General features: G+C 72.7%; 203 protein-coding genes, 2 tRNA genes, 1 pseudogene and 1 riboswitch (2 of these 207 cut by a window edge). Of the genes and pseudogenes, 120 read left to right on the top strand and 86 right to left on the bottom strand.

From position 1 onward, the window contains the following. Positions 1–173, bottom strand: the start of a protein-coding gene (locus tag IG64_RS04485) for an O-methyltransferase (protein ID WP_078883787.1). It extends 523 nt beyond the left edge of the window; only the first 173 of its 696 coding nucleotides appear in the window; it begins with the start codon at positions 171–173; its stop codon lies beyond the left edge, outside the window. A gap of 248 nt (positions 174–421) precedes the next feature. On the opposite strand from IG64_RS04485, the gene sigE reads away from it, so the two are divergent. The 5 genes from sigE (at position 422) to IG64_RS04460 (ending at position 6247) form a co-directional block, all read left to right on the top strand. Then, entirely contained in the window at positions 422–1126 is a 705-nt protein-coding gene (gene sigE, locus IG64_RS04480) for an RNA polymerase sigma factor SigE (RefSeq protein ID WP_078883779.1), read from the top strand. Beyond that, positions 1123–2133, top strand: coding sequence for an anti-sigma factor family protein (locus IG64_RS04475; RefSeq protein WP_037852107.1), 1011 nt, complete (start codon positions 1123–1125; stop codon positions 2131–2133). Before sigE ends, IG64_RS04475 begins: the two co-directional genes overlap by 4 nt. 817 nt (positions 2134–2950) lie before the next feature. After that, a complete protein-coding gene (locus IG64_RS41030) occupies positions 2951–4669 on the top strand; it encodes a trypsin-like peptidase domain-containing protein (RefSeq protein WP_078883786.1) in 1719 nt (572 codons plus the stop codon). A gap of 261 nt (positions 4670–4930) precedes the next feature. Beyond that, on the top strand, positions 4931–5410 hold the full coding sequence (locus IG64_RS04465) for a sec-independent translocase (protein WP_037852102.1): 480 nt from the start codon (positions 4931–4933) through the stop codon (positions 5408–5410). A 165-nt stretch (positions 5411–5575) separates the two neighbouring features. After that, a complete protein-coding gene (locus IG64_RS04460; RefSeq protein WP_037852101.1) occupies positions 5576–6247 on the top strand; it encodes a hypothetical protein in 672 nt (223 codons plus the stop codon). Between the two features lie 102 nt (positions 6248–6349). On the opposite strand, the gene IG64_RS04455 is transcribed toward IG64_RS04460, so the two are convergent. Genes IG64_RS04455 through IG64_RS04445 form a run of 3 tightly spaced genes read right to left on the bottom strand, consistent with a single transcriptional unit; the run spans position 6350 to position 9435 of the window. Beyond that, complete coding sequence (locus IG64_RS04455; protein ID WP_037852098.1) at positions 6350–7483, bottom strand: Mrp/NBP35 family ATP-binding protein; 1134 nt, start codon at positions 7481–7483, stop codon at positions 6350–6352. A gap of 43 nt (positions 7484–7526) precedes the next feature. Then, positions 7527–8120, bottom strand: a complete 594-nt coding sequence (locus tag IG64_RS04450) for a DUF1003 domain-containing protein (RefSeq protein ID WP_037852096.1) — start codon at positions 8118–8120, stop codon at positions 7527–7529. Continuing rightward, on the bottom strand, positions 8107–9435 hold the full coding sequence (locus IG64_RS04445) for a magnesium transporter MgtE N-terminal domain-containing protein (RefSeq protein ID WP_037852095.1): 1329 nt from the start codon (positions 9433–9435) through the stop codon (positions 8107–8109). Before IG64_RS04445 ends, IG64_RS04450 begins: the two co-directional genes overlap by 14 nt. A 323-nt stretch (positions 9436–9758) precedes the next feature. On the opposite strand from IG64_RS04445, the gene IG64_RS04440 reads away from it, so the two are divergent. Beyond that, entirely contained in the window at positions 9759–10532 is a 774-nt protein-coding gene (locus tag IG64_RS04440) for a hypothetical protein (RefSeq protein ID WP_037852250.1), read from the top strand. 64 nt (positions 10533–10596) lie between these two features. On the opposite strand, the gene IG64_RS04435 is transcribed toward IG64_RS04440, so the two are convergent. Continuing rightward, on the bottom strand, positions 10597–11109 hold the full coding sequence (locus IG64_RS04435) for a hypothetical protein (RefSeq protein ID WP_037852093.1): 513 nt from the start codon (positions 11107–11109) through the stop codon (positions 10597–10599). 41 nt (positions 11110–11150) lie between these two features. Further along, positions 11151–12266 (bottom strand): magnesium and cobalt transport protein CorA, encoded by a 1116-nt coding sequence (locus tag IG64_RS04430; RefSeq protein WP_037852092.1) that lies wholly within the window; start codon positions 12264–12266, stop codon positions 11151–11153. A 470-nt stretch (positions 12267–12736) separates the two neighbouring features. Between IG64_RS04430 and IG64_RS04425 the strand changes: the two genes are divergently transcribed. Then, complete coding sequence (locus tag IG64_RS04425; protein WP_037852091.1) at positions 12737–13321, top strand: suppressor of fused domain protein; 585 nt, start codon at positions 12737–12739, stop codon at positions 13319–13321. A 31-nt stretch (positions 13322–13352) separates the two neighbouring features. Here IG64_RS04425 and IG64_RS04420 read toward each other — a convergent pair whose 3' ends face one another. Further along, positions 13353–14582: an MFS transporter gene (locus tag IG64_RS04420; RefSeq protein WP_037852090.1), complete on the bottom strand. Its 1230-nt coding sequence runs from the start codon at positions 14580–14582 to the stop codon at positions 13353–13355. A gap of 199 nt (positions 14583–14781) precedes the next feature. Here IG64_RS04420 and IG64_RS04415 point away from each other — a divergent pair, with 199 nt between their 5' ends. The 3 genes from IG64_RS04415 (at position 14782) to IG64_RS04405 (ending at position 17339) form a co-directional block, all read left to right on the top strand. Continuing rightward, positions 14782–15423: a DUF6758 family protein gene (locus tag IG64_RS04415; RefSeq protein ID WP_037852088.1), complete on the top strand. Its 642-nt coding sequence runs from the start codon at positions 14782–14784 to the stop codon at positions 15421–15423. Between the two features lie 323 nt (positions 15424–15746). Continuing rightward, a complete protein-coding gene (locus IG64_RS04410; protein WP_037852087.1) occupies positions 15747–16625 on the top strand; it encodes a PHP domain-containing protein in 879 nt (292 codons plus the stop codon). 108 nt (positions 16626–16733) lie between these two features. Further along, entirely contained in the window at positions 16734–17339 is a 606-nt protein-coding gene (locus IG64_RS04405) for a MarC family protein (RefSeq protein ID WP_037852085.1), read from the top strand. Positions 17340–17454: 115 nt separating this feature from the next. Here IG64_RS04405 and IG64_RS41465 read toward each other — a convergent pair whose 3' ends face one another. Further along, the gene (locus IG64_RS41465) at positions 17455–17607 is read right to left on the bottom strand and encodes a hypothetical protein (protein ID WP_018571269.1); all 153 of its coding nucleotides are present in this window, start codon (positions 17605–17607) and stop codon (positions 17455–17457) included. A 229-nt stretch (positions 17608–17836) separates the two neighbouring features. Between IG64_RS41465 and IG64_RS04400 the strand changes: the two genes are divergently transcribed. Continuing rightward, on the top strand, positions 17837–18745 hold the full coding sequence (locus IG64_RS04400; protein WP_107474152.1) for an NYN domain-containing protein: 909 nt from the start codon (positions 17837–17839) through the stop codon (positions 18743–18745). 11 nt (positions 18746–18756) lie between these two features. On the opposite strand, the gene IG64_RS04395 is transcribed toward IG64_RS04400, so the two are convergent. Together IG64_RS04395 and IG64_RS04390 are read right to left on the bottom strand one after the other, a co-directional pair. Continuing rightward, positions 18757–19686, bottom strand: coding sequence for an alpha/beta fold hydrolase (locus tag IG64_RS04395; protein WP_037852083.1), 930 nt, complete (start codon positions 19684–19686; stop codon positions 18757–18759). Positions 19687–19855: 169 nt separating this feature from the next. Then, entirely contained in the window at positions 19856–22258 is a 2403-nt protein-coding gene (locus tag IG64_RS04390; RefSeq protein WP_037852081.1) for a DEAD/DEAH box helicase, read from the bottom strand. A gap of 528 nt (positions 22259–22786) precedes the next feature. Between IG64_RS04390 and IG64_RS04380 the strand changes: the two genes are divergently transcribed. After that, positions 22787–23533, top strand: a complete 747-nt coding sequence (locus tag IG64_RS04380) for a ferritin-like fold-containing protein (RefSeq protein ID WP_037852246.1) — start codon at positions 22787–22789, stop codon at positions 23531–23533. A gap of 338 nt (positions 23534–23871) precedes the next feature. Here the strand turns inward: IG64_RS04380 and IG64_RS04375 are convergent, their stop codons facing one another. From IG64_RS04375 to IG64_RS04360, 4 genes are all read right to left on the bottom strand, one after another. Next, positions 23872–24141: a hypothetical protein gene (locus tag IG64_RS04375; protein ID WP_037852075.1), complete on the bottom strand. Its 270-nt coding sequence runs from the start codon at positions 24139–24141 to the stop codon at positions 23872–23874. Between the two features lie 230 nt (positions 24142–24371). Then, positions 24372–24599 carry a DUF3107 domain-containing protein gene (locus IG64_RS04370; protein ID WP_037852073.1) on the bottom strand — a complete coding sequence of 76 codons (228 nt, stop codon included), beginning with the start codon at positions 24597–24599 and terminating at the stop codon, positions 24372–24374. Between the two features lie 204 nt (positions 24600–24803). Next, positions 24804–25448 carry a TetR/AcrR family transcriptional regulator gene (locus tag IG64_RS04365; protein ID WP_037852071.1) on the bottom strand — a complete coding sequence of 215 codons (645 nt, stop codon included), beginning with the start codon at positions 25446–25448 and terminating at the stop codon, positions 24804–24806. Positions 25449–25639: 191 nt separating this feature from the next. Then, positions 25640–25864, bottom strand: coding sequence for a hypothetical protein (locus tag IG64_RS04360; protein ID WP_037852069.1), 225 nt, complete (start codon positions 25862–25864; stop codon positions 25640–25642). Positions 25865–26119: 255 nt separating this feature from the next. Here IG64_RS04360 and IG64_RS04355 point away from each other — a divergent pair, with 255 nt between their 5' ends. From IG64_RS04355 to IG64_RS41025, 15 genes are all read left to right on the top strand, one after another. Continuing rightward, positions 26120–27196: an alpha/beta fold hydrolase gene (locus IG64_RS04355; protein ID WP_037852067.1), complete on the top strand. Its 1077-nt coding sequence runs from the start codon at positions 26120–26122 to the stop codon at positions 27194–27196. 8 nt (positions 27197–27204) lie between these two features. Further along, positions 27205–28824, top strand: coding sequence for a DUF3152 domain-containing protein (locus tag IG64_RS04350; protein WP_037852064.1), 1620 nt, complete (start codon positions 27205–27207; stop codon positions 28822–28824). A 69-nt stretch (positions 28825–28893) separates the two neighbouring features. After that, entirely contained in the window at positions 28894–28986 is a 93-nt protein-coding gene (locus IG64_RS43040) for an Ms4533A family Cys-rich leader peptide (protein ID WP_324609556.1), read from the top strand. A 251-nt stretch (positions 28987–29237) separates the two neighbouring features. Continuing rightward, positions 29238–30956, top strand: a complete 1719-nt coding sequence (locus IG64_RS04345) for an ABC transporter substrate-binding protein (RefSeq protein ID WP_037852062.1) — start codon at positions 29238–29240, stop codon at positions 30954–30956. A gap of 4 nt (positions 30957–30960) precedes the next feature. Next, entirely contained in the window at positions 30961–32022 is a 1062-nt protein-coding gene (locus tag IG64_RS04340) for an ABC transporter permease (RefSeq protein ID WP_037852060.1), read from the top strand. Then, positions 32019–33026, top strand: a complete 1008-nt coding sequence (locus IG64_RS04335; protein ID WP_037852059.1) for an ABC transporter permease — start codon at positions 32019–32021, stop codon at positions 33024–33026. Before IG64_RS04340 ends, IG64_RS04335 begins: the two co-directional genes overlap by 4 nt. After that, complete coding sequence (locus IG64_RS04330; RefSeq protein WP_051812341.1) at positions 33023–34840, top strand: dipeptide ABC transporter ATP-binding protein; 1818 nt, start codon at positions 33023–33025, stop codon at positions 34838–34840. Before IG64_RS04335 ends, IG64_RS04330 begins: the two co-directional genes overlap by 4 nt. A gap of 203 nt (positions 34841–35043) precedes the next feature. Continuing rightward, entirely contained in the window at positions 35044–36828 is a 1785-nt protein-coding gene (locus tag IG64_RS04325) for a DUF3492 domain-containing protein (protein WP_037852057.1), read from the top strand. Between the two features lie 644 nt (positions 36829–37472). Further along, positions 37473–38612 carry a hypothetical protein gene (locus IG64_RS04320; protein ID WP_234438380.1) on the top strand — a complete coding sequence of 380 codons (1140 nt, stop codon included), beginning with the start codon at positions 37473–37475 and terminating at the stop codon, positions 38610–38612. A 282-nt stretch (positions 38613–38894) separates the two neighbouring features. Then, a complete protein-coding gene (locus IG64_RS04310; RefSeq protein WP_037852052.1) occupies positions 38895–39857 on the top strand; it encodes an NAD-dependent epimerase/dehydratase family protein in 963 nt (320 codons plus the stop codon). Further along, complete coding sequence (locus IG64_RS04305) at positions 39845–40594, top strand: spherulation-specific family 4 protein (protein WP_037852050.1); 750 nt, start codon at positions 39845–39847, stop codon at positions 40592–40594. Before IG64_RS04310 ends, IG64_RS04305 begins: the two co-directional genes overlap by 13 nt. 63 nt (positions 40595–40657) lie before the next feature. Beyond that, on the top strand, positions 40658–41836 hold the full coding sequence (gene moeZ, locus IG64_RS04300; protein WP_037852048.1) for an adenylyltransferase/sulfurtransferase MoeZ: 1179 nt from the start codon (positions 40658–40660) through the stop codon (positions 41834–41836). A gap of 170 nt (positions 41837–42006) precedes the next feature. After that, a complete protein-coding gene (locus IG64_RS37430; RefSeq protein WP_051812351.1) occupies positions 42007–42444 on the top strand; it encodes a hypothetical protein in 438 nt (145 codons plus the stop codon). Between the two features lie 272 nt (positions 42445–42716). After that, complete coding sequence (locus IG64_RS04290) at positions 42717–43202, top strand: hypothetical protein (protein ID WP_158771481.1); 486 nt, start codon at positions 42717–42719, stop codon at positions 43200–43202. Between the two features lie 451 nt (positions 43203–43653). Further along, the gene (locus IG64_RS41025) at positions 43654–44163 is read left to right on the top strand and encodes a hypothetical protein (RefSeq protein ID WP_158771479.1); all 510 of its coding nucleotides are present in this window, start codon (positions 43654–43656) and stop codon (positions 44161–44163) included. A gap of 163 nt (positions 44164–44326) precedes the next feature. Here the strand turns inward: IG64_RS41025 and IG64_RS04285 are convergent, their stop codons facing one another. From IG64_RS04285 to IG64_RS04275, 4 genes are all read right to left on the bottom strand, one after another. Continuing rightward, positions 44327–44620 carry a hypothetical protein gene (locus IG64_RS04285; RefSeq protein WP_037852044.1) on the bottom strand — a complete coding sequence of 98 codons (294 nt, stop codon included), beginning with the start codon at positions 44618–44620 and terminating at the stop codon, positions 44327–44329. A 251-nt stretch (positions 44621–44871) separates the two neighbouring features. Further along, a complete protein-coding gene (locus IG64_RS43205) occupies positions 44872–45009 on the bottom strand; it encodes an alpha/beta hydrolase (protein ID WP_107474151.1) in 138 nt (45 codons plus the stop codon). Between the two features lie 138 nt (positions 45010–45147). Further along, positions 45148–46698, bottom strand: a complete 1551-nt coding sequence (locus IG64_RS04280) for an alpha/beta hydrolase (protein WP_037852042.1) — start codon at positions 46696–46698, stop codon at positions 45148–45150. Positions 46699–46807: 109 nt separating this feature from the next. Next, positions 46808–49810 carry a lysylphosphatidylglycerol synthetase family protein gene (locus IG64_RS04275; protein ID WP_037852040.1) on the bottom strand — a complete coding sequence of 1001 codons (3003 nt, stop codon included), beginning with the start codon at positions 49808–49810 and terminating at the stop codon, positions 46808–46810. A 185-nt stretch (positions 49811–49995) separates the two neighbouring features. Here IG64_RS04275 and IG64_RS04270 point away from each other — a divergent pair, with 185 nt between their 5' ends. The 5 genes from IG64_RS04270 to nudC all read left to right on the top strand — a co-directional run bounded on the left by IG64_RS04270 (position 49996) and on the right by nudC (position 60499). After that, positions 49996–50388 (top strand): MGMT family protein, encoded by a 393-nt coding sequence (locus IG64_RS04270; RefSeq protein ID WP_037852037.1) that lies wholly within the window; start codon positions 49996–49998, stop codon positions 50386–50388. 323 nt (positions 50389–50711) lie between these two features. After that, positions 50712–54182 (top strand): ATP-dependent helicase, encoded by a 3471-nt coding sequence (locus tag IG64_RS04265; RefSeq protein WP_078883775.1) that lies wholly within the window; start codon positions 50712–50714, stop codon positions 54180–54182. Between the two features lie 140 nt (positions 54183–54322). Beyond that, the gene (locus IG64_RS04260; RefSeq protein WP_037852236.1) at positions 54323–57988 is read left to right on the top strand and encodes a UvrD-helicase domain-containing protein; all 3666 of its coding nucleotides are present in this window, start codon (positions 54323–54325) and stop codon (positions 57986–57988) included. Positions 57989–57998: 10 nt separating this feature from the next. Continuing rightward, positions 57999–59402: a dipeptidase gene (locus tag IG64_RS04255; RefSeq protein WP_037852031.1), complete on the top strand. Its 1404-nt coding sequence runs from the start codon at positions 57999–58001 to the stop codon at positions 59400–59402. Between the two features lie 152 nt (positions 59403–59554). Next, entirely contained in the window at positions 59555–60499 is a 945-nt protein-coding gene (gene nudC, locus IG64_RS04250) for an NAD(+) diphosphatase (RefSeq protein ID WP_037852028.1), read from the top strand. 191 nt (positions 60500–60690) lie between these two features. Here the strand turns inward: nudC and IG64_RS04245 are convergent, their stop codons facing one another. Further along, positions 60691–60933, bottom strand: a complete 243-nt coding sequence (locus IG64_RS04245; RefSeq protein WP_037852025.1) for a mycoredoxin — start codon at positions 60931–60933, stop codon at positions 60691–60693. 87 nt (positions 60934–61020) lie between these two features. Between IG64_RS04245 and IG64_RS04240 the strand changes: the two genes are divergently transcribed. The 5 genes from IG64_RS04240 (at position 61021) to IG64_RS04220 (ending at position 65057) form a co-directional block, all read left to right on the top strand. Further along, the gene (locus tag IG64_RS04240) at positions 61021–63345 is read left to right on the top strand and encodes an ATP-dependent DNA helicase UvrD2 (protein WP_037852023.1); all 2325 of its coding nucleotides are present in this window, start codon (positions 61021–61023) and stop codon (positions 63343–63345) included. 165 nt (positions 63346–63510) lie between these two features. Continuing rightward, positions 63511–63831, top strand: coding sequence for a hypothetical protein (locus IG64_RS04235; protein ID WP_037852020.1), 321 nt, complete (start codon positions 63511–63513; stop codon positions 63829–63831). A 175-nt stretch (positions 63832–64006) separates the two neighbouring features. After that, positions 64007–64375 (top strand): WhiB family transcriptional regulator, encoded by a 369-nt coding sequence (locus IG64_RS04230; RefSeq protein ID WP_037852019.1) that lies wholly within the window; start codon positions 64007–64009, stop codon positions 64373–64375. Further along, positions 64372–64698 carry a hypothetical protein gene (locus IG64_RS04225; RefSeq protein WP_037852017.1) on the top strand — a complete coding sequence of 109 codons (327 nt, stop codon included), beginning with the start codon at positions 64372–64374 and terminating at the stop codon, positions 64696–64698. Before IG64_RS04230 ends, IG64_RS04225 begins: the two co-directional genes overlap by 4 nt. A gap of 131 nt (positions 64699–64829) precedes the next feature. Then, on the top strand, positions 64830–65057 hold the full coding sequence (locus IG64_RS04220; protein ID WP_037852014.1) for a hypothetical protein: 228 nt from the start codon (positions 64830–64832) through the stop codon (positions 65055–65057). 13 nt (positions 65058–65070) lie between these two features. Here IG64_RS04220 and IG64_RS04215 read toward each other — a convergent pair whose 3' ends face one another. After that, entirely contained in the window at positions 65071–66438 is a 1368-nt protein-coding gene (locus IG64_RS04215; RefSeq protein WP_037852013.1) for an ABC1 kinase family protein, read from the bottom strand. Next, positions 66431–67645, bottom strand: coding sequence for a TOMM precursor leader peptide-binding protein (locus IG64_RS04210; RefSeq protein ID WP_037852012.1), 1215 nt, complete (start codon positions 67643–67645; stop codon positions 66431–66433). The genes IG64_RS04215 and IG64_RS04210 overlap by 8 nt, the downstream gene beginning before the upstream one ends. A 342-nt stretch (positions 67646–67987) precedes the next feature. Here IG64_RS04210 and IG64_RS04205 point away from each other — a divergent pair, with 342 nt between their 5' ends. From IG64_RS04205 to IG64_RS04190, 4 genes are all read left to right on the top strand, one after another. Next, complete coding sequence (locus tag IG64_RS04205) at positions 67988–68584, top strand: M48 family metallopeptidase (RefSeq protein ID WP_037852010.1); 597 nt, start codon at positions 67988–67990, stop codon at positions 68582–68584. Positions 68585–68743: 159 nt separating this feature from the next. Continuing rightward, positions 68744–70546 (top strand): TerD family protein, encoded by a 1803-nt coding sequence (locus IG64_RS04200; protein WP_037852009.1) that lies wholly within the window; start codon positions 68744–68746, stop codon positions 70544–70546. Between the two features lie 11 nt (positions 70547–70557). Further along, positions 70558–71238 (top strand): AIM24 family protein, encoded by a 681-nt coding sequence (locus IG64_RS04195; RefSeq protein ID WP_037852007.1) that lies wholly within the window; start codon positions 70558–70560, stop codon positions 71236–71238. A gap of 19 nt (positions 71239–71257) precedes the next feature. Beyond that, positions 71258–72013, top strand: coding sequence for an AIM24 family protein (locus IG64_RS04190; protein ID WP_037852006.1), 756 nt, complete (start codon positions 71258–71260; stop codon positions 72011–72013). A gap of 254 nt (positions 72014–72267) precedes the next feature. Here IG64_RS04190 and IG64_RS04185 read toward each other — a convergent pair whose 3' ends face one another. Both IG64_RS04185 and IG64_RS04180 read right to left on the bottom strand, forming a co-directional pair. Next, positions 72268–72783 (bottom strand): NUDIX hydrolase, encoded by a 516-nt coding sequence (locus IG64_RS04185; protein WP_037852004.1) that lies wholly within the window; start codon positions 72781–72783, stop codon positions 72268–72270. Next, positions 72780–74255 (bottom strand): zinc-dependent metalloprotease, encoded by a 1476-nt coding sequence (locus tag IG64_RS04180; RefSeq protein ID WP_037852001.1) that lies wholly within the window; start codon positions 74253–74255, stop codon positions 72780–72782. Before IG64_RS04180 ends, IG64_RS04185 begins: the two co-directional genes overlap by 4 nt. A 192-nt stretch (positions 74256–74447) precedes the next feature. Between IG64_RS04180 and IG64_RS04175 the strand changes: the two genes are divergently transcribed. From IG64_RS04175 to IG64_RS04165, 4 genes are all read left to right on the top strand, one after another. Then, positions 74448–75560, top strand: coding sequence for an SDR family oxidoreductase (locus IG64_RS04175; protein ID WP_037851998.1), 1113 nt, complete (start codon positions 74448–74450; stop codon positions 75558–75560). 160 nt (positions 75561–75720) lie between these two features. Continuing rightward, entirely contained in the window at positions 75721–76182 is a 462-nt protein-coding gene (locus IG64_RS04170) for a molybdenum cofactor biosynthesis protein MoaE (RefSeq protein ID WP_037851996.1), read from the top strand. A gap of 173 nt (positions 76183–76355) precedes the next feature. Then, positions 76356–76520, top strand: coding sequence for a hypothetical protein (locus tag IG64_RS41460; RefSeq protein WP_199811499.1), 165 nt, complete (start codon positions 76356–76358; stop codon positions 76518–76520). A 63-nt stretch (positions 76521–76583) separates the two neighbouring features. Beyond that, entirely contained in the window at positions 76584–77681 is a 1098-nt protein-coding gene (locus IG64_RS04165; protein WP_037851993.1) for a PDZ domain-containing protein, read from the top strand. Positions 77682–77887: 206 nt separating this feature from the next. Here IG64_RS04165 and IG64_RS04160 read toward each other — a convergent pair whose 3' ends face one another. Further along, on the bottom strand, positions 77888–78430 hold the full coding sequence (locus IG64_RS04160) for a PPA1309 family protein (protein WP_037851992.1): 543 nt from the start codon (positions 78428–78430) through the stop codon (positions 77888–77890). A gap of 175 nt (positions 78431–78605) precedes the next feature. Here IG64_RS04160 and IG64_RS04155 point away from each other — a divergent pair, with 175 nt between their 5' ends. From IG64_RS04155 to IG64_RS04145, 3 genes are all read left to right on the top strand, one after another. Next, on the top strand, positions 78606–81596 hold the full coding sequence (locus IG64_RS04155; protein WP_234438384.1) for a UPF0182 family protein: 2991 nt from the start codon (positions 78606–78608) through the stop codon (positions 81594–81596). A 215-nt stretch (positions 81597–81811) separates the two neighbouring features. Next, positions 81812–83749, top strand: coding sequence for a sel1 repeat family protein (locus tag IG64_RS04150; RefSeq protein ID WP_420709880.1), 1938 nt, complete (start codon positions 81812–81814; stop codon positions 83747–83749). 107 nt (positions 83750–83856) lie between these two features. Further along, positions 83857–83930 (top strand) — tRNA-Met (locus IG64_RS04145). Positions 83931–84099: 169 nt separating this feature from the next. Here IG64_RS04145 and IG64_RS04140 read toward each other — a convergent pair. After that, the gene (locus IG64_RS04140) at positions 84100–84516 is read right to left on the bottom strand and encodes a Fur family transcriptional regulator (protein ID WP_037851986.1); all 417 of its coding nucleotides are present in this window, start codon (positions 84514–84516) and stop codon (positions 84100–84102) included. A 145-nt stretch (positions 84517–84661) separates the two neighbouring features. On the opposite strand from IG64_RS04140, the gene IG64_RS04135 reads away from it, so the two are divergent. Next, positions 84662–86113: a catalase gene (locus tag IG64_RS04135; protein ID WP_037851984.1), complete on the top strand. Its 1452-nt coding sequence runs from the start codon at positions 84662–84664 to the stop codon at positions 86111–86113. A 139-nt stretch (positions 86114–86252) separates the two neighbouring features. On the opposite strand, the gene IG64_RS04130 is transcribed toward IG64_RS04135, so the two are convergent. Both IG64_RS04130 and hisN read right to left on the bottom strand, forming a co-directional pair. Further along, positions 86253–86654: a cyclic nucleotide-binding/CBS domain-containing protein gene (locus IG64_RS04130; protein ID WP_037852232.1), complete on the bottom strand. Its 402-nt coding sequence runs from the start codon at positions 86652–86654 to the stop codon at positions 86253–86255. A 191-nt stretch (positions 86655–86845) separates the two neighbouring features. Continuing rightward, complete coding sequence (gene hisN, locus IG64_RS04125; protein WP_037851981.1) at positions 86846–87646, bottom strand: histidinol-phosphatase; 801 nt, start codon at positions 87644–87646, stop codon at positions 86846–86848. A 145-nt stretch (positions 87647–87791) separates the two neighbouring features. Here hisN and IG64_RS04120 point away from each other — a divergent pair, with 145 nt between their 5' ends. Beyond that, the gene (locus IG64_RS04120) at positions 87792–88400 is read left to right on the top strand and encodes a TetR/AcrR family transcriptional regulator (protein WP_037851980.1); all 609 of its coding nucleotides are present in this window, start codon (positions 87792–87794) and stop codon (positions 88398–88400) included. A gap of 76 nt (positions 88401–88476) precedes the next feature. Here IG64_RS04120 and IG64_RS04115 read toward each other — a convergent pair whose 3' ends face one another. The 4 genes from IG64_RS04115 to IG64_RS04100 form a co-directional block, all read right to left on the bottom strand. Further along, positions 88477–88800 (bottom strand): DMT family transporter, encoded by a 324-nt coding sequence (locus tag IG64_RS04115; protein WP_037851978.1) that lies wholly within the window; start codon positions 88798–88800, stop codon positions 88477–88479. A 106-nt stretch (positions 88801–88906) separates the two neighbouring features. After that, positions 88907–89917: a ribosome small subunit-dependent GTPase A gene (gene rsgA / locus IG64_RS04110; RefSeq protein ID WP_037851976.1), complete on the bottom strand. Its 1011-nt coding sequence runs from the start codon at positions 89915–89917 to the stop codon at positions 88907–88909. Positions 89918–89934: 17 nt separating this feature from the next. Then, positions 89935–91266 (bottom strand): 3-phosphoshikimate 1-carboxyvinyltransferase, encoded by a 1332-nt coding sequence (aroA, locus tag IG64_RS04105; RefSeq protein ID WP_037851973.1) that lies wholly within the window; start codon positions 91264–91266, stop codon positions 89935–89937. 223 nt (positions 91267–91489) lie between these two features. After that, positions 91490–92212: a M50 family metallopeptidase gene (locus IG64_RS04100; RefSeq protein WP_037851972.1), complete on the bottom strand. Its 723-nt coding sequence runs from the start codon at positions 92210–92212 to the stop codon at positions 91490–91492. Between the two features lie 50 nt (positions 92213–92262). Between IG64_RS04100 and IG64_RS04095 the strand changes: the two genes are divergently transcribed. The 10 genes from IG64_RS04095 to IG64_RS04050 all read left to right on the top strand — a co-directional run bounded on the left by IG64_RS04095 (position 92263) and on the right by IG64_RS04050 (position 102414). After that, positions 92263–93078: an SOS response-associated peptidase gene (locus IG64_RS04095; RefSeq protein ID WP_037851971.1), complete on the top strand. Its 816-nt coding sequence runs from the start codon at positions 92263–92265 to the stop codon at positions 93076–93078. A 69-nt stretch (positions 93079–93147) separates the two neighbouring features. Further along, positions 93148–93789, top strand: a complete 642-nt coding sequence (locus IG64_RS04090) for an alpha/beta family hydrolase (RefSeq protein ID WP_037851969.1) — start codon at positions 93148–93150, stop codon at positions 93787–93789. Positions 93790–94046: 257 nt separating this feature from the next. Beyond that, a complete protein-coding gene (sigR, locus tag IG64_RS04085) occupies positions 94047–94742 on the top strand; it encodes an RNA polymerase sigma factor SigR (protein WP_037851968.1) in 696 nt (231 codons plus the stop codon). After that, positions 94739–95071, top strand: a complete 333-nt coding sequence (gene rsrA / locus IG64_RS04080; RefSeq protein ID WP_037851967.1) for a mycothiol system anti-sigma-R factor — start codon at positions 94739–94741, stop codon at positions 95069–95071. Before sigR ends, rsrA begins: the two co-directional genes overlap by 4 nt. A gap of 113 nt (positions 95072–95184) precedes the next feature. Beyond that, on the top strand, positions 95185–96600 hold the full coding sequence (locus tag IG64_RS04075) for an HD-GYP domain-containing protein (RefSeq protein ID WP_078883773.1): 1416 nt from the start codon (positions 95185–95187) through the stop codon (positions 96598–96600). Continuing rightward, entirely contained in the window at positions 96600–97823 is a 1224-nt protein-coding gene (locus tag IG64_RS04070; RefSeq protein WP_037851966.1) for an HD-GYP domain-containing protein, read from the top strand. Before IG64_RS04075 ends, IG64_RS04070 begins: the two co-directional genes overlap by 1 nt. A gap of 104 nt (positions 97824–97927) precedes the next feature. Further along, positions 97928–98908, top strand: a complete 981-nt coding sequence (locus tag IG64_RS04065) for a tetratricopeptide repeat protein (RefSeq protein WP_037851965.1) — start codon at positions 97928–97930, stop codon at positions 98906–98908. 74 nt (positions 98909–98982) lie between these two features. Continuing rightward, entirely contained in the window at positions 98983–99633 is a 651-nt protein-coding gene (gene def, locus IG64_RS04060; RefSeq protein ID WP_037851964.1) for a peptide deformylase, read from the top strand. 310 nt (positions 99634–99943) lie between these two features. Continuing rightward, positions 99944–101041 (top strand): epi-isozizaene synthase, encoded by a 1098-nt coding sequence (gene cyc1 / locus IG64_RS04055; protein WP_107474148.1) that lies wholly within the window; start codon positions 99944–99946, stop codon positions 101039–101041. Further along, positions 101038–102414, top strand: a complete 1377-nt coding sequence (locus IG64_RS04050; RefSeq protein ID WP_037851962.1) for a cytochrome P450 — start codon at positions 101038–101040, stop codon at positions 102412–102414. Before cyc1 ends, IG64_RS04050 begins: the two co-directional genes overlap by 4 nt. A gap of 27 nt (positions 102415–102441) precedes the next feature. Here IG64_RS04050 and IG64_RS04045 read toward each other — a convergent pair whose 3' ends face one another. Continuing rightward, positions 102442–103407, bottom strand: a complete 966-nt coding sequence (locus IG64_RS04045) for a helix-turn-helix domain-containing protein (RefSeq protein WP_037852229.1) — start codon at positions 103405–103407, stop codon at positions 102442–102444. A gap of 93 nt (positions 103408–103500) precedes the next feature. Here IG64_RS04045 and IG64_RS04040 point away from each other — a divergent pair, with 93 nt between their 5' ends. Further along, a complete protein-coding gene (locus tag IG64_RS04040; protein ID WP_051812350.1) occupies positions 103501–103773 on the top strand; it encodes a hypothetical protein in 273 nt (90 codons plus the stop codon). Here IG64_RS04040 and IG64_RS04035 read toward each other — a convergent pair. The 6 genes from IG64_RS04035 to IG64_RS04010 form a co-directional block, all read right to left on the bottom strand. Further along, a complete protein-coding gene (locus IG64_RS04035; protein WP_037851960.1) occupies positions 103686–104699 on the bottom strand; it encodes a ribonucleotide-diphosphate reductase subunit beta in 1014 nt (337 codons plus the stop codon). The two genes, IG64_RS04040 and IG64_RS04035, sit on opposite strands and share 88 nt — an antisense overlap. Beyond that, positions 104699–107071 carry a ribonucleoside-diphosphate reductase subunit alpha gene (locus IG64_RS04030; RefSeq protein ID WP_037851958.1) on the bottom strand — a complete coding sequence of 791 codons (2373 nt, stop codon included), beginning with the start codon at positions 107069–107071 and terminating at the stop codon, positions 104699–104701. The genes IG64_RS04035 and IG64_RS04030 overlap by 1 nt, the downstream gene beginning before the upstream one ends. Before the next feature lie 121 nt (positions 107072–107192). Beyond that, a riboswitch (cobalamin riboswitch) is annotated at positions 107193–107373 on the bottom strand. Positions 107374–107472: 99 nt separating this feature from the next. Beyond that, a complete protein-coding gene (locus tag IG64_RS04025; RefSeq protein WP_037851956.1) occupies positions 107473–107979 on the bottom strand; it encodes a GNAT family N-acetyltransferase in 507 nt (168 codons plus the stop codon). A gap of 78 nt (positions 107980–108057) precedes the next feature. Further along, on the bottom strand, positions 108058–109686 hold the full coding sequence (gene mctP, locus IG64_RS04020) for a monocarboxylate uptake permease MctP (protein ID WP_037851954.1): 1629 nt from the start codon (positions 109684–109686) through the stop codon (positions 108058–108060). Next, complete coding sequence (locus IG64_RS04015) at positions 109683–109961, bottom strand: DUF3311 domain-containing protein (RefSeq protein ID WP_037851950.1); 279 nt, start codon at positions 109959–109961, stop codon at positions 109683–109685. Before IG64_RS04015 ends, mctP begins: the two co-directional genes overlap by 4 nt. 170 nt (positions 109962–110131) lie before the next feature. Beyond that, positions 110132–110896, bottom strand: a complete 765-nt coding sequence (locus tag IG64_RS04010) for a GntR family transcriptional regulator (protein ID WP_037851949.1) — start codon at positions 110894–110896, stop codon at positions 110132–110134. Positions 110897–111360: 464 nt separating this feature from the next. Here IG64_RS04010 and IG64_RS04005 point away from each other — a divergent pair, with 464 nt between their 5' ends. The 4 genes from IG64_RS04005 (at position 111361) to IG64_RS03990 (ending at position 116168) form a co-directional block, all read left to right on the top strand. Beyond that, positions 111361–112644 (top strand): extracellular solute-binding protein, encoded by a 1284-nt coding sequence (locus tag IG64_RS04005; RefSeq protein WP_037851946.1) that lies wholly within the window; start codon positions 111361–111363, stop codon positions 112642–112644. Positions 112645–112785: 141 nt separating this feature from the next. Further along, the gene (locus tag IG64_RS04000; RefSeq protein WP_037851944.1) at positions 112786–113772 is read left to right on the top strand and encodes a carbohydrate ABC transporter permease; all 987 of its coding nucleotides are present in this window, start codon (positions 112786–112788) and stop codon (positions 113770–113772) included. Next, positions 113769–114635 carry a carbohydrate ABC transporter permease gene (locus IG64_RS03995; RefSeq protein ID WP_107474141.1) on the top strand — a complete coding sequence of 289 codons (867 nt, stop codon included), beginning with the start codon at positions 113769–113771 and terminating at the stop codon, positions 114633–114635. Before IG64_RS04000 ends, IG64_RS03995 begins: the two co-directional genes overlap by 4 nt. A gap of 9 nt (positions 114636–114644) precedes the next feature. Then, on the top strand, positions 114645–116168 hold the full coding sequence (locus tag IG64_RS03990) for a glycoside hydrolase family 3 protein (RefSeq protein ID WP_037851941.1): 1524 nt from the start codon (positions 114645–114647) through the stop codon (positions 116166–116168). 477 nt (positions 116169–116645) lie between these two features. Here the strand turns inward: IG64_RS03990 and nagB are convergent, their stop codons facing one another. Then, positions 116646–117431: a glucosamine-6-phosphate deaminase gene (gene nagB, locus IG64_RS03985; RefSeq protein WP_037851939.1), complete on the bottom strand. Its 786-nt coding sequence runs from the start codon at positions 117429–117431 to the stop codon at positions 116646–116648. Positions 117432–117665: 234 nt separating this feature from the next. Further along, a complete protein-coding gene (locus tag IG64_RS03980) occupies positions 117666–118466 on the bottom strand; it encodes an SDR family oxidoreductase (protein WP_051812338.1) in 801 nt (266 codons plus the stop codon). A gap of 93 nt (positions 118467–118559) precedes the next feature. On the opposite strand from IG64_RS03980, the gene IG64_RS03975 reads away from it, so the two are divergent. Then, entirely contained in the window at positions 118560–119210 is a 651-nt protein-coding gene (locus IG64_RS03975) for a TetR/AcrR family transcriptional regulator (protein ID WP_037851936.1), read from the top strand. A 634-nt stretch (positions 119211–119844) separates the two neighbouring features. After that, on the top strand, positions 119845–121311 hold the full coding sequence (locus IG64_RS03970) for a sensor histidine kinase (RefSeq protein ID WP_037851934.1): 1467 nt from the start codon (positions 119845–119847) through the stop codon (positions 121309–121311). 333 nt (positions 121312–121644) lie between these two features. On the opposite strand, the gene IG64_RS03965 is transcribed toward IG64_RS03970, so the two are convergent. Further along, positions 121645–121902 carry a WhiB family transcriptional regulator gene (locus IG64_RS03965; protein WP_016639615.1) on the bottom strand — a complete coding sequence of 86 codons (258 nt, stop codon included), beginning with the start codon at positions 121900–121902 and terminating at the stop codon, positions 121645–121647. Between the two features lie 318 nt (positions 121903–122220). After that, entirely contained in the window at positions 122221–123189 is a 969-nt protein-coding gene (locus tag IG64_RS03960) for a diacylglycerol/lipid kinase family protein (protein ID WP_037851932.1), read from the bottom strand. A gap of 135 nt (positions 123190–123324) precedes the next feature. Here IG64_RS03960 and IG64_RS03955 point away from each other — a divergent pair, with 135 nt between their 5' ends. Next, complete coding sequence (locus tag IG64_RS03955) at positions 123325–123783, top strand: hypothetical protein (RefSeq protein WP_037851929.1); 459 nt, start codon at positions 123325–123327, stop codon at positions 123781–123783. Positions 123784–123999: 216 nt separating this feature from the next. Here the strand turns inward: IG64_RS03955 and IG64_RS03950 are convergent, their stop codons facing one another. The 3 genes from IG64_RS03950 to IG64_RS03940 all read right to left on the bottom strand — a co-directional run bounded on the left by IG64_RS03950 (position 124000) and on the right by IG64_RS03940 (position 126152). Next, positions 124000–125199 carry an RNA polymerase sigma factor SigF gene (locus IG64_RS03950; protein WP_078883772.1) on the bottom strand — a complete coding sequence of 400 codons (1200 nt, stop codon included), beginning with the start codon at positions 125197–125199 and terminating at the stop codon, positions 124000–124002. A gap of 17 nt (positions 125200–125216) precedes the next feature. Next, positions 125217–125633, bottom strand: coding sequence for an anti-sigma regulatory factor (locus IG64_RS03945; RefSeq protein ID WP_009190566.1), 417 nt, complete (start codon positions 125631–125633; stop codon positions 125217–125219). 258 nt (positions 125634–125891) lie between these two features. Further along, positions 125892–126152: a UBP-type zinc finger domain-containing protein gene (locus tag IG64_RS03940; RefSeq protein ID WP_037851926.1), complete on the bottom strand. Its 261-nt coding sequence runs from the start codon at positions 126150–126152 to the stop codon at positions 125892–125894. Positions 126153–126231: 79 nt separating this feature from the next. On the opposite strand from IG64_RS03940, the gene IG64_RS03935 reads away from it, so the two are divergent. Continuing rightward, positions 126232–127824 carry a Na+/H+ antiporter gene (locus IG64_RS03935; RefSeq protein ID WP_037851925.1) on the top strand — a complete coding sequence of 531 codons (1593 nt, stop codon included), beginning with the start codon at positions 126232–126234 and terminating at the stop codon, positions 127822–127824. Between the two features lie 89 nt (positions 127825–127913). Here the strand turns inward: IG64_RS03935 and IG64_RS03930 are convergent, their stop codons facing one another. After that, on the bottom strand, positions 127914–128831 hold the full coding sequence (locus IG64_RS03930; RefSeq protein ID WP_037851924.1) for a 1-aminocyclopropane-1-carboxylate deaminase/D-cysteine desulfhydrase: 918 nt from the start codon (positions 128829–128831) through the stop codon (positions 127914–127916). Between the two features lie 267 nt (positions 128832–129098). Here IG64_RS03930 and IG64_RS03925 point away from each other — a divergent pair, with 267 nt between their 5' ends. Further along, a complete protein-coding gene (locus IG64_RS03925; protein WP_037851922.1) occupies positions 129099–130505 on the top strand; it encodes a family 2B encapsulin nanocompartment shell protein in 1407 nt (468 codons plus the stop codon). 118 nt (positions 130506–130623) lie between these two features. Beyond that, on the top strand, positions 130624–131835 hold the full coding sequence (locus tag IG64_RS03920; protein ID WP_037851921.1) for a family 2 encapsulin nanocompartment cargo protein polyprenyl transferase: 1212 nt from the start codon (positions 130624–130626) through the stop codon (positions 131833–131835). Positions 131836–132037: 202 nt separating this feature from the next. On the opposite strand, the gene IG64_RS03915 is transcribed toward IG64_RS03920, so the two are convergent. The 4 genes from IG64_RS03915 to sodN all read right to left on the bottom strand — a co-directional run bounded on the left by IG64_RS03915 (position 132038) and on the right by sodN (position 134313). Continuing rightward, positions 132038–132775 carry a VOC family protein gene (locus IG64_RS03915; protein ID WP_037851919.1) on the bottom strand — a complete coding sequence of 246 codons (738 nt, stop codon included), beginning with the start codon at positions 132773–132775 and terminating at the stop codon, positions 132038–132040. Positions 132776–132845: 70 nt separating this feature from the next. Continuing rightward, the gene (locus tag IG64_RS03910) at positions 132846–133262 is read right to left on the bottom strand and encodes a VOC family protein (RefSeq protein WP_037851918.1); all 417 of its coding nucleotides are present in this window, start codon (positions 133260–133262) and stop codon (positions 132846–132848) included. 106 nt (positions 133263–133368) lie between these two features. Beyond that, positions 133369–133779, bottom strand: a complete 411-nt coding sequence (locus tag IG64_RS03905) for a helix-turn-helix domain-containing protein (protein ID WP_037852223.1) — start codon at positions 133777–133779, stop codon at positions 133369–133371. Between the two features lie 138 nt (positions 133780–133917). Continuing rightward, the gene (sodN, locus tag IG64_RS03900) at positions 133918–134313 is read right to left on the bottom strand and encodes a superoxide dismutase, Ni (RefSeq protein ID WP_004983535.1); all 396 of its coding nucleotides are present in this window, start codon (positions 134311–134313) and stop codon (positions 133918–133920) included. A 145-nt stretch (positions 134314–134458) separates the two neighbouring features. Between sodN and sodX the strand changes: the two genes are divergently transcribed. Next, positions 134459–134893, top strand: a complete 435-nt coding sequence (gene sodX, locus IG64_RS03895; RefSeq protein ID WP_037852222.1) for a nickel-type superoxide dismutase maturation protease — start codon at positions 134459–134461, stop codon at positions 134891–134893. On the opposite strand, the gene IG64_RS03890 is transcribed toward sodX, so the two are convergent. Further along, positions 134797–135426 (bottom strand): CGNR zinc finger domain-containing protein, encoded by a 630-nt coding sequence (locus IG64_RS03890; protein WP_037851915.1) that lies wholly within the window; start codon positions 135424–135426, stop codon positions 134797–134799. The two genes, sodX and IG64_RS03890, sit on opposite strands and share 97 nt — an antisense overlap. A gap of 102 nt (positions 135427–135528) precedes the next feature. Between IG64_RS03890 and IG64_RS03885 the strand changes: the two genes are divergently transcribed. Next, positions 135529–136368 carry a class I SAM-dependent methyltransferase gene (locus tag IG64_RS03885; protein ID WP_234438378.1) on the top strand — a complete coding sequence of 280 codons (840 nt, stop codon included), beginning with the start codon at positions 135529–135531 and terminating at the stop codon, positions 136366–136368. 108 nt (positions 136369–136476) lie between these two features. On the opposite strand, the gene IG64_RS03880 is transcribed toward IG64_RS03885, so the two are convergent. Genes IG64_RS03880 through IG64_RS03870 form a run of 3 tightly spaced genes read right to left on the bottom strand, consistent with a single transcriptional unit; the run spans position 136477 to position 139211 of the window. Beyond that, positions 136477–137229 (bottom strand): amino acid ABC transporter ATP-binding protein, encoded by a 753-nt coding sequence (locus IG64_RS03880; RefSeq protein WP_037852220.1) that lies wholly within the window; start codon positions 137227–137229, stop codon positions 136477–136479. Positions 137230–137279: 50 nt separating this feature from the next. Then, positions 137280–138215, bottom strand: a complete 936-nt coding sequence (locus tag IG64_RS03875) for an amino acid ABC transporter permease (protein WP_037851913.1) — start codon at positions 138213–138215, stop codon at positions 137280–137282. Between the two features lie 33 nt (positions 138216–138248). Further along, positions 138249–139211 carry an ABC transporter substrate-binding protein gene (locus tag IG64_RS03870; protein ID WP_037851911.1) on the bottom strand — a complete coding sequence of 321 codons (963 nt, stop codon included), beginning with the start codon at positions 139209–139211 and terminating at the stop codon, positions 138249–138251. A gap of 547 nt (positions 139212–139758) precedes the next feature. On the opposite strand from IG64_RS03870, the gene IG64_RS03865 reads away from it, so the two are divergent. From IG64_RS03865 to IG64_RS03850, 4 genes are all read left to right on the top strand, one after another. Beyond that, positions 139759–140982 carry an NAD(P)-dependent malic enzyme gene (locus IG64_RS03865; protein WP_037851910.1) on the top strand — a complete coding sequence of 408 codons (1224 nt, stop codon included), beginning with the start codon at positions 139759–139761 and terminating at the stop codon, positions 140980–140982. 184 nt (positions 140983–141166) lie between these two features. Beyond that, a complete protein-coding gene (locus IG64_RS03860) occupies positions 141167–142132 on the top strand; it encodes a zinc-binding dehydrogenase (protein ID WP_037851908.1) in 966 nt (321 codons plus the stop codon). Between the two features lie 122 nt (positions 142133–142254). Then, on the top strand, positions 142255–142464 hold the full coding sequence (locus IG64_RS03855) for a helix-turn-helix domain-containing protein (protein ID WP_037851906.1): 210 nt from the start codon (positions 142255–142257) through the stop codon (positions 142462–142464). After that, complete coding sequence (locus IG64_RS03850; protein WP_037851904.1) at positions 142464–143027, top strand: Clp protease N-terminal domain-containing protein; 564 nt, start codon at positions 142464–142466, stop codon at positions 143025–143027. The genes IG64_RS03855 and IG64_RS03850 overlap by 1 nt, the downstream gene beginning before the upstream one ends. Before the next feature lie 113 nt (positions 143028–143140). Here IG64_RS03850 and IG64_RS03845 read toward each other — a convergent pair whose 3' ends face one another. From IG64_RS03845 to IG64_RS03815, 7 genes are all read right to left on the bottom strand, one after another. After that, positions 143141–144187 (bottom strand): PadR family transcriptional regulator, encoded by a 1047-nt coding sequence (locus IG64_RS03845; RefSeq protein ID WP_037851902.1) that lies wholly within the window; start codon positions 144185–144187, stop codon positions 143141–143143. A gap of 1 nt (position 144188) precedes the next feature. Beyond that, the gene (locus IG64_RS03840; protein ID WP_037851900.1) at positions 144189–145118 is read right to left on the bottom strand and encodes a DUF4097 family beta strand repeat-containing protein; all 930 of its coding nucleotides are present in this window, start codon (positions 145116–145118) and stop codon (positions 144189–144191) included. A gap of 248 nt (positions 145119–145366) precedes the next feature. After that, positions 145367–145549, bottom strand: coding sequence for a DUF6104 family protein (locus IG64_RS03835; RefSeq protein ID WP_005312030.1), 183 nt, complete (start codon positions 145547–145549; stop codon positions 145367–145369). A 115-nt stretch (positions 145550–145664) separates the two neighbouring features. Next, a complete protein-coding gene (locus IG64_RS03830) occupies positions 145665–149507 on the bottom strand; it encodes a multifunctional oxoglutarate decarboxylase/oxoglutarate dehydrogenase thiamine pyrophosphate-binding subunit/dihydrolipoyllysine-residue succinyltransferase subunit (RefSeq protein WP_037851899.1) in 3843 nt (1280 codons plus the stop codon). A 361-nt stretch (positions 149508–149868) separates the two neighbouring features. Further along, entirely contained in the window at positions 149869–150975 is a 1107-nt protein-coding gene (locus IG64_RS03825; protein WP_037851898.1) for a HAMP domain-containing sensor histidine kinase, read from the bottom strand. Beyond that, the gene (locus tag IG64_RS03820; protein WP_037851897.1) at positions 150972–151709 is read right to left on the bottom strand and encodes a response regulator transcription factor; all 738 of its coding nucleotides are present in this window, start codon (positions 151707–151709) and stop codon (positions 150972–150974) included. The genes IG64_RS03825 and IG64_RS03820 overlap by 4 nt, the downstream gene beginning before the upstream one ends. A gap of 122 nt (positions 151710–151831) precedes the next feature. Beyond that, positions 151832–152509 (bottom strand): spermidine synthase, encoded by a 678-nt coding sequence (locus tag IG64_RS03815; RefSeq protein ID WP_037851896.1) that lies wholly within the window; start codon positions 152507–152509, stop codon positions 151832–151834. Between the two features lie 230 nt (positions 152510–152739). On the opposite strand from IG64_RS03815, the gene IG64_RS37425 reads away from it, so the two are divergent. Both IG64_RS37425 and lon read left to right on the top strand, forming a co-directional pair. Next, complete coding sequence (locus IG64_RS37425; RefSeq protein WP_234438377.1) at positions 152740–153693, top strand: rhomboid-like protein; 954 nt, start codon at positions 152740–152742, stop codon at positions 153691–153693. Between the two features lie 82 nt (positions 153694–153775). Continuing rightward, positions 153776–156199, top strand: coding sequence for an endopeptidase La (gene lon, locus IG64_RS03805; protein ID WP_037851895.1), 2424 nt, complete (start codon positions 153776–153778; stop codon positions 156197–156199). Between the two features lie 111 nt (positions 156200–156310). Here lon and IG64_RS03800 read toward each other — a convergent pair whose 3' ends face one another. Continuing rightward, positions 156311–157159 (bottom strand): lysozyme, encoded by an 849-nt coding sequence (locus IG64_RS03800; RefSeq protein WP_037851893.1) that lies wholly within the window; start codon positions 157157–157159, stop codon positions 156311–156313. Between the two features lie 280 nt (positions 157160–157439). Here IG64_RS03800 and IG64_RS03795 point away from each other — a divergent pair, with 280 nt between their 5' ends. Continuing rightward, positions 157440–157943: a MarR family transcriptional regulator gene (locus IG64_RS03795; protein ID WP_037851891.1), complete on the top strand. Its 504-nt coding sequence runs from the start codon at positions 157440–157442 to the stop codon at positions 157941–157943. A 419-nt stretch (positions 157944–158362) separates the two neighbouring features. On the opposite strand, the gene IG64_RS03790 is transcribed toward IG64_RS03795, so the two are convergent. After that, the gene (locus IG64_RS03790) at positions 158363–159148 is read right to left on the bottom strand and encodes a protein phosphatase 2C domain-containing protein (protein WP_037851889.1); all 786 of its coding nucleotides are present in this window, start codon (positions 159146–159148) and stop codon (positions 158363–158365) included. A 421-nt stretch (positions 159149–159569) separates the two neighbouring features. On the opposite strand from IG64_RS03790, the gene IG64_RS03785 reads away from it, so the two are divergent. The 5 genes from IG64_RS03785 (at position 159570) to IG64_RS03765 (ending at position 165733) form a co-directional block, all read left to right on the top strand. Then, on the top strand, positions 159570–162776 hold the full coding sequence (locus IG64_RS03785) for a nitrate- and nitrite sensing domain-containing protein (protein WP_037851887.1): 3207 nt from the start codon (positions 159570–159572) through the stop codon (positions 162774–162776). After that, positions 162773–163276, top strand: a complete 504-nt coding sequence (locus tag IG64_RS03780) for a roadblock/LC7 domain-containing protein (protein ID WP_037851885.1) — start codon at positions 162773–162775, stop codon at positions 163274–163276. Before IG64_RS03785 ends, IG64_RS03780 begins: the two co-directional genes overlap by 4 nt. Beyond that, the gene (locus IG64_RS03775; RefSeq protein ID WP_037851883.1) at positions 163273–163695 is read left to right on the top strand and encodes a DUF742 domain-containing protein; all 423 of its coding nucleotides are present in this window, start codon (positions 163273–163275) and stop codon (positions 163693–163695) included. Before IG64_RS03780 ends, IG64_RS03775 begins: the two co-directional genes overlap by 4 nt. Continuing rightward, positions 163676–164332: a GTP-binding protein gene (locus IG64_RS03770; RefSeq protein ID WP_037851881.1), complete on the top strand. Its 657-nt coding sequence runs from the start codon at positions 163676–163678 to the stop codon at positions 164330–164332. The genes IG64_RS03775 and IG64_RS03770 overlap by 20 nt, the downstream gene beginning before the upstream one ends. A gap of 135 nt (positions 164333–164467) precedes the next feature. Next, entirely contained in the window at positions 164468–165733 is a 1266-nt protein-coding gene (locus tag IG64_RS03765) for a styrene monooxygenase/indole monooxygenase family protein (protein WP_037851879.1), read from the top strand. A 46-nt stretch (positions 165734–165779) separates the two neighbouring features. Here IG64_RS03765 and IG64_RS03760 read toward each other — a convergent pair whose 3' ends face one another. The 10 genes from IG64_RS03760 to IG64_RS03715 all read right to left on the bottom strand — a co-directional run bounded on the left by IG64_RS03760 (position 165780) and on the right by IG64_RS03715 (position 176080). Further along, entirely contained in the window at positions 165780–167054 is a 1275-nt protein-coding gene (locus IG64_RS03760; RefSeq protein WP_078883769.1) for an NlpC/P60 family protein, read from the bottom strand. A 102-nt stretch (positions 167055–167156) separates the two neighbouring features. Continuing rightward, entirely contained in the window at positions 167157–167462 is a 306-nt protein-coding gene (locus IG64_RS03755; protein ID WP_037851878.1) for a hypothetical protein, read from the bottom strand. 10 nt (positions 167463–167472) lie between these two features. Next, positions 167473–168129, bottom strand: coding sequence for a TetR/AcrR family transcriptional regulator (locus tag IG64_RS03750; RefSeq protein ID WP_037852217.1), 657 nt, complete (start codon positions 168127–168129; stop codon positions 167473–167475). A 251-nt stretch (positions 168130–168380) separates the two neighbouring features. After that, positions 168381–169319 (bottom strand): AurF N-oxygenase family protein, encoded by a 939-nt coding sequence (locus IG64_RS03745; protein WP_037851876.1) that lies wholly within the window; start codon positions 169317–169319, stop codon positions 168381–168383. A 135-nt stretch (positions 169320–169454) separates the two neighbouring features. Beyond that, positions 169455–170930, bottom strand: a complete 1476-nt coding sequence (locus tag IG64_RS03740; protein WP_037851875.1) for a penicillin-binding transpeptidase domain-containing protein — start codon at positions 170928–170930, stop codon at positions 169455–169457. Positions 170931–170961: 31 nt separating this feature from the next. Further along, the gene (locus IG64_RS03735) at positions 170962–172383 is read right to left on the bottom strand and encodes an FtsW/RodA/SpoVE family cell cycle protein (RefSeq protein WP_234438376.1); all 1422 of its coding nucleotides are present in this window, start codon (positions 172381–172383) and stop codon (positions 170962–170964) included. A gap of 43 nt (positions 172384–172426) precedes the next feature. Continuing rightward, positions 172427–172918, bottom strand: coding sequence for an SH3 domain-containing protein (locus IG64_RS03730; RefSeq protein WP_037851871.1), 492 nt, complete (start codon positions 172916–172918; stop codon positions 172427–172429). A gap of 249 nt (positions 172919–173167) precedes the next feature. Further along, complete coding sequence (locus IG64_RS03725) at positions 173168–174490, bottom strand: sensor histidine kinase (protein WP_037852215.1); 1323 nt, start codon at positions 174488–174490, stop codon at positions 173168–173170. Further along, positions 174487–175386, bottom strand: coding sequence for a hypothetical protein (locus tag IG64_RS03720; protein ID WP_051812334.1), 900 nt, complete (start codon positions 175384–175386; stop codon positions 174487–174489). Before IG64_RS03720 ends, IG64_RS03725 begins: the two co-directional genes overlap by 4 nt. Before the next feature lie 175 nt (positions 175387–175561). Further along, positions 175562–176080, bottom strand: a complete 519-nt coding sequence (locus IG64_RS03715; protein WP_037851869.1) for a protein-tyrosine phosphatase family protein — start codon at positions 176078–176080, stop codon at positions 175562–175564. A gap of 102 nt (positions 176081–176182) precedes the next feature. On the opposite strand from IG64_RS03715, the gene IG64_RS03710 reads away from it, so the two are divergent. After that, positions 176183–177022 (top strand): nuclease-related domain-containing protein, encoded by an 840-nt coding sequence (locus tag IG64_RS03710; protein WP_051812332.1) that lies wholly within the window; start codon positions 176183–176185, stop codon positions 177020–177022. Positions 177023–177184: 162 nt separating this feature from the next. On the opposite strand, the gene ligD is transcribed toward IG64_RS03710, so the two are convergent. Continuing rightward, a complete protein-coding gene (gene ligD / locus IG64_RS03705; RefSeq protein ID WP_037851867.1) occupies positions 177185–178066 on the bottom strand; it encodes a non-homologous end-joining DNA ligase in 882 nt (293 codons plus the stop codon). An 86-nt stretch (positions 178067–178152) separates the two neighbouring features. Here ligD and IG64_RS03700 point away from each other — a divergent pair, with 86 nt between their 5' ends. Further along, entirely contained in the window at positions 178153–179241 is a 1089-nt protein-coding gene (locus tag IG64_RS03700) for a Ku protein (RefSeq protein WP_037852209.1), read from the top strand. Between the two features lie 319 nt (positions 179242–179560). On the opposite strand, the gene IG64_RS03695 is transcribed toward IG64_RS03700, so the two are convergent. The 4 genes from IG64_RS03695 to IG64_RS41020 form a co-directional block, all read right to left on the bottom strand. Further along, positions 179561–181357 (bottom strand): beta-ketoacyl-[acyl-carrier-protein] synthase family protein, encoded by a 1797-nt coding sequence (locus tag IG64_RS03695; protein WP_051812330.1) that lies wholly within the window; start codon positions 181355–181357, stop codon positions 179561–179563. Between the two features lie 273 nt (positions 181358–181630). Next, complete coding sequence (locus IG64_RS03690; protein WP_037851865.1) at positions 181631–182848, bottom strand: hypothetical protein; 1218 nt, start codon at positions 182846–182848, stop codon at positions 181631–181633. Beyond that, a complete protein-coding gene (locus tag IG64_RS03685) occupies positions 182845–184395 on the bottom strand; it encodes a phenylacetate--CoA ligase family protein (protein ID WP_037851862.1) in 1551 nt (516 codons plus the stop codon). The genes IG64_RS03690 and IG64_RS03685 overlap by 4 nt, the downstream gene beginning before the upstream one ends. A gap of 163 nt (positions 184396–184558) precedes the next feature. Beyond that, positions 184559–184699 (bottom strand): hypothetical protein, encoded by a 141-nt coding sequence (locus IG64_RS41020; RefSeq protein ID WP_158771477.1) that lies wholly within the window; start codon positions 184697–184699, stop codon positions 184559–184561. Positions 184700–185765: 1066 nt separating this feature from the next. Between IG64_RS41020 and IG64_RS03680 the strand changes: the two genes are divergently transcribed. Further along, positions 185766–188429 (top strand): tetratricopeptide repeat protein, encoded by a 2664-nt coding sequence (locus tag IG64_RS03680; RefSeq protein ID WP_324609555.1) that lies wholly within the window; start codon positions 185766–185768, stop codon positions 188427–188429. A gap of 6 nt (positions 188430–188435) precedes the next feature. Here the strand turns inward: IG64_RS03680 and IG64_RS03675 are convergent, their stop codons facing one another. Next, a complete protein-coding gene (locus tag IG64_RS03675) occupies positions 188436–190205 on the bottom strand; it encodes a hypothetical protein (protein ID WP_158771474.1) in 1770 nt (589 codons plus the stop codon). Positions 190206–190477: 272 nt separating this feature from the next. On the opposite strand from IG64_RS03675, the gene IG64_RS03670 reads away from it, so the two are divergent. The 3 genes from IG64_RS03670 to IG64_RS41015 all read left to right on the top strand — a co-directional run bounded on the left by IG64_RS03670 (position 190478) and on the right by IG64_RS41015 (position 193655). After that, positions 190478–192148 carry an SWIM zinc finger family protein gene (locus IG64_RS03670; RefSeq protein ID WP_037851860.1) on the top strand — a complete coding sequence of 557 codons (1671 nt, stop codon included), beginning with the start codon at positions 190478–190480 and terminating at the stop codon, positions 192146–192148. 395 nt (positions 192149–192543) lie between these two features. Continuing rightward, positions 192544–193065 carry a DUF3761 domain-containing protein gene (locus IG64_RS03665; protein ID WP_037851859.1) on the top strand — a complete coding sequence of 174 codons (522 nt, stop codon included), beginning with the start codon at positions 192544–192546 and terminating at the stop codon, positions 193063–193065. Between the two features lie 407 nt (positions 193066–193472). Continuing rightward, on the top strand, positions 193473–193655 hold the full coding sequence (locus IG64_RS41015; protein ID WP_158771472.1) for a hypothetical protein: 183 nt from the start codon (positions 193473–193475) through the stop codon (positions 193653–193655). A gap of 211 nt (positions 193656–193866) precedes the next feature. Here IG64_RS41015 and IG64_RS03660 read toward each other — a convergent pair. Then, positions 193867–193938, bottom strand: a tRNA-Arg gene (locus tag IG64_RS03660). Positions 193939–194001: 63 nt separating this feature from the next. Between IG64_RS03660 and IG64_RS03655 the strand changes: the two genes are divergently transcribed. The 25 genes from IG64_RS03655 to IG64_RS03535 all read left to right on the top strand — a co-directional run bounded on the left by IG64_RS03655 (position 194002) and on the right by IG64_RS03535 (position 221238). Continuing rightward, on the top strand, positions 194002–194592 hold the full coding sequence (locus tag IG64_RS03655; RefSeq protein WP_078883784.1) for a response regulator: 591 nt from the start codon (positions 194002–194004) through the stop codon (positions 194590–194592). Positions 194593–194716: 124 nt separating this feature from the next. After that, the gene (gene nrtL, locus IG64_RS03650; RefSeq protein WP_037851854.1) at positions 194717–195886 is read left to right on the top strand and encodes an ArgS-related anticodon-binding protein NrtL; all 1170 of its coding nucleotides are present in this window, start codon (positions 194717–194719) and stop codon (positions 195884–195886) included. Positions 195887–195908: 22 nt separating this feature from the next. After that, on the top strand, positions 195909–197300 hold the full coding sequence (gene lysA / locus IG64_RS03645) for a diaminopimelate decarboxylase (RefSeq protein WP_037851852.1): 1392 nt from the start codon (positions 195909–195911) through the stop codon (positions 197298–197300). Positions 197301–197488: 188 nt separating this feature from the next. Next, positions 197489–198781: a homoserine dehydrogenase gene (locus tag IG64_RS03640; RefSeq protein WP_037851849.1), complete on the top strand. Its 1293-nt coding sequence runs from the start codon at positions 197489–197491 to the stop codon at positions 198779–198781. A gap of 6 nt (positions 198782–198787) precedes the next feature. Further along, complete coding sequence (gene thrC / locus IG64_RS03635) at positions 198788–199846, top strand: threonine synthase (RefSeq protein ID WP_037851848.1); 1059 nt, start codon at positions 198788–198790, stop codon at positions 199844–199846. An 819-nt stretch (positions 199847–200665) separates the two neighbouring features. Beyond that, positions 200666–201583: a homoserine kinase gene (gene thrB / locus IG64_RS03630; RefSeq protein ID WP_037851845.1), complete on the top strand. Its 918-nt coding sequence runs from the start codon at positions 200666–200668 to the stop codon at positions 201581–201583. Positions 201584–202007: 424 nt separating this feature from the next. Beyond that, positions 202008–204032, top strand: coding sequence for a transcription termination factor Rho (gene rho / locus IG64_RS03625; protein WP_037851842.1), 2025 nt, complete (start codon positions 202008–202010; stop codon positions 204030–204032). A gap of 257 nt (positions 204033–204289) precedes the next feature. Next, the gene (locus tag IG64_RS03620) at positions 204290–205432 is read left to right on the top strand and encodes an LCP family protein (protein ID WP_037851840.1); all 1143 of its coding nucleotides are present in this window, start codon (positions 204290–204292) and stop codon (positions 205430–205432) included. Between the two features lie 158 nt (positions 205433–205590). Beyond that, entirely contained in the window at positions 205591–205815 is a 225-nt protein-coding gene (gene rpmE / locus IG64_RS03615; RefSeq protein WP_019326867.1) for a 50S ribosomal protein L31, read from the top strand. Between the two features lie 108 nt (positions 205816–205923). Beyond that, on the top strand, positions 205924–206991 hold the full coding sequence (prfA, locus tag IG64_RS03610; protein WP_037851835.1) for a peptide chain release factor 1: 1068 nt from the start codon (positions 205924–205926) through the stop codon (positions 206989–206991). Between the two features lie 206 nt (positions 206992–207197). Next, positions 207198–208037, top strand: coding sequence for a peptide chain release factor N(5)-glutamine methyltransferase (gene prmC / locus IG64_RS03605; RefSeq protein WP_037851833.1), 840 nt, complete (start codon positions 207198–207200; stop codon positions 208035–208037). Between the two features lie 64 nt (positions 208038–208101). Further along, positions 208102–208749 (top strand): L-threonylcarbamoyladenylate synthase, encoded by a 648-nt coding sequence (locus tag IG64_RS03600; RefSeq protein ID WP_037851830.1) that lies wholly within the window; start codon positions 208102–208104, stop codon positions 208747–208749. A gap of 52 nt (positions 208750–208801) precedes the next feature. Next, entirely contained in the window at positions 208802–209470 is a 669-nt protein-coding gene (locus tag IG64_RS03595) for a low molecular weight phosphatase family protein (RefSeq protein WP_051812328.1), read from the top strand. 219 nt (positions 209471–209689) lie between these two features. Next, on the top strand, positions 209690–210928 hold the full coding sequence (glyA, locus tag IG64_RS03590) for a serine hydroxymethyltransferase (protein ID WP_037851826.1): 1239 nt from the start codon (positions 209690–209692) through the stop codon (positions 210926–210928). A gap of 205 nt (positions 210929–211133) precedes the next feature. Further along, positions 211134–212528: an MraY family glycosyltransferase gene (locus IG64_RS03585; RefSeq protein ID WP_037851824.1), complete on the top strand. Its 1395-nt coding sequence runs from the start codon at positions 211134–211136 to the stop codon at positions 212526–212528. A 301-nt stretch (positions 212529–212829) separates the two neighbouring features. Continuing rightward, positions 212830–213267: a hypothetical protein gene (locus tag IG64_RS03580; RefSeq protein WP_037851822.1), complete on the top strand. Its 438-nt coding sequence runs from the start codon at positions 212830–212832 to the stop codon at positions 213265–213267. 225 nt (positions 213268–213492) lie between these two features. Continuing rightward, on the top strand, positions 213493–214311 hold the full coding sequence (gene atpB / locus IG64_RS03575; RefSeq protein ID WP_037851820.1) for a F0F1 ATP synthase subunit A: 819 nt from the start codon (positions 213493–213495) through the stop codon (positions 214309–214311). An 80-nt stretch (positions 214312–214391) separates the two neighbouring features. Further along, positions 214392–214631: an ATP synthase F0 subunit C gene (atpE, locus tag IG64_RS03570; protein ID WP_018571456.1), complete on the top strand. Its 240-nt coding sequence runs from the start codon at positions 214392–214394 to the stop codon at positions 214629–214631. A 44-nt stretch (positions 214632–214675) separates the two neighbouring features. Next, a complete protein-coding gene (locus tag IG64_RS03565) occupies positions 214676–215239 on the top strand; it encodes a F0F1 ATP synthase subunit B (protein ID WP_037851818.1) in 564 nt (187 codons plus the stop codon). Further along, complete coding sequence (locus tag IG64_RS03560; RefSeq protein WP_037851816.1) at positions 215236–216057, top strand: F0F1 ATP synthase subunit delta; 822 nt, start codon at positions 215236–215238, stop codon at positions 216055–216057. Before IG64_RS03565 ends, IG64_RS03560 begins: the two co-directional genes overlap by 4 nt. Before the next feature lie 142 nt (positions 216058–216199). Next, a complete protein-coding gene (gene atpA / locus IG64_RS03555; protein ID WP_037851814.1) occupies positions 216200–217792 on the top strand; it encodes a F0F1 ATP synthase subunit alpha in 1593 nt (530 codons plus the stop codon). A gap of 21 nt (positions 217793–217813) precedes the next feature. Further along, entirely contained in the window at positions 217814–218731 is a 918-nt protein-coding gene (locus tag IG64_RS03550; RefSeq protein ID WP_037851811.1) for a F0F1 ATP synthase subunit gamma, read from the top strand. Further along, positions 218731–220167 (top strand): F0F1 ATP synthase subunit beta, encoded by a 1437-nt coding sequence (gene atpD / locus IG64_RS03545; RefSeq protein ID WP_037851809.1) that lies wholly within the window; start codon positions 218731–218733, stop codon positions 220165–220167. Before IG64_RS03550 ends, atpD begins: the two co-directional genes overlap by 1 nt. A gap of 115 nt (positions 220168–220282) precedes the next feature. After that, positions 220283–220660, top strand: coding sequence for a F0F1 ATP synthase subunit epsilon (locus tag IG64_RS03540; RefSeq protein ID WP_018571462.1), 378 nt, complete (start codon positions 220283–220285; stop codon positions 220658–220660). 131 nt (positions 220661–220791) lie between these two features. Then, positions 220792–221238: a DUF2550 domain-containing protein gene (locus IG64_RS03535; RefSeq protein WP_037851804.1), complete on the top strand. Its 447-nt coding sequence runs from the start codon at positions 220792–220794 to the stop codon at positions 221236–221238. Between the two features lie 179 nt (positions 221239–221417). On the opposite strand, the gene IG64_RS03530 is transcribed toward IG64_RS03535, so the two are convergent. The 3 genes and pseudogenes from IG64_RS03530 to IG64_RS03520 all read right to left on the bottom strand — a co-directional run. Beyond that, positions 221418–223253, bottom strand: coding sequence for a glycoside hydrolase family 18 chitinase (locus tag IG64_RS03530; protein ID WP_037851801.1), 1836 nt, complete (start codon positions 223251–223253; stop codon positions 221418–221420). A 125-nt stretch (positions 223254–223378) separates the two neighbouring features. Then, positions 223379–224020, bottom strand: a complete 642-nt coding sequence (locus IG64_RS03525; RefSeq protein WP_037851798.1) for a response regulator — start codon at positions 224018–224020, stop codon at positions 223379–223381. A gap of 317 nt (positions 224021–224337) precedes the next feature. After that, positions 224338–225510, bottom strand: a pseudogene (locus IG64_RS03520) (sensor histidine kinase); the annotation flags it as partial. Between the two features lie 150 nt (positions 225511–225660). Here IG64_RS03520 and IG64_RS03515 point away from each other — a divergent pair. Continuing rightward, positions 225661–226356, top strand: a complete 696-nt coding sequence (locus IG64_RS03515; protein ID WP_037851795.1) for a hypothetical protein — start codon at positions 225661–225663, stop codon at positions 226354–226356. On the opposite strand, the gene IG64_RS03510 is transcribed toward IG64_RS03515, so the two are convergent. Genes IG64_RS03510 through IG64_RS03500 form a run of 3 tightly spaced genes read right to left on the bottom strand, consistent with a single transcriptional unit; the run spans position 226289 to position 228459 of the window. Beyond that, positions 226289–226861: a cob(I)yrinic acid a,c-diamide adenosyltransferase gene (locus tag IG64_RS03510; protein WP_037851792.1), complete on the bottom strand. Its 573-nt coding sequence runs from the start codon at positions 226859–226861 to the stop codon at positions 226289–226291. The genes IG64_RS03515 and IG64_RS03510 overlap by 68 nt on opposite strands. A gap of 13 nt (positions 226862–226874) precedes the next feature. Next, positions 226875–227624 carry an ABC transporter permease gene (locus IG64_RS03505; protein WP_037851789.1) on the bottom strand — a complete coding sequence of 250 codons (750 nt, stop codon included), beginning with the start codon at positions 227622–227624 and terminating at the stop codon, positions 226875–226877. Positions 227625–227667: 43 nt separating this feature from the next. After that, positions 227668–228459 carry an ABC transporter ATP-binding protein gene (locus IG64_RS03500; protein ID WP_037851786.1) on the bottom strand — a complete coding sequence of 264 codons (792 nt, stop codon included), beginning with the start codon at positions 228457–228459 and terminating at the stop codon, positions 227668–227670. 91 nt (positions 228460–228550) lie between these two features. Between IG64_RS03500 and IG64_RS03495 the strand changes: the two genes are divergently transcribed. From IG64_RS03495 to IG64_RS03485, 3 genes are all read left to right on the top strand, one after another. Beyond that, the gene (locus IG64_RS03495) at positions 228551–229192 is read left to right on the top strand and encodes a TetR/AcrR family transcriptional regulator (protein ID WP_037851784.1); all 642 of its coding nucleotides are present in this window, start codon (positions 228551–228553) and stop codon (positions 229190–229192) included. Positions 229193–229439: 247 nt separating this feature from the next. Continuing rightward, on the top strand, positions 229440–230288 hold the full coding sequence (locus IG64_RS03490; protein ID WP_037851782.1) for a 3-hydroxyacyl-CoA dehydrogenase family protein: 849 nt from the start codon (positions 229440–229442) through the stop codon (positions 230286–230288). Positions 230289–230436: 148 nt separating this feature from the next. Continuing rightward, positions 230437–230686, top strand: the 5' portion of a protein-coding gene (locus IG64_RS03485) for an STAS domain-containing protein (RefSeq protein ID WP_037851779.1). It continues 74 nt past the right edge of the window; only the first 250 of its 324 coding nucleotides appear in the window; it begins with the start codon at positions 230437–230439; the stop codon falls past the right edge of the window.

The following is a 230686-nucleotide window of genomic DNA, read 5'->3' as shown; positions in this document are numbered from 1 at the left end:
ACCGGACGCAGCCCTGCCTCGCCTGCCCGGTCCCGGGCCCAGCGCAGCGCGTCGTCCTCGGCGACATAGGCGTCGGCGAACGCCCAGCTCGTCTGCCGGTTGCCGGTAATGACCCTCTCCTGTCCCGTGGATGCCTCGGCGTGACTGTATCCGTTGGGGCCGGGAACCCGCAGATGGGACCGGGCGTTTGAAGGGGTGGGGGAGAGCCCGGCGAGGTGACCGGAGGCAGGACGGGGGGTATGGGATGGAACGGGACGACGAGCAAGTGCTGACGCAGCCGGATGAGGCGTGGCAGGGCGTGTCAAATTCAAGTAAAACCGCTTATCCGGAGCTAACGGGCGAGGTGGCTATGGTAGGGGCTCCACTGGACACCACCAGAGCCGACAGGGGAGGTGCGGCTGCGCCCGTGGATCGGGGAGGAGTGCTGCGGCGCTTTCTCGGATCGGCGAGCAGGCCGAAATCCGTGAACGACACCGCTGCTGACCCGACCCACGCCGAGGGCCCCGCCCAGACCGCGACCTTCTCCAGTGACGCGGACGGGCAGGCGTGGACTCCGCCCACCTGGGAGGAGATCGTCAGCACCCACAGCGGCCGCGTCTACCGCCTGGCCTACCGCCTCACCGGTAACCAGCACGACGCCGAGGACCTCACCCAGGAGGTCTTCGTCCGCGTCTTCCGCTCCCTGTCGACCTACACGCCCGGCACCTTCGAGGGCTGGCTGCACCGCATCACGACCAACCTGTTCCTGGACATGGTCCGGCGCAAGCAGCGCATCCGCTTCGACGCGCTCGGCGACGACGCGGCAGAGCGGCTGGCCAGCAAGGAGCCCACCCCGCAGCAGCTCTTCAACGACGCGCACTTCGACGCGGACGTCCAGCAGGCCCTGGACACCCTGGCGCCCGAGTTCCGCGCCGCGGTCGTCCTGTGCGACATCGAGGGGCTCTCCTACGAGGAGATCGCCGCCACCCTGGGCGTCAAGCTCGGCACGGTGCGCTCACGTATCCACCGCGGCCGTTCGCAGCTGCGCAAGGCCCTGGCGCACCGTTCGCCCGAGGCCCGGCAGGCCGAGCGGCGCCGCTTCGTGCCCCGCGTCGCCGCGCTGGGAGGAGGGGGCGCGACCGCGTGAGTGGATCCCGACCCGACCCCGCCGTGAGGGGCCTCGCGGAACAGCATCTGGGAGACCGACTCTCCGCCCTGGTCGACGGAGAGCTGGGTCATGAGACGCGTGAGCGCGTCCTGGCGCACGTGGCCACCTGCCCGAAGTGCAAGGCGGAGGTCGACGCGCAGCGCCGCCTGAAGAACGTCTTCGCCGAGACGGCACCCCCGCCGCCCTCCGAGAGCTTCCTGGCCCGCCTGCAGGGGCTGCCGGGCGGCGACGGCGACAGCGGATCGCCGCTGGGCGCGGGAGGCTTTCCCGGCAGGTTCCCCGGGTTCCCCGGGCGTACGCAGAACTCCGGGGACGCCGGGATGTTCGGCGTGCGGCGCGGCGAGCGGTTCCCCTTCGAGTACGCCGCGGCCGGACCGTACGCGTCCGAAGCGGAGCCGGAGCAGCCGGACGGCTTCCGGATCCACCCGGTGGGCCGCCCCGACGGCGAGCGGCCGGCCTCGCGCGGGCTGCGGTTCGCGTTCGTCGCGGCCGGCGCGGTGTCGCTGGCGGCGGTCGCCCTCGGCGGCGTCACCACCGGCGCGGCGGGCGACACGACGGCGGAGGCGCGCGGCGGCTTCGGCGCGGGCAGCAATGTGACCCCGGCGCGTCCGGCGGGCGTGGCAGCGGCGGGAACGGCCGAGGTCTCGCGGCGCCGTCAGTCGGCCACCGGGCCGCTGCCGGTGCAGCGGTCCACCGGCACGGCCCCCTACGCACCGACGTCGCTGTCCGCGCCCCTGCTGCCCGGCGTGCCGGCCCCGGCCGCCGCGGCACCGGTGACGGACGCGGTGCACACGCTGGCGGCGCCGATGAGCGCGGGGGCCGCGATCCTGTCCCCGCTGATACGCCCGCTCAGTGCCCGGCCGCCGATCGCCCTGACCGGGTGGTCCGCCGACCCGCGGCTCGCAGCGCCCGGCCTGCTCACCGCACCGGCGCCCGGACCGACGCCCCGTCCGCCGTCCCCCGCCACCTCGCACCTGGCGCCCTGACCGACGGCGGCGGGCTCCTGCGCGGTGGCCCGGGAACCTGGTTGAATCCAGGTGGTCGCGCCCATGACACCCGTCCGGGCGCGCAGTCGACGAAGCACGGCCACCGCCGACGAGCCGTGGCGGGCACCTTGGGGAGAGCATGAACGAGGGGAAGCCCCAGAAGTCCACCCGCCCGAAGTGGTGGAGCCGCCCCCGGCAGGCCCCGGACGCCCCGGACGCCCAGGACGCTCCGGAGGCTCCGGCGGTGACCCCCGGGGCCCCGCCCGTCGCCCCCGACCCGGAACCGACGGTGCCTGCCGCCGCCCCCGTGCACCACGAGGGCGACTACGAACTGGAACGCCCCGCGACGCCACGTGGGAGCACCCTCCCGCCGGCACCTGACACGCCGGTGCCGTCCCAGGAGTCCGCACCGCCCGGCACAGCACCGACGCCGGACGGACCGGCGGCGCCCGACGAGATGGCGGTGTCCGGGTCGTCGGCGGTACCGGAGTCGTCGGTGGCGTCCGGCGCCCCAGCGGTGCCCGGGTCGTCGGTCGCGTCCGGTTCGTCGGTGCCGCTCGGCGCGCCGGCTGCGTCCGGGCCGTTCGCGGTGCCCGGAGCGCCCGTGCCGGCCGGGTCCGCTGCTCAGCGTCCCAGGCCGCTGCACGACCCCGACCCCTACAGCACCCCGCCCTACGGAGAGCCGGGCCCGTGGGCCCCGGCCCCGCCGGTGCAGCACCCGGCCGCGCTGACACCGCCCCCGCCCGCAGGGGCGCCTGTGCCTGCTCCCGGACCCGCGTCCCCGGCCGCCATCGCGCCCGGGGGAGTCCCGGCGGGCATGCCCGCAGCCCCGCCCGCAGCCGTGCCCGTGGCCGCGCCGCCCGTCTCAGGGCCGACGGCAGGGCTGCCCGTCCCGGCGCCGGACAGTCACGGCGCGCCCCAGGCGCCGCCGTACGCGCCGCCGGTCGCGGACGCCTCGCCGCGGGGCGCCGCCGCCCCGTACGGCGCCCCTGGCCCGGCGGACGGCGCGGGCCACCCCGGTACGCCGCCGGCTGCCCAGACGCCCCATGCCGCACCGGGGCAGCCCGGCGGCCCGGTCGTCCCCGCGCCCGCCACGCACCCCGCCGTCCTGCCGGACTCCGCCGTCCTGCCCCGTCCCGCCGCCCCGGCCGGCGTGCCGCCCCAGGGCATCGCCCCAGCGGACGTACCGCCCCCGGGCACGGTCCCGGCCGACGTACCGCCTCCGCCCGCCCCGGCGGCAGCGCCGACCGACGGGGCCGTCCCCGCGACGGCGCCCCCCGGGGCCGGTGCACCCGCACCGCACGCCGCCGCCGGTCCCGCCGGCGCCGTCGATCCGTGGCAGCGCTACGACCCCTGGGCGGTGCGGCCGGTGGCCGGGCCGTTGCTGGAGAGCGGGGCCGGGTCCGTGAGCGGGGAGCGGCGGCGCGGGCGGGCGCGGCGGTCCCTCGTGGGCGGGGCCGTACTGCTGGCGCTGGCGGCCGGGGTGGCCGGCGGGGTGGCGGGGGCGTACCTCGAACGCAACGGCGGCTTCGGGACCGTGGAACTGCCGCAGGCCGGCAAGGAGCCGGCCGGCCGCGCCCCGGACAGCGTGGCCGGGATCGCCGCCCGCGCCCTGCCCAGCGTCGTGACCCTGCACGTGTCCGGTTCCGGCGAGCAGGACACCGGCACCGGCTTCGTCCTCGACCGCCTCGGCCACATCCTCACCAACAACCACGTCGTCGGCCCCGCCGCCTCCGGTGGCGACATATCGGTGACGTTCAACGGCGGCCAGACCGCCCGGGGCACGATCGTCGGCCGCGACACCGGCTACGACCTCGCCGTCGTGCAGGTCCGCGGCGTGCGCGGGCTGACCCCGATGCCGCTGGGCAACTCCGACAACGTGCGGGTGGGCGACCCGGTCGTCGCCATCGGCGCCCCCTTCGACCTGGCCGACACCGTCACCTCCGGCATCATCAGCGCCAAGGAGCGGCCCATCACGGCCGGCGGCGAGAAGGGCGACGGCAGCGACCTGTCGTACGTCGACGCGCTCCAGACCGACGCGCCGATCAACCCTGGCAACTCCGGCGGCCCCCTGCTCGACTCCCGCGGCCGGGTCGTGGGGATCAACTCGGCCATCCGCTCCGCCGACACCGGGTCGGACGTGCAGACGGGCCAGGCGGGCTCCATCGGCCTCGGCTTCGCCATACCGGTCAACCAGGCCAAGCGGGTGGCGGAGGAGCTGATCAACACGGGCCGGGCCAGTCACCCGGTGATCGGGGTGACCCTCGACATGGCCTACCCGGGGGACGGCGCCAAGGTCGGGGACAAGGCGAAGGGCGGCGGGTCCCCGGTCACTCCGGGCGGGCCCGGCGCCAAGGCGGGCATCAGGGCCGGCGACGTCATCACCGCGGTGGACGGCGTGCCCGTCCACTCGGGCGAGGAACTGATCGTCAGGACCCGCGCCCACCGCCCCGGCGACCGCCTGGACCTGACGGTCGAACGCGGCGGCCAGAAACGGCGGGTCACCTTGGTGCTCGGCTCCTCGGACAGCGGCTGACGCGGCCCCCGCTCGCGGGCCGCCCGCCCCCGCGGCGCACGACCGGCCCGCCCGCCCCGGACCTCCCGCGAGCACGGCGCGGACCTTCCGCGAGGCGGACAAGCCGGGAAACTGGTCGTGTACACGGGACTCCGACACCTCGGGACGGTACCGGTCGGACACCTGGGGCGGGTACCGTGGGTCCGGCCCGGACCACGGATAGACCCGCACAGACCGGACCGCCCGAGGGCCGAGGACCACGGACATCGCAAGGAGCTTCAGGTGTTCAACGACATAGGACTGCCCGAGCTGGCGACGCTCATCGTCCTGGGCGTGCTCGTGTTCGGTCCGGACAAGCTCCCGAAGGTCATCCAGGACGTGGTGCGCACGATCCGGAAGATCCGTGAGTTCTCGGAGTCGGCCAAGCAGGACATCCGCCAGGAGCTGGGCCCGGAGTTCAAGGACTTCGAGTTCGAGGACCTCAACCCCAAGACGTTCATCCGCAAGCAACTGGACAACGACGACCTGGGGCTGAAGGAGATCCGCAACGGCTTCGACCTGAAGAAGGAGATGGCCGAGGTCACGGACGCCGTGCGCAGCTACGACTCCGACTCCGCGTCGGCCTCGCCCTCCTCCTCGTCGTCCGTCGCGTCCTCCTCGCCGGCCTCCCCCGCACCGGGGAGCGGCCGCGTCGACATGACCAAGAAGCCCGAGAGCCCCGAGCGGGACGAGCGCCCGCCGTTCGACGCCGACGCCACCTGACCCACACGGCCGGAACCCGCCGCCTGCCCGGGCCACGCCCCGGGCGCGTTCCCGGCGCCCCGGGGCGGGGTCGATATGCTGCCGAGTTGTTGTGCGGACCGGACGAGTACGCCCGATGGGGGGCGGGCGCGCCGGTCCGACGAGAGCGAGGAGGCGTCCGGGTTCATGGAGACGACAAGTAGGGCGGTCGCGCAGGCACCGGCCGAGGAGGGCGGACAACAGCTCTCCTCCGCCCGGCGCACGGTCGACGGCTACCTGCTGGCGCCCTTCCCGTGGTACGGCCTGGACGAGGCCTTCACGGGTCCGCGCCGGCTGATGCAGGTCGGCACCTCGGCCGACGGCCATGTGGAGCACGGTTCCCTCGGGCACGGCGACGAGCCCTCGGTGCGCAACGAGTTCGTGTCCGGCTCCCCGGACGATCCCAGGGAGAAGTTCACGGTCGTCGTCACCGTCGCGGCCAGTCCGGTCCGGCAGCTCGCCGACGGCACGGGCCGCCTGGAGGCGACCTCCGTCTCCTCGGCGGCCTGGCTGGCCGGGGTCGGGCTGCTGTCCGTCACCTGGCCCATGCAGATGGACCACGCCCTGCGCGACGACTGGCTGGAGCAGCAGACCGAGACGGCGTGGGTGCTGGCCGACGACCTGTCCGGCCCGGACTGGTCGACGCTCTCGCTGCCGGTGGACGGCGTCCCGACCCCCTTCCACTACCGTGAGTCCGAGTTCGGCTGGGTGCTCGCCGGGTCGACTTCGCAGGGCGTGCACGTGGGGGCGTACGGGCGGGGGATGAGCGCGTACGGGCTGGGCTTCGCCGTCGTCGAGGACATCACCGCCTACGCGTGACCCGCGCGCCGGGCGCTACGAGGGAGAGCGCCGTCCGCGCGGACGGCGCCCTCCCTCGTCGTACGGCAGCCGTGGCCGGGTCCGCCGTTCGCGGACCGGCCGCTAGAACTTGTTCTTCGGTGTGAGCCCCAGCGAGAGCCCCGACAGGCCCCGCTGCCGTCCGCCGAGCTTGCCCGCGATGGCGCGCAGCGCCGCGCCGGCCGGGGAGTCCGGGTCGGTCAGGACGACCGGCTTGCCCTCGTCGCCGCCCTCGCGCAGCCGGACGTCGATCGGGATGGAGCCGAGGACCGGGACCGAGGCGCCCGTGGTGCGGGTCAGGCCGTCGGCGACCAGCTGGCCGCCGCCCGTGCCGAACACGTCGACCATCTCGCCGCAGTGCGGGCAGGGCAGACCGGACATGTTCTCGACCACGCCGACGATCTTCTGGTGGGTCTGCACGGCGATGGAGCCGGCCCGCTCGGCGACCTCGGCGGCCGCCTGCTGAGGCGTCGTGACCACCAGGATCTCCGCGTTCGGCACGAGCTGGGCGACGGAGATGGCGATGTCACCGGTGCCGGGCGGCAGGTCGAGCAGCAGGACGTCCAGGTCGCCCCAGTACACGTCCGCGAGGAACTGCTGGAGCGCGCGGTGCAGCATCGGGCCGCGCCAGACCACCGGCGCGTTGCCCGGGGTGAACATGCCGATGGAGATGACCTTCACGCCGTTCGCGGACGGCGGCATGATCATGTTCTCGACCTGGGTGGGACGGCCGTCCGCGCCCAGCATGCGGGGCACGCTGTGACCGTAGATGTCGGCGTCGACCACGCCCACCTTCAGGCCGTCGGCCGCCATCGCCGCCGCCAGGTTCACCGTCACCGAGGACTTGCCGACACCGCCTTTGCCGGAGGCGACGGCGTAGACCCGGGTCAGGTTGCCCGGCCTGGCGAAGGGGACCTCGCGCTCGGCCTGGCCGCCGCGCAGGGCACTGGCCAGCTCCTTGCGCTGCTCGTCGCTCATCACGTCCAGCGACACGTCGACCCGGGTGACGCCCTCGACCCGCGAGACCGCGTCGGTCACGCGCTGGGTGATCGTCTCGCGCATGGGGCAGCCGGAGACGGTCAGGTACACGGTGACCGCGACCGATCCGTCCGCGCCGATCTCCACCGATTTGACCATGCCCAGCTCGGTGATGGGTCGGTGGATCTCGGGGTCGTCAACCGTCGCCAGCGCTGCGCGCACCGCGTCTTCCGTAGCCATAAGGACGATGGTACGGCGCGCGGCGGCGGCCCCGGGACCCCCGTCAGCGGTCGTCCATGTCACGCCGGGGCGGACGTTCTGCCGGGAATACGGCAGGTTCGCGGTGGCCGTCGTACCGCTCCTCCAGCTCCTTCATCATGTCCTGCAGCTCCGAGCGGATCCAGTCGCGGGTCGCCACCTCGCCCAGGCCCATGCGCAGCGCGGCGATCTCCCGGGTCAGGTACTCGGTGTCGGCGATCGACCGCTCGTTCTGCTTGCGGTCCTGCTCCAGGTTGACCCGGTCCCGGTCGTCCTGCCGGTTCTGGGCCAGCAGGATCAGCGGGGCGGCGTAGGAGGCCTGCAGGGACAGCGCGAGCGTCAGGAAGATGAACGGGTACTCGTCGAAGCGCAGGTGGCGCGGCGCGGCCACGTTCCAGATGATCCAGACGATGATCACCACCGTCATCCAGACGATGAACCGTCCGGTGCCCAGGAAACGCGCGATCCGCTCGGACAGCCGGCCGAAGGCCTCCGGATCCCACTCGGGCAGCAGCCTGCGCCGCAGCGGGCGCGGCTGGTCCAGCCGGGCGGTGCGGGGCCGGCCCGCGGCGGTGGCCCCGGCCGGGTGCCGCTCGCGCGTGCTCTCACGCTCCGCCATGCGCGCCCACCCCCCGTCCGTCTCCCGCCGTGCCGCCCGGAGCGCCGGCCGGCCCGTCGTCCAGGTGGAACTCCGTCTCGCGCCAGTCGTCCGGCAGCATGTGGTCCAGGACGTCGTCCACGGTGACCGCGCCCAGCAGCGCACCGGCCTCGTCCACGACGGGCGCCGCGACCATGTCGTACGTGGCGAAGAACCCCGCGACCACCGGCAGCGTGGCGTCCGGCGCGAGCGGCTGCAGATCGTCGTCCAGGATCGAACTGACGAGCGTGTAGGGCGGGTCGCGCAGCAGCCGCTGGAAGTGGACCGTGCCCAGGTACTTGCCGGTGGGGGTCTCGTCGGGCGGCCGGCAGACGTAGACCTGGGCGGCGAGCGCGGGGGAGAGGTCCCGGTTGCGGACCCGGGCGAGCGCGTCGGCGACGGTGGCGTCCGGGCGCAGGACGATCGGCTCGGTCGTCATCAGCCCGCCCGCCGTGTGCTCCTCGTACGACATCAGGCGGCGCATGTCGGCCGCGTCGGCGGGCTGCATCAGGCTCAGCAGCCGCTCCTGCTCCTCCTCGGGCAGCTCGGCGAGCAGGTCGGCGGCGTCGTCGGGGTCCATGGCCTCCAGCACGTCGGCCGCGCGCTCGCCCTTCAGTTTGCCGAGGATCTCGATCTGGTCGTCCTCGGGGAGCTCCTCGAGGACGTCCGCGAGCCGGTCGTCGTCCAGGGCGGCGGCGACCTCCGCGCGCCGCTTGGGCGACAGGTGGTGCAGCACGTTGGCGAGGTCGGCGGGGCGCAGCTGTTCGAAGGTGGCGAGCAGGCTCTCCGCGCCCTGCCCGTGCTCCTCCAGCGAGAAACCGGTGACGGCCGACCACTCCACGGTCAGCGTCTCTCCCTTGCTGCGGCGGAACGCGCCGGTCCTGCGCCCCTTCCTGACGAAGACGCGGTCGACCTCCCAGTCCCGGCGCGCCGGCAGCTGATGCACCGACAGGTCCAGCACCGTCGCCTCCTCGCCGCTCTCCACGAGCGTGACCCGCCGGTCCAGCAGCTCGCCGAAGACCAGCCGCTCGGTGGGCCGCTGCTCGAACCGCCGCACGTTGAGCACCCCGGTGGTGATGACCTGGCCCGACTCGATGCTCGTGACCCGGGTCATCGGCAGGAAGATGCGACGCCGGGTGGACAGTTCGACGACCAGGCCGAGCAGGCGGGGCGGCCGGCGCCGGACGCGCAGCATGACGACCAGATCGCGCACCCGCCCCACCTGGTCGCCCGTCGGGTCGAAGACGGCGACACCGGCGAGGTGTGAGACGAAGATCCGGGGGGCGCCCGCTGCCATGACCGCGCCTCCTTTGCGTGCTCTGTGACGTACGTGCTCGTGCTGCCCGGGCGTCCGGGATGCGGCGGGTTCCCGGGGCGTTCCTTCCCCCTGCCCGCTCAAGTGGGCTTCAGGCTAGCCCGTCCCGTTCGGATCCGCCCTGGTGAGGGGTGCGGACGGACTGGCTCCGCCGGGCCGTGCCGCCCCCGGTACGCTGCCGTACGCCGACAGGGCCCCAGGGTCCCTCCCGTCGCGCCGTCTGCGTGCCGTGCGCTCCGCGTACGGGCCGCAGCCCCGCCGCTGACCAGCATCCGCCGAACGCGAGCAGAAAGGCAGTGCCGCCCGTGACTGCGATCCCCCCGTGCCGCCGTACCCGCCGTGCCGTGCTGGCGAGCGCGCTGTGCGCGCTGGCGGTCGTCACGGGCACGGGCCTGACGGGGTGCTCGGCGGACGATCCGGACGCGGGCACCAACGGCGTCGGCAAGCTCCCGGCCGACCGGATCCAGGCCAGGGCCGCGGCCGCCGCGGGGTCCGCCGGTGCCGTGCACCTGTCGGGGGACGTGGTCAGCAACGGCCGTACCTACCGGCTCGACATGCGGCTGAAGTCCGGCGGCGGCACCGGCTCGGTCACCTCGCAGGGGGTGACGTTCGGGCTGCTGCGGGTGGGCAGGCAGCTGTACCTGAAGGCGGACGCGCAGTTCTGGAACAACGCGGACGGCGAGGACGCGGGCAGCGGGAAGAGCGGCGCGGACGGCGGCGCGGGGGACAAGCTCGACGGCAAGTACGTGAAGGTGCCGCAGGGCGACCCCGCCTACCAGCGGTTCAGCGGCTTCACGGACAAGGACGTGCTCCTGGAGAGCCTGCTGACACTGCACGGCGCGCTGGCGACGGACGGCCACCACGAGCAGTCCGGGGTGCGCACCGTCCGCGTCACCGGCGGCAAGGGCACCGGCGGCACCCTGGACGTCTCCCTGGAAGGCACCCCCTACCCGCTGCGGCTCGCCCGCGCCGGGGACGCGGGCACGCTCAGCTTCTCCGAGTGGGGCAAGGACTTCCCGCTGCGCGAGCCGGACGCGGACGAGACGGTCGACTACGGCAGACAACTGCCGGCGTCCTGACCGGCGCCCCCGGGCGCTTTCGCGCACCGGGGACACCACGGGCGGTCTCCCCCGCCGGGTGCGGTCACTTCCGCCGCCGCTTCTTCAGCAGCAGCCGGGGCAGCCCCGCCGGGGCCGGCTGCCGGGTCGTCGCCGGGGTGGGCAGCGGCGCCCGGGCCAGCGAGCCGTCGGGCAGCGGCCCGACCGCCCCCGTCGGCTCCAGGCGCAGCACCCGGCACTCGCGGGCCCACCGTCCGGTCATGGCCTCGCCGTCGGGCGCGTTCAGGCGCTTGCCCTTCAGTTCGGCCACCGTCTCCTGCCACGCCGGTGACCCGGGCGCCAGCTCCACGGTCCGCGCCGTCCAGGTGACCAGCCGGCCGCCCTTGTCCTTGCTGCGCACGGTGACCTCGGCGGTGGCCCCGTCGGCCAGGTGCGGCAGCGGCTGTTCGCCGGGGCCGTCGCCGACCAGGCACGCCGCGCCCTCGTGCCAGACGTGCCACAGCGCGCGGGCCGGGCCACCGGGGCCCTTGACCCAGATGAGGCCGGACTTCTTCGTGGCCTCCTCGACGAGGGCCCGGTCGAGGAACGCACCAGTCATGGGAGCAGGGTAGCCAGGCGCGCCCGGCGCGGCGCCGGCGGTCACAGCCAGCCGTTGCGCTTGAGGGTGCGGTGGATGCCGAGACAGATCGCGGCGGTGACGGCCATGACCACCGGGTAGCCGTACCTCCAGTGCGTCTCGGGCATGTACTTGAAGTTCATGCCGTAGACCCCGCAGACCATCGTCGGTACGGCGATGATCGCGGCCCACGCGGTGATCTTCCGCATGTCCTCGTTCTGGGCGACGGACGCCTGGGCGAGGTTGGCCTGGAGGATGGAGTTGAGCAGTTCGTCGAAGCCGATGACCTGCTCCTGGACGCGGGCCAGGTGGTCGGCGACGTCGCGGAAGTACTTCTGGATGTCCGGGTCGATCAGCCGCATCGGCCGCTCGCTCAGCAGCTGCATGGGCCGCAGCAGCGGCGACACCGCGCGCTTGAACTCCATGACCTCGCGCTTGAGCTGGTAGATCCGTCCGGCGTCGGTGCCGCGCGGGGTACGTCCGCGGCCCGGCGAGAACACCTCGGTCTCGACCTCGTCCACGTCGTCCTGGAGGGCGGAGGCGACCGCGATGTAGCCGTCGACGACGTGGTCGGCGATGGCGTGCAGCACCGCCGAGGGGCCCTTGGCCAGCAGCTCGGGGTCGTCCTGGAGCCGGTGGCGCAGGGCCCGCAGCGAGCCCTGCCCGCCGTGCCGGACGGTGATGAAGAAGTCCCGCCCGGTGAAGCACATCACCTCGCCGGTCTCGACCACCTCGCTGTTGGCGGTGAGCTGGTCGTGGTCGACGTAGTGGATGGTCTTGAAGACGGTGAACAGGGAGTCGTCGTAGCGCTCCAGCTTGGGCCGCTGGTGGGCCTGGACGGCGTCCTCGACGGCGAGGGGGTGCAGGCCGAACTCCGAGGCGATGCCCGCGAATTCGGACTCGGTCGGCTCGTGCAGCCCGATCCACACGAAGCCCCCGTCGCGCCGCACCTGGCGCATCGCCTCCTGCGGGGTGAGCGGCGCGGGGGTCTCCAGACGGGTGCCGTCGCGGTAGACGGCGCAGTCGACGACGGCCGAGGGGGTGGCCGGGTCGCGGGTGGTGTCGTACGTGCCGCTGTCCTTGCGCTGCGTGGGGCGGGACGGGCGGACCACGGCACGCAGGTCACGGATCATCGACATGGCGGGGCTCCTTCGTGACGAGCGACGAAGAGCGCCGACGACGGTCGGAACTGCCCGGAATGAGGACGTCCGGTGTGCGGATGTTTCGCACGTCCACAAAGCGGGGAGCACCGCACCGACGCGGTGACGGGCTTCGTCACTGATTCGATCGGTCAGATCGGGCGATCAGGCAAACGAAACGAAGTGCTCTTCCGTACGACGCGCGGGGGGCACGAAGGCGAGAGGTGGCGGGTCAGCCGGAGCCGGAACAGCTACATCAGCGGCGGGAAGAGCGGGTGCTACTGCACGGTCGACTTCGATCCATGACAGCCCCACCTCCTCCGGCCGGTCCCTCGTAAGGGAGTCCCATCGGTGTCCGGAGCCTGATGGCGACGCTCTGCGTGCTGCCCCGAACCACGGGCAAGAGTATCAGTCGGCCGACGTGTCAAGGTGCCGCTTTGCCGGGTACTGACGAGTTCTATGCTCGCGGCATGGCAGATGTTCTTCCTCTGGTCGAGGCCCGGTTGCGCTCCGCGCTGGGCGAGCCGGACGCGCGCGCGGCGGTCACCTTCCTCGGCACGGACCGTATCGAGGTGCTGCGCTTCCTGGAGGGCGACATCGTCCGGTACGCCACCCTCGGCATGTCCGCCCACCCCATGGCGGACCCCACGGCGATGCTCGCCGACCCGGTCAAGGGACCGCGCGCCGAACTGGTGCTGAGTGTGCGGGCCGGGCTCGCCGACACCGACAAGGTGCTCCGCCCGCTCGCCGTGCTCGGCGCGTCCCCGCAGGTCGAGGGCGTGGTCGTGGCCCCCGGCGCCTCCCTCGACGTGGGGGACGCGCTGTGGCCGGGTGCGCCCTTCACCTCGGTCCTGGTGGCCGAGCCGGGCGGCCTGGTGGAGGACCTGGAACTCGACGCGCCGCTGGATCCCGTACGGTTCCTGCCGCTGCTGCCGATGACGCCGAACGAGGCCGCTTGGAAGCGGGTGCACGGCGCGCAGGCCCTCCAGGAGCGCTGGCTGAGCAGCGGCACGGACCTGCGGGACCCTGCCCGCCGGTCCGTGCCGCTGGAGTGACCGAACTCACCCAAGAGCCGGGTGGAGCGCGTCAGTTGGCGAAAACCGTGACCCCGTCCTCCGTCGCGTGGCGCGGCTCCAGCTCCTCCGCCTCGTGGGCGAGGGCCCGGCGCCGCACCAGGACCACCAGCGCGCCCACCACGGCGGTGGCGCCGGCGACCACGAACGGGACGTGGACGTCGGTCCACTCCTCGATCTTCGGCGCCAGGTACGGAGCCGCCGCCGCGGCGAACCAGCGCACGAAGTTGTAGCCCGCGCTCGCCACCGGGCGCGGCGCGTCCGAGACGCCGAGCGCCAGCTCGGTGTAGACGGTGTTGTTCACGCCGATGAACGCGCCGGACAGGATGGTGCAGACGATCGCCGTGGTGTGGCTGCCGTAGCCGAGGACGATCACGTCGGCGGCGAGCAGCACCAGGGAGCCGCCGAGCACCTTCAGCGACCCGAACCGCGCCTGCATGCGCGGGGCCACCAGTACGGAGAAGACGGCGAGCAGCAGGCCCCAGGCGAAGAACACCGCGCCCGACTTGTACGGCGTCATGTTCAGCACGAACGGCGTGAAGGCCAGCACGGTGAAGAACGTGTAGTTGTAGAAGAACGCCGAGACCGCCGCCGAGGCGAGGCCGCCGTGGCCGAGCGCCTTGACCGGGTCGAGCAGTGAGGTCTTGCGGGCCGGCTTGGGCTGCTCCTTGAGGAACGCCGTGATGCACAGGAAGCCGACGGCCATGAGGCACGCGGTGCCGAAGAACGGGTAGCGCCAGCTGGCGTTGCCCAGCAGGGCGCCCACCAGCGGGCCGCACGCCATGCCGAGGCCGAGCGCGGACTCGTAGAGCAGGATGGCCGCCGCGCTGCCGCCCGCCGCCGCGCCGACGATGACCGCGAGCGCGGTGGAGACGAAGAGCGCGTTGCCCAGGCCCCAGCCGGCCCGGAACCCGACCAGCTGGCCGACCGAGCCGGAGGTGCCGGCGAGCCCGGCGAAGACCACGACGAAGGCGAGGCCGAGCAGCAGCGTCTTGCGGCCGCCGATGCGGCTGGAGACGAAGCCGGTCACCAGCATCGCCACGGCGGTGATCAGGAAGTACGAGGTGAACAGCAGGGAGACCTGGCTGGCGGTGGCGTCCAGGCCCTTGGCGATGGAGGGCAGGATCGGGTCGACCAGACCGATGCCCATGAAGGCGACGACGGACGCGCCGGCCGTCGCCCAGACTGCCTTCGGCTGCCGCAGGATGCTGCCGGCACCCGCGTCGAAGGGGTCCGCGGCCATGAGTGCTCCAATCCGGACTGGAGGGAAGGGGAAGTGCGGGGGACGAGGTGGTGGGGCGGCCATATGGTTGGCGTATGCACATAGTAAGTTAGCGCGGCTAATTAATGCAAGATGCATCTACTTGGTTCGGCGGAGCGGTTCCCTCCGGACGGGTGATCGTCCTTGACGCGGCGCGGTCCGGGTAGGAGCGTGGGGCTCTATGAGGGGCGAACCCAGTTGCCCGAAGTGCGGTGGCCGGGTCAGGGCTCCCGGACTCTTCAGCGACACCTGGCAGTGCGCCGTCCACGGGACGGTGTATCCCGTGCAGCCCGTGACCCCGCCCAGCGTCGAGGGGCTCGGCGTCGTGGTGCACCGCACCCAGGTGCCCGTGTGGATGCCGTGGCCGCTCCCCGTCGGCTGGCTCTTCACGGGCGTGGCCGGTGCGGGTGACGACCGCAGCGGCGGCCGCGCGAGCGCCGTGGCCTGCTCGGGCCCCGGCCCGCTCGGCGGCGTGGGGGAGCTGATCCTGGTCGCCGAGGAGCTCGGCGTCGGACTCGGCGCCCGCTACGCCGGCATCGAGGGCCCCGACCCGGGCCCCTGTCTGAACGTCGAGAAGCCGCCGGACGCGAAGGTGCTGGCCGCGGGCCGCCCGACCCCGCTGTGGCACGTCTCCGGTGTCCCGGCCGACCGCGCCGTCTTCGCGGGCGAGGCCTGCGGGCTGTGGCTGTGGGCGGTCGTCTGGCCCGAGCAGTCGGGCCTGCTGATGTACGACGAACTGGTCCTGGCCGACCTGCGGGACGCGGGCGCCGAGATCGACCTGGTGCCGTGCGGGGCACTGTCGCCGCGGCTGCTCCAGCCGTAGGCAGGCAGGTGGCGCGCCGCGGCTGCTGCGGCCGTAGCGGTCCGCGGCCTGCGGCCGCCGCGTGGGCGGACCGCGCGATGGGCTGCCGCCGCCGCGGGCGGCCCGACCCGCGGCGGACCGTCCCCCCCCGGGTCGCTCCGGCCGTGAGCGGACCGCACCGCTCTGCGGCCGCTCCGGCCGCGGGTGGGCGGCGCTCCACGGCCGCCGCCGCCCCCGGGCGGCTTCTGTAGGGGGTGGAACGGGGTGGCGGGTGTGACAAGGCATCCCTTGTCTCCCGTTATCCTTGAGTGTCCCTTTCCGTCCCGTCGCCTGGAGTCCGTGTCGTGCGTATCGACCTGCACACCCACTCCACCGCTTCCGACGGCACGGACACCCCGGCCGAGCTGGTGCTGAACGCCGCCGCGGCCGGACTGGACGTCGTCGCGCTGACCGACCACGACACTACGCGCGGGCACGCCGAGGCCGTGGCCGCGCTCCCCGAGGGACTCACCCTGGTCACCGGCGCCGAGCTGTCGTGCCGTCTCGACGGCGTCAGCATGCACCTGCTGGCCTACCTCTTCGACCCCGAGGAGCCCGCCCTGCTCGCCGAGCGGGAGCTGGTCCGCGACGACCGGGTGCCCCGCGCCAAGGGCATGGTCGCCAAGCTGAACGCGCTGGGCGTCCCGGTCACCTGGGAGCAGGTCGCGCGGATCGCCGGCGACGGCTCGGTCGGGCGGCCGCACGTCGCCTCCGCGCTCGTGGAACTGGGCGTCGTGCCGACCGTGAGCGACGCCTTCACCGGACAGTGGCTGGCCGACGGCGGCCGGGCCTGGGTCGCCAAGCACGAGACGGACCCGTTCGAGGCGATCCGCCTGGTCAAGGGCGCAGGCGGGGTCTGCGTCTTCGCCCACCCCGCCGCGGCCAAGCGCGGCCGCACGGTCCCGGAGTCCGCCATCGCCGAGCTGGCCGCCGCCGGACTCGACGGCATCGAGGCCGACCACATGGACCACGACCCGGACACCCGGGCCCGGCTGCGCGGCCTGGCGAAGGAGCTGGGACTGCTGGTCACCGGCTCCAGCGACTACCACGGCAGCCGCAAGACCGTCTCCCTGGGCGAGTTCACCACCGACCCCGACGTGTACGGGGAGATCACGCGGCGGGCGACCGGCGCGTTCCCGGTGCCGGGCGCCGGCGGAAGCCGCACGGACGCGGGCGCGGCCTGACAGGCCCCTGCCACCCTCTGACCTCCCTCCGGCTCACCGGGCGCTCCCGCACCCACCCCTGCCTTTTTCCTTCCCCCTCTCCGCACGTACGCAAGGCCTGTTCAGACGATGTTCGACGCTGCCGTCTTCGGCTCCCTGTTCCTCACCCTTTTTGTCATCATGGATCCCCCCGGGATCACCCCGATCTTCCTCGCGCTGACCGCCGGACGCCCCGCCAAGATCCAGAAGCGGATGGCTTTCCAGGCCGTCTGCGTGGCCGGCGGTGTCATCGCCGTGTTCGGTGTGCTCGGCCACCAGATCCTCGACTACCTGCACGTGTCCGTCCCCGCGCTGATGATCGCGGGCGGACTGCTCCTGCTGCTGATCGCCCTGGACCTGCTCACCGGCAAGACCGACGAGCCCAAGGCGACCAAGGACGTCAACGTCGCCCTGGTCCCGCTGGGCATGCCGCTGCTGGCGGGCCCCGGCGCGATCGTGTCCGTCATCCTCGCCGTGCAGAAGGCCGGCAGCGTCGGCAGCCAGATCTCGGTGTGGTCGGCGATCCTCGCCATCCACGTCGTGCTGTGGCTGGTCATGCGCTACTCGCTGCTGATCATCCGGGTGATCAAGGACGGCGGCGTGGTCCTGGTGACGCGGCTGGCGGGCATGATGCTCTCCGCGATCGCCGTCCAGCAGATCATCAACGGCATCACCCAGGTCGTCCGGGGCGCCTGACGGTCCCGGCCCGCCCGGCCCGCCGCGGCGGGCCGGACCGACGGACGGAGCCCCCGCCGCGGCATCGCTCACGCGTGCCGTGCGGGGGCTCCGAAGTGTGAAATCCGGCCCGGTGTTACGAGGCCGGGGTGTCGGCCGGGCGGATCCAGAGGCGCTGGCCGATGGCCGCGGCCTGCTGAACGATCCGATTGACGGAGGCGGCGTCCACGACGGTGCTGTCCACGGTGGTGCCGTCGACCTCGTCGAGTCGCATGATCTCGAAGCGCACTGGCTTCTCCCTTCGTCTGGTCATCCTCCTGCGGAGAATTACTGTGAGATGGATGGTGCACGTGGCTACGGCGCCCCGTGCTCCGTATGTAGTCAACGGGTTCCCCGTGACGAACATTCCCTACGCTAAAGAAAATTTTCGACCGTCTAATTACTGACGCGTCAGGGACTTCGAACGACCGACCGGGACCGGTTGTGTTCGCAGCGTGACCACCAGGACAATGGACCCGATGAACGAGGCCATGAACGAGGACCGCGCGGCGCTGGCCGCCCGCATCGACCGCACGAACCAGCTGCTGGAACGCATGCTCGCCGAGGTGGCCAAGACACCCTCGACGCACGCGATCTTCGTCGACGCCGGGTACCTCTACGCCGCCGCGGGCCGCCTCGTGGCCGGCACCGAGGACCGCCGCGCCTTCGACCTGGACGCGGAGGGTCTCATCGACGCGCTGATCGACCGCGCCCGCACGATCTTCGCCGACAGCCGGCTGCTGCGCGTGTACTGGTACGACGGCGCCCGGCGCCGCATCCACACCGCCGAGCAGCAGTCCATCGCCGAACTGCCCGACGTCAAGGTCCGTCTCGGCAACCTCAACGCCAACAACCAGCAGAAGGGCGTCGACTCCCTCATCCGCTCGGACCTGGAGTCCCTGGCCCGGCACCGCGCCATCAGCGACGCCGCCCTGCTCGGCGGCGACGAGGACCTGGTCTCCGCCGTGGAGGCCGCCCAGGGCTACGGCGCGCGGGTCCACCTGTGGGGCATCGAGGCCCCCGAGGGCCGCAACCAGGCCGAGCCGCTGCTGTGGGAGGTCGACAGCCAGCGCACCCTCGACCTCGACTTCTTCAAGCCCTACGTCTCCCGGCGCACGGCGGTGACGTACGACCCCGCCGGCACCGCCCGGCCGAGCCGCGAGGACGTCCGCTTCGTCGGCGCGCAGATCGCCGCGAAGTGGCTCGCGGCCCGCGGCCGGGACAGCCTCGCCGAACTCCTCCCCGGCCACCCCTACCTGCCCGGCTCGGTGGACCAGGACCTGCTGGTCGAGGCCGAGGGCCTGCTCCAGTACTCGCTGCGCGGCCAGGCCGACCTGCGGCGCGCCCTGCGGGACGGCTTCTGGGACCACCTCCAGGCGCAGTACTGAGCCGGACGCGCCTACCGGCCCGTGCTGTCCCAGAAGTCGGCGAGCGCGCGGGCGGTGGCGAGCGGCCGGTCGCAGTTGGGGGAGTGCTCGGCGCCCTCGACGACCGTGCGCCGGGCCCCCAGCCGTACGGCCATGTCGTCCAGCAGCGGCACCGGCCAGGCGTCGTCCCGGGCGCCCGAGAGCACATGGAACGGCAGCGCGACGGCGGCGAGAGCGTCGACCCGGTCCGGTTCCGTGCACAGCAGGCGGCCGGTGGCGAGGAGCTGCGCGGGCTTGGTGCCCAGCCAGCGACGGCGCAGGTCCTCCCGGTCGCCGGCGGCCGGGTCGAGGCCCGCCGCCAGGGGGCGGGGGCCCTCCCCGGGCGCCGCCGCGAGGGACCCGTCCCCTTCTCCGGGAGCCGCCGCGGGACGCTCCATCGACCGGATGACCTCCCAGACCTCGGCCATCGACATCACCGCGAGCGCGTCCCGCAGCAGCTTCACGCGCTGCTGCTGCGGGAGGGAGACCTGTGCCGGTCCGGACGACATGAGGGTGAGCGAGACGAACGGGGAAGGGTCGAGCAGCACGGCCGCGCGGGCGATGTGGCCGCCGAGGGAGTGCCCCACCAGGTGCAGCGGCGTACCGAGCGCGGCGGCCTGTGCGAGGACGTCCCGGGCGAGCTGCTCCTGCGCGTAGGCGGACTCGTCGTCCTCGGGCCCGTCCGACTCGAACTGGCCGCGCCCGTCCACGGCCACGGTCCGGTACCCGCGCGCGGCCAGCGGTGCGTGCAGCGGGTTGAAGTCCTCCTTGCTGCCGGTGAATCCGGGCAGCAGCAGCGCCGTGCCCCTGGGCTCGGCACCGGCCGCCGCGGGCGCGTCGACGACGGCGAACTCACCGCGCGCGGTCCGCAGCCGGTAGCCGCGGGCACCGGGCGGCGGGACGAAGGTCGCAGGCCTGCTCATGCGGTGAGGTTATCGGGCGCGGGACGAGGCGGCCGGTCCGCCTCGTGCGGGGGCTCCGGCCAGGCGTCCCGTGCGGGCCGGCCCGGACGCGGGAACGACGACGGCCCGGCCCACACGAGGTGGACCGGGCCGTCGTCGAACCAGGGGCGTCCGCCGGACGCCCGTCGGCTCACGCCTCCGCGGACTCCACGGCCGCGGCCGTCTTGCGGGCCCTGCGGCGCGGTGCGGCCTCCGGCTCGCCGGTCGCCTGCGCCGGGATCTCCGCCCCGGCGGCGTCGGCGGTCCCGGCGGCCTTACGGGCACGGCGGCGCGGCTTGGCCTCCGCCTCCGCGGCCTCGGTGGCTTCCGGTGCCTGTGCGGCGGTGGCCTTCTTGCGGGTGGCGCGCTTGGGCTTGGCCTCGGCGTCGGGGGTTTCCGTCGTCTCGGCGGCGGTCGCCTTGGCGGCGGCGGTCTTGCGGGTGCGCTTGGGCTTGGCCTCGGCGGGCGCGGCCTCGGCGGTGTCGGTCACCGTCTCGGCGGTGACCTCGGCGGTGGCGGCCTTCTTGCGCGGGGCGCGCTTGGGCTTGGCCTCCGCGAGGGTGCCTTCGGCGGTGTCCACGGCGGCCTGGGCGGCTTCCGGTGCCTGTGCGGCGGTGGCCTTCTTGCGGGTGGCGCGCTTGGGCTTGGCCTCGGCGTCGGGGGTTTCCGTCGTCTCGGCGGCGGTCTCCTTGGCGGCGGCGGTCTTACGGGTGCGCTTGGGCTTGGCCTCGGCGGGCGCCGCTTCGGCGGTGTCGGTCACCGTCTCGGCGGTGACCTCGGCGGTGGCCGCCTTGCGGGTACGACGACGGGGAGCCGGGGCGGCCGCCTCGGCGCCGGTCTCGGGCACGGCCGTGACCGTCTCGGCGGGCGCGGACTCGGACGCCGTCACCGTCGTCGTCACCGTGGGCTCCGCGGCCCTGCGGGTGCGGCGGCGGCGCGGCTTCTCCACGGCCTCGACCGCTTCGACGGCCGCAGGGGCCTGCTGCGTGTCCAGAGCGGCCGCCTCCGTCACCGGGGCCTCGGCGGGCTGCGCCGTGGCCGCGGACGAGGAGGTCACCGGCTCGGTGGCCGTCACCGCCGCGGGCGCCGCCTGCTGCGGGTGCGCACCGGCGCGCGTGCGCCGTCGGCGGCGCGGGGTGCGGGGGCCGGCGGCCTCCTCCGTGGACGCCGGCTCGGCCGGCGCGGCCACGTCGGGCGTACCGGCGGCGGGCGCGGCCGGGTCGACCGCCGCGCCATTGCGCGTGCGGCGCCGGCGGCGCGGGGTGCGCTCGGGACGCTCGCGGTCACGCTCGTGCTCGCGGTCGGCGGACCGTCCCTCGGGGCGACCGCCCCGGGCGCCGCGCCCGCGGGCACCGCGGCCACCGGTCTCGCCGAGGTCCTCCAGCTCCTCCGCGGCCAGTCCGGCGCGGGTGCGCTCCGAGCGCGGCAGGGTGCCCTTCGTGCCCTCGGGGATGCCGAGGTCGGAGAACAGGTGCGGGGAGCTCGAGTACGTCTCCACCGGGTCGTTGAAGTCCAGCTCCAGCGCCTTGTTGATCAGCTGCCAGCGCGGGATGTCGTCCCAGTCGACGAGCGTGATCGCCGTGCCCTTGGCGCCCGCGCGACCGGTACGGCCGACCCGGTGCAGGTAGGTCTTCTCGTCCTCGGGGGACTGGTAGTTGATGACGTGGGTGACGCCCTCGACGTCGATGCCGCGCGCGGCGACGTCGGTGCAGACGAGGACGTCGACCTTGCCGTTGCGGAAGGCGCGCAGCGCCTGTTCGCGGGCGCCCTGGCCCAGGTCGCCGTGGACCGCGCCGGAGGCGAAACCGCGGCGCTGGAGCTGCTCGGCGATGTCGGCGGCCGTGCGCTTGGTCCGGCAGAAGATCATCGCCAGTCCGCGGCCCTCGGACTGCAGTATGCGGGCGACCATCTCCGGCTTGTCCATGTTGTGCGCGCGGTAGACGAACTGCTTGATGTTCGCGACCGTCACGCCCTCGTCGTCCGGCGCGGTGGCGCGGATGTGCGTGGGCCGGGACATGTAGCGGCGGGCCAGACCGATGACCGCGCCGGGCATGGTCGCCGAGAACAGCATGGTCTGGCGCTTGGCCGGCAGCATGCCGATGATCTTCTCGACGTCGGGCAGGAAGCCCAGGTCGAGCATCTCGTCGGCCTCGTCCAGGACGAGCGCCCTGACGTGCTTGAGGTCGAGCTTCTTCTGGCCGGCCAGGTCCAGCAGGCGGCCCGGGGTGCCGACGACCACGTCGACGCCCTTCTTCAGGGCCTCGACCTGGGGCTCGTAGGCCCGGCCGCCGTAGATCGCGAGGACCCGCACGTTGCGCACCTTGCCGGCGGTCAGCAGGTCGTTGGTGACCTGGACGCACAGCTCGCGCGTGGGGACGACGACGAGGGCCTGCGGGGCGTCGGTGAGGGATTCGGGGGTGGCGCGTCCGGCCTCGACATCGGCGGGGACGGTGACGCGCTCGAGGAGCGGGAGGCCGAAGCCCAGCGTCTTGCCGGTGCCGGTCTTGGCCTGGCCGATGACGTCCGTGCCCGACAGGGCCACGGGGAGCGTCATCTCCTGGATGGGGAAGGGGTTGATGATGCCGACGGCCTCCAGGGCCTCGGCGGTCTCGGGAAGGATTCCGAGCTCTCGGAACGTCGTAGTCAGGGTGCTGCCTCTTCTGTGTGTGCGGTGCGAGGCGAGCGCGGGGGTCGTGTCGGACCGTGCCGGGGACGACGGCGGCCGTACGGGCGAACCGCTCGGGCCGGCCGTGGTGGCACGGGACCTCTGCCGACGCTCTGCGGACCTGTCCACGGGGCAGGTCCAGCGCTCGTACCGCTGAGGGTGTCCCTCCGATCGTCGTACGCACAGTGCCGTACGGTCAGGGAGGGCTGTCGGGTCGGAGCCGATCGGGCCACCGACCGGGCATCCTCATGCGTGCGGCCTGTCGGATGGCGCCGGGAGACCCGGCGTGCCCAGCAGGCGCATTACCACCATACCCCGGAAACGCGCACACGCGATGGCCGATTTGGTCACGTAGTCGTCGTCACACTGATCGGCAAGGTCTCTCCGCGGCCCCGCGAGCGGGCTATTGTGCGCTTCATGACCAGCTCTGACAAGCCTGACCAGGCCTCCGACGCACCCGCCGAACGCACCGGGATCGCCGCCCAGGACTGGGCGACGGCCGCCGCCGACCCGCAGTACCGCGCCGCCGTCGTGGACCTGCTCGGCGCGCTCGCGTACGGCGAGCTAGCGGCGTTCGAACGGCTCGCGGAGGACGCCAAGCTGGCGCCCACCCTCGCGGACAAGGCGGAGCTGGCGAAGATGGCCTCGGCCGAGTTCCACCACTTCGAGCGGCTGCGCGACCGGCTCACGGAGATCGGCGCGGAGCCCACCGCGGCGATGGACCCCTTCGTCGCCGCGCTCGACGGCTTCCACCGGCAGACGGCGCCCTCGGACTGGCTGGAAGGGCTCGTCAAGGCGTACGTGGGCGACTCGATCGCCAGTGACTTCTACCGGGAGGTCGCGGCCCGGCTGGACTCCGACACCCGCGAGCTGGTGCTGGCCGTCCTCGACGACACCGGGCACGCCGGTTTCGCGGTCGAGAAGGTGCGCGCGGCGATCGACGCGGACCCGCGTGTGGGGGGCAGGCTCGCGCTGTGGGCGCGGCGGCTGATGGGCGAGGCCCTGTCGCAGTCGCAGCGGGTCGTCGCCGACCGCGACGCGCTGTCCACGATGCTCGTCGGCGGTGTGGCGGACGGCTTCGACCTCGCCGAGGTCGGCCGGATGTTCACCCGCATCACCGAGGCGCACACCAAGCGGATGGCCGCGCTGGGGCTGGCCGCGTAGACGGCCCACGGGCGGGTGTGCGGCCGGTCCGGTGGCCCTCGGCCGCCGGGCCCCCCTCCTCTTCGCAGGACCCGCGGGCTCGCGGACGCGGGGACACCGGTCACGCGGCGGCGATCCTCCTACGCGGTGAGGGGCGCCGCCTTACTCGGCCAGGGGACGGCGGGGGCGGCCGTACGGCGTCGGGGACCGGCTCACGGCGTCGGGAGCCGGCTCACGCGAACGAGGCGTGACCGGGGCCGGCGCACGGCGGCGGGGGCGGGCGTGCGCGGCCGGAACCGCAGTACGCCGTCAGGGACCGGCTTGCGCGGCCGGAACCGCCGTACGGCGTCGGGGCCGGCTCACGCCGTCAGGGATCGTCGGCGCAGGCGGCCGGCCGGGCGCAGCAGCAGGGAGAGGGAGGCGGCCGAGACGACCGCCGCGCCGGCCAGGCTCGACACCACGGGGGCGGAGCCCAGCGCGCTGTGCGTGACGAAGTCTCCGAGGAGGGCGCCCCCGGCGCCCGTCGACAGCACCAGGAGGCGGGACGGCAGCCGGTGCGACAGACGGCGCAGGGCGGCCCAGCCGAGCAGCAGGCCGAGCGCGGCGGAGCCGAAGGCCTCCAAGAACATCACGGTTCCCTCCCACACGGTCGGCCGGTGCTGGCGGTCGTAGCCCCGTCATACCCCTGACCTGCGGAATGCAACCCTCACCTGTGGGCTGTTCGTGCGCGGCCTGTGAAGCCCCCCGCCGCCGGCCTGTGAAGCCCCCGGGCGGCGCGCGCAGCGACGCGGCGGACGGCCGGCGGACGCACGTGGGGCCCGGCTGCCGTCGGCCGCCGGGCCTCACCTGTCATCCGTGCCTACAGGGCCCCGAAGCCCACCTTGCGCGGGGCCGGCTCGCCCAGCTCGACGTACGCGAGACGCTCGGCCGGGACCAGCACCTTGCGACCGTGCTCGTCCACGAGGGTCAGCAGCTGCGACTTGCCGGCCAGAGCCTCGGCCACCGCCCGCTCGACCTCCTCGGGGCTCTGACCGCTCTCCAGAACGATCTCGCGGGGCGCGTGCTGCACGCCGATCTTGACCTCCACGGCTATGTCCCTCCGACGGTCAGTGAAGTGCGCGGCCTTCCGCGCCGTACCCAGCACACATTAGCCCGGTGAGGGGAGGGACATGCTCCGCCGGAGAACGCCAGGAGCGAACAGCGGGCGGGAACAAACGACCGGCCCGGCGCTCCCGCGCGCTGCTCGGCCTGTCGGCCGACGATGCCGCTCGGGTGCCGCCGGCCGGGGTGCTCAGTGGTGCTGCTCGATGCCGTGCAGCGGGAAGCCCGCGATGCCGCGCCAGGCCAGGGAGGTCAGCAGCTGGACCGCCTGGTCGCGCGGGACGCTGCGGTCGCTGTGCAGCCAGGAGCGGGCCACCACCTGCGCGAGGCCGCCCAGCCCGGAGGCGAGCAGCATCGACTCCGCGCGGGAGAGGCCGGTGTCCTCGGCGATGACGTCGCAGATCGCCTCGGCGCACTCGGTGGTGACCTTGTCGACGCGCTCGCGCACCGCGGGCTCGTTCGTCAGGTCGGACTCGAAGACCAGCCGGAAGGCGCCGCCGTCGTCCTCGACGTAGGCGAAGTAGGCGTCCATCGTCGCCCGCACGCGCTGCTTGTTGTCGGTCGTCGACGCCAGCGCGCCGCGCACGGACTGGATCAGCGCCTCGCAGTGCTGGTCCAGCAGCGCCAGGTAGAGGTCGAGCTTGCCCGGGAAGTGCTGGTAGAGCACCGGCTTGCTGACCCCCGCGCGCTCGGCGATGTCGTCCATGGCGGCGGCGTGGTAGCCCTGTGCCACGAAGACTTCCTGGGCGGCGCCCAGCAGCTGGTTCCGCCGGGCACGGCGCGGCAGGCGCGTGCCTCGCGGGCGCGCCGCCTCTGTCTGCTCGATGGCTGTCACGCCGCCTCCCAAAGTCGTCCCTGTGCGGTGTGCGCCGCGCCGCCATCGTACTTTTCGGTAACCGTACTGTGCGCGGTGCGAGCGCAGAATTTCACGGACCGGACGGTGAAGAAACCGGCACAGAGGGTTTCCAACAGGTCGAGTCCGGGCATAGGAGATCGCCGCCGCTGCTCAGCGGCGGTCCGGCACCGTCACCGGTAGTCGTCCTCGTCGAGGGACACGACCCGTGCCTGCTCGGCGAGATCGGCTTCGTTCGCGCGGGCGGGGTCGACGCCCGTCAGGGGGTCGTCGCGGTCCGGTGCGATGTCGGCCTGCTGCTCGGCGGCGTCGTCCTCGGGGGCCTCGACGTCGATCTCCGTGCCGTTCTCGGTGACCTCGTCCTCGAACGTCTCGGGATCGGTGGGGTCGAATGCCATGGTGGGGCTCCCTTCCTGTGAACGTCCCTGCGAATGTCCTCGTGTGTCCCTGGAAGAAGCAGGGGCTACATGCGGGTGCCCTCTGTATGAGCGTAGGAGACACCCGATCCGGATGCCATGCGGTGCGCGTCCGTACTGGGGTGCGGCGGGCGGGGCGTTCACCTGGGGTGCGGTGCGTGGGGTGGGCGGGATGCCAGGGCCTGCTGTGACGGCGAACACACGAATCGCGGCGTGATCGTCTCGTAACATTGCCGCATGTCTTCGACCGAGCTGCCCTCCGTGCCGCCCGCCAACGTACTTCCCAGGGTGGGGCCCGCCGGGGTCGAGGAGGGGGAACGGCTGCGCTCGGTCGAACTGCCGGGAATCACCCTGACGGTGCGCTCCCGGCCCCCCGCGCGGGAGGGGCTGCCGCGCGCCCTGTGCGTCCACGGGCTCGGCGGCTCCTCGCAGAACTGGTCGGCGCTGATGGCGCTCCTGGACGGCGACGTGGACGGCGAGGCGCTCGACCTGCCCGGCTTCGGCGACTCCCCGCCCCCGGACGACGGCAACTACTCGGTCACCGCCCACGCGCGCGCGGTGATCCGCCACCTGGACGCCTCGGGCGGTGAGCCGGTCCACCTCCTCGGCAACTCGCTGGGCGGCGCCGTCTCGACGCGCGTCGCGGCGCTGCGCCCCGACCTCGTCCGTACGCTCACGCTGATCTCCCCCGCGCTGCCCGAACTGCGGGTCCAGCGCTCCGCCCTGCCGACCGGAATGCTCGCGCTGCCGGGCGTCACCGCGCTGTTCACCCGGCTCACCCGGGACTGGACGGCGGAGCAGCGGGTCCGCGGTGTCATGGCCCTGTGCTACGGCGACCCGGAGCGGGTCACCCCGGAGGGGTTCCGCAACGCGGTCGAGGAGATGGAGCGGCGTCTTCAACTGCCGTACTTCTGGGACGCGATGACGCGTTCCGCACGCGGTATCGTCGACGCGTACACCCTGGGCGGGCAGCACGGTCTGTGGCGCCAGGCCGAGCGGGTCCTCGCCCCCACGCTGCTGGTCTACGGCGGCCGGGACCAGCTGGTCGGCTACCGCATGGCGCGGCGCGCGGCGCGCGCCTTCCGTGACTCCCGCCTGGTCACCCTGCCCGACGCCGGGCACGTGGCGATGATGGAGTACCCGGAGACGGTGGCGACCGCGTTCCGGGAACTGCTCGCGGACGCGGGAGGGCCGGGGGTGCCGGACAGGCCGGAGGGATCCGGCGCGCAAGCACCGGGTGCGCAGACATCCGGTACGGAAGAATGCGGTGCGGGGGCCGACGAGGGCGCCCGCGACGCGGGCTTGGGAGGCTGACGGACCACGTGGGACGCCACAGCCGCCGCGGCCCTGCCCCGAAGGGCGACAGCGCGCGAACAACGGAGACGACGGACCCAGCGGGGACAGCGGGGACGACGGGGGATGCCCCGGGGGCGGCACAGACCTCGGACGCGTGGGGGGCGGCACGGGCGGACGCAGGCCGCGAGCGCCGCGGCGCTCCGCCCGCGCAGGGCGCCGCGCCGGCGCCCTCGGGGTACGGCAGCGGCCCCCACTTCCCCGGCGGTACGCCCGCGCACGGCGTGCCGCGGCTGCCCGACGGGACGCCCGCGCGCGGCGTGCCCCGGCTGCCGGACGGCACCCCCGCCCACGGTGTGCCGCAGGCCCGTGGCGGTCATCCCGAGCAGCGGGAAAGCGGGGGTGGCTGGGGCGAGTTCAGGGCGCGGTCCGCGACGGCGGGCGGCGCGGGGCGGGGACGGCCGGCAGTCGCCGGCCCCGGTCGGCCGCCCGGCCACGACGGGCCGCCCGGCCACGACGCCCCGGCCCGTCCCGCGTCCACGCAAGGTGCCCCCGCTCCGGGCGGCACCGGCCCCACCGGCCCCACCGTGCCCATCCCGCGGCAGCGGCAGGCGCCGCCCGCGGGCGGTCCCCGGCAGGACTACCTCGACGCGTTCGACGAGGGCGCGGACGCCTTCGTCCCGCGCTCGCGCCGCGTCGCGCGCCCCTCGACGGCACCGTCGGCACCGGCGACCGCGCCCGCCGGCCCGGCCGGACGGGCCGGCCGCTCCGGCGCGGGCGCCGCCGAGGGGGACCGGGACGGTGCCGCGCCACCCCCGGGCCCCGGCGCGCCCGCCGGGGGCAGGAGCGCCAAGGGCCGTACCTTCACCGGTATCGCGGCCGCCGCCGTCACCACCGTGCTCGCCGTCATCGTGGCCGGACAGGTCGGCGACGACCGCTCCGGGACCGGGACGCGGACGCAGGCGGCCACCGGCGAGGACAGCGGCGCCCGTTCCGTCGCGGGCCCAGGCGGCCCGGCGGGTCCGTCCCCCTCGCCCGGCGTGAAGACGCTGACGTACGAGCAGAAGATGAACCTGAAGTACGCCCTCAGCCCCACCCTCAAGGGACCGGGCAGGTTCGACGTGGTCCCGGGCTCCGCGAAGGCGCCGGGCCGGGGGCGGAAGTACACCTACCGTGTCGACGTGGAACAGGGCCTCGGCCTCGACGCCCGGCTCTTCGCCGACGCCGTGCAGAAGACCCTCAACGACGACCGCAGCTGGGCGCACGACGGGGCACGCACCTTCGAGCGCGTCTCCTCCGGTGCGAGCGACTTCGTGATCACGCTGGCCAGCCCCGGCACCACGGCCGCCTGGTGCGCCAAGTCGGGCCTGGACACCACCGAGGACAACGTCTCCTGCGACTCGGCGGCCACCCCGCGCGTGATGATCAACGCCTACCGGTGGGCGCAGGGCGCGAAGACCTTCGGCGACCGGATGTACGCCTACCGGCAGATGCTGATCAACCACGAGGTCGGCCACCGCCTCGGCCACAACCACGTCAGCTGCCAGAAGGACGGCGAGCCGGCTCCGGTCATGCAGCAGCAGACCAAGTTCCTGGACCATGACGGAATCCACTGTCTGCCGAACTCCTGGCCGTATCCGAAGAGTTGACGCCGGACCCGGTGAGCGGCCCGCGGATCATGTTGACAATGCGCCGAACGGTCGTTCATATTTCTGCGCATGTGGTCCCGTCACGCTGCCTGCAGCGCCCCCATCGAGAGGGCGCTCCTCGGTGTGACCGCCCTCTGTGTGGCCGACATCCACTGTTGCTGACGCCCGCCCCCGGCGCGCGCGTCGCCCTCTTCTCCCCTTCGCCGTGAGGTCCCGCCCTTCCGTGCGCTCCCGCTGAGCGCCGCAGCGCGGTACCGCGGCTCCTGGTGGTCCGACGACCCGCCGCCGAAGCAGACGTCTGTCTGGATTCGTCTCACCCCTCGTCCGTCCGTCTCGCGATCCGAGACGGTCCCTGTACTCCGTGCTCCCCGGGCCCAAAACCGGGGCACGCCTCCCGAGAGGTCGTCACTGCGATGCGCCAACCGTCCGTCTCAGCCCGCCGCGTGGCCGCGGTATCCGTCAGCCTGGTCGTGGCAGCGGGCGCCGTCGCCTGCGGGCCGAAGGACAACGACGTCAAGGGCGCCGGCGGCGACTCGCAGCCCCACAAGGGCGGCACCCTGAACGTCCTGAACGCGCAGCCGCAGCAGGACTTCGACCCGGCCCGCCTGTACACCTCCGGCGGCGGCAACGTCCCCTCCCTCGTCTTCCGCACCCTCACCACCCGCAACCGCGAGAACGGCGCCGCCGGCGCCAAGGTCGTCCCGGACCTCGCCACCGACACCGGGCGCCCCAGCAAGGACGCGACCGTGTGGACGTACACCCTCAAGGAGGGCCTCAAGTACGAGGACGGGACCCCGATCACCTCCGCCGACATCAAGTACGGCATCGAGCGCTCCTTCGCCCCCGAACTCTCCGGCGGCGCCCCCTACCTGCGGGACTGGCTGGTCGGCGCGGCAGGCTACCAGGGGCCCTACAAGGACAAGAAGGGCCTGGCCGCGATCGAGACGCCGGACGCCCGGACGATCGTCTTCCACCTGAACAAGCCCGAGGGCGAGTTCCCCTTCCTGGCCACGCAGACGCAGTTCGCGCCGGTGCCCAAGGCCAAGGACACCGGTACCGCGTACGAGGAGCACCCGGTCTCGTCGGGCCCGTACAAGGTCGTCAAGAACGAGAACGACGGCGAGCACCTCGTCCTGGAGCGCAACCCGAACTGGTCGGCCGCCACCGACGCCGAGCGCAAGGCCTACCCGGACAAGATCGACGTACGCTCCGGGCTGGACTCGTCCGTGATCAACCAGCGGCTCTCCGCGTCCCAGGGACCGGACGCCGCCGCCGTCACCACGGACACCAACCTCGGCCCCGCCGAACTCGCCAAGGTCAGCGGCGACAAGGAACTCGCCGCGCGCGTGGGCACCGGCCACTTCGGCTACACGAACTACATAGCCTTCAACCCGAAGGTCAAGCCGTTCGACAACCCCAAGGTGCGCCAGGCCGTCTCCTACGCCATCGACCGCTCCTCGGTCGTCAACGCGGCCGGCGGCAGCGCGCTCGCCGAGCCCGCCACCACCTTCCTGCCGAACCAGAAGTCCTTCGGCTACACCCCCTACGACCTCTTCCCGGCGGGCGCGTCCGGCGACCCGGCCAAGGCCCGGCAGCTGCTGAAGGAGGCGGGCCACCCCGACGGGCTCACCGTCACGCTCACCCACTCCAACAGCAAGGACTTCGAGACCAGCCCGGAGATCGCCACCGCGGTCCAGGACGCGCTGAAGAAGGCCGGCATCACGGTCAGGCTCCAGGGGCTCGAGAAGAACGACTACTCGGACAAGACCCAGAACGTGAAGACCGAGCCGGGCTTCTTCCTGGCCCACTGGGGTGCCGACTGGCCCTCCGGCGGCCCCTTCCTGGCACCGATCTTCGACGGACGCCAGATCGTGAAGGACGGCGCCAACTTCAACAGCGGCCAGCTGGACGACAAGTCCGTCGACGACGAGATCGACGCGATCAACAAGCTGACCGACCTGGACGCCGCCGCCGCGCGCTGGGGCGCCCTGGACAAGAAGATCGGCGAGCAGGCGCTGACCGTGCCGCTGTTCCACCCCGTCTACAAGCGCCTGTACGGCAAGGACGTCAAGAACATCGTGATCAGCGACTGGACCGGTGTGCTGGACATCTCCCAGGTCGCGGTGAAGTGACACCGTGAGCGAGGTACTTGCCGCCTCCCCGGCCGCCGGGACGGACACACCCGTCCCGGCGGCCTCGGGGGCACGTCAGTTCTGGCGGCGGCTGCGTGCGCAGCGCGCCGCCCTCGTCGCGGCGGCCGTCGTCGCCCTGCTCGTCCTGGTCGCGCTCGCCGCGCCGCTGCTCACCGCGCTGGAGGGCCAGGACCCCACCACCTACCACCCGGACCTCGTCGACTCCGCGCGCGGCGGCGTGCCCATCGGCTCCTTCGGCGGGGCCGGCGGCCACCACTGGCTCGGTGTCGAACCGCAGACCGGGCGCGACCTGTTCGCCCGCCTGGTCTACGGCGCCCGGGTCTCCCTGGGGGTGGCGCTCGCCGCCACCCTCATACAGATCGCCATCGGGGTCGCGGTCGGTGTCACCGCCGCGCTCGGCAACCGCTGGGTCGACCAACTGCTCAGCCGGGCCACCGACATCATCGTCTCCATGCCGTTGATGATCATGGCGCTGGCGCTGCTGGCGGTGGTTCCGTCGAGCTTCCCGCGGCCGGTCCTGGTCACCCTCGTCATCGGCCTGATCGCCTGGGGCAACATCGCCAAGATCGTGCGCGCCCAGACCCTCACCCTCAAGGGCCTCGACCACGTCGCCGCCGCCCGGCTCAGCGGCTGGGGCACCGTGCGCATCGCCCGGCGCGAGCTGCTGCCGGGCCTCGCGGCCCCGGTCATCACCTACGCCGCCCTGCTCGTCCCCGCCAACATCTCCGTCGAGGCGGCCCTGTCCTTCCTCGGCGTCGGCGTGAAGCCGCCCACCCCGTCCTGGGGGCAGATGCTGACCGCCGCCGACGTCTGGTACCAGGCGGCGCCGCAGTACCTGATGCTCCCCGCGGGCGCCCTCTTCGTGACCGTCGTGGCCCTGACCGTCCTCGGCGACGGCGTGCGCACGGCCCTCGACCCGCGCGCCGCCTCCCGCCTGCGCATCGGCACCGGCCGCAGGCGCGAGAGCGGCACGGACACCGGTCCGGGGCCCGGCGCACGGACCGGGATCCCGCCCAGGCAAGCACGCAAGGAGACCACCGCATGAGCGCCTTCGGCGGACTCGGAGGATTCGTGCTGCGCCGCGCCCTCGGCGCGCTGATCACCCTCTTCGCCATCTCGGTGATCGTCTACGTCGTCTTCTACGTCACCCCCGGCAACGTCGCCCAGATCACCTGCGGGCCGCGCTGCTCGCCGGAGCAGGTGCACCAGGTCGCCCAGCAACTGCGGCTGGACGACCCGCTCTCCCTGCGCTACTGGCACTTCCTGCAGGGGCTCGTCGCCGGCCAGGACTACTCGACCGGCACGTCCGTCGAGCACTGCTCGGCGCCCTGCCTCGGGATCTCCTACCAGACCGGCCGGCAGGTCCTGGGCATCATCCTGACCAAGCTGCCCGTGAGCCTGTCCCTCGTGTTCGGCGCGATGGTGCTGTGGCTCCTGCTGGGCGTGGGCACCGGCGTGCTCTCCGCCTGGCGGCGCGGCCGGCTCTCCGAACGGGTGCTCACCGCCGTCACGCTCGCCGGCACGGCCACCCCCGTCTTCGTCATCGGCCTGATCCTGATGATCGTCGTCTGCGGCGAGTTCCAGTGGCTGCCCTTCCCGCAGTACGTGAACCTCACCGACGACCCCGAGCAGTGGGCGTGGAACCTGCTGCTGCCCTGGCTGTCGCTCGCCCTGATCGAGGCCGCGACCTTCGCCCGCATGACCCGGGCTTCGATGCTGGAGACCCTCGCCGAGGACCACATCCGCACCTTCCGGGCGTACGGCGTGGGCGAGCGGTCGATCGTGGGGCGGCACGCCCTGCGCGGCGCGCTGGCACCGGTCATCGCGCTGAACGCCAACAACGTCGGCTCGGCGGTCGGTGGCGCGGTGCTCACCGAGACCCTCTTCGGCCTGCCCGGCATCGGCCAGGAACTGGTGCACGCGGTGAACGTCGTCGACCTGCCGGTGGTCGTCGGCATGGTCCTGGTCATCGGCTTCTTCGTGGTCATCGCCAACGCCGTCGCGGACGTCCTGTTCGCGGTGGCCGACCGACGGGTGGTACTCGCATGAGCCCGACGAACCTGATCGACGCCACGGACCCCGCGGGTCCGGCCGCTGGGACGGACCTCGTCGAAGTGACGGACCTGACCGTCGGGTTCGGGACACTGCGGGCGGTGGACGGACTCTCCTTCCGGCTGCCGCGGGGCGGTGCGCTGGCCCTGGTGGGTGAGTCCGGCTCGGGCAAGTCCACGGTCGCCTCCGCCCTGCTGGGGCTGCACCGCGGCACCGGGGCGCGGGTGAGCGGGTCGGTCCGGGTGGCCGGCACCGATGTGCGGTCCGCCTCCGAGGAGGAACTGCGGCGGCTGCGCGGCGGGAAGGCCGCCATGGTCTTCCAGGACCCGTTGTCCTCCCTGGACCCGTACTACGCCATCGGTGACCAGATCGCCGAGGTGTACCGCACGCACGCGCGTGCCTCACGACGTGCCGCGCGCGCCCGTGCCGTGGAGGTGCTGGACCGGGTCGGGATCCCCGACGCGGCGCGGCGGTCGCGTTCGCGTCCGCACGAGTTCAGCGGTGGCATGCGCCAGCGCGCCCTGATCGCGATGGCGCTGGCGTGCGCCCCCGAGCTGCTGATCGCCGACGAACCGACCACCGCGCTCGACGTGACCGTGCAGGCCCAGATCCTCGACCTGCTGCACACGCTGCGCGAGGAGACCGGGATGGGCCTGCTCCTCGTCACCCATGACGTGGGAGTCGCCGCCGAGAGCGTCGAGGACGTGCTGGTCATGCGGCACGGACGCGCCGTGGAGCACGGCCCGGTCGCCGGGGTCCTGGCCGCGCCGGCCGCCGAGTACACCAGGGAACTGCTGGCCGCGGTGCCGCGCTTGGACGGCGGGGGCGCAGGCCGCGGTGGCGCGGGCGGAGCACGCGGCAAGGCGGAGGCGCGTGGCGAGGACGCAGGGGTGTCCTCGGGTGCGTCCTCGGCTGCCGGTGCTGAGGTGACCGGGGCTGCCGGGGCCGCAGGGACCGGTGGCGGGGGCGCGGTTGGCGCCGCGGGGGGTGGCGGTGCCGCTGGGGGCGCCGGGGCGGCCGAGGTCGTTCTGGAGGCGAGCGGGCTGCGGCGCGAGTTCGGGCGCGGCAGGCGGGCGCTCGCGGCCGTGGACGGCGTGTCGCTGACCGTGCGCCGGGGCGAGACCCTGGGCGTCGTGGGCGAGAGCGGAAGCGGCAAGACCACGCTGGGCCGCATGCTGGTCGGGCTCCTGGAGCCGACGGCGGGCGAGGTCCGGTTCGAGGGCCGTGCCGGGGGCGGTGTGAACCCGGCCGTGCAGATGGTCTTCCAGGACCCCGTCTCCTCCCTCAACCCGCGCCGCAGCGTGGGCGAGTCCGTCGCGGACCCCCTGCGGGCGCGGGGGGAGCGGGACGAGCAGCGCATCCGGCGGCGCGTGGGCGAACTGCTGGAGCGCGTGGGGCTCGACGGGGCGCACCACGACCGCTATCCGCACGAGTTCAGCGGCGGACAGCGCCAGCGCGTGGGCATCGCGCGGGCGCTCGCGGCCGACCCGCGCGTGATCGTGTGCGACGAGCCCGTCTCCGCGCTCGACGTCACCACACAGGCACAGGTGGTCGCCCTGCTCGGCGAGTTGCAGCGGGACCTCGGGATCGCGCTGGTCTTCATCGCCCACGACCTCGCCGTGGTGCGCCAGGTCAGCGACCGGGTCGCGGTGATGCGCCGGGGCCGGATCGTCGAGGAGGGCCCGGCGGGAGAGGTCTACGACGCCCCGCGGGACCCCTACACCAGGCAACTCCTGGCGGCCGTACCGGCGCTCGACCCGGGGGCCGCCGCCCGGCGCCGGGCCCAGCGGCGGGAGCTGGCCGCGGCCTGACGAAAGGTGTCCGGTTGATCTCCCGCTGATCTCCTAGCGCGGCGAAACGCCGTCCGCACGGGAAAGTCACGACCGTTCACCCCTTCCGGTGGCGCGATGGACAACCGTCCGTCGCGCCACCGGCATGTCCGCATACGTTCGTCCCGCTGCGAGCCGCCGGTGCGACGGCGGCTCTCCACACGGGAGAGAACGGGGGTGCACGCGTGCGCATCGGACTGGTGACGGAGGGTGGCTTCCCGTATGTGAGCGGTGACGCCGGACTCTGGTGCGAACGGCTCGTGCGCGGGCTCGGGCAGCACGAGTTCGACCTCTACGCGCTCAGCCGGAGCCGCCGGCAGGAGGACGAGGGCTGGGTTCCGCTGCCCCGGCAGGTCAGCCGGGTTCGTACAGCCCCCCTGTGGACCACGGAGGACGACGGCGTGCGGCTCGGGCGCCGCGCGCGCCGGCGTTTCGCCGAGTGCTACGGGGAACTGGCGGCCGTGCTGGGCGCGGCGGGCGGCCCCGGCCCCGGTGGCCAGGGCTCCCGGGGGCGCCGGGACGGCGAGGCGGACCGTTTCGCCAGCGCGCTGTACGGGCTCGCGGAACTGGCCCGCGACACGGGCGGTCTGGCGGGCGCGCTCCGCTCGGAGACCGCCGTCCGCGCGCTGGAGCACGCCTGCCGCGCACCCGGCGCCTCGCGCGCCGCGCGCGAGGCGCGCGTACCGGATCTCCTCACCGTGGCCGCGCACCTGGAACACTCCCTGCGCCCCCTCTCGCTCGACTGGTACGACGACGACGGCCTGGGCGCCGCCGACCTCTGCCACACCGCCGGCGGCGGCACCGCGGCCCTGCCCGGCCTGCTCGCGCGCCACTTCTGCGGCGTCCCCGTCCTGGTCACCGAGTACGGCGTACCGCTGCGCTCGCACTACCTGACCTCCGCCGCCGACGGAACCGCCCCGGCCGCCCGCGCCCTGCTCGCCGCCTTCCACGGCCGGCTCGTGACGGAGGTCTACCGGCAGGCCGCCCTCCTCACCCACGGCAACGCCCACACCCGCCGCTGGCAGGAGCGCTGCGGCGCCGACCCCGCCAGGCTGCGCACCGTCCCCCCGGGCATGGACGCCACCGCGTTCGCCGAGGCCGGCGAGGGCGCGGAGACCGGTGGCGGTGCCTCGCCGCAGGCGGCCGAGGACACGCTGGTGTGGGTCGGCCGCATCGAACCCGCCAAGGACCTGGTCTCCCTGCTGCACGCCTTCGCGGAGGTCCGCCGGGCACAGCCGCGGGCACGGCTGCGGATCGTGTGCACGGCCACGCCCGGCGGCCCCGAGGCCGCCGCCTACCTGGGGCACTGCAAGGCGCTGGCCGCCCAGCTCTTCCCGGACGAGGCCGAGGGCCCGCACACCGCCGGCGAGAACCCGGTCTCCTTCGAGGAGGTCGGCGGCCCGGAGGCACCCACCCTCGCCGACGCCTACGCCTCCGGTGCCGTGATCGTCCTGTCCAGCGTCGTCGAGGGCTTCCCGGCGGGGCTGGTGGAGGCGATGTTCTCCGGGTGCGCGACGGTCTCCACGGACGTCGGCGCGGTCGTCGAGGTCATCGGCGGCACCGGGCTGGTCGTGCCCCCGCGCAATCCGCGGGCGCTCGCCGAGGCGTGCGTGGCACTGCTGCGCGACCCGGAGCGCCGTGCGCGCCTGGGGGCCGCCGCCCGCGCCCGCGCACTCGAACTGTTCACCGTCGAGCAGAACATCGCGGCATTTCACGGCATTTACCTGGAGATCGTCTCGCAGTGCCCGGTCCGGCGGGTCGTCCTGGACGCCTCCGGTGAGCCCCTTCCGTTCGCCGCCCCCGCCGAGGCCCACCTCCCCGGCCGCTGGACCGGCCAGGCCACCACGGCCGCAGCCGGCGCCGGGGCCGCCGCCGCCTCCTCACCGGCCCGGCGCGGCGGCCCCGCCTGGGCCGCTGCCGCCGCCTCCCGCACCCAGCACCCCGCCCCGGCCCCGGAGGCCGCCCGATGACCACCCCGAGAGAACCCCACCCCCCGGCCACCCCGGCGAACCCCGGCGCCTGGAACGCGGAATCGCGCCAGTGGCCGGCGCGGCCCCCCGCGGCCCGGGCGCCGCAGCGTGGCACCGACGGCCGGCTGCCGGGGGAGGGGGCGGGCGCAGCGGCGGAGGAGCGGGCGCCCCACGACACCGGTCTCCACGGTCCCGTGCGCCCCGCCACCCCACCGGGCACTGCCCGCCCCGGACAGGCAGACGGGGGCTGTGCCGCGCAGGGAGGCGGTGGCGGGCAGGGAGGCGGTGTGCTGAGAGGCACTGCCGCGCTGGGAGGCGGTGGCGGGAAGGCGGGCGGTGCCATGCCGGGAGGCGGGGCCGGGCAAGCAGACGGCACCTCGCTGGAAGGCGGTGCCGCGCTGGGAGGCGGTGGCGGGAAGGCGGGCGGCGCCATGCCGGGACGCGGTGGGCTGGAAGGCGGTGCCGCGCTGGGAAGCGGTGTCCGGAAGGCAGGCGACGCAATGCCGGAAGGTGGTGTCGGCCAGGGAGGCACCGTGCCGGGAGGTCGTGTCGGCCGGCGAGGCGCCGTGCCGGGAGGCGGTCGTGGGGACGTCGGCGGCTCGGCGGCGCACGGCGGCGCGCGCGGACACGGGCGTGGCACGGTCTTGGACCGCGACCGCGCCCCCGCCGCGGCCCCCACCCCACGCCGGGGCGCCGCCGACCCGGTCAGGACCCTGCTGCACCGCCACCGCGAGCTGTGCGAACGCGCCGTCGACCCGCTGGAGATCGCCGCGGGACTCGAGGCGCACGGCGTCACCGACCGAACGGCCGCCCGCTTCCGCCACCGCGACGTCTTCTCCCTCGCCGAGGAGATGTACGCCCGCATCGCACGCGGCACCGGGACACCGCCTCGCCCCGAGCACCACGACGAGCCCCGTACGGGAGCCGGCTGGATCGTGCTCAGCCTGTTGCCCGGCGCCCTGGGCGCAGCGACGGTGGCCGGCCTCCACCTGGCGGCCGGCCGCACCCGCCCGGCGTTGGCCGCGATCGGCGCACTGTCCGTGGCCCTGGCCGTGCGCGCCCTGCTCCGCCGCGGCCCGCTCAGCCCCAGCGGCCCCGGCCGGACCGGTCCGCACCCGCCCGGCGCCCGCGCCTGGACGTGCTGGCTCCTCGTCTACGCCGTACTCGGCGACGGCCTGCTGGGCGCGGCGGTCGGGGGCGGCCCCGACGAACTGCCCGACGGCACGCCGACCGGCCCCTGGCCGCTGACCACGGTCCCCGTCCTGGCGCTCGCCCTCGCCTGCGCCCCGGCGTGCTGGGCGGCGCACCTCTTCGCGGTGCGCGCCCGGCGCAGACTGACGGTCAGCCGCGGCCTGGACGAGTTCGCCGCCTCCGTACGGCCGCTGCTCCTCGCGGTGTTCGCCGGGTTCCTGTGCGCCCTGGCCGGGCTGCTCGCGGTCTGCGGCAGGGTCCTGCACGAGCCCGCCGGCCTCGCCCAGACCCTCCCCCTGGGCGCCCTGCTGCTGCTCACCCGCCTCCTCGCCACGCACGGCTCCACCCACGCCCCGGCCGTCGCCCTCGGCGCCGCGGCCTGGGCGGAGGTGACGGCCCAGGCGAGCGTCTTCGCCGGCCGTCTGCCGGGCTGTGACCCCCTCGCCGTCCCGGTCGACACCCTCCTGACCGCCTGGGGACCGGGCAGTGTCCCGGCGCTCGCCTGCGGAGCAGCGGCCACCGTCCTGCTGGTGCACGCGACCCGCACTCTGACCAGGGCGTCGGCCCACGCGCCCACCGGGACACAGCCGTGACGGGCGCCGGGCGTGCCCCCACCACCCGCGTCCGCCCGCAGCGCACCCCCGGGCGCGCCCCGGGAGCCGCGCGCACCACGCACCGCCGGCGCACCCCTCCACGCGACCGCACCGGACCGGAGCCGCAGGCGGAACCGGCCGCGGGCGGACCACGGGCACCCGGCCGCGCGGCCGGAGCCCACCGCACCACCCCCCTGAAGGAGAACACCAGATGACCACCGCCCGATCCGGAGCGTCCGGAGCATCCGGAGCCACCGGAGCGCACACCCCGGGAGCCGCCCGATGAGGGTTCTGCTGATCGGAGCAACCGGATACCTCGGCCGTTTCGTCGCCGACCGCCTGCTCGCCGACCCGGCCGTCCAGCTCACCGCGCTCGGCCGCGGTGACGACGCCGACGTCCGCTTCGACCTCGCCACGGGCAGTCCCGGAGCGCTCACCCGCTTCCTCGACGCCGTCCACCCCGGTGTCGTCATCAACTGCGCCGGTGCCACCCGCGGCGGCGCCCGCGAACTCACCCGGCACAACACCGTCGCCGTCGCCACCGTCTGCGAGGCGCTGCGCCGCAGCGGATGCGGTGCCCGCCTGGTGCAGATCGGCTGCGGCGCCGAGTACGGCCCCAGCCAGCCCGGTTCCTCCACCGCGGAGGACGCGGTGCCCCGTCCCGGCGGCCCGTACGGGGTCAGCAAGCTCGCGGCGACCGAACTCGTCCTCGGCTCCGGACTCGACGCCGTCGTGCTCCGGGTCTTCTCGCCCGCCGGGCCCGGCACCCCGGCCGGTTCGCCGCTGGGCCGCCTCGCCGAAGCCATGCGGCGCGCCATGCAGTCCGGCGACGGCGACCTCAAACTGGCCGGTCTGGCCGCCCAGCGCGACTTCGTCGACGTCCGCGACGTGGCGCGTGCCGTGCACGCCGCCTCCCTCTCGGCCGCCCAGGGCGTCATCAACATCGGGTCGGGCCGCGCCGTCCGGCTGCGCGACGCCGCGTCCGTCCTGGCGCGGGTGGCCGGGTACGGCGGCGCACTCCACGAACTCGACGGGCCGCCCGGCGGCCACCTCCGGCCCACCATCGGCCACCCCCGCACCGACCCGGACCACCCGGCGCCCGTCGCGTACCCGTACCCCGACGGCTGCGGCGGCTGGCAGCAGGCCGACGTGCGCACCGCGCGCGACCGGCTCGGCTGGCGCCCCCGGATCAGCCTCGAAGAGTCCCTCGCCGACATCTGGATGGAGGCCGCATGCCGTATCTGACCGGCCTGCGGGCCGGGACGTCCGGCACCGGGGTGCGCACCGGCCTCGGCGTCCCCGGATGCGCGCACCCCCTGCTCGCCCCGGCCGAGTGGAACGCGCTCACCCGGCCCGGCGCGCCCCTGCACTGGGCCGTCCTCGACGTCGCCGGCGGCCCCGGCGTACAGCCCGACCCGCACTGCCTCGACGCGGCCGGACGCCTGCGCAACGCGGGTGTCCGGGTCCTCGGCCGGATCCGCAGCGCCCAGGGCACCCGGCCCCGGATCGAACTGATCGCCGACGCGCACCGCTACCTGGAGTGGTACCAGGTCGACGGCTTCTTCCTGGACCGCTGCCCCGCCACCCGTGAAGGGCTGCCCGAGACCCGTCGCACCATCACCTCCCTGCGCGCGCTGCGCGCCGACGCCCATGTGGTCCTCGGCCACGGCACCCATCCCTACCCGGGCTACGCCGAGAACGCCGACCAGCTGGTCACCTTCAGCGGGTCCTGGAGCGACTACCGTTTCTCGCAGGCCGCCGAATGGACCGCCGACCACCCGCCCGAGCGCTTCTGCCACTTCGTGCACGGAGTGCCGCGCGGTCATCTCGACGAGGCGCTGCGGGTGGCCCGCTGGCAGGGCGCGGCGACGATCTGGTTCACCGACCGCACGGACCACGGCGGCCGGAGCGACCCCTGGGAGACCCTGCCCGGCTACTGGGACGACATCGTCTCGCAGGTCGGAACGGGAGTCTCGGAATGAAGAAGGCCGTGGCAGTGTTACGGGGAGAACAACTGTAGTGATTGACCGACCAACGGAGTCCCCGTGTCGCTGCCACCCCTGGTCGAGCCAGCTGATGAGCTCACCGTAGACGAGGTCCGCAGGTACTCCCGCCACCTGATCATCCCCGATGTGGGGATGGACGGGCAGAAGCGGCTGAAGAACGCCAAGGTGCTCTGTGTGGGCGCCGGCGGCCTGGGCTCGCCGGCGCTGATGTACATGGCCGCCGCGGGCGTCGGCACGCTCGGCATCGTGGAGTTCGACGAGGTCGACGAGTCGAACCTGCAGCGCCAGGTCATCCACAGCCAGTCCGACATCGGCCGCTCCAAGGCCGAGTCCGCGCGTGACACCGTCAAGGGCATCAACCCGTACGTGAACGTGGTCCTTCACGAGGAGCGGCTCGAGGCCGACAACGTGATGGACATCTTCAGCCAGTACGACCTGATCGTCGACGGCACGGACAACTTCGCGACCCGCTATCTGGTCAATGACGCGTGCGTGCTGCTGAACAAGCCGTACGTGTGGGGTTCGATCTACCGCTTCGACGGCCAGGCCTCCGTCTTCTGGTCCGAGCACGGCCCCTGCTACCGCTGCCTCTACCCGGAGCCCCCGCCCCCCGGCATGGTTCCCTCCTGCGCCGAGGGCGGCGTCCTGGGCGTGCTGTGCGCGTCCATCGGCTCCATCCAGGTCAACGAGGCGATCAAGCTCCTCGCGGGCATCGGCGAGCCGCTCGTCGGCCGTCTGATGATCTACGACGCCCTGGAGATGCAGTACCGCCAGGTCAAGGTCCGCAAGGACCCGAACTGCGCGGTGTGCGGCGAGAACCCGACCGTCACCGAGCTCATCGACTACGAGGCCTTCTGCGGCGTCGTCTCCGAGGAGGCCCAGGAGGCGGCGGCCGGCTCGACGATCACTCCGAAGCAGCTCAAGGAGTGGATCGACGACGGCGAGAACATCGAGATCATCGACGTCCGCGAGCCGAACGAGTTCGAGATCGTCTCCATCCCTGGCGCCCGCCTGATCCCGAAGAACGAGTTCCTGATGGGCACCGCCCTGGAGGGCCTCCCGCAGGACAAGAAGATCGTCTTGAACTGCAAGACGGGTGTCCGCAGTGCGGAAGTCCTCGCCGTGCTGAAGTCCGCGGGCTTCGCGGACGCCGTGCACGTCGGCGGTGGCGTGATCGGCTGGGTCAACCAGATCGAACCGCACAAGCCGGTCTACTGATCAAGGGTCTCGCCGACCAGCGAGGCGGAGGAAGCCCACGGCTCTGACCAGCTCAGATGCCGTGGGCTTCCTGTCGTTGCTGGCTGGCGTCGGTCGACCTCGTACGGCCCGGTGAAGCCCAGCCGACCCACGGTCTCCCGAGGTAGAACCTGTACCGCATCATGTGCGTCATGTCACTGACCTTCGGCCCTGACCGGCAGACCCGCGAGTTCCAGTGCGACTGCTGCAACGCACCCGTCGAACGTGCCTGGAACTTCATCTACACGGACGGCGCGCCGTACGCGGTGTACTTCGCGAACTGCTACCACCACAGGGACCGGGATCACGACGCGTGGATAGACGTGATCTTCGGGACGTGGGGCACCGGGTCCGACCAGTGGGGCGATCACGTCTCGTTCGCCTGCCGAGTGGGCCCTGTCACTGGTCAGAATGAGCCGGCGTCCACCCTGGTGACGGCAGGTCTCGCACATCCCGATGGACCCCTCTTCGGCCGCAAGCTCGATCGGGAAGCCGCCCTGCGACATCCACGGCTGCCGGAGTTCTGGCAGGTCTCCGACTTCATCCTGGAACGGGACCCGTTGGTGCGCGGTCACGTCTACGGGCACTGAACGACCGCCGAGCCATTTTCAACAAGCCGCGATCAATCTTGAAAACCGTCGTGGCGGCGATGTCACCGTGGGTTCGGATCCCACCGGTCTCCGCGGCGCAAGCAGCAAGAACGGACTTGATGTTCGGTCGGGGGCCGTCCTCGTGCCCGGCTACCGTGACTGCCCGGTGTCCCTGTGGCTCCCCGCCCGATCGGGCACGGCTGTGGCACGGACGCCTTGGCTGGCACTTGCTGTAGGAAGCAGCTCCCAACCGCACTGAGAGCATGGTCCTCATGGATCTGGCGACCGAACTGCGCAGACTGATCAAGTCTCTGTCACGCGAAGACGGGGTCTTCGGCCGCGCGTTCACCGTGTCCGACGGATCTGTCCCTGAGCTGGTCCGCGAAGTGGCCCTGGAGGCGGAACGGACCTGGAAGCAGTACGCCGTGCCGGGAGCAACTGGCCCTGACACAGTGTCAGAGATCGATCGGGCAATCTCGCTGGCAGGCCGTGAGCAAGCTGTGAAACTGATGGCCTATCTGGCGGCCGAGGACCTCGTCTTCCCAGGTTCGCCACGCCGCGACCGGGCTCACGCTCATCGAACGGCGGAACGCGTTGCCCACCTGCTGGGCCATCGGTCCGTATGGCACACGAACATCGACGGCCTGTCGCCTGGGGTGCGTGGATGGAGCCCGGTTACCCGTCACACCTTCGACGGAGTAGTGGCCGGCACTGGCGAGGGCTTCACCGTAGTCCTGTTGCAGGTGGGCGAGGACTGACTGGGCCGCGACAAGAAACACCCCATCTTGCCTGGCCGCCACCCCGTAGTGGGAACCAGTGGGGTCGGAGGCTTATGACCTGGTCTTTTGCTGGTGGGGGCTGCGGATCGTCTGTCACTGCCGGTCGCCGTGCAAGGGCTTAGAAGATGCGGGCAGGCATTGGTGGGCGGCCCGGCAGCACCCTGCCGCTTCTGTGCCGGGTCGCTCGGTGCCGCTGCCATCCGTCGTCGTCAGGGCTGCCGTCAGGCGCGACATCGCGAGCCTGACAAAGCCCACGGGCCTGACCAGCTCAGACGCCGTGGGCTCCTGTCGTTGCCCGCCGACGCGGGCTGGACTTGGGCGGCCGGGAGGTCCGAATGTCATGTACAGGGTTAACGGATTATCTTGAACACGTTCAATTTACGTGCCAAGGTGGCGCAAGCACACAGCGAGGGGACCGGGGGGAATCGGGATGGGGATCGCTCGGCTTGGCGGAGTTCTCGGTACCTCATTGGCGAGCGGAGTGTTGTGTGCCCTGCTCTCTGGTTGCTACAGCCTCGCCGCCGCAATCCACGACCCCCCGCAGCCGCCGGGCACACCTCAAGTCATCACCGACGACCACCTCGTCGGCACCTGGCGGGACGAAGCAGGCGGCAGCATCACTTTCGCTGCGGGCGGTGCCTTTGCCGCCGAGAAGATCTGTGGCGACTTCACAGACTGGCCGGGCGACGGCCCCGGGCCCTATGCGGTCCGGTCGAAAACGGGAAGCGGGACGTGGGAAACGATGACCTGGACACCCCCCAACGAGTCCGTGCCCAAAACTGAAGTGACGATCCGGTTCTCCGGATCGGAGATGTCCGCGGAGTACAAAACTGGAGGAACTTCCAAGTCTCCCAAGCTCTGGGTGTACGTGGGAGACCCGGATGACTACGACTTCTGTACCTTGACCCGGCAGCCATCAACGTCAAAAACAGCCGGCTGAGGCGCTCGGTCGACTCGTCCCAGGAAGGCGCTGCCGCGCTCGGTATCCTGGAGCACCAATTCGGAAGAGCGTATGCGGACCTGCGTGCGTTCCTGGGATGTGCGCCGTGGTTCCCGCTGTGCCCCCGTCGGTCGCCGCTCTATCAGGCACGCCGAGGGCACGGTCAGTCTTCGCCGTACTCGGGTGCCGTGAGATCCACCCATATCCAGGGCTTGTGGTCCCACGCGCGCACTTCCCCGACGACGAGGTCAACAGTCGTACCCACAGGCGGCAGCTCCAGGGCGAGTCGCTTCACTCCAGGTTCGCTCTTGCGGCGGATCAGGTCCAGTGAGGCGCCAACGGGTTCGTAGTCGTTGAGTTCCGCCGTGAGGCCCCAGGGTTGGTGACTGGTGATCGTTGCTCGGACGGTCTCGCCATGGCGAAGCTCGCTGAGGGGACGCCTCGATTCATCTGCCATGGCGGCATCATCCCTCCTCAGCCCACCACTCTCCCCAGCTCCCATCCCGTCCGCCGTCGGCCCGCACACCGTGGAGCGGGCGTGGTTCCTGGCGTCCAGGTGGAGCGCGCCACTGTAGGAACGACCTGGACTCCACGGGCCGCGTCTGCTCGGCTTCCCGCCGGCCGTTTCCTTCCCGGCGGTCGCCTCGCCCCGGCCGGCGCGGCCGGTGAGCACGCCGTCGGTGACCGGGCCGCGCGCCGGGCCTCCCGTCAGGAGCAGACCGTGCCGTCCCTCGGCACCGAGCCGTCCAGCGGGTACGCGTTCACCGCCGAGTCCACGCAGTCGCTGCCACTGCCGTCGCGCCATGTCGCATCCCCCCGATACGCCCCCGCATGTGCTCCCGGGATCGGCCACGGGAAGCGGTCACGTCATGGTAGGCAGATCCCGCCCCACCCGTGGGCGCCTGTGGATAACCCGCTGACCTGCGGTTTATGGGTCGGACGGGGATCGGCGCCAGGTGCGGTGCCCGGTGCGGCGGCGGGCGGCTACGAGCACACCGTGCCCGCCGCCGGTACCTTCCCGCCGAGCAGGTAGCCGTTCACCGCGTTCTGCACGCATTCGTTCCCGCTGTTGTAGGCGCCGTGCCCCTGGCCCTTGTAGGTCAGTTCCACCGCGACACCCTGGCCCAGCGCGTCCACCATCTTCTTCGCACCCTCGTACGGTGTGGCCGGGTCGCCGGTGTTGCCCACGACGAGGATCGGCGCCGAGCCGTGCGCGCTCACGTCGGGGCGGTCCGCCGCACCCGGCACCGCCCAGTGCCTGCAACTGAGCATGCCCCAGGCCAGGAAGTCCCCGAACAGCGGGGAGGCGGCCCGGAACTGCGGCAGCTTCCGTTGCACGTACGCCGGGTCGTAGCGCTGCTTCTCGTCGGCGCAGTTGATGGCCACGTTCGCCGCGGTGAGGTTGCTGTACTCGCCGTTCTGGCTGCGGCCGTTCATCGCGTCGGACAGCAGCATGAGGATCCGGCCGTCACCGGCGTAGGCCTGCTCCAGCCCCTCGGTGAGCGGCTCCCACAGTTCCTTGGAGTACAGGGCCTGGGCGATGCCGTTGGTCGCGGCCGTCTGGGTCAGCTGCCGCGGGAAGATACCGGGGAGCGGCGCGCCGTCGAGCTTCTTGAGGAGCGCGGCGACGCGGTTCTCGACGTCCTGGGCCGTGCTGCCGAGGGGACACGGGGAACTCTTCGAGACGCAGTCGTGCGCGAAGTTGTCCATGGCCAGCTGGAAACCCCTGGCCTGTCCGAGCGAACTCTGCTCGGGGGTCTGCGTGGGATCGACGACCGCGTCGAGCACGGCGCGGCCCACGTGGCCGGGGAAGAGATGGGCGTAGACGCCGCCCAGTTCCGTCCCGTAGGAGATGCCGAAGTAGTGGAGCCGCGAGTCGCCGAGGACCTGCCGCATGAGGTCCATGTCCCGGGCCGCGTCGGTCGTGCGCACATGCGGCAGGATCCTCGCGGAGTTCTTCTCGCAGTCCGCGTTGAACTGCTCGGTGTTCTTCAGGTAGGCCGCCCGCTCGGCGGCGTCGTCGGGCGTCGCGTCCTGCTGGAAGTACTGGTCGAGCTGAGCGTCGCTCTCGCACCGCACGCCCGCGCTGCGCCCCACCCCGCGCGGATCGAAGCTGACCAGGTCGTAACGGGTGCGGAGCTTGGCGTAGTCCTGTGCGAAGGAGGGCAGCGTGCTCACGCCGGAGCCGCCCGGACCGCCGAAGTTGAAGATCAGCGAACCGATGCGCCGGCCGGGCCCGTCGGCCCTGGCCCGGATCAGTGCGATGCCGATCGTGTCGCCCTTGGGCCTGTTCCAGTCCAGCGGCGCCTTCATGGTGGCGCACTGCCAGGTGGCGCCGTCGGGCAGCGGGGTGGGGGCCGCACCGCCGCCCTCGGCCGCGGACGGGGCCGGGCAGTCACTCCAGTCCAGCTTCTGGGCCGCCAGGTTCCCGTGGGCGTCCTGGGAACCGTCGCCGCCGCAGCCCGCCACCAGGGCGGACAGCAGCACGGCGGTTGCGGTCAGGGCGGCTGCGCGCAGTCCGCGCGGGTTCTGCATGACTCCATCCTCACGCCGCGTACGCCCTCCCGCGCGGGACGCGGGCCGTCCGGGGGTATCCGAGGTCCGCGCGGCCAGGAGGAGCGGAGGCCAGGTGCCCGGGGCCCTCCTACAAGGAGCCCTTGCGCGTCAGATGGTTGAAGGCCAGCCACCCCGGCAGCACCGGCAGCCACAGCGTCAGCAGCCGGAACATCAGCACCGCGGGTGCCGCCACCTCCTTGGGCAGCCCCACGGCGATCAGACCGACGGTCAGCGTGGCCTCGACCGCGCCCACCCCGCCCGGGGTCGGGGCGGCGGAGCCGAGCGCGTTGCCGGCGAGGAAGACCACGGCCACGCTCGCGATGCTCAGCGAGGTCGACTCGTCGCCGAACGCCCGGATGGAGGCGTCCAGGCACATCACGAAGCAGGCGGTCAGCAGCAGCATGCCGCCGATGCCGGTGACGAGCTTCTGCGGCCGCTGGAGCACGTCCAGCATGCGCGGCACCACTCCCGCGAACAGCGACCGCACGCGGGTGACCACGAACTTGCGCAGGAACGGCACCGAGGTGACCACCAGGACGAGCACCGCGACCGTCAGCAGTCCGGCGATGACCGTCCGGGACGGCGACAGCGACGGGGTCTTCTCCGTGCCCGTCAGATAGCCGAAGGACAGCAGCATCAGGATGTGGCAGCCGAGCCCGAACAGCTGGGACGCTCCGACGCTCGCCACCGCGAGCCCAGGGCGCACGCCGGCCCGCTGCAGGAAGCGCGTGTTGAGGGCGACGCCGCCGACCGCCGCCGGTGCCACGATCTTCACGAACGACCCGGCGACCTGGGCGGCCACCGTCCGCACGAACGGCACCCGCTCCGGCACGAACCCCAGCAGCGCCATCGCCGCCGCGACGTAGCTGAGCGCCGAGAAAAGCACCGCCGCGGCCAGCCAGCCCCACTGGGCGTGGGCGAACAGCGTGTTGAACTCGATGTGCGTGAGCTGCGTCAGCAGGTAGTACGCGCCGATGGCACCGGCGATGAAGCTGATCAGCGTCCGCGGCCGTACGCGTTCCAGCCGGACCGGTTCGACCGGTGCCTGGGGCCTGATCCGCAGCACCTGGTGGCGGATCTGCGTGAGCAGGTCCTCTTCGCGGGCCTCCTCCAGGGCCTCGTCGATGGCCCGTTTCTCCGCGCGCGCCTCGGCCCGCTCGGCCTTCTTGTCCTGCTTGCGGTCCGTCTTCTCCAGGACGACACCGGTCGGCGTCCCGGCGCCCTGGGAGGCGTGATCCAGGCGTGTCTGCTTGGCCTGCCGGGACGCCTCCAGGACGGCGTCGCGCTCCCGCTGCGCCCGCTCCCGCGCCAGTCTTCGCAGGGTGGCGCGGGTGGAGCGGGTCAGGGCGATCGGCTGGAGCATGGGCAGACAGTCGGCGACCGCGTCCGGCCCCAGGACGTCGACCGCCGAGGCGACCGCGCGCTCGGCGCCCACGCGCAGGCCGAGTGTCGTGACCAGCTGGGCGACGTCCATGCGCAGCAGCAGGTCGCCCGCGGCGATCTCGCCGCCGCGCAGGTCGGTCAGGATCACCTTGCCGGAACGATCCACCACGATCGCGTCACCCGCCAGCCTGCGGTGCGCGATGCGCCGGGACTGCAGCGCCCGCACCTGGTGCCAGGCGTGGCGCAGCAGTTCGTCGGTGATCTCCGCGTCCGCCAGCGAGTCGAGCGTGCGCCCGCCGGTGTGCTCGTAGACGAGCATCACGGCGTCGGGGCCCAGCTCGGAGGTCGCGATCAGCTTGGGCGCGTTGGCACCGGCGGCGATGGCCGCGTAGGCGAGCAGGGCCTCCTGCTCCAGGGCCTGCCGCAACGACTGCAGGCTGCTGCGGGTGGCGAACCCGCGCAGCGTGATGTTGCGCCACAGCCGGTAGAAGAAGCCCTGCGCCTGCTGTTCGCGGTCGACGACCGTGACGTCCAGCGGCGGGCCGTCCTCCAGGGTGACGAAGTAGCGCCGGCCGCGGTCCCCGTTGTCGGCGGTCGTCTCGGCCGCCTCCTGGCGGACCGCGCTCACCGGGCGGAAGCCGACGGTCTGCAGTCCCGCCATCAGGGTCCGGCCGGTGGGACGGACGTTCGGTGAGCCGACCGCGTACAGGGTGCCGTAGGCGATGGACCAGCCGATCAGGACCGTCAGGATGATCGAGAACGGTGTCGTGTAGCCGGTGACCAGCATGGAGAACGCGTCGAGCAGCAGAACGATCCACAGCACCGAACGCCAGCGAGGTCTGCGGGACATGCCGACGGCCGTCATGTACGCGATGACCGGGGCGAGGTAGCCGTGCACCGGGTCGGTCAGCGCGTGCAGGTTGCCGGGGGAGGGCTGGGTGAGGGCGTCCTGGATGGAGCCCGGTGCCGCCTTGGCCACCCACAGGTCGGTGGCGAGGGTCACCCCGTGTGCGAGGACCGCCGCGAGGACGCCGTCGGCGATCCGCAGCCCGTCGCGTTTGATCAGCCGTTCGATCGCGAAGGCCACCGGCACCAGCAGGATCGCGATGCTGGACACCAGTCCGGCGATCTTGATGAGGAAGTCGGGGGCCTGGCCCGTGCCCTTGTTGATGTCCTGTTCGAGGCCGGAGGTCGTGCCGTGCGCGAACGCGGCGACGGCGAGCAGGACGACCACGGCGAGCACGCCCACCAGCAGCCGCATCAGGTCCGAGGGACGGTGCACGCGCGCGGGGAGCAGCGGTTCGTCGCCCTCCACCTCGTCGATGTGCGCCACGTCGGCACTCGCGCCGGGCTCCTTGTCCGCGCCCCCGGCGGGCGGCTCGTTCACGGCGGGCGGCTCGTCCGTCTCCCCGCCGGAACGCCGGTCGCTCTCCCCGCCGGGACGCCCGCCCGAGTCGCCGGCGGGACGCCCGCCCGTGCCGGCGGCGGGCTGCTTCTCCGCCGCGGCGGGCTCCTCGCCGGGGCCCTGTGGAGCCGGACGGCCCGCGCCGCCCGAGCTGCCCGCGTCGTCGCCGTGCGGGCCGTCGTCGCGGCTCGTGTCCTTGCCGCGGCCCGATTCCTTCGCGCGGTCCGCGTCACCGGTGTCCGGGCGCGACGAGACCCCAGAGGTGCCCTCCGCGTCGTCGGGGTGCACACCCTGCTGCTTCATGGTCTCTTCTTGGTCTCGTATCACCGGTCACCGCCCGCATGATGGTGGCATGCCCCACCGACACACGGGGGCATCAGGGTGCATATGCGGGTCCGACAGTCTGCCGGAACCGCCGCCCTGGAGCGAGGCTCACGTCGGGTGACGGGCCGGCCGCACTGTCGGTGGCGTCGGGCAGGATGGGTGGGATGAGCGAAGTGAGTCTTGCGGACGACGGCAGCCCCGGCCCGCCCGGGACGCTGCCCGAGTACGCCGAGCGGGTCCTGGAGGTCGCCGAGGGGATCCCCGCGGGCCGGGTCATGACATACGGGGACGTCGCGGAGTGGCTGGAGGAGGGAGGGCCCCGCCAGGTGGGCCGCGTCATGGCGCTCTACGGCGGCGCGGTCCCCTGGTGGCGGGTCGTCCGCGCGGACGGCGTCCTGCTGCCTGGGCACGAACTGAGAGCGCTCGCCCACTACCGCTCCGAGGGCACGCCGCTGCGCCAGGCGGGCAGGACGGCCGAGGGCCACCTGCCCCGGCTCGACATGCGGCGGGCCCGCTGGGACGGCGACGGCGGCGAACGTGCGCAGGGTCACACCTGACAGCTTCCGCCATCCGGCCCGCCGATGGGGAGCCCGGGACCCGTACGAGCGAATCCCGGCACGCCCGCGCAATGCCGTACGTTCGTGCATCGAGGGACACACGCGACGGCGGCGCCCGCCGTGGGCGGCCGCGAGGCCGGCCCGGCCCGCGGGAAGCGGGGGAAGTCCTGCTTCCGGCAGGGGCGCGGGCGTAGCGTCGGCCGAGCGTGCCCCCCTCACCCCGAGGCCACCGCCCGCCGCGGCCGCAGGACCTCCCCCGCGGCCACGGCGCTCCGCGTCGGCCGCGACCCAACCCAGCACACCCACCAGGACCGGCGAACCACGTGAGCTCCTCTTCCTCCACCAGGCACCTGTCGCACCCCGAGGTGCGGCAGGGGGACCGTGGCGCTTACCGACTGGTGCGTACCCCGCCGGCCCGGCCTGATCCCCCTCGACTGGACGCCGCCCAGCGTGCCGTGGTTGACCACCGGGCCGGTCCGCTGCTCGTCCTCGCGGGTCCGGGCACCGGCAAGACCACGACCCTGGTCGAGTCCGTCGCCGCACGGATCGCCCGGGGGCAGGACCCCGAGCGGATCCTGGTGCTGACCTTCAGCCGCAAGGCCGCCACGGAACTGCGCGACCGCATGGCACAGCGGGTCGGAGCGGCCCGTGCGCCCCGGGCGACCACCTTCCACTCCTTCTGCTACGCCCTCGTCCGCGCCCACCAGGACACCGGTCTGTTCGTGGAGCCGCTGCGGCTGCTGTCCGGACCCGAGCAGGACGTGACCGTCCGCGACCTCCTGGCCGGCCAGGTCGACCTGGAACGACTGGGTCTGGCCCATGTGCGCTGGCCCGACGAACTGCGCGCCTGCCTGACCACCCGCGGCTTCGCCGACGAGGTCCGCGCCGTCCTCGCCCGCAGCCGGGAACTGGGCCTGGGCCCCGACGCGCTCGCGGCGTTCGCGCGCCGCATCGGCCGCCCCGACTGGCAGGCCGCCGCCGCCTTCCTCGCCGAGTACCTCGACGTCCTCGACCTCCAGGGCGTCCTCGACTACGCCGAACTCGTGCACCGCGCGGTGCTCCTCGCCGGCCGCCCCGATGTCGCCGAGCGGCTCGCCGCGCAGTACGACGTCGTCTGCGTGGACGAGTACCAGGACACCGATGCGGCGCAGGTGCGGCTGCTGCGCGCGATGGCGGGAGGCGGCAGGACCCTGCTCGCCTTCGGCGACCCCGACCAGTCGATCTACGCGTTCCGGGGCGCGGACGTCAACGGCATCCTCGACTTCCCGCAGACCTTCCCCCGCGCGGACGGCCGCCCCGCCCCCGTCGCCGTACTGCGCACCTCCCGCCGCTCCGGCGGCGCGCTGCTGGCCGCCACCCGCCTGCTCACCCGGCGCATGCCCCTCACCCGGCTCCCGGCCGACAAGGTCCGCGCCCACCGGGAGCTGATCCCGGTGACGGACGGCGGGCGCGTCGAGGTCCACACGTACCCGACGGCGGGCACCGAGGTGGACAACATCGCCGACATCCTGCGCCGTGCCCACCTGGAGGACGGCGTCCCCTGGGGCGAGATGGCCGTGCTGGTACGCGCGGGCGCCCGCACCATACCGACCCTGCGCCGCGCGTTGACGGCCGCCGGTGTGCCGCTGGACGTCGACGGCGACGACCTGCCGCTGCGCCACGAACCGGCGGTCACGCCGCTGCTGACCGCACTGCGCGCGGTGGCGACGGCCGAAGCGGCCCCGCGCGCCGTGACGGCGCCCGCCGCGACCTCGGCGCCCGCCGAACAGTCCGTAGAACAGGGCGCCGGACAGCCCGCCGAGCCGCCCGCCGACGACGGGCAGGCCGCCGCCCCGGTGGCTGCCGCGCGGCCCGACCGCACCGAGGCGCGGGAGGCCCCGCGGACGGCCGCCGCCGAGACCGCCGCGCAGGGCGCACCCTGCTGGCTGGACACCGAAACCGCCCTGGCCCTCCTCGCCTCACCCCTCGCCGGTATGGACACCGCCGACCTGCGCCGCCTCGGCCGGGCGCTGCGCGAGGAGGAGCGCGCCGCGGGCAACCCCCTGCCCCCGTCCTCGAACGACCTGCTCGCACGGGCACTGGCCGAACCCGAACGCCTGGTGACCCACGACCCCGCGTACGCGCGCGGTGCCCAGCGTCTCGGCGCGCTGCTCAGGAAGGCCAGGGAGCGCCTGGCGGGCGGCGGTAGCGCCGAGGAGGCGCTGTGGGACCTGTGGGAGGGCACTCCCTGGCCCGCGCGCCTGGAGCGTGCCGCCCGGCGCGGCGGCGCCGCCGGCCGCAACGCCGACCGGGACCTGGACGCCGTGTGCGCGCTGTTCGCGACCGCCGCGCGCGCCGAGGAGCGCACCGGCGGCCGGGGCGCGCTGAACTTCCTGGAGGAGGTCGAAGCCCAGGACATCGCAGCAGACACCCTCACACGGCGTGCCGTCCGCCCGGACGCGGTGCGCCTGATGACGGCGCACCGCTCCAAGGGCCTCCAGTGGCGCCTCGTCGTCGTCGCGGGCGTCCAGGAAGGGCTGTGGCCGGACCTGCGGCGCCGCGGCTCCCTGCTGGAGGCGGACCGCATCGGGCGCGACGGCCTCGCCGAGCCGCTCACCCCCGGCGCCCTGCTGGCCGAGGAGCGCCGGCTCTTCTACGTGGCCGCCACGCGCGCGCGTGAACGCCTGGTCGTGACCGCGGTGAAGGCGCCCGCGGACGACGGCGACCAGCCCTCACGCTTCCTGACCGAACTCGGCGTCGAACCCAAGGACGTCACCGGCCGCCCCCGCCGCCCGCTGTCCGTCGCGGCCCTGGTCGCCGAGCTGCGCGCCACGACCGTGGACCCGCGCGTGTCCGACGCCCTGCGCGAGGCCGCCGCCCGCCGCCTGGCCCGGCTCGCCGCCCTCGCCGACGAGGAGGGCCGCCCGCTCGTCCCCTCGGCGCACCCCTACCGGTGGTGGGGCATGGCCGAACCGACCGAGAGCAAGGTTCCGCTGCGCGACCGCGACCAGCCGGTCGTGCTCTCCGGCAGCGCCCTCGACCAGCTCGCCCACACCTGCGCCCTGCAGTGGTTCCTGGGCCGCGAGGTGAAGGCGGACGCCCCGGCGAGCGTCGCCCAGGGCTTCGGCAACGTGGTGCACGTCCTCGCCGACGAGGTCGCCTCCGGCCGGACGCCCGCCGACCTCGCCGTCCTCATGGAGCGTCTGGAGACCGTCTGGAACGCCCTGGCCTTCGACGCGCCCTGGAAGTCGCAGCAGGAGCGGGAGAACGCGCGCGTTGCGCTCGAACGCTTTCTGAAATGGCACGTCCTGGACCGCGCCGGCCGGACACCGGTGGCCAGCGAGCACGATTTCGACGTGACGTTGAGCGCGGGCGGCCACCAGGTGCGCATCCGCGGCTCCATGGACCGGGTGGAGACCGACGGCGAGGGCCGTGCCTACGTCGTCGACTTCAAGACCGGCAGACAGGCACCCACCGGCGCCGAGGTGGCCCGCCACCCCCAGCTCGCCGTCTACCAGCTCGCCGTCCGCGAGGGTGCCGTCGACGACGCCTTCGACGGCAACCGACCCGAGCCGGGCGGCGCCGAACTGGTCCAGCTGCGGCAGGGCGCGGCCAAGCGGGACGGCGGGGAGACGCTGCCGAAGGTGCAGGCCCAGGAGCCGCTGGAGGGGGAGTGGGTCGGTGACCTGCTGGCCACCGCCGCCGGGAAGGTCCTCGACGAGCGGTTCACCCCGACCGCGGGGCAGCACTGCACCCACTGCGCGTTCCGCGCCTCCTGCAGCGCACGGCCGGAAGGCCGCCAGGTCGTCGAGTGACCCGGACCGGCCCGCCCTGGTGGCGAGCGAGCACGGTGGCCCACGTGACGTACGGCACCAGCCGGGCTGACCTGCGCTTCTCCGGTTCCGGCAGGTGAACCGGGCACCGGTTGTCAGTGCCCGCCGCTAGCCTCTTCGACGTGCCCGCCCGTATCAGCGATCCCGAACAGCTCAAGGAACTGCTCGGGATCCCCTTCACCCCGGAGCAGACGGCCTGCATCACTGCGCCGCCCGCCCCGCAGGTGATCGTGGCCGGAGCCGGGTCGGGGAAGACGACCGTGATGGCGGCCCGCGTGGTCTGGCTGGTGGGCACCGGACAGGTCGCCCCCGAGCAGGTCCTCGGCCTGACCTTCACCAACAAGGCAGCCGGTGAACTGGCCGAGCGGGTCCGTACGGCGCTGGTCCGGGCCGGCGTCACCGACCCCGACGCCATCGACCCGGACCATCCGCCCGGCGAGCCGGTGATCTCCACCTACCACGCCTTCGCCGGCCGTCTCCTGACCGACCACGGCCTGCGCATCGGCCTGGAGCCCACCACCCGCCTGCTCGCCGACGCCACCCGCTACCAGCTCGCCGCACGCGTCCTGCGCGAGGCCCCCGGCCCGTACCCGGCACTGACCCGTTCCTTCCCGGACCTGGTCAGCGACCTCCTCGCCCTCGACGCCGAGCTGGCCGAACACCTGGTGCGGCCCGAGGACCTGCGCGCGTGGGACGCCGGACTGCTGGACACCCTCCAGGGCGCCAAGCTCACCAACGCCGACCTGCGCAAGATCCCCGAGACGGCAGCCGCCCGCCGGGACCTGGCGGAGCTGGTGCTGCGCTACCGGGCCGCCAAACGCGAGCGCGACCTGCTGGACTTCGGCGACCAGATCGCCCTCGCCGCGCGGCTCGCCCGCCTCCCGGAGGTCGGCCGGGTGCTGCGCGACGAGTTCCGGGTGGTCCTCCTGGACGAGTACCAGGACACCTCGGTCGCCCAGCGCCTCCTGCTGGCGGGCCTGTTCGGCGACGGCACGGGCCACCCCGTCACCGCCGTCGGCGACCCCTGCCAGGCGATCTACGGCTGGCGAGGGGCCTCCGTCGCCAACCTCGACGACTTCCCCGAGCACTTCCCGCACGCCGACGGCCGTCCCGCCACCCGGCAGGCCCTCAGCGAGAACCGGCGCAGCGGCGGTCGGCTCCTCGACCTCGCCAACGGCCTCGCCGAGCCCCTGCGGGCCATGCACGCGGGCGTGGAAGCCCTCCGCCCGGCCCCCGGCGCCGAACGCGACGGACTGGTGCGCTGCGCGCTGCTGCGCACCCACGCCGAGGAGATCGAGTGGCTCGCCGGCTCGATCGCCCACCTGGTGCGGACCGGCAAGGCACCCGGTGAGATCGCGGTCCTGTGCCGTACGGCGACCGACTTCGCCGAGATCCAGGGTGCCCTGGTCGCCCGTGACGTCCCGGTCGAGGTGGTCGGCCTGTCCGGGCTGCTCCACCTGCCCGAGGTCGCCGACCTCGTCGCCGTGTGCGAGGTCCTGCAGGACCCGGGGGCCAACGCCTCCCTGGTGCGCCTGCTGACCGGCCCGCGGTGGCGGATCGGCCCCCGCGACCTGGCACTCCTCGGACGCCGGGCGCGGCTGCTCGTCGCCCACGCGCGCGCGGACGGCGACGACGACCCGGACCGGCGGCTCGCCGAGGCGGTCGAAGGTGTCGACCCGGCCGAGGTGGTCTCCCTGGCCGACGCCCTCGACACGTTCCTGGAGACGCCCCTGGACGGCCGGGGCGACGACGGGCTGCCGTTCTCGCCGGACGCGCGCGTGCGCTTCGCGCGGCTCGCCGCCGAGCTGCGCGACCTGCGCCGCTCCCTGTCCGACCCGCTGATGGACGTCCTGCACCGGGTGCTGGCCGTCACCGGCCTGGAGGTGGAACTGTCGGCGTCCCCGCACGCCCTGGCAGCCCGCCGCCGCGAGACCCTGTCGAACTTCCTGGACGTCGCCGCCTCCTTCGCCGCCCACGAGAGCGAGGCGTCCCTGCTGGCCTTCCTGGCCTTCCTGCGCACCGCCGCCCAGTACGAGAAGGGCCTCGACAACGCACTGCCCGGCGGCGAGAACACGGTCAAGGTGCTCACCGCGCACCGCTCCAAGGGCCTGGAGTGGGACGTCGTCGCCGTCCCCGGACTGGTCACCGGCGCCTTCCCGAGCGGGCAGGGCCGGGAGAAGTGGACCAGCCAGGGCAAGGTCCTCCCGCACGCCCTGCGCGGCGACGCCGACACCCTGCCCGACGTCGGCAGCTGGGACGCACGCGGCATGAAGGCCTTCCACGAGGCCATGAAGGACCACCAGCACACCGAGGAACTGCGCCTCGGCTACGTGACCTTCACCCGCCCGCGCTCCCTGCTGCTCGGCTCCGGCCACTGGTGGGGACCGAGCCAGAAGAAGCCTCGCGGCCCCTCCGACTTCCTGCTGGCGCTGCACGACCACTGCGCGGCCGGGTACGGCGAGACCGAGGTCTGGGCGGAGCAACCCGGGGAGGACGAGGAGAACCCGGTCCTGCACCGGGCCGAGGCCGACCAGGTCTGGCCCCTGCCGCTGGACGAGACGGCCCTGGCCCGCCGCCGCGCCGCCGCCGCGACGGTCCTGGCCCACCTCGACGGCCTCGCCGCCCGCGCGGACGCCCACGGCCTCCGGCCGGCCGCGCACGCGCCGGACTCCCACGACGACCCGGACTGGCCCCCGCCCCCGGAGGACGACGCACCGCCCTTCGACGACGCACCGCCCTTCGACGACGCACCGCCCTTCGACGACGGCGTCCCCGCCGAGGACGATCCCGGTGACTGGGACTCCTGGAGCACGGACCGCCCCGCCCCCGCGATCCCGCACCAGGCGGCCTCCGGCGAGGGGCGTACCCCCGGAGCCCGCCAGGCACCCGCTGCGGAACACGACCCGGAAGCCCTCCCGGAACACGGACGGGAACGCGCCCCGGCACACGAAGCGGAACCCGCCCTGGAGCACGGACCGCAACGCGCCCCGGAGCCCGGACCCGTGCACCTCACTCCGGAGGAGGCCCGCACCGTCGCCTCCTGGGACCGCGACCTCGACGCGCTCACCGGAGAGCTTCGCCGTGCCCGGCGGAGTGTCGTCGACGTCCCCCTGCCGACGACCCTGACCGCGTCCCAGCTGATGCGGCTGGCGGCCGATCCGGACGGCTTCGCACGGGAACTCGCGCGTCCCATGCCGCTCCCCCCGCAACCGGCCGCACGCCGCGGCACCCGTTTCCACGCCTGGGTCGAGACCCGCTTCGAAGCGCTCACCCTGCCCCTGCTGGAGCCCGAGGAGCTGCCCGGCTCCGACGCCGAGATCCTCGACGAGCAGGACCTCGAAGCCCTCAAGGCAGCCTTCGAACGCACCCCGTACGCCCGCCGCACCCCCCACCGCGTCGAGGCGCCCTTCCAGCTGGAGATCGCCGGCCGCGTCGTCCGCGGCCGGATCGACGCCGTCTACAAGGAGGGCGACGGCCGGGACGTGACGTACGAGATCGTCGACTGGAAGACGCACCGCTCCCGCACGGCGGACCCGCTCCAGCTCGCCGTGTACCGGCTGGCCTGGGCCGAACGGCACGGGCTGCCCCTGGAGCGGGTCGCGGCAGCGTTCGTGTACGTACGCACCGGAGAGGTCGTACGCCCGGACCCGCTGCCGGACCGGGCCGCGCTGGAACGGCTGCTGCTGGGCGAACCCCGGCCCGGCGCGCAGGAGGGACCCCCGCCCCCGCCGCGGCCCGCTCCGCGGTGTGACGAACCGCCCGAACCGGATGCCACCGCGGGCCGATAGGCTCGGGAGCATGAGCCAGACCCCGGACAGCGCCGTCCGCACGTACATCGAGCAGCACCGCGCGGCCTTCCTCGACGACCTCGCCGAGTGGCTGCGCATCCCTTCCGTGTCGGCCCAGCCCGACCACGCGCCCGACGTACGGCGCAGCGCCGACTGGCTCGCCGCCAAGCTCGAGGAGACCGGTTTCCCCACCGCCGAGGTCTGGCAGACCCCGGGCGCCCCGGCCGTCTACGCCGAGTGGCCCTCGGACGACCCCGACGCCCCGACCGTCCTGGTCTACGGCCACCACGACGTGCAGCCCGCCGCCCGCGAGGACGGCTGGGACACCGAGCCCTTCGAGCCGGTCGTCCGGGACAACCGGCTCCACGCGCGCGGGGCGGCCGACGACAAGGGACAGGTGTTCTTCCACACACTCGGTGTCCGCGCCCACCTGGCCGCCACCGGGCGCACCACCCCGGCCGTCCACCTCAAGCTGCTGATCGAGGGCGAGGAGGAGTCCGGCTCCCCGCACTTCCGCGCGCTGGTCGAAAGCCGTGCCGACCGGCTCGCCGCCGACGCGGTGATCGTCTCCGACACGGGCATGTGGTCGGAGGACACGCCCACGGTGTGCACCGGCATGCGCGGACTCGCCGAGTGCGAGATCCGGCTGTACGGCCCGGACCAGGACATCCACTCCGGCTCCTTCGGCGGTGCCGTGCCCAACCCGGCGACCGCCGCCGCCCGCCTCGTCGCCGCGCTGCACGACGAACACGCGCGCGTGGCCGTCCCCGGCTTCTACGACGGCGTCGTGGAGCTGACCGACCGCGAACGCGCCCTCTTCGCCGAACTGCCCTTCGACGAGGCGCAGTGGCTGCGCACCGCCAAGTCGTACGCCACCCGGGGAGAGGCCGGGCACACCACCCTGGAGCGCATCTGGGCCCGCCCCACCGCCGAGGTCAACGGCATCGGAGGCGGTTACCAGGGCCCCGGCAGCAAGACGATCATCCCGTCCACGGCCATGGTGAAGCTGTCGTTCCGTCTGGTCGCGGGCCAGGACCCCGACCACGTCGAGAAGGCCGTCCGCGCCTGGATCGACGAACAGGTGCCCGACGGGATCCGGCACGAGACGGTGTTCGGCGCGGCCACCCGTCCGTGCCTGACCCCGCTGGACCACCCGGCGCTGCAGTCCGTGGTCCGTGCCATGAGCAGGGCCTTCCAGACCCCCGTCCGCTTCACCCGTGAGGGCGGCTCCGGGCCGGCCGCCGACCTCCAGGAGGTGCTGGGCGCTCCCGTGCTCTTCCTGGGCATCTCCGTCCCCTCCGACGGCTGGCACGCTCCGAACGAGAAGGTCGAGCTGGACCTGCTGCTCAAGGGCGTCGAGACCAGCGCGTACCTGTGGGGCGATCTCGCCGGGCACTGGCGCGATGCACCCTGACCCACCGCCGCCCGGGACGCCGCCGCACGCGGGGCACACTGGAGGGGCCGCCCCGCGCCCCTGACGTCCCGCCGCACCCGGCCCCCTCCTGCCCTACGTCCCGCTGAACCGCCGCCGAATCAACCGTTGCACCGGGGGAGTTGGAAGCACCCGTGACCACCTGGACCGACCACACCGCAGACCGCCCCGTCTCGCTCACCGCGCCCAGCGGCATCGACCGGGCCGCCCACCACCGGCTCGACGAGGCCTGGCTCGCCGCGGCATGGAGCCACCCCACCACCCGCTGCTTCGTGGTCTCCGGCGGCCAGGCACTCATCGACGAGACACCCGACGGCCGCACCGAACTCGTCATGACCCCGTCCTTCGAAGCCCCCCTCACCGAGGCACACCGCTACTTCCTCGGCACCGACGACGAGGGCGTCAGCTACTTCGCGCTGCAGAAGGACACGCTGCCCGGCCGGATGGACCAGTCCGCGCGCCCGGCGGGACTGCGCGAGGCCGGCCTCCTGCTCTCGCCCCGCGACGCAGGTCTGATGGTGCACGCGGTGGCCCTGGAGAACTGGCAGCGGCTGCACCGCTTCTGCTCCCGCTGCGGAGAGCGCACCGTGATCGCCGCGGCCGGCCACATCCGCCGCTGCCCGGCCTGCGGCGCCGAGCACTACCCGCGCACCGACCCCGCGGTGATCATGGCGGTCACCGACGACGAGGACCGCATCCTCCTGGGCCGCCAGGTGCACTGGCCGGAGGGCCGCTTCTCCACGCTCGCCGGTTTCGTCGAGCCGGGGGAGTCCATCGAGCAGTCGGTGCGCCGCGAGGTCCACGAGGAGGTCGGCATCGCCGTCGGCGAGGTGGAGTACGTCGCCAGCCAGCCCTGGCCGTTCCCCTCCAGCCTCATGCTCGGCTTCATGGCGCACGCCACCTCCACCGACATCGACGTCGACGGCGACGAGATCCACGAGGCCCGCTGGTTCTCCCGCGAGGAGCTGCACGCGGCGTTCGAGTCCGGCGACGTCCTGCCGCCCTACGGCATCTCCATCGCGGCCCGGCTCATCGAACTCTGGTACGGCAAGCCGCTGCCGACGAGGACCTTCGTCTGAGCCGGACCCAGGCCCAGGTCCCGGCTGCGCCGGGCCCGCGCTGAGCGCGGCACTCCGGCAGGAGAGAACGCCGAGCCCCACGGCCGCGGCCCCGCAGGCGCAAGAAGGCGGCCCCCGAGTGATCCGGTGATCACGGGGGCCGCCTTCCGCGCGTGCCGAGCACGGTTCCCGCACGGGGGCAGGGGCCGGACTCAGACGCCGATCTTCTGCTTGACCTGCGCCAGCGACGGGTTCGTCAGCGTCGACCCGTCCTCGAACAGCACGGTCGGCACCGTCTGGTTGCCGCCGTTCGCCTTCTCGACGAAGGCCGCCGACTCCGGGTCCTGCTCGATGTTGATCTCGTTGTACGCGATGCCTTCGCGGTCCATCTGGCTCTTGAGCCGGCGGCAGTAGCCGCACCACGTGGTGCTGTACATCGTCACAGTGCCCGGCATGTCTCTCGCGCTCCTTCAGCGGGTCGGGGACGTAGTGGTCGCAGTCGATGAACGTACGTCACCGCCCCCGGCATTCCCACCGGGGGTATGGGCGCCCGGGGGAGGCGGGTGAGTCCCGTCGCATTAGTACGACCGCGAGGGGTCGCCTGTGGACAACCAGCTCACCCGTCTCCCGCGACCTGGCAGCATGGCTGTGTGACAGCAGCAACGCACTCCACCCTCTTCCCGCAGGTACCGGACTCTGCCGACGCGGTGCTCGAAGGGCTCGACCCCGAGCAGCGCGAGGTCGCCACCGCGCTGCACGGCCCGGTGTGCGTGCTGGCGGGAGCGGGGACGGGAAAGACCCGTGCGATCACCCACCGGATCGCCTACGGCGTGCGCGCCGGGATCCTCCAGCCCTCCAGCGTGCTCGCCGTCACGTTCACCAACCGCGCCGCGGGCGAGATGCGCGGCCGGCTGCGCCAGCTCGGTGCCCAGGGCGTCCAGGCCCGCACCTTCCACTCCGCCGCCCTGCGTCAGCTCCAGTACTTCTGGCCGAAAGCGGTCGGTGGCAGCATGCCCCGGCTCGTGGAACGCAAGATCCAGCTCGTGGCGGACGCGGCCGCGGCCTGCCGCATCCGGCTGGACCGCGGCGAGCTGCGGGACGTCACCGCGGAGATCGAGTGGGCCAAGGTCACCCAGACCGTCCCGGCCGACTACGCCCTCGCAGCAGCGAAGGCCGGTCGCGAAACCCCCCGTGACCCGGCCGAGGTCGCCCAGCTGTATTCGCTCTACGAGGACCTCAAGCGGGACCGCTCGGTCATCGACTTCGAGGACGTCCTGCTGCTGACCGTCGCCATCCTCCAGGACCGTCGCGACGTCGCCGAACAGGTCCGCGCCCAGTACCAGCACTTCGTGGTGGACGAGTACCAGGACGTCAGCCCCCTGCAGCAGCGCCTGCTGGAACTGTGGCTGGGGGAGCGGGACAGCGTCTGCGTCGTCGGCGACGCCAGCCAGACCATTTATTCGTTCACAGGAGCAACCCCCGACCACCTCCTCGACTTCCGCGTCCGGCACCCGCAAGCCACCGTCGTCAAACTGGTCCGCGACTACCGCTCCACTCCCCAGGTCGTCCGTCTCGCCAACGGGCTGCTCGCCCAGGCACGCGGCCGCGCCGCCGACCACCGGCTGGAACTGGTCTCGCAGCGCCCCGCGGGCCCGGAGCCGGACTACACCGAGTACGCGGACGAGCCCGCCGAGGCCGAGGGCGCGGCCCGCCGCATCCACGACCTCATCGCCTCCGGGGTCCCGGCGAGCGAGATCGCGGTCCTGTTCCGGACGAACGCCCAGTCCGAGATCTACGAGCAGGCCCTGGCGGACGCCGGGGTGCCCTACCAGCTGCGCGGCGCCGAGCGCTTCTTCGACCGGCCCGAGGTCCGCAGGGCGAGCGTCGCCCTGCGGGCCGCCGCCCGCTTCGGAGGCAACGACTCCCTCCTCGACGAGGCCGTCGACCTGCCCTCCCAGGTGCGTGCCGTGCTGTCGGGCGAGGGCTGGAGTGCCCAGCCCCCGGCCGGCTCGGGTGCCGTCAGGGAGCGGTGGGAGTCGCTGGCCGCGCTGGTGAACCTCGCGCGGGACTTCGCCACCGCCCGGACGGGCGCCACCCTCGCCGACCTCGTGGCCGAACTCGACGAACGGGCGAACGCCCAGCACGCCCCCACCGTCCAGGGAGTCACCCTGGCCTCCCTGCACTCGGCCAAGGGCCTGGAGTGGGACGTCGTCTTCCTCGTCGGCGTCGGCGAGGGCATGATCCCGATCACCTACGCCAGGACGGACGAACAGATCGAGGAGGAGCGCCGCCTGCTCTACGTCGGCGTCACCCGCGCCCGCGAGCGGCTGCACCTGTCCTGGTCCCTGACCCGCACGCCGGGCGGCCGGCCCAGCCGCCGCCCCAGCCGCTTCCTCGACGGACTGCGCCCCGGCTCGGCCGCCGCGTCCGGCCAGGGCGGCCGGGGCGCGGCCGGAGGGATCGAACGCGGGACCGCGGCGGCCGCGGGAGCGGCGGCCCGGGGGCCGCAGGCCGCTCCCCGGCGGATGCAGCGGGTTCCGGCCCGGTGCCGGGTCTGCGGCCGCACCCTCACCGACGCCGGCGAGATGAAGCTGATGCGCTGCGACGACTGCCCCTCCGACATGGACGAGGGCCTGTACGAGCGGCTGCGCGAGTGGCGGGAGGAGCAGGCGCGGCTCAGCGGGCAGCCCGCCTTCTGCGTCTTCACCGACAGAACCCTGATGGCGATCGCCGAGGCCGCGCCCGACGACGCCCGCGAGCTGGCGCGCATCCCCGGTGTGGGGACACGTAAGCTGCGCCGTCACGGAGCCGATGTTCTCGCCATCTGCACAGGTCAGGAGCGTACGGGCGAAGTGACCGACGACTGATGCGAACTCGTCGGAAAAATAGTTTGCGCATGCCCGGGGAATCCCCATAGGTTCTTGGTCACGGGAACAGCGGTCTTCCTTGAGGCCCTGACTCCGTGTTGTACTTGCATATCCGTACGGACTGGCTCACCCCAGTCCCCCAGACGCCGAGAGGAGGCGAGCCCAGTGATCAGCATCAAGAGCAGCGTCTTCAGCACCGCCAAAATGACCGATCGCTCGGTCGCTTCCCTGTGCATGCTCGGCGTCTCGGACCAGGGCACCGGTGTGTCCGGTGTTCGCGCCGTGCGCTCCGCGTCCTCCCTGTCCATCGCGGGTCTTCCTGTCCGCGAGCGCAATGAGCGACCGACCGAGGCACTGGAAGCAGTAGTGGCACAGGCGCATGCCTATGCCTTTGCGGCGGCCGGTGCCGGTATCCGGAAGCAGACGACGCAGCACCACCTGATGTGGGCCTTCCGTGGGCCAGAACCCTGGAGTGATCCAGCCTGATCGTCGATCAGGCCGGCGCCTTCAGGGCCGCGGAACCCCACCCGGGATCCGCGGCCCTTCTGTTTTCCCCGAACGGGGACGACGGACCGAAGGGGCCTCGGGACAAGAAAAGAACCCGGTACCCAGCCGACACCCGGCCGACCCGGCCGGACCGACCAGACGAGGAAGACCACCCGTGCAACTCGAAGCGCACGCCCCGTCCGTACCGCCTTCCGACACGATCCCCAAGCCCGGTCTCACGGAGGACCCCGCCTTGATCCCGCTCACCGCGCTCACCGCGCTCGACGACGCCATCGAGAACCTCGGCGTGCCCGTCCCCTGCCGTTCCTACGACCCGGAGGTCTTCTTCGCCGAGTCGCCGGCGGACGTGGAGTACGCCAAGTCCCTGTGCCGCACCTGCCCGCTGATCGAGGCCTGCCTCGCCGGAGCCAAGGAGCGGCGCGAGCCCTGGGGCGTCTGGGGCGGCGAACTGTTCGTCCAGGGCGTTGTCGTCGCCCGGAAGCGGCCGCGTGGCCGCCCGCGCAAGAACCCGGTTGCGGCATGAACATCGCAGGAACCATCGATCGCCCCCTCACGCATGACCCCCAGAAGCAGGCCCCGATGAAGCCGTCCGCCCCCAGCGAGCCCGCAGGCTCCGCCACCGAAGACGTCACCACCACCGGCGCGAACGACTCGCGACAGAACAGGACCCGAGAGATGCAACTCATCCCAGAAGCCATGGCTCGTGCGCATATGCAGGAGCGGCTGCACGAGGTGGAGCGCGAACGCCAGGCCGTGCGCCTGGTGACCGCCCGCCGGATGCAGCGCCGCGCCGAGCGCGCCTCGCGGCGCGCCCGCCGCGCGCTCGCCATGGCGGTCATGCAGTAACCGCCACACCGCTCAGCGGTGGCCTCCCGGCCGGGAAGGCGCCTCTGCGTTCGCGGGGCCGGTCCGTTCGCACGGACCGGCCCCGCGGTGCGTCACGCCCGCCGCCCCCGGCGCGGAGGTATCGTCACCGCGTGACGCGTCCCTGCGCAGACCCCGACGGCAAGCCCGGCACCCACGGCGCCGGCGGCGACACGCGGCGGCCGCCCGTGAGCTGCGCCCGCTGCGGCACCTCGGCGCCGGAACCGCCCCCCACCTGGACCTGTTCCGTCGAGCACGGAGTCCGCCGCTACTTCTGCGACGCCTGCTCCCGTGAACACCTTCGGTCGATCGAGGGACGGCTCGACTCCGCCTGGTGGTGATCCCCCGTGCGGCTCACGCCTCGACGACGGCCTCTTCCTCCTCCTCCGCCCCGGTGACGAAGCCCGGCAGCCACTCCTCCAGCTCGTCCCTCAGCCGTACCGTGGCGCCCAGCTGGCACAGCACGCCGATGGTGCTCAGCGTCACACGGTGGATCAGCAGGTACGCCGGGGGCAGATTGAGCCGCTTGCCCAGCTGGTAGGCGGGCGAGCGGGGATCGGCGATGCGGGCCGCCTGGCTGCGCATCCAGCCCCGGGTGAACGTGAACTCCTCCGCCTGGGCCGGTTCGATGATCGGCAGCAGGTAGTCGAGCACGGCGTCCGGGTCCAGCTCGATCGACTCCTTGACGAAGCCCTCCGCACACAGCATCTCGTAGACCGCGTCGGCCTCGCCGTCCAGCGTCATCCGCAGTGACGCGCCGATCGGTTCCGGAAGGCCGCCGGGCAGCCGGTCGACGGTGCCGAAGTCCAGGACACCCAGACGCCAGTCGTCCTCACCTCCGGGGCCGCCGGGGAGCAGGCGGAAGTTGCCCGGGTGCGGGTCGGCGTGGAGCAGGCCGGTGCGGGCGGGGCCCGAGAACAGGAACCGGGCGAGGAGCTGCCCGGCGCGGTCGCGCTGCTCCTGGGTGCCGTCCGCGATCACCTCCGCCAGCGGGACGCCGTCGATCCACTCGGTGACCAGGACCTGCTCGCACTGGTGGACCACCGCCGGGACCAGGACGTCCGGGTCGTCCGCGAACTCCTCCGCGTGCGCCTGCTGCGCCTCCGCCTCCAGGCCGTAGTCCAGTTCCTCGGAGACCCGGTCCTTCAGCTCCGCGATGAGGGGCTTGATGTCCATGCCGGGGATCAGCGGCCCCAGCAGGCGGGCGAACCTGCTCAACTGCACCAGGTCGGACAGCAGGGCCTCACCGGCACCGGGGTACTGGACCTTGACCGCCACCTCACGGCCGTCGTGCCACACCGCCCGGTGCACCTGGCCGATGGAGGCCGCCGCGGCCGGTTTGTCCTCGAACTCCTCGAACAGCGCACGCCAGTCCGTCCCGAGCCGCTCCTCCAGCACGGCGTGCACGGTGCGCGTCGGCATGGGCGGCGCTGCTTCCTGGAGCTTGGTCAGGGCCGCCCGGTAGGGGCCGGCGACCTCCTCGGGCAGCGCCGACTCGAAGACGGACAGGGCCTGCCCGAACTTCATCGCGCCGCCCTTCAGCTCGCCGAGCACCTTGAAGAGCTGATCGGCCGTGCGCTGCTGCAGCTCCCGGCCGACGATCTCCGCGGACTCGCCGACGATCCGTTTGCCGAGGCCCCAGGTCGCTCTCCCGGCGAAGCCGAGCGGGAGCGCGGCGAGCTTGGCGGTCCGGGTGACCGCCTTCCGGGGAAGATCAGACATGCGTCCTCCAAGTCCCAGCAAGCCGTGTCGCTTCCGCCTGCGGGCGGGGCGTGGACGACGGCCGTTGCCCAGCCATTGTCGCGCGTGGACCGGCCTCCTTTGAGGTGTCTTCCGCCACGGAATCGCGCACCGCCCCGCAGGCGCAGTCCGGATGCGGCCACACCGGGCGCCCGTGCCAGTTCAGCGCGGGCGCCGAGACTTCCCAGCGGGCGCCGGCGCTGGAGGGCGAGTCCCCGTCCAGGAAGGCCAGCGCGTGGGCCGCCGCCAGTCCCGCGACGGTCGTGGCGAGGGCCAGGTCGCAGGGGCGTACCCGGGGCTGCCTGCCGGACCGCCACTGGGCCACCAGACGCGGCCACGTCTCGTCCCGGTCCGTGCGCCCTCGGTGCAGACACTCCGCGCAGCTCGTCAGCCCGGGCAGGACCAGCGGCCCCACGACACCGGTGGCCTCCACCACCCCTGCGTACAGATGAGGGGTGCCCGACGCGATCAGGGGAGCCGCCGAGACCGGATCGGGCGCGTACACCGAGACGTCGTCGCGCGGGGCGAGGACGACCAGCGAATGACCGGTCTCCTCCGTCCCGGACGGCGTCCCCGGGCCGTGGCGCACCGGACGGCCCGGGGCGGCCCGGCGCACGGCCCGCCGCGCCGCGGCGTCCCTGCGCTCACCCACGGCGTCGGCGGGCAGCCCTCCGGGGGCGACGTCCCACGGTTCCACGCACCCGCCGTCCATCACCTCGACCACGCCGACACCCGCACCGGACAGCAGGGCGGCCAGCACCGCCCCCACCCGGCCCGCGCCGCGCACCTGCACCCGCATACCGCGCCGGGCGGCCAGCCGGTCGATCGCCTCACCCGGTTCACGGGTCAGGACGGACAGGGCGGCGAGGTCGGGCCCCAGCCGGTCCATGACCTCTTTTCTCGCCCGCAGCTCACCGGCCGCCGCGCCGCCGCCGCGCGCGTCGTCCAGAAGACCGGCGCGGGCCAGCCGCTCCACGAGCAGGTCGACATGCCCCTCGGGCAGATCCATGCGGTGGCCCTGTTCCCGCAGCAGGGGCAGGCCGCGTGTGCCGTTGAGCAGGTCGAGGAAGCTTCCCGTCGCGGTGTCGACGGGGCCCAAGGTCAGGGCGTGCGCGGGTGTCATCCCGAACTGCACGGTGTTGAGATCGCGCCAGCCGCGCCGCAGCGCGGGTTTCACCATCGGATGCATGAGCGGCCCCCGTAGCCGGATGGATGAGACAGCAGGAAGAGAAACGGATGCGACAGCAGGAAGAGGAGAGGAGAGGAGGGGAATGAGAGGGCGGACGGCGACGAGAAGGAGAGAGCTGGAGGAAGAGGAAGGAGAGAGCTGGAAGAGAGGGGTACGGCCTGCCGGGGGAGCCGGTCATCGCTCCGCCGACGAGTGCCAGCATGCCCGCTCCCGCCGGACGGTGCCGAAAGTTGTCCACAGGCGGTGGGGATTCGTCGTACGATTCGGACCGTCGGTGGGGGATCGGCGGGGAAGCGTCCCGCAGCCGGGACTTCCACCGCGTACACCCGGTAACGTCGGGGCGTGTCCGCCGACCCACTGCACCGCGCCGGAACGCCGCAACGCGGCAGGACGAGCCCGCCGCCGAGCGGCACGGCGGCGAGTCCCGTCGAGGTCCGCCGGAGTGCCCGCCGCCGTCGCACGGTCTCCGCCTACCGCGACGGCGACCGCACCGTCGTGCTCATCCCCGCCCGGATGTCCGAGGCGGAGGAGCGGCGCTGGGTGAACGTCATGCTCGCCAAGCTGGCCGCCCAGGAGAGCCGCCGGTCGCTCGGTGACACGGAACTGGCCGCGCGCGCCGCACGGCTCTCGGCGCAGTACTACGACGGCAGGGCGCGGCCCGCCTCGGTCCGCTGGGTCACCAACCAGAACACCCGCTGGGGCTCGTGCACCCCGGCCGAGGGCAGCATCCGGCTCTCGCACCGTCTCCAGGGCATGCCCGAGTACGTCGTCGACTACGTACTCCTGCACGAACTGGCCCACCTGCTGGTGCCGGGTCACGGCCCCGACTTCTGGCGGCTCCTGGAGGCCTACCCGCGCACCGAGCGGGCCCGCGGCTACCTGGAGGGGGTGGCCGCGGCGGCGCGGCTTCCGCATCCGCCCGCCGAGCCGGGCGAGTGAGCGCTCGTCCCTCCTGCGGCGCGCGGGCGCGCCGGGGGGCGTACGCCACGGCCGCGCGGGGATTGTGTACCGGGTCTGTACCGGCTTGGTCCGGTGTCGGACTTTGCCGTTAGCCTGACGCGACGCACTCGCACTCGGGATGGGGGACGGTCGTTACGCATGCCCAGGGAATTCCAACGCGGCCACAAGGCCAGGATCAGTGACCTGACCGCGGGCACGGATCTGTACGTGGGAGTACAGATCTCCGGCCCCGGACTGACCTTCGACATCAGCTGCTTCGGACTCGACGCCGGGGAACGGCTCTCCGACGACCGGTACTTCGTCTTCTTCAACCAGCCGAAGTCCCCCGAGGAGGCCATCCAGCTGCTGGGCGCGCAGGCCGGCGACACGGAGTCCTTCAGGGTCACCCTCGACCGGATCCCGCCGCAGATCCAGAAACTGTCGTTCACGGCGACCATCGACGGCGCGGGGCAGATGTCGCAGATCGCCCCCGGCTACCTGCGCATCGTCGCGGGCGGCGAGGAGGTGGCCCGGTACGCCTTCACCGGTGCGGAGTTCTCCACCGAGCGGGCCGTGATGCTGGGGGACATCTACCTCAAGGACGTCTGGCGGTTCGCCGCGGTCGGACAGGGGTTCGACGGCGGCCTCGAAGCCCTCCTGAAGAACTTCGGCGGCGAGGTGCTGGAAGAAGAGGCACCCGCGCCGGCGGCACCGCAGCAGGCGCAGTCCGGCGGGGCGCCCGGCTTCGCCCCGCCCGCCCAGGCGGCCGCTCCACCCGCCTTCGGCGCCCCCGCCGGCCCGGCGGCGCCCGCCTCCCCGGCCCCGGCGGCACCCGCTCCGGCGCCGGCGGCCCCGCCGCAGCCCGCCGCCCAGGGCTACGCACCGCCCCCCGGATCCACTCCGCAGCCCGGCCCCCCGGCACCGGCGCCCGCCCCCTCGGTGCACGCCGCGCCGACCCTCATCGCGCCCGTGAACCCGCCGGGAGGCACCGTCCCGCCGCCGGCCCCGGCCCCGGCCCCGGCCCCGGCGCCCTATGGCCAGCCGGATCACCAGCCGCCGTACGGCCAGCCGGATCACCAGCCGCCGTACGGCCAGCCGGGCCACCAGCCGCCGTACGGCCAGCCGGCCCCCGGCCCGGCGGCACCCCCGCCCCCGGGCTACGGCCACGCCCCGACCGCGCCGCCCGGTTACGGCCAGCCCGCGCCGCCCGCCGGTTACGGCCGGCAGCCGCAGTTCGGGCAGGTCCCCGGACAGCCCGCCCCCTACGGGGCTCCCCAGGGCGGCGGCCACGCCCCCCAGGGCGCCGGTGTGGCCGCCGCGCTCCAGCAGTTCAAGGAGACGCCCACCGGTCAGCGCTGGACGCCGCAGAACGGCAAGCTGATCCGCGCCGACCTCGGCACGGGCGGGCAGCCCGTCCTCGCCCGGCAGGGCAGCATGGTGCTCTACCAGGGCAAGGTCGACTTCAGCTACAAGGGCGCCGGCTTCGCGGGCCGCATCGTCGGCAACGCCACCGGCCAGGAGATGCAGCTCATGCGCTGCACGGGCCAGGGCCAGGTGTTCTTCGCCGAGAACTCCGCCCACCTGCACCCGGTCGAACTGCAGGGCGACGCGATCTGCGTCTCGGCGGAGAACGTCCTCGCCTTCGACGAGAGCCTGCAGTACGAGGTCCGCCGCATCGAGGGGCACGGCATCCCCGGCGGCGCCCTGTTCACGATGCAGTTCCAGGGCACCGGCACCGTCGTCGTCAAGACGCACGGCACGCCCGTCGTCCTGCCGGTGACCCCGACGACGTTCGTCGACTCCAATGCCGTCGTCGCCTGGTCCGCCGCCGCCCAGGTGATCGTCTCCAGCCAGGTGCGCATGCGCCGCAACGCCTACCCGGGACACACCGGGGAGGGCGTCAACCTGCAGTTCCGGGCCGCGCCCGGCAACTTCGTCGTCGTCCAGCCCTACGAGGTCTGAGGGAGCCCGTCATGAACCAGCCGCTCGCGGGCTACGCCCCCGCACCCGTCACCGCCCGCATGGAGAACCACGGCAGCCACATGCTGAAGGTCGCCATGCAGACCGGGAACGACCTCTTCGCGCGCGTGGGGTCGATGGTCGCCTACGAGGGCTTCGTCCAGTACGAGCCCAACCCGCCGGCCGTGCGCCAGATCGCCCGGGACTGGATCACCGGGGAGGGCGCGCCGCTGATGAAGTGCACCGGCGACGGCCTGCTCTACCTCGCCGACTACGGTGCCGACGTAGTCGTCATCAACCTGGGCGGGGACGCCATCTCGGTCAACGCCACCAACCTGCTGGCCTTCGACGCGCACCTCCAGTGGGGCGTGGAGCGGGTCAAGGGACTGGCGAAGTTCGCCGGGCAGGGCCTGTGGAACACCAAGATCTCCGGCCAGGGGTGGGTCGCGCTGACCTCCCGCGGCAAGCCGATCGTCGTCGACTGCGGCGGCGGGGAGGACGAGACCTACGTCGACCCGGACGCGCTCGTCGCCTGGTCACCGAACCTGAAGGTGAAGGGCAAGCGCAGCTTCAAGGCGCAGTCCCTGATCGGGCGGGGCAGCGGCGAGGCCTACCAGATGGCGTTCTCCGGACAGGGCATCGTCGTCGTCCAGCCCAGCGAGGACAGCACCGACCGCCTCCGGATCCGGGGCTGAGGGGGAGAAGGACAGACACATGCAGAGCCCGCTTTTCGCCTTCAACGACGTCCAGAGCCAGGAGCGCTGGAGCCTGCAGAACAAGCAGATGCTGCGCGTCGTCCTGGAGGGCCACGACGACATCCTCGCCCGCAAGGGGACGATGGTCGCCTACCAGGGCATGGTCGAGTTCGACGCCGAGTACCAGAACAACAACCAGGGGCGCGCGCGTGCCTACACGGGTGAGGGCCTGGACCTGATGCGCTGCCACGGGCAGGGCACCGTCTTCCTCGCCAACCTCGCCCAGTACGTGCACGTCATGGACGTCGAGCAGGACGGCCTCACGGTCGACAGCAGCTACGTCCTGGCGATGGACTCCTCGCTGCACCACGAGGTCATCGCCGTCGACAGCATGTACGGCATCTCCGGCTCGGGGAAGTACCAGCTGAACATCACGGGTCGCGGCAAGGTGGCCCTGATGACCTCCGGGGCGCCGCTGATGATGCAGGTGACGCCCGACAAGTACGTCAACTGCGACGCGGACGCCATCGTCGCCTGGTCCACGGGGCTGCGGGTGCAGATGCAGGCCCAGACCCACTCCTCGGGCGTGTGGCGGCGCCGCGGCAACACGGGGGAGGGCTGGGAGCTGAGCTTCATGGGCAGCGGCTACGCGCTCGTCCAGCCCAGTGAGCTGCTGCCGCCGCAGAACGCGGCGATCGGGCAGGGCCTCGCCGCGCAGTTCGGCATGGGCCAGCAGGGAGCCCGGGGGCAGAACCAGGGCAACGTCTGGAGCTGAGCGCGGGCCCCGGGCCGAGCGGACGGCCGGGGCCCGGGCCGGTGCAGGGGGCGACCGCGTGGGCGGTCGCCCCCTGGAGCCGCGAACAGAACGGGTGCCCGGCCCGCGGCGTCCGGCCCGCACGCTCGCGGCGTGGCCGGAAGCGCCTGGCAGCTCCGCCGCGAGGACCTTCCGTCGCCTTGCGATCGCACGCACCGGACGCCGCGGGCTGATCGGACTCCCATGTCGTTCGCAGCTCTCGCACCGTCACCTCGTCAGAGCCTGGCGCGGGTGGCCTGCACCAGCCGGACGACCGAGTCGTCCGCGACGCCGCCGACCTCGTCGTAGGCGAACCAGCGCAGGTCGAGCGACTCGTCGCTGATGGCCTCCACGGCCCCCGGCGGGGCGATCGCCGCGTACTGGACGTCCAGGTGCCAGGCGCACGGCGTGGGGTGGCGGTCCAGACGGACCGGGCCGCCGGGCAGCAGGTCCAGCCCCGCGATGCCCGACTCCTCGGTCGCCTCGCGCAGGGCGGCGCCCGCCAGGGTGGCGTCCTCCACCTCGCAGTGGCCGCCCATCTGCAGCCACATGCGCATCTTCCTGTGCAGGGTCAGCAACACCCGGCCGCGCTCGGGGTCGATCACCAGGGCGCTCGCCGTGATGTGCCCGTCCGAGCAGGCCTTCCACATGCCGTCCGGGTGTGCGGCCAGGTGGTCCAGGTAGGCCTGGCGCAGCTCCGTCTGGTCCTCGTAACCCTTCAGCACGAGGACCGTGTCGTCGAAGAGGCTCACTCCGCGCCGTCGCCCCGGCCGTCGGTGCCCTTGCCGTCGTCGTCCTTGTCGTCCGCGGCCGTGTCCTTCTTGCGCAGGTCGGGCTTGCCGGACGCGCCGCTCGCGGCCTCGCCGAGCATCTTGTCCAGCTCGGAGAAGTCGAGCTGCTCGCGGTGCACGAAGCCGTCCGGGTCGTCGAGGTCGGCGGCGGTCGGAAGCATGTCCGGGTGGGCCCACAGGGCGTCCCGGCCCTCCACCCCGCGCGCGTCCGTGAGCGAGGCCCACAGGCGCGAGGCGTCCCGCAGCCGCCGCGGACGCAGTTCCAGGCCGATCAGCGTGGCGAACGTCTGCTCGGCAGGGCCGCCCGAGGCCCGGCGGCGGCGCAGCGTCTCCCGCAGCGCGTCGGCGGACGACAGACGGGGCTTCGCGGCGGCGTGCACCACCGCGTCCACCCAGCCCTCCACGAGCGCCAGGGCGGTCTCCAGACGCGCCAGGGCGGCCTTCTGCTCCGGGGTGTCCTCCGGCTGGAACATGCCCTGCTGGAGGGCGTCCTGCAGCTGCTCCGGGTTCTGCGGGTCGAACTGGCCGACCACGTCCTCCAGCTTGGCGGTGTCGACCTTGATCCCGCGCGCGTACCCGTCGACCGCGCCGAACAGGTGCGAACGCAGCCACGGCACGTGCGCGAACAGCCGCTGGTGGGCGGCCTCGCGCAGCGCCAGGTACAGCCGCACCTCCTCCTGGGGCACCCCCAGGTCCTTGCCGAACTTCTCCACGTTCACCGGGAGCAGCGCGGCCTTGCCGGCCGGGGCGAGCGGCAGGCCGATGTCGGTCGAGCCGACGACCTCGCCGGCCAGCACGCCCACGGCCTGCCCGATCTGCGTGCCGAACATGGCGCCGCCCATGGAGCGCATCATGCCGATGAGCGGGCCGGCCATGGCCTGCATCTCCTCGGGCAGCACGTCGCCCATGGCGTTGCCGACGCGCTCGGCGACCGGGTCGACCAGCTCCTGCCACGCCGGGAGGGTCGCCTCGACCCACTCCGCGCGCGACCACGCCACCGTGGAGGTGGCGCCCGAGGGCAGGGACGTCGCGTCGTCCAGCCACAGGTCGGCCAGGCGGACGGCCTCCTGGACGGCGGTGCGCTCGGCGGCGCCGACGCTGGCGTCCTTCGTGCCGTCGGAGGTGCCCTGGGAGACCGTCTGGCGGGCGATCTGCTTGGCCATGTCCCAGTTCACCGGGCCGCCCTCGTAGGAGAGCATCTGGCCGAGCTGCTGGAAGGCGGCGCCCAGGTCGGTGGGGTTCAGCGAACCGAACATCGCTGCGAGCGGATTGTCGGCGCCGGGCCCGCCAAAGCCTCCGGCCCCGGGCAGCCCGAAACCGAACGGGTTGGCCGGCCCCTGCCCACCGCCGTCCTGCTGGTCCTTCTTCTTGCCCTCGTCGCCGTCGTCCGGCTCCTCCGGCGGAAGGCCGAATCCGAATGGGGTGTCACTCACGGGGTTCCTCGGCTGGTAAGGCCACCGGTTCTTTCCGGCGGCGCGGCTGCCCGACAACACCACCCAGCGTAGACACCGTGAGCGGTTCGGGGCTCGGTGCTTCGCCGACAGGACGCCTGCGGCAGGATGGATGCCACCTGGTACGTACGCGTCATTCGCGCCCGTATGGAAGACAACCGCTGGAGACGCCCGGTGAGTTCCCCAGATCCACAGGTTCGCGCAGCGCGAAACCATGAAAGCACCCCCGCCGTGCGCGGGCCCGTCGTCGCGGTCACCGGAGCCGCGAGCGGGGTCGGTGCCCTGCTCACCGAGCGGCTGGCCGCGTCCGCCGAGGTCAGGCAGGTCATCGCGATCGACGAGCGGCGCGGGGAGTGCGCGGCGGCGCAGTGGCACGTCCTCGACGTGCGGGACCCGGCGATCGCCGACCGGCTGCGCGGCGCCGACGTCGTGGTCCACCTGGCGCTCGACCTCGACCTGGAGACCGACCCCGCCGCGCGCAGCGCCTACAACGTCCGGGGGACGCAGACCGTGCTGACCGCGGCCGCCGCGGCCGGCGTGCACCGGGTGGTGCTGTGCACCTCGGCGATGGTCTACGGGGCGCTGCCGGAGAACGAGCTGCCGCTGTCCGAGGACGCGGAGCTGCGGGCGACCGCGGAGGCGACCGGCGTCGGGGACCTGCTGGAGATCGAGCGGCTGGCGCGGCGCGCGCCCCGGGCGCACCCCGGACTCAACGTCACCGTCGTCCGCCCCGCGGTCCTGGTCGGCGGCACCGACACCGCGCTGACCAGGTACTTCGAGTCGCCCCGGCTGCTGGTGGTGGCCGGGTCGCGGCCCGCCTGGCAGTTCTGTCACGTCGAGGACCTGTGCAGCGCGCTGGAGTACGCCGTGCTGGAGAAGGCGGAGGGGGAGCTGGCCGTCGGCTGCGACGGCTGGCTGGAGCAGGAGGAGGTCGAGGAGCTGAGCGGGATCCGGCGGATGGAGCTGCCGTCGGCGGTCGCGCTCGGCGCGGCGGCCCGGCTGCACCGGATCGGGCTCACCCCGTCCCCGGCCGGGGACCTCGCCTACACGATGTACCCGTGGGTGGTCAGCGGGAGCCGGCTGCACGACGCCGGGTGGCGGCCGAAGTGGACGAACGAGGAGGTCCTCGCGGAGCTGCTGGAGGAGGTCGCCGGGCGGCACACGGTGGCCGGACGCCGGCTGGGACGCAAGGACGCGACGGCCGCGGGTGCGGCGGGTGCGACCGTCGCGCTGCTGGGCGCCGCCGCGGTGGTGCGCCGGGCCCGCAAGGCGCGCCGCCGCATCTGACGGGCGGCCGCCCCGCCCGGCCGCCCGGCGTGGCAGCCGCGCTCGGGGGCTGCCGCCCGGCCGGACCGCCCGGCGTCGTAGGAGGCTCCAAAGCCGTACGCGGGTGTGCGGGGCGATCACGCTATTCCGTGTCCCCGCGCGCGTGCGGCACGATGGGGGCATGGCACCCATCCACGATCACCCCGGCGAGCACGCGGCCGGCGACCCCATCAAGCTCATCGGCATCCGGGAGACCGCGCTGTCCCTGGACGAGGTCTTCCGGGCCGTCGGGGACGACGCGGCCGGGGGGACGGCGCTGTTCGTGGGGACCGTGCGCAACCATGACGGGGGCGCCGACGTCGACGAGCTGGGGTACTCCTGCCACCCCAGCGCCGAGGCCGAGATGCGGCGGATCGCCGAGAAGGTCGTGGCCGAGTACCCGGTGCGGGCGCTCGCCGCCGTCCACCGGGTGGGGGATCTGAAGGTCGGCGATCTCGCCGTGGTCGTCGGCGTGTCGTGCCCGCACCGGGGCGAGGCCTTCGAGGCCTGCCGGAAGCTGATCGACGACCTCAAGCACGAGGTGCCGATCTGGAAGCACCAGAAGTTCTCCGACGGTACGCAGGAGTGGGTGGGGGCCTGCTGAGACGGGCCGGCGCCCGCGGGGCCCGTGGGCGGTGACGCGGCCGCTTCCCGGCGCAGCTGCCGTGCCGCGTCCCCGGTTGCGTAACCGGCACCCTGGCCCGAGCGTTGTCAGTGCGGATGGTTAATCTGCTGATCAGTCACTCGCGGTCGCTCGATTGGGGTAGGGAGGTCGGCATGGCAGCGCTCGCCTGGTTGCTGATTCCACTCGTGGCCGGGATAGCCGCCGGTCTGTGGGGGAGCTGGGCCAACCGCACGCGCAGGATTCGCAGCGACGGCCCCGAACTCGACGGGTACAACCGCTTCCGCGAGGCCATGGAGAGGTCCACGTCCGGCACCTGAAGCGAGGACGGCGGACGGCCGCCCTGACGGTGCGCCGACAGACCCGTCACGTACTGTCGAGACATGCCACGCCGCACCGCGACGATGCTCGCCTCCACCCTGATGCTGATCGCGCTCCTGTGCGCGGGAGTCTTCCTCCCGGTGCCGTACGCGGAGATGTCCCCGGGACCCACGGTCAACACCCTCAGTGAGCACGACGGCGAGCCGGTGCTGCAGGTCAGCGGGCACAAGACCTATCCGACGGACGGCCATCTGAACATGACCACCGTCCGGGTCACCAGTCCCGACTACCGGATGAACCTCGTGGAGGCCGTTTACGGCTGGCTCGCCCACGACAACAAGATCGTCCCGCACGACACGCTCTACCCGGACGGCAAGACCGAGGAGCAGTCCAGCCAGGAGAACGCCGAGGAGTTCAGCCAGTCCCAGGAGAGCGCGAAGGTCGCCGCGCTGAAGGAACTCGGCATCCCGGTGCAGAGCTGGGTGATCGTCTCGACCGTGGTCAAGGGCACCCCGGCGCAGGGCAGGCTGCACGCCGGTGACGTCATCAAGGCCGTGGACGGCACCCCGGTCAAGGAGCCCGCCGACGTCGCCAAGCTGGTCACCAGGCACAAGCCGGGCCAGGACGTCGTCTTCACCATCGTGCCCGCCAAGGACCAGGCCGCCGCCGAGAAGGTGCACAGGACGGCGACGGCCACCAAGGACGTCACCCTCACGACGGCGCGGTCCGACGACGGCGGTCCCCAGCGGGCCGTCGTCGGGATCTCCGCGGGAACCGACCACACCTTCCCGTTCACGATCGACATCAAGCTCGCGGACGTCGGCGGCCCCAGCGCCGGCCTGATGTTCGCCCTGGGCCTCTACGACAAGCTCACCCCGGGCAGTCTGACCGGCGGCAAGTTCGTGGCCGGCACCGGGACGATCGACGACGACGGCAAGGTCGGGCCGATCGGCGGCATCGAGCTGAAGACCATCGGCGCACGCGACAAGGGCGCCCAGTACTTCCTGACGCCCGCCGAAAACTGCGCGGCCGCCGCGAAGGACACGCCCTCCGGACTGACCCTGGTCAAGGTCGGCACCATCGGCGACGCGCTCGGCGCCCTCAAGGACATCCGCTCCGGCAGGACCGCCGGCCTGCCGACCTGCACGGCCAAGGGCTGACCGGCCACCGGCCCCCGACGCGGCCGTGCGCGGCCGGAGCCCCATGGCCCCGGCCGCGCAGGCTCACAGCCCCTCACGGCCCCCCACCGTGCTCAGAGCCCTCACGGCCCGCCCGCACAGCCCCGCGCCGCCCCCGGCGCTCAGAGGGCGCCCCGGCGCCCCCCGGCGCCCCCAGCGCTCGCGGAGCGGTTCCCGCGCCCCGCGCCTCAGTCCTCGAACGTGGCCGCCAGAGCCTCCGCCAGGCCCGGTACCAGCCCGGAGCCGGTGAGGACCTCCGTGGCGGAGTCCTTCTCCCGCAGCCGCAGCGCCGAGTCCCGGGAGCCGTCGCGCAGCACGGCGACCGTCATGCGGACCTCCTGGCGCTCGGGGTGGCCGGCCACCCACTGGGTGAGCTTCGTCTCGTCCAGCCCCTGCGGGACCTGGGCCTCGGCGGACGGCGGCAGCATCAGGCGCTCCACGGTGAGCGCGCAGCCCGCGACCGCGTCGGGCCAGGCGATCGTGGCGAGGAACTCGTCGAGCGGGCGGTCCGCGGGGACCTCGTCCTGCTCGATCGGGGTGAGACCGGAGGTCTCCGGCTCGTCCTGGAGGCCGAGCTGGGCGGCGAGGGCGGGTTCCTCGGTCCGCAGCCGTGCGGTGTCGACGAGGGCGAAGAGGCGAGCGGGCTGGTCCCAGCCGAGGCCGGAGGCGTACTCGTCGATCTCGAGTACGGCCCGGGTGAGCGGGTTCGCTGCCATGGGAGTGTTGGACATGGTCACAATCCTGCCTCGTTCCCGGCCGGAATCGGGAACCGAATAAACGGTGAGTAAGTTGCATAGGTGTGCGCCCGCGATCGGAGGGCGCACCGTACGGTCCGCGGACACGGGGGCCTGACGCAACGACAGCGAACCACCAGCGAACTTCGAGGTGCGCACCTTGGCTTTCCAGATGCCGGACCGCGGCGGAGGCCCGTCCGGGCCGCGGATCAGAGTCGGCCGCCCGTCCCGGCGAGCCCGGACCCTGCTGATGACACTGGGCGTCCTTGCCGCTCTCGGCATCGCGTTCACGATGTTCGCGGGCTTCTGGACGGACTGGCTGTGGTACCGGTCGGTGCACTACTCGTCCGTGTTCACCACCACACTGTGGACCAAGATCGGGCTGTTCTTCGTCTTCGGTCTGCTGATGGCGCTGGCCGTGGGGTTCAACGTCTGGCTCGCGCACCGGCTGCGGCCCCCGCTGAGCGCCATGTCGATGGAGCAGCAGAACCTCGACCGCTACCGGATGGGCATCGCGCCGTACAAGAAGTGGCTGCTGTGCGGGATCACGGCCGTGGTGGGCCTGATCGCGGGGGCCTCCGCCGCCGGCCAGTGGCGGACCTGGCTGCTGTGGGTCAACGGCGTGCCGTTCCACAGGACCGACCCGCAGTTCCACCTCGACGTGTCGTTCTACGCCTTCGACCTGCCCTGGTACCGCTTCCTGCTGGGCTTCGGCTTCGCCGCCACGATCCTGTCCCTGATCGCCGCGGTGCTGACCCACTACCTGTACGGCGGACTGCGGGTCACCAGCCCCGGTGCGCGGGCCACGGCCGCGGCCACCGGGCACCTGTCGGTCCTGCTCGGTGTCTTCGTCGCGCTGAAGGCCGTCGCGTACTGGCTCGACCGGTACGGGCTCGCGGTCAAGTCCAGCGACTTCAAGGCCACCGACAACTGGACGGGCCTGAGATACGTCGACGCCAACGCCTACCTGCCGGCCAAGACGATCCTGTTCTGCATCGCCGTCATCTGCGCGCTGCTGTTCTTCGCCACGCTGTGGCGGCGCACCTGGCAGCTGCCGGTGATCGGCTTCGGCCTGATGGTGCTCTCGGCGATCCTCATCGGCGGTCTGTACCCGGCGATCGTCCAGAAGTTCCAGGTGCAGCCCAACGAGCAGGCCAAGGAAGCACCGTACGTCGCGAAGAACATCGAGGCGACGCGTGAGGCGTACGGCATCGACCACACCGAGGTGTCCGACTACGACGGCACGAGCAGCACCAAGGACAGGTCGACGCTGCGCGACCAGGTGGACAAGACGGCGAGCGTCCGCATCCTCGACCCGAACATCGTCTCGCCCACCTTCCAGCAGATCCAGCAGATCCGCGGGTTCTACACCTTCCCGAACAACCTGGACGTGGACCGGTACCCCACCAAGGACGGCAAGGTCCAGGACACGGTCGTCGGCCTGCGCGAGCTGAACTTCGACGGCATCAAGAAGAACTGGATCAACAGCCACTTCCGTTACACCCACGGTTACGGCGTGGTCGCCGCCAAGGGCACCGAGGCCAGCAACGGCGAGCCGGTCTTCACCGAGAAGAACCTGCCGTCCACCGGCGACCTCGGCACGTACGAGCAGCGCGTCTACTACGGCGAGAAGACCACCACCTACTCGATCGTCGGCGGTCCCCAGAAGGAGATCGACTACTCGAACAACGACGGCGAGAAGACCACCAGTTATCAGGGCGGGAGCGGTGTCAGCCTGTCCAGCCCGGTCAACCGGGCCGCGTACGCGCTGGCGTTCGGCGAGCCGCAGATCCTGTACTCCGGCGCCATCGGGGACGGTTCGCGGATCCTGTACAACCGCACGCCCAAGGAGCGCGTCGAGGCGGTGGCGCCCTGGCTGACCATCGACGGTGACGCCTACCCGGCGGTGGTCAAGGGCCGCATCCAGTGGATCGTCGACGCCTACACGACGACCAACGGCTATCCGTACGCCTCCCGTACGACGCTGGGCGACACCACGGCCGACTCGCTGACGTACAACAACAACCAGCGCGCGGTGGTGGCCCAGCAGAACCAGGTCAACTACATCCGCAACTCGGTGAAGGCGACCGTGGACGCCTACACCGGTGAGGTCAAGCTGTACCAGTGGGACACCCAGGACCCGGTCCTGAAGACCTGGATGAAGGCCTTCCCCGGCACGGTGCAGCCGAAGACGGCGATCTCCTCCCAGCTGATGGAGCACCTGCGCTACCCGCAGGACCTGTTCAAGGTCCAGCGCGAGCTGCTCACGCGTTACCACGTGCAGGACGCGCAGACCTTCCTCAGCAGCAGCGAGGTCTGGCAGGTGCCCGACGACCCGACGAACAAGTCGGGCAACGCGGTGCCGCCGTACTACCTGACCATGAAGATGCCCGGCCAGGCGTCCCAGGCGTTCTCGCTCACGACGACGTTCACGCCCAACGGCCGGGACAACCTCAGCGCGTTCATGGCGGTCGACTCGCAGGCGGGCACGTCCGACTACGGCAAGATCAGGATCCTGAAGCCGAGAAGCACGACGGTCGGCGGCCCGAAACAGGTGCAGAGCCAGTTCAACTCCAACTCCTCGCAGAACATCGCCGAGTTCGTGAAGCTCATCAGAGGCGGCGATTCGGAGATCGAGTACGGCAACCTGCTCACCATCCCGCTCGACGGCGGATTCCTCTACGTCGAACCGGTCTACGTGCGCGGCGGACAGCTCAAGTACCCGCTGATGCGCAAGGTCCTGGTGACCTACGGCGGGGCCACCGCGTTCGAGGACAGCCTCGGCCAGGCGCTCGACAAGGTCTTCGGGACCTCCGGTGCCGCGAACCCGCCGCCGGACACGGGGACCGGCACCGGCAACCCGCCGGCGTCGAGCAGTCCGACGGTCCAGCAGGCGCTGGAGGACGCCCAGAAGGCGTTCGACGAGGGCCAGACCGCGCTGAACAAGAAGCCGACCGACTGGCAGGCGTACGGCAAGGCGCAGCAGGAATTGCGGGACGCGCTCAAGCGGGCCGAGGACGCCCAGGCCGAGGCCCGGAAGCAGAGCAGCGGCAAGAACGGCGCTGCCAGGAACGGTGACGCCGCAACCGGTGGCGCCAGAACCGGTGGTGCCGGGAATGGTGACGCCAAGAACGGAAATGACAAAAGCGGGAACGGAACCTGACCGTTCCTGACCGACTCGGAGGCCCGGATCCCGATGCGGATCCGGGCCTCCGCAATGTGCGAACGCATGTACCGGCCTGTCGGACCGCCGTGCCGCCGAGGGGAGTTGGGCGATCTGTGTTTGACTTGTCTCTCTGTGGGCATGTCGACAAAACGCTGAAGTGACCTCACTGGCTGCGGTATACCAGGTGTACCCAGGTTGCAGGTGGTGCGACGATGGACGTTATGGGGGACAAGGTAACTCTGTTCGAGTCAGGGCGATTTGTGCAGACTTCCGATCGCGGGCCGGTCGAGGAGCCCGAGGGGGCCGGAAGCGCGCACCCGTACGCGACCGGTACACGTCACGCGGGCACGGACCGGACCGGTGCGGTCCCGCTCGGCCTGGACGGGGCCGGCACCGAAGGGACCGGCACCGACGAGACCGGCGCGGTCGCCGACGAGGTCGCCGAGCTGGCGCGCCGCCGGCTCGCCGCCGAGGCCGGCGACGTCGAGGCGATGAGCGTCCTCGGGGCCATGCTGCTGCGCCGCGGCGACCTCGACGGGGCCGAACCCCACCTGCGTGCCGCCACCGCGGCCGGTGACCGGGCGGCGGCCAACAACCTGGGAGTCCTCCTCCAGCAGCGCGGGTACGCCGACGAGGCGGCCGGCTGGTGGCGTATCGCCGCCGTCGCGGGCTCGGCCCCGGCCGCCCACGCGCTCGGACGGCACCACCGCGAGCGCGGCGACGAGCCCGCCGCCGAGTACTGGCTGCGCCAGTCCGCCGAGCAGGGCCATGTCCTGGGCGCCTACGCACTCGCCGACCTGCTCGAACACCGTGCCGACGCGGAGGCCGAGCGCTGGATGCGCGTCGCCGCCGAGCGGGGGCACCGGGAGGCCGCGTACCGCCTGGCGCGGGCACTGGACCGGCGGGCCGGGGAGTCCGCCGCGGACAGCGGCGCGGGCCCGCCGGCCGAGGCCGAGCAGTGGTACCGGCAGGCCGCCGCCCGCGGGCACCGGCGTGCCGCGCTCCACCTGGGCGCGATCCTGGAGAAGCGGGGCGAGCTGAAGGAGGCCGGCCGCTGGTACCTGACGTCCGCCAAGGACGGCGAGGCGCGGGCGGCCTGCGCGCTCGGCTTCCTGCTGCGCGACGCGGGGGACACCGAGAGCGCCGCCGTGTGGTGGCTGCGCGCCGCCCAGGACGGCGACGGCAACGCGGCGAACGCGCTGGGCGCGCTGCACGCCGAGCGCGGTGAGACGCAGACCGCCGAGCGCTGGTACCGCGCGGCGATGGACGCCGGTGACGTCAACGGCGCCTACAACCTGGCGCTGCTCTGCGCCGAGCAGGGACGCACCCCCCAGGCCGAGCAGTGGTACCGGCACGCGGCCTACGCCGGCCACCGGGAGGCCGCGAACGCGCTGGCCGTCCTGCTGCTCCAGGGCGGGGACACGACCGGGGCGGAGCCGTGGTTCTCCAAGGCGGCCGAGGCCGGCAGCGTCGACGCCGCCTTCAACCTGGGCATCCTCTACGCGGGGCGCGGCCTGGAGGCCGAGGCGCTGCGCTGGTACGAGCGGGCGGCGGCGGCCGGGCACACCGAGGCGGCCCTCCAGGTGGGGATGGCCCGGCTGCGCGGCGGCGACGAGCGGGAGGCCGAGCGGCACCTGCGGTGCGCGGCAGGCGGCGGGAGCGCGGAGGCCGCGTACCGGCTGGCGTCCCTGCTCGACGCGCGCCGTCCGCCGCCGCCGGCGCACGAACTCGGGGAGTCGGTGATCCACGAGAAGACCGAGTGCGAGGAGTGGTACGAGCGGGCGGCCTCCCAGGGCCACCGCCGCGCGCAGGTGCGGGTGGGCATGCTGGCCGCCGCACGCGGGGACGTGGTCGAGGCGGCACGGTGGTACCGGGAGGCCGCGGAGGCCGGCTCCCGCAACGGCGCGTTCAACCTCGGGCTGCTGCTCGCCCGGGAGGGCAGCGAGCCGGAGGCGGTCCTGTGGTGGACCCGGGCCGCCGATGCCGGGCACGGGAGGGCGGCGCTGCGGCTGGCGCTCGTCTGCGCGCGGCGGGGCGAACTGGCGGAGGGGCAGCGCTGGGCCGACCGGGCCGTGGCGCTGGGCCCGCGCGAGGTCGCCCAGCGGGCGGCACGGCTGCGGGACGCGCTGCGCGAGGAACTGTCGGCGTGAGGTCCGCGGGCCGCCGCGGCGCGACGCCCCGCGGACCGCTGCCGTCGGGGGCCAGGAGAAGCGATTTGCTTCTTCTCCCGTCGGTCACGTAGTGTTCTATTCATCGACGCGGGGTGGAGCAGCTCGGTAGCTCGCTGGGCTCATAACCCAGAGGTCGCAGGTTCAAATCCTGTCCCCGCTACTGAAGGCCGAGGGCCGGAATCCGATCAGGATTCCGGCCCTCGGTGCGTTGTCCCGGCCGCCGGTGCGCCCGCTCTGTCCGAACCCGCCCGCCCCGTACGTACCCGCACGGCGCTCGGCCCCGGCGCCAGGAGAGGCGCCGGGGCCGAGTGCCGTGCGTAAGCGGGCCGTCAGGCGGACGAGCAGTTCGGGCAGAGCCCGCGGTACGTCACCTCGACGTCCGAGACCGTGAAGCCGAAGCGCTCGGAGTCCGGCAGGTCGGCCAGCGGGTTGCCGCTCGGGTGCACGTCGCGGATCGCGCCGCAGCCCGCGCAGACCAGGTGGTGGTGCGGCCGGTGCGCGTTGGGGTCGTACCGCTTGGCGCGCTTGTCGGTGCTGACCTCCAGCACCTCGCCCAGCGTGACCAGCTCGCCCAGCGTGTTGTAGACGGTGGCGCGGGAGATCTCCGGCAGCTTGGCCACGGCCCGCGCGTGCACCTCGTCGGCGGTCAGATGCACGTGCTCGCCGTCCAGGACCTCGGCCACGACGCGACGCTGCGCGGTCATGCGCCAGCCGCGTCCCCGCAGCCGTTCCAGAAGGTCACTCATACACACCAGCCTAACAGCAAGGAGAACAGATCCCGAACAAGTGTGACTTTGGAGCCTTACTTGACTTAGACATTGTCTATTGTAGGATCGAGACTGGCTCAGGCCAAGCGACAGGACCGCAGAAAAAAATGCCGCAGGAGGCGAAGTGACCCAGGGGCCGCTCACCACGGAGGCCGGTGCTCCGGTAGCCGACAACCAGAACAGCGAGACGGCGGGCGTCGGCGGCCCGGTGCTCGTCCAGGACCAGCTCCTCCTGGAGAAGCTCGCCCACTTCAACCGCGAGCGGATCCCGGAGCGTGTGGTGCACGCCCGCGGCGCCGGCGCGTACGGCACCTTCACGGTCACCGCCGACGTCACGCGCTACACGCGTGCCAGGTTCCTCTCCGAGGTCGGCAAGGAGACGGAGACCTTCCTCCGCTTCTCCACCGTGGCCGGCAACCTCGGCGCCGCGGACGCCGTCCGTGACCCCCGCGGTTTCGCGCTGAAGTTCTACACCGAGGAGGGCAACTACGACCTCGTCGGCAACAACACCCCGGTGTTCTTCATCAAGGACGCCATCAAGTTCCCCGACTTCATCCACACCCAGAAGCGCGACCCGTACACGGGTTCCACCGAGCCGGACAACGTCTGGGACTTCTGGAGCCTGTCGCCGGAGTCCACGCACCAGGTGACCTGGCTCTTCGGTGACCGCGGCATCCCCGCCTCCTACCGGCACATGGACGGCTTCGGCTCGCACACGTACCAGTGGAACAACGAGGCCGGCGAGGCCTTCTGGGTCAAGTACCACTTCAAGACGGACCAGGGCATCAAGTGCCTGACCGCCGAGGAGGCGGACGTCCTGGCGGGCAAGGACCCCGACTCGCACCAGCGCGACCTGCGCGAGGCGATCGAGCGCGGCGAGTTCCCGTCCTGGACGGTGTACGCGCAGATCATGCCCGTGGCGGACGCGGCGGGCTACCGGTTCAACCCGTTCGACCTGACCAAGGTGTGGCCGCACGCCGACTACCCGCTGATCGAGTTCGGCAAGCTGGAGCTGAACCGCAACCCGGAGAACGTCTTCGCCGAGGTCGAGCAGTCGGTCTTCACCCCGGCGAACTTCGTGCCCGGCATCGGCCCCTCCCCGGACAAGATGCTCCAGGGCCGCCTGTTCGCCTACGGCGACGCCCACCGCTACCGCGTCGGCATCAACGCCGCGCACCTGCCGGTGAACCGGCCGCACGCCACCGAGGCGCGCACCCACGCCCGTGACGGCTACCTGTACGACGGCCGCCACAAGGGCGCGAAGAACTACGAGCCGAACAGCTTCGGCGGCCCCTTCCAGACGGATCGCCCGCTGTGGCAGCCCGTCGAGGTGGCGGGTGCCACCGGTGACCACGCGGCTCCTTCGCACGCCGAGGACGACGACTTCGTCCAGGCGGGCAACCTCTACCGGCTGATGACGGACGAGGAGAAGGACCGGCTGATCGGCAACCTCGCCGGTGCCCTCTCCCAGGTCTCGCGCGAGGACATCGTCGAGCGCGCGATCGGCAACTTCCGCCAGGCCGACGGGGACTTCGGCAAGCGGCTGGAGGCCGCCGTGCAGGCGCTGCGCGGCTGACTCCGGCACTGGACCGTTTGCCGGGACCGGCGGGCCGGGTTCCTTCGGAACCCCGGCCCCCCCGCCGTTCGTGCCGCGCGTCCTTCGCCGCGTGGGGCGGGGGCGGCCGGCGGCGGGCCCCGCCGTGAGCCGTGCGCGCTCAGGCGGGCACCCGTGCCGCGTGCTGCCGGGTCGGCGCCCAGCAGCGGATGATGTCGCGGACCGAGACGATGCCGGCCGGTTCGCCGTGCTCCAGGACGATGAGGTGGCGGAAACCGCCGTGCGCCATGGCCCGTGCCGCCTCCTCCACGGTCCACGACGGCGCCGCGAAGACGACGTCGGTGGTGGTGTGGGCGTGGGCGTGCTCGGTGTCCGGACTCTGGCCCAGAGCGACGGAGTTGAGGATGTCGCGTTCGGTGAGGATGCCGATGCCGCCGGCGTCGGGGTCGTGGACCACGGCCGCGCCGACGCGGCGGGCCGACATCAGGGCGGCTGCCTGGCGGAGGGTGTGGTCGGGGCCGATGGTGAGGACCACCGTGCTCATGGCGTCGCGGACCAGCAGGGGGACGGGCATGGGATGGAGCCACCTCCTCAAGGAATCCACGCGGGCGCCGCGCCCCGGAGGCACCGGCACCGCGTGAGGGTTGGATTCACTTGTTCACAAGTGGGGGCTTCCCAGAGTCGCAGGCAAAGCCGCGGTCAACAAGAGCGCGCGCGTGCGGTGCCGGGTGGTGCGGGGGTGCCGGCAGATGCTCATGCGCGCCGGTTGAGATACCCCAGCATCTCGTCGTGCAGCAGCCCGTTGGACGCCGCCGCGTTCCCGCTGTGCGGACCGGGCCGCCCGTCCAGACCGGTGAAGGTGCCGCCGGCCTCGGTGACGACGATGGCGTTCGCGGCCATGTCCCACAGCGACAGCTCGGGCTCGGCGCAGAAGTCCACCGAACCCTCGGCCACCATCATGTAGGGCCAGAAGTCGCCGTACGCCCGCGTGCGCCACACCTCGCGGGTCAGGTCCAGGAAACCGCCCAGCCGTCCCTGCTCCTCCCAGCCGCTGAGCGAGGAGTACGCGAAGGAGGCGTCGGCGAGCCGGGACACGCGCGAGACCTGGAGCCGGGACGCCTGGGCCAGACTGCGGCCGGCGAACGCGCCGTGTCCCTTCGCGGCCCACCAGCGGCGCCCGAGCGCGGGCGCGGAGACGACGCCGACGACCGGCTCGTACCCGCCCTCGCCGGCCTCCATCAGGGAGATCAGCGTGGCCCACACGGGCACACCGCGCACGTAGTTCTTGGTGCCGTCGATCGGGTCGACGACCCAGCGGCGGGGGCCGCTGCCCTCGATGCCGTACTCCTCCCCGAGGACCGCGTCACGGGGGCGGGCGCGCTGGAGCTGACCGCGGATCAGTTCCTCGGCCGCCTTGTCCGCCTCACTGACCGGGGTCATGTCGGGCTTCGTCTCGACCTTGAGGTCGAGCGCCTTGAAGCGGGCCATGGTGGTCGCGTCCGCCGCGTCCGCGAGGACGTGGGCCAGACGCAGATCGTCGAGGTAGTCGGGCATGTACGGAACGGTATCCGTCCGAGGTGGATCAGAGCCACAGGGGGCGCTGAACACCAGGTGGACGCGGCAAGCCGCCGCGGACCCTTGACAGTGCCCGCGCCCGCGTCAAACCTGTGCCCACAGCTGCTCCCCCCAGGAGGCGACGATGCCCGCAGCGCGGGAATCCCTGCTGGACGCCGCTCGTTCGGCGCTGGCCCGGCGGCCGTGGTCCGCGGTGCGGATGGTGGACGTCGCCGCGGCGGCCGGCGTGTCGCGGCAGACGCTGTACAACGAGTTCGGCAGCAAGGACGGGCTGGCGCGGGCGCTGGTCAGGAGGGCGGCGGACGGCTGGCTCGCGGGCGTCGAGCACGCCCTGGCCGGTCCCGGCGACCCGGGGCGGCGGCTCACCGCCGCCGCCGAGTGGACCGCGTCCGCCGCGCGCGGCGACCCGCTGGTCAAGGCCGTGCTGACCGGCTGCTGGAGCGAGCGGCTGCCCTCCCCGGCGCCGTCGGCGGTCCCCTCCTGCGGTGGCGTGCCGGCCCAGCGCGCGGCGGACGGCACCCTGCCCTCGCCCGCCGCCCTCCTCGCCACCGTCCGCGAGCGCGCCGTGGCGGCCGTGTGCGCGCCGGGCGCGACACAGGCGGACCGGGCCGAGCTGGCCGACGTCTGCGAACTGGTGTTCCGCCTCGCGCTGTCCTGCGTCGCGGCCCCGCCGCGGGAGAGGGGGATGGCCGGTCTGATGGACGGCCTGCTGCACCGCGGCCGGCCCGGCTGAGCGGAACGCGAGCCGGCGTCAGCGTCCCGCGGTGGATCTCTTCTTCCGTGCCGACCGGCCCTGCCGGCACGGCGGTTCAGTGCGTGGAGCCCGACAGCTGGAGGCCGATCACACCGAGGATGACGAGACTGATCGAGACGATCTTCAGGGTCGACACCAGGTCGCCGAGGAAGATCATGCCGTAGATCGCGGTGCCCGCCGCGCCGATGCCGGTCCACACCGCGTACGCCGGACCCACGTCGAGCTTGCGCAGGGACAGGGTGAGCAGACCGAAGCTGCCGAGGGCGAAGCAGGCGAAGGCGAGGGTCGGCCACAGCCGGGTGAAGCCGTGCGAGAGTTTCAGACAGACGGCGAAGCCGGTCTCGAGCAGTCCCGCGACGATGACCAGCAGCCACGCCATGTGCTGTCCTCCCGTGTGTCCGCGTTCCGTGGCCGCTCCGGCTCGGTGCGATTATGCACTTACCTGCCCACGGGTGCGGCAAACAACGCGGGCGCCCGGCGCCGGGTCAGTCGCCCTCCGTGCGCTCCCGTGTGGCCAGCAGGCGGCGCAGCGAGTACAGCCGGGCGGGGTCGGCGTGACCCTCGGCCACCCAGGCGTCCAGCGCGCAGTCCGGTTCGTCGTGACTGCACGCGCGCGGGCAGCCCTCGGTGCCGGGCTCCAGGTCGGGGAAGGCGTGGATGACCCGGGACGGGTCGATGTGGGCGAGCCCGAAGGACCGCACGCCGGGGGTGTCCACGACCCAGCCGTCGCCGCCGGCCAGCGGCAGCGCGAGCGCCGAGGTGGTGGTGTGCCGGCCGCGGCCGGTCACCGCGTTCACGTGCCCCGTCGTCCGCTGCCGCTCGGCGGGGACCAGGGCGTTGACGAGCGTGGTCTTGCCGACGCCGGAGTGCCCCACGAACGCGGTGACCCGGCCGCCCAGATGCGCCCGCACCCGGTCCGCCGCGCCTCCGGTCTCCAGCTCCTCGCGGCTGGTCACGACGTAGGGGATGTCCAGCGCCCCGTACAGCTCCAGCAGCTTGTCCGGCGGGGCGAGGTCCGACTTCGTCATCACCAGGAGCGGGGCGAGCCCCGCGTCGTACGCCGCCACCAGGCAGCGGTCGATCAGCCGGGGGCGCGGCTCGGGGTCGGCGAGCGCGGTGACGATGGCCAGTTGGTCGGCGTTCGCCACCACCACGCGCTCGTAGGGGTCGTCGTCGTCCGCGGTGCGGCGCAGCACGGAGGTGCGCTCGCCGATGCGGACGATGCGCGCGAGGGTGTCCTTCTCGCCGGACAGGTCACCGACGAGGGCAACCTGGTCGCCCACGACGGCGGCCTTGCGGCCCAGCTCCCGTGCTTTCATCGCCATGACCGTGCGGCCGTCGACCAGGCACGTCAGCCGTCCCCGGTCGACGGTGAGCACCATGCCGTCGGCGGCGTCCTCGTGCTTGGGGCGGATGTGCGTACGCGGCCGGTTGCCCCGGCGGTTGGGCCGGGAGCGGATGTCGTCCTCGTCGGTGTGCTTGCCGTAGCGGCGCATGACCTGTTCCTCGCGTCCTACGCCCCGAGCATCCCGGTCCACAGGTCGGGGAAGTCCGGCAGGGTCTTCGCCGTCGTCGCCACGTTCTCGATCCGTACGCCCTCGACCGCCAGGCCGATGATCGCACCGGCCGTCGCCATGCGGTGGTCCTCGTAGGTGTGGAAGACGCCGCCGTGCAGCGGGCGCGGCCGGATGTGCAGGCCGTCGGCCGTCTCCGTCACGTCACCGCCGAGCTCGTTGATCTCCTTGGTGAGCGCGGCCAGCCGGTCGGTCTCGTGCAGCCGCAGGTGGGCCACGCCCCGCAGGGTCGACGGGGAGTCCGCGAGTGCGGCGACCGCGGCGATGCCGGGGGTCAGCTCGCCGACCTCGCCCAGATCCACGTCGATGCCGTGCACCGCTCCCGAGCCGGTGAACACCAGCCCGTAGTCGGTCAGTTCGCAGGAGCCGCCCATCTCGGTGAAGATCTCCCGCAGCCGGTCGCCCGGCTGAGTGGTCCGCTCCGGCCAGTCCGGGACGACCACCTTGCCGCCGGTCACCAGCGCCGCCGCCAGGAACGGCTGAGCGTTGGACAGGTCCGGCTCGATCGTCAGGTCCCGGCCGAGCAGGGCGCCCGGGGTGACGCGCCAGACGTTCGGCTCGCCGCCCGACTCCGGGGTGTCCACCTGGGCGCCGACCGCGCGCAGCATGTCCACCGTCATCCGGATGTGCGGCATCGACGGCAGCGACGACCCGACGTGGCGGACCTCGACGCCCTGGTTGAAGCGCGGCCCGGACAGCAGCAGGGCACTGACGAACTGGGAGGACGAGGAGGCGTCGATCTCGACCGCGCCGCCGTCCAGGGCACCGCCGCCGTGCACGGTCAGCGGCAGCGCGCCGCGCCCGTCGTCGTCGATCCGGGCGCCCAGCGCGCGCAGCGCGTCGATCACGCCGTGCAGCGGACGCTCGTAGGAGCGGGGGTCGCCGTCGAAGCGGATCGGGCCGTCGGCGAGCGCGGCGACCGGCGGCAGGAAGCGCATCACCGTGCCCGCGTTGCCCACGTCGACGGTGGCCGGGCCGTGCAGCCCCGCGGGGATGACCCGCCACGCCTCGCCGGAGCCGCCGGAGCCGGAGGAACTGGAGGAGACCGTCTCCTCGATGCCGACCCCCATCGCCCGCAGCGCACCGGCCATCAGCAGGGTGTCCCGGGAGCGCAGCGGGCGGCGCAGCCAGCCCGGCTCGGAGGCCAGGGCGGCCAGCACGAGGGCACGGTTGGTGACCGACTTGGACCCGGGCACGTGGACCGTCGCGTCGACGGCTCCGCTCGCGTGCGGGGCGGGCCAGAGGGCGGTGTGGGCGGGGTTCGGGGCCATGGGCCCACTCTATAAGGAGGGTGTCGCGCCGGCCTTCCTGCCGTGCACCGGTGCACCGGGGTGACCGGCACTGCGCCCGCCGGACTCCGCAAGGGCCGCACGGTGCCCGCCGGCCCCCGGGAGGGTCGACGCGCTGCCCGCCGGTGCCCGCCGGTGTCGGTGGCGGCCGGCCGGTCCCGCCGGTGCCCGCGGCCGGCCCGGCCCCCGCCGGGCGGCGGGCCGGTCACACGCCGAGCAGCCAGCGGCCCCCGCCCATCAGCGAGCACAGCGACACCGCGTGGAAGAGGAACAGCCACAGGGCCGCCGGTACGTGCGTCAGCCGGGCCAGCTGGTCCGCGTCCGAGTCCCCGGCGCCCCCGCGCGAGCGCTTGACCTGGAGTTCGAAGGCCGGACGCACCCCGCCGAGCAGCAGGAACCACACCACCGCGTACGCGAACGCGGCCTGCACCTGTGTCCCGGCCAGCCAGGACACCAGCAGGAACGTGCCGCCGGCGAGGACCACCGTCAGCACGCCGTACGCGTTGCGGATCATCACCAGCATGGCCACCAGCAGAGCCGTGGCCGCCCACAGCAGCAGGGTCACGCGTCCGGCGGCCAGCAGCGCGGCGCCGCCGAGGCCCAGCAGCGGGGGAGCGGTGTAGCCGGAGGCCGCCGTGAGGATCATGCCGAGGCCGTACGGCTTGCCGCGGCTGACGGTGAGGCCGCTGGTGTCGGAGTGCAGCCGTATCCCGGTCAGCGTGCGGCCGGTGAGCAGCGCCACCAGGCCGTGGCCGCCCTCGTGGGCGATGGTGACGGCGTTGCGGGAGACGCGCCACAGGGTGTGCGGGACCACCATGGCGAGGGCGGCGCCCGCGGTGGCGAGCACCACCCACAGGTCGGGTCCCGGCTGGCTGCCGACGAGCCGGTCCCAGAGGCCGGGCAGCGCGACGGAGGCGAGACTGTCCATGTTTCCGAGCGGCTCCCTCTTGTCGTACGGAGTCTGGCAGTGTGGCACGTATGTGCGGACGGTATGCAGCCAGTCGCGGGGCCGAGGATCTCGCGGGAGTCTTCGGCATCGAGAAGTGGGAGCCCGAGGAGACCCTGGAGCCCGACTACAACGTGGCTCCCACCAAGGAGGTCCACGTCGTCCTCGACCGTCCTGTGAAGGACGCGCAGGACCCCCGTCCGGTTCGGCAGCTGCGGAAGCTGAAGTGGGGACTGGTCCCCTCCTGGGCGAAGAGCCCGGAGGGCGCCGCCCGGATGATCAACGCCCGCGCGGAGACGGTGCACGAGAAGCCGTCCTACCGCCGCGCCTTCGCCGCCCGGCGCTGCATCGTGCCCGCCGACGGCTACTACGAGTGGGTCACCGGCACCGAGGAGCGGGAGCTGGAGGTCGAGGGGAAGCGCAAACGCCCGCGCAAGCAGCCGTACTTCGTGACGCCGGCGGACGGATCGGTGTTCGCGATGGCGGGGCTGTACGAGTTCTGGCGGGACCGCACGCTGCCCGACGACCATCCGCGGGCCTGGTGGGTGACCTGCTCGGTGATCACCACGGAGGCCGAGCGGGCCCCGCTGGCGGCGGCGCCGTCCGAGGGGCCGCGTTCGCTGGCCGACATCCACCCCCGGATGCCGCTGATGCTCACCCCCGACCGCTGGGACGCCTGGCTGGACCCGGCCCGCACCGACGCGGGGGACCTGCGGTCCCTGCTGGCCCCGCCGCCCGAGGGGCTGATGCGCGCCTACCCCGTGTCCACGGCGGTGAGCAACGTCCGCAACAACGGTCCCGAGCTGCTGAAGGAACTGGCGGCGCCGGAGGAGGGCACCCTCTTCTGACCCGCCTGCGGCCTGCCTTCGTCCCGCCCTCCGGCCTCCCCTTCTGGCATCCTCGGCCAGGTGACCCCTGTGATCCCTGACACCCGTGAGACCGTCGAGACGGAGGCGGGACCGGCCCGCGTCACCTGGCACCTGGCCGCCGGGCGGCCACGCCTCGTCCTCGCCGTCGGCCACGGCGCGGGCGGCGGCATCGAGGCCCGCGACCTCCAGGCCCTGGCCGGCACGCTCCCCGGGCACGGGGTGACGGTCGCGCTCGTCGAACAGCCCTGGCGGGTGGCCGGGAAGAGGCTGGCGCCCGCCCCGAGGACCCTGGACACCGGCTGGCGCGGCGTCTGGCCCGCGCTCGCCGCCCCGGGTCTGCCGGTCGTCTCGGGCGGGCGCAGCGCGGGCGCGCGCGTCGCCTGCCGCACGGCCGCCGCGCTCGGCGCGCACGCCGCGCTCGCCCTCGGCTTCCCGCTGCACCCGCCGGGCAGGCCGGAGAAGTCGCGCGCCGCGGAACTGCTCGCCGCCGGCGTGCCCACGCTCGTCGTCCAGGGCGGCAACGACCCGTTCGGAAGGCCGCGGGAGTTCCCCGAGGGCCCCTTCGAGCTGATCACCGTCCCGCACGGCGACCACGGCTTCGCGGTGCCCAAGCGCGCCGAGATCACCCAGGAGCAGGCCCTCGGCGTCCTCACCGACGGTGTGCTGCGGTGGACCGCGTCACTCGGGTGACGCCCCGGGAATGCGGGCCGTCCGCGCACTGTTGAGGCGGACAGAAGCGCTGGTGCCCCAGTGCCGACGTCATGGGAAAGGGAGTCCGCCGCATGGGTTCGACCATCTGCCCGGCCCGCAGCAGCCGTACTGACCTGGACTGGTCGGTGCTGCACGCGGCCCGGACCGCCCCTATTCGGGCGGCGGGCGGGCCGGATCGTCGTCTATCCTCCGAAACGAGTGGGGCCGCCTTCGGTCCCACGACGTCGCTTGAGGAGGTGGGTCCGGTTCCCGGTACCGACGCAGGGACCGACAACGGCCAGGCGGAGCTGCCCGAGGGCCAGGGCACGGGTGTGGACGCACCCGCGGAGTCGACCGCCGCGCGCAGCGCGCGCTTCGAGCGGGACGCCCTGGAGTTCCTGGACCAGATGTACTCGGCGGCGCTGCGCATGACGCGCAACCCGGCCGACGCCGAGGACCTGGTGCAGGAGACGTACGCCAAGGCGTACGCGTCCTTCCACCAGTTCCGCGAGGGCACCAACCTCAAGGCGTGGCTCTACCGGATCCTCACCAACACCTTCATCAACTCCTACCGCAAGAAGCAGCGTGAGCCCCAGCGCAGCGCCGCGGAGGAGATCGAGGACTGGCAGCTCGCCCGTGCCGAGTCGCACATGTCGACGGGTCTGCGCTCCGCGGAGTCGCAGGCGCTCGACCACCTGCCCGACTCGGACGTCAAGGAAGCGCTCCAGGCGATCCCCGAGGAATTCCGCATCGCCGTGTATCTCGCGGACGTAGAGGGCTTTGCGTACAAGGAGATCGCGGACATCATGGGGACACCCATCGGCACGGTGATGTCCCGGCTGCACCGGGGCCGCCGTCAACTGCGCGGCATGCTCGAGGACTACGCCCGCGAGCGGGGACTGGTCCCGGCCGGCGCCGGAGAGTCGAACGAAGCGAAAGGCTCGGGCTCATGAGCTGCGGAGAGCCGCACGAGACGGACTGCAGTGAGGTCCTCGACCACCTGTACGAGTTCCTCGACAGCGAGATGCCGGACGTCGATCGCGACAAGTTCCGGCAGCACTTCGAGGAATGCTCCCCGTGCCTGGAGAAGTACGGCCTGGAGCAGGCCGTGAAGAAGCTGGTCAAGCGGTGCTGCGGGCATGACGACGTCCCCTCGGACCTGCGCGCCAAGGTCATGGGCCGGCTCGACCTGATCCGGTCGGGCGGCCAGCCCGCCTCCGGCCGCTCCGTACCGTCCGACCGTGACGTGACCACGGCACCGGTGACTCCCCAGGAGTCCTGAACCTCCGGTTCACCCGTACGTGCTAATGCGCGGGTTATCGGCCCGCGCACTCCCCTCCGCGCGCCCTAGGCTCGGCCCACTGGCTGTGGACGGGCACGACCGGGAGGGGCGTCATGGAGGCGGTTGCGCCACGCACCCGCGCGTACGTCACCTGTGCCGCCCTCGGTGCCCTGGCGTGCCTGCTGCCCCTGCCGGTGATGCCGGCGCCCTGGTGGGCGGTGTGCGCGCTCGCCGCGGTCTACGCAGGCTGCGACCGGCTGCTCGTCCGGCGCCACCTCGCGGGACCCTTCTACCCCGTCCTGCTGGCCGCCGCCTTCCTGCTGCCGCCGCCGGCCGCCGCGCTCGTCCCGCTGCCGGGCGCCCTGCTCACCGCGGCCGGTCAGCGCCCCGAGGCCCTGCGCCGCGTCTGGCGGGCGGCGCAGCTCACCCTCGCCGTGTGGGCGGCGGCCCGCGTGCACTGGGAGCTGGGCGGGCGCGACGCCGTCGTCGGCCGCGACTTCCCCTACGCCCTCGTCCCCGCCGGTGCCGCCGTGACGGCGTTCTGCCTGACGCTGACGGTGCTGGACGGGGGCATCCTGCTGCTGGCCGCCGGCGGACCGGCGGGGACGCTGCGGCGGCCGGCGCGGCCGTCGGTGCGCCGCGCCTGGTGCGGCCTGTTCGTCCGGTCGCTGGCGCCGATCGGCGTGCACGGACTGGGCGGCCTGATGATGGCGGTCCTGTGGCGCAGCCCGTACGGGCCGGCCGCCGCCCTGCTCGTCCTGCTGCCCATGTGCGTGTCCTGGTGGGTGTACGCGCAGTACGACCGCGAGCGCGCCGCCCACCGGGCGACCATCCGCGCCCTGGTGCAGGCCGTCGACCTCAAGGACGGGTACACGCGCGGGCACAGCGAACGCGTCGGACAGGCCTCCATGATGATCGCCCGGGAGCTGGGCATGGACGACGACCGCGTGGAGGTGCTGCGCTTCGCCGGGATCCTGCACGACGTCGGCAAACTGGGCGTGCCCACCCGGCTGCTGCGCAAGGACGGCCCGCTCACCGCCGAGGAGCGCCGCGTGATCGAACTGCACCCCGAGTACGGGCACGAGATGGTGCGCGGGATCTCCTTCCTGGGCGAGGCCCGGTCGGCGATCCTGCACCACCACGAGCGGCTCGACGGCAGCGGCTACCCCTACGGCCTGCGGGGCGCCCAGATCCCCGAGTGCGCGCGCGTGGTCGCCGTCGCGGACGCGTTCGACGCGATGACGTCCACCCGCTCCTACCGGCGCGCCCGGCCGGTCGGGGCCGCCCTGACGGAACTGGAACGCTGCGCGGGCGCGCAGTTCGACCCGCGCATGGTCGCCGCCCTGGTACGGGCCCTGGACCGGGACGGCTGGCACCCGGCGGTCACCGCCGCGGACGACACCCGCCCGGGACCGCCCCGCCCACCGGCCGGCCCCGCCGCGCCGTGCACCGGGCCCGGCACCGTCGCCGGTGACCGCGCGAGCACCGGCGCGAGCGCCGGCCCGGGCACCGGCACCCCGGCGTCCTGATGGTGTTCCTGCGCACCGCCGCCCTCCTGGTCGCCGCGCTCTGCCTGACCCTCACCCTGTGGACCGGACTGGAGGCGCCCGGGACCGCCCTTGCCTTCGGCGCGCTCGTGCTGGTCGGCGAGCTGACCCGGTGGCCCGGGACCGAGGTGGGCGAGGCCGCGCCGCTCGGGGCCGCCGGGGCGCTGTCGTACGCCCTGCTCGGCGAGGACGCCGGCCGGCCCAGCCACCACACCGCCTGCCAGGTGGTCGCCGTGGTGCTCGCCGCCTCGCTCCTCGGCGCCGTGCCGCACATCGCGCGCGGGCGGAGCCGGACCCTCGACCACCTGGTCCGCCGCGTCCTCACCGTCTCCTTCGCCGCCGTCTGCTTCCAACCGCTGTACAACGCAGGGGTGTTCCGGGAATGGGACGGCCCCGCGCACGCCCTGCTGCTGGTCGCCCTCCTCGTGCTCACGTCGCTGTGCGGCGCAGTCCTCGCCGCCGCGCAGGCCCACCGGCGCGCCCGGTGGCCGTTCGGCCCGCTGCTGCGCGAGGAACTGCGGGGCCTGCTCGGCATCGGGTCCGCGGTGTGCGCCACGGGCGCGGTGATGGCGCTGGGGGCCGCCGTGGCGGGCCTGTGGGCGCTGCCCGTCTTCTGTGTGCCGCTGCTGCTCACCCAGCTGTCCCTGCGGCGGTACGCGTCCGTGCGGGACACCTACCGGCAGACCATCGCCTCGCTGGCCCGCGCCACCGAGGTCGCCGGGTACACCCCGGCCGGGCACGCCCGGCGGGTGGCGGCGCTCAGCCGGGCCGTGGGCCGGGACCTGGGCCTCGCGGAGCCGGAGCTGACCGTGCTGGAGCACGCGGCCCTCATGCACGACATCGGCCAGCTCAGCCTCGTCGACCCGGTGCCCGCGGGCGCCACCGCGGGACTGCCCGCCGCCGAGCGGCGGCGGATCGCGCTGCTGGGCGGCGCCGTGGTCCGGCAGACCGGGGTGGACCGGGAGGTCGCGGTGGTGGTGGAGCGGCAGGCAGACCCGTGCGCGGAGCAGCCGCTGCCCGCGCGGATCGTCCGGGCCGTGAACGCCTACGACGAGAAGGCGCGCGACGGCGGGCCCGGCGGTTCGCTCAAGGCGCTGGAGGAACTGCGGCTGGCCACCGCGGGCGAGTACGCCGCCGAGGTGGTGGAATCCCTGGCCCGGGTCCTGGCCCGGGGGGATTGTCTGACTCCCCCCGCTGTGGGGTAACCCATGGGTAATGAGCGCCCCTCAAGCCGTACGTGGTTGGATGCGAAGGAAAGGGTGTCCGGGGGCAGAGCCAGCCCATACGACGGAACTGGCAGGCGGGAATCGTGAGGATCTTCGGCAAGGGACGGCACCGGCCCTCCGCCTCCTGGCGGCAGGCCACCGACCGCGCGTTCACCCTGATCGGCGACGGCCGGTACGAGGACGCGGGCGCGCTGCTGACGCGCGCCGCCGATCTGGAGCCCTGGCTGTCGGAGTCCTGGTTCAACCTCGCGCTGCTGCACAAGTTCCGGCACGACTGGGAACAGGCGCGGGCGGCGGGCCTGCGGGCCGTGGCCCTGCTGGAGAAGGAGACCGGGGCGCCGGACTGGTGGAACGTCGGCATCGCCGCCACCGCGCTGCAGGACTGGCCGCTGGCCCGCCGGGCCTGGCAGGCGTACGGCCTGAAGGTGCCCGGGGGCGCGGCCGCCGCCGGTGAACCGGTCGGCATGGAGCTGGGCAGCGCGGCCGTGCGGCTGTCGCCGGAGGGCGAGGCCGAGGTGGTGTGGGGCCGGCGGCTGGACCCGGCCCGGATCGAGGTGCTGTCGATCCCGCTGCCCTCCTCAGGGCGGCGCTGGGGCGAGGTCGTGCTGCACGACGGCGTGCCCCACGGCGAACGGACCACCGCCGCCGGTCACAGCTTCCCCGTCTTCGACGAGATCGAACTGTGGGCGCCCTCACCGGTGCCCACCTGGGTGGTCCTGCTGGAGGCCGCCACCGAGGCCGACCGGGACGCGCTGGAGCAGCTCGCCGCGGACGCCGGGTTCGCCGCCGAGGACTGGTCGTCCTCGGTCCGGCTGCTGTGCCGCACGTGCTCGGAGTCGCGGATGCCCTCCGACGAGGGCGACGGCGTGCACCTGGACCCGCACGACCACAGCGAGCCGGGGCACCCCGGGCCGCTGGGCCACCGCACCGACGGGCAGCTGTGGGTGCCGGAGCGGGAGTGCGGGGTGGCCGCCCCGGCCTCGCTGGTGCGCGGACTGCTGGACGGGTGGGTCGCGGACAGCCCCGATTCCCGTGACTGGCGGGACCTCGAAGAGGTCTGCTGAAGCGGGGCCGGTACCGGTCCCCGTAGGCTGTACGGGCAGAACTTCTCAGGCTTGCAGGAAGGCGTACGTCGGTCATGGCGCAGCAGGACACCGATCAGCAGCAGGCGGGCGTGCTCCCGGTCGACGACGAGGGCTATGTCGTCGACACGGAGGACTGCGAGGCTCGCGAGGCGGCCTGGCGCGAGCGGGGCACCTCGCGGCCGATCACGGTCGTCGGCAACCCGGTGCTGCACAAGGAGTGCCGGGACGTCACCGAGTTCGGTGACGAGCTGCAGCAGCTGGTCGCGGACATGTTCGCCAGCCAGCGCACCGCCGAGGGCGTGGGTCTGGCCGCCAACCAGATCGGCGTCGACCTCAAGGTCTTCGTCTACGACTGCCCCGACGACGAGGGCGTGCGGCACGTGGGGGTCGTCTGCAACCCGCGCCTGGTCGAGCTGCCCGCGGACCGGCGCCGCCTGGACGACAGCAACGAGGGCTGCCTGTCCGTGCCCACCGCCTACGCGCCGCTCGCCCGCCCCGACTACGCCGAGGTGACCGGCCAGGACGAGCGGGGCAATCCGGTCAAGGTGCGCGGCACCGGCTACTTCGCACGCTGTTTGCAGCACGAGACCGACCACCTCTACGGCTACCTCTACATCGACCGGCTCTCCAAGCGGGAGCGCAAGGACGCGCTGCGGCAGATGGCCGAGAACGAGCCGCGCTACCCCGTGGTCGCCAACGACTGAGCACCCCCGCCGCCCCGGCACCGCCGGGACGCGCCCGCCGCGAAGACGGCGCCCGACCGCACACCGGCCGGGCGCCGTCTTCGTGTTCGTGGCACGGCCACTCACCCGGTCGGGTCTTTGTGCTGTGCGCAACTGCTGAATCAGAATCAGTCACACAAGGGGATATTCTCGGCATCCCAGCCGGCGAGTGGGCCAAATCCGTTCCCAGGACGGTCAGTTGTGGTGCTGAATGGGAGTGCGGGGATGCGTGACGGCGTGCGCCGGGCACAGCGAAGGGGCGGACGCCACTGGCGGCTGAGAGGGGTTGTTCGTGCCAGCTTTCCCATACAGCACCACATCGACGTCCACATCCACACCGACAGCGGTCGCGGTGCCACCGGCACTCGCTCTTCCGGTGATCGAAGCGGCGTTTCCCAGGAAGTTGCACGCCTATTGGCCCGAACTCCAGGAGAAGACCCGCGGTTGGCTGCTCGAAAAGCGGCTCATGCCGGCGGACAAGGTGGAGCAGCACGCCGACGGCCTGCGCTACACCGACCTGATGGCGGGGTACTACCTCGGCGCGCCGGACGAGGTGCTGCAGGCCGTCGCGGACTACAGCGCCTGGTTCTTCCTCTGGGACGACCGGCACGACCGTGACATCGTCCACGGCCGTCCCGTCGCCTGGCGCAGGCTGCGGAGGGCGCTGCACACGGCGCTCGACGCCCCGCAGGAACACCTGCACCACCCGGACGCCCTGGTAGCGGGGTTCGCGGACAGCGTGCTGCGGCTGTACTCGTTCCTGCCGGGCACCTGGAACGCCCGCTTCGCCCGGCACTTCCACGCGGTGATCGACGCGTACGACCGGGAGTTCCACAACCGCAGCGAGGGCGTCGTGCCCCCGGTCGAGGAGTACCTGGCCCTGCGCCGGCTCACCTTCGCCCACTGGATCTGGACGGACCTGCTGGAGCCGAGCGCGGGCTGCGAACTCCCGGACGCCGTCCGGAAGAATCCCGCCTACCGGCGTCCGGCCCTGCTGAGCCAGGAATTCGCCGCCTGGTACAACGACCTGTGCTCCCTGCCGAAGGAAATAGCGGGTGACGAGGTGCACAACCTCGGGATAAGTCTGGTCAAACATGAAGGGCTGAGCCTCGAGGAAGCAATAGCGGAAATCCGCCGCCGTATCGAGGAATGCATAGCTGAATTCCTTGTCGCGGAACAGGACGCATTGCGTTTCGCTGACACTCTCGCGAACGGGACGGTACGCGGGAAAGAACTGAGTTCCGCCGTGCGGGCCTGCGTCGGCAATATGCGCAACTGGTTCAGCTCCGTCTACTGGTTCCACCACGAGTCCGGCCGGTACATGGTCGACAGCTGGGACGACCGGTCCACGCCCCCTTACGTCAACAACGAAGCGGCAGGTGAGAAATGACCGTCGAATCGGTGAAGCCCGAGGACAGGTCGCAGGCGGGCCGGCCACGGCGTGAACCGCCACTGGCCGGCGGCGCGGTCCCGCTGCTGGGCCACGGCCTGCGGCTGGCCCGCGACCCGCTGGCCTTCCTGAGCCGGCTGCGCGACCACGGCGACGTCGTCCGTCTCAGGCTCGGCCCGAAGACGGTGTACGCCGTCACCGCGCCCGCCCTCACCGGGGCGCTGGCGCTCAGCCCCGACTACATCATCGCGGGCCCGCTGTGGGAGTCCCTGGAGAGCCTGCTCGGCAAGGAGGGCGTGGCCACCGCCAACGGCCCGCTCCACCGCCGCCAGCGGCGCACCATCCAGCCCGCCTTCCGGCTCGACGTGATCCCCGAGTACGGGCCGATCATGACCGAGGAGGCGCACGCCCTGGTGGAGCGCTGGCGCTCGGGCGAGGTGCTCGACGTGACCGCGGAGTCCTTCCGCGTCGCCGTGCGCGTCGCCGCCCGGTGCCTGATGCGCGGCAGCTACATGGACGCCCGCGCCGAGCGCATCTGCGCCGCGCTGGCCACGCTGTTCAGCGGCATGTACCAGCGCATGGTCGTGCCGCTCGGACCCCTTTACAAGGTCCCGCTCGCCGGGAACCGGGAATTCAACCGCGCATTGGCCGATTTGCATCTCCTGGTCGACGAGATCGTCGCCGACCGCCGGGCAAGCGGTCAAAAACCGGACGATTTGCTGACGGCTTTGCTGGAGGCGAAGGACGAGAATGGCGAGCCTATTGGGGAGCAGGAGATCCACGATCAGGTCATCGCGATACTCACCCCGGGCAGCGAAACCGTCGGATCCATGATCATGTCGCTGCTTCTCGTCCTCACCGAGCACCCGCACCTCGGTGACAAGATCCGCGACGAGGTGAAAACGGTGGTGGGCGACCGCCCCGTCGCATTCGACGACGTCCGAAAACTGAGGTACACGGCGAATGTCGTCGTGGAGACAATGCGGCTCTATCCCGCCGTCTGGATTCTGACCCGCCGGACGGTCGCCGACACCGAGCTGGGCGGCTGCACCATCCCGGCGGGCGCGGACGTCATCTACAGTCCGTACGCCATCCAGCGCGACCCCCGCTCCTACGACCGGCACGAGGAGTTCGACCCCGACCGCTGGCTCCCGGAGCGGTCGGCCGAGGTCCCCAAGTACGCGATGAGCCCGTTCAGCGTGGGCAACCGCAAGTGCCCCAGCGACCACTTCTCGATGGCCGAACTCACGCTGCTCACCGCCGCGATCGCCGGCGCCTACCGCTTCGAGCAGGCGCCCGGCTCCGACCCGAGGCCCCGCATCGGGATCACGCTGCGCCCGCGCCGCCTGCTGCTGCGGGCCCTGCCCCGCTGACCGGCGGCCTGCCCGGCGAGCGCGCGTTCAGGCGGCCTCGGGGCCCCTGAACGCGCGCCGGTAGGCGTTCGGCGTGGTGCCCAGCGCGCGGACGAACTGGTGCCGCAGCGCCGCCGCGGTGCCGAACCCGGCCCGGTCCGCGATCGCGTCCATCGTCTCGTCCGTCGCCTCCAGCAGGTCCTGCGCCAGCAGCACCCGCTGGCGCAGGAGCCAGCGGTACGGGGTGGTGCCCGTCTCCTGCTGGAAGCGGCGGGCGAAGGTGCGCGGCGACATGTGGGCGCGGGCGGCGAGCTGCTCGACGGTGACCTCCTCGCCCAGGTGCCGCTCCATCCACACCAGCACCTCGCCCACCGTGTCGCACCGGGACCTCGGCAGCGGACGCTCGATGTACTGCGCCTGCCCGCCGTCCCGGTGCGGGGGCACCACCATCCGCCGGGCGATCTTGTTGGCGACCTCCGGGCCCTGCTCCTTGCGCACCAGGTGCAGGCAGGCGTCGATGCCGGCGGCCGTGCCGGCCGAGGTGATCACCGGGTCCTCGTCGACGTAGAGCACGTCCGGCTCGACGGTGGCGCGCGGGTACTGCCGGGACAGCTCGGCCGCGTGGTGCCAGTGCACCGCGCAGCGCCGCCCCTCCAGCAGTCCGGCCGCGCCCAGCACGAACACCCCCGAGCACACGCTCAGCACCCGCGTGCCCCGGTCCACGGCCCGGCGCAGGGCGGCCAGCAGCTCGGGCGGGTACACGCGGGTGGCGAAGTCGTTCCCGGCGGGCACGGCGATCAGGTCGGCCTCGTCGAGCCGGTCGAGGCCGTAGGGGGTGGTGACGCTCAGGCCGCCCACGTGGGTGCCCAGCGAGGGGCCCTCCGCCGAGACCACCGCGAAGTCGTACACCGGCAGCCCGTCGTCGCTGCGGTCGATCCCGAAGACCTCGCAGACCACACCCAGCTCGAAGGGATGCACGCCGTCCAGCAGGACGGCCGCCACGTTCTGCAACATGCCGCCAGTGTGCCGCACAAGTGGCAGGAATTTGAAGATGTGCGGCAGTCCTGCCACTCACGGACAGGAGCGTCCGGCGCGATGGTGGTGTGCATGAACGCAGACCAGACACAGGCCCTGATCGGAATGCTCGCCACCTTCGGACTCCTGGTCCTGATGGCGCTGCCCTCGGTGCTCGGCATCGTGCGCGACAAGCGCGTCGACCGCAGCATCCGCGAGGCACAGAAGGCACACCAGGAACAGGAGTACCGCGAGGCACAGCAGGCGAAGGAGAGGACTCAGAAGTCCTCGTCCAGGTCGACGGTGCCCTCCACCGCCACCTGGTACGCCGACGGACGCCGCTCGAAGAAGTTGGTCAGCTCCTGAACACCCTGCAGCTCCATGAAGGAGAAGGGGTTCTCGGAGCCGTACACCGGAGCGAAGCCCAGGCGGGTCAGCCGCTGGTCGGCCACGCACTGGAGGTACTGCCGCATCGAGTCGGTGTTCATGCCCGGGAGGCCGTCGCCGCACAGGTCGCGCGCGAACTGCAGCTCGGCCTCGACGGCCTCCCGCAGCATGTCGGTGACCTGCTGCTCCAGCCCGTCGTCGAAGAGCTCCGGCTCCTCCTTGCGGACCGTGTCCACCACGTCGAAGGCGAACGACATGTGCATCGTCTCGTCCCGGAACACCCAGTTGGTGCCCGTGGCCAGGCCGTGCAGCAGGCCCCGGCTGCGGAACCAGTAGACGTAGGCGAAGGCGCCGTAGAAGAACAGGCCCTCGATGCACGCGGCGAAGCAGATGAGGTTGAGCAGGAAGCGCCGGCGGTCCGCCTTCGTCTCCAGCCGGTCCAGCTTCTCCACCGAGTCCATCCACTTGAAGCAGAACTCGGCCTTCTCCCGGATGGACGGGATGTTCTCCACGGCCGCGAAGGCCGCCGCCCGGTCCTCCGGGTCGGGCAGGTAGGTGTCGAGCAGCGTCAGGTAGAACTGGACGTGCACGGCCTCCTCGAACAGCTGCCTGCTCAGGTACAGGCGCGCCTCGGGTGAGTTGATGTGCTTGTAGAGGGTGAGCACCAGGTTGTTGGCGACGATCGAGTCACCGGTCGCGAAGAACGCGACCAGGCGGCCGATGAGGTGCTGCTCGGCCGGGGTGAGCCTGGCGAGGTCGGCGACGTCCGAGTGGAGGTCGACCTCCTCGACGTGCCAGGTGTTCTTGATGGCGTCCCGGTAGCGCTCGTAGAAGTCCGGGTAGCGCATGGGGCGCAGGGTCAGTTCGAAGCCCGGGTCGAGCAGGTTCTTCGGGTGGTCGTTCATCACTGGCAGGCCTCGCAGGACTCGGGGTTCTCAAGGGAGCAGGCGACCGCGTCGGAGTCGGCCGGCTGCTGGACGGGGACGGTGGCGGGGGTCTGCGCGCGGGCCGCGCGGGCGATCCGGGTCGCCGGGCGCGAACGCAGGTAGTACGTCGTCTTCAGGCCCTGCTTCCAGGCATAGGCGTACATCGAGGAGAGCTTGCCGATGGTGGGCGTCTCCAGGAACAGGTTCAGCGACTGGGCCTGGTCCAGGAACGGGGTGCGGGCGGCGGCCATGTCGATCAGGCCGCGCTGCGGGATCTCCCACGCCGTGCGGTACAGCCGCCGCACGTCCTCGGGGATCCAGGCGAAGTCCTGCACCGAGCCGTTCGCCTCGCGCAGCGCCTCCCGGGTGCGGGCGTCCCACACGCCGAGCGTCTTGAGGTCGCGCACCAGGTAGGAGTTGACCTGGAGGAACTCGCCCGAGAGCGTCTCGCGCTTGAACAGGTTGGAGACCTGCGGCTCGATGCACTCGTAGACGCCCGCGATGGAGGCGATGGTGGCGGTCGGCGCGATGGCCAGCAGCAGCGAGTTGCGCATGCCGACGGCGGCGATCCGCTCGCGCAGCGCGGCCCAGCGCTCGGGCCAGGCCGGCTCCGCGTCGTAGTGGTCGGGGTGCAGCACACCGCGGGCGGCGCGGGTCTTCTCCCAGGCCGGCAGCGGCCCGTTGCGCTCGGCGAGGTCGGCGGAGGCCTCGTAGGCGGCCAGCATGATGCGCTCGGCGATCCGGGTGGACAGCGCCTTCGCCTCGGGCGAGTCGAAGGGCAGCCGCAGCTGGAAGAAGACGTCCTGCAGGCCCATCGCGCCCAGACCGACCGGCCGCCAGCGGGCGTTGGAACGGGCCGCCTGCTCGGTCGGGTAGAAGTTGATGTCGACCACACGGTCCAGGAACGTGACGGCGGTGCGGACCGTCTCGTCCAGCCGCTCCCAGTCGAGGTCCCCGCGCTCCGGGTCCGCGAAGGCGCCGAGGTTGACCGAGCCGAGGTTGCAGACCGCCGTCTCGCCGTCGTCGGTGACCTCCAGGATCTCCGTGCAGAGGTTCGAGGAGTGGATGACGTGACCCGGTTCGGCCGTCTGGTTGGCGGTGCGGTTGGCGGCGTCCTTGAAGGTCATCCAGCCGTTGCCGGTCTGCGCGAGGGTGCGCATCATCCGGCCGTACAGCTCACGGGCGGGCAGGGTCTTCTTCGCGAGCCCGGCCGCCTCGGCCGCGCGGTAGGCCGCGTCGAACTCCTCGCCCCACAGGTCCACCAGCTCCGGCACGTCGGCCGGGGAGAACAGCGACCACGGCCCGTCCGCGTCGACGCGGCGCATGAACTCGTCCGGGACCCAGTGCGCCAGGTTGAGGTTGTGGGTGCGGCGCGCGTCCTCGCCGGTGTTGTCGCGCAGCTCCAGGAACTCCTCGATGTCGGAGTGCCAGGTCTCCAGGTAGACGGCGGCGGCGCCCTTGCGCCGGCCGCCCTGGTTCACGGCGGCCACCGAGGCGTCCAGCGTCTTCAGGAACGGCACGATGCCGTTGGAGTGTCCGTTGGTGCCGCGGATCAGCGAACCGCGCGAGCGGATGCGGGAGTAGGCGATGCCGATGCCGCCGGCGTGCTTGGAGAGCCGGGCCACCTGGTGGTAGCGGTCGTAGATGCTGTCCAGCTCGTCCTTGGGGGAGTCGAGCAGGTAGCAGGAGGACATCTGGGGGTGGCGGGTGCCGGAGTTGAAGAGCGTGGGGGAGGAGGGGAGGTAGTCGAGGCGGCTCATGAGCCCGTAGAGCGCGGCGACCTCGTCGGCGGCCCGGGGGCTGTCGTCCTCGGCGAGACCGGCGGCCACCCGCAGCATGAAGTGCTGGGGCGTCTCGATCACCTTGCGGGTGATCGGGTGCCGCAGCAGGTAGCGGCTGTAGAGGGTGCGCAGCCCGAAGTAGCCGAAGCGGTCGTCGGCGGCCGGGTCGGCCAGCGCGTCCAGGCGCGCGGCGTGGAGCCGTACGAACGTCGCGGTCCGGTCGGCGATCAGCCCCTCCCGGTGGCCCACGGCCACCGACTCGGTGAAGGCCGTGACGCCCTGCGAGGCGGCCTCGGCGCGGAGGGAGAGCGTCAGCAGGCGGGCGGCCAGCCGTGAGTAGGCGGGGTCCTCCGAGATGAGTCCGGCCGCCGCCTCGGTGGCCAGCTCCCGCAGCTCCGCCTCGTCCGCGTGGGCCGAACGGCCGCGCAGCGCGGCGGCGGCGACCCGGCCGGGGTCGGCGTCGGGGAGGTCGGCGGTCAGCTCGGTCAGGGTCCGCAGCAGCGCGGCACCGGGACCGTCGTTCTCCAGGTTGCCTTCGGCTGAGACCGGATCGGCGGGCGCGATGGTCACGTGTGGCTCTCCCTCGCTCGGCACGGGGCCTCACCGAGGGCAGGGGGCAGCACACGAGCGCACGCGGCGCCGCGTCCACCGGCCCATTCCGCGAGGCCCGGACGTCAGGCACCCGGACCGGACGGCCGGGTGCGCTGTCGGCAGGTCCTCGGACTGACGCCCGTACACGGCCCCGAGGGCATGTGTGCACGAGTACACCGTTGCGGGACAGTTCCGGATTCGCACCGGATTCCCCTGCGACGACAGCGAGCATGAGCATACATCTTGTGCCGGGTGAGGGAACCACCCCCATATGTTGTGCCGCGCCGGTCGCGGAAGTTGTCAGCGACTGTCAGCGACTGTCAGTGGCTGTCGGCGGGTCTCCACGGGTCTCAGCGGCTGCCGACGGGTCCCGGCGGGTGTCAGAGGGTCAACGCGTAGGTGAGCAGCGAGATGTCGTCCAGCTCCGGCAGCGGGTTCCAGTCCCGCTGCGGGGTGCGGACGAAGCCCAGGCGCTCGTAGAGGCGGTGGGCGGCGTGCATCGTGGGCTGGGTGGACAGCACGACGCGCACACATCCCTCGGTGGCCCGCGCCCGCTCCAGACACGCGCGTACCAGGGCCTCGCCCGCGCCCCGGCCGCGCGCGGTGCGGGAGACCGCCAGCATGCGTATCTCGGCCTCGCCGGGCCCGGCGATGTCCGCCATGGCGCCGCCCGACGGCACGAAGGCGACCCCGCCGGCCACCGCGCCGTCCGCGACGGCCACCAGCACCTCGGCGGCGGCCGCCCGCCCGGCGACGTCCCGCAGCGCGCCGAGGTACGGATCGTCCTGTCCGAAGTCCAGCAGCCCGTCCTGGAGATAGGCCTGCGCGGTGATCTCACCGAGGGGGCCGTACTCGCCGGGCTCGGCCGGCCTGATCACGAGGTCCATGAGGCCGAGTGTGCCGCACGGGTACGGCGACGGGCCGCCGGTTTTTCCGGCGGCCCGTCGGCGTGGGTGCGCGGCGGCTCAGTGCGCGCTGCCCGCCGTGGCCGGCGGCAGCTCGACCGCGACGCCGGGGTCGCCCGCGTCGGCGGTGTAGTCCTGCGGGCTGGTCTCGTCGACGCCGTCGGGGGCCTTCAGCGCCCTGAGGACGAAGGTCAGGACGACGGCGACGATCACGTTCAGGGCGAACGCCGTCATGCCGATGTACCCGATCTCGCCGATGCCCGGGATCTCCTTGGCCGAGCCGCCGAAGTGCTTCTGCGTCGGGGAGGCGACCCCGTAGGCCGCGACCGTGCCGTAGACCATGCCCACGGCCCAGCCGGCCAGCAGCGCCCAGCGGTGGAACCAGCGGGTGAACAGACCGCCCACCAGGGCCGGGAAGGTCTGCAGGATCCAGATCCCGCCCAGCAGCTGGAAGTTGATCGCCACGGTCTTGTCCATGGTCAGGACGAAGACCAGCGCGCCCACCTTCACCAGCAGGGACACCAGCTTGGAGACCTTGGTCTCCTGCGCGGCCGTCGCGTCCGGCCTGATGAAGTCCTTGTAGATGTTGCGGGTGAACAGGTTCGCCGCCGCGATCGACATGATCGCCGCCGGGACCAGCGCCCCGATGCCGATCGCCGCGAAGGCGATGCCGGTGAACCAGTCGGGGAACATGTCCTCGAACAGCTGCGGGATGGCGAGCTGCCCGTTCTGGACCTTCACGCCCGCCGCGATGGCCATGAAGCCCAGCAGCGCCAGCAGACCCAGCATCAGCGAGTACAGCGGCAGGATCGTGGTGTTGCGGCGGATCACCTCACGGCTCCTGGAGGAGAGCGTCGCGGTGATCGAGTGCGGGTACATGAACAGCGCGAGGGCGGAGCCCAGGGCGAGGGTGGCGTAGGTCCACTGGCTCGCCTCGCCCGGCACCACCGCGCCGCGCGGTTTGCCGGTGGCCGGGTTCGTCTGGCCGAACGCGTCGGCGGCCTTGGCGAAGATGTCGTCGAAGCCGCCCAGCTTGATCGGGATGTAGATGATCGCGACCGCGATGACGATGTAGATCAGCGCGTCCTTCACGAACGCGATCAGCGCCGGGGCGCGCAGACCCGAGGAGTACGTGTACGCCGCCAGCACGCCGAAGGCGATCAGCAGCGGCAGGTCCTTCACGAACCAGTTGGTGTTCTCGCCGCCGCCCACGCCCATCACGTCGAGCACCGCCTGAATGCCGACGAGCTGGAGCGCGATGTACGGCATGGTGGCGAGGATGCCGGTCAGCGCCACCGCCAGCGACAGGCCCTTGGAGCCGAACCGGCCGCGCACGAAGTCCGAGGTCGTCACGTATCCGTGCTTGTGCGAGACCGACCACAGCCGCGGCAGGAAGGTGAAGATCAGCGGGTACACCAGGATCGTGTACGGCACCGCGAAGAACCCGGCCGCGCCGGTCGCGTAGATCGCCGCGGGCACGGCGACGAAGGTGTACGCCGTGTACAGGTCACCCCCGAGCAGGAACCAGGTGATCCAGGTGCCGAACGACCGGCCGCCCAGGCCCCACTCGTCGAGGCTGTGCTCGTTCTCCGCCCGGCGCCAGCGCGCGGCCAGGAACCCCATGACGGTGACCAGCAGGAAGAAGAAGATGAAGACGCCGAGCGCGACGCCGTTGACGCCGTCCTTCACCGGGTCGCACCGCCCTTCGCGGAGGCGGTGCCCGCCGTGCGGCGACCGCGCTGGTCGTGCTGCCACAGCCGGTAGGCGATCACCGTGAGGACCGTGGAGATGATCACCCACAGCATCTGGTACCAGTAGAAGAACGGGATGCCGATGAACGTGGGGCCGATCTTGGCGTACGAACCGACCCACAGCATCGCCACGAACGGTGCGACGAGGCAGAGGCCGATGACGACCCGCAGGGGTGTCACCACCCCTTTGCCCACTCCTGGCCCATCTGACATGTGCGGCTCCGTCCCCTCGCTGGTCAGCCGTGCGATTGCGCAGGCAATCTAGGTCACGGTGACAGGTAACGGAACCCCTTGTCCGCATACCGGTTCCGCATACGGCCGCACGGGCCGCGCCGGGGGGCCGGCCGCAGGCGCACGGCGGGGCCGGTGAGGGGCCCGCGCGGTCAGTCCACCGGCCGCTTGAGCCGCGCCACGAACTTGTAGCGGTCGCCGCGGTACACCGAGCGCACCCACTCCACGGGCTGGCCCGTGCGGTCCTGGGAGTGCCGGGAGAGCAGCAGCATCGGCAGGCCCACGTCGGTGCCGAGCAGACCGGCCTCGCGCGGGGTGGCCAGCGACGTCTCGATGGTCTCCTCGGCCTCGGCGAGGTGGACGTCGTAGACCTCGGCGAGGGCGGTGTACAGGGAGGTGTACTTCACCAGGCTGCGGCGCAGCGCGGGGAAGCGCTTGGCCGACAGGTGGGTGGTCTCGATGGCCATGGGCTCGCCGTTGGCCATGCGCAGCCGCTCGATGCGCAGGACGCGCCCGCCGGTGGTGATGTCGAGCAGGTCGGCGAGCCGGTCGTCGGCGGTGATGTAGCCGATGTCCAGCAGCTGCGAGGTCGGCTCCAGGCCCTGGGCGCGCATGTCCTCGGTGTAGGAGGTCAGTTGCAGCGCCTGGGAGACCTTCGGCTTGGCGACGAAGGTGCCCTTGCCCTGGATGCGTTCGAGCCGGCCCTCGACGACCAGTTCCTGCAGCGCCTGGCGCACGGTCGTGCGCGAGGTGTCGAACTCGGCCGCCAGCGTCCGCTCGGGCGGCACGGGAGTCCCGGGCGCCTGCGTCTGGGTCATGTCGAGCAGGTGCTTCTTCAGGCGGTAGTACTTGGGCACGCGCGCGGTACGGACGGTCGCCCCACCCTCGTTCTCCGCACTGCTGACGTCGGTGCTCATGCTCCGCCTTCCCGGCTCCGGTGCCGAAGCGGCCGACGTCCCGTCGGCCACGGCTCACATCGTGGCACGGCTTCTTGTGCGGGGTGCTCTCCCGCACGCTCCGTGATCTCCTCTGTATACCGCCGTGACCCCTGCTGGTCTAGTCCATCGTCCGCCCTGGGCCGGGTGGTCCACACGAACAGGCGTCCGGCCAGGGGGAGATGACGGCCGGTGGTCCAGTGGAGCGGGGACGTCCGTTTGACCGCTTGAGCAATGAAAGGTCCCTGCATATCGCGGTCCCATAACGGAGCAGTTGAGCGGGTCGGCGCACCCTTGACAGCCCTATTGGTCTGGGCCAAGCTCCCCCTACTGGTCTACACCATTGGTCCAGGTCCCAGCCCCATGGGCGGTATGCGCTGACGCTTCCACTGTCGCTCAACCGCGGGGAGGCAGGGGGGTTTGTGGCATCCCTTGAGGAGGGTGGCGTGAAGCGCAAGCTGGTTGCTGCGATCGGTATCGCGGGCATGATGGTCTCCATCGCGGCGTGTGGCGGCAGTGACGACAAGGACGGGGGCTCGAAGGGGGCCGACGCCAAGGAGCTGACCGTCTGGCTCACCGTCGACGCGCAGAACAACTGGCCGGACCTGGTCAAGGCGGCCGACGACGCGGTCGCCAAGAAGCACCCGGGCCTGAAGGTCAAGCACGAGTACTACGGCTGGCCGGACAAGAACACCAAGCTCGACGCGGTGCTCGCCACCGACAAGGCCCCCGACGTGGTCGAGATGGGCAACACCGAGATGCTCGGCTACATGGTCAAGGGCGCCTTCGCCCCCCTGGACGCGTCGAAGTTCGACAACTCCTCCGGCTGGCTGGACGGCCTCAAGGCCTCGGTGACCTACGAGGACAAGACCTACGGCGTCCCGTACTACGCCGGCGGCCGCGTGGCCAACTGGCGCAAGGACGTCTTCGCCCAGGCCGGTGTGAAGACCACCCCGAAGACGTACCAGGAACTGCTCTCCGACCTGGACAAGGTGCAGAAGAAGCAGGGCGACAAGTTCAGCGCCTGGTACCAGCCCAGCCGTGACTGGTACGCCGCCATGTCCTTCGTCTACGACGCCGGCGGCTCCATCGCCAAGGAGGAGGGCGGCCAGTGGAAGGCCAACCTGTCCTCCCCCGAGTCCCTCAAGGGCCTGAACGACTACAAGGCCGTCCTCGACAAGTACATGCACGGTGACAAGACCAAGGACGAGGCCGACCGGCCGATCGTCTACGGCCAGGGCAAGTCCGGCATGATCTTCGCCGCCGCCTGGGAGGGCGCGACCGCTGCCGACCCGAAGAACGACAAGGTCGGCAAGCTCGCGGACAAGGTCGAGAACTTCGTGATGCCCGGCCCGTCCGGCAAGAACATGCCGGTCTTCCTGGGCGGTTCGGACCTCGCCGTCCCGGTCAAGTCCAAGGCGCAGGCGCTCGCCGCCGAGTGGATCAACGCCTTCACCGGCTCGGGCGGCCAGAAGGGCCTGATCGCCAAGGGCAACCTGCCCAACAACAAGACCGACCTCGCGACGCTGAAGAGCGACCCGAAGACCGCGGTCCCGGCCACCGCCGCCGAGTCCAGCTGGTTCGTCCCGATGGCGCCGGGCTGGGGCCAGGTCGAGAAGGCCCAGGTGCTGCAGACCATGCTGCAGAGCATCGGCACCGGCAAGAAGTCGGTCGAGGCCGCGGCCAAGGACGCCGACGCCGCGATCGACAAGGTCATCAACACCAAGTGACCCGGGCGCAGGGCCCCGCCGCGCGCGGGGCCCTGCTCCTGGCACGGCCGCTGACCGGGGCCCGGCTCCCGTGCGGCCGCGCACGGCTTCGGCCTGCTTCGCCTTCGTACCACCTGATGAGGGACCGCTGAGGAGCGCGCGATGAGTGCCGCAGACACGACCACCCCTGCCAAGGTGCCGCCGCCGCGGCAGGCGCCGCCGCCCGCCGTGGTGAACCGGCCACGCAGAGACCGGACGTCCGGCGGCGCGGCGACACCCTGGCTGCTCCTCGCGCCCTGCCTGCTGGTCCTCGCCCTGGTCATGGCCTACCCGCTGGTCCGCCTGGTCACCCTGTCCTTCCAGAAGTTCGGGCAGCCGCAGCTGTGGGGCTTCCAGGGCGCCGAGTGGGTCGGGTTCGACAACTTCAGCAAGGTGCTGAGCGACGGCGACTTCTGGTCCGTCGTCGTGCGCACCATCGTCTTCGCCGTCGGCTGCGTGGTCCTCACCATGGTCATCGGCATGGCGCTGGCCCTGCTCCAGCAGCGGGTCTCCGGCTGGGTGAAGACACTGATCAACATCGTGCTGGTGGCGAGCTGGGGCATGCCCGTCATCGTCGCCACCACCGTCTTCAAGTGGATCTTCGACGCCGACTACGGCATCCTCAACGCGCTGGTCAGCAAGTTGCCCGGGGTCGACATGATCGGCCACAACTGGTTCGCCAGCGGTCCCCAGGGCCTCGCCGTGATCATGCTCCTCGTGGTGTGGGGGGCCGTGCCCTTCGTCGTCATCACGCTCAGCGCGGGCCTGACCCAGGTGCCCAAGGAGATGGAGGAGGCCGCCCGGCTGGACGGCGCCGGCGCGTGGGGCGTCTTCCGCTACGTCACGCTGCCCGTCCTCAAACCGATCATCGTGATGCTCACGACCCTGTCGGTCATCTGGGACATGGGCGTCTTCCCGCAGGTGTTCGTCATGCGCGGCGGCCACCCCGAGGCGGAGTTCCAGATCCTCAACACCTACTCCTACGACCGCGCCTTCGTCGTCAACGACTACGCGCAGGGTTCGGCGATCGCCCTGATCACCGTGTTGCTCCTGCTGGGCGTGGTCGCCGTGTACATGCGCCAGATGCTGAAGATCGGAGAGGTCGAATGAGCACCCTGAGCGGCACGACCACCGCCACCCCTCCGGTCCGCCGCCGCCGGTCGCCGAAGCTCGGCTGGAACCTGCTCGGCCTGCTGGCCTTCCTCGTCCTGGGCTTCCCCCTCTACTGGATGCTCAACACGGCGTTCAAGCCGGCCAAGGACGCCATCGACCCGGACCCGAGCCTGCTGCCGACCGGCCTCACCTTCGACAACTTCGAACGCGCCCTGGACATCGCGGACTTCTGGGGCCCGGTCGGGCGCAGCCTCGTCGTCTCGCTGGTCGTGGTGGTCGTCGGCATGGTCGTCGGCACCCTGGCCGCGCTCGCCATCTCCCGGTTCGCCTTCCGCGGCCGCAAGATCGTGATCGTGGGCATCCTGGCGGTGCAGATGGTGCCGCTGGTCGCGATGATCATCCCGATCTTCCTGCTCCTCAACGACCTGGGGCAGTACGACAAGCTGACCGGGCTCATCATCACGTACCTGACCTTCATCCTCCCCTTCACGGTGTGGACGCTGCGCGGCTTCATCGTCAACATCCCCAAGGAGCTGGAGGAGGCCGCCATGGTCGACGGCTGCACCCGCACCGGCGCCTTCATCCGGGTCGTCTTCCCGCTGCTGGCCCCCGGCATGGTCGCCACCTCCGTCTACGGCTTCATCCAGGCATGGAACGAGTACCTCTACGCCCTGATGCTGATGAGCCAGGAGCACGAGACCGCTACTGTCTGGCTCGGCAACTTCACCACCAAGCACGGCACCGAATACGCCCCGATGATGGCCGGAGCCACCATGATGGCCGTACCGATCGTCGTTCTGTTCCTCCTCGTACAGCGCAAGATGGCCGCGGGCCTGACCGCGGGCGCCGTGAAGGGATAACGCCACCCGATGACGACATTCGCCAGCGGCACCACTGCGTCCGGCTCGCAGAACGACGCTCTCGCCCGTGACGCGCTGACCGTCCTCCAGCCCGGCTTCACCGGGACCACGGCCCCCGACTGGCTGCTGCGCCACCTCGGCGAAGGACTGGCCTCGGTCGCCCTGTTCGGGCGCAACGTCGCCACGGCCGGGCAGCTGAGCGCCCTCACCGCCCAGCTCCGCGCCGAACGCGAGGACGTCCTGGTCGCCATCGACGAGGAGGGCGGCGACGTCACGCGCCTGGAGGTGCGCACCGGCTCCAGCTTCCCCGGCAACCACGCGCTGGGCGCGGTGGACGACGTGGAGCTGACCGAGCACGTCGCCCGGGAGCTGGGCAGGCGGCTCGCCGAGTGCGGCGCCAACTTCAACTGGGCGCCCTCGGCCGACGTCAACTCCAACCCCGGCAACCCCGTCATCGGCGTCCGCTCCTTCGGCGCCGCCCCGGACCTGGTCGCCCGGCACACCGCCGCCTACGTCACCGGACTGCAGGCGGCGGGCGTCGCCGCCTGCACCAAGCACTTCCCCGGGCACGGCGACACCGCGGTCGACTCCCACCACGCGCTGCCGCGCATCGACGTGGACACCGACGTGCTCCAGGCACGTGACCTGGCCCCGTTCCGCGCGGCGATCGCCGCCGGCACCAAGGCCGTGATGAGCGCCCACATCCTCGTACCGGCCCTGGAGCCGGAACTTCCGGCAACGTTGTCCCGGCGCGTCCTGACCGACCTCCTGCGCGGCGAGCTGGGCTACGACGGCCTGATCGTCACCGACGCCGTGGAGATGAAGGCCATCGCCGACACCTACGGCATCGAGCGGGGCAGCGTCCTCGCCGTCGCCGCCGGTGCCGACGCGATCTGCGTGGGCGGTGGCCTCGCGGACGAGGAGACCGTGCGCCGGCTGCGCGACGCCCTGGTCGCCGCGGTCCGCTCCGGGGACCTGCCCGAGGAGCGGCTCGCGGACGCCGCTGAACGTGTCCGTGCCCTCACCCGCTGGACCGCCTCCGCGGCGGCCGCCGCGGCGCGGACCCCCGCCGATCCGGAGGTCGGACTGCGGGCGGCGCGCCGCGCCCTGCGGGTCACCGTCGCTGAAACGTTCACCCCCCTGGTCCGGCCGCCCTACGTCGCCGCCCTCACCCCCGTCGCCAACATCGCCGTCGGCACCGAGACCCCCTGGGGCGTGGCGGCGGAACTCGGCCGCCTGCTGCCCGGCACGGAGACCGGAAGCTTCAGCGGACCGGACGCCGGGCAGGCGGCCCTGGAGGCGGCGGCCGGCCGCAGGGTGGTGGCGGTCGTCCGCGACGAACACCGTCACCCCTGGATGGCGGCGGCCCTCGACACCCTGATCGCGGCGCGCCCCGACACCATCGTGGTGGAGATGGGCGTCCCCCAGGCTCCCTCCAGGGGCTCCCTCCACATCGCGACCCACGGCGCGGCCCGCGTATGCGGCCGGGCCGCGGCGGAAGTCATCGCGGGAGATGCCGTCGCGGGGGAGTGAGCGGCGCAGGACGGTGGTTCCTGCGACGCACGCTCTTCGGTGGCGCTTGACCCGCACACCGGCGCCCCCGCCCGAGACGGGGTCCCCCTCCGCCCGGCAGCACCCTGCCGGGCGGAGCAGTCCATCCCCGGCCCCGGACGGCGGCTGCGGACCTGACCCGTCCCTGGACGCCGGCGGGCGGGGGGCCGGGCGAGGCACGGGCCGGCGCGGAGCCGCTTGTGGACCGTGGGGACGCCGGGTCCGGGGGCCGGTTCGGGGCGGTGGCCGTACAGGGTCCGCGCATGGCCGCCAGCGGGCGGGACGCGCGCCGTCCCAGCGCGACGAGTGCCGCCCCGGTGGCCGGTGACACCGTCGACGGCTCGGCCGCCGACGCGGGCGAGGGGCCCGGCCTGGGCTCGCTCGGGTTTCGCGGGGCGTACGGCGAAGGCGCCGGTCGCGCCCTCCAGGGCACCGGCGCCTCCGCTGGGGCCGCGCTCCTCAGATGCCCTGCCACTCCGGCTTGTCGGCGTAGGTGTGGCGGAAGTAGTCGGCCAGCTTCAGCTTGGCGGCGGCGGCCTCGTCGACGACGACGGTGGCGTGCGGGTGAAGCTGCAGCGCCGAGGCCGGACAGACCGCCGCGACCGGTCCCTCGACGGTCGCGGCGACCGCGTCCGCCTTGCCCTCACCCGTCGCCAGCAGCACCAGGTGCCGGGCCTCCAGGATCGTTCCGATGCCCTGGGTGATCACGTGGTGGGGGACCTGGCCGACGTCGCCGCCGAAGAAGCGCGCGTTGTCCACGCGCGTCTGCTCGGTCAGCGTCTTGATGCGCGTCCGCGAGGCGAGCGACGAGCACGGCTCGTTGAACCCGATGTGCCCGTCGGTGCCGATGCCGAGCAGCTGGAGATCCACGCCTCCCGCGTCGACCAGCGCCTTGTCGTACGCCTCGCAGGCCGCCTGCACGTCCTCGGCGGTGCCGTCGGGTCCCAGGAACGCCTCCATGCCGATCCCCAGCGGCTCCAGCACCTCCCGGCGCAGCACGGAGCGGTAGGACTCCGGGTGATCGGCGGGCAGCCCCACGTACTCGTCGAGCTGAGCGATCCGCGCCCGGGAGGTGTCAGCGGCGCCGGAACGCACCTTGGCCGCCAGCGCTTCGTAGACGGGCAGCGGAGTAGAACCCGTGGCCACGCCGAGCAGGGCGTCGGGCTTCCGCCGCAGCAGCTGCGCCATGGCCTCGGCGATGAGCTCGCCGCCCGCCCTGGCATCCGGAACGATGACAACTTCCACGCTGGGCCTGCCGATCTGAGGAGAGCCGAGAAGGGGACCGGACCCGGAAAGGAGGGGTCGTGTGGTTTAGACCAATCTAGCAGAATCGGGTTCCCAGGACCCGTCCCGCGCAACCCCCGGCCCCCGGCTTCAGGGCCCCGCCACCCGGCCGTCACCTCCTCGCCGCTGCCGCCTTTCCGCCCGTCGCTTCCCGGCCCCGTCCGCCCCGACGCGACCGGCGGCCCCGCACCGCGCCTACATCAGCGAACCCCCCGTCGCGTCCACCCAGCTCCCCGTCACCCACCGTGCCCCGTCCGAGGCGAGGAACGCCACCACGTCCGCCACGTCGGCCGGTGTGCCCACGCGCCCGAGCGCGGACATCGCCGCCCCCCGCTCCCAGCCGCCCGGTGTCCGGTGCAGCAGTCCGGCCGTGTTGTCGGTGTCGATGAGGCCCGGTCCCACCGAGTTGACCGTGATGCCGCGCTGACCCAGCAGCTTGGACAGGTCCCGGCTGAACACGTCGAGCGCGGCTTTCGTCATCGCGTAGGCCACCTTGTCCGGCATGACGGCGTCGCGAGCGAGGCCGGTGGAGATGTTGACGATCCGGCCGCCGTCGCGCAGACGCCCCAGGCCGTGCCGGACGATGAAGAACGGTGCCTTGGTGTTCACCGCGAAGACCCGGTCGTACTGTTCCTCGTCGATCTCTTCCAATGGCGGTGAGGTGCCGATTCCCGCGTTGTTCACCAGGATGTCCACACCGTCCGCGTGCCGGTCGAACTCCGCCCAGAGCGCCTCGGCGTCGCCGGGCCGCCCCAGCTCGACGCCGATGGCGAAGGCCGAGCCGCCCGCCGCCCGGATCGCGGCGACCGTGTCCTGGGCCGCCGCCTCGTTGTTCCCGTAGTGCACGGCGACGCGCGCGCCGTCCCGTGCCAGCCGCTCGGCCACACCTCGCCCGATGCCCCTGCTCGCCCCGGTGACCAGCGCGGTCCGCCCCGCGAGCGAACCCGCGGCCCTGCCCGTCCCCCCGGTCGCGCCCGAGCGCTCGTCCGTCCCCATGGCAAGCCCCTTCGAATTTCCCTAGCGGTCGCTACAGAAAGACCGTACCGCATGCGGCTGTCATTTCTCTAGTGCCCGCTATAAAATCACCCCATGGTGGTGAAGCAGGAGACAGAAGAGCAGGTCAGTGCGGGTGCGGCAGGCGTGCCCGGCGCCCGGCGGCGCGGCCGGCCCCGCTCGTTCGACCGGGCGACCGCGCTGGAGAAGGCCGTTCTGGCCTTCTGGGAGCACGGGTACGAAGGCACCTCCGTCTCGGACCTCACCCGAGCCATGGGCATCGGCGCCCCCAGCCTTTACGCGGCCTTCGGTGACAAGCAGGCGCTCTTCGCCGAGGTGGTCCACGACTACGGCGAGCGGTACGGGTCCTTCGGCGCCCGCGCCCTGACGGAGGAGCCCACGGCCCGCGCCGCCGTCGGACGGATCCTGCGCGAGGCGGCGGCCGAGTACACCGCCCCGGGCCGTCCGCACGGCTGCCTGGTCATCCACGCGGCCACCAACTGCACGACGCCCGAGGTCGAACAGTCCCTGCGGGCGCGGCGCAACGAGAACATCGCCGCCTTCGAGAGCCGTATCAAGGCGGACGTGGCCGCCGGCACACTGCCCGCGGACACCGACACCGGCGCGCTCGCCCGGTACGTCGGCGCGCTGATCCAGGGGATGTCCCAGCAGGCCCGCGACGGTGCGAGCCGCGAGGAACTGGAGGCGGTCGCGGAAATTGCCATGACCATCTGGCCCCGTGGCTGAGCCGGGCGGGCTAGGCTGCTGCGTGACGAACGCCCGGCGTCCGGCCCCTGAGGGCCGGCGGCCGGTTCGACAGGTCCGGTCGGACCGGCAGGTACGGCCGGCCCACCGCCCGGCGGGCGCGGCCGGTGGGCCGGGTCGCCGGGCCGGTCCCGGCCCGGTCGTCCGACGAAGAAGGCACAACGAAGTGCTTCCCGCTCATGGACAGGCACAAGTGGTCTAGTCCAGAATCGAGAGGGATCCAGAACAAGGGCCTGTGCGCCGCGCTCGCGCGCCACAGGCAACGAGGTGAACACGTGAACCTCCGTCCTCCCCGCACAGGAGGGCGGACCGAGGAACCGGCGCTCTCTGCCCTGACTGCCCCGGCTCCTCACCCTTCGGCCGACCGGGACCGCACACCCCACGGCCGATGTTGCTCCGGGCTGCGGTGCCGGGAGGGTTGAGGGTCCCTCCCAGGCGCCGCGGCCCGCGGGTGTCTCCGGGCCGGGCCGCACCCGGCCCCGGGGCCCGCACGTCTCGGGCGGCCGCAGGGCCCCGCCCCTCGCAGTGCCCCCGGCCCCTCGCGGACCCGTCCCTCGTGCCCCCGCGTATTTCGAAACCGTACAAACGCCCGGGTACGCTCGCAGACGTGCCCTCCATGAACGAACTCGTACGCCAGCACACCGCCCTCGACGACTCCGATCTCGAATGGCTCCACCTGCTGGTCTCGGAGTGGCAGCTGCTCTCCGACCTCTCCTTCGCCGACCTGGTGCTGTGGGTACCCACGCTGGACGGCACCCGTTACGTCTCCGTCGCCCAGATGCGGCCCAACACCGGCCCGACGTCCTACCAGGACGACATGATCGGTCACCTCGTCCCGCGCGGCCGCCGCCCGATGCTGGACGCCGCGCTCGACGAGGGGCGGATCGTCCGCGAGGGAGACCCGGAGTGGCGCGAGGAGGTACCGGTCCGGGTCGAGTCCATCCCGGTACGGCGCCAGGGACGCGTCCTCGGGGTCATCGCGCGCAACACCAACCTCCTCACCGTGCGCACCCCGAGCCGACTGGAGCTGACGTACCTGCAGAGCGCCTCCGACCTGGCGCAGATGATCGCGGCCGGCTCCTTCCCCTTCCCCGACCAGCAGGTCGACATGGACGCCTCGCCGCGCGTCGGGGACGGCCTGATCCGGCTGGACGCCGACGGCGTGGTCACCTACGCCTCGCCGAACGCGCTGTCCGCCTACCACCGGCTCGGTCTGGCCGCCGACCTCGTCGGCCAGCATCTCGGCGAGGCCACGGCCGAACTCGCCCCGTCCCGCGCCCCGGTGGACGAGGCGCTGGTGAAGCTGGCGAGCGGCTGGGCGCCGCGCGAGTTCGAGATCGAGGCACACGACGGGGTGATCCAGTTCCGGGCCATCCCGCTCAAACCCAAGGGAACCCGCATCGGTTCACTGGTACTGCTCCGCGACGTCACCGAACTGCGCCGCCGCGAACGTGAGTTGATCACCAAGGACGCGACCATCCGGGAGATCCACCACCGGGTCAAGAACAACCTCCAGACGGTGGCCGCGCTGCTCCGGCTCCAGGCCCGGCGCATCGACTCCGAACGCGGCCGGGAGGCACTGGAGGAGGCGGTTCGCCGGGTCGGCTCGATCGCCATCGTCCATGAGACGCTGTCTCAGAACCTGGACGAGCGGGTGGAGTTCGACGAGATCGCCGACCGGGTGCTGGCGATGGTCGCCGAGATCTCGCCGGGCAAGGTCGCCGGCCGGCGCAGCGGCCGGTTCGGGATCCTGGACGCCGAGGTCGCCACGCCGTTGTCGATGGTCCTGACCGAGATCCTGCAGAACGCCCTGGAACACGGCTTCCTGGAGGGCGACACCGGAACCGTCGAGGTGTCGGCGGTCCGCGGCGGCACCACTCGCGAGGGCCGTCTGCTCGTCACCGTGCAGGACGACGGAGTGGGGCTGCCCGAGGGCTTCGACCCGCACAGCTCGGGCAATCTCGGCCTGCAGATCGTACGGACCCTGGTGGAGGGCGAGTTGGGCGGCACCTTCGACATGGTCCCGGCGCCCGAGCGGGGCACACGCGTGGTGCTCGACATCCCGGTGGGGACGCCCAAGTAGCCGGGCTCGGCGAGCCGTTCCCCACGGCGAACGCTTCTTCACGGTGACCGTTCCTCACGGTGACCGTTCCCCACGAGGATCGTCCGCCCCGCGCCCCCACCACGGCCGTTGCCCGCGGGATCCGCCCCGCCCCCGTCGTCGGCACAGCAAAAAGCCCCGGACCTTGGCGGGTCCGGGGCCAGTCGCTCGTTGCTGCCCCACCGGAATGGGGGTACCCCGTGCTCGAAGAGCCTGGGGGAGCATCGGGGGTACTGCGCGCTGCGGCTCGGGGGCGGGGGATGCGTGCACGCTGCACGCGCCGCCAAGCTCAGGCTGTCAGCGGGGTGGCTGTGGTCAGGCGGAGGCCTGACGGGCCCGGTTGCGGGCGGCGCGGCGCTTCATCGCACGGCGCTCGTCCTCGCTGAGACCACCCCAGACGCCGGAGTCCTGGCCGGACTCGAGCGCCCACTGCAGGCACTGCTCCATAACCGGGCAGCGACGGCAGACGGCCTTGGCTTCCTCGATCTGCAGCAGCGCAGGACCGGTGTTGCCGATGGGGAAGAAGAGCTCGGGGTCTTCCTCGCGGCAAACGGCGTTGTGACGCCAGTCCATGGCTGCTACCTCTCCTTGGTATTACGTGCAAGTGCTTGTGAATGTGAACGCTTTCACGAATCCCTCAACAAGTGAAGGGCCGACCGTCAGGTTTCCCTGGCGTGGTCCTGTGGATTGAAGAGGGGTTCCGGCGATCTCCGGGGCCCGGTGTGGGGGCCGTCCCGATCGCCATGTAGAGATTCGCAAACCTCGGCGGCGGATACAACCCCTTCCGGAAACTTTTTTTGGATTCCTCGGTGTCGACTAGGTCACAGCCGTACTTCCATGGGGTGGATCCTGGCCTAAACGTTCGAGTGAAAGGACTTTAGGCCCTTCCGCTCACACAATCACACGCAGTGCACGGCGTACGCCTGTGAACGTCACGCTCGTACGCAGCCCCAGGTGGTCACCGTCCATCTGGAGGGGGAGCGGCGCCTTCGAATGCAAGGTGAAGCTGCTCAGGTCGTGCAGCGACAGGGCGTGCCTGCCCTGCGGCCCGCGCTCCGGGGACGAAGTGAGCAACTGCGTGCCGTACCGGGCGACCGCGGCCGTGGACAGACGGCTGAGACCGAGCACGTCGAGGCCGGTGTCGAACGACGCCTTGGGGGACGTGTACATCGGGCGATTGCCCAGGTAGGTCCACGGCGAGGTGTTCGAGACTATCGCCACCACCAGATCGGCGACCGGGTCCTCGCCCGGCCGCTCCAGGGTGATCGCGCCGTGCCGGCGGTTCGGCTCGCCGAAGAACTGGCGCAGCACCTGGCGCACGTACAGGGCGTGCGTGGACTTCTTGCCGCGCTCCCGCTGCTGTTCGACGCGGCCGACGACGCCCGCGTCGAATCCGAGGCCGGCGTTGAAGGTGAACCAGCGTTCGGGGACCGCCGCGTCGTCGGTGCCCGGCGTCCCGGAGGCGAGTCCCAGGCCGACCGTGCGCTCGCTTCCCTCGCGCAGGGCGTCCAGGATCGCGCCGGTCGCCTCGACCGCGTCGTTGGGCAGGCCCAGGGCGCGGGCGAAGACGTTGGTGGAGCCTCCCGGCACCACCGCGAGGCGGGGCAGGCGCTCGGGGTCGGGGCCGCGGTGCAGCAGGCCGTTCACCACCTCGTTGACCGTGCCGTCGCCGCCGAGGGCCACGACCAGGTCGACGTCGTCGCTGTCCGCCGCCTGGCGGCCCAGGTCGCGCGCGTGGCCCCGGTACTGGGTGGTGACCGCGTCCAGTTTCATCTCACTGGCGAGGGCGTGGATCAGGACGTCGCGCGTACGTGCGCTTGTGGTGGTTGCCGCCGGATTGACCACGAGAAGTGCACGCATGGTCAGCAGCGTACCTACTGAGGAGTACTCGGCCCAGGCCGAGGTAGGGATCGGGTAAGAGGGGCGGGCGTGAGCCTGGACACGGCGGTCAGCTCCGCGAGGGCCGCTGCGCGGGGCTGAGGCTACCCTTCTGGGGTGAGCAGTGAGCAGAACTCCCGGACCGACTCCACGGACGCCTCCGGCCCGCGCCCAGGACGGCTGACCTCCGCGGCGGCGCTGTGCGCGCTGGAAGGGCTCGCACTGCTCGTCGGCGGCGTCTGGATGCTGGTCCTCGGCCTCACGGGCGACGGCGGCGACCGGCAGCAGGCGGTCACCGGCGGGATCACCGTCCTCGTGCTGGCGCTGCTGCCGCTGCTGGCCGCCCGTGGGCTGCTGCGCCGGCGCGGCTGGAGCCGGGGCCCGGCGGTCATCACCCAGATCATGGCGCTGCCCGTCGCCTACAGCCTGCTGCAGGCCGACAGCGTGGCCGTCCCGGCGGGCATCGCGCTCGCGGCGGTGGCCGTGGCCTCCCTGGTCCTGCTCGTGCACCCGGCGACGACCCGCGCCCTCGGCATCAGGGGTCCGGGCCGCGCGCGCGAGAGCGAACAGCGCTAGCTGTATCGCCCTGTGAGGGTGGTGCCGCGGGCGCGGGGTGCGGCACGCGCATCCGCGGCGTTGCCGCGGGATGCCCGGCTCCCCTCGCACCCGGCTTCACTCACGCCGCGGGCCGCCGGTGCCCGGACGCTCTGCGCCGCCGCGCGCCGCAGGCACCCCACGGGCCGGGCAGCCGCTCAGCGGCCCGCGCGGCCGCGCCACCGCTCGCGCGCGGGGCTACTCCTCCACCAGCAGCTTCTCCCGCAGCTGGGCCAGGGTGCGGGCCAGCAGGCGGGAGACGTGCATCTGTGAGATGCCGACCTCCTGCGCGATCTGCGACTGGGTCATGTTGCCGAAGAAACGCAGCAGCAGGATGCGCTTCTCGCGCGGTGGGAGGTCCTCCAGCAGCGGCTTCAGCGACTCGCGGTACTCCACGCCCTCGAGCGCCTCGTCCTCCGCGCCGAGGGTGTCCGCGACCGCCGGGGACTCGTCGTCGGTGTCGGGGACGTCCAGGGACAGCGTGGAGTAGGCGTTGGCCGACTCCAGGCCCTCCAGGACCTCCTCCTCCGAGATGGCGAGCTTCTCCGCCAGCTCGTGCACCGTGGGGGAGCGGCCGTGCAGCTGGGACAGCTCGGCCGTCGCCGTGGTGAGGGAGAGCCGCAGCTCCTGCAGCCGCCGCGGCACCCGCACGGCCCAGCCCTTGTCCCGGAAGTGCCGCTTGATCTCACCGACGACCGTCGGGGTCGCGTACGTGGAGAACTCGACGCCGCGGTCGGGGTCGAAACGGTCGACCGACTTGATCAGCCCGATGGTGGCGACCTGGGTGAGGTCGTCCAGCGGCTCGCCCCGGTTGCGGAAACGGCGCGCGAGGTGCTCGACGAGCGGCAGGTGCATCCGGACCAGCTGGTTGCGCAGCTCCGCGTACTGCGGGCTGCCCTCCGGCAGCGCGCGCAGCTCCACGAACATCGCGCGGGCGCCACTGCGGTCATGGGGGTCGTGCCGCGTGCCGTGCACGCTCGGGGCGCCCTGCGCGGCGTCCTCGGAGTATCGCTCGTGCTCGCTCATCGTCCCGCCCGTCGCCCTTCCCCGAGCCCCTGCCCGCTCCTCCGCCCCCGGCTGCGGGGAACGGACGGGGGGACCCCCGTGGCCGGCGGAGGCATCGCTCCGGGCCGGCGGAGGCGTGCCCTGCACGGCGTCGTCCCGCTCCCGCCGCCCCTCGCCACGAGCGGGCCGCGGGGTCTCGTCGTCCGGGTGCGGTCTGGCCTGCTCGGGGATGCCGTCGATGCCCTCGATGCCGCCCGCGGGCCGTGAAGGCCCCGCCGGCGCGCCCGGCCCGCCCCCGGAAGGACTTCCGGAAGGAGTCCCGGCCGCGTCGGCGCGGGGCGCGATGGCGCCCTCCGCCGGCAGCTCCCGTGTGCCGCGCTCTTCGTCCCGCACCGGCCCGTCCCCGTTCCTCACGCCGGCCCGGGTCCCGCGCCGCGCTGTTTGTAGAGGCTGATCGAAACGGTCTTGTCCTCGTCGACGGCGGAGGAGACCTTGCCCGCCAGGGCCGACAGGACGGTCCAGGCGAAGGTGTCCCGCGAGGGGGCGTGACCGTCCGTGGTCGGGGCCGAGACGGTGACCTCCAGGGAGTCGTCGACCAGCCGGAAGACACAGCTGAGCACCGAGCCGGGCACGGCCTGCTGGAGCAGGATCGCGCAGGCCTCGTCCACCGCGATGCGCAGGTCCTCGATCTCGTCGAGGGTGAAGTCCAAACGGGCCGCCAGGCCGGCCGTGGCCGTCCGCAGCACCGACAGGTAGGCACCCGCAGCCGGCAGCCGGACTTCCACGAAGTCCTGGTTCGCCGCGGGCTCGCCTGCGATCTGGGACACCCTCACCTCCAAGGTGGTACAAGCTCTACAAGCTCTCTCGGGCCGAGGGTCGCCCCCCGGGGCACACGATTCATGGTCCAGCGGTGACGCTACCGCGCGCCCGACATTCCTGTCCCCGGGACCCCGACCCCTTTCTGTCACTCATAGTAAACCTACGGATACGCTCCGTGGCTAGGGGTTGGGCGGATCCAAATGGGAGCGACGCGCGCCGGGTTGACGTACCCACACGTCAGACGGTCGAACCGTCCGAAAGTCCGGTCACACCAGGACGTGGTCCACGAAGCACCAACGCCAGTCTTCCCCGGGTTCGAAGGTCCGCATCACCGGGTGACCGGTGTCCTTGTGGTGCTTCGTGGCGTGCTGCCCGGGCGACGAGTCGCAGCATCCCACGTGGCCACAGGTCAGGCACAGCCGCAGCTGCACGGGGTGTGTACCGTCCCGCAGGCACTCCGGGCACGTCTCGCTGCGGGGACCGGGCTCCGGATGCGGCAGCGCGTCGGTGTGCGTGCACTGTTTCATGATTGCCAGATTACGACGTTCGCGCGGATGACCGCGCGGGGCGATCCGGGCGGGACGAGACGATGGGTGGGCGAGGACGATGGACGTGATGCCGCTGCTGTTGCTGGTGGCGGGCAGCGCCGTGGTGGCCGGGGCCGCCCGGCGCACCCCGGTACCGGCACCGCTGCTGCTGGTCGCCGCGGGGCTGGCCGTCTCCTACGTTCCCGGGGTGCCGGACTACACCCTCGACCCCGAGGTGGTCCTGCCGCTGCTGCTGCCCCCGCTGCTGTACACGTCCGCCGCGGACAGCTCCTACCTGGACCTGCGCGCGCAACTGCGGCCCGTGGCACTGCTCTCGGTCGGGTACGCGCTGTTCGCGACCTTCGTGGTGGGCTGGGCCGCGTACCTGATCGTTCCGGGGCTGCCGCTGACGGCGGCCCTGGTGCTGGGCGCCGTGGTCGCCCCGCCGGACGCGGTCGCGGCCACGGCGGTGGCCCGCCGCGTCGGGCTCCCCTCGCGCATCACCACGATCCTTCAGGGTGAGTCCCTGCTCAACGACGCCACGGCGATCACCGCCTACAAGGTGGCCCTCGCCGCGGCCGTCGGGGAGGGCGCGACCTGGTCCGGGGGAGTGGAGGAGTTCCTCGTCGCCGCGGTCGGCGGTGTCGGCGTCGGACTCGTGCTGATGGCGCCGCTGCACTGGCTGCGCACCCACCTGAAGGAGGCGCTGCTGCAGAACACGCTCTCCCTGCTGATCCCGTTCGTCGCCTACGGCGTCGCCGAGCAGGTGCACGCCTCCGGGGTCCTCGCGGTCGTCACCGTCGCCCTCTACCTCGGTCACCGCGCGTGGGAGGTCGATTTCGCCACCCGCCTCCAGGAGGAGGCCGTGTGGAAGATGGTCGCGTTCGTCCTGGAGTCGGCGGTGTTCGCCCTCATCGGCCTCCAACTGCCGGTCGTCCTGCGGGGACTGGAGGAGTACGCCGGAGCGGCGGCGGCCTGGTACGCGATCGCCGTCTTCCTGGTGGTCGTGGCCACCCGGTTCGTGTGGGTGTACCCGGCGACGTTCATGCCGCGGCTGCTGCGGCGGGTGCGGGAGCGCGAGGAGAACCCCACCTGGAGAGGTGCCATGGTCACCGCGTGGGCGGGGATGCGGGGCGTGGTGTCCCTGGCCATCGCCTTCTCGATCCCGCTCACGGTGCACGGCGGGGGGCCCTTCCCGCAGCGGAACCTGATCCTCTTCCTGACCTTCACCACGGTCATCGGGACGCTGGTCGTGCAGGGCCTGACCCTGCCGCCGCTGATCCGCCTGCTGAAGTTCCCCGGCCACGACGCGCAGGCCGCCACGCTCGCGGAGGCGAACGCCCAGGCGCAGGCCTCCCGGGTCGCCGAACAGCGCCTGGAGGAACTGCTCACCGACGAGCGCAACGCCCTGCCGCCCCCGCTGGCCGACCGGCTGCGCTCGGTCCTGGAACGCCGCCGCAACGCCGTGTGGGAACGCCTCGGCCAGACCAACCCGGTCACCGGCGAGTCGGTCGACGACACCTACCGCAGGCTCTCCCGGGACATGATCGGCGCCGAGCGCGCGGTCTTCGTGCGCCTGCGGGACGGCCGCTACATCGACGACGAGATGCTGCGCACGCTGCTGCGCAGGCTGGACCTGGAGGAGGCGGCCGCCTACCGGGAAGCCGCGTAGCCGCACGCGCACGGCCCCCGCGCCGCCGCCCGGCCGGCGGCCGGGGCCCGGGGGACCCGGCTCGTCGAGCCGCGGCTCGGGAGACCCGGCTACGACGGGAACGGCCGGCCCGTCACGACGGCGGCGATCGTCGTCCCGCGCGCGAAGGCGCCCTCCTCGGCCAGCGTGAGCAGCCCGTACAGCATCTTGGCGACGTACAGGCGCTCGACCGGCAGGCCGTGGCGCGCGCCGAAGTCCTCGGCGAAGGCGTCGAGCCGGGGGGTGGTGCGGGCGTAGCCGCCGAAGTGGAAGCGGTCGTCGAGGGACCACGTGCCGCGCCGGGCGCCGAAGGCCTCTTCCTGCAGGGCCAGCACCGCGGCCTCCAGGAAGCCGCCCTTGAGCACCGGTATGCCGAGGGCTCGCCCGCCCTCCGGCAGCCCGGCGGCCAGGCCCGCGAGCGTGCCGCCGGTCCCGCAGGCGACGGCGACGACGTCGGCCCGGTCGCCCAGTTCCGCGCCGAGCGCCGTGCAGCCGTGCACGGCGAGGGAGTTGCTGCCGCCCTCGGGCACGACGAAGGCGTCCGCGGCCCCCACCGCGCGCAGGACGGCCGCCAGGGTCGCCGGTTCGGCCTTGCGCCGGTACGTCTGCCGGTCGACGAAGTGCAGACGCATCCCGTCGGCCGCACACCGGGCCAGGGAGGGGTTGAGGGGACGGCCGGCCAGCTCCTGGCCGCGGACCACCCCCACCGTGGGCAACCCGAGGAGGCGGCCCGCCGCCGCGGTGGCCCGCAGGTGGTTGGAGTAGGCGCCGCCGAAGGTGACGACGGTCCGTCCGGCGGCGGCCCGCAGGTTCGGGGCGAGCTTGCGCCACTTGTTGCCGGTCAGCTCCGGATGGATCAGGTCGTCCCGCTTGAGCAGCAGGCGCAGTCCGCGCCGGCCGAACCGGTCGTCGCTCAGCTCCTGCACGGGAGAGGGGAGCCTCGGCGCCGGCGCGGCAGGGTCGGGGACGGGGGCGGCGGGGCTGGTCATCCGTCCATTGTCCCCGGCACCGCCGCGCTCGTGCCGCGGCCGCCGCGGCACCCGCTGCGGACGACGGCGGGGCGGTGGCCGCCGGGGGCCGGCCCCGCCGCGATCGGGCACGGGTCGAACAGGATCGCTACGCCTGCCCGGACCGATGGTGATCCATTCCCGCTCTTTCGTGTAATAGCACGGACACGTTACGTGATGGAAGGCTGGGGCTCGCAAATCGATGCGCGGCGCCGATCGTGCCGGGCATGAGTGGGAGGGCAATTCTCTATGTCGGTAGGCGATGAGGTCCGCACGGAGCAGGACCGGCCGCAGCAGAGCCTCGGCACCGCGGCCGCGCGGAACCTGGCCACCACCACCAAGTCCGTACCCCAGATGCAGGAGATCAGCTCACGCTGGCTGCTGCGCATGCTGCCGTGGGTCGACGTGCAGGGCGGCACGTACCGGGTCAACCGGCGGCTCACCTACGCGGTCGGCGACGGCCGGATCACCTTCGTGAAGACCGGCGACCGTGTCGAGGTGATCCCCGCCGAACTCGGCGAGCTGCCGGTGCTGCGCGGGTACGAGGACGACGACGTGCTCTCCGAACTGGCCCAGCGCTGCAGGCAGCGCGAGATCGCCGCCGGACAGGTGATCGCCTCCTTCGGCAACCGGGCCGAGGAGGTCTACCTCCTCGCGCACGGCAGGGCAGAGAAGGTCGGCACCGGCCCCTACGGCGACGACCAGGTACTCGGCGTCCTCGCCGACGGCGCCCACTTCGGCGAACAGGCGCTGCTCGACCCGGACGCCATGTGGGACCACACGGTCCGCGCCGCCACCGCGTGCACCGTGCTGGTCCTGTCCCGGCACGACTTCGAGCAGGTCGCCGAGCGCGCCGAGTCGCTCACCGACCACCTGGGGCGACTGCGCTCGATCCCCGGGCAGCGCACCAACAAGTACGGCGAGAAGGCGGTCGAGCTCGCCGCGGGGCACAGCGGTGAGCCGGACATTCCGCACACCTTCGTCGACTACGAGGCCCGGCCCCGCGAGTACGAGCTGAGCATCGCCCAGACCGTCCTGCGGATCCACTCGCGGGTGGCCGACCTCTACAACCAGCCGATGAACCAGACGGAGCAGCAACTCAGGCTCACCGTAGAGGCGCTGAAAGAGCGCCAGGAGCACGAGCTCATCAACAACCGTGACTTCGGACTGCTCCACAACTGCGAGTACGACCAGCGGATCCAGCCGCACGACGGGGTGCCGAGCCCCGACGACATGGACGAACTGCTCAGCCGGCGCCGCAGTACCAAACTGTTCCTCGCCCACCCCCGTGCCATCGCCGCGTTCGGCCGCGAGCTGAACAAGCGGGGGCTGGTACCCGAGACGATCGACATGGGCGGCAACCGGATCCCCACCTGGCGCGGGGTGCCGATCTTCCCGTGCAACAAGATCCCGGTCACCGAGGCGCGGACCAGCTCGATCATCGCGCTGCGCACCGGAGAGGAGGACCAGGGCGTCATCGGGCTGCGCGCCAAGGGCATCCCGGACGAGATCGAGCCGAGCCTGTCCGTGCGGTTCATGGGCATCAACGAACAGGCCATCATCAAGTACCTGGTGACGGCCTACTACTCGGCGGCGGTCCTGGTGCCGGACGCCCTGGGTGTGCTGGAGAACATCGAGGTCGGGCGTTGGCGCTGAGGCCCTTCGCCGGTCACCGGTGTCCCCGCCCCACGGGCCGGGTAGTACACCCCGGCGGCGCGCGCCCGGTGCCCTGCGGGCGGACGCCACGGTTCTCGCAGTCTCCGAGGGGGAGCGGATGGCCGAGTTCATGACGGGGACCACACCCCGTCCGCCCGGCGCGCGGGGCGCCGCGCAGGCGGCGCGGCAGGAGGGGACGGCGCCCGTGGAGCCGCTGCCCCGGCCCGCCGGTCCCGGCCGCCTCGACGGCTCCGAGACCGCCGCCGGTGGCCCGGGGGGCGGCTGCCGGGGGCAGGAGTGTGCGTCGGACGGGCAGGACGCGGCGGAGATCCTGGAACGGGCACGGGTGTCGTTCGACCCCGAACTGCGCTCCGCGGTCGCCTCGCTGCCCGCCTCGATGCGCCGGGTCGCGAGCTACCACTTCGGCTGGGAGGACGCGGACGGCACACCGACCGCGGGAAACGCGGGCAAGGCGATCCGTCCGGCCCTGGTGCTCACCGCGGCCGCCGCGCTCGGCGGACCGGGGGCGAGAGCCGGGGCCGCCCGGGCCGCGGCGGCGGTGGAACTGGTCCACAACTTCACGCTGCTGCACGACGACGTGATGGACCGGGACGCCACCCGCCGGCACCGGCCCACGGCGTGGACGGTGTTCGGCGACGCCGACGCCATCCTCGCCGGGGACGCCCTGCAGGCGCTGGCCCTGCGGATGCTCGCCGAGGACCCGCATCCGGCGTCGCGTGCGGTCGCCTCCCGGCTCGCGTCCTGCGTCGTCGAGCTGTGCGCGGGCCAGCACGCGGACACGGCCCTGGAGCGGCGCCCGCCCGACCAGGTCAGCCTCGCCGAGGTGCTCGCCATGGCCGAGGCCAAGACAGGCGCGCTGATCGGCTGTGCCTGCGCCGCCGGGGCGCTGTACGCGGGGGCCGGCGAGGAGGAGGTGGAGGCGCTGGACGCGTTCGGCCGGCAGGCGGGGCTGGCGTTCCAGCTCATCGACGACGTGATCGGCATATGGGGCGACCCGCGCCGCACCGGCAAGCCGGCCGGAGCCGACCTCGCCGCCCGCAAGAAGTCCCTGCCCGTGGTCGCCGCACTCACCTCCGGCACCCCGGCGGCCGAGGAACTCGCCGAGCTGTACGCCCGGCCCCGTCAGGAAGGAGAGGAGGAGCGCGCCGCGCTGGCCGTGGAGCGGGCCGGTGGCCGGGACTGGGCGCAGTCCCAGGCGGCCGACCGGATGGCCCAGGCCGTCCACGAGCTCTCCCGCGCCGTCCCGGACCCCGCGGCCGCCGGGGGGCTGCTGGCGCTGGCCGAGTTCGTGACCCGGCGCAGCAGTTGAGGTGCGCACGAGACTCCGGCGGCCCCGGGTCCGCACGGTTCCTGACCCCGCGCGGACCCGGGGCTCCGGCTCGGCGGGTCCCGCACTGCCCCACGGTGTGCGGGACCCGCCCCTCACCGCACCGGCACCGGGCCCACGCACGCTCTGCGCCGGCCCCCTGTGCGCTGTCTCGGCGGGAGGACGCACGCCGTTCCGGGGTCCTCTACGGCAGGCCGCCCGTGTCGGGGTCCCGGCCGGTCAGGCAGTACACCCCGCCGGCCGGGTCCCGCAACACCGTCCAGTGCGGGTGATCGGCCACGTGGGTCGCGCCCAGGCGCTCGTGCCAGGCGCGGGCGGCACCGATGTCCGCGCAGGCCAGGTCCACATGGGCGGTGGGGGGCCGTTCCTCGTCCAGCCGTTGCAGCAGTATCCGGACCGGCACTCCGGACGGCGGTTCGAGCACGTGGAACTCGGACCGGGAGCCGGGCCGCGACCCCCAGCCCTCCAGGAGGCCGCTCCAGAAGGCGACTTCGCCGGCGAAGGCGGACGGCGGCACGTCCAGGCACACCTGGTCCAGGCGGGTGCCGCGGACGACGGGCGGGCGCACCGACTCCCCGTGCCAGGGCACCGCGCAGAACGACTGCCCTGCCGGTGAGCGCAGGACGGCCCAACCCGCGTGTTCGGCGACGGGCGTGGCCCCGAGCCGTACGGCCGCAGCGACCAGGCCCGTCACGTCGTCGACGGCGAGGTCGAGGTGCGCGCCGCCCCGGCCTTCCGTGACGGCCTGCACCTTGCCGCAGGCGTCGACGCCGGCGGCCGCCGGGACCAGGGTGGCGAACTCGTCGTGTCCGCCCCGTCGTTCGGACGGCCGGGTGTCCGTGACGGCCGACCAGAACTCCAGGGCACGGCCGAAGCGCCCGGCGGGCCGGTCGAGGAAGGCGTACGTCCAGCGGATGCTCATGGCGTGATCGTAGGGCGGGGGCGCGGGCGCGCGGGCGGGAGAGCCCGGTCCGCGGGACCCGGCGGCACGTTCATTCCCGCGCGCGCTGCATGAACCGCAGCATGTTCCCGGCCGGGTCCCGGAACGCGCAGTCCCGTACGCCGTAGGGCTGGTCCATGGGCTCCTGGACGACGTCGGCGCCGTACTCCCGGACCCGCGCGAAGAGGGCGTCGCAGTCGCTCGTGGTGAAGTTGACGCCCCGCAGCACGCCCTTGGCCAGCAGCCGGGCCATGATCTCCTTGTCGGCGGGGGAGATGTCCGGATGGGCCGCGGGCGGCTCCAGGACGATCTCCACATCGGGCTGCGCCGGCGAGCCCACGGTCACCCACCGCATCCCCTCGAACCCGACATCGTTGCGGACTTCCAGTCCCAGCACGTCGCAGTAGAAGGTCAGCGCCTTGTCGTGGTCGTCCACGGCGATGAAGCACTGCCGGAGTTTGAGATCCATACGCACCACGCTAATGCCGTGACCGGAAAGGTTCACCGGCTCGCGATGCCCGCGGGCCGCAGTGCTGAGGCCACTGAGGCCTGCGGCCTGACGCGCCGGGCAGACCCTAGGGCCCGGGCGGGGGCCCCGTGCGCCTCGGGCGGGTGAAGGCGCGGGTCACGCAGGCCGGGATCACCGCGCTCTCCTCGTGCGAGCGGGCGCGGTAGGCGCTCGGGGTCTCGCCGACGAGTTCGGTGAAGCGTGAACTGAACGAGCCCAGCGAGGTGCACCCGACCGCCAGGCACACCTCCGTCACGCTCATGTCACCCCGCCTGAGCAGGGACTTGGCCCGCTCGATGCGGCGGGTCATGAGGTAGGTGTAGGGGGTCTCCCCGTACGCCTCACGGAAACTGCGCTGGAAGTGCCCCGGCGACATCAGCGCGGTGTGCGCGAGCGCCGCCACGTCCAGGGGCTCGGCGTACTCCCGGTCCATCCGGTCCCGGGCCCGCCGCAACCGGACCAGATCCTCTCGCGACATCACCCGGCCAGCATCGCACGCCGGGCGCCGGGAGGACCCGCTCATGGTGAAGGGCCCGGCCGCACGGCCGGGCCCTTCACCGTCCGGAGCGGCCCGCGGTGGTGCACCGACCGCCGGTCACCGGACCGAGCCTGTGGTTCAGGCCTTCTTGGTCTCCCAGAAGATCTTGTCGATCTGGGCGATGTAGTCCAGGGCCTTCTGACCCGTGGCCGGGTCGGTGGAGGCCTTGGCGGCCGAGAGGGCCTTCAGGGTGTCGTTGACCAGCTGGTGCAGCTCGGGGTACTTCTCGAAGTGCGGGGGCTTGAAGTAGTCGCTCCACAGCACGGAGACGTGGTGCTTGGCCAGCTCGGCGCGCTGCTCCTTGATGACCGTGGCGCGAGCCTGGAAGTGCGGGTCGTCGTTGCCGGCCATCTTCTCCTGGACGGCCTTCACCGACTCCGCCTCGATGCGGGCCTGGGCCGGGTCGTACACACCGCAGGGCAGGTCGCAGTGCGCGCTGACCTTGACCTTGGGGGCAAACAGGCGGGAAAGCATGGAGCATTCCTTCCTCGTGATCGTCTTCTCAGGTGGGACATTACTCCGTGCAAGGCCCGTTTTCGCGGGTGCCCCCTGGGGCTTAGGACAAAAGTCCAGGGTCAGACTGAGACTGGTGGAGGAACGGACCGGGGAGGTGCCGGGGATGCCGGAGCTGTTGCAGGAGAGCGAGCGCAGGGGTGCCGTACTGCCTCTTGGGCTGGCCGAGGTGACCGGGCCGTCCATGGTGCCCACGCTGCACCACGGGGACCGGCTGGTGGTGCAGTACGGCGCCCGCGTCCGTCCGGGTGACGTGATCGTGCTGCGCCATCCGTTCCAGCAGGACCTGCTCGTCGTCAAGCGGGCGGTGGAGCGGCGTGAGGGCGGCTGGTGGGTGCTCGGCGACAACGCGTACGCCGGCGGGGACAGCACCGACTACGGCACCGTGCCCGAGGAACTGGTGCTGGGGAAGGTGTGGCTGCGCTTCCGGCCGCGCCGGGCCGTTCAGCGCTCGCCGTTCGCGCGGGTGCGCTGGGTGCTGTCGGCCGTCAGGCCCGTGCTCACCGACCGGTCGGCCTCCAGGCGTTTGCGGGCGCGGTAGGCGGCCACGTTCGCGCGGGTGGCGCAGCGGTCGGAGCAGTAGCGGCGCGAGCGGTTGGTCGAGGTGTCCAGGTAGGCGTTGCGGCAGGGGGCCGCCTCGCACAGGCCCAGGCGGTCCACGCCGTACTCGGTGAGGTGGAACGCCAGGCCCATGGCGGCGATCGCCGCGTAGCCCGCCGTGGCGTTGGACGGGTGGTCGGCCAGGTGCATGTGCCACAGCGGGCGGCCGTCGTCGTCGCGGTGGTCGTGCCCGGAGATCTGCGGGCTCACCGGGAACTCCAGCAGCAGGGAGTTCAGCAGGGCGACCGCGAGGGTCTCGTCGCCCTGGTCGGCCGCCTCGAAGACGGCGCGCAGCCGGGCCCGTACCGAGCGGAAGCGCGTGACGTCGGCCTCCGTGGCCCGGCGGGCCGCCGAGGCGTTGGCGCCGAACAGGTCCCGGACCGCCTCCACCGTGGTCAGGACGTCCTTGCCCCGGGCCGGTTCCTCGCTGTTGACGAGACGTACGGCGTAATCCGAGTAATAGGCCAGTTCCACTTGTAGTCCTTACGCGGGCGCTCTATCGTGACGGGCACGGCCTTGTAACAGCCGGTCGTGGTTCCAGGGTATTACGCGAGTGTGGAGTGAGGGAGGACTGCGATGACGGAGACGGGCACGGACGTCACGGCGGCGGGCACGGGCGTGAAGGGGGCGGGCACGGGCACGACCGGCACGGCCGGGGACGTCACGGCCGCGGGGACGGACTGGCCGGCCTGGCAGGAGAGCTGGGACCGGCAGCAGGAGTGGTACATGCCCGACCGGGAGGACCGCTTCCACATCATGCTCGACATGGTGGAGGCCCTGGTCGGGGACGCGCCGCGGGTCCTGGACCTCGCCTGCGGCACCGGCACCGTCACCGCCCGCCTCCTCGCCCGCTTCCCCGGCGCCACCAGCACCGGCGTCGACCTCGACCCGGCACTGCTCGCCATCGCCGAAGGCACTTTCGAGGGCGACGGACGGGTCTCCTTCGTCACCGCCGACCTGAAGGAGCCCGACTGGACGGCGAAGCTGCCGTACGACTCCTACGACGCCGTCCTGACCGCCACCGCCCTGCACTGGCTGCACAGCGAACCCCTCGCCGCCCTCTACGGTCAGGTCGCGCAACTCGTCCGCGACGGTGGTGTCTTCATGAACGCGGACCACATGATCGACGAGACCACCCCGCGGATCAACGCGGCCGAGCGCGCCCAGCGGCACGCGCGCATGGACGCGGCCAAGCGCGAGGGGGCCCTGGACTGGGCCGAGTGGTGGCAGGTGGCCGCCGAGGACCCGGTCCTGGCCGCCCCGACCGCCCGCCGCTTCGAGATCTACGGCGAGCACGCCGACGGCGACATGCCCTCCGCCGCCTGGCACGCGCGGGTGCTGCGCGAGAAGGGCTTCGCGGAGGCCCGGCCGGTGTGGTGCTCGCCCTCGGACACGCTGCTGCTCGCGCTGAAGTGAGGACGCGCGAGTCTCCGGTCGCGCGAAGACGCGGTACGAGGCCGCGAGGGGCGGTACGGAATCTCCGTACCGCCCCTTCGCGCGCGGCGCGGCGCCGGCCGGAGCGCCTCAGAGGACCTTCGACAGGAACGACTGGGTGCGCTCGTGCCGCGGGTTGGTCAGCACCTCACGCGGGTGGCCGGACTCGACCACCACACCCTCGTCCATGAAGACCAGGCTGTCGCCGACCTCGCGGGCGAAGCCCATCTCGTGGGTGACGACGACCATCGTCATGCCGGACTCGGCGAGGTCGCGCATGACGTCGAGGACGTCACCGACCAGCTCCGGGTCGAGCGCCGAGGTCGGCTCGTCGAACAGCATCAGCTTCGGGTCCATGGCCAGCGCGCGGGCGATGGCCACGCGCTGCTGCTGGCCGCCGGAGAGCTGGGAGGGGTAGTGCCCGGCGCGGTCGGCCAGGCCCACCCGCTCCAGCAGCTGCATCGCGCGTTCCCGGGCCCCGCCCTTGTTCACGCCCTTGACCTGGACCGGTGCCTCCATGACGTTCTCGACGGCCGTCATGTGCGGGAACAGGTTGAAGCGCTGGAAGACCATGCCGATGTCCCGGCGCTTCATCGCGACCTCGCGGTCGCGCAGCTCGTAGAGCTTGTCGCCGTGCTGGCGGTAGCCGACCAGCTCGCCGTCGACGTACAGCCGGCCCGCGTTGATCTTCTCCAGGTGGTTGATGCAGCGCAGGAACGTCGACTTGCCGGAGCCGGAGGGTCCGATGAGGCAGAACACCTCGCCCGGCCTGACCTCCAGGTCGATGCCCTTGAGGACCTCGACCTGGCCGAAGGACTTGTGCACGCCCTCGGCCTTCACCATCGCCACGCCCGTGCCGCGCGCGGGGGAGTCCTGCTCGGTGAGCTTGTCGGTCATGCCGTGACCTTCCTGCTGGAGAAGGACGTCAGGTGCGCCCTGACCTTCTGCCACGGCGTCGCCGGGAGGGCGCGGCTGGAGCCGCGGGCGTAGTACCGCTCGATGTAGAACTGGCCCACGCTCAGCACCGAGGTCATGATCAGGTACCACGCGGCGGCGAGGAAGTACATCTCCACCGGGGCACCGGAGACCTGGCCGATGTCCTGGGCGTAGCGGAACAGCTCCGGATACTGGACGGCCGCCACCAGGGAGGTCGTCTTCAGCATGTTGATGACCTCGTTGCCGGTCGGCGGCACGATCACCCGCATCGCCTGCGGGATGACGATGCGGCGCAGGGTCTTGCCGTGGCTCATGCCCAGCGCGTGGGCGGCCTCGGTCTGGCCCTCGTCGACGGCGAGCAGGCCGGCGCGGCAGATCTCCGCCATGTACGCCGCCTCGTTCAGGCCCAGGCCGAGCAGCGCCGTCAGCAGCGGCGTCATGAAGTTCGACCAGTAGTCCTTGTAGAACGGCATCAGGTTGACGTACTCGAAGACCAGGCCCAGGTTGAACCAGAGGAACAGCTGGACGAGGACCGGGGTGCCGCGGAAGAACCAGATGTAGAACCACGCGATGGCCGAGGTCACCGGGTTCTTCGACAGGCGCATCACCGCGAGGACGATGCCGCCGACGATGCCGATCAGCATTGACAGGACCGTCAGCAGGAGGGTCTTGCCGACGCCGGTGGTGATCCGGTCGTCGAAGAAGTAGTCGGGAACGGCGTGCCAGTTGATCTTGCCCTGGCCGAACGCGTAGACGATCGCCACCAGGATCGCGATCGCGACGAGCGCGGTGACGTAGCGCCCGTAGTGCCGGACCGGTATGGCCTTGATCGGCTGGGGTCCGGTGGCGGGGGCGCCCTCGGGCCCCGTCGTCCTGTCGATGTCAGCAGTCACGGATGTCGCCTCTCAGCGGCCGCTCGGGGGCGGTCACTTGCCGCCGTTGATGGCGGACTCCTTGACGGCGCCGTCCTGGGCGCCCCACTTCTCCAGGATCTTCTGGTACTCGCCGTTCTTGATGATCGCGTTCACCGCGGCCTGCAGCGCGTCGCGCAGCTGGGTGTTGCTCTTGCCGACGGCGATGCCATACGGGGCCGCCTCGACCTGCTGGCCGACGATCTGGAAGTCGTTGCCGCCGCCGGAGGTCTTCACCGCGTACGCGGCGACCGGGAAGTCGGAGGAGGCCGCGTCCACGCCGCCCGAGCGCAGCCGGGTCTGGGCCTGCTGGTCGTCGTCGAACGCCTCGATGGTGAGCTTCTTGCCGGCCGGGCACTTCTTGGCCTCGGCCTTGGCCAGGTCCTGCGAGACGGTGCCGCGCTCCAGGGCGATCTTCTTGCCGCACAGGTCGGACCAGGAGCTGATGCCGCCGGTGTCGCCCTTGCGCGTGTAGATGGAGACGCCCGCCTGGAGGTAGTCGACGAAGTCGACGCCCTCGCCGACCTTCTTGCCGGTGGTCGGGTCGACACCCTGCTGGCGGCTCTTGTTGTCCGTCATCGCCGACATCGCGATGTCGTAGCGGCTGGAGCGGATGCCGGTGAGCAGGGCGTCGAAGGTGCCGTTCTCGAACTGGAACGTCACGCCGAGCTGCTTGCCCAGGGCGGCGGCGACATCGGGGTCGAGTCCGGCGACCTTGCCCGACTTGTCCTTGAACTCGACCGGCGCGTACGCGATGTCGGAACCGACCTTGATGACACCCTTGTCGCGGATCTCCGCCGGGAGCTTGCCCGCGAGCGGGGCGGAGCCGGCGGAGGACGAGCCGCCAGAGGACGTGTCCTTGTCCTTGGTCTGGTCACCGCAGCCGGTGAGGAGCAGGGCGCCTGCGACCGCGATCGCACCGGCCGCTGCCAGACGGGAGTGCGCGGCGGTCGTACGACGGGTGGAGCGTGCGGTCATGGTGGGTTCCTCCGGCGGATGGGTGGAGATGCCGATGGGTCGACGAGAACACACACCTTCGGGTGTCGCGACCTCGTGTGATTGACGCATCTTGCCATTCGGGCTGCGCCGTTCAGGGCAATCCCCATGTCAAAATCGGATAACGGGTGACCCCCGAACCCGCGTGACCGGCCGCCCGTGACCGGATCATCCGCGGGAATGCCTTCTTCCGGCCGGAAAATCTCCGGCCCGTCTCGGGATGCGGGCGGCCGGGTGACGGCTTATGGGCGAATTCGAGCCCTTGTCAAGGCTTAGACGAGGACTTGTCCCCATATTGGGCCACGTGTCGCGTCGTCGTCATGTGACCTTGGCGTTATGGACTCGTCGTCCATGGCGTCCGTCCGGTAAGAAGGTTCTTTACACCCCTCATCCGGGGCTCAGGGCGCGTGTGCGGCGCGCCCGTCGCGTACGGCACGAACGCATCACTCACCGGGCCGTGCGCGGTCCCGCCCACCCCTCACCAGGAGTGGCCACCCTCAATCCATGAACAATTAAGGGGTAAAACCAAGTGGCAGCGGAGATCGTCAATCCTCGCAGCGACAGCAGTACGGATCAGGACGGCGGGGCAGAGCCGCTCGATTCCTTCGATCCGGCTTTCGCGCTGCACCGTGGCGGGAAGATGGCCGTGCAGGCCACCGTTCCCGTCCGTGACAAGGACGACCTGTCCCTGGCGTACACGCCCGGCGTCGCGCGGGTGTGCACCGCCATCGCCGAGCAGCCGGAACTGGTCCACGACTACACGTGGAAATCGTCCGTGGTCGCCGTCGTGACCGACGGAACGGCCGTGCTGGGCCTCGGCGACATCGGGCCCGAAGCCTCCCTCCCGGTGATGGAGGGCAAGGCGATCCTCTTCAAGCAGTTCGGCGGCGTGGACGCCGTGCCGATCGCGCTCGACTGCACCGACGCCGACGAGATCGTCGAGACCGTGGTGCGCCTCGCGCCGTCCTTCGGCGGCGTGAACCTGGAGGACATCTCGGCGCCCCGGTGCTTCGAGATCGAACGCAAGCTCCAGGAGCGCCTGGACATCCCGGTCTTCCACGACGACCAGCACGGCACGGCGGTCGTCACGCTCGCCGCGCTGCGCAACGCCGCACGGCTGAGCGGCCGGGGCATCGGCGAACTGCGGGCCGTCATCTCGGGCGCGGGCGCGGCCGGTGTCGCCATCGCCAAGATGCTGGTCGAGGCCGGCATCGGCGACGTCGCGGTCGCCGACCGCAAGGGCGTCGTCTCCACCGGCCGCAAGGACCTGACCCCCGTCAAGCGGGAGCTGGCCGAGTTCACCAACAAGGCGGGACTCAGCGGCTCCCTGGAGGACGCGCTGGCGGGCGCCGACGTCTTCATCGGCGTCTCCGGCGGTACGGTGCCCGAGACCGCGGTGGCCTCGATGGCGAAGGGCGCCTTCGTCTTCGCCATGGCCAACCCGAACCCGGAGGTGCACCCCGACGTCGCGCACAAGTACGCGGCGGTCGTGGCCACCGGGCGGTCGGACTTCCCCAACCAGATCAACAACGTCCTGGCGTTCCCCGGCATCTTCGCGGGCGCGCTCCAGGTGCGGGCGTCCCGGATCACCGAGGGCATGAAGATCGCGGCGGCCGAGGCGCTGGCCGGGGTCGTCGGCGACGACCTCGCCGCGGACTACGTGATCCCCTCGCCGTTCGACGAGCGGGTCGCCCCCGCCGTGACGGCGGCCGTCGCGGCGGCGGCGCGCGCGGAGGGCGTGGCCCGGCGCTGACACGCGTCCCGCCCCGGTGACCGGCCGGCGCCCCCTCGGTGACCGGGCCCGCACCTCACCCGGACGGCCCCGCCCCTCGGGCGGGGCCGTCCGGCTGTCCGGCGCCCGCCGGGCTTGGCAAGAGGGTGTGTGTCACAGCGCCGCCTGGTTCCGCGGGCGCCGGGCCGCCCCTATCGTCAAGGTCATGTTCGCTGTCTACGCCGCCCGAATCGACCGGGACCAGCCGCTGAACGGCCTGGAGACGGGGGAGCGCCCGGCCCCCGAGGCCCGCCCCGGCTGGAGCACGATCGACGTCAGGGCCGCCTCCCTGAACCATCACGACCTCTGGTCGCTCAAGGGCGTGGGACTGTCCGACGACAAGCTGCCCATGATCCTCGGCTGTGACGCCGCCGGTGTCGACGAGGACGGCAACGAGGTCGTCCTGCACTCGGTCATCGGCCAGAGCGGGCACGGTGTCGGTCCCAAGGAGCCGCGCTCCATCCTCACCGAGCGCTACCAGGGCACCTTCGCCGAGCAGGTCTCCGTGCCGGCCTGGAACGTCCTGCCCAAGCCGAAGGGGCTCTCCTTCGAGGAGGCCGCCTGCCTGCCCACGGCCTGGCTCACCGCCTACCGGATGCTCTTCACCAACGCCGGGGTGCGGCCGGGCGACTCCGTGCTCGTGCAGGGCGCGGGCGGCGGGGTGGCCACGGCCGCGATCGTGCTCGGCAGGGCGGCCGGGCTCAAGGTCTTCGCCACCAGCCGCGACGAGGCCAAGCGCAAGCGGGCGCTGGAACTCGGTGCGGTGGAGGCGGTGGAGCCGGGGGCCCGGCTGCCGCAGCGGGTGGACGCGGTGATCGAGACCGTCGGCGCGGCCACCTGGTCGCACTCGGTGAAGTCGCTGCGCCCCGGCGGCACGATCGTCATCTCCGGGGCCACCAGCGGCGACCGCCCCTCGCACGCCGAGCTGACCCGGATCTTCTTCCTGGAGCTGAAGGTGGTCGGCTCCACGATGGGCACCAAGGACGAACTGGAGGACCTGCTCTCCTTCTGCGCCACCACCGGGGTGCGCCCCATCATCGACGAGGTGCTGCCGCTGGAGCGGGCCCGGGAGGGCTTCGAGCGGATGGAGGCCGGCGGCCAGTTCGGCAAGATCGTGCTCACCACGTCCTGATCCCCCCTCCTCCGGGGTTCTTCGAGCGGCGGGCCCGGCACCCGGGCCCGCCGCTCGTGCGTCCACACGGCCCTCCGTCAACCACGGTTGACAAGCGGGGGCTGTCAACGTACGTTGACAGCATGACCGACGCAACGGATCTCGCCGAACGGGCGGGCGACCGCGACCCGCGGGTCGGGCTGCGGGCCGTCGCCGCACTGCGCCGGCTGCTCGAGCAGCTGGAGGCGGTGCAGGTGCGCAGTGCGCGCAACCAGGGCTGGTCGTGGCAGGAGATCGCCGCCGAACTCGGCGTCAGCAGGCAGGCCGTGCACAAGAAGTACGGGAGGCAGTGATGTTCGAACGGTTCACGAAGGACGCCCGGGCCGTCGTGCAGGGGGCCGTGGCCCATGCCGAAGCGGGCGGCTCGCCGTCCGTGGACGCCGAGCATCTGCTGCTCGCCGTACTGGACCGCGAAGCGAGCCGCGCATCCTTCGCCCTGGCGGCGCTGGGACTGGACGCGCACAAGGACGCCGTACGGCGGGAACTGCATGACGCGCGGCGGCGCGCCGGTCTCTCCCGCGCCGACACCGACGCCCTCGCCGGGCTCGGCATCGACGTCCTGGAGATCGTCTCCCGGGTGGAGGAGGCGCACGGTGCCGGAGCCCTGTCCGCGGGCCGGGAGGGCGAGCCCTGGTCGGGCCGCCGTCCCTTCGGCCGCGGCGCCAAGCGCACCCTGGAGAAGGCGCTGCGCATGGCGGTGGCCCGCCGTGACCGGCGCATCGGTGACGAGCACATCCTCCTCGCCCTGGCCGTCCGGCCGGGTGTGCCCTGCGAGGCGCTCGCCGACCACGGGGTGACGTACACGTCGCTGACCCGCGTCCTGTATGGCGACACGGAGACCCGGGCGGCCGGCTGAGGCCGTGCCCGGCGGCCCGGCCCCTGGCCGGCGCCCTCCACCCGTGGGGCGGTGGGCGCCGGGGCACCGGCCGGCCCCCTCGCGCCCCGGGCGCGCGTCCCAGGCCCGCCCTCTCAGGGCTTCGGGGTGCCGCGCAGGACCTCCCCGATGTGTGCCGCGGCCGTCGCCAGATGACGGCGCGTGGCGCGGAGCTGATCGGCGCTGACGCCGTGGTCGCGGGCCGCGTCGCGGATGTCGTCGCGGAAGCGGTCCAGGAGCCGGTCCAGGTCGCGGGCCGGGTCGCCGGTGCTGTCCTCGTGCGCCCAGGACGGTTCGTAGGCGGCGGGGAAGCCCGGCGGTGTCTCGGAGTACTCGGCGGGCCCCTGCGCACCGGCGGCCGCCGGTCCGAAGCCGAAGTCCTTGGCCAGGCCCTTGCCGAACTCCTTGCCGAAGTCGCCGAACTCCTTGGTCAGCTCGGTCAGGCCCTCACGCACCCCCGTGGGCCAGTCGCCGCGCGCGAAGTGGTCCTGCACCTGGTCCTGCACCCGCCGGGCGATGCGCTGGAACTCCTCCTGGGCCTGGGCCCGCGCCCGCTCCTGGGCCTCCTTGGCCTGGCGCCGGGCGCGCTGGGCCTCCTCGCGTGCCCGGCGGCTCTCGTCCTTGGCCCGCCGGGCCTGCTCCTTCCACTCCTGCTTGACGCGGCGCATCTCCTCCTTGGCGGCGCGCCAGGCCTCTTTGTCGTCGCTGTCGGTGCCGGCGTGCTCCTGTGCGCCCGAGCCCCCGGTGGAACCCTGCCGGGCCTGGGAGGCCGCCGCGCGCATCTCACGCCGCAGATCGCCCGCGGCGCCGCGCACGTCGGCCCGGATCTCGGCGGCGAGTTCGGCGACCGACTCGCGGATCTCCAGTTCCAGATCGGCCAGTTCACCACTGCGGTCGGCCAGTTCGGCGCGGCCGGCGTCGGTGATGGCGTACACCTTCCGGCCGCCCTCGGTGGTGTGGGTGACCAGGCCCTCTGCCTCCAGCTTCGCCAGCCGGGGGTAGACGGTTCCGGCGGAGGGTGCGTACAGGCCCTGGAAGCGCTCCTCCAGGAGGCGGATCACCTCGTAGCCGTGGCGCGGGGCCTCGTCGAGCAGCTTGAGCAGATAGAGACGGAGGCGGCCGTGGGCGAAGACGGGGGGCATGTCAGAGCACCTTCTTGTCGGTCGGTCCGGCGGTCGGGCCGTCGGGCGTGCCGTCGGCGGTGTCGGCCGGCGCGTCGGCGGGGCCGCCACCGGCGGGGCCGGAACCCCAGGGGGCGTCCTCCTCGGCGGGCGGGCGCCGCAGCAGGGCGATGGAACCGGAGACCGTCGTCGCCTTCAGCCTGCCCCGGCCGGTGCCCAGCCGACCCGTGATCCGCTTGGCGCCCCACTGCCCGCTCACCCTGAGGTCCTCGAAGGCGTTGGAGACCGAGCCGCTCGCCGTGTTGGCCTCCACCTCGGCGTCGGCCGGGTGGGGCAGGCGGATGGCGATCTCGCCGGAGACGTTCGTCAGGCTGATGTCGGTGGGGGAGGCCGCCCGGGCGAGGTCGACGATCATCGATCCGCTCACGGAGTCGGCCCGCACCGAGGAGCCGGAACCCTCGACCAGGGTCAGGTCACCGGACACCGACTTGAACCGGAGGTCACCCGAGAGGGCCTGCGCCTCCACGTTCCCCGAGACGGTGTCCGCGCGGACCGGGCCGGTGACGCCCACCAGCGTGGTGTCGCCGGTGACGCCCTTCACCTCCGTGCGCCCGTCGATGCCCGAGACCATGGCGGCGGCGCCGACGACCCCGACCTCGACGTGCGTGCTCGCGGGGACGGCCAGGGAGATGACGGCACTGCGCTGCCAGCCCCTGCGGTCGAGCCACTTGAGGAGGCCCTTCCAGGGCAGGTCGTCGTAGGCCACGGTCAGGACGGAGCCGCGCTGGGTGACGACCAGGGGCGGTCCCTCGATACGGGAGACCTCCATACGGGCGGAGCCGTCGTCCGTGCCCACGACGTTGACCGTTCCGTGGACGATGCGGACGTTCAGCTGCGTCGGGGGCTCGTCGAAGGTGAGCTTGACGGGCTCGCCCACGGACCACTCGGACATGGTGCAGACCTCCTGGGACGGACCGGACCCCGCGGGGCGGCAGGACCGGAAGACGGGACCGGGTCGGGGAGGCGAGCGGCACACCGGAGACGACACGCCATATCGCGACCCCACAGGACACGATATATCGCGGACACGGAAAGTCAAGACACACCGTGAGAACGCGAGCGTCGCGCACGGTCCGAAGGTGGGGTGGAACGCGAAAGGCGCCCCCGAAGGGGCGCCCCGTCCCGGCCGTCCGCCGGTCCTTACTCCTCGTCGTCCTCGTCGTCCAGCCGCGCCAGCCAGGTGGCCAGCCGCTCCACCGGGACCTCGAAGTCCGGGTTCAGGTCGACGAAGGTCCGCAGCTGCTCGGCGAGCCACTCGAAGGTGACCTCCTCCTCGCCCCGCCTCTTCTCCAGCTCTTCGATGCCACGGTCGGTGAAGTACATGAGGTCAAGGATAGAGGCGCCGCAGCATCGCGGAAACGGCCGGGCCGCACCCCCGGTGAGGGGGTGCGGCCCGGCCGGTCGCGGTCCGCGCGGCGACGGCGCCCCGCGGCAGCGGTTACGCCTCGAACACCTCGCGCACCAGCTGCTCCTGCTCGGCCTGGTGCCGCTTGGCGGAACCCACGGCCGGGGAGGAGGAGTGCGGACGCGAGATGCGGCGCAGCCGCTCGCTGTGCGGCACGTCCGCGCCGACCGCCAGGTCCAGGTGGTCGATCAGGTTGAGCGCGATGAACGGCCAGGCACCCTGGTTCGCCGGCTCCTCCTGCGTCCACAGGTACTTCTCGGCGTTCGGGTACTTCTTGATCTCCGCCTGCAGCTCCGCACCCGGCAGCGGGTACAGGCGCTCGATGCGGATGATCGCGGTGTCCGTCACGCCGCGCTTCTTCCGCTCGGCGTCGAGGTCGTAGTAGACCTTGCCGGCGCAGAAGACGACCTTCTTCACGGCGTTCGGCTCGACCGAGTCGTCGCCGATGACCGGGCGGAACTGGCCCGTCGTGAACTCCTCCGTCTTCGAGGCGGCGGCCTTCAGGCGCAGCATCGACTTCGGGGTGAAGACCACCAGCGGCTTGTGGTGCGGGTTGTGCACCTGCCACCGCAGGAGGTGGAAGTAGTTCGACGGCAGGGTCGGCATCGCGACCGTCATGTTGTTCTGCGCGCACAGCTGGAGGTAGCGCTCGATGCGGGCCGAGGAGTGGTCCGGGCCCTGGCCCTCGTAGCCGTGCGGCAGCAGCAGCGTGACGCCGGAGGTCTGGCCCCACTTCTGCTCGGCGGCCGAGATGTACTCGTCGATGACCGACTGGGCGCCGTTGGCGAAGTCGCCGAACTGGGCCTCCCACATCACCAGCGCGTCCGGGCGGGTCAGCGAGTAGCCGTACTCGAAGCCCATGACCGCGTACTCGGAGAGCAGCGAGTCGTAGACGTTGTAGCGGGCCTGGTCGTCGGACAGGTACAGCAGCGGCGTGTAGTCCTCGCCGGTCTCGCGGTCGATCAGCACCGCGTGGCGCTGGCCGAAGGTGCCGCGGCGGGAGTCCTGGCCGGAGAGCCGGACCGGGACGCCCTCCAGGAGCAGCGAGCCGATGGCGAGGGTCTCGCCCATGCCCCAGTCGATGGTGCCGTCCTCGACCATGGCCGCCCGGCGCTGCAGCTGCGGCAGCAGACGCGGGTGGACGGTGAAGTGGTCGGGGATGTTGACCTGGGACTCGGCGATGCGCTTGACGACCTCGGCGGAGATCGCGGTGCTGACCTCGACCGGGAAGCCCGCCTGCGGGTCCGGGGACTGCGGGGCGGACGGCTGCGAGGTGGCCTCGCGGACCTCGGTGAAGACCTTCTCCAGCTGGCCCTGGTAGTCCTGCAGCGCCTGCTCGGCCTCTTCCAGGGTGATGTCGCCGCGACCGATCAGGGACTCGGTGTAGAGCTTGCGCACCGAGCGCTTCTTGTCGATCAGGTCGTACATCAGCGGCTGGGTGAAGGCCGGGTTGTCCGACTCGTTGTGACCGCGGCGGCGGTAGCAGATGAGGTCGATCACCACGTCCTTGTTGAACGCCTGGCGGAACTCGAAGGCGAGCCGCGCCACGCGCACGACGGCCTCGGGGTCGTCGCCGTTGACGTGGAAGATCGGGGCCTCGATCATGCGGGCCACGTCGGTGGCGTACATCGAGGAGCGCGAGGACTCCGGGGCGGCGGTGAAGCCGACCTGGTTGTTGATGACGATGTGGACCGTGCCGCCGGTGCGGTAGCCGCGCAGCTGCGACATGTTCAGGGTCTCGGCCACCACGCCCTGGCCCGCGAAGGCCGCGTCGCCGTGGATCGCCACCGGCAGGACGGTGAAGTCCGTGCCGCCCTTGTTGATGATGTCCTGCTTGGCGCGGGAGATGCCCTCGATGACCGGGTCGACCGTCTCCAGGTGGGACGGGTTCGCGGCCAGCGAGACCTTGATCTGCTCGCCGTCCAGGCCGGTGAAGGTGCCCTCGGCGCCCAGGTGGTACTTCACGTCGCCGGAGCCGTGCATCGACTTCGGGTCGAGGTTGCCCTCGAACTCGCGGAAGATCTGCGCGTAGGACTTGCCGACGATGTTGGCGAGCACGTTGAGGCGGCCGCGGTGGGCCATGCCGATGACGACCTCGTCCAGGCGCGACTCGGCGGCCGAGTCGAGGACCGCGTCGAGCAGCGGGATGACGGACTCGCCGCCCTCCAGGGAGAAGCGCTTCTGGCCGACGTACTTCGTCTGCAGGAAGGTCTCGAAGGCCTCCGCCGCGTTCAGCCGGCGCAGGATGCGCAGCTGCTCCTCGCGCTCCGGCTTGGAGTGCGGGCGCTCCACGCGGTCCTGGATCCACTTGCGCTGCTTGGGGTCCTGGATGTGCATGAACTCGATGCCGACGGTGCGGCAGTACGAGTCGCGCAGCACGCCGAGGATGTCGCGCAGCTTCATCATCGACTTGCCGGCGAAGCCGCCGACGGCGAACTCGCGCTCCAGGTCCCACAGGGTGAGCCCGTGCTCGGTGATGTCCAGGTCGGGGTGCTTGCGCTGCTGGTACTCCAGCGGGTCGGTGTCGGCCATGACGTGGCCGCGGACCCGGTAGGAGTGGATCAGCTCGAAGACGCGGGCGGCCTTGGTGACGTCGTCGTCGTGGCTGGCGTCGATGTCCTTGAGCCAGCGGACCGGCTCGTAGGGGATGCGCAGCGCCTCGAAGATCTCGTCGTAGAAGCCGTTCTCGCCGAGCAGCAGGTTGGCGACCTGGCGCAGGAACTCGCCGGAGGCGGCGCCCTGGATCACCCGGTGGTCGTAGGTCGACGTGAGCGTCATGACCTTGGAGATGCCGAGCTTGTTCAGGGTGTCCTGGCTGGTGCCCTGGAACTCCGCCGGGTAGTCCATGGAGCCGACGCCCATGATCACCGACTGGCCGGGCATCAGACGCGGCACGGAGTGGACCGTGCCGAGGCCGCCGGGGTTGGTGAGGGAGACGGTGACGCCGGTGAAGTCGTCCATCGTCAGCTTGCCGTCGCGGGCGCGGCGGACGATGTCCTCGTAGGCCTGCCAGAACTCGAAGAAGTTCAGCGTCTCGGCCTTCTTGATCGCCGCGACGACGAGCTGGCGGTCGCCGTTGGGCTTGACCAGGTCGATGGCGAGACCGAGGTTGACGTGGGCCGGCTTGACGAGGGTCGGCTTGCCGTCCTTCTCGCCGAACGACCAGTTCATCGACGGCATGGCCTTGATGGCCTGCACCATCGCGTAGCCGATGAGGTGCGTGAAGGAGATCTTCCCGCCCCGGGCCCGCTTGAGGTGGTTGTTGATGACGATGCGGTTGTCGAACAGCAGCTTCACCGGGACGGCGCGCACGGACGTGGCCGTGGGCAGCTCCAGGGAGGCGTTCATGTTCTTGGCGACCGCGGCGGACGGGCCGCGCAGCGTCACGTACTCGGGGCCGGCGGGGGCCTCGGTGGCGGGCTCGGCCTTCTTGGCGGCGGGCGCGGGCTTGGCGGCGGCCGGCTTCGCCGGGGCCGGGGCCTGCGCGGCGGGCTTCGCCGGAGCGGGCGCCGGGGCCGCGGCGGCGGGGGCCGGGGCGGCCGGTGCCGGAGCGGCGGCGGGCGGCGCGGCCGGGGCCTGCGCGGGCCGGGCCGGGGCCGCCGGGGCGGCGGGCGCCTGGGGAGCCGTGGGGGTGGTGCCTGCGGCCCCCGTGGCCGCAGTACCCGCCGGAGCCGTCGGGGCAGCGGCGGCGGCCCCCGGCTTGTAGTCGGCGAAGAAGTCCCACCAGGCACGGTCTACGGAGTTCGGGTCCTGGAGGTACTGCTGATAGATCTCGTCGACGAGCCACTCGTTGGCACCGAACGCGGCTGCGGGGTTCTTCCCGGCTTGGTCGGTCTCGGTCGAGATGCTCGAGTTACTGGGGGACTGTGGCGACACGGCGGCAACCGCCCTCTTCCGCTTCACAAGGTGATGGACAGCGGGAATAAAGGCTACGCCTCCAAGAGCGCGAAGGTCAGGTCGAGCCCGTTCATCGTCGCGTAAGTCACATCGAAAGCTGTGTTTCGGGGCTTGAAATGGCGGGAAACAAGCGTGGTTCGCCTGTGAGAGGGAAGGGGCCATCCGGGCCTGGCCCCAGGAGGGTGCAGGCCCCGGCCCGGTCACACGTGTCCGCCTGCGGCGGGAGCCGGCCGCAGACGTACCGGCAGGAGCGCCGCCGGGCTGCCGGCCGGGCGGCGCCACGCTCGTGGACCGCTCGTGGACCGCTCGTGGATCTTGAGGTTCCGGATCGAACTTTACGTCAACTTGGTACAGAGGGAAGCCCGGGAAGGGTGATGAGGATCCGGCAGCCTCGATCGGATTCGGCCACACCGATCCGGCCGCCGTGCAGATCCACCGCCCAGCGGGCGATCGCCAGCCCCAGGCCCGTACCGCCGTCGCTGCCGGGTCCGTGCGGCCGGCTCACGGCGCCCCGGTTGAAGCGCTCGAAGACGCGGTGCCACTCGGAGCGCGGGATGCCCGGCCCCTCGTCGATGACCTCCAGCTCCAGCGACTCCGGCTGCGGCCCGCGCCGCGCCCGCACCGTCACCCGGCCGTGCGGCGGGCTGTGCTTGACGGCGTTGTCGATGAGATTGGCGACCACCTGGTGGATCCGCTCGGGATCGGCGTGCGCGGTCAGGCTCAGCGGTTCGACGTCGAGCCGCAGGTGGACGTCCGTACGGGTGTGACTGCCGGAACCGGAGGCCATGCCCGCGCGCGCGGAGGCCACCATGTTGGCCTCCTTCAGCACACCTGACAGGTACGGCCACACCTCGAAGCGCCGCGCCCTGAGCGGCACCACGCCGTTGTCCAGGCGGGACAGGTCCAGCAGGGTCTCCACCAGGCGGCCCAGCCGCTCGGTCTGCTTCAGGGCCGTGCGCATGGTCTCCGCGTCGGCCTCGGTGACCCCGTCGACGATGTTCTCCAGGACCGCGCGCAGGCCCGCGATCGGCGTGCGCAGCTCGTGCGAGACGTTCGCCACCAGCTCCTTGCGCTGGCGGTCCTGGGCGGCCAGCTCGTCCGCCATGCGGTTGATCGTCTGGGCGAGGTCGCCCAGCTCGTCCCGGCGGTTCTCGCGCACCCGGCGGGTGTAGTCGCCGTGCGAGATGGAGCGGGCCACCGCGTTCATCTCGTCCAGCGGGGCGGTCAGCGAGTGCGCCACGAACTGGGTGATCAGGAGCGTGGCGATCATGGAGAAGACCATGATGAAGCGCAGCTCGGTCTTGGTGTGCACCGCGATCATCGACAGTCCGGTGGTGATCAGCACCGCGATGACGACCAGCGCGCCCAGTTTCGTCTTGACCGAGAACGGGCGTACCCCGCCCCAGGGCTCCCCCCGGTCCCCGCGCGCGGCCGGCCCCCCGCTCATGGGGTCGGCGTCTCCAGGGCGTAGCCCACGCCGTGCACCGTGCGGATCCGCTCGGCGCCGATCTTCCGGCGCAGCGCCTTGATGTGGCTGTCGACGGTACGGGTGCCGGAGGCGTCCGCCCAGTCCCACACCTCCGCCAGGAGCTGCTCGCGCGAGAGCACCGCGCGCGGGGTGTTCGCCAGGCACACCAGCAGGTCGAACTCGGTCGGCGTCAGGTGGACGTCCTCGCCGCGCACCCGCACCCTGCGCTGCGCGTGGTCGATCTCCAGCTCGCCCAGGCGCAGGATCCCGCTGCGCGGGGTCGCCGCGGCCAGCGCCGCCCGCTCCACGCGGCGCAGCAGCACGTGCACGCGCGCCGCCAGCTCCCGCATGGAGAACGGCTTGGTCATGTAGTCGTCGGCGCCGACCCCGAGGCCGACCAGCATGTCCGTCTCGTCGTCGCGCGCGGTGAGCATCAGCACCGGCACCGGCCGCTGGGCCTGGACCCGGCGGCAGACCTCCAGGCCGTCGAAGCCGGGCAGCATGATGTCGAGGATCAGCAGATCGGGCTGCCAGGCCTCCGCGGTGTCGACCGCGCTCGGCCCGTCGCCCGCGGTCTGCACCAGGAAGCCCTCGGCGCGCAGGCGGGTGGCGATGGCATCCATGATGGTCTGGTCGTCCTCGACCACCAGGACCCGGCGCTGCGCGCCCGGTCCGGCCGTCGTGCCGTTGTGCGCGGTGTGTGTCTGCTCCATCGCCCGCCCCTGAGTGTGCTTTCCGGAACCAGTGGGGTGATTCCTTGACTGCGCGTAGTTGCGATTGACGCTTGAATGATCGGCGTCAGGGATGCAGCGTACGGGGAGTCACGGTGCCTTTGCTATCCAGCCCTGACGGCGAGGTGCACGACGTCCGGAACGCCCCGGGCAACCGGGATCTCTTCGGTGCGCACCTGCTTGAACCCGACATTCCGCAAGGTTCCTTCAAATTCCGGAGAGGGTTTCGCCGACCACACCGCGAGCACGCCACCGGGTCTCAACACCCTTGCGCAGCTTGCCAGTCCGGGGGGTGTGTACAGCTCTCCGTTGCCCTCCGTGACGGTCCATCCGGGGCCGTTGTCGATGTCCAGGCACAGCGCGTCGAACGTGGCGGACGTCTCATTGACGTAGGCGATCAGGTCGGCCTCGACGATGTCGGTGCGCGGGTCCGCCAGTGCCGTCGCGGTCAGTGCGGCCAGCGGTCCGTCGCGGTGCCAGCCGACGATCGCCGGCTCGCGCTCGACGACCGTGATCCGGCCCCAGCGGTCCTGGGCCGCGGCGTGCGCGAGTGAGAAGCCGACGCCGAGGCCGCCGATCAGCACGTGCGGTGCGCGGCGGCCGTCCAGCGCGGCGAGCGCGGCGTCCACGAGCAGCCGTTCCGACCGTCCGTCGGAGGTGTCCATCAGGAAGCAGCCGTTGGCGATGATCTGCAGCAGTTCCCCGTGCCGGCGCAGCACGACCTCTCCGTGCGGGCCCTCGCTGCGGTCCAGGACCACGGGTGTCTCGTACGAGGCGTTCATGCGGTCATCCTGCCCGAACGGGGTCCCGCCACCCCATGGTTGAGGGGTGACGCGGGCGGAGCCCCGCGCGGGGACGGCGCGTTCGCCCGCGCGGGCGGCGACGGGCCGGGCGGCCCCGGCGGCTGGGGGAAGTTAATAGGTTGCTGTGAATCGGCCGCCGGGTGGCGCCGGTCATAGACAGCGGCCCGCCGGACGCCAAGGGTGGGGGCCCGACGTCAAGGAGCCCTGCCGTGGAACGGACTGCGGACACCGACGCCGCGGCCCCGCCCCTGGTGGACGGCATGCCCCGGCAACGGCCCCGGACGGCCCCGCCCGCCGGCGCCGCGCCGCGGGAGGCCGGCCGGGGTGAGGGCGTGCCCGGGGAGCTTTCCGGGCGGCCGGAGTCCCGTGGGCACGGCGCGCTCCCGGCGGTCCCGGCGCTCGGGGCACCGGCGGCGCCCGCGTGCGCCCGGACCCGCCCGGCGTCCTCGCCCGCCGCCGCGTGCGGCGGCCGGCCCGGCAGGGCGTCGGGCAGCCGGTTCGGCGGCGCGCGGGTGCGGCGGCTGCTGCCCGGTCCGGGCGGGACGCCGTTCACCTTCTGGTACGCGATCGTGCTCGTCGTCACCTCGCTCGTCGCGCGGTACACCGATCCCGCCGTGCTGGACGCCCTCTACCGCGGCTCCAGCACGGACGTCGCCCACCTGGTGCGGGAGCCGGTCGGGGTGCTGGCGGCCAGTGCGCTGTGGGTCGCGGGCGGGGTGGTGACGGCGTACTCGCTCTGCTTCCTGCTGGTGCTCACGGCGCTCGAACGGCGGGTCGGGTCGGTGCGCGCGGCAGGCGTCTTCCTGCTCGGGCACGTGTTCGCCACCCTGGCCACCGAGATCCCCGTCGGGGTCGCGGTCCTGGCCGGCCGGCTGCCCGGCGCCGCGCTGCACCGCCTGGACTACGGGATCAGCTTCGGGGTCGCCGCGTGCGTCGGCGCGCTGTGCGGGCTGCTGCGCCCCTGGCTGGGCGGCCCCGTCCTGGTCGCGTTCGGCGGGATGCTGGTGGTGAACCTGGTGGCGTTCACGGATCCGATGACCGACAGCGGCCACCTCATCGCCCTCGCCGCCGGCATCGCCTGCCGGCCGCTGCTGCGCCCCCGCGCCCCGGTGCGCGCCCCCCGCCGGCCAGGCCCGGAATTTTCCTTCGCCCGTGATCGCTGACGGCGAACAGCCGCCTGGGAACAATCGGCCCCGCTCGTGCATTGAGTCGGCATAGCTCAACTTGACTGCCGAAGGGGAGATCATGGCTGCTGAGTCCACGGCGTTCACACCGCTCACCCTGCCTGTGCTGCCGCTCGACGACGAGGTCGTGCTGCCCGGCATGGTGGTGCCGCTGGACCTGAGTGATTCCGAGGTGCGGGCCGCGGTGGAGGCCGCGCAGGCCGCCGCCAGGTCGGAGCCCGGGAAGCCCAGGGTGCTGCTGGTGCCACGCATCGAGGGCACGTACGCGAAGACGGGTGTGCTGGGCACGGTCGAGCAGGTCGGCCGGCTGGCCGACGGCGATCCGGGCGCGCTGATCCGCGGCCGGAGCCGGGTGAGCATCGGCGCCGGGACCACCGGGCCGGGCGCCGCGCTGTGGGTCGAGGGCACGCGGATCGACGAGAGCGTGCCGGACCCGCTGCCCGGCCAGGTCGCCGAACTGGTCAAGGAGTACAAGGCCCTCGCCACCGCCTGGCTGCGCAAGCGCGGCGCCTGGCAGGTCGTCGACCGTGTCCAGGCCATCGACGACGTCTCCGCGCTCGCCGACAACTCCGGCTACTCGCCGTTCCTGACCACCGAACAGAAGATCGAGCTGCTGGAGACCGCCGAGCCGGTGGCCCGACTCCGGCTCGCCACCCGCCAGCTGCGCGACCACCTCGCCGAGCAGGACGTCGCCGAGACCATCGCCAAGGACGTCCAGGAAGGCGTCGACAAGCAGCAGCGCGAGTTCCTGCTGCGCCGTCAGCTGGAGGCCGTCCGCAAGGAACTGCGCGACCTGAACGGCGAGAGCGAGGGCGAGGAGAGCGACGACTACCGCGCCCGCGTCGAGGCCGCCGACCTTCCCGGCAAGGTCCGCGAGGCCGCGCTCAAGGAGGTCGACAAGCTGGAGCGCGCCTCCGACGCATCGCCCGAGGGCTCCTGGATCCGCACCTGGCTGGACACCGTCCTGGAACTGCCGTGGAACGAGCGGACCGAGGACGTCTACGACATCCAGGGCGCCCGTGCGGTCCTGGACGCCGAGCACGCGGGCCTGCAGGACGTGAAGGAGCGGATCACCGAGTACCTGGCGGTGCGCAAGCGCCGCAGCGACCGCGGCCTCGGCGTGATCGGCGGCCGCCGCGGCGGTGCCGTGCTCGCCCTGGTCGGCCCGCCCGGCGTCGGCAAGACCAGCCTGGGCGAGTCCGTGGCCCACGCGATGGGCCGCAAGTTCGTCCGCGTCGCCCTCGGCGGTGTCCGGGACGAGGCGGAGATCCGCGGCCACCGGCGCACCTACGTCGGCGCGCTGCCGGGTCGCATCGTGCGCGCCGTCAAGGAGGCCGGGTCGATGAACCCGGTGGTCCTGCTCGACGAGATCGACAAGGTCGGCTCCGACTTCCGGGGCGACCCGGCCGCGGCCCTGCTGGAGGTCCTGGACCCCGCGCAGAACCACACCTTCCGGGACCACTACCTGGAGGTCGAGCTGGACCTGTCGGACGTCGTCTTCCTGGCCACCGCCAACGTCCTGGAGGCAATCCCGGAGGCCCTCGCCGACCGTATGGAGATCGTGCGACTGGACGGCTACACCGAGGACGAGAAGATCGTCATCGCCCGCGACCACCTGCTCCCGCGCCAGCTGGAGCGGGCCGGTCTCGACAAGGACGAGGTCACGATCGAGGAGGACGCGCTGCGCAAGCTCGCGGGCGAGTACACCCGCGAGGCCGGGGTGCGCACCCTGGAGCGGTCCGTCGCGCGGCTGCTGCGCAAGGTGGCGGCCCAGCACGAGCTGGGGGAGCGGGAGCTGCCGTTCACCGTCACCGAGGGCGATCTGCGGGGTTTGATCGGCCGGCCGCACCACGTGCCGGAGTCCGCCCAGGACCCGGCCGAGCGCCGGACCGCCGTGCCGGGGGTGGCCACCGGCCTCGCGGTCACCGGCGCGGGCGGCGACGTGCTGTACGTCGAGGCGTCCCTCGCGGATCCCGAGACGGGCGCGGCGGGCCTGACCCTGACCGGTCAGCTCGGTGACGTGATGAAGGAGTCCGCGCAGATCGCGCTCAGCTTCCTGCGCAGCCACGGCGCCGAGCTGGAACTGCCGGTGGGCGATCTGAAGGACCGGGGCGTGCACATCCACTTCCCGGCGGGCGCGGTGCCGAAGGACGGACCGAGCGCGGGCGTCACGATGACCACCGCCCTGGCCTCGCTCCTGTCCGGCCGTCTGGTCCGCACGGACGTGGCGATGACCGGCGAGGTGTCGCTGACCGGGCGGGTCCTGCCCATCGGCGGCGTCAAGCAGAAGCTGCTCGCCGCGCACCGGGCGGGCGTGACGACCGTGATCATCCCCAAGCGCAACGAACCCGACCTGGACGACGTCCCCGCCGAGGTGCTGGACAAGCTCGACGTCCACGCCGTCACCGACGTCCGCCAGGTCCTGGAACTGGCCCTCGCACCGGCCGTGAACGGCGCGGAGGCGGAGGTTCCGGCAGCGGCGTGACGGACGCTGCCGGGCAGGGTGAAGGCCCGGGTCCCGTGAGGGAGGCCCGGGCCTTCACCCTGCCGCGTACGTCTGCCCGCGTACGGGGGCGGGTGGGCCGCCGGCCGCGGCTCAGCCGTTGGCCAGGGCCTGCACCCGGTCCAGCGCGCCGTTGAACTTGTCGTGGTCACCGACGGTCGGGCCGGACGAGGTGTACTGCCACATCGTGTAGTAGCTCCAGCCGGCCGGGAGCGTCCCCGCCGTCGAGGCGTACCGGGCGATCCACAGCGGGTTCCTGGAGGCGAAGCCGCCGTAGTTGCCGGTGCACTGGGTCCACCAGCTGGTGGCCGTGTAGATCACGGCGTCACGGCCGGTGCGCGCCTTGTAGGTGTTGAGGAAGTCGGCGATCCAGCTGACCATCGCGCTCGTGGACTTGCCGTAGCAGGCGGCGCCGTAGGGGTTCCACTCGATGTCGAGTGCGCCCGGCAGGGTCTTGCCGTCCTTGGACCAGCCGCCGCCGTGGTCGACGAAGTAGTTGGCCTGGGTCGCGCCGCTGGTGGTGTCCGGGGTGGCGAAGTGGTACGAACCGCGGATCATCCCGATGTTGTAGGAGCCGTTGTACTGCTGGGTGAAGGAGGGGTTCGTGTAGTACGTCCCCTCGGTCGCCTTCGTGTACGCCCAGCGCACCCCGCTGTTCCACAGGGTGGACCAGGCGACGTTGCCCTGGTAGCCGCTGACGTCGACGCCCTCGGTCTGGGTGGCGGAGTCCGTCGTGGGCGTGCCGCTGCGGCCGTCGTGCGCCGCGACGCCCATGCCCATGTAGGCGGAGCCGCGGGCGGGCGTGGTGCCGTCGGCGGCGCCGCTGCCGGCGCCTGTGTCGGCCGAGGAGGGGCTGGTGAGGAAGAAGGAGAACGCCGCGAGCAGGACTCCCGCGGCGGTCAGCCGCCGCATGCGGGCCGTTCCGGATCTGTGCACGGGCATCACGTGCCTCCGAAGTTCGGTGGTGCTCGGTGGGGGGAAACGCGGGCATGGCCCACGGTCGCACGAGGGGAGCGCGGGCCTGGGGAGACCCGCCGGGGAGTCCGATGGCGTGGGCATGCCATTCAGTGCCTGGGCAAGACGCTACGCACGTAGAACGACTCTGGGAAGGGGGCCCGGAGTCCGCCGTTGGTCTACGCCTGCGAAATACTGACCAAGCTGCGGCGATGGCGGCGAGCGGCGGAAACTTTCAGGACCGGCGACACTCCAGGCAGGGGTTGACGTGCACGAAGACGCGAAGGGCGAGCAGCGGCCCGCCGAGCCCGGCGCCGCGGCGCCCGGTGGTGTGGACCGCGAGTTCCTCTCCCTGGAACGGGAGATGACCGTACTGCTGCGGCGCGCCCGGGCCAGCCAGGCCGAGATGGCCCGTGAGGTGCACCCGGAACTGGAGTCCTCGGCGTACGGACTGCTGGTCCGGCTGGACGAGTGCGGCAGCCAGCGCGCCACGGCACTCGCCGCCTACATCGGCGTCGGCAAGGCCACGATGTCCCGTCAGCTGCGCGCCCTGGAGGAGCTGGGGCTCGTCGCGCGCGAGCCGGACCCCGCGGACGGGCGGGCCTGGCTGATCGCGCTCACCGACGACGGCCGCCGCCGGGTCGGCAAGGTGCGCGATGCCCGGCGGGGACGTTACGTCAGACAGCTCGACCACTGGGACCGCCGCGAGGTCGCCGAACTGGCCCGCCTGCTGCACGAGCTGAACGGTGTCATGGAGAAACACGAGAACTGACACGGCCGGAGTGACACGACCTCGCGCCGCGCGTGACACGACCGGGTGACACCGGCCCCGGGCCGTGAGTGAGGGGGAGACCCCCTGGCGCCGCCCGCGTCGCCCCGGGAGCGGCACGGTGAAGTGACAGCGCCGGCCCCGCGCCGTGAGGGGCCCGGCGCCATGGCATCGGCCGTCGTGCGCCGTGAGTGGCCCCGCGGGGGGCCATCGGCCCTCGTGCGCTGAGTGGTCCGGTGGGGTGCCATCACGCGTCCTGCGCCGCGAGTGACACGACCGGCCCACGCCGCCACGCGTGACGCTGCCAGGGCGGCACCGCCTGGCGCCGCCCGCAGCCCGGGCGCCGCGCCACCGCTCGCCGGCCCCGCCCTCTCACCGGTCGGCGGGATGCCCCCTCACCGTCGGGTGGGCCGCGCCCCCGCTCACAGCTCCGCGAACGCCGCCGTCGCGTCGTCGTGGGTCTTGCTGCGGCCGAGACGCGTCCGTTCCTCGCGGTCGGCGCGTTCCAGCAGACGTACGCGGTCCACCAGGGCTTGCGGCCCCTCCTTGCGCAGGAGGGCGAAGCACTGGGCCCAGTCGCCCTCGCCGAACTTCTCCACCCAGCGCGCCGCCCCGTCGGTGAGCGCCGCCAGGGCCCGGACCCGGGAACGCGGCACGGTGCCCGTCACCGCCCGCTCCGCCGCCGAGGGGTCGGCCGCGGCGGTGAAGAAGCCGCCCTCCTTGTTGCGCAGGGTGGCGTCGACCAGCGCGTCCGTGGCCAGCGCGGCGCGCGGCAGCCGGGCCAGCCGGTCGTCCAGGACCGGGGTGACCAGGCCGTCGGGCGACTCCAGCAGGAGCGCCGAGTCGGACAGGACCAGGTACTCGACCGAACCGGCGGACCACCGTACGGCCACCACGGTTGCCTGCGGCGTGCGGGGGTGAGAAAGGTCACAGGTGAGCGAGTGAGCCTCCGCGGTGCCGTGGATCGTGCGCGCGAGGGCCTCCGCAAGTGTCAGATCTCGCCGCGAAACGGTCAGTTCCAGCAGTCCGCCGCCGAGCCTGGAGGTGAACCAGGGGACCGAATGCAGACACCCCGTCTCCCGCGGCGGGGTCACCCCGTCCAGGACGACCAGGCACCCGCCCTGCCCGTCGGCGGGCAGGGCGAAGGCGGCGAAGTCCTCGTTCGGGTGATCGGGCAGACCCGGCTCCGAAACAACCTCAGTTCGCATCCGGCCAGTCTGCACCAGGCCTTCACATGATCCGCCAAAGGAGGCCATCCGCCTTGGAATTGACGCAGGGTCGCAGGTCAGGCGCCTGATTTGAGGCGGATTGGAGCACTCCGGGAAGGCGTGGCGGCGAATCCTGCCAAAGCCTGCCGCCGACGTCCAACCGGCCCGCCGTACGGCACCCTGGCACTCGCCGGAGGAACTTGCCCGCCAACTCCCCTCCGATGTTCACTCCTTCGGGTGGCCGGTCGGACGATGCGGGACCACTGCCCACCGGCACTGGGAGGGTCGGAGACCGATGCAGGCCCCCTGCTCGCGCCACACGGACGGCGGGAGCCCGGGGGAGGGTGGACGCACCAGTCGCACCAGCTGACGAGGCGCCACCCGGGCCCATGAGTACACGAGTACAGGAATGCGAGCACCGGTGCAGAAGAAGCGGCCTCGGCGCACAGGCAAGCAGACGGCCACCGCGAAGGGACCCGAGCGGACGACCGGCACACCCTCCGCCGTCCCCCCCGCCACGGCGGTGGGCAAGGGCCGCCCCACGCACGTACGCAACCGCCTCGTCGTCTCCGTCGCCGTCGTGGCCGCCGTCGTGGCCGGCGCCGGCGCGCCCGGCGTGATCGACGCCTCCGGCCGGCTGAGCGACTCGCAGCACCTGGTCACCCTCGCCGGACAGACCCAGGACGCCCTCGCCCTCGCCCACTCCCTCGCCGACGAACGCGACGAGGTCACCTCCTACGTCGCCGCCGGCCGCCCCAGGTCCAAGGCGCCCTCCGAGCAGCGCAGCACCCGCGTGGACCGCCAGGTCGACGAGCTGCGCGCCGACCCCGGCACGCCGGCCTGGCTGCGCACGGACCTCGACGGCATCGCCGCCGTGCGCCGCTCGGCGCTCACCGGCCAGAGCAGCGCCCTCCAGGCCCACCAGGCGTACTCCGCCACCATCGCCGAACTGCACCGGCTCGCCGGGCAACTGGCCGAGCGGACGCCCCCGCGGGCCGGCTCCGGGGCGCACGCCCTCGCCGAACTGGACACCGCCGTCCAGCAGGCCGCCGCCGCCCGCGGCCTGCTGCTCGCCGCCCTGAACGTGCCGTACACCACGCGGACCGTCTACGACCCCGTCACCGGTGTGCCGGCCGAGACGACCAACTCCTCCAAGGCCGGCACCAAGCTGCGTGACGCCCTCAGCGCCGCGGCCCAGCAGGCCCGGGTCCGCTCCGACGCCGCGCTCGCCGCGTTCCGCGAGACCGCGCCCGAGGCGGCCCGCGACTCCTACGACTCCACCGTCACCGGTCCCGAGGTCAACTCGGCCACCGCCTACCTGGCCAAGCTCACCGACCAGCCGACGCTGTCCGACTCCGACCTGGCCACCAGCGCCAAGAAGGCCGACACCGCCCTCACGGCCCGGATCGACCTGATGCGCGGCGCCGAGTCCTCCCTCTACGACCACCGCACCAAGGACCTGGCGAAACTCCGCGACGACGACGTCACCGCGCTGGAGCTGCGGATCGCCCTGCTCGGTGCCCTCGTGCTCCTCGCCGTCGGCATCGCCACCGCCCTGGCCCGCACCCTCACCCGGCCGCTGGCCGTCCTGCGCCTGGGCTCCGCCCGCCTGGCCGGTGCCGAGGACCTCGCCGCCGAGGAACCGATCCGCTTCACCGGCCGCAACGACGAGTACGCCCAGGTCGTCCGGTCCGTCAACGCCCTGCACACCCAGGCCGCCGCGCTCGCCGAGCGCGTCGCCACCCTGGAGGCCGACCGCAAGCACCTGGTCGGCCAGCGGCAGAAGATGGCCGACGCACGCGAGGAACTGCGCGCCGAACTCGCCGACGCGACCGCGCGGCTGGACCGGATGCGGGCCGGCATCGGCTCCACCTTCGTCAACCTGGCGCTGCGCACCCTGGGCCTGGTCGAGCGGCAGCTCACCGTCATCGAAAGCCTGGAGGAGCGCGAGCAGGACCCCGACCGCCTCGCCACGCTCTTCAAACTCGACCACTTCGCCACGGTGATGCGCCGGCACAGCGAGAACCTTCTCGTGCTGGCCGGCACCGAGCACGTGCAGCAGCACGCCGGGCCGGTCCCGCTGGTCGACGTCGTACGCGCCGCGGTCAGCGAGATCGAACGCTACGAACGGGTCCGCATCGCCGCGCTGCCCCCGCACGCGCACGTGGCCGGTTTCGCCGCCGACGACCTCTCCCACCTGCTGGCCGAACTCATGGAGAACGCCACCTCCTTCTCGCCGCCCGACCGGCCCGTCGAGGTCTCCGGCTGGCTCCTGGAGAACGGCGAGATCATGCTCTCCGTCCAGGACGAGGGCATCGGCGTGGACGGGGAGCGGCTGACCCGGCTCAACGCCCGCCTCGCCGACCCCGGCCCGGACGCCGCCTACCACCAGGACGGCGAGGAGGACGCCAAGGACCTGGGCCTCGGCCTGTACGTGGTGGCCCGCCTCGGTCACCGGCACGGCGTGCGCGTCCAGTTGCGCGAGCAGAAGCAGGGCGGCACGGCGGCCGTCGTCGTCGTCCCCCAGCCGCTGCTGGCCCCCGCCCCCGCGTCCGCGGTCCCTGCGGCCGGTCCCGGCGAGGGCGGCACCGGCACCTTCTCCCTCCCCGGCGCCGACGCCGAGGCCAACTCCAACGTGCTGCACGCCCGCGCCCAGGACGGCGGCGCGGACCCGCTGGTCGCCCTGGCGGAGCAGGCGGTGCGGGAGTCCGAGGCGGCCGAGGGCACACAGGAGACGACACCGCAGGAGTCCCCGTCCGAGACGACGATGGAGCTGCTGCTCCCGACCCCGGCTCCGGACCGGGACGCCCCCGCCGGGCCCGCCGGCGACCGGGGCGCCGCCGGGGAGCCGGACCGCGACACCGCGGCGGATCCGGCCGCGGACCGGGGCGCCGTCGAGGAGCCCGCCCGGGACCGGGACACCGCCGCGCCGCACGAGACGGCACGCCGCCACCCCGACCCGGCGGCACCGGCACCGCAGGACGCCTCCGCGTCCGGGACGGCGTCCCCCTCCGGGGCGGCCTCCGCGGCCGAGACGGCGCCCTGGCCGGGACTCGCTCCCGCGTCCGGGACGACGTCCGGGACCGGGACGGTCTCCGCGCCCGGGGGGTCCTCCCTGCCCGGTGGGTCCGCCGCGTCCGGGACGGCGGCGCCGTGGCCGGGAGCGGCGCCCGCGACGGAGGCCGCCTCCCAGCAGGCCCCCGCACCCGCTGGACGCCCCGCTCCCGCCCCGGCCCCCGAGCCGGCGCCCTGGCCCGGCGCGGCCCCCGCGCCCGCCCCTACGCCGGACGCGGCCCCCGCGCCCGGTGCGGCCGGTGACGAGGAGCCGGACCCGGACGGCGCCGAGCACGCCCGGGCGTCCGAAGAGACCCTGACCGCCAAGGGTCTTCCCAAGCGCACCCCCAGAATCACCACACCCGCCCAAGCCCCGCGCCAGCGCACCGGCTCGGTGGATGCCGAGGCACTCCGCCGCCGCCTGGGCGGCTTCCGCCGAGGAGCCCAGGCCGGCTACCGCGATGTGGAGGCGGAGATCGCGGACCAGACCGCCCAGAACCGCCGGCCGACGCCGGCCACCCGCACGCAAGCAGAGCAATCCACGGGGGGCACAGTCGAGGAGGCAAGCAGTTGACAGCGCCCACCACCTTCGGACTGAGCAGTGAGGCCCGCAACCTGCACTGGCTGCTGACCAATCTGGTCGAGGAGGTGCCCGGCATCGAATCGGTCGCCGTGGTCTCCTCCGACGGCCTCCTGCTCCTCTCCTCCGACCCCGGCCGCAACAGCGAGGCCCGCAGGCCACGCTCCGCGGCCCCGGCCGGGCCGCGCGGCTCCGCCGCCGACCTCGCCACCATCGTCTCCGGCATCGGCAGCCTCACCGCCGGGGCGGCCAGGCTGATGGAGTCCGGTGCGGTCAAGCACACGATGGTCGCGATGGACGAGGGCAGTCTGTTCGTGATGTCGATCAGCGACGGTTCGCTGCTCGGCGTGCACGGCTCCGCGGAGTGCGACATGAGCGTGGTGGCGTACCACATGGCGCTCTTCGTGGGCCGCGCCGGACACGTTCTGACGCCCGAACTCCGCAGCGAGCTGCGCAAGTCCCTGGAGTCCGATTCGGCCGGGAGTGCCCGATGAGCGGTGTGCCCCGGCAGCAGCTTCCGGTCCGCGGCGGGGACCGAAAACCCGCCCGCGTGCGCCCCTACTCGCTCACCGGCGGACGCACCCGCTTCGGGCACGTGCTGCTCGTGGAGACGTTCGTGGCGAGCACCGCCGCGCTCGAACCCGCCGAGGAGCGCAGGGAACTGACGAGCGCCCCGCTGTCGACCCGGGTCATGCCGGAGATGCGGGCCATCGTCGAACTGTGCCGCCGGATGCGTACGGTGGCCGAGATCGCCGCGCTGCTGAGGATGCCGCTCGGTGTGGTCCGCGTGCTCCTGAGCGACCTCGCGGACCAGGGAAAGATCCGTGTGTACGGAACCGGGACCGGTCACGGCACCGGCCGTCCGGACCGCGCTCTGCTGGAAAGGGTGCTGAGTGGACTCCGCCGTCTCTGACTCCGCCGCCGTCTCCGCCTTCGTCCCCGGCGCCGCCCCGCTCGACGAGCCGGACGAGTCGCTGCGGCCCTGGCAGACGGACCGTACGCGGGCCCCGATCGCCACGAAGATCGTGGTGGCCGGTGGCTTCGGCGTGGGCAAGACCACGCTGGTCACCGCCGTCTCGGAGATCACGCCGTTGCAGACCGAGGCGCTGATGACCGAGGCGAGCGCCGAGACCGACGACCTGACCGCCACCCCGGGCAAGGTCAGCACGACCGTCGCCATGGACTTCGGCCGGATCACGCTCGACGACGACCTGGTGCTGTACCTGTTCGGTACGCCGGGCCAGCAGCGGTTCTGGTTCATGTGGGACGACCTGGTGCGCGGTGCGATCGGTGCCGTCGTGCTGGCCGACACCCGGCGGCTGAAGGACTGCTTCCCGGCGCTGGACTACTTCGAGAGCTGCGGGCTGCCGTACGTCGTGGCGGTCAACCACTTCGACGGCAGCGAGCTGTTCGAACCGGAGGACGTCCGGGAGGCGCTCACCGTCCCCGCGCACATACCTGTCATGATCATGGATGCGCGGCGCAGGATCTCCGCCGTCGAGACGCTGCTGGCCCTCGTGGCCCACGCCCTCGAGGAGACCCCGGAATGAGCCGCCGCACGATCCGCCGAAGGGTCCGCCGAGCGTGATCCCCGCGGCCCGGATCCTCCGGGCACGCTCCTTTGAGCACGATCTGCCGAGCACGATCCTTCGAGCAGTCCCACAGCCGTAGGAGGCACCACCCGCATGCGCAAGATACTCGTCGTGGGGGCCGGCCAGTCCGGTCTCCAGCTCGCCCTCGGCCTCCAGTCGCACGGGTACGAGGTCACCCTGATGTCCAACCGGACCGCGGACGAGATCCGCTCCGGCCGGGTCATGTCGACGCAGTGCATGTTCCACACCGCGCTCCAGCACGAGCGCGACCTGCAGCTGAACTTCTGGGAGACCCAGGCCCCGCGGATCGAGGGCCTCGGCGTCTCGGTCGCCGCCCCCGGCTCCCACGACCCGGGCCCCACCCAGCGCGCGATCGACTGGTTGGGCCGCCTCGACGGGTACGCGCAGTCGGTGGACCAGCGGGTGAAGATGGCCGGCTGGATGGAGACCTTCGCGCAGCGCGGCGGCCAGCTCGTCATCCACGGCGCGGCCGTCGGCGACCTCGACTACTTCTCCCGCGCCTACGACCTCGTCCTCGTCTCGGCGGGCAAGGGCGAGCTGGTGTCGATGTTCGAGCGGGACGCCGAGCGGTCCCCCTACAGCACGCCGCAGCGCGCGCTGGCGGTGGCGTACGTGCACGGTCTGGGCCCGCGCCCGGAGCACCCGGAGTTCGACGCGGTCCGCTGCAACGTGGTCCCCGGGGTCGGCGAGCTGTTCGTCATGCCGACGTACACCGTCTCCGGCCGCGCCGACATCCTGTTCTGGGAGGGCATACCCGGCGGTCCGCTCGACGCCTTCCAGGGCGTCAAGGACCCGGCTCAGCACCTGGCCCTGACGCTGGACCTCATGCGCAGGTTCACGCCCTGGGAGTACGAGCGGACCGCGCACGTCGAACTCACCGACGCCGGCGGCACCCTCGCCGGCCGCTACCCGCCCACCGTGCGCAAGCCGGTCGGCCGGCTGCCCGGCGGCGGCCTGGTCCTGGGCGTCGCGGACGTCGTCGTCGCCAACGACCCGATCACCGGGCAGGGCTCCAACTCGGCGTCCAAGTGCGCCGCCGCCTACCTCGCCTCCATCCTCGAACACGGTGACAAGCCGTTCGACGAGGAGTGGATGCAGCAGACGTTCGACCGCTACTGGAACACCGCCCAGCACGTCACCAAGTGGACGAACGCCATGCTGGCCCCGCCGCCGGAGCACGTCCTGAACCTGCTCGGCGCCGGCGTCCGGTTCCAGCCGGTCGCCGACCGCTTCGCCAACGCCTTCAACGACCCGGCCGACTTCGAGAACTTCTTCTACGAGCCGGCGAAGACGGAGGCCTACCTGGCCGAGGTCGCCGCCGCCGGCCCGGCAGCCTAGGGTCTTCCGTCCGGGCCGGGCCGCAGGCCCCGGTCGACCAGGGCCCCTACAGGACCGCGGGCTCCGCCGGACCGAAGTCCGCGGGCGGTCCCACGGTCGCCGGCCCGCCCCCGGCCGGTCCCCCGGCCGGGTCCCGGGGGAGTGCGGGGAGCCTCGGCGGCGCGTAGCGCGGCAGGGGCTTCCCGGCCGGGTCGGGCCGCACCGCCCCCAGTACCGGGTTGGCGGCCAGCGGCGACACCTTCACCCGCGCGCCCGGCCGGGGCGCCTGCACCACCAGGCCGTGGCCGAGGTAGAGGGCGACGTGCGTGGCGCCGGGGAAGTACACCACCAGGTCGCCGGGCCGCAGTTCCTTCAGCGGTACGTGCGCGAGCCGGGCCCACTGCTCCTGGCTGGTGCGCGGGATGGGCGTACCGGCCTGGCCCCAGGCCCGCGAGGTCAGGCCCGAGCAGTCGTACGCCGCCGGGCCGGTCGCGCCCCACTGGTACGGCTTGCCGAGCTGGTCCACCGCGTAGCGCACCGCCGCCTCGCCCTGCGGGGTGGGCGGCCGGTCGCCGCCGAGGGCGCCCGAGGCCAGGAGCCTGTCCTGCGCCCGGGCGATCTGCGCCTCCTCCAGAGCGGCGAGCGCCGTCAGCCGCGCCGGGCTGAGCGAGGCGAGCAGTTTCTCGACGGCGTGCAGCTTGGTCCGGACGTCGTCGCGGGCCCGCTGCTGCTGCCGGGCGAGGGCGAGGCGGGCGTCGAGCGCCGAGCGGGCGGCGCGCGCCAGGTCCTGCGCCTTCCTCTCGCTCGCCGTCAGCCGGGCCACCGTCTCGGACCGCTCCCGCGCCAGCTGGCCGATGACGTGGCCCTCCTCCAGCGCGTGCTGCGGATCGCGGGCCAGCATGAGCCGCAGGTAGGGGGAGAAGTCGCTGGTGCCCTGGTACTCCTGCCGGGCCAGCCGTCCGGCCGCCGCCCGGCCGTCGTGCAGGGCGGCCCGGGCCCGGGCGAGGGCGGCGGTCAGCCGGTCGGTCTCGGCGCGCTGCCGCTCCAGCCGCTGTGCGGCGGCGTTGTAGGTCTCGGTGGCCTGCTCGGCCTGCTGGTACAACGCCTGGAAGTCCGTCAGCAGGGCGGCGACGGAAGGCTGCCCGGACGGCTGCCCCGGCGCCCCGCCCGACGACGGCCGGGCCGGTTGCTCCGGCGCCTGCCGGGCCGGCTGTTGCGACGACTGCCCCGGCCCCTGCCCGGGGCCGGCCGGCCGTGGCTGGGCACCGGCGGTCACCGGCACGAGGGCGGCCTGGGCCGCCATCGCCGCGGTGCACACCAGGCGCAGCGCCCTTTTTGACACGTCATCACCTCCGGCGCGGGGCGGCCTCTCCGCTCCACACCGTGAGGATTCGACGTATGAGCCGATTTGTGTGCCCGTTGTACGCCGGCCGGCGCAACACGGTCACCCGCCGGTGTCACCCGGCTTGCCCTCCGGGCCGTTCGGGGGCGTCGGACGGGACCACGGCCACTTCGGCCGGCCGTCCTTCCCCTCCGGGTCGAACTCGTACTTCCACCCCCGCGGCAGCCCCAGCCTCCTGCTCTGCCCGCGCGGCACCCGCCGGTAGACGAGCACGGTGGGCGGGCCGCCCGCCGGGTCCGGGACCGGGATGCGGTACGTCTTGGGCGGGTGGCCGGTGGGGCCCACCAGCACGGGCAGCACGCGGCCGTCCATGGGGCCGCCCTCGAACGGGGTCTGTTCGCTCTTCACGGCACCAGTGTCAGTCATCCGCCGAGGTCAGGCCCTGGACCAGGGCGGCGGTCTGCGCGTCACGGGCGGCAGTCACCGTCAGCACGGCCACGAACTGTTCGACCAGCCAGTCCCGCAGCTCCCCGAGGGGTGGCTGCTTGTCCTCGTCGAGCCAGATCAGGGAGGCGGCCTCCACGGCCGTGATCCACATCCGCACGGTCATCCGCAGCCGTGGCCCGGGGTCGGTCACCCGCAGGTGGCTGAGGATGTGCTCGGCGGCGGCCCGGCGCACCCCGTCCACGATGGCGGTCGTGCGGGACGTCTCGACCACGCTGCCGCCCTGGAGCAGCGCGGTGAACCCGGCGTCGTGCTGGTCGACGAAGGCCAGGTAGCGGTCGAGGGCGCGGGCGAGGCGGGGCAGCAGGGGGCCGGTGCGCGGCTCGTCGAAGCAGTGCCGCAGCTCGTCGGCGGCGGAGCGCAGCGCGGCCTCGTACAGCTGCTGCTTGCCGCCGGGGAAGTACCGGTACACCAGCGGCCGTGACACGCCGGCGGCCTCCGCCACGTCGTCCAGCGAGACCTCCTCCGGCGCCCGGTGCGCGAAGAGGGACAGGGCCGCTTCGAGCAGCTGAGCGCGCCGCTCCTCGACGCTGAGGCGGCGGTAGGCGGGGGTCGGGGCGGCAGGGCTCATGACCAGCAGCGTAATCGGTGGCCGCCCCGCACGGCCGTGCCGATCAGGCCCGTTCCCGCGCCACCGCGCGTCCGCGGCGGGCCGGGCCCTGTCGTCGCGTTCCCGGCTGCCCCGCGAGGCCCGGCAGGCCCTCTCGCGCACCGGACGGAAGCCCGGGTACGCCCAGTACGCGGACTTCCGCCCGGCGCGCCGGAGCACGCGCCGGGCGCCGCGGGGCCGCCCTCCGGGCGACGGGAATCTGACGACAGGACCTAGGCCAGCAGGCCCGAGGACCGCCACAGCTGCCGTCCGACGCCCCGCAGCACCCCGATGTCGTCGAGGAAGTCGGTGAGCCGCCTGGCGCCGTTCTGCATGACCTCGCGCCGGTGGCCGCTGGCCTTCACCTGGGCCATGGCCTCGCGCTTGTCCAGCCCCACGTTCGTGTACACCTCGGGGTTGACGAAGGCGATGGAGAAGACCCGGGCGAACTCGCCGGAGGTGACCCGGGTGAACTCCTTGGACCACCTCGGTGCCGTCACCATCTGGCGGCGCAGCTCCTCGCGGGCGTAGCGCACGTGGCGGGCCTCCTCCACGACGTGGATCCGCGTGACCCCGCGGACCAGCGGCTGTATCCGCTCGTCGGGGAAGGTCAGCCGCTGCATCCAGTCGAGCACCTCCTCGCCGAGCAGGGTCGCGGTGAAGGAGCCGGGGGTGGTGGAGATGGTCTTGAAGAGCCGGCCGAGGTGCTGGTGGACGGGGCTCACCGGGTACCAGGGGGTGCCGCCGCGAGTGATCAGGCGGGCGAACATCTTCGAGTGCCGGCACTCGTCCTCGATCTCGGTGAGGGCGTACCGGACGTGGGCGCTGGTGGCCGACTTGTCGTAGATGTGCCGGACGAGCAGCTGCATCAGGATCAGTTCGAACCAGATGCCCAGGGAGGCGAGGGCGGCGGCCTCGTGCTGGGAGAGCAGGATCCGCTGCTCCTCGCTCATCCGCTTCCACAGCGGCGTGCCGTACAGCGACACCAGCTCCGGCGGCCAGAACCACTTGCCCTCCTCGAAGGGCGCGTCCCAGTCCAGTTCCTTGTCCGGGTCGAAGGAGTGCTTGGCGGAAGAGTCGAGCAGCCGCTCGGCCACCTGCTCCCGGTCCTTGAGCAGTCCGAGCGCGTCGCGCAGTCCGGCGAGCGCGTCGGCTTCCGTCACGGTCGTCATGGCTGTCCCACCTCGTCGTACGGGCATGTGGCCGGCTGGATCGGCTGGTTACCGGGGAGTCAGTTCCTCCCCTCTTATGAGACTGCCTGTCAGCAAGCCCGTCAATCCCCTGGACCGGACTTGTTGACCCGGCGTCTACGGAACCGGCGTCCCCGGCGTGTGCAGCACCGCCTCCATGACCGCCTTCGCGATCGGGGCCGCCGTACCGCCGCCGCTGATGTCGCCGCGCCGGGCCGAGGCGTCCTCCACCACCACGGCGACCGCCACCCGCGGGGCCATGTCGCCGACGCCCTGCGCCCAGGAGATGAACCAGGCGTACGGCGTCCCCGTGTTGCCCACGCCGTGCTGGGCGGTGCCGGTCTTGCCGCCGACGACGGCGCCCGGGATCGCCGCGTTGCCGCCGGTGCCGTCGGTCACCACGCCGCACATCAGCTCCCGCAGCCGTGCCGCCGTCGTCGCCCGCATCACCTGCCGCACCGGCTGGGAACCGGCCGCCGAGACGATGTCCCCGCCCCGGCGCGTGGTCCGCTCCACCAGGTACGGCACCCGCACCTGCCCGCCGTCCGCGACCGCCGCCGCGACCATCGCCATCTGCAACGGCGTCGCCCGCGTGTTGTACTGCCCGATCGACGACAGCGCCAGTTGCGCCCGGTCCGCCGGCGCGTCGAACGTGCTCGGCGTGACCGAGAAGGGCACCTTCAGGTCCGGGTCGTCGAAACCGAAGCCCTCCGCCGCCTGCCGCATGGCCTGTGCGCCGACGTCCACGCCGAGTTTGGCGAACACCGTGTTGCACGACCGCTCGAAGGCCAGGCGCAGCGACGCGTTCTCGCAGTCGTCGGCCTCGTTGACCAGGCGTGTCGTGCTGCCGGGCAGCCGGTAGGGGTCCGGCGAGTCGGTCGGCGCGTCCAGGTCCGTCACCAGGCCCGCGTCCAGGGCGGCCGCCGCGGTCACCACCTTGAACGTCGAACCGGGCGGATACGTCTGCCGCACCGCGCGGTTCAGCATCGGCTTCTCCGGGTCGTCGTTCAGCCGCGCCCAGGCCGCCGCCACCGCGGGCCCGTTCCCGGACAGCTCCGCGGGGTCGTACGAGGGGGTGGACACCAGCGCCAGGATCCGGCCCGTGGCCGGTTCGACCGCCGCGACCGCGCCCTTGCGCGCGCCCAGTCCGTCGAACGCCGCGCGCTGCGCCGCCGCGTTCAGGGTCGTCACCACGTTGCCGCCCGCGGGCCGGCCCCGGGTGAAGTCGTGCCACAGCGGGAACCCGGCCAGCATCGGATCGGTGCCCGCCAGCACCCGGTCCTCGGCGTGCTCCAGGAACGTCGTCCCGTAGCGCTGCGAGGCGAAGCCGGTGACCGGCGCGTACAACGGGCCGTCCGCGTACGTCCGTTCGTAGCGGAGCTGCTCGCCGGTGTCCCGGGAGCCGGTGACCGGCCGGCCGCCGACCAGGATCTCGCCGCGCGGCTGCTCGTACCGGGCGATGGTGGGGCGGCGGTTGGCCGGATTGCCGCCGTAGGAGGGGCCCTGGAGCACCTGGAGCCAGGCCGTGTTCACCAGCAGCGCCACCAGCAGCAGCACGCAGAAGGCGGCCGCGTGCCGGATGTGCCGGGTCACCGGACGGCCTCCGAACCGTCCCGCCCGCCCCTCACGGCGCCACCGTCCCGTCGTACTGCCGCCGCGCGACATGGCTGACCCGGATCAGCAGCGCCACGATCGCCCAGTTGGTGACCACCGACGAACCGCCCTGGGCCAGGAACGGCATCGCCATGCCGGTCAGCGGGATCAGGCCGGTCACGCCGCCCGCGATCACGAAGACCTGGAGCGCCACGATGGAGGCCAGACCCACCGCCAGGAGCCGGCCGAAGGGGTCGCGCAGCGCGAGGCCCGCGCGGTAGCCGCGCTCGACGAGCAGCGCGTACAGCAGGAAGACCGCCGAGAGGCCCGCCAGGCCCAGTTCCTCCCCGGCGGTGGCCAGGATGAAGTCCGACTTGACCGCGAAGCCGACCAGGACCGAGTGGCCGAGCCCCAGGCCGGTGCCGAGCAGCCCGCCCGCCGCGAACGAGAACAGCGACTGGGCGACCTGGCCGGGGCCCTGGCCGGCCTCGATGGACGCGAACGGGTGCAGCCACTCCGCCACCCGGCTGTGCACGTGCGGCTCCAGCCGGCCGACGGCGAAGGCGCCGGCCACCGCGAGCAGCAGCCCGAGGGCGATCCAGCCGGTGCGGCCGGTGGCGATGTACAGCATCACGACGAACAGCCCGAAGAACAGCAGCGAGGTCCCGAGGTCGCGCTCCAGCACCAGCACGCCCACGCTCAGCAGCCAGATCGCGACCACCGGCCCGAGCACCCGGCCGGTGGGCAGCTGCATCCGCCACACCCGGCGGCCGGTGTACGCCAGCGCGCTGCGGTTGGCGGCCAGGTAGGCGGCGAAGAACACCGCGAGGAGCACCTTCGCGAACTCGCCCGGCTGGAAGGAGAACCCGCCGAGCCGGATCCAGATGCGGGCGCCGTTCACGGCGGGGAAGAGGATGGGCAGCGTGAGCAGCGCGAGGGCGGCGACGACGCAGACGTACGCGTACCGCTGGAGCCAGCGGTGGTCGCGCAGCACGAGCACGACCAGGGTGAACAGCGCCACGCCCAGGGTGGACCACACCAACTGCACGGGCGCCGCCTCCTCGCCGGGCGTCTCCAGGTCCAGGCGGTAGATCAGCACCAGGCCGAGCCCGTTCAGCAGCACGCCGATGGGCAGCAGCAGCGGGTCGGCGTACGGCGCCCGCAGGCGCACCGCGCCGTGCGCGAGCAGCGCGAGCACGCCGAGCCCGGCGCCGTAACCGGCGGCGCCGGGCGGGAGGGTGCCGGACTTCGCCAGGCCGACGGCGCAGTAGCCGTACACGGACAGCAGGACGGCGAGGACGATGAGGGCGAGTTCGATGCCGCGGCGCCGGGGGAGGCGGACGGCGGCGCCCGGGGCGGGCGGGCCCGCCGCCGCCACGGTGGCTCCGGCGGGGCCAGGGCTTCCGGGGCTCCCGGCGCTCCCGGGGCCCCCGGTGGTTCCGGCCTTGGTCATGACCGAAATCTACCTAAAAGATGCATATCGGACGCCGTGTGGGTCAGCACCAGCGTGGCGCGGGCCCGACGTTGTCGATGTAACGGGCCGCGCCCCACGCCCAGGTGCCGTCCGCGAGCAGGTACCACAGGTGGTTGCCGCCCACGTTCGAGCCGTTCGTCTTGCAGTAGATCCACACGGTCTCGCCCTGCCGGGCCACCCGGAGCACCCGGCTGCCGCGGTCCGGCCGCGAGCGCAGCGCGAGGCCGCCGCGCGCGGTGACACGGCCCCGGTAGAAGCGGGTGGCGGAGTCCGGGGTGCTGCTCGGCGCCGGGGTGGTGGCGGGGGAGCCGGCCGGCGCGGGGGTGGCGGTGCCGGCCGGCGCGGCGGGGTGGGCCTGGCCGGCCGGTGTGGCGGCGCCGCCGCCCGGGCCGGGGGTGACCGCCGGGGTGCCGTGGCCGTCCGCTTCGGCGACGGCGGGCGCGACGGCGGCGGCCAGGAGGGCGCCGACGGCGGCCGTCACGGCCAGCCGGGCGAGCGGGGAACGCAGGGACATGGACAACCTCCAGCGGGGCGACGAAGTCCGCCGGGGCGGACTTATCTGACTTACCGCCACATTAGGAGCGCGGACGCCGGGGGCGTCCCGCCACGCTGCGGCGGCGGGGAGGACGTCACCTGAAATGCCGCCAGGGACCGGGCGGGAGCGCGCGACGAGCCGCCGGGGAAGCCGTGGGGGGCCCGTCAGGAGCCCAGCGCGAGGCCGCCAGGAAGCCGGTGGGTCCGGCAGGGACCCGGCGCCGGTCCGTCAGGACCCGTCTGCGGACGGGGGCGGTCCGGAGCTCTGTGCAGGGGGCTCCGCCGTCCCCGGCGGGCTCTGCGGCAGGGTCAGGGTCGCCATCGCGCCGCCGTCCGCCGCGTTGGCGAACTCCAGCCGGGCGCCCAGTACCTCCGCCTGGCCCCGTGCGATCGTCAGCCCGAGTCCGTGCCCGGTCGCACCGCCCTCCGTGCGGAAGCGCTGCGGCCCGTGCTCCAGCAGGTACTCCGGATAGCCGTCGCCGTGGTCGCGGACGGTGACCGCCGGCCCGTCCACGGTCAGCACCACCGGCGGCCGGCCGTGCCGGTGCGCGTTGGCCACCAGGTTGCCCAGCACCCGCTCCAGCCGCCGCCGGTCCGTCTCGACGTACACGTCCCGGACGACCCTGACCCGCGTGCCGTCCCCGGCCGTGGCGTCCGCCGCGCGCGCCGCCCGCCGCACCACCGTGCTCAGGTGCTCGGCGTCCAGGGCCGGCCGCTCCCGCCCGGTGTCCAGCCGGGAGATCTCCAGCAGGTCCTCGGTGAGCGTGCGCAGCGCCGCCACCCGGTCGCGCACCAGCTCCGTCGGACGGCCCGGCGGCAGCAGTTCGGCCGCCGCGTGCAGACCGGTCAGCGGGGTGCGCAGCTCGTGCGCCACGTCCGCGGTGAACCGCTGCTCGGCCATCAGCTTGCCCTGGAGCGAGGCGGCCATCGAGTCCAGCGCGGCGGCGACCGCGGCCACCTCGTCCTGCGGACGGGTGCGGTCCCGGGCGAGCGGGTCGTGCACCCGCGCGTCCAGGTCGCCCGTGCTGATCCGCCGGGCCACCAGCGCGGTCGCGTGCAGCCGCCGGGTCACCCGGGTCACCGCGAACGCCCCCACCAGCAGCGTCGCCCCGATCGCCAGCCCGGACGACCACAGGATGGCGTTGTCCAGACCGGCGATGGTGTGCGCCTGCTGCGAGTAGTCGACCTCGACGGCCAGCGTCCGGCCGTGGTCGGCGGGGCCGGCCGCCCACATCGTGGGCCGCCCGTGGTGCCGCCCGACCACCGTGCCGCGCTGCCCGTTCGCCGCCAGCCGCCGCAGCGACGGCGGCAGCCCCTCCGGGTCGACGCCCGCGCCGGGCAGCAGCGTGTCCCCGGACTCGAACGCGCTCGTGGCGTCCTTCAGCCGGGCCAGCGCCAGCTCGCGGGCCTGGCCGACGGTCTGGTCGGTCACCGAGACGTGCACGAGGATGCCGAGCAGCGCGGCCAGCGCGCAGCACATCACCGTGATGAAGGCCGCGGCCTTCACGGCGAGCGTCCCGGTCCACCGGGGGAGCGGCACCCTCCTCGTCATCGGCCGCTCGCGGACGAGGCGGTCGACGACGAGGAGGAGGCCGCCGGACCGGAACCGGCCCACGGGCCGGAGCCGGACGCCGCACCTGTTCCGGCTGCCGCATCGGCTCCGGACGCCGGGTCCGGTCCGGAAGAGGCGGCCGACGGGGTCAGGCCGGGGGTCGGTGTCGGCCGGGGCACGGGGGAGGGCGCGGCGGTGGCCGCGGGTGTGTGGGCGCGCGTCGGCTTGTGCGGACCGGTGCGCAGGAACTCGTCGCGGGAGAACACCATCGCCCGCTGGTCCGGGTCCCAGGTCCACGTCGTGCGGTACTCGTACCCGGCGATCCCGGCCGGCGACCGGATGATCACGGCGCGCCCGGCCAGCTCCACGCCGATCACCGCGTCGTCGTTGGCGAAGACCTGCACGAGCCGGTGCCCCTCGAAGGTGTACACCCGCACGGCCGTCTGGTTGGTGGGATACAGCCGGAAACCCAGCGTCAGGTCGACGCGCCCGTCGCCGGTGAGGTCGCGGTAGTACGGCCGCAGGACCGGGCAGCCGCCCCGGCCCGGCCCCGCGCCGCAGTCCGCCAGCCGGGCGGCCGTGTCCCGGTACGGCGCCTTGGCGCCCTTGTAGTCGTCCGGGTGCGCGGCGACCTCGGCCCGTACGACGGCCACCGGGTCGACCGCGCGGATGTCGTCGCCGGGGGCGGCGATCCCCTTCACCGTCTCGATCTGCACCTCGTCGTACGGCCACGCGGGGCTGGCGGCCGGCCGCAGCGAGGGCCAGAGCCGGGCCGGGCTGACCGCGGTCGCAGTGGTGCCCGCGGCGCGCAGTCCGCCCGCGTCGCCGCAGCCGGCCGCCGTGGCCAGCAGCAGGGCCACGACGGCGGTCACGAGGGCGGGGCGTTGGCGGAACACTGCTCTCCGGAGGACGGACGGCGGGGTGGCGGGTCATGGCCGGGGCGGCCTCGTACACCTTATTCGTATTATTCGGGGGCAAGTCGTTCTCGCGTACGGCTGCCGCCCCCCGGCGGGCGGGTGTGACGCGGCCGCGTGCGCAGAGCGTACGCAGCGAAGGTGAGAAACGGATCTCCTACTCGGCGGCCGGCTCCCCCAGCTCCTCCAGCAGGCGGGCCGTCGCCAGGCCCGCCCGCAGGTAGTCGGCGAACAGCTCGTTGTGCAGGGCCCACGGCGAGCGGCGGTCGCGGACCAGCCGGATCGCCTCGTCGGCCCGGTACCCGCGCAGCATCAGGGCGTGGCCGACGACCAGGCCCGAGCGGTTGTATCCGGAGTAACAGCGCACGAGCACCCGGCCGCCGGAGTCCAGCGCGGTGCAGGCGGCCTGTGCCAGGCGCATCACCCCGGCCAGCTGCGTGCCGTCGAGCGGCCCGTCGGGGATCGGCCACACCTGGTGCGCGACGCCGGGGCCGGGGCCGTACCCCGGGAGCCGGAGCAGCGACTGCACCAGGTCGAACTCGTCGTGCACGACGACGGACTCCAGCGCTCCGGCGCCGCTCCTGAACTCGTGTCCGCCCATCCACAGGCCGGGCACGATCTCGCTCCAGGGGCTCTCCGGAGCCGGTACGTCGGGCTGGTTCCCACGGGTCCGCAACGGCGCGCCTCCCCAACTCCCCACCCACGGCACCTCAAAGGTAGCCGTGTTCTTGCCCCGGCAGCACCCCGCCTGTTCCCATGGTCGCGGGGGTGATGGCGCATGAGCGGACCACGTCGGCTGCCCGGCCCGCCCGGTCCGGGCCGCCTGCGCGTCGTACCGGGGACGCACCAGGGACAGGAGCGGCTGTACGTGCGCGCCGCCGACGGGCGCGTCCTCGCCTGGTACGACCGCGAGGCCGCCCGCGTCCACCTGCCGGCCGAGGACGACCGCGAGGCCGTGCTGGAGGCGCTCGGCCCCTTCCTCGCCGGCCCGGTCGCGGTGGGCCCGCCGCCCGTCCCCACCCCCGCCGACCTGGCCCGGCTGAGCCTCCGTCCCGACGACGACCTGGCGCCGAACCGCCCAGGTGAGGCGCTGCTCGTCGCCCTCGAACGCGACCCGGCCCCCGCCCGCCGCCTCCGCCCGGACCCGCGCCGCCGGGCGCTCGCGGCGGAACGGGCGACGGGGGAGGCGCTCGACCGCCTGGAGGGCGCCGGCTGGCGCGTCCTGCACTCCGTCCCGCTGCCCGGCGGCGACCGCATCCACCACCTGGTGATCGGCCCCGGCGGACTGTTCACCGTGCACTCCCTGTACGCGCGCAAGCAGCGGGTGCGGGTGGCCGACCCGTCGGTCGCACTGGGCCGCCACGAGCCGGAGCCCCTGCTGCGCGGCGTCCGCGCAGCCGCCGCCCGCGCCTCCCACGCCCTCACCGCCGAGGTCCACCCGCTGCTGGCCCTGACCGGTCCGGCCGGCCTGCGGGTCACGGCCCCGCCGCGCGGCGTCCGCATCCTGCGGGACACGGACCTGGCGGACCTGGCCCGCGCAGGCGGCGTGCTGAAACCGGCGGACGTGGAAGCGCTGCACGCGATGGCGCGGGACCGGGGCACGTGGGCGAGGGCGTAGACCCGGCGGTGGTCCACGGGGCTGTGCGCCGGTGGACCACGGGGGCTGTGCCCCTTCCCGCGGCGGGGTTCGCCCCGGCACGCCGCACGGTCGTCCGTGACCTCCGTGACCTCCGTGACCTGCGTGACCTGGGTGATTTCGTGACCGGTGGTCGCCCGCCGGTCACGGCACCTCGGGTGCCCGCTCCGTGTCCAGCAGCGGGGCCAGCAGGTCGCCGTAGTCCTGGACCCGGGGCGCGATGTCGTCCGCCCGGAAGCCGAGCCGCCCCGGTGCGCGGCACTCGGTGACCTCCTCCCACGTCACCGGTGCCGACACCGCAGGCTCCGCCCGCGCCCGCAGGGTGTAGGGCGCCGCCGTCGTCTTGCGCGCCGCGTTCTGGCTCCAGTCGACGAACACCTTCCCCGGCCGCAGACTGCGCGTCATCCGGTGCACCACCAGCCGCGGCATCGCCTTCTCCGCCTCCACGGCCAGCCCCTTCGCGTACGCCGAGGTCCGCTCGCCGGACGCCCCGCGCACCGCGGCCAGCAGGTGCAGCCCCTTGGACCCGGAGGTCTTCGCGTACGCCTCGATCCCGTCCGCGGCCAGGCGCTCCCGCAGCCACAGCGCCACCCGGCAGCAGTCGACCACGGTCGCCGGCGGCCCCGGATCGAGGTCGAAGACGATCCGGTCGGCCTCCTCCGGCGCCGCGATCACCCACTGCGGCGTGTGGAACTCGGTCACCAGGTTCGCGGCCCACATCAGGCTCGGCAGGTCCTGCACGAGCACCATCCGGGCCGGCCCCTCCGAGCGCGGCACCTCGGCCGTCGTCACCCACTCGGGCGTACCGGGCGGCACGTTCTTGGCGAAGAAGACCTGGCCGTCCGGCCCGTCCGGGTACCGCAGGAAGGACAGCGGACGGTCCCGCAGATGGGGGAGCAGCACGTCGGCGACGGTCGCGTAGTAGTGCAGCACCTCCCCCTTGGTGAACCCGGTCGCGGGATACAGGACCTTGTCCAGGTTGCTGAGCGCGAGCCGTCGCCCCTCCACCACTGTGATCGGCGCCATACGATAAGAAAAGCATGCCGATTACGTGAAACACGGACATAAGCGATGAAAAGGCCTCGCCTGATCCGACCCGGAAGGTGCTGCACGTGCGATCCATCTGGAACGGTGCCATCTCGTTCGGCCTGGTCAGCATCCCGATCAAGCTGGTGAACGCCACCGAGAACCACACCATCTCCTTCCGCCAGATCCACACGGAGGACGGCGGCCGCATCCGCTACCGCAAGGTGTGCGAGCTGGAGGACCGCGAGGTCACCCAGGGCGAGATCGGCAAGGGGTACGAGGACGCGGACGGCACCATCATCCCGATCACCGACGAGGACCTGGCCCACCTGCCGCTGCCGACCGCCCGGACGATCGACATCGTGGCCTTCGTCCCGGCCGACCGGATCGACCCCCTCCAGATGGAGCACGCCTACTACCTGGCCGCGAGCGGCGCCCCGGCCGCCAAGCCGTACACCCTGCTGCGCGAGGCGCTCAAGCGCAGCGAGCGGGTGGCGATCGCGAAGTTCGCCCTGCGCGGGCGCGAACGCCTGGGCATGCTCCGCGTGGTGGACGACGTGATCGCCATGCACGGGCTGCTGTGGCCGGACGAGATCCGCGCGCCCCAGGGCGTCGCCCCGGAGACCGACGTCACGGTCCGCGACAAGGAGCTGGACCTCGCCGACGCCCTGATGGACACCCTCGGCGAGGTCGACCTGGAGGACCTGCACGACGAGTACCGCGAGGCACTGGAGGAGGTCATCGCCGCGAAGGCCTCCGGCGAGGCGCCCCCCGAGACCCATGAACCGGCGCCCGGCGGCAAGGTCCTCGACCTGATGGCGGCCCTGGAGAACAGCGTGCGGGCGGCCAGGCGGTCCCGGGGTGAGGAGGAGGGCGGGGCGAAGACCGCCGGGGAGGGCGGCCAGGAGGCCGAGGCCGAGGGAGAGGGGGACGCCGAGGTCAGGCACCTCCCGCGCCGCAAGGCGGCCCGCACCGCTCCGCAGAAGGCGGCGTCGGGGAAGACGGCCGCCAAGAAGACGGCCTCCTCCGCGAAGAAGACCGCCTCCGGTGCCAAGAAGACGGCGGCCAAGTCGTCGCAGACGCGGGCCCAGCCGAAGAAGACCGCCTCGTCCGGCAAGTCGGCCGCGAAGAAGACCCCGGCGAAGAAGACGGCGTCCCGCAAACGCACGGCCTAGGAGTGTTCCGAGAACCCCCTTCCCGCCGGCCGGGAGGAACTCCCCGGTCTTCGGCCGGGAGGTGCCCCCCCGGTGTTCGGCCGGGAGGAACTCCCCGGTCTTCGGCCGGGAGGCGACCGCGGCTCTTGGGTGTCCCGGCCTCGTGGCGCCCGGCACGCGCGCTCGCCGCGTTGCCGGGACCGTCCACGTCGCGGGCCCGGACGAGGACGGCCTTCCGCCTTGCGGCCGCGCGCACCGGACGCAGCGGGCCCGCCCTCCGGGCGGACGGCGTCCCTTTCGGGTCGCGCCCTGGCCCGGTGAGGGCCGGCGCCCGCAGGGCTCAGCGCCCGGCCCGGTGTGCCGCGGGCAGCCGCCGCAGGGCCAGTACGGCGTTGTGGCCGCCGAAGCCGAAGGAGTTGCTCAGGACCAGGTCGCCGTCGCCGGGCAGCGGGCGGGGTGTGCCGGTCACGACGTCGAGCGCGATCTCCTCGTCGACCTCGGCGCAGCCCACGGTCGGCGGTACGACGCCGTTGTGCAGGGTGAGCACGGCGGCGACGGCCTCGACGCCGCCCGCGGCACCCTGCAGGTGCCCGAGGTGTCCCTTGAGCGCGGTGACGGGCACGCCACCCGCCCCGAGCACGGCCCGCAGCGCCCCGGCCTCGGCGAGGTCGCCCTCCGTGGTGGCGGTGGCGTGCGCGTTGACGTGGACGACGTCCACGACGTGCCCGCCGGCGTCGCGGACGGCCCGCCGCAGCGCGAGGGCGACCCCGCTGCCCGACGGGTCGGGCGCCGCCATGTGGTGCGCGTCGGCGGACAGCCCCCACCCGGCGGCCTCGCAGTAGATCCGGGCGCCCCGGGCGCGGGCGTGCTCCTCGGCCTCCAGCACGAGCACCCCGGCGCCCTCTCCGTTGACGAACCCGGCGCGGTCCTTGGCGAAGGGCCGCGAAGGTGAGGTGCCGTCGGCCGGATCCAGGCCGGACAGGGCGCGCATGGCGGCGAAGGACGCCATGATCGCCGGTGTGACGACGGCCTCGGCGCCACCGGCCAGGGCGACGTCGACACGGCCGTACCGTATGCGGTCGACGGCCTGTCCGATCGCCTCGGTGCCGGAGGCGCAGGCGCTGGTCACGGTCCGGGCCTCGCCGGTGATGTGCAGGTCGAGCGAGACCTGCGAGGCGGCCTGCGAGGGCACGGTCATGGGCGTGGTGAGCGGGGACACACCGCGCGGCCCCTTCTCGCGCAGCTTCCGGTCGCCGCCGACGAGGACCGAGGCGTCCCCGAGGATGGAGCCGAGGCTGACGCCGACCCGCTCCGGGTCGAGCCCGCTCTCCCGCGTCCCGCCCTCGGCGTACCCGGCGTCGCCCCAGGCCTCGCGGGCGGCGAGCACGGCGAACTGCGCGGCCCGGTTCATCCGCCGGGCGGCGGCGCGGGACAGCAGGGAGGACGGATCCACGGGCACGACGCCCGCGGTGCGCACGGGCAGCTCCGCGAACTCCTCGCCCTCCAGTTCGCGTATGCCGTGACGCCCCGCGAGCAGCCCCTGCCACAGCTCGCCCACCCCGGCACCCAGCGGCGTCATGGCGCCCAGGCCGGTCACGACGACCCGCCGCGGTCCGGCCGCCGAGGGTTCGCGGGCCGGCCGCCCGTGGTGCCGTACGACGTACCCGGCCCGGTCGGCGTCGGCCGCCCAGGCCCGTACGACGTCGTCGGACACGGTCTGCGTGGTCCGGGCGTCGAGGTCGCGGTGCCACCGCCCCCAGCGCCGCCGGTACGTCACCTCGGCGCCCTCCGGGTCGACGGCCCGCAGCCGGGTGACGCTGTCGCCGTCCCGGAACTCGACGGCGTCCAGCCGCGGTGACGACACGGCGGGCACGGCGGCGACGTCGACCCGCCGCCCGGCGACGACCACCTCCTGCCCGCGCGCGAGGACCGTCTCGCGGTCGGGGCCGCCGAGCGGCGGCCGCAGGGTCATCCGGATCGTCTCCGGTGACTCGGGCAGGGTGTGCATCACGACACACCACTGCCGTCGCGCGGCCTCGTCCTGCGAGAGGGCGATCAGATCGCCGGGGACGGCCTCGGCGGCGGTAACTGTGTGGGGGCTGAGGGGGACTTCTGGCATCTCGGACGATTTGGACATATCCGTACTGCTTCCTGTGACCCGAGGTGTCGTTCGGCGGACCATCTGAGTGAAAGGGACAAACAGCAGGAAAACTACGGAAATAGACGTGGGTCCCAAACAGGACGCCTGTACGAATACCCGCAATTGCCGTCAAGACGCACCGAGTTGACCGCAGGTCGGACCGCGGGTGTGCCCCAGCTCACGCACGCACCGCCGACCGCCAGGTGAGGTCGTGTGACCTACGGCACGTGAGCTGCGGAGGCGAGGGCGGGCGCGGGGGCCGGTGGCCCCTCAGACGAGGCGGGCCACCAGCGGACCGGCGTCCTCGCCGCGTTCCCGGGCGTCGCGACGGGCCAGGCCGGGGGAGCCACCGGCCCCGACGACACGGCCGTCGCGCAGGACGACCCAACTGCCCTCCGGCAGACCGCCGGTGGCCGTCGGTCCCCCCTCGCCCGCGCCCGGCCCCGAAGCGGTGACCGTCATCCCCTCGTCGTCGGCCCCTGGTCCTTCGACGGTGGCCGCGGGGCTCCCGCCGGTGGTCGGCAGCCCCCCGTCGCCGGCCGCCGTTCCGCCGCCGGAGGCGGTCAGTCCTTCCGCGCCGGCCGTCAGGCCGGCCGGCGTCAGGGCGACCGCCGCGGTCAGCCGGGCGTCCGGTCCGAGGGCGCCCGGCCGCGGCGCGGGCGCCACGGCACCGGCACGCCACTCGGCGGTGGTGCGCTCCCCGCCCGCCCGGCGCGACCACACCAGGTGCTGCACCACGATCAGCGGCCCCAGCGCGGTCAGCAGGGGGAAGCCCTCAGTGAGCGCGCCCAGCGCGAACAGCGCGCTGACCGCACTGGTGACCGCGACCCCGACGGCCCCCGCGAGCAGCGCCGCACCCCGGCCGTACGCCTTCGCCGCCACCAGCGGGAACAGGACGAGCAGCAGCAGGTCCCCGAGACCGACGGCCACCGGATGCGCGCCGCCGGTGAGCGCGAGCAGCGGGGCGAACGGCCGCCCCCGCACCTGCTCGAAGAAGTCCCCGGTGACGTGCGTGAGCGTGGTGGCGATCAGGTCGTAGCAGGTCAACGCGGCGGCCAGCGCGGCCACCTGGGCCGAACGCATCCCGCTCTGCGCCCACAGGTTCGCCACACCCACCACCGCCACGGCCAGCAGGACGCCGGTGCCGGCGCGCACCCCCGCCGCCGTGCCCGTGAAGGCCGCCCCCGCGGTCAGACCGGTCGCAGCGAGCGCGAGGCACCAGGCCCAGCGGCCGGAACACAGCGGAGCCAGCGTGAACTGCACGGCCACGCAGAGCACCAGTCCGAACAGCGCCGACACCCAGGCGCCCGGCAGCGCGCCGTACAGCAGCGGGGCCACGACCACCCCGGCGCACAGCGCGGCGACGTCCGCCGGGGCGTAGACGCCGACCGGCGGCCTGGGCATGGCGACCCGGGCCAGATAGCCGCCGGCCACCACCATGAGCGCGGCCACGCAACAGCTGAGTGCCACCAGGGCGGTTCCGTTCACGCGCCGGCCACCCCTTCCTCGCCCGCCGCGGTCCCGCCGTGCGCGGCGACGGCGGGGGTGCGGGGCGAGCGGTCCGGCCGGCCGGGCGCGGGCACGCTCTCGAAGCTGTGCTCGCGCAGGTCGGCGCGGAGCGGGCTGGTGGGCGGCATCGCCGACCGGTCGTCGTAGAGCACCAGCCCGGCCAGCGGCAGGCCCGCCGCGGTGGCGCGCTCCTCCAGCCGGGCCCGCAGCGCGGTCGCGGGCAGGGAGGGCACGAGCAGGTGCAGCAGCGCGCCCCCGCCGGGCTGTTCGGTCACCGCGTACCGGGCGGGCAGCGGCACCTCGGGCTCGGCCTCGATGAGGTCGAGCAGGGCGCGGGTGGTCAGTGAGGCGCTGAGCGGCCCGGTCCAGCGGCCGAGGATCTCCGAGGTGGCGGGCAGGTGGGCCAGCTCGCAGGCGGGCGCGGCGGAGGGTGTCCGTACCAGGTCACCGGTGGCGTAGCGCAGCAGCAGCGTGCACTCCCGGTAGGGGAAGTAGGGGGTGTGCACGATCACGCCGGTGCCGCCGGGCGGGGTCGGCTCCCAGGTGAGCGGGTCGAGGACCTCCAGGTGCCCGAACTCGGGGGTGTGGTGCAGATGCCCCCGGCCGCACGGCGTACCGCCGGAGGGCAGGGTCTCGGTCATCAGGTACGAGGTCCCGACGGGCGCCCCGAACACGGCCTCGGCGCGCTCGCGCAGCGGCCCGGACAGCACCTCGCCGCCCACGCCGATGCTCAGCAGCCCGAAGTCCGCGGGCCGCCAGCCGTCCCGCTCGGCCCGGTGCACCAGCGCGGACAGGTAGGAGGCCGAGGTGCTGAGGTGGGTGATCTGGCCGGCCTTGCCCGGCAGCCCGAGCGGGGCGGCGAGCCGGTCCAGGGCCAGAGCGGGTGCCAGCGTGCCGAACTGGACGAAGGACGCGCCGACCCGTGTCGTCGACTCCTCGGCGTTGATCAGCGGCAGCGTGGCCCGCGAGCAGCCGGCGTAGGCGAGGGTGTGGTGCGGGCGCAGTCCCATGCCGAGTGCGGCCGAGATGGTGCTGAGCGCGATGGTGACGTCGAGTTCGGCACGCGAGTACCAGACGGCGGTGGGTGTTCCGCTGGTCCCCGTGGTGAGGGCCATCAGGGCGGGCCGCGCCGCCGCCGACACGAACGCCCCGGGCATGCCGCGCAGAGCCTTCTTCGAGGTGACCGGCACCTGGGACCAACTGCCGGGACCGGAACCGCCGGTGTACGGATCGAGGGCGTCGGCATCGAGCCCGGCCCGCTCGAAGACATGCCGGTAGTAGGCGGTGTGCCGGACCGCCGCCCGCGCGGTGGCCCGCAGACTGCGCCGGGTCACCGTCCGCCGCACCTCGGGATCGATCTGCCCCGCCTGCCCCGGCAGCAGCGCCGAGTCGGCGCCGGGCGCGCCGAACTCCTCCAGCGTGGCGACCAGGTCGCGGGCGATGCGCTCCAGGTCACGCGGCCGGATCGGGCGGTTGCGCAGCACGGCCATGCCGTAGCGGAGCTGACTCAGGGCGGTGCCGAACAAGGGGAGCCCTCCTGACGCCTGGACCTGGACCGGAGCCCCGCCCCGGGACCGGGCCGGCGGCCTTCACTCGTCACCTCGCACCCGCGGGCCCCGGTCCGGGCGGACGGGCGGCCGGTGGCCCCCCGTCCGCCCACCCGCTCCCGGCGCGTGCCGGGGCCCGGGGTCAGGCCATGTGCGCGAACATCGCGGCGGACAGAGTGCTCAGGGCGTACTTGAGGTAGTGCTTGACCATGGTCGGAACCTCCCTCACGGAGCGCCGCCGGTCGGACGGCGCGGGCCAGATGATGAGCTGCCGCCCGGACAAGGCCGGAGAAGCAGCGGCAGTCTAGGAACGGGCACGAGCACCGCACCAGACGTCATGCGCGGGTAAATCGCCTGAATACTCGATTATTTATGGAACCTCTGAGTCCGTATGGGTTTGGCGGAGGCCGAGTTCCAGAGCGCCGTGCGCCCGGTAGCGAACCCCTCGCCCTCGCCCCAGTGCCTGGCCGTCCTCGTCGTCGGTTCCCGGCACTCGTGCGTCGGCTCCGCTTGCGCCTGAGCGCGCTGATGGCATCCGTAGGTGTCCGCCGCCTCCCTCACCGCCGTGCGACCCGGCGGCGGACGCCACCTGCACGAGGTGCAAGGAACCCCACCTGTCACGGACATACGAAGAGCCGCGCGGTTCCTGACGGTCACTCCCGCCTGCGGGTCCGCGTCCGCCATCGCCCTGGCCGCCGCCGCGGCGGCCCCGGGGCCGCCGCACCCTCCCGGCCGCCCCGGCCGCCGGTCCGGGCACCTCAGCCGCGGCCCCGTACACGGCCGTCCCGGCGTCCCGGCCGCCCTCGACCGTACGGCGGCCGCGTTCGATGCGGCAGGCGGTGAACTCCCGCTCCGGGACGAGGGCTTCGGGGAGACCGCCGCACGCCTACGGGCTACCGGGTACTCCCTGGACGGGCTCACATCCGGGTGGCCCTGGGCCGGGTCCACCGCCCCCTCGCCGACGCGACGGCCTCCCGCACCGCGTTCGCCGACGTCCTGCGGATCTCCATCAGGCGGGCGCCAGCGCCCGGGCCGCCCTCATCCGCCCGTACCGCGAACTCGGCGCCACGTCCCGCGTCGAGATCACCGCATCATCCTGACGCGCCTCATGGTCCGGTGCTGTGGCCGGCGCATCTCCCCGGCCACAGCACCAGGCGCGGCGGCCACGACCGGCCGGCGGCACGGGGGATCGACCGGCGGCACGGGGAACCGGCCGACAGTACGGAGGCCGGCCTGAAGGCGGCCACCCCCCGGTCCGTACGGCGAGCCGCGCTGTCCAAGCGGACGGGATCTCTCTACGGTGGGTGCCGGACTGCCTCACGGGGGCGCTGGATCGCTAAGGGGACGGTGTGGAAGCCGAGTTGGCGGCACTTGCCGCGTCGGGGGCGACGACGCTGGTCGGCCTGATGGTGTCGGAGTCGTGGGAGCGCGCGAAGAGCGGGCTGGCCGCGTTCTTCGGACGGCGCGGCGCGCAGCGTTCCGGGAGCGCCGCGGACGAGCTGGGGACGGCGAGGGCGGAACTGGAGCGCGCCAGGGCGGCGGGTGACACCTCCGCCCAGGCGGCCGTACAGGCCGGGCTGCGGCAGCACCTGGAGGCGGTGTTCCGGCAGGACGCCGGTGCCGCCGAGGAACTGGCGCGGCTGCTGTCCGAGCTGGCACCGGAGGTATCGCACACCTTCGTCCACCTCGTCACCGGAGGCGTGAACAACGGCCCGGTCTTCCAGGGTTCGCACATCCACGGCGGCATCACCTTCCACGTCCCCTCGCCTCCGCAGCCCGCGTCTGCCTCCGCCGTCCCGCCCGACCAAGTGCCGCCGGTGACCGTTCCGTTCAGCAACCGGACGGCCGAACTCGCCGCCCTGGACGCGGTGCTCGGCGGACGGGCGCGGGGTTCCGCGCCCGCGGAAAGCCCGGCGGGGCCCGCTGGCATCGGCGTAGGCGTCCTGAACGGGCTCCCCGGCGTCGGCAAGACCACCACGGCCTGGCGGTGGGCGTCGCTGGCCCGGGAGCGGTTCCCGGACGGACAGCTGTACGTCGACTTCGCGGCCCTGCGCCACCGCCCGGGACCCTCCCGGCGGACCGACCGGACCGCGCCGGGGGCCGGGGGCGGAGCCGGGACCTCTGCCGGAGCCGGTGCGGACGGAACCGGCTTCGGCACCGGTACCGGTGCCGACGGCGGGACGGCCGGTGCGGACGTCTCGGAGGCCCTCGCCATGTGCCTGCGGTCGCTGCCCGGAGGCGACGACGGCATCCCGGGCTCACTCGCGGAGCGGGCCAACCTCTTCCGTACGCGCTCGGCGGGCCTGCGCATCCTGCTCGTACTGGACGACGTAGACCAGCCCGCCCAGGTGCGCGCGCTGATCCCCAAGGGACCGGGCAGCGCGGTCCTGGTGACGAGCCAGGGCAGGCTGGGTGAACTGACCCTCGACGGCGCACGGTTGATCTCCGTACGGCCGCTGGACACGCACGGCGGTCTGGCGCTGCTGAGGGACCGCTGCGGCGCGGAGGCCGTCGAGGCGGAACCGGAGGCGGCGGAACGCCTCGTGGAGCTGTGCGGCGGACTGCCGGTGGCCCTGCAGATCGTGGCGGCCCGGCTGGCCACCGACGACGCTCTGAGCATGACCGAACTGGCCGCCGAGCTGGCGGACGAGACCGGAAGACTGCCGGGCCTGGCCCTGGACGGCCCGGCCCCGGGCGGAGAGGAGATCTCGGTGTCCGCTGTGCTCGGCTCCGCCTACCGGCTGCTGCCGCCGGACGCGGCCCGGCTCTACCGCCTGCTGGGGTGGCTGCCCGTCGGCGTCTTCGACGCGGGCGTGGCGGCCGTCGCCGCCGGCACCGGCACGGCGGGCGCGAGCCGACTGCTGCGCGCGCTCGCCCGGGCGAGCCTGGTGGAGGCCGTCGGCGACGGCCGTTTCCGCATGCACGACCTGGTCCGCCTGCACGCCCGCGAGTGCGCGGCCCGGGAGGAGGCACAGGCCGAGCACAAGGCCCTGACGGAGCGGGTGGGCACCCACTACCTCGTCCTCACCGCGTGCGCCGACCGCGCGCTCAGGCGCGACCGGCTGCGGATCACCGACCTGTCCGCCCTGCTGCGCGGCGTCGACGACCCCTTCGCCTCAGCGGGCGGCCCGCCGCCGCTGGAGTGGCTGGACACCGAACGGGCCGCCGTCCTGGCGGTGCTGCGCGCGGCGGCCCGGCAGGAATTGAACTCCCTGGCCTGGCAGTTGGCCGAGGTGTTCACGGCGCTCTTCCTCCACCGCCGCTACCTCGGGGCGTGGCGGGAGTCGCTGGAACTGGGCGCCGAGGCGGCGGCGGCAGCAGCGGCCTCGGCGGACACGGCCGGACAGGTTGCCGAGGCCACGGCGGCCGAGGCGCGGCTGCGCAGCCTGCTCTCACGCCCCTTGCTGGACCTCGGGGAGAACGACCGGGCGGGCGCGGAACTGGACCGGGCCGTCACCCTGGCCGAGACGTCCGGGCACCTGGTCCTGCGCGCCTCCGTGCAGGAGTTCCTGGGCCGCTACCGCGACCTCTTCGAGCCGTCGCGCGCCGCCGAGGCGTACCGGCGCTCCCTGGAACTCAACGAACGGGCGGGGGAGACGCGTGGAGCGGCCATCGCCGCGTACTTCCTGGGCTGTGCGCAGGACGCGGCGGGGGACCACGCCGAGGCGATGGCCACCCTGCGCCGGGCCCGGCACGACCTGGAGAACCGCGAGGAGCCCGACCGGCGCATGGCGGCCCGGGTGACGGCCGCGATCGGTGTCGTGCACGGCCACCTCGGCGAGACGGAGGAAGCGATCAGCGCACTCCGGGCCGCGGCCGAGGAGTTGGCTGAGGTGCAGGCCACGCACTACGAGGCGCAGGCCCTGGTGCACCTCGCCGACCTCGCCAGCCGGGCGGGAGGCCGCGACGACCTGGTCCGCGCGTGCCTGAGCCGGGCCGTCGCGATCCACGAGGCGACCGGCAGCCGCCTGGCGGAGGACCTGCGGCGCCGCCTGGAGGACCTCGGCCGCTGACGGGGGTCAGCGGAGCGGGCGCCGGGTGTACCCGGGCCGAACACGAAGGACGACGTCCTCGTCCCGCGCGTCACCGGCCCGCAGCACCACCTGGACACCGGCTCCGACGCGGGCAGGGCCGCCGCTGCCGGATCCGGGGGCGGATCCTGGTCCGGGCCCGGCTCCGGCAGGACCTCCGCCGCCGGATCCGGGGCCGGACTCTGGACCGGGGCCGACTCCGGCAGGACCTCCGCCGCCGGTCCGGGTACCTGCTCCGTCCAGCGGGTGCCCCGCCCGGAGCAGGGCGTACACGACCGCGGCCGGCAGCCCGGGATCCACGGCCGTCCCGGTGACGGAGACCTCCACCACCCGCCCGTCCCGGAGCCCCACCAGACAGCAGCCCCCGCGCACGGCCGAGGCCGCGAGGAGGCTGCCGGGCAGCCGGGCCAGCGTCTCCCCGATCCAGCCCAGCGCCGAGACGGAGGACGGCGCGGGCAGCCGCCGTACGAGTACCGAAGCGCTCTCGACGAGCCGGTGATCGCGTTCGTCGTCCGCGCAGGCCAGGTGGGTGAAGCAGGACGACGTCTCCGAGGGCACCGTCCCGTACGCGCCGACGGAGGCCGGGAACCGCCGCACGGTGACGCCGGGAGCCGCCCCCGGACCCCCGACCTCGGTGGTCACCTGCCAGGAGGTGACGGCCGAGGCGGGCGGTTCCGGCTCGGGCACCGGAAGCATCGGCGAGGAAGGCGGCGCAGAGGACGGCTCGGGAAGTTCCAGCAGCCGGTACAGGGCTGTGCGGAGCCGGGCGAGGGCGTGCCCCGGCTCGGCGAAGGCCTGCCGGGCGACCGCCGCGTACCGGTCCGCCGCGTGCTCACGCACCACGTCCTCCACCTGCTGGCGCAGGTCGCCGCGGGGATCCAGCCGGGGCGCGAGGGCCGCCATCCGGTGCACGGCGGTCCCGGGCACCGCGTCCCCGCCGAACGCGGCCAGCAGCAGCGGCGTACCGGTCGCGGCCCCGTACAGCGTCACCGACCCGTGGTCGCCGACGAGCACGTCCGCGGCGACGAGCGCGGGCCGCCAGGCGTGGACGGGCGGCATCAGCAGCAGCCCCGCGTCCAGGGCGGCGGCCTGCAGCGTACGGAGCTGCCAGGCGCCGTGGGCGGACCAGATGTTGGGGTGGGTGATCAGACCGACCCGGTACTCGTCGCACGGCAGCCGGGCGAGGAGGCGGGGGAGCAGTTCGGGGTCGGTGCCGAGGAGCGAGGTGGGTCCCCACGTCGAACTGACCACGACCAGTTTCTGTCCCTCCGCGACACCGAGGGCCTCCCGGTACGCGGCCCGGCGCGGCCGGCTCGCGACCAGCTCGTCGAAACACGGGTCACCGACCAGCAGCGTCCGTCCGGCGGCCTCGGGGCGGTTGGCGACCAACTGCTCCTCCTGCGCCGGATGCGACACCGCCAGCCAGGCACGCCCCGACTCCAGCAGCGAGTCCGGTACGACCCCGGAGAGCCTGACCCGCGCGCTGCGCGAATCCGGCACCAGCTTCTGGAACCCGACCCCGTGCGGCAGCACCAGCACCGGACAGTCGCCCTCGGGCACGTCGATGTTCTCGCTGGCGGAGAGAACGAGATCGGGGCTGATCTCCCCCAACTGCTCCCAGGGCATGACCCGGCACCCGGTGTCGTTCAGCAGTTCGAGGACGCCGTCGTTGAAGGCCGAGGTGGGGTCGTAGGCGAAGACGACGGCCACCCGGCCGTCGCCCCGGAGGAGCGAGGGCAGCGCCTCCAGCACCCGCACCGTCGAGTCGCGGCTCGCGGCTCGCGGCTCGCGGCTCGCGGCTCGCGGCTCGCGGCTCGCGGCTCGCGGCTCGCGGCTCGCGGCTCGCGGCTCGCGGCTCGCGGCAATTGTGAGCTTTTATCGCATCTCAAGCCGATTGACAATCTTCTGGCGGAATTCGACGGCAGGCCCTTACGTGAACGTACGTATGGGCGAAGTACACGGTAACGAATCGCTCCTCCACGGAATCGCGGAAGGACGGCCCCCCGGCCGACGGCCGTTAGGGTGACGCCGTGGTCGTTCTCACCGAGGCGAAACTGAGGGCACTGGCCGGGGCACGTTCCTTCGAACGCGGACGCGGATACGTGGACGCCGTGTCGGGGATCGAGGTCGGTGACGACTGGGTCAGAGCGTCGGTCCGCGGCACCGAGCGGTACGAGGCGGAACTGTCCCTCGGCGGTCCCCGCGGCCTCACGGGGGAGTGCGACTGTCCCTACGGCCAGGAGGGAAACTTCTGCAAACACCTGGTCGCACTGGGCCTGACCATGATGACCCGCAAGGCCGACCTCCCTCGCCAGAGGAGAACGGCCCGGGCCCGGGCGCGGGCCCTCGACGCCTGGCTGTCGGATCTCTCGCGCGAAGAGCTGCTGGCTCTCGTACGGGACGAGATCGCCGAGGACCGGAACGTGCGACGCCGGCTGGAGCTGCGGGCGGCGAGCGCCGAGGGAGACCTGGCCGCACTGAGGTCCCGTCTGCACGAGCTGTTCGACATCGGCCCGTTCGCTGCCTACGGCTACGTCGAGTACGCCGATGCCCGCGCCTACGCGGACCAGGCCGGGCAGGCGGTGTCCGCGATCAGGGCGCTGGCCCACTCGGACAGGGCAGCCGGCGCGGTGATCCTGGCCCGGGAGGCGATCGGCCTGCTGGCCACTGCGGCGGAGAGCGTCGACGACTCCGACGGCCGGCTCGGACAGATCGGCACCGACCTGGCCGCGGCCCACCACGACGCCTGCCGCGCCGCCCGCCCCGACCCGGAGGAACTGGCCCACTGGCTGGTCACCCACGCCGTCGACGACGCGGCCGACCTGACGGACCTCGACCCGCTGGACTACGAGGACGTACTCGGAGAGCGGGGGATGGACGCCCTGCGCCGGCACGCGGTCCTGGCCTGGCAGGCCCACCGCACCGGCTGGGCGGAGAAGAACCTGATGCAGCGGCTGACCAAGGCGGGCCGGGACGTCGACACGGTGATCGCCGTACACACGGCCGACCTCGCCCCGAACGGCCACACCCACCTGCTCATCGCCCGCGAACTCGACACCGCCGGCCGCTCGGCCGAAGCCCTGGAGTGGGCGGAACGGGGCCTCCGCGACACCGCGGACCTGGCCAGCGTCGACACCGCCCTCGTCGACCACCTCACCGACCGCTACGCCCGGGCCGGCCGCCTCACCGACGCCGTGACCCTGCGCCGCGACCACTTCACCGCCCGCCGCACCCTGCTCACCTACCGGCAACTGCGCGCCGCGGCCGAGGCCGCCGGCTGCTGGCCGGCGGAACGGCAGAGGGCCCTGGCCCTGCTGAGCACGGACACCGGCCGTGACCTGCGAGCCCGCCGCGGTCCCGTGCTGGTGGACGCCCTGCTGGACGACGAGGACATTGACGCGGCCTGGCGGGCGGCGACGGAGTTCGGCGCCCACGATGCCCAATGGCGCACCCTCGCCGACCGCACCCGCGCCACCCACCCCGCCGAAGCCCTCTCGGTCTACCTCCGCCTGGCCGAGCCCCTCACCCACCAGACGGGCAACCGCGCCTACGAGGAACTGGTGGCCCTCCTCCTGGGCATCCGCGCCTGCCACCACCACCTCGGCACGCCCGACGACTTCACCGCGTACGTGACGGCCCTGCGCGCCACCCAGAAGCGCAAGCGCAATCTGATGCGGCTGATGGACGAACACGGTCTGTGACCCGGAACGGCGACGCGGGCCTCACGTCACCCCTCTGCACCGCATCACCAGGACCCACCCGCCCGACCCACCCCATCCACGCGCCCGCCCCGGCAGACCGCGGCCCTCTGTCCTCCCGCCCGTCCCGCTGGGCAACCGAGCAACCGCTGGCGGCGGCAGGCGCTTCACGGGCGTCAGCGCCCTGGCCACTTGCCTCGCTGTGGGCAGCGGGAGTTGATCGAGCGACTGGGGGCTCGAGTCGGTGAGGGCCGGCGCGGGTCGTCCCTGGTGGCAGCCCATGGACGGTAGTTGAGGATTGCAAGGTCACAACCCGATCACCACCTTCACCAATTCCGCACATGGAAGGTGTCGCCGTAGGTAACTTCGCCCCTCAAGCACTGAAGCAGGGGGGACCTGTGAGCTACTACCAGCCTCAACCGCCGTTCCAGCCGCCGCCCGGCCCGCCGGCCACCCGTCCCGCACCCAAGTGGGCCCGTAAACGATTCGTGCTGCCCGCCCTGGGTGTTGCGTTCATCATCGGCGTGGGCAGCGCAGGCGCCGCCGGCCAGGACCCGGACGCGACGAAGCCGGTGGCCAGCGACAAGGTGCGGCCGACGGCGACGGTCACAGCCACGGCCACAGTCACCGCGACGCCCACGGTGACGGAGACGGCGAAGCCGGAGCCCGCGCCGACGGTGACGAAGACGGTCAAGGTCAAGGTGACCGTCACGGCACACGCCCCGGCCGAGGACTCGGGAACGGACGACGGTTCGACGTCGGGCGGTTCGTCGTCCAGCGGCGGCTCCGGTTCGTCGGGCGGCTCCAGCTCCGACGGGGGCGGCGCGACGGCCCGGTGCAACGACGGCACGTATTCGTACGCCGCCCACCACCAGGGCGCCTGCTCACACCACGGCGGCGTCGCAGTCTTCTACCGGTAGGCAACGTCTGAGGCCGGTGCTCCCCCTGCCGACGTGAGTGCGGCACCGGTCGCCTCACTGATGAAGGAAGGCAGGTCCCGCGTCTGCCGGCCTTTGTCCGGCCTCTTCTGCCGAGCGCGGGCATAATCGCTGGGCTTGGTTTGCTGGTTGACTTGGTCGATCTCGACAGGCGGCATTCAGAGCGTATGGAGTGGAGGCACCTAAGTATGTGCGCCTCGCGCAGGCGGTCCAACGCTTCTTCGGTCGGGATCACATCCGATGAGGGTGAAGTGCTCGATCCTGAATGGGCCGGGGCCGCGAACAACGTATGCGGGAGCCTGCACGGCTGCCGAGATGCCGCGTCCGTTGCTGAGCGCTTCGTCAGGGCGGGCTGGAGATCGAGGTCGTCATCCTGGTACGGCTTTGAGGTGGGAACCAGTTGGTGCCAGGTGGAGCTAGACCCTGTTGAGGGACCGGACATCCTGCTGAGCGGCGTCGTCGACCCGCGGCGGATCGATGAGCTCGCCGGCCTCCTCGACCACTTCGGGCTGACGTACTCCCTGGAGCTCTACGACGGAGACGACACCCTGGTCCGCGAGATCCGAGCCTGATCCAGCGAGTACCGCTCAAGACCCCGGGAGCTCTCTGGGGGTCTCGCATCTCCGTGCCTGACCAGGGGGCAGACGCCCCAAGATCCCGCCCATGAAGAGCCCACGAACCCCGACATACGCCCGCTCCGAGCGGCACGCACCCGTACAAACACAAAGACCCCGCACTCAGCGTCTCCACTGTTCACGGGGTCTTCAGGCACCTCATACAAGGTGCCCCCGGCAGGATTCGAACCTGCGCACACGGCTCCGGAGGCCGTTGCTCTATCCCCTGAGCTACGGGGGCGGGGTTCGTCGCGCTCTGTGGCGCGGCGACGGGTAGAACACTACCAGCTCCCCGGGGGTGGTCATGAACGTTTTCCGGGGGCCGTGGGAGGGGCGTCGTGTCCACGCGGAACCGGGGCGTCCCCCGGAGGGGGTGGAAGTGGGGAAAACCCGGACGCGGTGGCCGGGGGGCACCTACTCTCGAGTTGTGCCAGGGGCTTCCGGCCGGGTGCTTGTTGTGGACGACAACAAGGTCATCCGGCAGCTGATCAGGGTCAATCTCGAGCTTGAGGGTCTCGAGGTCGTGACCGCGGCCGACGGTGCCGAGTGTCTGGATGTCGTGCATCAGGTGCGGCCCGATGTGATCACCCTCGACGTCGTGATGCCCCGGCTCGACGGGCTCACGACCGCCGCGCAGCTGCGGGCCGATCCCCGCACCCGTGACCTCCCGCTCGCCATCGTCAGCGCCTGTTCGCAGGGGGAGATCGACGCCGGTGTCGACGCCGGTGTCGACGCCTTCCTCGCCAAGCCCTTCGAGCCCTCCGAACTCGTCCGGGTGGTCATGCGGTTGGTGGAGGGCCGGGGGAGGGGACAGCAGCCCGGTACGGCCGGCGGGGAGGGTGCCGGTCCCGGGGGGAGCGGGGACGCCCGGCGGGCCTGGCGCGGCACCCGGTAGCACCTCGGCCGGCCGGCGCCTCGCGGGACCGGCGGCCCGTGCATGACGATCCCGCCGTCCACATGCCGATACCCCGCGCGAACCGGCTCGCCTCCCCACCCCCCTCCTCCCCTACGCTTGTCCCGTGACCCCCGTCGAGCTCTCCCGTACCGTGCTGTGCGCGGTGCGCCGTGCTGTCGACGCGGGGGAGCTGAGCGTGCCGCTTCCGGAGCGGGTCGTCGTCAAGCCGCCCGGGCCGGGAGGCTGCGGGGACTACGCCACCAACGTCGCGCTCCAGCTCGCCCGGCCCGCCGGGCAGAGCGCGCTGCGCGTCGCCGGCGTGCTGCGGGACCACCTGATGGCCATGACGGCCGACGGCGTCGGGGATGTCGTCGTCACCGGTCCCGGGTTCCTCAACATCAGCCTCCGTGACACCGACGCCGATGCCGCCTCTGGCCGGCTGGTCGGGGAGATCCTGCGCAGCGGCCGGCGCTACGGGTACGGACAGGACGCCGCCGGGCAGGTCGTCCGGCTGCACTGCGCCGCCGAACCCCGGGCCCTCGTCGTCGCCGACGTCCTCGCGCGGCTGCTGCGCGCCCAGGGCGCCCTCGTGCGCACCACCTGTGAGAGCCCCGTCCCCGCGCCGTGGGAGGCCGTGCTTGGTGCCCGCGCCGACGCGTCGGGGACGGGACGGCTGGAGGCCGACGTGGCGACCGGGACGGGACGGCTGGAGGCCGACGTGGCGACCGGGACGGGACGGCTGGAGGCCGACGTGGCGACCGGGACGGGGCGCCCGGACGTCGGCGTACGGCCGGTCCCCGTCCCCGCGGCCGACGTCCCGGCCCTGCTCGCCCTCGGGCGGGACGCCGGGCGCTGGGCGCTGCTCCACCCCGCCGGTCACGACCGGCCCCGCACCGGCGGAGATCACCTCGTCCAGCGCGAGAGCAACCCCCTCTTCCGCGTCCGGTACGCCCACGCCCGCACCCGGGCCCTGCACCGCAACGCGGCCGGCCTCGGCTTCACCGCACGGCCGGGAGCCACGGGCACGCCCGCGGCCCGCGCGCTGCTCGCCGCCCTCGCCGACCACCCCCGCGTCCTCGCCCGTGCGGCGCGCAACCGCACACCCGACCTGCTCGCCCGGCACCTCGTCACCGTCGCCGAGGCCGTGCCGCCCCTGCTGCCGGACGTACTGCCGCGCGGCGAGGAGAAACCCTCGGCCGCCCACCGCGCCCGGCTGGCGCTCGCCGAAGCCGCCGGGACGGTGCTGGCCGGCGGCCTGTCCCTGCTCGGCATCGACGCACCCGACCACCTCTGAGAGCGCAGAGAGACACACCGACATGAGCCGTTCCGCACATCCCGCCGGGCCCCGTCACGCCGATGTCCTGCCCGAGGGCCACTACGCCGCCCCGCCGACCGACCTCAACACCCTCGACGCGAAGGTCTGGGCGCAGACCGTGACACGGGACGCGGACGGTGTGGTGAGCGTCGGCGGCGTACCCGTCACGCGGCTCGCCGAGGAGTTCGGCACGCCCGCGTACGTCATGGACGAGGCCGACTTCCGCGCCCGCGCCCGCGCCTGGCGCACCGCCTTCGGGCACGACGCCGACGTCTTCTACGCCGGCAAGGCGTTCCTGTCGCGCGCCGTCGTGCGCTGGCTGAACGAGGAGGGACTCAACCTCGACGTCTGTTCGGGGACCGAGCTGGCCACCGCCCTGTCCGCGGGGATGCCGGCCGACCGCGTCGCCTTCCACGGGAACAACAAGTCGGCGGCCGAGATCGAGCGCGCGGTGAGCGTCGGGGTCGGCCGGATCGTGCTCGACTCCTTCCAGGAGATCGTGCGGGTCGCGCACATCGCGCAGTCCCTCGGCAAGCGGCAGCGCGTCCAGATCCGGATCACCGTGGGCGTCGAGGCGCACACGCACGAGTTCATCGCCACCGCCCACGAGGACCAGAAGTTCGGCATCCCGCTCGCCGGGGGCCAGGCCGCCGAGGCCGTGCGGCGGGCTCTCCAGCTCGACGGTCTCGAGCTGATCGGCATCCACAGCCACATCGGGTCGCAGATCTTCGACATGTCCGGCTTCGAGGTCGCCGCGCACCGGGTGGTCGGGCTGCTCAAGGACATCCGTGACGAGCACGGCGTCGAACTGCCCGAGATCGACCTCGGCGGCGGTCTCGGCATCGCCTACACCAGCGACGACGACCCGCGCGAGCCGCACGAGATCGCCAAGGCGCTCACCGAGATCGTGACGCGCGAGTGCGACGCGGCCCGGTTGCGCACGCCCCGCATCTCGGTCGAGCCCGGGCGCGCCGTCGTGGGCCCCACCGCCTTCACCCTCTACGAGGTCGGCACCGTCAAGCCGCTGGAAGGGCTGCGTACGTACGTCTCCGTCGACGGCGGCATGTCGGACAACATCCGCACCGCGCTCTACGACGCCGAGTACAGCGTGGCCCTGGTCTCGCGCACCTCCGACGCCGAGCCCATGCTCGTCCGGGTGGTCGGCAAGCACTGCGAGAGCGGCGACATCGTGGTCAAGGACGCGTTCCTGCCGGCCGACCTGGCGCCCGGCGACCTCATCGCCGTGCCCGCGACGGGCGCGTACTGCCGGTCCATGGCCAGCAACTACAACCATGCCCTGCGCCCGCCGGTCGTCGCCGTCGCCGACGGGGAGGCCCGGGTCATCGTCCGGCGGGAGACTGAGGACGATCTCCTGCGTCTGGACGTCGGGTGACACAGGCACCCTGACGCAGGCTCCCGGTGCGGGGTGCCTGACGCAGGGCACCGCCGCGCCGGAAGATCTCCTGTCTCCCGGCCCGGCGGAAATGAAATAAACGTCTCACGATCCGGACAAATGACAGAAACTCCGGTCCGGTGAGTGAGACTGGTCCCACCGTAGACGGTATGAGGAAACGAGGTCGGATGATGCGTACGCGTCCGCTGAAGGTGGCGCTGCTGGGCTGTGGGGTTGTCGGCTCAGAGGTGGCGCGCATCATGACGACGCACGCCGACGACCTCACGGCCAGGATCGGCGCCCCGGTGGAGATCGCCGGGGTCGCCGTCCGGCGCCCCTCCAAGGTGCGCGAGGGCATCGACCCCGCCCTCATCACCACCGACGCCACCGCCCTCGTCAAACGCGGCGACATCGACGTCGTCATCGAGGTCATCGGCGGCATCGAGCCGGCCCGGGCCCTGATCACCACCGCGTTCGAGCACGGCGCCTCCGTCGTCTCCGCGAACAAGGCCCTCCTCGCCCAGGACGGGGCCGCCCTGCACGCCGCCGCCGAGGAGCACGGCCGCGACCTCTACTACGAGGCCGCCGTCGCCGGCGCCATCCCGCTGATCCGGCCGCTGCGCGAGTCCCTGGCCGGCGACAAGGTCAACCGGGTGCTCGGCATCGTCAACGGCACCACCAACTTCATCCTCGACAAGATGGACTCCACGGGTGCCGGGTACCAGGAGGCCCTCGACGAGGCCACCGCGCTCGGGTACGCCGAGGCCGACCCGACCGCCGACGTCGAGGGCTTCGACGCCGCCGCCAAGGCCGCCATCCTCGCCGGGATCGCCTTCCACACCCGCGTACGCCTCGACGACGTCTACCGCGAGGGCATGACCGAGGTCACCGCCGCCGACTTCGCCTCCGCCAAGGAGATGGGCTGCACCATCAAGCTGCTCGCCATCTGCGAGCGGGCCGCCGACGGCGCCTCCGTCACCGCGCGCGTGCACCCCGCGATGATCCCGCTCAGCCACCCGCTCGCCTCGGTGCGCGGCGCGTACAACGCCGTCTTCGTGGAGTCGGAGGCCGCGGGCCGGCTGATGTTCTACGGGCCCGGCGCCGGCGGCTCGCCCACCGCCTCCGCCGTCCTCGGCGACCTCGTCGCCGTCTGCCGCAACCGGCTCAGCGGCGCCACCGGCCCCGGCGATTCCGCGTACGCCGCGCTGCCCGTCTCGCCCATGGGCGACGTCGTCACGCGCTACCACATCAGCCTGGACGTCGCCGACAAACCGGGCGTCCTGGCCCAGGTCGCCACCGTGTTCGCCGAGCACGGGGTGTCCATCGACACAGTTCGCCAGCAGGGCAAGGACGGCGAGGCATCGCTCGTCGTCGTCACCCACCGAGCGTCCGACGCCGCCCTCACCGGCACCGTCGAGGCGCTGCGCAGCCTCGACACCGTGCGGGGCGTCGCCAGCATCATGCGGGTTGAAGGAGAGTAACCAGCAATGACCCACCAGTGGCGCGGAATCATCGAGGAGTACCGGGACCGGCTGCCGGTGTCCGACAGCACGCCGGTCGTGACGCTCCGCGAGGGCGGTACGCCCCTCGTCCCCGCGCAGGTGCTCTCCGAGCGCACCGGCTGCGAGGTCCACCTCAAGGTCGAGGGCGCGAACCCGACCGGGTCCTTCAAGGACCGCGGCATGACCATGGCGATCAGCAAGGCCAAGGAGGAAGGCGCCAAGGCGGTCATCTGCGCCTCCACCGGCAACACCTCGGCCTCCGCCGCCGCGTACGGCGTACGGGCGGGCATGGTCTCCGCCGTGCTCGTGCCGCAGGGCAAGATCGCGCTCGGCAAGATGGGCCAGGCCCTCGTGCACGGCGCGAAGATCCTCCAGGTCGACGGCAACTTCGACGACTGCCTCACGCTGGCCCGCGCGCTCAGCGACAACTACCCCGTCGCGCTGGTCAATTCGGTCAACCCGGTACGTATCGAGGGGCAGAAGACCGCCGCCTTCGAGATCGTCGACATGCTCGGCGACGCGCCCGACATCCACGTCCTCCCGGTCGGCAACGCGGGCAACATCACCGCCTACTGGAAGGGCTACAAGGAGTACGCCGCCGACGCGGTCTCCACGAAGACGCCGCGCATGTGGGGCTTCCAGGCCTCCGGCAGCGCCCCGATCGTGCGCGGCGAGGTCGTCAAGGACCCCTCGACCATCGCCACCGCCATCCGGATCGGCAACCCCGCCTCCTGGACGTACGCCCTCGCCGCGCGCGACGAGTCCGGCGGTGCCATCGACGAGGTGACGGACCGTGAGATCCTGCGCGCCTACCGGCTGTTGGCCGCGCAGGAGGGCGTCTTCGTCGAACCGGCGTCGGCCGCGTCCGTCGCCGGTCTGCTGAAGGCCGCCGAGCAGGGCAAGGTCGACCCGGGGCAGCGGATCGTCTGCACCGTCACGGGCAACGGCCTCAAGGACCCCGACTGGGCCGTCGCCGGCGCTCCGCAGCCGGTCACCGTCCCGGTCGACGCGGCCACGGCGGCGGAGCGGCTGGGCCTCGCCTGACGGTGCTCCTCTTGCCCTGTCCGCCGTCCCGGACGGCGGACAGGGCAAGAAGCGGACGGCAGCGGGACCGGGACCGTACGGCCCGGCCCCACCGGTCCCGGGTCCCCTGTCCCACCGGCTCGGCCGTACGGTCCGGTCGGCCCTACAGTCCGGTCGGCCGTAGGGCCGTAGGGCCATATGGCCGTAAGGGCAGGCTCGCGTGACGGGTGTCGCCGTGACGGGTGTCCCGTCTGCCGACTGCCTCGTCCGTCCCGTCTGCCTCGCCCGTCGGCCGTCCCGCCCGCCGGCCGTCATCGGACGGCCGTCGCCCGGCGGTTGCCGCCTGACGGCCGGTGCCTGACGGTCGGTCCCTGTTGGGAGGGCCCCCGGAGGCCGCGTCCCGGCGGGGCCGCTCCCGCAGTCCTCGGCGCGGCCCGCGTGGCCGGCCTGGGCGTTACCGGCCTCCGTGCGGCTCGACCGCCCGCACGGACGGCCGGGCCGCCGAGGCACCCGGTGCCACCACTCGGCCCCACGACCGGCCCCGCCGCCCGGCCGCACCCGCACAACTCCGCGACCTCCCAAGGCGTCCCCACCCGGGGACCCCTGGCAGGGGGCACGGAATGGCTCGCGACACGCATCGTGCGCCTCCTGTGCGCCCTATGTCGCCACAGAACCTTCCTTCGATAGGCTGTAAGGAACCCGCCCACCGCATATGCCGCCGCATGTCGCGGTGCCGCGCCGTCCGTGCGGCCCCCGAGGGTCCTCACGGCCTCACGTGTCCGTCGAATCCCGGTCGAATGTCCCTCGACCGTCACGCAGCTCAAGGAGAGTCAACGAGCGATGGCCGGTCCAGCGTTCCGCGCCGCCGCCGTCCGGGTGCGCGTCCCCGCCACCAGCGCCAACCTCGGCCCGGGCTTCGACGCCTTCGGCCTCGCGCTGGGGCTCTACGACGACGTCGTGGTCCGGGTGGCCGACTCCGGGCTGCACATCGACATCGCCGGCGAGGGCAGCGAGACCCTGCCGCGCGACGAGAAGCACCTGCTCGTACGGTCGCTGCGCACCGCGTTCGACGTACTCGGCGGGCAGCCGCGCGGCCTGGAGATCGTCTGCGCGAACCGCATCCCGCACGGCCGCGGACTCGGTTCCTCCTCCGCCGCCATCTGCGCGGGCATCGTCGCCGCCCGCGCCGTGACCATAGGCGGCGACTCCAAGCTCGACGACACGGCGCTCCTGGAACTGGCCACCGAGATCGAGGGCCACCCGGACAACGTGGCGGCCTGCCTGCTCGGCGGGTTCACCCTGTCGTGGCTGGAGGCCGGAGCCGCCCGGGCGATCAGGATGGAGCCCTCCGATTCCGTCGTTCCGGTGGTTTTCGTGCCCGCGAAACCCGTCCTGACCGAGACCGCGCGCGGCCTGCTCCCGCGCACCGTGCCGCACGTCGACGCGGCCGTCAACGCGGGCCGTGCGGCCCTGCTCGTCGAGGCCCTCACCCGGCGCCCCGAGCTGCTGCTGCCCGCCACCGAGGACCGCCTCCACCAGGAGTACCGGGCGCCGGCCATGCCGGAGAGCGCCGCACTGGTGGAGCGGCTGCGCGGGGACGGCATCCCCGCGGTCATCTCCGGCGCCGGACCGACGGTCATGGCGCTGGCCGACGCGGGCACCGCCGACAAGGTGGAACGGCTCGCGGGGACCGGCTGGGCCGCCAACCGGCTGAGTCTCGACGCACAGGGCGCCTGCGTGCTGCCGCTGTCGGGCTGACACGCGATTGCCGGATGTGGAGAGGGGGAATGTTTGTTGGATCCGGTAGTGTTAATCTCAAGTCTGCACCCGACCCCACCATGGCGAGGTGCTTCGTGTCCCAGTCAGGGACCAACATTCTTCCGGGAGCTCCCCAAGCCACTCTGTGTTCCGTACGCCGTATCCGGGCAGTACGTCGTACGCGGACGCTGAGCGGTCCACAGGTGGGGATCCCCCCTCTGGGGGAGCTCCGGAAACGGTGCTACCACGCCACGTGACACCGGGTGCCACGGCTCGTCGCGGCAGCGCCACTCACCAGATATCTCTTCCGCCGCTTTGGCGGACCACCGCCCCGGCACGGTCCACACAGCAAGGACCGAAGCCGGACAGCACAACCGGTCGCCGAGCCAGACAGGCCGACGTCCGCTCCAGGGAAGGACCCTTCGTGAGCGACACCACCGATCTGATGGGCGCACGTGTCGAGGAGACCGCTGCCGCGCCCTCCACGGACGCCTCCGCGCCTGCTACCGGTGCCGGCTCCCGGCGGCGCCGCGGTACCGGCCTCGAGGGCATGGTGCTGGCCGAGCTTCAGCAGGTCGCCTCGGGCCTCGGCATCAGGGGCACCGCGCGGATGCGCAAGAGCCAGCTGATCGAGGTCATCAAGGAGGCGCAGGCCGCAGGGGGCGCCGCGCCCGCGAAGGCCGCGGCCGCCGCCGGCGAGGCCACCGAGACCAAGCCGAAGCGCCGCGCCACCTCCCGCACCCGCACGGGCGACGACAGCGCCGCGGGGAAGAAGTCGGCCGAGGCGCCGGCCGAGAAGGCCGTGGCCCAGCAGCAGATCGAGATCCCCGGCCAGCCGGCTGGGGGTCCCGCCCTGGTCGAGCGAAGCCGAGAGCTCGGGGGAGACGACGCTCCCGTCGAGCGGCGCAGGCGCCGGGCCACCGCCGAGGCGGGCAGCCCGGAGACCGTCACCGCCGAGGCGAAGGGCGACGCGAAGGCCGAGGCCGCCGCCCAGCAGCAGCCGCAGCAGGGCGACGCCAAGGGCGACGCGGGCGAGGGCGAGGGCCGCCGGCGCGACCGCCGCGAGCGCGGCCGCGACCGTGACCGGGACCGCGACCGTGACCGGGACCGCCGTGGCGGCAAGGGCGACGACCAGCAGGGCCAGCGCCAGCAGAGCCAGCAGCAGGGCGGCGGCCGCCAGGACCGCAGTAGCGGCCCGCAGGACGACGACGACTTCGACGGCGGGCGCCGCGGCCGTCGCGGCCGCTACCGCGACCGCCGTGGCCGCCGTGGCCGCGACGACGTGCAGGAGCCGCAGATCACCGATGACGACGTCCTGATCCCGGTCGCCGGCATCCTGGACATCCTCGACAACTACGCCTTCATCCGGACCTCCGGCTACCTGCCCGGTCCGAACGACGTGTACGTCTCCCTCGCCCAGGTCCGCAAGAACGGCCTGCGCAAGGGCGACCACGTCACCGGTGCCGTGCGCCAGCCCAAGGAGGGCGAGCGCCGCGAGAAGTTCAACGCGCTGGTGCGCCTGGACTCCGTCAACGGCATGGCGCCCGAACACGGCCGCGGGCGGCCGGAGTTCAACAAGCTGACGCCGCTGTACCCGCAGGACCGGCTCCGTCTGGAGACCGAGGCGGGCGTGCTGACGACCCGGATCATCGACCTCGTGTCGCCGATCGGCAAGGGCCAGCGCGGTCTGATCGTGGCCCCGCCGAAGACCGGCAAGACCATGATCATGCAGGCGATCGCCAACGCCATCACGCACAACAACCCCGAGTGCCACCTGATGGTCGTCCTGGTCGACGAGCGTCCGGAAGAGGTCACCGACATGCAGCGGTCGGTCAAGGGCGAGGTCATCTCCTCGACCTTCGACCGCCCGGCCGAGGACCACACCACCGTCGCCGAGCTGGCCATCGAGCGCGCCAAGCGCCTGGTCGAGCTGGGTCACGACGTGGTCGTCCTGCTGGACTCGATCACCCGTCTGGGCCGCGCGTACAACCTCGCCGCCCCGGCCTCCGGCCGCATCCTGTCCGGTGGTGTCGACTCGACCGCCCTGTACCCGCCGAAGCGCTTCTTCGGTGCGGCCCGCAACATCGAGGACGGCGGCTCGCTGACCATCCTCGCCACCGCCCTGGTGGACACCGGGTCCCGCATGGACGAGGTGATCTTCGAGGAGTTCAAGGGCACCGGCAACATGGAGCTGAAGCTCGACCGGAAGCTCGCCGACAAGCGCATCTTCCCGGCGGTGGACGTGGACGCGTCCGGCACCCGCAAGGAGGAGATCCTGCTGAACTCCGAGGAGCTCGGCATCGTCTGGAAGCTGCGCCGGGTGCTGCACGCGCTCGACCAGCAGCAGGCGATCGAGCTGCTCCTCGACAAGATGAAGCAGACCAAGTCGAACGTCGAGTTCCTGATGCAGATCCAGAAGACGACGCCGGCCCCCGGCAACGGCGACTGATCCGCACAGCACGGCACGAAGGGCCGCTCCCGCCAGGGGGCGGCCCTTCGCCGTGGACGCGCCCCGGCGGCCCCAGGGCCCGGCCTCCGCGCGCACGAGAGCTTCGCCACAGCATGCCGGGGGGCCGCTGTGCAACCTTTGCCCCGGTTACCTCGTCTGACCGTGAAGAGCGACGATGGTGCGGTACGGCTTCGACCCGGCCGGGCCTGACCCAGGCACCAAGGGGTAACCGACCGGATACGAGAGCTGAGGAGCACATGTCCGCCCAGAGCACACCGGACCCCGGCATACCGGGGAAGTCCCGCACCGACAGCACCCGCCGCAAGGGCGCCGGGGGCCGCCGTCGCAAGCCCCCCACGGGGCGGCGCAAGGCCCTGCTGGCCACGGCCTGGACGGCGGCGGGCATCGTGGTGCTGGGCGGCACCGGTGCCGGCTACCTGTACCTCAAGCTCAACGGCAACCTGAAGACGGTCGACATCAACCAGGCCCTCGGCACCGACCGGCCCTCCAAGACCGACAACGGTTCTGAGAACATCCTGGTCCTCGGCTCGGACACCCGCGCGGGCGGCAACAGGAAGCTGGGCGGCGGCACCGACGACGGCAGCGCCCGCTCCGACACGGCGATGATCGTGCACGTGTACGAGGGCCACAAGAAGGCCAGCGTCGTCTCCGTGCCCCGCGACACCCTCGTGGACCGCCCCGAGTGCACCGACCCCAAGGGCGGCACGCACCCGGCGGCGCACGACGCGATGTTCAACGAGTCCTACGGCACCGGCGGCGCGACCTGCGCCGTGAAGACCGTGGAGTCGCTCACCGGCCTCCGGATGGACCACTACCTCGAGGTCGACTTCAGCGGCTTCCAGAAGCTCATCGACGACCTCGGCGGCGTCCAGGTCACCACGACCAGGGCCATCCACGACCCCAACAGCCACCTGAACCTCACCGCGGGCACCCACACCCTCGACGGGAAGCAGTCCCTCGGCCTCGTCCGCACCCGGCACGGCGTCGGCGACGGCTCCGACCTGGGCCGCATCCAGCTCCAGCAGGCCTTCGTCAAGGCACTGATCGACCAGGTCAAGCACGTCGGGGTCTTCACCAGCCCCAAGAAGCTCTACGACCTCGCCGACACCGCCACCAAGGCCGTCACCACCGACTCCGACCTCGGCTCGGTGAACTCCCTGATCTCCTTCGCCGACGGCCTCAAGGGCATCAGCTCCTCGCAGATGACCATGGTCACCATGCCGGTCCGGTACGACCCGGCCAACCCGAACCGCGTGATCATCGAGGAGACCAAGGCCCGCCAGGTCTGGACGGCCCTGAAGAACGACCGGCCGATCCCGAGGACGGCCACCGAGGGCACGGCGACCGGCGAGGCCAAGGGCGTCGTGAGCGGCGCGTAGCGGCGCGGGGCCGTGCCGGGGTGCGGCGGGGAATACTCCGCACCGGCCCCCGGTTTGGGGAGATGGCCCCAGTCCTGGCAGACTGGTCCGTCGGCCCCGGTTCACGTCCCCGCATCCCGCGGCGGCGACCCGGCGCCCTCCCGAACCTAGGAGACACCTTGAAGCGCGACATCCACCCCGAGTACGTCGAGACGCAGGTCAGCTGCACCTGCGGCGCGTCGTTCACCACCCGCAGCACCATCGAGTCCGGCACCATCCGGGCCGAGGTCTGCTCCGAGTGCCACCCGTTCTACACGGGCAAGCAGAAGATCCTCGACACCGGTGGCCGTGTGGCCCGCTTCGAGGCCCGCTTCGGCAAGGCTGCCGCCGGCTCCAAGAAGTAGCGAGCCCCATTTCGCCGGTCCACGGCCGTGCCCCCACCGGGGCGCGCCCGGGACCGGCGTTTTTGGTCGTCCGCCCTTCCCCTCCCCCAGCAGTAGCAGGAGCCCAAGATGTTCGAGGCCGTCGAGGAGCTCGTCGTCGAGCACGCCGACCTGGAGAAGAAGCTCGCCGACCCCTCGGTCCACTCCGACCAGGCGAACGCGCGCAAGCTCAACAAGCGTTACGCCGAGCTGACCCCGATCGTCGCCACGTACCGCTCCTGGAAGCAGACCGGCGACGACATCGTCACCGCGCGTGAACTGGCCGCCGACGACCCCGACTTCGCCGCCGAGGTCAAGGAGCTGGACAAGCAGCGCGAGGAGCTGACCGAGAAGCTGCGCCTGCTGCTCGTGCCGCGCGATCCCAGCGACGACAAGGACGTCATCCTGGAGATCAAGGCCGGCGCGGGCGGCGACGAGTCGGCGCTGTTCGCCGGTGACCTGCTGCGCATGTACCTGCGCTACGCCGAGCGCGTCGGCTGGAAGACCGAGATCATCGACGCCACCGAGTCCGAGCTGGGCGGCTACAAGGACGTCCAGGTCGCCGTGAAGGCGCGCGGGCAGATCGAGCCCGGCCAGGGCGTGTGGGCGCGGCTGAAGTACGAGGGCGGCGTGCACCGTGTGCAGCGCGTGCCGGCCACCGAGTCCCAGGGCCGCATCCACACCTCGGCGGCGGGTGTCCTCGTGACGCCCGAGGCCGAGGAGGTCGACGTCGAGATCAACCCGAACGACCTGCGGATCGACGTCTACCGGTCCTCCGGACCCGGCGGCCAGTCGGTCAACACCACCGACTCCGCGGTGCGCATCACGCACCTGCCCACCGGAGTCGTCGCCTCCTGCCAGAACGAGAAGAGCCAGCTGCAGAACAAGGAGCAGGCGATGCGTATCCTGCGCTCCAGGCTGCTGGCCGCGGCGCAGGAGGAGGCGGAGAAGGAGGCCGCGGACGCCCGCCGCAGCCAGGTCCGCACCGTCGACCGCTCCGAGAAGATCCGCACCTACAACTTCCCGGAGAACCGCATCTCCGACCACCGGGTCGGCTTCAAGGCCTACAACCTGGACCAGGTTTTGGACGGCGACCTCGCCGCCGTCATCCAGGCCTGCGTCGACGCCGACTCGGCCGCCAAGCTCGCGGCCGCGTGAGGCCCGGGCCGCGGGGCACCACGGTGTGAGGCGGGCGCGGCCGCCCGGCGCTCCCGCGGGGCCCGGCGCCACCGCCGTAGCGCCCCGCGGACGCGCGAGGCGCGGGCGCAGGGACCCGCGGACGTACGGACGCACGGAGTAGTTACCGAGCACGGAGGACCAGCGTGCAGCAAGAATCCGGGGGGCGACCCCCAGGCCCCCGCAGCGTGCTGCTCGCGGAGGTGGCGCAGGCCACCCAGCGGCTGGCCGACGCCGGTGTGCCCTCGCCGCGCAACGACGCCGAGGAACTGGCCGCCTTCGTGCACGGCGTCAAGCGCGGCCAGCTGCACTCCGTGAAGGACGCCGACTTCGACGCCCGGTACTGGGAGGTCATCGCCCGGCGCGAGCAGCGCGAGCCGCTGCAGCACATCACCGGGCGGGCCTACTTCCGCTACCTGGAGCTGCAGGTCGGCCCCGGTGTGTTCGTGCCGCGGCCCGAGACCGAGTCGGTCGTCGGCTGGGCCATAGACGCCGTGCGCGCCATGGACGTGGTCGAGCCGTGCATCGTCGACCTGTGCACCGGCTCCGGCGCCATCGCCCTCGCCCTCGCCCAGGAGGTGCCGCGCTCGCGCGTGCACGCCGTGGAGCTGAGCGAGGACGCGCTGACGTGGACCCGCAAGAACGTCGAGGGGTCCAGGGTCGACCTGCGCCAGGGCGACGCCCTGACCGCCTTCCCGGACCTCGACGGCCAGGTCGACCTCGTCATCTCCAACCCGCCGTACATCCCGCTGACCGAATGGGAGTACGTCGCCCCGGAGGCCCGCGACTACGACCCCGAGCTGGCACTGTTCTCCGGCGAGGACGGCCTCGACCTGATCCGCGGCATCGAACGCACCGCGCACCGGCTGCTGCGTCCGGGCGGTGTCGTGGTCATCGAGCACGCCGACACGCAGGGCGGCCAGGTGCCGTGGATCTTCACCGAGGAGCGGGGCTGGGCCGACGCGGCCGACCATCCCGACCTCAACAACCGGCCGCGGTTCGCCACCGCCCGCAAGGCGCTGCCATGAGCCCGGCGCAGCCCACCACCAGGACTTCAGACCAGCAGTACGTGTACGAGGAGGCCCGCTGACAATGGCACGGCGATACGACACCAACGACGCCACCGACCGCGCGACGGGTCTGCGCGAGGCCGCGTCCGCCGTCCGCCGGGGCGAACTCGTGGTGCTGCCGACCGACACCGTGTACGGCATCGGCGCCGACGCGTTCTCCTCGGAGGCCGTCGCCGACCTGCTCGCCGCCAAGGGCCGCGGGCGCGCCATGCCCACGCCCGTCCTCATCGGCTCCCCGAACACGCTGCACGGGCTGGTCACGGACTTCTCCGAGATGGCCTGGGAACTGGTGGACGCGTTCTGGCCGGGCGCCCTCACGCTCATCGCCAGGCACCAGCCGTCCCTGCAGTGGGACCTGGGCGACACCCGCGGCACGGTCGCCGTGCGCATGCCGCTGCACCCGGTCGCCATCGAACTGCTCAACGAGTTCGGCCCGATGGCCGTCTCCTCGGCGAACCTCACCGGCCATCCCGCGCCGGAGACCTGCGACGCCGCCCAGGAGATGCTCGGCGACTCCGTCTCCGTCTACCTCGACGGCGGCCCGACCCCCGGCAACGTGCCGTCGTCCATCGTCGACGTCAGCCGCGCGGTGCCGGTGCTGCTGCGCGCGGGCGCGCTGTCGGCAGAGGAGCTGCGCAAGGTCGTACCCGACCTCGAGGTGGCGAATTGACGGCGCCTGACACCCCCGGGCTCACGGACCGGTTCCCGCAGGGGGGACCCCCATGCGTGGCATAGGCGGGAAGGACGAGCCGGTGATCCCGACGATCCCGGCCCAGCCGGGGCTGCCCGGCGGGGCCTTCCGCATCCTCCACGTCAGCACCGGCAACGTGTGCCGCTCGCCCATCACCGAGCGGCTGACCCGGCACTTCGTGGCGGACCGGCTCGGCGACCCGGCCGGCGGCGGTCTGATCGTGGAGAGCGCGGGCACCTGGGGCCACGAGGGCGCGCCCATGGAGACCAACGCCGAGACGGTCCTCGCCGACTTCGGCGCGGACGCCTCCGGCTTCACCGGCCGGGAACTGCTGGACGAGCACGTGATCCGCGCCGACCTGGTCCTCACCGCGACCCGTGACCACCGGGCCCAGGTGATCTCGATGGGGCACTCGGCGGGGCTGCGCACCTTCACGCTCAAGGAGTTCACCCGGCTGGTGAGGGCGATCGACCCGGCCACGCTGCCGCCGCTCCAGGACGGTGTGGTCGAGCGTGCCCGGGCGCTGGTGCGGGCCGCCGCGGCGCTGCGCGGGTGGCTCCTGGCCCCGAACGCGGAGGCGGACGAGGTCTACGACCCCTACGGCGCCCCGCTGCCGTTCTTCCGCTCCATCGGCGACGAGATACACGAGGCGCTGGACCCGGTCGTCACCGCCCTGACCGGCGTCCCGGCCCGGACCTGAGCCCGGCGCCGGTGGTGCCGGCGCCGTCCGGGACCGCGGCGCCGGCGCGACGGGGACACCGCACGGGCCCGGCCCCGGCGGGTGCCGGGTCACCGAGGGCCGCCCGGGCGTCCGGGCCTCACCGGTGCGTCCGTCCCCGTGAAGGCGTAACGGCCGAGCGGCCCCCGCGGGGCGGGCCTACATTGGACGTACGTCACCGTCGACCGTCCGGAGCCCACCATGTCGGTCATCCCCGGCCTAGAGGCCGATGTCCTGCGGCGGCAGGACCCGGAAGTGGCCGACATCGTGCTGGGGGAGCTGGCCCGGCAGTCGACGACGCTCCAGCTGATCGCGGCGGAGAACTTCACCTCGCCCGCGGTGCTGGCGGCGCTCGGCTCGCCGCTGGCGAACAAGTACGCGGAGGGCTACCCGGGCGCCCGCCACCACGGCGGCTGCGAACTCGTCGACGCCGCCGAACGCCTCGCCGTCGAGCGCGCGAAGGCGCTCTTCGGCGCCGAGCACGCCAACGTCCAGTCGCACTCGGGCTCGTCCGCGGTGCTGGCCGCCTACGCGGCGCTGCTGCGGCCCGGCGACACCGTGCTCGCCCTCGGCCTGCCGCACGGCGGCCACCTCACCCACGGTTCGCCCGCGAACTTCTCCGGGCGCTGGTTCGACTTCGTCGGCTACGGCGTGGACGCCGAGAGCGGGCTCATCGACCACCAGCAGGTGCGCGCGCTGGCCCGTACGCACCGGCCCAAGGCGATCGTGTGCGGGTCGATCGCCTACCCGCGCCACATCGACCACGCCTTCTTCCGCTCGGTCGCCGACGAGGTCGGCGCCTATCTGATCGCCGACGCCGCGCACCCGATGGGGCTGGTCGCCGGGGGAGCGGCGCCCAGCCCGGTGCCGTACGCCGACGTGGTGTGCGCCACCACCCACAAGGTGCTGCGCGGGCCGCGCGGCGGGATGATCCTGTGCGGGAGCGAGCTGGCCGAGCGGGTGGACCGGGCGGTGTTCCCGTTCACCCAGGGCGGCGCCCAGATGCACACCATCGCGGCGAAGGCGGTGGCGTTCGGCGAGGCGGCCACCCCGGCGTTCGGCGCCTACGCCCACCAGGTGGTCGCCAACGCGCGCGTGCTGGCGGCGTACCTGGCCGCGGAGGGACTGGCCGTGACCACCGGCGGCACCGACACCCACCTGATCACCGCCGACCCGGCGCCGCTCGGTGTCGACGGGCGCACCGCGCGCGGGCGGCTGGCCGCCGCCGGGATCGTGCTGGACTGCTGCGCGCTGCCGCACTCCGGCGCCCGCGGGCTGCGCCTGGGCACGGCCGCGGTGACCACGCAGGGCATGGGGCAGGAGGAGATGGCGCGGATCGCGGTGCTGCTCGGCAAGGTGCTGCGCGGGGAGCTGGACGGCGCGCGGGCGCGGGAGGACGTGCGCGAACTCACCGCCGCGTTCCCCCCGTATCCGGGCTGACGCGGGCCGTGCGGGCGGGCCGAGCAGGGCCTGTACCGAGGGCTCGTACGGGGTGAAAGGGCCGAGCGGGGGCAGACGCGGACCCGTGCGGAGCCCGCGCACAGCCGTATGTGCAACCATCGTCGCTACCCGGAAGTCCCCATACATATGCTCGCGTCGCTAGGGTGTGAGGCTGAGATGGCCAGCGAGACCTGTGGGGAAGCCTGTGCGTGAATACCTGCTGACGCTCTGCATCACGGCCGCGGTGACGTACCTGCTGACCGGGCCGGTGCGCAAGTTCGCGATCGTGGCGGGGGCGATGCCGGAGATCCGGGCGCGTGACGTGCACCGGGAACCCACTCCGCGGCTCGGCGGGATCGCGATGTTCTTCGGCATGTGCGCGGGCCTGCTGGTCGCCGACCACCTCACCAACCTCAACGAGGTCTTCGAGAAGTCGAACGAACCGCGCGCGCTGCTGTCGGGTGCCGCGCTGATCTGGCTGATCGGTGTCCTGGACGACAAGTTCGAGATCGACGCCCTGATCAAGCTGGGCGGCCAGATGATCGCCGCCGGTGTGATGGTCATGCAGGGGCTGACGATCCTGTGGCTGCCGGTGCCGGGTGTGGGCACGGTGGCGCTCACCCAGTGGCAGGGCACCCTGCTGACCGTGGCCCTCGTCGTGATCACGATCAACGCGGTCAACTTCGTCGACGGCCTCGACGGTCTCGCCGCCGGCATGGTGTGCATCGCCGCCGCCGCGTTCTTCATGTACGCCTACCGGATCTGGTACTCGTACGGCATCGAGGCCGCGGCCCCGGCCACCCTCTTCGCGGCCGTCCTGATGGGCATGTGCCTGGGTTTCCTGCCACACAACATGCACCCCGCGCGGATCTTCATGGGCGACTCGGGCTCGATGCTGATCGGTCTGGTCCTCGCGGCCGGCGCGATCTCGGTGACCGGGCAGGTCGACCCGGACGTGATGAAGCTGTTCTCCGGCTCCGAGCGCAACGCCGTGCACCAGATGGTGCCCGTCTACATCCCGCTGCTCATGCCGCTGACGATCATCGCGATCCCGGCCTCCGACTTCGTCTTCGCGGTGGTGCGCCGCACCTGGCGCGGCCAGTCGCCGTTCGCCGCCGACCGCGGCCACCTGCACCACCGGCTGCTCCAGATCGGCCACTCGCACAGCCGGGCCGTGCTGATCATGTACTTCTGGGCGGCGCTGATCGGCTTCGGCGCGCTCGGCTACTCGGTCAACTCGGCCTCGATGTGGATCGTGCTCGGGATCGTGCTGCTCAGCTTCCTCGGGCTCGTCCTGCTGCTGCTGCCGCGCTTCACCCCGCGCGCCCCGCACTGGGCGGAGCAGTTCGTGCCGCCGCGCTACCGGCGCCGTCGCCGCCGGGGGACCGTGGCACCGGCCGAGGGCGCCCGTGCGGGGACGTCCGCACCGGCCGCCGCCGGGGCCGCCGAGGCGGAGGGGACCGAGGAGGCCGTGGGGGCCTGCGGTGCGCAGGACAGCCCCGAGCCGGTCGCGGCCACGGTGGCGGGAGTCAACGGCGCGACCGCCGTGGGACCCCGTTCGCGTGTCCTCGACGGGCGCAAAGCCGGAACGTCGCGCTGACGCCCAAGGTAAGAATCTGACTAAAGCGTTGCCTGTTCATGGGGGAGCAAAGCGGTCTAATACCAGACAAGTTGCCCCCGTTTTTGCACAGACGGGCGCCGTCACTCTCATGTGTGACAGCCAGCACACCCACTTGGTAAAGACCGCATCAAATAGTTTGTGATACCGTTCACGAGAACCCCGGACAGAGCCGAAGGACCCCGATGCAAGGGTCCCTTGGTGATGAGGTTCCTCTCTCGGACCGGGGACTACGCTCGTCCATGACGACACCCTGCCCCCCTGTGAAAGCGGAGTTGCCGCCATGCCGTCCAATGACGTCCGGAACCTACTGCACACCGCCGTGCCCACCGCCGCCGTCGGTGTGGTCGCCGTGGCGGTCAGCGGTGCGGTCGCCGGAGGCAAGGGCGCGATCGGGGCCGTCGTCGGGGTGGTGCTCGCGATCCTGTACATGGGGATCGGTCTCTACGTACTGCAGTGGACCGCGAAAACGCTTCCGCAGCTCTTCCAGGCCATGGGCCTCATGCTCTACGTGGCCCAACTGCTGCTGCTCTTGATCTTCTTGGCCCTCTTCAAGGGCACCACGCTGTTCAACGCGAAGGCGTTCGCGTTCTCGCTCGTCGTCGCGACCGTCGTCTGGATGGCCGCGCAGGCACGCGCACACATGAAGTCCAAGATCTTCTACGTCGAACCGGACTCCGAGAAGAACGAGAAGTCCGAGAAGACAGGGTCTTCGTCGTGAGGGGTAGGCCCGGGATAAAGGCGTGTGAGATCTCCTGCTATCGTCCGGTGCCAACTGCGGCATCGCGGGCGCGGGCATCTGAGCTGACGCCTGCTCGATCGCGAGGCTCGATGCCTGCCGGCCGCCCCCACATCCGTCACACCAGTCCGGTGCCGACCCGCGGCTGCTCGCCGCGCCGACACAACGAGGTTGCCGTACCCATGCGCCACGCTGAAGGAGCCCGCGGTGAGTGCTGAACAGACCACGCTCGCCTTCGACTGGAGTTGCCGCGTCTTCGCCGACAACGGCTGCGGCTTTCCGTCGCCGGGCCTCCACTCCTTCCTCTTCAAGCCGATGTTCTCGGTCGGCGGCTACGACTTCGACAAGCCGATGCTGCTCGCCATCATCACCTCGCTCGTGGTGGTCGGCTTCTTCTGGGCCGCTTTCAGCAAGGCCAAGGTGGTGCCCGGCAAGCTGCAGATGGTCGGTGAGGCGGGTTACGACTTCGTGCGCCGCGGCATCGTCTACGAGACGCTCGGCAAGCGCGAGGGCGAGAAGTACGTCCCGTTCATGGTCTCGCTGTTCTTCTTCATCTGGATCATGAACCTCTGGTCGATCATCCCGGTCGCCCAGTTCCCGGTGACGTCGATCATCGCCTACCCGGCCGCCCTGGCCCTGTGCGTCTACGTGACCTGGATGGTCCTGACGTTCAAGAAGCACGGCTTCGCCGGCGGCTTCAAGAACCTGACCGGTTACGACAAGTCGCTCGGCCCGGTGCTGCCGCTCGTCGTGGTCATCGAGTTCTTCTCGAACGTCCTGGTCCGCCCGTTCACGCACGCGGTGCGACTGTTCGCCAACATGTTCGCCGGCCACCTGCTGCTCGTGATGTTCACCGTCGCCAGCTGGTACCTGATGAACAGCTGGCTGGTCGCGGCCGGCGCCGTCTCGTTCGTCATGGCCATGGTCATGATCCTGTTCGAGCTCTTCGTCCAGGCCGTCCAGGCGTACGTGTTCGTCCTCCTGGCCTGCTCCTACGTTCAGGGCGCTCTCGCCGAGCACCACTGAGCCACCGTCCCGCACCGCCCCCGTCACAGACGTCCGGTGGCCAACCCCCACCGGTCCTTGAAAGAGAAGGAAGAATCAGCATGGCTGCCACTGAGACCCTTGCCGCCGTCACCGGCTCCATCGCCTCCGTCGGCTACGGCCTCGCCGCCATCGGTCCCGGCATCGGCATCGGCATCATCTTCGGCAACGGCACCCAGGCGCTCGCCCGCCAGCCCGAGGCCGCCGGTCTGATCCGTGCCAACCAGATCCTGGGCTTCGCCTTCTGTGAGGCGCTCGCCCTCATCGGCATCGTCATGCCGTTCGTTTACACCTACAAGTAAACCGCGGCGGACGACCCACCCCATTAGGGAAAGGCACTGATGACATGCAGCTGACACAGCAGCTGGTGCAGCTGGCGGCGGAGGAGCAGCAGAACCCTCTCATCCCGCCCGGCCCCGAGCTGGTCATCGGCCTCGTCACCTTCGCCATCGTCTTCTTCTTCCTCGGGAAGAAGCTCCTGCCGAACATCAACAAGGTTCTGGAGGAGCGCCGCGCGGCGATCGAAGGCGGTATCGAAGAGGCCGAGGCCATGAAGGTCGAGGCCCAGAGCGTCCTCGAGCAGTACAAGGCCCAGCTCGCCGAGGCCCGGCACGAGGCCGCGCGCCTGCGCCAGGAGGCGCAGGAGCAGGGTGCCGCGCTCATCGCCGAGATGCGGGCCGAGGGCCAGCGCCAGCGCGAGGAGATCGTCGCCGCCGGGCACGCCCAGCTCGAGGCCGACCGCAAGGCCGCCGCGTCCGTGCTCCGCCAGGACGTCGGCAAGCTCGCCACCGAGCTGGCCGGCAAGCTCGTCGGCGAGTCCCTGGAGGACCACGCCCGGCAGAGCCGCGTGATCGACCGCTTCCTCGACGGGCTCGACGAGGCCGCTTCGACGGCTGAGGCGGCTCGATGACAGCGCACGGAGCGAGCCGTGAGGCTCTGAGCGCCGCACGTGAGCGTCTCGACGCGCTGACGGACTCCACGTCCGCCGACGCCACGCGGCTCGCCGACGAGCTGGCGGCCGTCACCGCGCTGCTCCACCGCGAGGTCGGCCTGCGCCGGGTCCTCACCGACCCGGCGCAGTCCGGGGACGCCAAGGCCGCGCTGGTCCAGCGCCTGCTCGGCAGCCAGATCGGCGGCCCCACCGCGGACCTGGTGTCCGGCATGGTGCGCTCGCGCTGGTCGCAGTCGCGGGACCTGGTCGACGCGCTGGAGGAACTGGCGGACATCGCCGACCTCACCGCGGCGGAGCGGTCCGGCACGCTGGACGACGTCGAGGACGAGCTGTTCCGGTTCAGCCGGATCGTCTCCTCCAGCACCGAACTGCGTGCCGCGCTCACCGACCGTGCCGCGAGCACCTCGGCCAAGGCCGAGCTACTGCACCGGCTGCTCGGCGGCCGGGCCAAGCCGGTCACCGAGCGCCTGGTGACGCGCCTTGTGAGCGCGCCGCGGGGACGTAGCCTGGAAGCGGGACTGGAGTCCCTCTCCAAGCTCGCCGCCGACCGCCGCAACCGCATGGTCGCCGTCGTCACCTCGGCGGTCCCGCTGAGCGACGGCCAGAAGCAGCGCCTCGGCGCCGCCCTCGGCCGGCTCTACGGCCGCCAGATGCACCTCAACCTCGACGTGGACCCCGAGCTGGTCGGCGGAATCCGGGTGCAGGTCGGCGACGAGATCATCAACGGCTCGCTCGCGGACCGGCTCGACGACGCCGCCCGCCGCATGGCGAGCTAGCAGCAACTCAACACGCAAGACGTACACGACGGCCCTGGTTGGGCCGTGCAGAGGATTCACCTCTTATTGGGGGGAGTCCCGAACTCGTGGAACACCCCCCCAAGTGAAACTTCGGGCCCAACAAGGAGAGCAGGGAACCCAGATGGCGGAGCTCACGATCCGGCCGGAGGAGATCCGGGACGCGCTGGAGAACTTCGTCCAGTCGTACAAGCCGGACGCGGCCTCGCGCGAGGAGGTCGGTACGGTCACCCTTGCCGGCGACGGCATCGCGAAGGTCGAGGGCCTGCCCTCGGCCATGGCCAACGAGCTGCTGAAGTTCGAGGACGGCACCCTCGGCCTCGCCCTCAACCTCGAGGAGCGCGAGATCGGTGCCATCGTCCTCGGTGAGTTCAGCGGCATCGAGGAGGGCCAGCCGGTCACCCGCACCGGCGAGGTCCTGTCGGTCGCCGTGGGCGAGGGCTACCTCGGCCGCGTCGTCGACCCCCTCGGCAACCCGATCGACGGCCTCGGCGAGATCGAGACCGACAGCCGCCGCGCCCTCGAACTGCAGGCCCCCACGGTCATGCAGCGCAAGTCGGTGCACGAGCCGATGGAGACCGGCTACAAGGCCGTCGACGCCATGACGCCGATCGGCCGCGGCCAGCGCCAGCTGATCATCGGTGACCGCCAGACCGGCAAGACCGCCCTGGCCGTCGACACGATCATCAACCAGCGCGACAACTGGCGCACCGGCGACCCGAACAAGCAGGTCCGCTGCATCTACGTCGCCATCGGCCAGAAGGGCTCCACCATCGCGTCGGTCCGCCGCGCGCTGGAGGAGAACGGCGCGCTGGAGTACACGACCATCGTCGCCGCCCCGGCGTCCGACCCGGCCGGCTTCAAGTACCTGGCGCCCTACACCGGTTCCGCCATCGGCCAGCACTGGATGTACCAGGGCAAGCACGTCCTGATCATCTTCGACGACCTGTCGAAGCAGGCCGACGCCTACCGTGCCGTCTCCCTGCTGCTGCGCCGCCCGCCGGGCCGCGAGGCCTACCCGGGTGACGTCTTCTACCTGCACTCGCGTCTGCTGGAGCGCTGCGCCAAGCTCTCCGACGACATGGGCGCCGGCTCGATGACCGGTCTGCCGATCGTCGAGACCAAGGCCAACGACGTCTCGGCGTTCATCCCGACCAACGTCATCTCCATCACCGACGGCCAGTGCTTCCTGGAGTCGGACCTGTTCAACGCCGGTCAGCGCCCCGCGCTGAACGTCGGTATCTCGGTCTCCCGAGTCGGTGGCTCCGCCCAGCACAAGGCGATGCGCCAGGTCTCCGGCCGGCTGCGCGTGGACCTCGCCCAGTTCCGTGAGCTGGAGGCGTTCGCCGCCTTCGGTTCCGACCTGGACGCGGCCTCCAAGTCGCAGCTGGAGCGAGGCCAGCGCATGGTCGAGCTGCTGAAGCAGAACCAGTACCAGCCGATGGCCACCGAGGACCAGGTCGTCTCCGTCTGGGCCGGCACCAACGGCAAGATGGACGAGGTGCCCGTCGCCGACATCCGCCGCTTCGAGAAGGAGCTGCTGGAGTACCTGCACCGCAAGGAGCAGGGCCTCATGACCTCCATCAAGGAGGGCGCCAAGATGTCGAACGACACGATCCAGGCGATCGACGACGCCGTCGCCGAGTTCAAGAAGCAGTTCGAGACCTCGGACGGCAAGCTGCTCGGCGAGGACACTCCGGCCGCTGCCGCCAAGTGACGTAAGGAAGGGACCTGACTCATGGGAGCCCAGCTCCGGGTCTACAAGCGTCGCATCCGATCCGTCACCGCGACCAAGAAGATCACCAAGGCGATGGAGATGATCGCCGCCTCGCGCGTCGTCAAGGCGCAGCGCAAGGTGGCGGCCTCCACGCCGTACGCGCAGGAACTGACCCGCGCGGTCACGGCGGTCGGCACCGGTTCGAACACCAAGCACCCGCTCACCACGGAGGCGGAGAACCCGACCCGTGCCGCGGTCCTGCTCCTGACGAGCGACCGCGGTCTGGCCGGCGCCTTCAACTCCAACGCCATCAAGGCGGCGGAGCAGCTGACCGAGCGCCTGGAGCGCGAGGGCAGGCAGGTCGACACGTACATCGTCGGCCGGCGCGGTGTGGCCCACTACAACTTCCGCGAGCGCACGGTCGCGGGGTCGTTCACGGGCTTCACCGACGAGCCGACCTACGCGGACGCCAAGACGGTCGCGGCGCCCCTGATCGAGGCGATCGAGAAGGACACGGCCGAGGGTGGTGTGGACGAACTCCACATCGTCTACACCGAGTTCGTGTCGATGATGACGCAGACGGCGGTCGACCCCCGGCTGCTCCCGCTGCGCCTCGAAGAGGTCGCGGCGGAGGCGGCGCCCAAGGGCGAGATCCTGCCGCTGTACGACTTCGAGCCCTCGGCGGAGGACGTCCTCGACGCCCTGCTGCCGCGCTATGTGGAGAGCCGCATCTACAACGCGCTGCTCCAGTCGGCGGCTTCGAAGCACGCCGCCACGCGGCGCGCGATGAAGTCGGCCACCGACAACGCGGGCGAGCTGATCAACACGCTCTCCCGTCTTGCCAACGCGGCCCGCCAGGCCGAAATCACCCAGGAAATCAGCGAGATCGTCGGTGGCGCGAGTGCCCTGGCCGACGCGACCGCGGGGAGTGACAACTAATGACCACCACTGTTGAGACGGCCACGGCGACGGGCCGCGTCGCGCGGGTCATCGGCCCGGTCGTCGACGTGGAGTTCCCCGTCGACGCGATGCCGGACATCTACAACGCTCTGCACGTCGAGGTCTCCGACCCGGCGAACGAGGGCGCGAAGAAGACGCTGACCCTGGAGGTCGCCCAGCACCTGGGTGACGGCCTGGTCCGCACCATCTCCATGCAGCCCACCGACGGCCTGGTCCGCCAGGCCACGGTGACCGACACCGGCGACGGCATCACCGTCCCGGTCGGCGACTTCACCAAGGGCAAGGTGTTCAACACCCTCGGTGAGGTGCTGAACGTCGACGAGCAGTACTCGGGCGAGCGCTGGTCCATCCACCGCAAGGCCCCGCGCTTCGACGAGCTCGAGTCGAAGACCGAGATGTTCGAGACCGGCGTCAAGGTCATCGACCTGCTGACCCCGTACGTCAAGGGCGGCAAGATCGGTCTGTTCGGCGGGGCCGGCGTCGGCAAGACGGTGCTCATCCAGGAGATGATCTACCGCGTTGCCAACAACCACGACGGTGTCTCCGTGTTCGCCGGTGTCGGTGAGCGCACCCGTGAGGGCAACGACCTCATCGAGGAGATGTCCGACTCGGGCGTCATCGACAAGACCGCGCTGGTCTTCGGCCAGATGGACGAGCCCCCGGGCACCCGTCTGCGCGTCGCGCTGGCCGGCCTGACCATGGCCGAGTACTTCCGCGACGTCCAGAAGCAGGACGTGCTGTTCTTCATCGACAACATCTTCCGCTTCACGCAGGCCGGTTCCGAGGTCTCCACGCTGCTCGGCCGCATGCCGTCCGCGGTGGGTTACCAGCCGAACCTGGCCGACGAGATGGGCCTCCTCCAGGAGCGCATCACCTCGACCCGCGGTCACTCGATCACCTCCATGCAGGCGATCTACGTCCCCGCCGACGACCTGACCGACCCGGCCCCGGCGACCACCTTCGCCCACCTCGACGCGACGACGGTTCTGTCCCGTCCGATCTCGGAGAAGGGCATCTACCCGGCCGTGGACCCGCTGGACTCCACGTCCCGGATCCTGGACCCGCGCTACATCGCGCAGGACCACTACAACGCGGCCATGCGCGTGAAGAACATCCTGCAGAAGTACAAGGACCTGCAGGACATCATCGCGATCCTCGGTATCGACGAGCTGGGCGAGGAGGACAAGCTCGTCGTCCACCGTGCCCGTCGCGTGGAGCGCTTCCTGTCCCAGAACACCCACGTCGCCAAGCAGTTCACCGGCGTCGACGGGTCGGACGTCCCGCTGGACGAGTCGATCGCGGCCTTCAACGCGATCTGCGACGGCGAGTACGACCACTTCCCGGAGCAGGCCTTCTTCATGTGCGGTGGTCTCGAGGACCTGAAGAAGAACGCCAAGGAGCTGGGCGTCTCCTGAACTCGCCTCTGAGTTCGGGTGAGGGGGCGGGCGCGTCCCGCCCCCTCACTCACGCCCCTTAGAATTGACCCCAACACCCGGCGTCCCTGCCGGGTGGTGACCCGAGGAGCCACTCTTGGCTGCTGAGCTGCACGTCGAGCTGGTCGCCGCCGACCGCCAGGTCTGGTCCGGCGAGGCCACCCTGGTCGTCGCGCGCACCACGTCCGGCGACATCGGCGTCATGCCCGGTCACCAGCCGCTGCTCGGTGTGCTGGAGTCGGGCCCGGTGACCATCCGTACGAGTGAAGGCGCGACGGTCGTGGCCGCGGTGCACGGCGGTTTCGTCTCGTTCGCCGACAACAAGCTGTCGCTGCTGGCCGAGATCGCGGAACTCTCCGACGAGATCGACGTCCAGCGCGTGGAGCGGGAACTCGAGCGCGCGAAGGCGGAGGGCGATGCCACCGCCGAGCGCCGCGCGGACGTCCGCCTGCGAGCGGCGACGGCGGTGCGCTGAACCAGCGACACCATGTAGACGACACCCCTCAGCCGCGGCTGGTACCGGATCGCTCCGGTACCAGCCGCGGCTGAGGCGGATGTGGGTGTTTTTTCCGTTCCATTACCTAGGAGACGAGGAGGTCGGTGCCGATGGTCCTCGCTCTGACTGTGTGCTCGATCGTGGTCGCGCTCGTGGTGGTGGGACTGTTCGTCTTCGGTCTGCGCCGCAGGCTCATCCAGCGCTCCGGCGGCACCTTCGACTGCAGCCTGCGCTGGGACGTGGCCCTGGAGCCGGACACCAGCGGCAAGGGCTGGAGCTACGGGGTGGCCCGCTACAACGGCGACCGCGTCGAGTGGTTCCGGGTCTTCTCCTACGCCCCCCGTCCGCGTCGCACGCTGGAGCGGTCCTCGATCGAGGTGGCAGGCCGCCGGCGGCCCGAGGGCGAGGAGGAACTCGCCCTGCTGTCGGACGCGGTGATCCTCACCTGTCTGCACCGGGGCACGCGGGTGGAGCTGGCCATGAGCGAGGACGCGCTGACCGGTTTCCTGGCCTGGCTGGAGGCGGCACCGCCCGGCCAGAGGGTGAACGTCGCCTAGGGTCTTTCGTCCGGCCCGGGCCGGGGCGGGGTGCGGTGCCGGGCCCCGTGCTCCTCGGCCCGTCCGGCCGGGAGGCCCCGGCTCTGCTGTGGCTCCTGGGCTGTGGCTCCTGGGCATGAAGAAGCTCCCCCGGTCCGCCGACCGGGGGAGCTTCGGTGTCCCAGGGGCGCGGTCGGTCCTTACGACAGGCCGCTGCTGAGGGCGCTCACCAGTTCACCGTTGCTGGTGTCACCGCTGAACTCCCAGAAGAAGGCGCCGCCGAGGCCCTGGCTGTTGGCCCAGGCCATCTTCGACTTGATGGTCGACGGGGTGTCGTAGGACCACCAGTTGCTGCCGCAGTGCGCGTACGCGGTGCCGGCGACGGTGCCGGTGACGGGGCAGCTGTTCTTGAGGACCTTGTAGTCCTCGATGCCCGCCTCGTAGGTGCCGGGCGCCGCTCCGGTCGCCGTGCCGCCCGGGGCGTCCTGGGTGACGCCGGTCCAGCCGCGGCCGTAGAAGCCGATGCCGAGCAGCAGCTTCTTCGCGGGCACGCCCTGGGCCTTGAACTTGGCCATGGCGTCGGCCGTGTCGAAGCCGTCCTTGGGGATGCCGGAGTACGAGGTGAGCGGGGAGTGCGGGGCCGTCGGGCCCTTCGCGTCCCAGGCGCCGAAGAAGTCGTACGTCATCACGTTGTACCAGTCGACGTACTGCGAGGCGCCCGCGTAGTCGGTGAGGTCGATCTTGCCGCCGGCCGAGCCGTCCGCGGTGACGGCGGCGGTGACCAGCTCCTTGCCGAACTTGGCGCGCAGCGCGGACATCAGGCCCTTGAAGGCCGCCGGCCCGCTGGTGTCGCAGGTCAGACCGCAGGCGTTCGGGTACTCCCAGTCGATGTCGATGCCGTCGAAGACATCGGCCCAGCGCGGGTCGTGCACCAGGTCGTAGCAGGACTGGGCGAAGGCCGCCGGGTTCTTGGCCGCGTCACCGAAGCCGCCGGACCAGGTCCAGCCGCCGAAGGACCAGATCACCTTGATGTTCGGGTACTTGGCCTTCAGCTCGCGCAGCTGGTTGAAGTTGCCGCGCAGCGGCTGGTCCCAGGTGTCGGCGGTGCCGCTGACGGACTGGTCGGCGGTGAACGCCTTGTCGTAGTCGGCGTAGGAGTCGCCGATCGCGCACTTGCCGCCGGTGACGTTGCCGAAGGCGTAGTTGATGTGCGTGATCTTGGACGCGGAGCCGGACGTCACGAGGTTCTTGACGTTGTAGTTGCGTCCGTAGATGCCCCACTCGGTGAAGTAGCCGAGCTTGACCTTGTCGCCGGTGGGCGGGGTGGTGGTGCCGCCGCCGGTGGTGTGCACGGCGACCGAGCCGCTGACCGGACCGGTCTGGTCCGCGGTGTCGCGGGCCTGGACGGTGTAGGAGTAGTCGGTGCCCGCGGTCAGACCGTTGTCGGTGTAGGACGTGGTCGTGACGGTGGCGACCTTCTTGCCGTCGCGCAGGACGTCGTAGTTCTTGACGCCCTTGTCGTCGGTGGCGGCGCCCCAGGAGAGCTTCACCGAGGTGTCGGTGACGCCGGAGGCGGTGGGGGTGCCCGGCGCGGAGGGCGGGTTGTCGCCGGGGACGCTCGGGCCGCCGTCGCAGCTGCCGCCGTTGAGCGTGCAGCCGGAGGGCGAGCCGGAGCCGGTGCCGTTGTAGCCGAAGGTGACCGAGGCACCGGGGGCGATGCTGCCGTTCCAGCCGACGTTCTTGGCGGTCCAGTGGTTGCCGGAGTTGGTGACCGTGGCGTCCCAGGCGGAGGTGACCTTGGTGTCGGAGGGGTAGTCCCACTCCACGGTCCAGGAGCTGATCGCCGAGGTGCCGGTGTTCTTGACGGTCCACGATCCGCCGAAGCCGCTGCCCCAGTCACCGGTCTTGGTGAAGGTGGCGGTGGCGCCGGCCGCCGCGTCGGCGGCGGCCTGGGCGTGGCCGGAGATTCCGACGATTCCGGCGAGGGGGAGCACGAGGGTCGCCAGCCCCGCCGCGGCTCTGTGTCTGAAGCGCATGCGCGCCTCCTTGTCGGGGGAGAATGTCAGGGGCATGACTGAGCCTTCACGCCCCGCGGTGCTGCGAGAGTAGAAAGGTCTGGACCATAGGTCAATAGGTCTGGACCAATGCACCGCCGCTTCCCCTAGATCCCCAACTCCTGCGCCAGCACCGCGGCTTGTACGCGACTGCGCAGGTCCAGCTTGCCCAGCAGACGGCTGACGTGGGTCTTCACGGTGGCCTCCGCCATCTCCAGGCGGAGCGCGATCTCCGCGTTGGACAGGCCGTCGCCCAGACACGCGAGCACCTCGCGCTCCCTGCGGGTCAGGGTCTCCAGCGCGGCCGGGGCGGGCTTCGGCTCCCGGGCCGGCCGCGCCGCGAACTCGGCGATCAGCCGCCGCGTCACGGCCGGTGCGATCAGCCCCTCCCCGCGGGCCACCGTGCGCACCGCGGCCAGCAGGCCGTGCGCGTCCGTGTCCTTGAGCAGGAACCCGGCGGCCCCGGCCCGCAGCGCCCCGAACACGTACGCGTCGAGGTCGAAGGTGGTCAGCACCAGCACGTCCGCCAGGCCCTCCCCGGCCACCAGCCGGGTCGCCGACACCCCGTCCAGCCGGGGCATCTGCACATCCATCAGCACCACGTCCGGCCGCAGCTCCCGGGCCAGTTCCACCGCCCGTTCGCCGTCCGCCGCCTCACCGGCCACCTCGATGTCGGGCGCGCTGCGCAGGATGAGGACCAGCCCGGCGCGGACGGCGGTCTGGTCCTCGGCGACCAGGACACGGATCATGCGGACTCTCCTCGGATCTCGGGCCCGGACCCCGGCTCGGGCCCGGACCCCGGCTCGGGCCTGGACCTTGGCTCGGGCCTGGACCTTGGCTCGGGCCTGGACCTTGGCTCGGGCCTGGACCCCGACCCGGGCCCGGTCTCCGGTTCGGGTCGGGAGCCGGACTCCGGACAGGACCCCGGGCCGGGCGGGGTCCCCGGCAAGGGCGTGGACCCCGCGGCGGGCCAGGAGTCAGACTCGGGCTCCCAGCCGGAGCCGAAGCCGGAGCGGGAACCGAAGTCGGAGCCGAAGCCGAAGTCGGTGCCGGCAGCGGAAGCAGAAGCGGACTCGGAGGCGGTGAGGGGGAGCACGGCGCGTACCGTCCACTGCCCGTCCTCGGGTCCGGCGGCGAACGTGCCGCCGAGCAGCACGGCCCGCTCCCGCATCCCCACCAGACCGGCGCCGGAGCCCGGCGCGCGCGGGGCGTCCCGGCCACCGTACGGGCTGCTCACGCCGATGCGCAGGGCGGCACCGTGCTCGCGGACGGTCACCCGCACGCGTCCCTCGCCGCCGTGCTTGAGCGCGTTGGTCAGCGACTCCTGCACGATGCGGTACGCGGCCAGTTCCACCGGCGCGGGCACCTTCCCGTGCTCGGCGCCGAGGACGACGTCCAGCCCGCCCGCGCGGGCCGAGGCGACCAGCGTGGCGAGGCCGTCCAGGGTGGGTGTCGCGGCCGGCGCCTCGTCGGCCGGGCCGGCGCGCAGGATCCCGATCAGCCGCCGCATCTCCGCGAGGCCCTCGACGCTGTTCTCCCGGATCACGGACAGCGCCTGACGGGTCGTGGCCGCGTCGTCGAGGGAGAGGGCCGCGGTGGAGTGGATGGCGATGGCCGACAGGTGTCCCGCGACCAGGTCGTGCAGCTCCCTCGCCATCCGCGCCCGCTCCGCGGCCACCGCCTGGACGCGGTCCGCCTCGGCGAGCAGCGCGGTCTGCTCGGCGCGCAGCCGGGCGGTCTCGGCGGCCTCGCGGTGGTTGCGGACGATCCACCCGGTGGCGGCCGGTCCGCACGTCACGATGCCGGTGACCGCACCGATCAGCAGCGCCTCCGGCACCCGCCACACCGCGAGCGGCACCACGGTCGCGGCCACCGTGAGCAGTCCGGTGCTCCACAGCACACGGCGGGCCCAGGCCGCCGGGGAACCGTAGAGGACGCCCGCGTAGACGAGGTCGGTGAACATCACGAGGGTGGCCAGGTTGCCCTGGGTGAGGGTGTCGGCGGTCACCGCGGCGGTGCCGGCGAGCAGGGCCGTGCGCGGCCGGACCCGGCGCAGTGCCTCGCACCCGGCCGTCACCGCGAGCGGGAGCAGGACGGGCCAGCGGCCGGGCTGGAGCACGACCGGCTCGCCGGCCGTCCGCATGCCCAGGCCGATGCCCCACAGCAGCAGTCCGCCGAGCAGCCCGGCCAGCGCGATCCGCAGGTCGTCGCGGTGCGGGCGGGGCAGTCGCAGGGCCATGCGTCCATCCAACACGGCACGGCGGCCGGACGCCTGGTCCCCCGGGACGGTCCGCGCGTACATCGAAGGATGCAGTCCAAGCTCGTCACCGCCGGCGACGCCGGGTGCCGGGACCGCCGGGATCCTGGAAGCAGAGCGAGAGGAGCAACCGTGATCGTCGGACTGATCGTCGCCTGCGAGGTGGGCTTCTGGGTCCTGCTGGCGGCGGGCCTGGCCACCCGCTACCTGCTGGGGTGGCGGCGCACGAGCGTGGCGGTGCTGCTGGCCGAGCCGCTGCTGGAGGTGGTGCTGTTCGCCGCCACCGCCGTCGACCTGAAGAACGGTGCCGAGCCGGGCTGGGAGCACGGGCTGGCCGCCCTCTACATCGGCTTCACCGTCGCCTACGGGCACGCGACCGTCCGCGGGCTGGACGCTCACGCCGCCCACCGCCTCGGCGGTGCGCCCCGCCCGCCGAAGCCGCCCCGCCATGGCATGGCCCGCGCCCGCCACGAAGGCCGGCTGTGGCTGCGCACCCTGCTCGCGTCGGCCGTCGCCCTGGCCCTGCTCCAGGCGGCGATCTGGTACGCCTGCGACGGCGCGGGCACCGCTCCGCTCAGGTCCTGGCAGGTGACCGCGCTGCGGATCCTCGCGATCCACGGGCTGATCGCGCTGACCTACCTGGTGTTCCCGAAGAAGGCCCCGAAGGCCTCGGGGGCCCCGAAGCCCCCGAAGGAGCCCGGAGCCCCGCAGGTCCCGGGGGGCCTGGGGGCAGACCCGGCGGGTGAGGACGGGGCGCCGGTCAGCGCTCCCCGCCCGGCACCCACAGCACGTCGCCGTTCTCCTTGTTCGCCGTCCGGGCGAGGATGAACAGGAGGTCCGAGAGCCGGTTGAGGTAGGTCGCGGTGAGCGGGTTCATCGTCTCGCCGTGCACCTCCAGCGCGGCCCAGGTGGACCGCTCGGCCCGGCGTACGACCGTGCAGGCCTGGTGCAGCAGGGCCGCGCCCGGGGTGCCGCCGGGGAGGATGAACGAGCGCAGCTTCTCCAGCTCGGCGTTGAAGCGGTCGCAGTCCGCCTCCAGCCGGTCGACGTAGAACTGCTCGACCCGCAGCGGGGGGAACTCGGGGTTCTCCGCCACCGGCGTGGACAGGTCCGCGCCCACGTCGAACAGGTCGTTCTGCACGCGGGTGAGGACCTTGACCGTCTCCGCGTCGAGGCCGCCCAGCGCGATGGCGGTGCCGATCGCGGCGTTCGCCTCGTTGGCGTCGGCGTACGCCGAGATCCGCGGGTCGGTCTTGGCGACCCGGCTCATGTCGCCGAGGGCGGTGGTGCCCTTGTCCCCGGTCCTGGTGTAGATGCGTGTCAGATTGACCATGGCACCAGCGTAGTTACGCACCGGCCGTGCGGAAGACCCGTGTGCCCGCGGTCACGGCCAGCGCGGCGAAGACGACGGCGACCAGGGCGCCGTACAGCATGTGCGTGCTGGTGTACGCGCCGACGTAGGCGTCGCGCACCGCGTCCACCAGATAGCGGAACGGGACGAAGTGCGAGAGCACGTCGAGCCAGGCCGGTGCCAGGGTCATCGGGAGCATCAGGCCGGACAGCAGCATCGACGGCATCGACACGGCGTTGATCATCGGGCCGAACTGCTGCGGGGTGGAGACCTTCATCGCGATCGCGTAGGACAGCGAGGCGAGCGCGAGGGTGAGCAGGGCGACGAACAGGAAGCCGATGAGGATGCCGGCCAGCGGCGCGCGCAGCCCCATCACGAGGGCTGCCAGCACCAGCAGCACCGCCTGGAAGACGAAGACGGTGGCGTCGCGCAGCACCCGGCCCAGGAGCAGCGCGAGGCGGCTGACGGGGGTCACCCGCATCCGCTCCACCACGCCCTGGCCCTTCTCGATGATGATCGCGAAGCCCGCGAACAGGGCGCCGAACAGCCCCAGTTGGAGCAGCAGCCCGGGGACGAGCACCTGCCAGGAACTGCCGCCGCCGCCCAGTGGGAGACCGGTGAGCAGCGGTCCGAAGAAGAGCAGGTAGAGCAGGGGCGTCAGCACCCCGAAGAGCAGCGCGAAGCGCGAGCGCAGGGACTGCCGCAGGTAGCGGCCGTAGATGAGGGCGGTGTCGTGCAGGAGCATCGGGGGTCCTTGGGGGAGAGCTGCTGAGGTCCTCGAGGAAGGCCTAGACGGCGAGGGGGGCGGTGCCGGCGGCCGGGGAGGGGCCGCGGCCGGTGACGGCGAGGAAGGTGTCCTGCAGCGAGGCGTCGAGCGAGCCGCCGTACTCCAGCTTGAGCGCGCCCGGGGTGCCCTCCGCCACGACCACGCCCCCGTCGACGATGACCAGCCGGTCGGAGAGGGCGTCCGCCTCGTCGAGGTAGTGGGTGGTCAGGAAGACGGTCGTGCCCTGTTCGTCGCGCAGCCGGCGCACCAGGTCCCACAGGTCGGCGCGGCTGCCGGGGTCCAGGCCCGTGGTCGGCTCGTCCAGGAAGAGCACGCGCGGGCGGTGGGTGAGGGCCATCGCGATGTCCAGCCGGCGGCGCTGGCCCCCGGAGAGCGCGGACGTCTTGCGGTCGAGCAGGCCGGTGAGGTCCAGGTCGCGCGCCAGTTCCGCGGCCCGCTCGACGGCCCGGGACTTCGGCAGCCGGTACATCCGGCCCTGGGTGACGAGTTCCTCGCGCACGGTGATCTGGCCGTCGACCCCGCCGGACTGGGCGACGTAGCCGCAGGCGAGGCGCACGCCGACCGGGTCGCCGGCCAGGTCGCAGCCCGCGACGGTGGCGGTGCCGCCGGTGGGGGCCAGCAGGGTGGTGAGCATCCGCAGGGTGGTGGTCTTGCCCGCCCCGTTGGGGCCGAGGAAGCCCAGGATCTCGCCCTCGCGGACGGTGAGGTCGATGCCGCGCACGGCCTGCACCGGGCCGCGCCTGGTCGGGAAGGTGCGGGCCAGTCCGGCCGCGCTGATGACGTCTGCTGTCATGCCGCCAGAAAAACAGAGACTCTTAAAATTTGCAACGTCCCCAAAATTTCATAGGCACCAAGAAGGTCGGCGGGAAGGCTAGGATTCCTCCATGGCAGAGGGGCTCAGGGAGCGGAAGAAGCGGCAGACCAGGCAGTACATCTCGGACGTCGCCACGGGCCTGTTCGTCGAGCGCGGCTTCGACGCCGTGACGGTCGCGGAGATCGCCGACGCGGCGAACGTCTCCGTCAACACCGTCTACAACTACTTCCCCGCCAAGGAGGACCTCTTCCTCGACCGCTCCAGCGGGGTGGTCGACCGGCTCGCCCGCTGGGTGCGCGGCCGGGACGCGGGGGAGTCCGCCGCCCGGGCCGTGCTGCGCGAACTGCGTGCCGAGGTCGAGGCCGTCTCGCCGCGCATCGGGCTGTTCCCCGGCTACGCCCCCTTCATGCGGGTGATCGAGGCCGCCCCCGCACTGCGCTCCCGGCTCTGGGCCCTCGGGCAGGAGGTGCAGGCGACCCTGGAGCAAGCGCTGCGGGAGGAGACCGGAGCCGCGGACGAGGATCCGCTGCCGGGCCTGATGGCCGGTCAGATCGCCTGGCTGCACGGCACCGTCATGGCCTCCGTCGGACGCGAGATGCTCAAGGAGCGCCCGCCGCAGGAGGTGTCCCGGGAGGTGCTCGGCCTCCTCGACGACATGGAGGACCTGTTGAGCGAGAAGGTCCTCAACTACGCCGTCCGGGGCGCGCAGTGATCCCTCCCGGTGTGATGTCCGTCAATTGAGACGTGACGCGCGTTACTTACCGGTCACACAGCGCCGCGCGGGCGCTAGTGTCCGCCGAGAGGCATACGCAAAGAGCGTGAAAGCCGTCCAACAGCCGCGCGCGCCGCGCGCAGGCGCCTGTGCGGCCGTTCACCGGCGGTGGTCCCTCGGCAGTCGTTCACCAGCAGTCGTTCACCAGCAGTCGTTCACCAGTGGTCGTTCACATAGGGGAGTCTCAGTGGCACGGAAGCTCGCCGTCATCGGAGCCGGTCTCATGGGATCGGGCATCGCCCAGGTCTCCGCGCAGGCGGGCTGGGACGTCGTCCTGCGGGACGTCACCGACGAGGCACTCAGGCGTGGCACCGACGGCATCAAGGCCTCCTACGACAAGTTCGTGAGCAAGGGCAAGCTGGCCGCCGGGGACGCCGAGGCGGCGCTCGCCCGCATCACCACCACCACCGACCTGGACGCGGCCGCCGACGCGGACGTCGTCGTCGAAGCCGTCTTCGAGAAGCTCGACGTCAAGCACGAGATCTTCCGCACGCTCGACAAGCTGGTGCGCGAGGACACGGTGCTCGCCTCCAACACCTCCGCCATCCCGATCACCAAGATCGCGGCCGTGACGGAGCGCCCCGAGCGTGTCGTCGGTGTGCACTTCTTCTCGCCCGTGCCGATGATGCAGCTCGTCGAACTCGTCCGCGGCTACAAGACCAGCGACGAAACCCTCGCCGGCGCACGGGAGTTCGCCGAGTCCGTCGGCAAGACCTGCATCGTCGTCAACCGCGACGTGGCCGGCTTCGTCACCACCCGGCTCATCACCGCCCTCGTCGTCGAGGCGACCAAGCTGTACGAGTCGGGCGTCGCCACCGCCGAGGACATCGACCTGGCCTGCAAGCTCGGCTTCGGCCACGCCATGGGCCCACTCGCCACCGCCGACCTCACCGGCGTCGACATCCTGCTGCACGCCGCCGGCAACATCTACACCGAGACCCAGGACGAGAAGTTCGCCCCGCCGGAGCTGATGCGCCGGATGGTTGACGCCGGTGACATCGGGCGCAAGAGCGGGCAGGGCTTCTACAAGCACTGAGACCGCCGCGGGGGCGCCGGCATCACCCTTCGGGGTGAATTCGGTATCGGTTCGCACACAGACAGCAACCGCACCGCCGCACAAGCAGTCAGACGTTGCACAGTCAACCGTCACACGGAGCACGCCACCGCATTCACGGGGAGCGCATATGTACATCAGGGGCGACCACGCCGAGGTGGTCGTCGGGGGCCGCCTCGACGTCCGCACCGCGGCGGACGCCCGTACGGTCCTGCACTCGGCCGTGGACGACGGCGCCGGGGACCTGGTCCTCGACCTGTCCGGGCTCGACTCCTGGGACGCCACCGGCCTCGGCGTGATCATGGGCGCCCACCGGCGCGCCGGCCGCTGCGGCCGGCGGCTGGTGCTGCGCGGCGTGCCGGCCCAGATGCAACGCCTGC

It is taken from the genome of Streptomyces sp. NRRL S-340 (assembly GCF_000720185.1).
GTDB lineage: Bacteria > Actinomycetota > Actinomycetes > Streptomycetales > Streptomycetaceae > Streptomyces.
This window is presented reverse-complemented; position numbering and strand designations above follow the sequence as displayed.

Coding starts and splice junctions, on each gene's coding strand:
- IG64_RS41030 (WP_078883786.1), top strand. CDS start 2,951: ATGCCCGCAGCCCCGCCCGCAGCCGTGCCCGTGGCCGCGCCGCCCGTC.
- IG64_RS04460 (WP_037852101.1), top strand. CDS start 5,576: ATGGAGACGACAAGTAGGGCGGTCGCGCAGGCACCGGCCGAGGAGGGC.
- IG64_RS04455 (WP_037852098.1), bottom strand. CDS start 7,483: ATGGCTACGGAAGACGCGGTGCGCGCAGCGCTGGCGACGGTTGACGAC.
- IG64_RS04450 (WP_037852096.1), bottom strand. CDS start 8,120: ATGGCGGAGCGTGAGAGCACGCGCGAGCGGCACCCGGCCGGGGCCACC.
- IG64_RS04445 (WP_037852095.1), bottom strand. CDS start 9,435: ATGGCAGCGGGCGCCCCCCGGATCTTCGTCTCACACCTCGCCGGTGTC.
- IG64_RS04435 (WP_037852093.1), bottom strand. CDS start 11,109: ATGACTGGTGCGTTCCTCGACCGGGCCCTCGTCGAGGAGGCCACGAAG.
- IG64_RS04430 (WP_037852092.1), bottom strand. CDS start 12,266: ATGTCGATGATCCGTGACCTGCGTGCCGTGGTCCGCCCGTCCCGCCCC.
- IG64_RS04425 (WP_037852091.1), top strand. CDS start 12,737: ATGGCAGATGTTCTTCCTCTGGTCGAGGCCCGGTTGCGCTCCGCGCTG.
- IG64_RS04420 (WP_037852090.1), bottom strand. CDS start 14,582: ATGGCCGCGGACCCCTTCGACGCGGGTGCCGGCAGCATCCTGCGGCAG.
- IG64_RS04415 (WP_037852088.1), top strand. CDS start 14,782: ATGAGGGGCGAACCCAGTTGCCCGAAGTGCGGTGGCCGGGTCAGGGCT.
- IG64_RS04405 (WP_037852085.1), top strand. CDS start 16,734: ATGTTCGACGCTGCCGTCTTCGGCTCCCTGTTCCTCACCCTTTTTGTC.
- IG64_RS04400 (WP_107474152.1), top strand. CDS start 17,837: ATGAACGAGGCCATGAACGAGGACCGCGCGGCGCTGGCCGCCCGCATC.
- IG64_RS04395 (WP_037852083.1), bottom strand. CDS start 19,686: ATGAGCAGGCCTGCGACCTTCGTCCCGCCGCCCGGTGCCCGCGGCTAC.
- IG64_RS04390 (WP_037852081.1), bottom strand. CDS start 22,258: ATGACGCTCCCCGTGGCCCTGTCGGGCACGGACGTCATCGGCCAGGCC.
- IG64_RS04380 (WP_037852246.1), top strand. CDS start 22,787: ATGACCAGCTCTGACAAGCCTGACCAGGCCTCCGACGCACCCGCCGAA.
- IG64_RS04375 (WP_037852075.1), bottom strand. CDS start 24,141: ATGTTCTTGGAGGCCTTCGGCTCCGCCGCGCTCGGCCTGCTGCTCGGC.
- IG64_RS04360 (WP_037852069.1), bottom strand. CDS start 25,864: ATGGCATTCGACCCCACCGATCCCGAGACGTTCGAGGACGAGGTCACC.
- IG64_RS04355 (WP_037852067.1), top strand. CDS start 26,120: ATGTCTTCGACCGAGCTGCCCTCCGTGCCGCCCGCCAACGTACTTCCC.
- IG64_RS43040 (WP_324609556.1), top strand. CDS start 28,894: ATGTGGTCCCGTCACGCTGCCTGCAGCGCCCCCATCGAGAGGGCGCTC.
- IG64_RS04345 (WP_037852062.1), top strand. CDS start 29,238: ATGCGCCAACCGTCCGTCTCAGCCCGCCGCGTGGCCGCGGTATCCGTC.
- IG64_RS04335 (WP_037852059.1), top strand. CDS start 32,019: ATGAGCGCCTTCGGCGGACTCGGAGGATTCGTGCTGCGCCGCGCCCTC.
- IG64_RS04330 (WP_051812341.1), top strand. CDS start 33,023: ATGAGCCCGACGAACCTGATCGACGCCACGGACCCCGCGGGTCCGGCC.
- IG64_RS04310 (WP_037852052.1), top strand. CDS start 38,895: ATGAGGGTTCTGCTGATCGGAGCAACCGGATACCTCGGCCGTTTCGTC.
- IG64_RS04305 (WP_037852050.1), top strand. CDS start 39,845: ATGCCGTATCTGACCGGCCTGCGGGCCGGGACGTCCGGCACCGGGGTG.
- IG64_RS37430 (WP_051812351.1), top strand. CDS start 42,007: ATGTCACTGACCTTCGGCCCTGACCGGCAGACCCGCGAGTTCCAGTGC.
- IG64_RS04290 (WP_158771481.1), top strand. CDS start 42,717: ATGGATCTGGCGACCGAACTGCGCAGACTGATCAAGTCTCTGTCACGC.
- IG64_RS41025 (WP_158771479.1), top strand. CDS start 43,654: ATGGGGATCGCTCGGCTTGGCGGAGTTCTCGGTACCTCATTGGCGAGC.
- IG64_RS04285 (WP_037852044.1), bottom strand. CDS start 44,620: ATGGCAGATGAATCGAGGCGTCCCCTCAGCGAGCTTCGCCATGGCGAG.
- IG64_RS04280 (WP_037852042.1), bottom strand. CDS start 46,698: ATGCAGAACCCGCGCGGACTGCGCGCAGCCGCCCTGACCGCAACCGCC.
- IG64_RS04275 (WP_037852040.1), bottom strand. CDS start 49,810: ATGAAGCAGCAGGGTGTGCACCCCGACGACGCGGAGGGCACCTCTGGG.
- IG64_RS04270 (WP_037852037.1), top strand. CDS start 49,996: ATGAGCGAAGTGAGTCTTGCGGACGACGGCAGCCCCGGCCCGCCCGGG.
- IG64_RS04255 (WP_037852031.1), top strand. CDS start 57,999: ATGAGCCAGACCCCGGACAGCGCCGTCCGCACGTACATCGAGCAGCAC.
- IG64_RS04245 (WP_037852025.1), bottom strand. CDS start 60,933: ATGCCGGGCACTGTGACGATGTACAGCACCACGTGGTGCGGCTACTGC.
- IG64_RS04240 (WP_037852023.1), top strand. CDS start 61,021: ATGGGCGCCCGGGGGAGGCGGGTGAGTCCCGTCGCATTAGTACGACCG.
- IG64_RS04225 (WP_037852017.1), top strand. CDS start 64,372: ATGAACATCGCAGGAACCATCGATCGCCCCCTCACGCATGACCCCCAG.
- IG64_RS04215 (WP_037852013.1), bottom strand. CDS start 66,438: ATGTCTGATCTTCCCCGGAAGGCGGTCACCCGGACCGCCAAGCTCGCC.
- IG64_RS04210 (WP_037852012.1), bottom strand. CDS start 67,645: ATGCATCCGATGGTGAAACCCGCGCTGCGGCGCGGCTGGCGCGATCTC.
- IG64_RS04200 (WP_037852009.1), top strand. CDS start 68,744: ATGCCCAGGGAATTCCAACGCGGCCACAAGGCCAGGATCAGTGACCTG.
- IG64_RS04195 (WP_037852007.1), top strand. CDS start 70,558: ATGAACCAGCCGCTCGCGGGCTACGCCCCCGCACCCGTCACCGCCCGC.
- IG64_RS04190 (WP_037852006.1), top strand. CDS start 71,258: ATGCAGAGCCCGCTTTTCGCCTTCAACGACGTCCAGAGCCAGGAGCGC.
- IG64_RS04170 (WP_037851996.1), top strand. CDS start 75,721: ATGGCACCCATCCACGATCACCCCGGCGAGCACGCGGCCGGCGACCCC.
- IG64_RS41460 (WP_199811499.1), top strand. CDS start 76,356: ATGGCAGCGCTCGCCTGGTTGCTGATTCCACTCGTGGCCGGGATAGCC.
- IG64_RS04165 (WP_037851993.1), top strand. CDS start 76,584: ATGCCACGCCGCACCGCGACGATGCTCGCCTCCACCCTGATGCTGATC.
- IG64_RS04160 (WP_037851992.1), bottom strand. CDS start 78,430: ATGTCCAACACTCCCATGGCAGCGAACCCGCTCACCCGGGCCGTACTC.
- IG64_RS04155 (WP_234438384.1), top strand. CDS start 78,606: ATGCCGGACCGCGGCGGAGGCCCGTCCGGGCCGCGGATCAGAGTCGGC.
- IG64_RS04150 (WP_420709880.1), top strand. CDS start 81,812: ATGGACGTTATGGGGGACAAGGTAACTCTGTTCGAGTCAGGGCGATTT.
- IG64_RS04140 (WP_037851986.1), bottom strand. CDS start 84,516: ATGAGTGACCTTCTGGAACGGCTGCGGGGACGCGGCTGGCGCATGACC.
- hisN (WP_037851981.1), bottom strand. CDS start 87,646: ATGCCCGACTACCTCGACGATCTGCGTCTGGCCCACGTCCTCGCGGAC.
- IG64_RS04120 (WP_037851980.1), top strand. CDS start 87,792: ATGCCCGCAGCGCGGGAATCCCTGCTGGACGCCGCTCGTTCGGCGCTG.
- IG64_RS04115 (WP_037851978.1), bottom strand. CDS start 88,800: ATGGCGTGGCTGCTGGTCATCGTCGCGGGACTGCTCGAGACCGGCTTC.
- rsgA (WP_037851976.1), bottom strand. CDS start 89,917: ATGCGCCGCTACGGCAAGCACACCGACGAGGACGACATCCGCTCCCGG.
- aroA (WP_037851973.1), bottom strand. CDS start 91,266: ATGGCCCCGAACCCCGCCCACACCGCCCTCTGGCCCGCCCCGCACGCG.
- IG64_RS04100 (WP_037851972.1), bottom strand. CDS start 92,212: ATGGACAGTCTCGCCTCCGTCGCGCTGCCCGGCCTCTGGGACCGGCTC.
- IG64_RS04095 (WP_037851971.1), top strand. CDS start 92,263: ATGTGCGGACGGTATGCAGCCAGTCGCGGGGCCGAGGATCTCGCGGGA.
- rsrA (WP_037851967.1), top strand. CDS start 94,739: ATGAGCTGCGGAGAGCCGCACGAGACGGACTGCAGTGAGGTCCTCGAC.
- IG64_RS04075 (WP_078883773.1), top strand. CDS start 95,185: ATGGAGGCGGTTGCGCCACGCACCCGCGCGTACGTCACCTGTGCCGCC.
- IG64_RS04070 (WP_037851966.1), top strand. CDS start 96,600: ATGGTGTTCCTGCGCACCGCCGCCCTCCTGGTCGCCGCGCTCTGCCTG.
- def (WP_037851964.1), top strand. CDS start 98,983: ATGGCGCAGCAGGACACCGATCAGCAGCAGGCGGGCGTGCTCCCGGTC.
- IG64_RS04050 (WP_037851962.1), top strand. CDS start 101,038: ATGACCGTCGAATCGGTGAAGCCCGAGGACAGGTCGCAGGCGGGCCGG.
- IG64_RS04045 (WP_037852229.1), bottom strand. CDS start 103,407: ATGTTGCAGAACGTGGCGGCCGTCCTGCTGGACGGCGTGCATCCCTTC.
- IG64_RS04040 (WP_051812350.1), top strand. CDS start 103,501: ATGAACGCAGACCAGACACAGGCCCTGATCGGAATGCTCGCCACCTTC.
- IG64_RS04035 (WP_037851960.1), bottom strand. CDS start 104,699: ATGAACGACCACCCGAAGAACCTGCTCGACCCGGGCTTCGAACTGACC.
- IG64_RS04025 (WP_037851956.1), bottom strand. CDS start 107,979: ATGGACCTCGTGATCAGGCCGGCCGAGCCCGGCGAGTACGGCCCCCTC.
- IG64_RS04015 (WP_037851950.1), bottom strand. CDS start 109,961: ATGTCAGATGGGCCAGGAGTGGGCAAAGGGGTGGTGACACCCCTGCGG.
- IG64_RS04010 (WP_037851949.1), bottom strand. CDS start 110,896: ATGAGCACCGACGTCAGCAGTGCGGAGAACGAGGGTGGGGCGACCGTC.
- IG64_RS04000 (WP_037851944.1), top strand. CDS start 112,786: ATGAGTGCCGCAGACACGACCACCCCTGCCAAGGTGCCGCCGCCGCGG.
- IG64_RS03995 (WP_107474141.1), top strand. CDS start 113,769: ATGAGCACCCTGAGCGGCACGACCACCGCCACCCCTCCGGTCCGCCGC.
- IG64_RS03990 (WP_037851941.1), top strand. CDS start 114,645: ATGACGACATTCGCCAGCGGCACCACTGCGTCCGGCTCGCAGAACGAC.
- IG64_RS03980 (WP_051812338.1), bottom strand. CDS start 118,466: ATGGGGACGGACGAGCGCTCGGGCGCGACCGGGGGGACGGGCAGGGCC.
- IG64_RS03975 (WP_037851936.1), top strand. CDS start 118,560: ATGGTGGTGAAGCAGGAGACAGAAGAGCAGGTCAGTGCGGGTGCGGCA.
- IG64_RS03970 (WP_037851934.1), top strand. CDS start 119,845: ATGAACGAACTCGTACGCCAGCACACCGCCCTCGACGACTCCGATCTC.
- IG64_RS03965 (WP_016639615.1), bottom strand. CDS start 121,902: ATGGACTGGCGTCACAACGCCGTTTGCCGCGAGGAAGACCCCGAGCTC.
- IG64_RS03960 (WP_037851932.1), bottom strand. CDS start 123,189: ATGCGTGCACTTCTCGTGGTCAATCCGGCGGCAACCACCACAAGCGCA.
- IG64_RS03940 (WP_037851926.1), bottom strand. CDS start 126,152: ATGAAACAGTGCACGCACACCGACGCGCTGCCGCATCCGGAGCCCGGT.
- IG64_RS03935 (WP_037851925.1), top strand. CDS start 126,232: ATGGACGTGATGCCGCTGCTGTTGCTGGTGGCGGGCAGCGCCGTGGTG.
- IG64_RS03930 (WP_037851924.1), bottom strand. CDS start 128,831: ATGACCAGCCCCGCCGCCCCCGTCCCCGACCCTGCCGCGCCGGCGCCG.
- IG64_RS03925 (WP_037851922.1), top strand. CDS start 129,099: ATGTCGGTAGGCGATGAGGTCCGCACGGAGCAGGACCGGCCGCAGCAG.
- IG64_RS03920 (WP_037851921.1), top strand. CDS start 130,624: ATGGCCGAGTTCATGACGGGGACCACACCCCGTCCGCCCGGCGCGCGG.
- IG64_RS03915 (WP_037851919.1), bottom strand. CDS start 132,775: ATGAGCATCCGCTGGACGTACGCCTTCCTCGACCGGCCCGCCGGGCGC.
- IG64_RS03910 (WP_037851918.1), bottom strand. CDS start 133,262: ATGGATCTCAAACTCCGGCAGTGCTTCATCGCCGTGGACGACCACGAC.
- IG64_RS03905 (WP_037852223.1), bottom strand. CDS start 133,779: ATGTCGCGAGAGGATCTGGTCCGGTTGCGGCGGGCCCGGGACCGGATG.
- sodN (WP_004983535.1), bottom strand. CDS start 134,313: ATGCTTTCCCGCCTGTTTGCCCCCAAGGTCAAGGTCAGCGCGCACTGC.
- sodX (WP_037852222.1), top strand. CDS start 134,459: ATGCCGGAGCTGTTGCAGGAGAGCGAGCGCAGGGGTGCCGTACTGCCT.
- IG64_RS03885 (WP_234438378.1), top strand. CDS start 135,529: ATGACGGAGACGGGCACGGACGTCACGGCGGCGGGCACGGGCGTGAAG.
- IG64_RS03880 (WP_037852220.1), bottom strand. CDS start 137,229: ATGGTGAAGGCCGAGGGCGTGCACAAGTCCTTCGGCCAGGTCGAGGTC.
- IG64_RS03870 (WP_037851911.1), bottom strand. CDS start 139,211: ATGACCGCACGCTCCACCCGTCGTACGACCGCCGCGCACTCCCGTCTG.
- IG64_RS03860 (WP_037851908.1), top strand. CDS start 141,167: ATGTTCGCTGTCTACGCCGCCCGAATCGACCGGGACCAGCCGCTGAAC.
- IG64_RS03855 (WP_037851906.1), top strand. CDS start 142,255: ATGACCGACGCAACGGATCTCGCCGAACGGGCGGGCGACCGCGACCCG.
- IG64_RS03850 (WP_037851904.1), top strand. CDS start 142,464: ATGTTCGAACGGTTCACGAAGGACGCCCGGGCCGTCGTGCAGGGGGCC.
- IG64_RS03845 (WP_037851902.1), bottom strand. CDS start 144,187: ATGCCCCCCGTCTTCGCCCACGGCCGCCTCCGTCTCTATCTGCTCAAG.
- IG64_RS03840 (WP_037851900.1), bottom strand. CDS start 145,118: ATGTCCGAGTGGTCCGTGGGCGAGCCCGTCAAGCTCACCTTCGACGAG.
- IG64_RS03835 (WP_005312030.1), bottom strand. CDS start 145,549: ATGTACTTCACCGACCGTGGCATCGAAGAGCTGGAGAAGAGGCGGGGC.
- IG64_RS03825 (WP_037851898.1), bottom strand. CDS start 150,975: ATGAGCGGGGGGCCGGCCGCGCGCGGGGACCGGGGGGAGCCCTGGGGC.
- IG64_RS03820 (WP_037851897.1), bottom strand. CDS start 151,709: ATGGAGCAGACACACACCGCGCACAACGGCACGACGGCCGGACCGGGC.
- IG64_RS03815 (WP_037851896.1), bottom strand. CDS start 152,509: ATGAACGCCTCGTACGAGACACCCGTGGTCCTGGACCGCAGCGAGGGC.
- lon (WP_037851895.1), top strand. CDS start 153,776: ATGGCTGCTGAGTCCACGGCGTTCACACCGCTCACCCTGCCTGTGCTG.
- IG64_RS03800 (WP_037851893.1), bottom strand. CDS start 157,159: ATGCCCGTGCACAGATCCGGAACGGCCCGCATGCGGCGGCTGACCGCC.
- IG64_RS03790 (WP_037851889.1), bottom strand. CDS start 159,148: ATGCGAACTGAGGTTGTTTCGGAGCCGGGTCTGCCCGATCACCCGAAC.
- IG64_RS03775 (WP_037851883.1), top strand. CDS start 163,273: ATGAGCGGTGTGCCCCGGCAGCAGCTTCCGGTCCGCGGCGGGGACCGA.
- IG64_RS03765 (WP_037851879.1), top strand. CDS start 164,468: ATGCGCAAGATACTCGTCGTGGGGGCCGGCCAGTCCGGTCTCCAGCTC.
- IG64_RS03750 (WP_037852217.1), bottom strand. CDS start 168,129: ATGAGCCCTGCCGCCCCGACCCCCGCCTACCGCCGCCTCAGCGTCGAG.
- IG64_RS03745 (WP_037851876.1), bottom strand. CDS start 169,319: ATGACGACCGTGACGGAAGCCGACGCGCTCGCCGGACTGCGCGACGCG.
- IG64_RS03735 (WP_234438376.1), bottom strand. CDS start 172,383: ATGACCAAGGCCGGAACCACCGGGGGCCCCGGGAGCGCCGGGAGCCCC.
- IG64_RS03730 (WP_037851871.1), bottom strand. CDS start 172,918: ATGTCCCTGCGTTCCCCGCTCGCCCGGCTGGCCGTGACGGCCGCCGTC.
- IG64_RS03725 (WP_037852215.1), bottom strand. CDS start 174,490: ATGACGAGGAGGGTGCCGCTCCCCCGGTGGACCGGGACGCTCGCCGTG.
- IG64_RS03710 (WP_051812332.1), top strand. CDS start 176,183: ATGAGCGGACCACGTCGGCTGCCCGGCCCGCCCGGTCCGGGCCGCCTG.
- ligD (WP_037851867.1), bottom strand. CDS start 178,066: ATGGCGCCGATCACAGTGGTGGAGGGGCGACGGCTCGCGCTCAGCAAC.
- IG64_RS03695 (WP_051812330.1), bottom strand. CDS start 181,357: ATGTCCAAATCGTCCGAGATGCCAGAAGTCCCCCTCAGCCCCCACACA.
- IG64_RS03655 (WP_078883784.1), top strand. CDS start 194,002: ATGAACGTTTTCCGGGGGCCGTGGGAGGGGCGTCGTGTCCACGCGGAA.
- lysA (WP_037851852.1), top strand. CDS start 195,909: ATGAGCCGTTCCGCACATCCCGCCGGGCCCCGTCACGCCGATGTCCTG.
- IG64_RS03640 (WP_037851849.1), top strand. CDS start 197,489: ATGATGCGTACGCGTCCGCTGAAGGTGGCGCTGCTGGGCTGTGGGGTT.
- thrC (WP_037851848.1), top strand. CDS start 198,788: ATGACCCACCAGTGGCGCGGAATCATCGAGGAGTACCGGGACCGGCTG.
- thrB (WP_037851845.1), top strand. CDS start 200,666: ATGGCCGGTCCAGCGTTCCGCGCCGCCGCCGTCCGGGTGCGCGTCCCC.
- IG64_RS03620 (WP_037851840.1), top strand. CDS start 204,290: ATGTCCGCCCAGAGCACACCGGACCCCGGCATACCGGGGAAGTCCCGC.
- prfA (WP_037851835.1), top strand. CDS start 205,924: ATGTTCGAGGCCGTCGAGGAGCTCGTCGTCGAGCACGCCGACCTGGAG.
- IG64_RS03600 (WP_037851830.1), top strand. CDS start 208,102: ATGGCACGGCGATACGACACCAACGACGCCACCGACCGCGCGACGGGT.
- IG64_RS03595 (WP_051812328.1), top strand. CDS start 208,802: ATGCGTGGCATAGGCGGGAAGGACGAGCCGGTGATCCCGACGATCCCG.
- glyA (WP_037851826.1), top strand. CDS start 209,690: ATGTCGGTCATCCCCGGCCTAGAGGCCGATGTCCTGCGGCGGCAGGAC.
- IG64_RS03580 (WP_037851822.1), top strand. CDS start 212,830: ATGCCGTCCAATGACGTCCGGAACCTACTGCACACCGCCGTGCCCACC.
- atpE (WP_018571456.1), top strand. CDS start 214,392: ATGGCTGCCACTGAGACCCTTGCCGCCGTCACCGGCTCCATCGCCTCC.
- IG64_RS03565 (WP_037851818.1), top strand. CDS start 214,676: ATGCAGCTGACACAGCAGCTGGTGCAGCTGGCGGCGGAGGAGCAGCAG.
- IG64_RS03560 (WP_037851816.1), top strand. CDS start 215,236: ATGACAGCGCACGGAGCGAGCCGTGAGGCTCTGAGCGCCGCACGTGAG.
- atpA (WP_037851814.1), top strand. CDS start 216,200: ATGGCGGAGCTCACGATCCGGCCGGAGGAGATCCGGGACGCGCTGGAG.
- IG64_RS03550 (WP_037851811.1), top strand. CDS start 217,814: ATGGGAGCCCAGCTCCGGGTCTACAAGCGTCGCATCCGATCCGTCACC.
- atpD (WP_037851809.1), top strand. CDS start 218,731: ATGACCACCACTGTTGAGACGGCCACGGCGACGGGCCGCGTCGCGCGG.
- IG64_RS03535 (WP_037851804.1), top strand. CDS start 220,792: ATGGTCCTCGCTCTGACTGTGTGCTCGATCGTGGTCGCGCTCGTGGTG.
- IG64_RS03530 (WP_037851801.1), bottom strand. CDS start 223,253: ATGCGCTTCAGACACAGAGCCGCGGCGGGGCTGGCGACCCTCGTGCTC.
- IG64_RS03525 (WP_037851798.1), bottom strand. CDS start 224,020: ATGATCCGTGTCCTGGTCGCCGAGGACCAGACCGCCGTCCGCGCCGGG.
- IG64_RS03510 (WP_037851792.1), bottom strand. CDS start 226,861: ATGGTCAATCTGACACGCATCTACACCAGGACCGGGGACAAGGGCACC.
- IG64_RS03505 (WP_037851789.1), bottom strand. CDS start 227,624: ATGCTCCTGCACGACACCGCCCTCATCTACGGCCGCTACCTGCGGCAG.
- IG64_RS03500 (WP_037851786.1), bottom strand. CDS start 228,459: ATGACAGCAGACGTCATCAGCGCGGCCGGACTGGCCCGCACCTTCCCG.
- IG64_RS03495 (WP_037851784.1), top strand. CDS start 228,551: ATGGCAGAGGGGCTCAGGGAGCGGAAGAAGCGGCAGACCAGGCAGTAC.